General features: G+C 67.2%; 187 protein-coding genes and 10 pseudogenes. 93 read left to right on the top strand and 104 right to left on the bottom strand.

Annotation, left to right across the window (positions count from 1 at the left end; translation table 11 throughout):
* Window positions 1-309, bottom strand: a 309-nt coding sequence (locus tag DDF62_RS16730) for a PAS domain-containing protein (RefSeq protein WP_244286846.1), incomplete at its 3' end; no start/stop codon positions are given.
* Between the two features lie 735 nt (window positions 310-1044).
* Between DDF62_RS16730 and DDF62_RS16725 the strand changes: the two genes are divergently transcribed.
* The 3 genes from DDF62_RS16725 (at window position 1045) to DDF62_RS16715 (ending at window position 4076) form a co-directional block, all read left to right on the top strand.
* Window positions 1045-2547, top strand: a complete 1503-nt coding sequence (locus tag DDF62_RS16725) for a sensor histidine kinase (protein WP_116490140.1) — start codon at window positions 1045-1047, stop codon at window positions 2545-2547.
* Window positions 2548-2810: 263 nt separating this feature from the next.
* Window positions 2811-3194: a hypothetical protein gene (locus DDF62_RS16720; RefSeq protein ID WP_116490139.1), complete on the top strand. Its 384-nt coding sequence runs from the start codon at window positions 2811-2813 to the stop codon at window positions 3192-3194.
* A 6-nt stretch (window positions 3195-3200) separates the two neighbouring features.
* On the top strand, window positions 3201-4076 hold the full coding sequence (locus tag DDF62_RS16715; RefSeq protein WP_133244854.1) for a hypothetical protein: 876 nt from the start codon (window positions 3201-3203) through the stop codon (window positions 4074-4076).
* A 724-nt stretch (window positions 4077-4800) separates the two neighbouring features.
* Here DDF62_RS16715 and DDF62_RS16710 read toward each other — a convergent pair.
* On the bottom strand, window positions 4801-7293 hold the full coding sequence (locus DDF62_RS16710) for a TonB-dependent receptor plug domain-containing protein (RefSeq protein ID WP_208866888.1): 2493 nt from the start codon (window positions 7291-7293) through the stop codon (window positions 4801-4803).
* A gap of 1391 nt (window positions 7294-8684) precedes the next feature.
* Complete coding sequence (locus DDF62_RS16705; protein ID WP_116490136.1) at window positions 8685-9056, bottom strand: helix-turn-helix domain-containing protein; 372 nt, start codon at window positions 9054-9056, stop codon at window positions 8685-8687.
* 544 nt (window positions 9057-9600) lie between these two features.
* Here DDF62_RS16705 and DDF62_RS16700 point away from each other — a divergent pair.
* The 4 genes from DDF62_RS16700 to DDF62_RS16685 all read left to right on the top strand — a co-directional run bounded on the left by DDF62_RS16700 (window position 9601) and on the right by DDF62_RS16685 (window position 12644).
* Window positions 9601-10362 carry a histidine phosphatase family protein gene (locus DDF62_RS16700; RefSeq protein ID WP_116490135.1) on the top strand — a complete coding sequence of 254 codons (762 nt, stop codon included), beginning with the start codon at window positions 9601-9603 and terminating at the stop codon, window positions 10360-10362.
* Complete coding sequence (locus DDF62_RS16695) at window positions 10359-11189, top strand: NAD(P)H-hydrate dehydratase (RefSeq protein WP_116490134.1); 831 nt, start codon at window positions 10359-10361, stop codon at window positions 11187-11189. Before DDF62_RS16700 ends, DDF62_RS16695 begins: the two co-directional genes overlap by 4 nt.
* Window positions 11190-11244: 55 nt before the next feature.
* Window positions 11245-11787 (top strand): hypothetical protein, encoded by a 543-nt coding sequence (locus DDF62_RS16690; RefSeq protein ID WP_116490133.1) that lies wholly within the window; start codon window positions 11245-11247, stop codon window positions 11785-11787.
* A 557-nt stretch (window positions 11788-12344) separates the two neighbouring features.
* Window positions 12345-12644 (top strand): hypothetical protein, encoded by a 300-nt coding sequence (locus DDF62_RS16685; RefSeq protein WP_116490132.1) that lies wholly within the window; start codon window positions 12345-12347, stop codon window positions 12642-12644.
* On the opposite strand, the gene DDF62_RS16680 is transcribed toward DDF62_RS16685, so the two are convergent.
* The 6 genes and pseudogenes from DDF62_RS16680 to DDF62_RS26855 all read right to left on the bottom strand — a co-directional run.
* Window positions 12641-13852: a hybrid sensor histidine kinase/response regulator gene (locus DDF62_RS16680; protein ID WP_116490131.1), complete on the bottom strand. Its 1212-nt coding sequence runs from the start codon at window positions 13850-13852 to the stop codon at window positions 12641-12643. The two genes, DDF62_RS16685 and DDF62_RS16680, sit on opposite strands and share 4 nt — an antisense overlap.
* Window positions 13849-14427: a chemotaxis protein CheB gene (locus DDF62_RS16675; RefSeq protein ID WP_116490130.1), complete on the bottom strand. Its 579-nt coding sequence runs from the start codon at window positions 14425-14427 to the stop codon at window positions 13849-13851. Before DDF62_RS16675 ends, DDF62_RS16680 begins: the two co-directional genes overlap by 4 nt.
* Complete coding sequence (locus tag DDF62_RS16670; RefSeq protein WP_116490129.1) at window positions 14424-15248, bottom strand: CheR family methyltransferase; 825 nt, start codon at window positions 15246-15248, stop codon at window positions 14424-14426. Before DDF62_RS16670 ends, DDF62_RS16675 begins: the two co-directional genes overlap by 4 nt.
* Window positions 15249-15255: 7 nt before the next feature.
* Window positions 15256-17205 (bottom strand): annotated as a pseudogene (locus tag DDF62_RS26865) (response regulator); the annotation flags it as partial.
* Between the two features lie 5 nt (window positions 17206-17210).
* A pseudogene (locus tag DDF62_RS26860) lies at window positions 17211-17292 on the bottom strand (histidine kinase dimerization/phospho-acceptor domain-containing protein); the annotation flags it as partial.
* A gap of 330 nt (window positions 17293-17622) precedes the next feature.
* Window positions 17623-18537 (bottom strand): annotated as a pseudogene (locus DDF62_RS26855) (CHASE3 domain-containing protein); the annotation flags it as partial.
* A 571-nt stretch (window positions 18538-19108) separates the two neighbouring features.
* On the opposite strand from DDF62_RS26855, the gene DDF62_RS25415 reads away from it, so the two are divergent.
* A complete protein-coding gene (locus DDF62_RS25415; protein ID WP_133149158.1) occupies window positions 19109-19378 on the top strand; it encodes a hypothetical protein in 270 nt (89 codons plus the stop codon).
* Between the two features lie 908 nt (window positions 19379-20286).
* Window positions 20287-20640, top strand: a complete 354-nt coding sequence (locus DDF62_RS16660) for a GFA family protein (RefSeq protein ID WP_116490127.1) — start codon at window positions 20287-20289, stop codon at window positions 20638-20640.
* A gap of 62 nt (window positions 20641-20702) precedes the next feature.
* Here DDF62_RS16660 and pgm read toward each other — a convergent pair whose 3' ends face one another.
* Window positions 20703-22343: a phosphoglucomutase (alpha-D-glucose-1,6-bisphosphate-dependent) gene (gene pgm, locus DDF62_RS16655; RefSeq protein ID WP_116490126.1), complete on the bottom strand. Its 1641-nt coding sequence runs from the start codon at window positions 22341-22343 to the stop codon at window positions 20703-20705.
* Between the two features lie 516 nt (window positions 22344-22859).
* Complete coding sequence (locus tag DDF62_RS26710) at window positions 22860-23471, bottom strand: hypothetical protein (protein WP_425267060.1); 612 nt, start codon at window positions 23469-23471, stop codon at window positions 22860-22862.
* Window positions 23472-23797: 326 nt separating this feature from the next.
* On the opposite strand from DDF62_RS26710, the pseudogene DDF62_RS26705 reads away from it, so the two are divergent.
* Window positions 23798-23926: pseudogene (locus DDF62_RS26705) on the top strand (HWE histidine kinase domain-containing protein); the annotation flags it as partial.
* On the top strand, window positions 23927-24292 hold the full coding sequence (locus tag DDF62_RS16645) for an ATP-binding protein (protein ID WP_165832267.1): 366 nt from the start codon (window positions 23927-23929) through the stop codon (window positions 24290-24292).
* Between the two features lie 309 nt (window positions 24293-24601).
* Here DDF62_RS16645 and DDF62_RS16640 read toward each other — a convergent pair whose 3' ends face one another.
* From DDF62_RS16640 to glgB, 6 genes are all read right to left on the bottom strand, one after another.
* Window positions 24602-24946 (bottom strand): hypothetical protein, encoded by a 345-nt coding sequence (locus DDF62_RS16640; protein ID WP_133244857.1) that lies wholly within the window; start codon window positions 24944-24946, stop codon window positions 24602-24604.
* 79 nt (window positions 24947-25025) lie between these two features.
* Entirely contained in the window at window positions 25026-27524 is a 2499-nt protein-coding gene (gene treY / locus DDF62_RS16635) for a malto-oligosyltrehalose synthase (RefSeq protein WP_116490122.1), read from the bottom strand.
* Window positions 27521-29476 carry a 4-alpha-glucanotransferase gene (malQ, locus tag DDF62_RS16630; RefSeq protein WP_116490121.1) on the bottom strand — a complete coding sequence of 652 codons (1956 nt, stop codon included), beginning with the start codon at window positions 29474-29476 and terminating at the stop codon, window positions 27521-27523. The genes treY and malQ overlap by 4 nt, the downstream gene beginning before the upstream one ends.
* Window positions 29473-31200: a malto-oligosyltrehalose trehalohydrolase gene (gene treZ, locus DDF62_RS16625; protein WP_116490120.1), complete on the bottom strand. Its 1728-nt coding sequence runs from the start codon at window positions 31198-31200 to the stop codon at window positions 29473-29475. Before treZ ends, malQ begins: the two co-directional genes overlap by 4 nt.
* Window positions 31197-33299: a glycogen debranching protein GlgX gene (gene glgX, locus DDF62_RS16620; RefSeq protein WP_116490119.1), complete on the bottom strand. Its 2103-nt coding sequence runs from the start codon at window positions 33297-33299 to the stop codon at window positions 31197-31199. The genes treZ and glgX overlap by 4 nt, the downstream gene beginning before the upstream one ends.
* Window positions 33296-35419: a 1,4-alpha-glucan branching protein GlgB gene (gene glgB / locus DDF62_RS16615; protein ID WP_425267059.1), complete on the bottom strand. Its 2124-nt coding sequence runs from the start codon at window positions 35417-35419 to the stop codon at window positions 33296-33298. The genes glgX and glgB overlap by 4 nt, the downstream gene beginning before the upstream one ends.
* Window positions 35420-35643: 224 nt before the next feature.
* Between glgB and glgA the strand changes: the two genes are divergently transcribed.
* Window positions 35644-37308: a glycogen synthase GlgA gene (glgA, locus tag DDF62_RS16610; RefSeq protein ID WP_116490117.1), complete on the top strand. Its 1665-nt coding sequence runs from the start codon at window positions 35644-35646 to the stop codon at window positions 37306-37308.
* Window positions 37305-37541: a hypothetical protein gene (locus tag DDF62_RS16605; RefSeq protein ID WP_116490116.1), complete on the top strand. Its 237-nt coding sequence runs from the start codon at window positions 37305-37307 to the stop codon at window positions 37539-37541. The genes glgA and DDF62_RS16605 overlap by 4 nt, the downstream gene beginning before the upstream one ends.
* A gap of 30 nt (window positions 37542-37571) precedes the next feature.
* Here the strand turns inward: DDF62_RS16605 and DDF62_RS16600 are convergent, their stop codons facing one another.
* The 3 genes from DDF62_RS16600 to DDF62_RS16585 form a co-directional block, all read right to left on the bottom strand.
* Window positions 37572-38330, bottom strand: a complete 759-nt coding sequence (locus DDF62_RS16600) for a Crp/Fnr family transcriptional regulator (protein ID WP_116490115.1) — start codon at window positions 38328-38330, stop codon at window positions 37572-37574.
* A 934-nt stretch (window positions 38331-39264) separates the two neighbouring features.
* Window positions 39265-39774 carry a pyridoxamine 5'-phosphate oxidase family protein gene (locus DDF62_RS16590; RefSeq protein ID WP_101716293.1) on the bottom strand — a complete coding sequence of 170 codons (510 nt, stop codon included), beginning with the start codon at window positions 39772-39774 and terminating at the stop codon, window positions 39265-39267.
* A 139-nt stretch (window positions 39775-39913) separates the two neighbouring features.
* Entirely contained in the window at window positions 39914-43135 is a 3222-nt protein-coding gene (locus DDF62_RS16585) for a TRCF domain-containing protein (protein WP_116490113.1), read from the bottom strand.
* A 329-nt stretch (window positions 43136-43464) separates the two neighbouring features.
* Between DDF62_RS16585 and DDF62_RS16580 the strand changes: the two genes are divergently transcribed.
* Entirely contained in the window at window positions 43465-44331 is an 867-nt protein-coding gene (locus DDF62_RS16580) for a DUF1206 domain-containing protein (protein ID WP_425267058.1), read from the top strand.
* Window positions 44331-45572, top strand: a complete 1242-nt coding sequence (locus DDF62_RS16575) for a DUF2252 family protein (RefSeq protein ID WP_116490112.1) — start codon at window positions 44331-44333, stop codon at window positions 45570-45572. The genes DDF62_RS16580 and DDF62_RS16575 overlap by 1 nt, the downstream gene beginning before the upstream one ends.
* Before the next feature lie 19 nt (window positions 45573-45591).
* On the opposite strand, the gene DDF62_RS16570 is transcribed toward DDF62_RS16575, so the two are convergent.
* Window positions 45592-46545, bottom strand: a complete 954-nt coding sequence (locus DDF62_RS16570; protein ID WP_116490111.1) for an NAD(P)/FAD-dependent oxidoreductase — start codon at window positions 46543-46545, stop codon at window positions 45592-45594.
* A gap of 195 nt (window positions 46546-46740) precedes the next feature.
* Here DDF62_RS16570 and DDF62_RS16565 point away from each other — a divergent pair, with 195 nt between their 5' ends.
* The 4 genes from DDF62_RS16565 (at window position 46741) to DDF62_RS16550 (ending at window position 51084) form a co-directional block, all read left to right on the top strand.
* On the top strand, window positions 46741-47346 hold the full coding sequence (locus DDF62_RS16565; RefSeq protein WP_116490152.1) for a DUF4142 domain-containing protein: 606 nt from the start codon (window positions 46741-46743) through the stop codon (window positions 47344-47346).
* Between the two features lie 27 nt (window positions 47347-47373).
* Window positions 47374-47763, top strand: a complete 390-nt coding sequence (locus tag DDF62_RS16560; RefSeq protein WP_116490110.1) for a DUF3597 family protein — start codon at window positions 47374-47376, stop codon at window positions 47761-47763.
* A 126-nt stretch (window positions 47764-47889) separates the two neighbouring features.
* Window positions 47890-50529 (top strand): DNA ligase D, encoded by a 2640-nt coding sequence (gene ligD, locus DDF62_RS16555; RefSeq protein WP_116490109.1) that lies wholly within the window; start codon window positions 47890-47892, stop codon window positions 50527-50529.
* Window positions 50530-50532: 3 nt separating this feature from the next.
* Entirely contained in the window at window positions 50533-51084 is a 552-nt protein-coding gene (locus DDF62_RS16550; protein ID WP_116490108.1) for an efflux RND transporter periplasmic adaptor subunit, read from the top strand.
* On the opposite strand, the gene ku is transcribed toward DDF62_RS16550, so the two are convergent.
* The 6 genes from ku to DDF62_RS16515 form a co-directional block, all read right to left on the bottom strand.
* On the bottom strand, window positions 51081-51977 hold the full coding sequence (gene ku / locus DDF62_RS16545) for a non-homologous end joining protein Ku (protein WP_116490107.1): 897 nt from the start codon (window positions 51975-51977) through the stop codon (window positions 51081-51083). The two genes, DDF62_RS16550 and ku, sit on opposite strands and share 4 nt — an antisense overlap.
* Window positions 51978-52039: 62 nt before the next feature.
* A complete protein-coding gene (locus DDF62_RS16540) occupies window positions 52040-52285 on the bottom strand; it encodes a DUF5961 family protein (RefSeq protein ID WP_101716301.1) in 246 nt (81 codons plus the stop codon).
* A 589-nt stretch (window positions 52286-52874) separates the two neighbouring features.
* Window positions 52875-55013, bottom strand: a complete 2139-nt coding sequence (locus tag DDF62_RS16535; RefSeq protein WP_116490106.1) for a catalase — start codon at window positions 55011-55013, stop codon at window positions 52875-52877.
* A gap of 66 nt (window positions 55014-55079) precedes the next feature.
* Window positions 55080-55616: a hemerythrin domain-containing protein gene (locus tag DDF62_RS16530; RefSeq protein ID WP_116490105.1), complete on the bottom strand. Its 537-nt coding sequence runs from the start codon at window positions 55614-55616 to the stop codon at window positions 55080-55082.
* Window positions 55617-55751: 135 nt separating this feature from the next.
* The gene (locus DDF62_RS16525; RefSeq protein ID WP_116490104.1) at window positions 55752-57554 is read right to left on the bottom strand and encodes a PAS domain-containing protein; all 1803 of its coding nucleotides are present in this window, start codon (window positions 57552-57554) and stop codon (window positions 55752-55754) included.
* 629 nt (window positions 57555-58183) lie between these two features.
* On the bottom strand, window positions 58184-58834 hold the full coding sequence (locus DDF62_RS16515; RefSeq protein ID WP_116490103.1) for a DUF6766 family protein: 651 nt from the start codon (window positions 58832-58834) through the stop codon (window positions 58184-58186).
* Between the two features lie 203 nt (window positions 58835-59037).
* On the opposite strand from DDF62_RS16515, the gene DDF62_RS16510 reads away from it, so the two are divergent.
* Window positions 59038-59457, top strand: coding sequence for a hypothetical protein (locus DDF62_RS16510; RefSeq protein WP_116490102.1), 420 nt, complete (start codon window positions 59038-59040; stop codon window positions 59455-59457).
* Between the two features lie 170 nt (window positions 59458-59627).
* On the opposite strand, the gene DDF62_RS16505 is transcribed toward DDF62_RS16510, so the two are convergent.
* The 3 genes from DDF62_RS16505 to DDF62_RS16495 all read right to left on the bottom strand — a co-directional run bounded on the left by DDF62_RS16505 (window position 59628) and on the right by DDF62_RS16495 (window position 61186).
* A complete protein-coding gene (locus DDF62_RS16505) occupies window positions 59628-59867 on the bottom strand; it encodes a DUF6894 family protein (RefSeq protein ID WP_116490101.1) in 240 nt (79 codons plus the stop codon).
* A gap of 363 nt (window positions 59868-60230) precedes the next feature.
* Window positions 60231-60989 (bottom strand): Crp/Fnr family transcriptional regulator, encoded by a 759-nt coding sequence (locus DDF62_RS16500; RefSeq protein WP_116490100.1) that lies wholly within the window; start codon window positions 60987-60989, stop codon window positions 60231-60233.
* Window positions 60986-61186 carry a hypothetical protein gene (locus DDF62_RS16495; RefSeq protein ID WP_133244858.1) on the bottom strand — a complete coding sequence of 67 codons (201 nt, stop codon included), beginning with the start codon at window positions 61184-61186 and terminating at the stop codon, window positions 60986-60988. The genes DDF62_RS16500 and DDF62_RS16495 overlap by 4 nt, the downstream gene beginning before the upstream one ends.
* A 130-nt stretch (window positions 61187-61316) precedes the next feature.
* Between DDF62_RS16495 and DDF62_RS16490 the strand changes: the two genes are divergently transcribed.
* Entirely contained in the window at window positions 61317-62051 is a 735-nt protein-coding gene (locus DDF62_RS16490; RefSeq protein ID WP_116490098.1) for a Crp/Fnr family transcriptional regulator, read from the top strand.
* A 114-nt stretch (window positions 62052-62165) separates the two neighbouring features.
* On the opposite strand, the gene DDF62_RS16485 is transcribed toward DDF62_RS16490, so the two are convergent.
* From DDF62_RS16485 to DDF62_RS16475, 3 genes are read right to left on the bottom strand one after another with little or no spacing between them, the layout of a single operon-like run.
* Window positions 62166-62426, bottom strand: coding sequence for a hypothetical protein (locus tag DDF62_RS16485; protein ID WP_101716311.1), 261 nt, complete (start codon window positions 62424-62426; stop codon window positions 62166-62168).
* Window positions 62423-62659 carry a DUF2188 domain-containing protein gene (locus tag DDF62_RS16480; protein WP_133149164.1) on the bottom strand — a complete coding sequence of 79 codons (237 nt, stop codon included), beginning with the start codon at window positions 62657-62659 and terminating at the stop codon, window positions 62423-62425. Before DDF62_RS16480 ends, DDF62_RS16485 begins: the two co-directional genes overlap by 4 nt.
* A gap of 5 nt (window positions 62660-62664) precedes the next feature.
* On the bottom strand, window positions 62665-63597 hold the full coding sequence (locus DDF62_RS16475; RefSeq protein WP_116490096.1) for an iron-containing redox enzyme family protein: 933 nt from the start codon (window positions 63595-63597) through the stop codon (window positions 62665-62667).
* Window positions 63598-63899: 302 nt separating this feature from the next.
* Here DDF62_RS16475 and DDF62_RS16470 point away from each other — a divergent pair, with 302 nt between their 5' ends.
* The 9 genes and pseudogenes from DDF62_RS16470 to DDF62_RS16430 all read left to right on the top strand — a co-directional run bounded on the left by DDF62_RS16470 (window position 63900) and on the right by DDF62_RS16430 (window position 70890).
* The gene (locus DDF62_RS16470) at window positions 63900-64487 is read left to right on the top strand and encodes an SRPBCC family protein (RefSeq protein WP_116490095.1); all 588 of its coding nucleotides are present in this window, start codon (window positions 63900-63902) and stop codon (window positions 64485-64487) included.
* Window positions 64488-64513: 26 nt separating this feature from the next.
* Window positions 64514-65704 (top strand): zinc-dependent alcohol dehydrogenase, encoded by a 1191-nt coding sequence (locus DDF62_RS16465; protein ID WP_116490151.1) that lies wholly within the window; start codon window positions 64514-64516, stop codon window positions 65702-65704.
* On the top strand, window positions 65701-66495 hold the full coding sequence (locus tag DDF62_RS16460) for an SDR family NAD(P)-dependent oxidoreductase (protein WP_207780834.1): 795 nt from the start codon (window positions 65701-65703) through the stop codon (window positions 66493-66495). Before DDF62_RS16465 ends, DDF62_RS16460 begins: the two co-directional genes overlap by 4 nt.
* A gap of 193 nt (window positions 66496-66688) precedes the next feature.
* Complete coding sequence (locus DDF62_RS16455; RefSeq protein ID WP_116490094.1) at window positions 66689-66871, top strand: hypothetical protein; 183 nt, start codon at window positions 66689-66691, stop codon at window positions 66869-66871.
* A 158-nt stretch (window positions 66872-67029) separates the two neighbouring features.
* Window positions 67030-68322, top strand: a pseudogene (locus DDF62_RS16450) (NRAMP family divalent metal transporter).
* Between the two features lie 95 nt (window positions 68323-68417).
* On the top strand, window positions 68418-68942 hold the full coding sequence (locus DDF62_RS16445) for a hemerythrin domain-containing protein (protein WP_116490093.1): 525 nt from the start codon (window positions 68418-68420) through the stop codon (window positions 68940-68942).
* A gap of 48 nt (window positions 68943-68990) precedes the next feature.
* Window positions 68991-69458, top strand: a complete 468-nt coding sequence (locus tag DDF62_RS16440; protein ID WP_243410699.1) for a CinA family protein — start codon at window positions 68991-68993, stop codon at window positions 69456-69458.
* A 153-nt stretch (window positions 69459-69611) separates the two neighbouring features.
* Entirely contained in the window at window positions 69612-70004 is a 393-nt protein-coding gene (locus tag DDF62_RS16435; RefSeq protein ID WP_116490091.1) for a GFA family protein, read from the top strand.
* 586 nt (window positions 70005-70590) lie between these two features.
* Window positions 70591-70890: a hypothetical protein gene (locus DDF62_RS16430; RefSeq protein WP_101716320.1), complete on the top strand. Its 300-nt coding sequence runs from the start codon at window positions 70591-70593 to the stop codon at window positions 70888-70890.
* 368 nt (window positions 70891-71258) lie between these two features.
* On the opposite strand, the gene DDF62_RS16425 is transcribed toward DDF62_RS16430, so the two are convergent.
* Complete coding sequence (locus DDF62_RS16425) at window positions 71259-71603, bottom strand: hypothetical protein (protein ID WP_116490090.1); 345 nt, start codon at window positions 71601-71603, stop codon at window positions 71259-71261.
* 259 nt (window positions 71604-71862) lie between these two features.
* On the opposite strand from DDF62_RS16425, the gene DDF62_RS16420 reads away from it, so the two are divergent.
* Window positions 71863-72141: a SemiSWEET family sugar transporter gene (locus tag DDF62_RS16420; protein ID WP_116490089.1), complete on the top strand. Its 279-nt coding sequence runs from the start codon at window positions 71863-71865 to the stop codon at window positions 72139-72141.
* A 37-nt stretch (window positions 72142-72178) separates the two neighbouring features.
* Here the strand turns inward: DDF62_RS16420 and DDF62_RS16415 are convergent, their stop codons facing one another.
* The gene (locus DDF62_RS16415) at window positions 72179-73978 is read right to left on the bottom strand and encodes a response regulator (protein WP_116570204.1); all 1800 of its coding nucleotides are present in this window, start codon (window positions 73976-73978) and stop codon (window positions 72179-72181) included.
* Between the two features lie 108 nt (window positions 73979-74086).
* On the opposite strand from DDF62_RS16415, the gene DDF62_RS16410 reads away from it, so the two are divergent.
* The 4 genes from DDF62_RS16410 (at window position 74087) to DDF62_RS16395 (ending at window position 76542) form a co-directional block, all read left to right on the top strand.
* Window positions 74087-74578 (top strand): MarR family winged helix-turn-helix transcriptional regulator, encoded by a 492-nt coding sequence (locus DDF62_RS16410; protein ID WP_116490087.1) that lies wholly within the window; start codon window positions 74087-74089, stop codon window positions 74576-74578.
* Window positions 74579-74669: 91 nt separating this feature from the next.
* The gene (locus DDF62_RS16405; protein ID WP_116490086.1) at window positions 74670-75152 is read left to right on the top strand and encodes a hypothetical protein; all 483 of its coding nucleotides are present in this window, start codon (window positions 74670-74672) and stop codon (window positions 75150-75152) included.
* A gap of 125 nt (window positions 75153-75277) precedes the next feature.
* Window positions 75278-76093 carry a TIGR02587 family membrane protein gene (locus DDF62_RS16400; RefSeq protein WP_116490085.1) on the top strand — a complete coding sequence of 272 codons (816 nt, stop codon included), beginning with the start codon at window positions 75278-75280 and terminating at the stop codon, window positions 76091-76093.
* 110 nt (window positions 76094-76203) lie between these two features.
* Window positions 76204-76542 (top strand): hypothetical protein, encoded by a 339-nt coding sequence (locus DDF62_RS16395; protein ID WP_133244940.1) that lies wholly within the window; start codon window positions 76204-76206, stop codon window positions 76540-76542.
* Window positions 76543-76554: 12 nt separating this feature from the next.
* On the opposite strand, the gene DDF62_RS16390 is transcribed toward DDF62_RS16395, so the two are convergent.
* From DDF62_RS16390 to DDF62_RS16375, 4 genes are read right to left on the bottom strand one after another with little or no spacing between them, the layout of a single operon-like run.
* Window positions 76555-76860, bottom strand: a complete 306-nt coding sequence (locus DDF62_RS16390) for a hypothetical protein (protein WP_116490083.1) — start codon at window positions 76858-76860, stop codon at window positions 76555-76557.
* Window positions 76857-79400 carry a cbb3-type cytochrome c oxidase subunit I gene (locus DDF62_RS16385; RefSeq protein ID WP_116490082.1) on the bottom strand — a complete coding sequence of 848 codons (2544 nt, stop codon included), beginning with the start codon at window positions 79398-79400 and terminating at the stop codon, window positions 76857-76859. Before DDF62_RS16385 ends, DDF62_RS16390 begins: the two co-directional genes overlap by 4 nt.
* Window positions 79397-80362 carry a cytochrome c oxidase subunit II gene (coxB, locus tag DDF62_RS16380; protein WP_116490081.1) on the bottom strand — a complete coding sequence of 322 codons (966 nt, stop codon included), beginning with the start codon at window positions 80360-80362 and terminating at the stop codon, window positions 79397-79399. Before coxB ends, DDF62_RS16385 begins: the two co-directional genes overlap by 4 nt.
* Window positions 80352-80708: a c-type cytochrome gene (locus DDF62_RS16375; RefSeq protein WP_116490080.1), complete on the bottom strand. Its 357-nt coding sequence runs from the start codon at window positions 80706-80708 to the stop codon at window positions 80352-80354. The genes coxB and DDF62_RS16375 overlap by 11 nt, the downstream gene beginning before the upstream one ends.
* 210 nt (window positions 80709-80918) lie before the next feature.
* On the opposite strand from DDF62_RS16375, the pseudogene DDF62_RS26700 reads away from it, so the two are divergent.
* Window positions 80919-81374: pseudogene (locus tag DDF62_RS26700) on the top strand (c-type cytochrome); the annotation flags it as partial.
* 16 nt (window positions 81375-81390) lie between these two features.
* Here the strand turns inward: DDF62_RS26700 and DDF62_RS26260 are convergent.
* From DDF62_RS26260 to DDF62_RS16355, 3 genes are read right to left on the bottom strand one after another with little or no spacing between them, the layout of a single operon-like run.
* Entirely contained in the window at window positions 81391-82101 is a 711-nt protein-coding gene (locus DDF62_RS26260; RefSeq protein ID WP_244286845.1) for a cytochrome b, read from the bottom strand.
* A complete protein-coding gene (locus tag DDF62_RS16360; RefSeq protein WP_116490078.1) occupies window positions 82098-82817 on the bottom strand; it encodes a cytochrome c oxidase assembly protein in 720 nt (239 codons plus the stop codon). The genes DDF62_RS26260 and DDF62_RS16360 overlap by 4 nt, the downstream gene beginning before the upstream one ends.
* A 3-nt stretch (window positions 82818-82820) precedes the next feature.
* Window positions 82821-85169, bottom strand: coding sequence for a membrane-bound PQQ-dependent dehydrogenase, glucose/quinate/shikimate family (locus DDF62_RS16355; protein ID WP_116490077.1), 2349 nt, complete (start codon window positions 85167-85169; stop codon window positions 82821-82823).
* Window positions 85170-85268: 99 nt separating this feature from the next.
* Here DDF62_RS16355 and DDF62_RS16350 point away from each other — a divergent pair, with 99 nt between their 5' ends.
* Complete coding sequence (locus tag DDF62_RS16350; protein ID WP_116490076.1) at window positions 85269-85751, top strand: hypothetical protein; 483 nt, start codon at window positions 85269-85271, stop codon at window positions 85749-85751.
* A gap of 34 nt (window positions 85752-85785) precedes the next feature.
* On the opposite strand, the gene DDF62_RS16345 is transcribed toward DDF62_RS16350, so the two are convergent.
* Together DDF62_RS16345 and DDF62_RS16340 are read right to left on the bottom strand one after the other, a co-directional pair.
* The gene (locus tag DDF62_RS16345) at window positions 85786-86685 is read right to left on the bottom strand and encodes an SDR family oxidoreductase (RefSeq protein WP_116490075.1); all 900 of its coding nucleotides are present in this window, start codon (window positions 86683-86685) and stop codon (window positions 85786-85788) included.
* Between the two features lie 74 nt (window positions 86686-86759).
* Complete coding sequence (locus DDF62_RS16340; RefSeq protein ID WP_116490074.1) at window positions 86760-88853, bottom strand: catalase; 2094 nt, start codon at window positions 88851-88853, stop codon at window positions 86760-86762.
* A gap of 149 nt (window positions 88854-89002) precedes the next feature.
* Between DDF62_RS16340 and DDF62_RS16335 the strand changes: the two genes are divergently transcribed.
* Window positions 89003-89182 carry a DUF3008 family protein gene (locus tag DDF62_RS16335; protein WP_101717688.1) on the top strand — a complete coding sequence of 60 codons (180 nt, stop codon included), beginning with the start codon at window positions 89003-89005 and terminating at the stop codon, window positions 89180-89182.
* Between the two features lie 80 nt (window positions 89183-89262).
* Here DDF62_RS16335 and DDF62_RS16330 read toward each other — a convergent pair whose 3' ends face one another.
* On the bottom strand, window positions 89263-89799 hold the full coding sequence (locus DDF62_RS16330; protein WP_116490073.1) for a hemerythrin domain-containing protein: 537 nt from the start codon (window positions 89797-89799) through the stop codon (window positions 89263-89265).
* 237 nt (window positions 89800-90036) lie between these two features.
* Here DDF62_RS16330 and DDF62_RS16325 point away from each other — a divergent pair, with 237 nt between their 5' ends.
* Entirely contained in the window at window positions 90037-90321 is a 285-nt protein-coding gene (locus DDF62_RS16325) for a hypothetical protein (protein ID WP_116490072.1), read from the top strand.
* Window positions 90322-90566: 245 nt separating this feature from the next.
* On the top strand, window positions 90567-91022 hold the full coding sequence (locus DDF62_RS16320) for a type 1 glutamine amidotransferase domain-containing protein (protein ID WP_207780723.1): 456 nt from the start codon (window positions 90567-90569) through the stop codon (window positions 91020-91022).
* A 208-nt stretch (window positions 91023-91230) separates the two neighbouring features.
* On the opposite strand, the gene dinB is transcribed toward DDF62_RS16320, so the two are convergent.
* Window positions 91231-92304: a DNA polymerase IV gene (gene dinB, locus DDF62_RS16315; RefSeq protein ID WP_116490071.1), complete on the bottom strand. Its 1074-nt coding sequence runs from the start codon at window positions 92302-92304 to the stop codon at window positions 91231-91233.
* A gap of 15 nt (window positions 92305-92319) precedes the next feature.
* Window positions 92320-92499: a hypothetical protein gene (locus DDF62_RS25405; protein WP_133244743.1), complete on the bottom strand. Its 180-nt coding sequence runs from the start codon at window positions 92497-92499 to the stop codon at window positions 92320-92322.
* A gap of 1062 nt (window positions 92500-93561) precedes the next feature.
* Between DDF62_RS25405 and DDF62_RS16305 the strand changes: the two genes are divergently transcribed.
* The 3 genes from DDF62_RS16305 to DDF62_RS16295 all read left to right on the top strand — a co-directional run bounded on the left by DDF62_RS16305 (window position 93562) and on the right by DDF62_RS16295 (window position 95166).
* Complete coding sequence (locus DDF62_RS16305) at window positions 93562-93795, top strand: ribbon-helix-helix domain-containing protein (protein WP_116490069.1); 234 nt, start codon at window positions 93562-93564, stop codon at window positions 93793-93795.
* Window positions 93701-94078, top strand: a complete 378-nt coding sequence (locus DDF62_RS26695; RefSeq protein ID WP_116490068.1) for an EAL domain-containing protein — start codon at window positions 93701-93703, stop codon at window positions 94076-94078. Before DDF62_RS16305 ends, DDF62_RS26695 begins: the two co-directional genes overlap by 95 nt.
* Window positions 94079-94353: 275 nt before the next feature.
* Window positions 94354-95166 carry a DUF3313 family protein gene (locus tag DDF62_RS16295; protein ID WP_165832271.1) on the top strand — a complete coding sequence of 271 codons (813 nt, stop codon included), beginning with the start codon at window positions 94354-94356 and terminating at the stop codon, window positions 95164-95166.
* Here the strand turns inward: DDF62_RS16295 and chrR are convergent.
* Window positions 95163-95798, bottom strand: coding sequence for a cadmium/peroxide/UV radiation responsive anti-sigma factor ChrR (gene chrR, locus DDF62_RS16290; RefSeq protein WP_116490066.1), 636 nt, complete (start codon window positions 95796-95798; stop codon window positions 95163-95165). The genes DDF62_RS16295 and chrR overlap by 4 nt on opposite strands.
* A complete protein-coding gene (locus tag DDF62_RS16285; protein ID WP_244286844.1) occupies window positions 95795-96355 on the bottom strand; it encodes a sigma-70 family RNA polymerase sigma factor in 561 nt (186 codons plus the stop codon). The genes chrR and DDF62_RS16285 overlap by 4 nt, the downstream gene beginning before the upstream one ends.
* 202 nt (window positions 96356-96557) lie before the next feature.
* Here DDF62_RS16285 and DDF62_RS16280 point away from each other — a divergent pair, with 202 nt between their 5' ends.
* Window positions 96558-97787 carry an SAM-dependent methyltransferase gene (locus tag DDF62_RS16280; RefSeq protein ID WP_116490064.1) on the top strand — a complete coding sequence of 410 codons (1230 nt, stop codon included), beginning with the start codon at window positions 96558-96560 and terminating at the stop codon, window positions 97785-97787.
* Between the two features lie 144 nt (window positions 97788-97931).
* Here the strand turns inward: DDF62_RS16280 and DDF62_RS16275 are convergent, their stop codons facing one another.
* Window positions 97932-98975, bottom strand: a complete 1044-nt coding sequence (locus DDF62_RS16275; RefSeq protein WP_116490063.1) for a sensor histidine kinase — start codon at window positions 98973-98975, stop codon at window positions 97932-97934.
* 247 nt (window positions 98976-99222) lie between these two features.
* Here DDF62_RS16275 and DDF62_RS16270 point away from each other — a divergent pair, with 247 nt between their 5' ends.
* On the top strand, window positions 99223-99519 hold the full coding sequence (locus DDF62_RS16270; RefSeq protein WP_116490062.1) for a hypothetical protein: 297 nt from the start codon (window positions 99223-99225) through the stop codon (window positions 99517-99519).
* Between the two features lie 264 nt (window positions 99520-99783).
* Here DDF62_RS16270 and DDF62_RS16265 read toward each other — a convergent pair whose 3' ends face one another.
* The 5 genes from DDF62_RS16265 to DDF62_RS16245 all read right to left on the bottom strand — a co-directional run bounded on the left by DDF62_RS16265 (window position 99784) and on the right by DDF62_RS16245 (window position 104422).
* Window positions 99784-100800: a glycine zipper 2TM domain-containing protein gene (locus tag DDF62_RS16265; protein WP_165828773.1), complete on the bottom strand. Its 1017-nt coding sequence runs from the start codon at window positions 100798-100800 to the stop codon at window positions 99784-99786.
* Window positions 100801-101035: 235 nt separating this feature from the next.
* Complete coding sequence (locus DDF62_RS16260) at window positions 101036-102268, bottom strand: extracellular catalytic domain type 1 short-chain-length polyhydroxyalkanoate depolymerase (protein WP_116490060.1); 1233 nt, start codon at window positions 102266-102268, stop codon at window positions 101036-101038.
* Between the two features lie 65 nt (window positions 102269-102333).
* On the bottom strand, window positions 102334-103077 hold the full coding sequence (locus tag DDF62_RS16255; RefSeq protein WP_116490059.1) for a hypothetical protein: 744 nt from the start codon (window positions 103075-103077) through the stop codon (window positions 102334-102336).
* A 51-nt stretch (window positions 103078-103128) separates the two neighbouring features.
* On the bottom strand, window positions 103129-103479 hold the full coding sequence (locus tag DDF62_RS16250; RefSeq protein WP_244286843.1) for a hypothetical protein: 351 nt from the start codon (window positions 103477-103479) through the stop codon (window positions 103129-103131).
* A gap of 151 nt (window positions 103480-103630) precedes the next feature.
* Window positions 103631-104422: an SDR family NAD(P)-dependent oxidoreductase gene (locus DDF62_RS16245; RefSeq protein WP_116490058.1), complete on the bottom strand. Its 792-nt coding sequence runs from the start codon at window positions 104420-104422 to the stop codon at window positions 103631-103633.
* Window positions 104423-104679: 257 nt separating this feature from the next.
* On the opposite strand from DDF62_RS16245, the gene DDF62_RS16240 reads away from it, so the two are divergent.
* From DDF62_RS16240 to DDF62_RS16225, 4 genes are read left to right on the top strand one after another with little or no spacing between them, the layout of a single operon-like run.
* The gene (locus DDF62_RS16240) at window positions 104680-105252 is read left to right on the top strand and encodes a ferritin-like domain-containing protein (RefSeq protein ID WP_101717139.1); all 573 of its coding nucleotides are present in this window, start codon (window positions 104680-104682) and stop codon (window positions 105250-105252) included.
* A gap of 1 nt (window position 105253) precedes the next feature.
* A complete protein-coding gene (locus DDF62_RS16235; protein ID WP_208866885.1) occupies window positions 105254-106357 on the top strand; it encodes an acyl-CoA dehydrogenase family protein in 1104 nt (367 codons plus the stop codon).
* Window positions 106333-107109, top strand: coding sequence for a PIG-L deacetylase family protein (locus DDF62_RS16230; protein ID WP_116490057.1), 777 nt, complete (start codon window positions 106333-106335; stop codon window positions 107107-107109). The genes DDF62_RS16235 and DDF62_RS16230 overlap by 25 nt, the downstream gene beginning before the upstream one ends.
* The gene (locus tag DDF62_RS16225; protein ID WP_116490147.1) at window positions 107106-107687 is read left to right on the top strand and encodes an SAM-dependent methyltransferase; all 582 of its coding nucleotides are present in this window, start codon (window positions 107106-107108) and stop codon (window positions 107685-107687) included. Before DDF62_RS16230 ends, DDF62_RS16225 begins: the two co-directional genes overlap by 4 nt.
* Here the strand turns inward: DDF62_RS16225 and DDF62_RS16220 are convergent.
* Complete coding sequence (locus DDF62_RS16220; RefSeq protein ID WP_116566298.1) at window positions 107684-108607, bottom strand: glycosyltransferase; 924 nt, start codon at window positions 108605-108607, stop codon at window positions 107684-107686. The genes DDF62_RS16225 and DDF62_RS16220 overlap by 4 nt on opposite strands.
* A 189-nt stretch (window positions 108608-108796) precedes the next feature.
* Between DDF62_RS16220 and DDF62_RS16215 the strand changes: the two genes are divergently transcribed.
* Both DDF62_RS16215 and DDF62_RS16210 read left to right on the top strand, forming a co-directional pair.
* Complete coding sequence (locus tag DDF62_RS16215) at window positions 108797-110992, top strand: catalase (protein WP_116490055.1); 2196 nt, start codon at window positions 108797-108799, stop codon at window positions 110990-110992.
* 13 nt (window positions 110993-111005) lie between these two features.
* Window positions 111006-111923 (top strand): NAD(P)/FAD-dependent oxidoreductase, encoded by a 918-nt coding sequence (locus DDF62_RS16210; protein ID WP_116490054.1) that lies wholly within the window; start codon window positions 111006-111008, stop codon window positions 111921-111923.
* Between the two features lie 48 nt (window positions 111924-111971).
* On the opposite strand, the gene DDF62_RS16205 is transcribed toward DDF62_RS16210, so the two are convergent.
* The 3 genes from DDF62_RS16205 to DDF62_RS26690 form a co-directional block, all read right to left on the bottom strand.
* Window positions 111972-112316 (bottom strand): CsbD family protein, encoded by a 345-nt coding sequence (locus DDF62_RS16205; protein WP_116490053.1) that lies wholly within the window; start codon window positions 112314-112316, stop codon window positions 111972-111974.
* Window positions 112317-112413: 97 nt separating this feature from the next.
* Window positions 112414-112836, bottom strand: a complete 423-nt coding sequence (locus tag DDF62_RS16200; RefSeq protein ID WP_133244938.1) for a hypothetical protein — start codon at window positions 112834-112836, stop codon at window positions 112414-112416.
* 176 nt (window positions 112837-113012) lie between these two features.
* Entirely contained in the window at window positions 113013-113414 is a 402-nt protein-coding gene (locus tag DDF62_RS26690; RefSeq protein WP_425267057.1) for a type IV secretory system conjugative DNA transfer family protein, read from the bottom strand.
* On the opposite strand from DDF62_RS26690, the pseudogene DDF62_RS26685 reads away from it, so the two are divergent.
* Window positions 113343-114032 (top strand): annotated as a pseudogene (locus DDF62_RS26685) (Abi family protein); the annotation flags it as partial. The gene DDF62_RS26690 and the pseudogene DDF62_RS26685 overlap by 72 nt on opposite strands.
* A gap of 88 nt (window positions 114033-114120) precedes the next feature.
* On the opposite strand, the gene DDF62_RS16185 reads toward DDF62_RS26685, so the two are convergent.
* Window positions 114121-116067, bottom strand: a complete 1947-nt coding sequence (locus DDF62_RS16185; protein WP_165828771.1) for a hybrid sensor histidine kinase/response regulator — start codon at window positions 116065-116067, stop codon at window positions 114121-114123.
* A gap of 185 nt (window positions 116068-116252) precedes the next feature.
* On the opposite strand from DDF62_RS16185, the gene DDF62_RS16180 reads away from it, so the two are divergent.
* Window positions 116253-118427: a hybrid sensor histidine kinase/response regulator gene (locus DDF62_RS16180; RefSeq protein WP_208866884.1), complete on the top strand. Its 2175-nt coding sequence runs from the start codon at window positions 116253-116255 to the stop codon at window positions 118425-118427.
* 73 nt (window positions 118428-118500) lie between these two features.
* Here the strand turns inward: DDF62_RS16180 and DDF62_RS16175 are convergent, their stop codons facing one another.
* From DDF62_RS16175 to DDF62_RS16165, 3 genes are all read right to left on the bottom strand, one after another.
* Window positions 118501-118758 carry a GlsB/YeaQ/YmgE family stress response membrane protein gene (locus tag DDF62_RS16175; protein ID WP_116490050.1) on the bottom strand — a complete coding sequence of 86 codons (258 nt, stop codon included), beginning with the start codon at window positions 118756-118758 and terminating at the stop codon, window positions 118501-118503.
* 82 nt (window positions 118759-118840) lie between these two features.
* Entirely contained in the window at window positions 118841-119062 is a 222-nt protein-coding gene (locus DDF62_RS16170; protein WP_116490049.1) for a hypothetical protein, read from the bottom strand.
* A 481-nt stretch (window positions 119063-119543) separates the two neighbouring features.
* Complete coding sequence (locus DDF62_RS16165) at window positions 119544-119729, bottom strand: coiled-coil domain-containing protein (RefSeq protein WP_116490048.1); 186 nt, start codon at window positions 119727-119729, stop codon at window positions 119544-119546.
* Between the two features lie 754 nt (window positions 119730-120483).
* Between DDF62_RS16165 and DDF62_RS16160 the strand changes: the two genes are divergently transcribed.
* A complete protein-coding gene (locus DDF62_RS16160; RefSeq protein WP_116490047.1) occupies window positions 120484-120609 on the top strand; it encodes a hypothetical protein in 126 nt (41 codons plus the stop codon).
* Window positions 120610-120661: 52 nt separating this feature from the next.
* Entirely contained in the window at window positions 120662-120868 is a 207-nt protein-coding gene (locus tag DDF62_RS16155; RefSeq protein ID WP_116490046.1) for a hypothetical protein, read from the top strand.
* 238 nt (window positions 120869-121106) lie between these two features.
* Here DDF62_RS16155 and DDF62_RS16150 read toward each other — a convergent pair whose 3' ends face one another.
* Window positions 121107-122561, bottom strand: coding sequence for an efflux transporter outer membrane subunit (locus DDF62_RS16150; protein ID WP_116490045.1), 1455 nt, complete (start codon window positions 122559-122561; stop codon window positions 121107-121109).
* 94 nt (window positions 122562-122655) lie between these two features.
* Here DDF62_RS16150 and DDF62_RS16145 point away from each other — a divergent pair, with 94 nt between their 5' ends.
* From DDF62_RS16145 to DDF62_RS16130, 4 genes are all read left to right on the top strand, one after another.
* Window positions 122656-123279 carry a TetR/AcrR family transcriptional regulator gene (locus tag DDF62_RS16145; RefSeq protein ID WP_116490044.1) on the top strand — a complete coding sequence of 208 codons (624 nt, stop codon included), beginning with the start codon at window positions 122656-122658 and terminating at the stop codon, window positions 123277-123279.
* Window positions 123280-123357: 78 nt separating this feature from the next.
* Window positions 123358-124449 carry an efflux RND transporter periplasmic adaptor subunit gene (locus DDF62_RS16140; RefSeq protein WP_116490043.1) on the top strand — a complete coding sequence of 364 codons (1092 nt, stop codon included), beginning with the start codon at window positions 123358-123360 and terminating at the stop codon, window positions 124447-124449.
* A complete protein-coding gene (locus DDF62_RS16135) occupies window positions 124446-127538 on the top strand; it encodes an efflux RND transporter permease subunit (protein ID WP_116490042.1) in 3093 nt (1030 codons plus the stop codon). The genes DDF62_RS16140 and DDF62_RS16135 overlap by 4 nt, the downstream gene beginning before the upstream one ends.
* A gap of 55 nt (window positions 127539-127593) precedes the next feature.
* Window positions 127594-128058, top strand: a complete 465-nt coding sequence (locus DDF62_RS16130; protein WP_116490041.1) for a PaaI family thioesterase — start codon at window positions 127594-127596, stop codon at window positions 128056-128058.
* Between the two features lie 540 nt (window positions 128059-128598).
* Here DDF62_RS16130 and DDF62_RS16120 read toward each other — a convergent pair.
* Complete coding sequence (locus DDF62_RS16120; protein WP_116490040.1) at window positions 128599-129522, bottom strand: LysR family transcriptional regulator; 924 nt, start codon at window positions 129520-129522, stop codon at window positions 128599-128601.
* A gap of 128 nt (window positions 129523-129650) precedes the next feature.
* Here DDF62_RS16120 and DDF62_RS16115 point away from each other — a divergent pair, with 128 nt between their 5' ends.
* Together DDF62_RS16115 and DDF62_RS16110 are read left to right on the top strand one after the other, a co-directional pair.
* The gene (locus tag DDF62_RS16115) at window positions 129651-129980 is read left to right on the top strand and encodes a nuclear transport factor 2 family protein (RefSeq protein ID WP_116490039.1); all 330 of its coding nucleotides are present in this window, start codon (window positions 129651-129653) and stop codon (window positions 129978-129980) included.
* Window positions 129977-130765: an SDR family oxidoreductase gene (locus DDF62_RS16110; RefSeq protein ID WP_116490038.1), complete on the top strand. Its 789-nt coding sequence runs from the start codon at window positions 129977-129979 to the stop codon at window positions 130763-130765. Before DDF62_RS16115 ends, DDF62_RS16110 begins: the two co-directional genes overlap by 4 nt.
* Before the next feature lie 76 nt (window positions 130766-130841).
* Here DDF62_RS16110 and DDF62_RS16105 read toward each other — a convergent pair whose 3' ends face one another.
* Window positions 130842-131330, bottom strand: a complete 489-nt coding sequence (locus tag DDF62_RS16105; RefSeq protein ID WP_116490037.1) for a MarR family winged helix-turn-helix transcriptional regulator — start codon at window positions 131328-131330, stop codon at window positions 130842-130844.
* 156 nt (window positions 131331-131486) lie between these two features.
* On the opposite strand from DDF62_RS16105, the gene DDF62_RS16100 reads away from it, so the two are divergent.
* Both DDF62_RS16100 and DDF62_RS16095 read left to right on the top strand, forming a co-directional pair.
* Entirely contained in the window at window positions 131487-132281 is a 795-nt protein-coding gene (locus DDF62_RS16100) for an alpha/beta fold hydrolase (protein WP_116490036.1), read from the top strand.
* A 67-nt stretch (window positions 132282-132348) separates the two neighbouring features.
* The gene (locus DDF62_RS16095; protein WP_133244937.1) at window positions 132349-132627 is read left to right on the top strand and encodes a Rossmann-fold NAD(P)-binding domain-containing protein; all 279 of its coding nucleotides are present in this window, start codon (window positions 132349-132351) and stop codon (window positions 132625-132627) included.
* A gap of 65 nt (window positions 132628-132692) precedes the next feature.
* Here the strand turns inward: DDF62_RS16095 and DDF62_RS16090 are convergent, their stop codons facing one another.
* Complete coding sequence (locus DDF62_RS16090) at window positions 132693-133616, bottom strand: LysR family transcriptional regulator (protein WP_116490034.1); 924 nt, start codon at window positions 133614-133616, stop codon at window positions 132693-132695.
* A 155-nt stretch (window positions 133617-133771) separates the two neighbouring features.
* On the opposite strand from DDF62_RS16090, the gene DDF62_RS16085 reads away from it, so the two are divergent.
* The 7 genes from DDF62_RS16085 (at window position 133772) to DDF62_RS16055 (ending at window position 143557) form a co-directional block, all read left to right on the top strand.
* Window positions 133772-135115, top strand: coding sequence for an MFS transporter (locus DDF62_RS16085; RefSeq protein WP_116490033.1), 1344 nt, complete (start codon window positions 133772-133774; stop codon window positions 135113-135115).
* An 11-nt stretch (window positions 135116-135126) separates the two neighbouring features.
* Window positions 135127-137073, top strand: coding sequence for a glycoside hydrolase family 3 protein (locus tag DDF62_RS16080; RefSeq protein WP_116490032.1), 1947 nt, complete (start codon window positions 135127-135129; stop codon window positions 137071-137073).
* Window positions 137074-137281: 208 nt separating this feature from the next.
* Complete coding sequence (locus DDF62_RS16075) at window positions 137282-139651, top strand: TonB-dependent receptor (RefSeq protein WP_116490031.1); 2370 nt, start codon at window positions 137282-137284, stop codon at window positions 139649-139651.
* A 73-nt stretch (window positions 139652-139724) separates the two neighbouring features.
* Entirely contained in the window at window positions 139725-141350 is a 1626-nt protein-coding gene (mhpA, locus tag DDF62_RS16070; protein WP_116490030.1) for a bifunctional 3-(3-hydroxy-phenyl)propionate/3-hydroxycinnamic acid hydroxylase MhpA, read from the top strand.
* Window positions 141338-141790, top strand: coding sequence for a GlcG/HbpS family heme-binding protein (locus tag DDF62_RS16065; protein WP_116490029.1), 453 nt, complete (start codon window positions 141338-141340; stop codon window positions 141788-141790). Before mhpA ends, DDF62_RS16065 begins: the two co-directional genes overlap by 13 nt.
* 9 nt (window positions 141791-141799) lie before the next feature.
* Window positions 141800-142681 (top strand): VOC family protein, encoded by an 882-nt coding sequence (locus tag DDF62_RS16060; protein ID WP_116490028.1) that lies wholly within the window; start codon window positions 141800-141802, stop codon window positions 142679-142681.
* A 33-nt stretch (window positions 142682-142714) separates the two neighbouring features.
* Window positions 142715-143557 (top strand): fumarylacetoacetate hydrolase family protein, encoded by an 843-nt coding sequence (locus DDF62_RS16055; protein WP_116490027.1) that lies wholly within the window; start codon window positions 142715-142717, stop codon window positions 143555-143557.
* 83 nt (window positions 143558-143640) lie between these two features.
* On the opposite strand, the gene DDF62_RS16050 is transcribed toward DDF62_RS16055, so the two are convergent.
* Entirely contained in the window at window positions 143641-144534 is an 894-nt protein-coding gene (locus DDF62_RS16050) for an MBL fold metallo-hydrolase (protein WP_116490026.1), read from the bottom strand.
* A 73-nt stretch (window positions 144535-144607) separates the two neighbouring features.
* On the opposite strand from DDF62_RS16050, the gene DDF62_RS16045 reads away from it, so the two are divergent.
* From DDF62_RS16045 to DDF62_RS16035, 3 genes are read left to right on the top strand one after another with little or no spacing between them, the layout of a single operon-like run.
* Window positions 144608-144967 (top strand): ArsR/SmtB family transcription factor, encoded by a 360-nt coding sequence (locus DDF62_RS16045; protein WP_165832273.1) that lies wholly within the window; start codon window positions 144608-144610, stop codon window positions 144965-144967.
* Window positions 144936-145469, top strand: a complete 534-nt coding sequence (locus DDF62_RS16040; RefSeq protein ID WP_116490024.1) for a rhodanese family protein — start codon at window positions 144936-144938, stop codon at window positions 145467-145469. Before DDF62_RS16045 ends, DDF62_RS16040 begins: the two co-directional genes overlap by 32 nt.
* Window positions 145470-145473: 4 nt before the next feature.
* Complete coding sequence (locus tag DDF62_RS16035) at window positions 145474-146244, top strand: sulfite exporter TauE/SafE family protein (RefSeq protein ID WP_116490023.1); 771 nt, start codon at window positions 145474-145476, stop codon at window positions 146242-146244.
* Between the two features lie 145 nt (window positions 146245-146389).
* On the opposite strand, the gene DDF62_RS16030 is transcribed toward DDF62_RS16035, so the two are convergent.
* Window positions 146390-147415, bottom strand: a complete 1026-nt coding sequence (locus DDF62_RS16030) for a zinc-binding dehydrogenase (RefSeq protein ID WP_116490022.1) — start codon at window positions 147413-147415, stop codon at window positions 146390-146392.
* A gap of 39 nt (window positions 147416-147454) precedes the next feature.
* Window positions 147455-148270 (bottom strand): oxidoreductase, encoded by an 816-nt coding sequence (locus DDF62_RS16025; protein ID WP_101717121.1) that lies wholly within the window; start codon window positions 148268-148270, stop codon window positions 147455-147457.
* 104 nt (window positions 148271-148374) lie between these two features.
* On the opposite strand from DDF62_RS16025, the gene DDF62_RS16020 reads away from it, so the two are divergent.
* Window positions 148375-148959, top strand: a complete 585-nt coding sequence (locus DDF62_RS16020) for a TetR/AcrR family transcriptional regulator (protein WP_116490021.1) — start codon at window positions 148375-148377, stop codon at window positions 148957-148959.
* On the opposite strand, the pseudogene DDF62_RS16015 reads toward DDF62_RS16020, so the two are convergent.
* Window positions 148956-149894, bottom strand: a pseudogene (locus DDF62_RS16015) (IS481 family transposase). The gene DDF62_RS16020 and the pseudogene DDF62_RS16015 overlap by 4 nt on opposite strands.
* Window positions 149895-150174: 280 nt before the next feature.
* Between DDF62_RS16015 and DDF62_RS16010 the strand changes: the two are divergent.
* Window positions 150175-150876, top strand: coding sequence for a LamG domain-containing protein (locus tag DDF62_RS16010; RefSeq protein ID WP_116490020.1), 702 nt, complete (start codon window positions 150175-150177; stop codon window positions 150874-150876).
* Window positions 150877-151161: 285 nt separating this feature from the next.
* On the opposite strand, the gene DDF62_RS16005 is transcribed toward DDF62_RS16010, so the two are convergent.
* The 3 genes from DDF62_RS16005 to DDF62_RS16000 form a co-directional block, all read right to left on the bottom strand.
* Entirely contained in the window at window positions 151162-154134 is a 2973-nt protein-coding gene (locus DDF62_RS16005) for a PAS domain-containing protein (protein WP_208866883.1), read from the bottom strand.
* Window positions 154037-154396, bottom strand: coding sequence for a hypothetical protein (locus tag DDF62_RS25395; protein ID WP_133244827.1), 360 nt, complete (start codon window positions 154394-154396; stop codon window positions 154037-154039). Before DDF62_RS25395 ends, DDF62_RS16005 begins: the two co-directional genes overlap by 98 nt.
* A gap of 152 nt (window positions 154397-154548) precedes the next feature.
* A complete protein-coding gene (locus DDF62_RS16000) occupies window positions 154549-154968 on the bottom strand; it encodes a response regulator (protein WP_116490019.1) in 420 nt (139 codons plus the stop codon).
* 256 nt (window positions 154969-155224) lie between these two features.
* Between DDF62_RS16000 and lov the strand changes: the two genes are divergently transcribed.
* The 3 genes and pseudogenes from lov to DDF62_RS26680 all read left to right on the top strand — a co-directional run.
* The gene (gene lov / locus DDF62_RS15995) at window positions 155225-156262 is read left to right on the top strand and encodes a blue-light-activated histidine kinase (protein WP_116569748.1); all 1038 of its coding nucleotides are present in this window, start codon (window positions 155225-155227) and stop codon (window positions 156260-156262) included.
* 225 nt (window positions 156263-156487) lie between these two features.
* The gene (locus tag DDF62_RS15990; protein WP_116490017.1) at window positions 156488-157009 is read left to right on the top strand and encodes a pyridoxamine 5'-phosphate oxidase family protein; all 522 of its coding nucleotides are present in this window, start codon (window positions 156488-156490) and stop codon (window positions 157007-157009) included.
* 318 nt (window positions 157010-157327) lie between these two features.
* Window positions 157328-157444, top strand: a pseudogene (locus DDF62_RS26680) (isochorismatase family protein); the annotation flags it as partial.
* Here the strand turns inward: DDF62_RS26680 and DDF62_RS15980 are convergent.
* The gene (locus tag DDF62_RS15980) at window positions 157441-159483 is read right to left on the bottom strand and encodes a hybrid sensor histidine kinase/response regulator (protein ID WP_116490016.1); all 2043 of its coding nucleotides are present in this window, start codon (window positions 159481-159483) and stop codon (window positions 157441-157443) included. The pseudogene DDF62_RS26680 and the gene DDF62_RS15980 overlap by 4 nt on opposite strands.
* Entirely contained in the window at window positions 159476-160978 is a 1503-nt protein-coding gene (locus DDF62_RS15975; protein ID WP_116490015.1) for an ATPase domain-containing protein, read from the bottom strand. Before DDF62_RS15975 ends, DDF62_RS15980 begins: the two co-directional genes overlap by 8 nt.
* A gap of 440 nt (window positions 160979-161418) precedes the next feature.
* Here DDF62_RS15975 and DDF62_RS15970 point away from each other — a divergent pair, with 440 nt between their 5' ends.
* Complete coding sequence (locus DDF62_RS15970; RefSeq protein WP_116490014.1) at window positions 161419-161781, top strand: CZB domain-containing protein; 363 nt, start codon at window positions 161419-161421, stop codon at window positions 161779-161781.
* A 323-nt stretch (window positions 161782-162104) separates the two neighbouring features.
* Here the strand turns inward: DDF62_RS15970 and DDF62_RS15960 are convergent, their stop codons facing one another.
* From DDF62_RS15960 to DDF62_RS15945, 4 genes are all read right to left on the bottom strand, one after another.
* Complete coding sequence (locus tag DDF62_RS15960; RefSeq protein ID WP_116490013.1) at window positions 162105-162368, bottom strand: hypothetical protein; 264 nt, start codon at window positions 162366-162368, stop codon at window positions 162105-162107.
* Between the two features lie 10 nt (window positions 162369-162378).
* Window positions 162379-162861, bottom strand: coding sequence for an Hsp20 family protein (locus DDF62_RS15955; protein WP_116490012.1), 483 nt, complete (start codon window positions 162859-162861; stop codon window positions 162379-162381).
* 377 nt (window positions 162862-163238) lie between these two features.
* Window positions 163239-163790, bottom strand: a complete 552-nt coding sequence (locus DDF62_RS15950) for a type 1 glutamine amidotransferase domain-containing protein (RefSeq protein ID WP_116490011.1) — start codon at window positions 163788-163790, stop codon at window positions 163239-163241.
* Between the two features lie 140 nt (window positions 163791-163930).
* Entirely contained in the window at window positions 163931-164251 is a 321-nt protein-coding gene (locus tag DDF62_RS15945; protein ID WP_116490010.1) for a plasmid stabilization protein, read from the bottom strand.
* 190 nt (window positions 164252-164441) lie between these two features.
* Between DDF62_RS15945 and DDF62_RS15940 the strand changes: the two genes are divergently transcribed.
* From DDF62_RS15940 to DDF62_RS15925, 3 genes are all read left to right on the top strand, one after another.
* Window positions 164442-164729: a hypothetical protein gene (locus DDF62_RS15940; protein ID WP_116490009.1), complete on the top strand. Its 288-nt coding sequence runs from the start codon at window positions 164442-164444 to the stop codon at window positions 164727-164729.
* Window positions 164730-164836: 107 nt separating this feature from the next.
* Entirely contained in the window at window positions 164837-165076 is a 240-nt protein-coding gene (locus DDF62_RS15935) for a hypothetical protein (protein ID WP_116490008.1), read from the top strand.
* Window positions 165077-165400: 324 nt separating this feature from the next.
* A complete protein-coding gene (locus DDF62_RS15925; protein WP_208866882.1) occupies window positions 165401-165640 on the top strand; it encodes a DUF3175 domain-containing protein in 240 nt (79 codons plus the stop codon).
* Window positions 165641-165817: 177 nt separating this feature from the next.
* On the opposite strand, the gene DDF62_RS15920 is transcribed toward DDF62_RS15925, so the two are convergent.
* Window positions 165818-166444, bottom strand: coding sequence for a response regulator (locus DDF62_RS15920; protein WP_116490006.1), 627 nt, complete (start codon window positions 166442-166444; stop codon window positions 165818-165820).
* A 2-nt stretch (window positions 166445-166446) separates the two neighbouring features.
* On the bottom strand, window positions 166447-169455 hold the full coding sequence (locus DDF62_RS15915) for a sensor histidine kinase (RefSeq protein WP_133244936.1): 3009 nt from the start codon (window positions 169453-169455) through the stop codon (window positions 166447-166449).
* A 266-nt stretch (window positions 169456-169721) separates the two neighbouring features.
* Here DDF62_RS15915 and DDF62_RS25690 point away from each other — a divergent pair, with 266 nt between their 5' ends.
* Complete coding sequence (locus DDF62_RS25690) at window positions 169722-169961, top strand: hypothetical protein (protein WP_165832270.1); 240 nt, start codon at window positions 169722-169724, stop codon at window positions 169959-169961.
* A gap of 225 nt (window positions 169962-170186) precedes the next feature.
* On the opposite strand, the gene DDF62_RS15905 is transcribed toward DDF62_RS25690, so the two are convergent.
* Window positions 170187-170609 (bottom strand): MarR family winged helix-turn-helix transcriptional regulator, encoded by a 423-nt coding sequence (locus DDF62_RS15905; RefSeq protein ID WP_116490003.1) that lies wholly within the window; start codon window positions 170607-170609, stop codon window positions 170187-170189.
* 147 nt (window positions 170610-170756) lie between these two features.
* Here DDF62_RS15905 and DDF62_RS15900 point away from each other — a divergent pair, with 147 nt between their 5' ends.
* The 5 genes from DDF62_RS15900 to DDF62_RS15880 all read left to right on the top strand — a co-directional run bounded on the left by DDF62_RS15900 (window position 170757) and on the right by DDF62_RS15880 (window position 175864).
* On the top strand, window positions 170757-171740 hold the full coding sequence (locus DDF62_RS15900) for an alpha/beta fold hydrolase (protein WP_116490002.1): 984 nt from the start codon (window positions 170757-170759) through the stop codon (window positions 171738-171740).
* 90 nt (window positions 171741-171830) lie between these two features.
* Entirely contained in the window at window positions 171831-172607 is a 777-nt protein-coding gene (locus tag DDF62_RS15895; protein WP_116490001.1) for an alpha/beta fold hydrolase, read from the top strand.
* A gap of 54 nt (window positions 172608-172661) precedes the next feature.
* Entirely contained in the window at window positions 172662-173063 is a 402-nt protein-coding gene (locus tag DDF62_RS15890) for a cupin domain-containing protein (RefSeq protein ID WP_116490000.1), read from the top strand.
* A gap of 224 nt (window positions 173064-173287) precedes the next feature.
* Window positions 173288-173953, top strand: a complete 666-nt coding sequence (locus DDF62_RS15885) for an ATP-dependent Clp protease proteolytic subunit (RefSeq protein ID WP_165832269.1) — start codon at window positions 173288-173290, stop codon at window positions 173951-173953.
* 336 nt (window positions 173954-174289) lie between these two features.
* Window positions 174290-175864 carry an FAD-dependent monooxygenase gene (locus DDF62_RS15880; RefSeq protein WP_116489998.1) on the top strand — a complete coding sequence of 525 codons (1575 nt, stop codon included), beginning with the start codon at window positions 174290-174292 and terminating at the stop codon, window positions 175862-175864.
* A 718-nt stretch (window positions 175865-176582) separates the two neighbouring features.
* Here DDF62_RS15880 and DDF62_RS15875 read toward each other — a convergent pair.
* Entirely contained in the window at window positions 176583-177449 is an 867-nt protein-coding gene (locus DDF62_RS15875; RefSeq protein WP_244286841.1) for a nucleotidyl transferase AbiEii/AbiGii toxin family protein, read from the bottom strand.
* A complete protein-coding gene (locus DDF62_RS15870; protein WP_208866881.1) occupies window positions 177434-178255 on the bottom strand; it encodes a type IV toxin-antitoxin system AbiEi family antitoxin in 822 nt (273 codons plus the stop codon). Before DDF62_RS15870 ends, DDF62_RS15875 begins: the two co-directional genes overlap by 16 nt.
* Window positions 178256-178270: 15 nt before the next feature.
* Here DDF62_RS15870 and DDF62_RS25880 point away from each other — a divergent pair, with 15 nt between their 5' ends.
* Complete coding sequence (locus DDF62_RS25880; RefSeq protein ID WP_208866880.1) at window positions 178271-178462, top strand: hypothetical protein; 192 nt, start codon at window positions 178271-178273, stop codon at window positions 178460-178462.
* Between the two features lie 412 nt (window positions 178463-178874).
* On the opposite strand, the gene DDF62_RS15865 is transcribed toward DDF62_RS25880, so the two are convergent.
* Window positions 178875-180404, bottom strand: a complete 1530-nt coding sequence (locus DDF62_RS15865; RefSeq protein WP_116489996.1) for a cryptochrome/photolyase family protein — start codon at window positions 180402-180404, stop codon at window positions 178875-178877.
* Window positions 180405-180428: 24 nt separating this feature from the next.
* The gene (locus tag DDF62_RS15860) at window positions 180429-180968 is read right to left on the bottom strand and encodes a lipocalin family protein (RefSeq protein ID WP_116489995.1); all 540 of its coding nucleotides are present in this window, start codon (window positions 180966-180968) and stop codon (window positions 180429-180431) included.
* A 560-nt stretch (window positions 180969-181528) separates the two neighbouring features.
* Here DDF62_RS15860 and DDF62_RS15850 point away from each other — a divergent pair.
* On the top strand, window positions 181529-181696 hold the full coding sequence (locus DDF62_RS15850) for a DUF2256 domain-containing protein (protein ID WP_116489993.1): 168 nt from the start codon (window positions 181529-181531) through the stop codon (window positions 181694-181696).
* A gap of 425 nt (window positions 181697-182121) precedes the next feature.
* On the opposite strand, the gene DDF62_RS15845 is transcribed toward DDF62_RS15850, so the two are convergent.
* The gene (locus tag DDF62_RS15845; protein ID WP_116489992.1) at window positions 182122-182418 is read right to left on the bottom strand and encodes a LysR substrate-binding domain-containing protein; all 297 of its coding nucleotides are present in this window, start codon (window positions 182416-182418) and stop codon (window positions 182122-182124) included.
* A 90-nt stretch (window positions 182419-182508) separates the two neighbouring features.
* On the opposite strand from DDF62_RS15845, the pseudogene DDF62_RS26255 reads away from it, so the two are divergent.
* A pseudogene (locus DDF62_RS26255) lies at window positions 182509-182643 on the top strand (transposase); the annotation flags it as partial.
* Window positions 182644-182720: 77 nt separating this feature from the next.
* Here DDF62_RS26255 and DDF62_RS15835 read toward each other — a convergent pair.
* Both DDF62_RS15835 and DDF62_RS15830 read right to left on the bottom strand, forming a co-directional pair.
* The gene (locus DDF62_RS15835) at window positions 182721-183092 is read right to left on the bottom strand and encodes a response regulator (RefSeq protein WP_116489991.1); all 372 of its coding nucleotides are present in this window, start codon (window positions 183090-183092) and stop codon (window positions 182721-182723) included.
* A 477-nt stretch (window positions 183093-183569) separates the two neighbouring features.
* Window positions 183570-185312: a hypothetical protein gene (locus tag DDF62_RS15830; RefSeq protein WP_208866878.1), complete on the bottom strand. Its 1743-nt coding sequence runs from the start codon at window positions 185310-185312 to the stop codon at window positions 183570-183572.
* 561 nt (window positions 185313-185873) lie between these two features.
* On the opposite strand from DDF62_RS15830, the gene DDF62_RS15820 reads away from it, so the two are divergent.
* Window positions 185874-186269 (top strand): thermonuclease family protein, encoded by a 396-nt coding sequence (locus DDF62_RS15820; protein ID WP_116489990.1) that lies wholly within the window; start codon window positions 185874-185876, stop codon window positions 186267-186269.
* Window positions 186270-186369: 100 nt separating this feature from the next.
* Here the strand turns inward: DDF62_RS15820 and trbB are convergent, their stop codons facing one another.
* The 4 genes from trbB to mobQ form a co-directional block, all read right to left on the bottom strand.
* Window positions 186370-187323: a P-type conjugative transfer ATPase TrbB gene (trbB, locus tag DDF62_RS15815; RefSeq protein WP_116489989.1), complete on the bottom strand. Its 954-nt coding sequence runs from the start codon at window positions 187321-187323 to the stop codon at window positions 186370-186372.
* Window positions 187324-187325: 2 nt separating this feature from the next.
* The gene (locus tag DDF62_RS15810) at window positions 187326-189257 is read right to left on the bottom strand and encodes a type IV secretory system conjugative DNA transfer family protein (protein WP_116490142.1); all 1932 of its coding nucleotides are present in this window, start codon (window positions 189255-189257) and stop codon (window positions 187326-187328) included.
* 72 nt (window positions 189258-189329) lie between these two features.
* The gene (locus DDF62_RS26250; RefSeq protein ID WP_244286840.1) at window positions 189330-189803 is read right to left on the bottom strand and encodes a hypothetical protein; all 474 of its coding nucleotides are present in this window, start codon (window positions 189801-189803) and stop codon (window positions 189330-189332) included.
* Window positions 189779-190825, bottom strand: a complete 1047-nt coding sequence (mobQ, locus tag DDF62_RS15805) for a MobQ family relaxase (protein WP_244286839.1) — start codon at window positions 190823-190825, stop codon at window positions 189779-189781. Before mobQ ends, DDF62_RS26250 begins: the two co-directional genes overlap by 25 nt.
* 211 nt (window positions 190826-191036) lie before the next feature.
* On the opposite strand from mobQ, the gene DDF62_RS15800 reads away from it, so the two are divergent.
* Complete coding sequence (locus DDF62_RS15800; RefSeq protein ID WP_116489988.1) at window positions 191037-191612, top strand: hypothetical protein; 576 nt, start codon at window positions 191037-191039, stop codon at window positions 191610-191612.
* Between the two features lie 11 nt (window positions 191613-191623).
* Here the strand turns inward: DDF62_RS15800 and DDF62_RS15795 are convergent, their stop codons facing one another.
* The 10 genes from DDF62_RS15795 to DDF62_RS15750 form a co-directional block, all read right to left on the bottom strand.
* Window positions 191624-191956 carry a hypothetical protein gene (locus DDF62_RS15795; RefSeq protein WP_116489987.1) on the bottom strand — a complete coding sequence of 111 codons (333 nt, stop codon included), beginning with the start codon at window positions 191954-191956 and terminating at the stop codon, window positions 191624-191626.
* Window positions 191957-192398: 442 nt separating this feature from the next.
* Window positions 192399-192716: a hypothetical protein gene (locus DDF62_RS15790; RefSeq protein WP_116489986.1), complete on the bottom strand. Its 318-nt coding sequence runs from the start codon at window positions 192714-192716 to the stop codon at window positions 192399-192401.
* A gap of 203 nt (window positions 192717-192919) precedes the next feature.
* Window positions 192920-193579, bottom strand: coding sequence for a cell wall hydrolase (locus DDF62_RS15785; RefSeq protein WP_116489985.1), 660 nt, complete (start codon window positions 193577-193579; stop codon window positions 192920-192922).
* Window positions 193576-194079 (bottom strand): S26 family signal peptidase, encoded by a 504-nt coding sequence (locus tag DDF62_RS15780; RefSeq protein WP_116489984.1) that lies wholly within the window; start codon window positions 194077-194079, stop codon window positions 193576-193578. Before DDF62_RS15780 ends, DDF62_RS15785 begins: the two co-directional genes overlap by 4 nt.
* Before the next feature lie 319 nt (window positions 194080-194398).
* The gene (locus tag DDF62_RS15775) at window positions 194399-195472 is read right to left on the bottom strand and encodes a ParB/RepB/Spo0J family partition protein (protein WP_116489983.1); all 1074 of its coding nucleotides are present in this window, start codon (window positions 195470-195472) and stop codon (window positions 194399-194401) included.
* 17 nt (window positions 195473-195489) lie between these two features.
* Complete coding sequence (locus DDF62_RS15770) at window positions 195490-196695, bottom strand: AAA family ATPase (protein ID WP_116489982.1); 1206 nt, start codon at window positions 196693-196695, stop codon at window positions 195490-195492.
* Window positions 196696-197009: 314 nt separating this feature from the next.
* Entirely contained in the window at window positions 197010-197972 is a 963-nt protein-coding gene (locus DDF62_RS15765) for a replication initiator protein A (protein ID WP_116490141.1), read from the bottom strand.
* Between the two features lie 408 nt (window positions 197973-198380).
* Window positions 198381-198758, bottom strand: a complete 378-nt coding sequence (locus tag DDF62_RS15760) for a single-stranded DNA-binding protein (RefSeq protein ID WP_116489981.1) — start codon at window positions 198756-198758, stop codon at window positions 198381-198383.
* 705 nt (window positions 198759-199463) lie between these two features.
* Window positions 199464-200393 (bottom strand): DUF2493 domain-containing protein, encoded by a 930-nt coding sequence (locus DDF62_RS15755; protein WP_116489980.1) that lies wholly within the window; start codon window positions 200391-200393, stop codon window positions 199464-199466.
* Between the two features lie 213 nt (window positions 200394-200606).
* A partial coding sequence (locus DDF62_RS15750; protein ID WP_279629668.1) for a GcrA family cell cycle regulator occupies window positions 200607-200908 on the bottom strand: 302 nt, incomplete at its 5' end.

Raw genomic sequence — 200908 nt, 5'->3', positions numbered from 1 at the left:
GGAGGCCTGGATCCAGACCTCGCGACCGCCCTTGCCGATGCGCAGATATTCACGCGCATCGAACTCGCCTTGGCCGAGCTTGGACCAGAAGTCGCGGTAGTCTTGACTCGCTGCATACTCAGGCTCGACGAATAGGCTGTGGTGCTTGCCGACGATCTCGGAGAGCCCATAGCCCATGGCGTCGCAGAAGTTGGCGTTGGCGGACAGGATCTTGCCCGACAGGTCGAATTCGATCGTGGCGAGTGAACGATCCAGCGCCGCCAAGGTATGGGCCGGATTGCCATTCAAACGATTGCGTAACCCAATCACCGCGCTTCCTCCGAGGTCAAGCTTTCGCGCAAAGGAAGCGAACTGGGGTCAACGAACGGTAAAATTCGAAGGCGTGATTTGTCGCGGTCTTAGAAAATCGAGCCCGATTTGGGTTGCCTGTTCTCAATTAAAGGTAGCTATTTTTTGTTCAGAGAATTTGATGATGGAGAATATTGACCTGATTTCGCGCTATGCGGGAACCCCCCGACACGAACGTGAAGATTTCTAGCGACGATCTGCCGCATCGCATCGGGCCTGAGAAACGACCGGCTGATTTGATGACATCTACAGAGGAAGTTTGGCGCGCGGCGCGATTGGATGCTCTCGGCCCGAGGCGCGTGCGCCACCTGAGCGCCGAAGTCGTGTTCTCGGAGGTGATCCAAAGTCGGCTATTGGCGCGCCGGGCCCAAGAGCGTCGTGTTCTTGGTGCCGACGCAATGTCCGCAAATGGCGCTGCCTTACCGATCGTAGCGGGACTGTTAGGATTGCGAAAAACCGCAGGGATCGGTCGGTGATCTGAACCGAGCGGCCTATGTCGGTCATGCGACGGTGCAAACCTCCAGCATTGTTATGGTGCGGACGTCGATAACGCGATCTTGTCCCTACCTCCCTAAGCCGTAGCTATGCACAGCCGGTTCCGCCCCTCCGGCTATTGAGGCGGCGCGATGCAGGCCTTTGATTGTAACTTCACCTTTGAGCTGCCGATGCATTGTGCGGCATGGAGTTGGGCAGAGCATGACTAAAGAGTCGCTGGATAATCCGAAAGCTGGGCCAGCGGCGGCAAAGGTTGAAAACACCGGGCCACGCGAAGCCAACAATGGGCTGTCGAGCCCTTCCTACGACACGGCGGACCGAGATCACGTCGACGGCGCCCTGCGTGGAAGCGAGGAACGTCTTCGTTTGGCCCTTGAGATTGGCGGCCTTGCCAGCTGGGACTGGCACATCGCCTCGGGCAAGGTCGTTTGGAACGACCGCCACTTCTTGCAGCAGGGCTACGCGGTCGGAGAAGTTTTACCCAGCTACCAAGCCTGGCTCGACCGGTTGCATCCGGACGATCGCGACGAGACGGTGGCGTTGATCGAAGCGGCTCGCGATGGCCGGTCGACCTTCCATCATGAGTTCCGCGCTCTATGGCCAGACGGTTCAATCCACTGGCGCGCGGCGCGCGGTCGATTCTTCTACGATGAAAGTGGCACCCCGGTGCGCATGATCGGCGTCGCTGAGGATATCACCGAGCAAAAGCTCGCGGCCCAGCGAATGGCGGCTTCCGAGGCTCGGCTGCGATTGGCGCTGGAAGCGGGCCGAATGGCGCCGTTCGAATGGTCACTCGACGACGCCCTCCCTCCTCCTAGTGACGACCTGCGCCGGCGAGTAGACTTTGGCGACGCTGGCGCTCGCCTCGAAGAGGGACGCGCTCGCCACCACCCAGACGATGCCGCTCTTCTGAGTAAGACGCGACAGCGCGCCCTCGACGGCGACGACACATTCTCGGATTTCGAATTCAGGCGCCTAACGGCTGACGCCCAGGTGCGCTGGCTGCAGGTCCGATCGGAGATCGTTCGCGATAACCTTGGCCGGCCCCGGAAGTTGGTCGGCGTACAGTTGGACGTCACCGAGCAGCGGGAGAATGAAGAGCGTCTGCGGCTTCTGATGCTCGAGGTCGATCACCGCGCCAAGAACCTGTTGTTTGTCGTGCAGAGCATGGTGTCGCTAGCCAAGGCCGGTGATCTCGAGACCTACCGACAAGCCCTGCTGGGGCGGATCGAGTCTCTCTCGCGCGCCCATCAGCTACTTGCTGAAAGTCGATGGTCGGGCGGCGACCTGCGCCAGCTCCTGACGGAAGAACTTGGCCCTTATGGCTTGGGTGACAACGGTCACATCAAGCTCGACGGGCCGCCGATCTCCTTGCCGGCCAGACATGCTCAAGCGCTTGCGCTCTGCCTCCATGAGCTGGCGACCAACGCCGCCAAGTATGGCGCATTGTCCGTCGATGAAGGCGTCTTGACCGTGCAATGGCGTAGCAGCCATGGGCAGCTTGAGCTGTCATGGATCGAGCGTGGGGGCCCGCCCGTCGTTGCGCCGAGACGTTCAGGGTTTGGTGGGACCTTGCTCAAGCGCAGCCTTCAGCCGTTTGGCGGTCGCGTGGAATTACATTGGGCAGAGCTAGGGCTCAGCGCGCAAATTACGCTCCCGCTGCAGGCTAACCCAGACCCAGAGCCAGACCCAGACCCTGCATAGGTCGTCTTTCCGGAGGTGCGGCAACGACAGCAAATGGCGCAGCCTTGCCGCGCCGACACCATGATGAGTCAGACAGATCATGTCGGACAATAGCTATACTGCATGCCGCCACAGCTGATGGCGAGAGAGGACCGCACCGCCGGCTTTGGGCAAAACGGCGGGCGTTGGCTAGGACGATTTCCCAACAGGAAACCTAGACTCCAAGGCCGCGCTTTGGAAGAACTCGGTCTGATATCCACGGTCGATAAAATTGGGGGGAGCGAATGCTCGCACGACTGGTCATCGCTTCGATCATGGCCCTGAGCGCCTCGGCGGCCATGGCGCAATCCCCCCAATGGTATTTCTACAAGGAGGTGAGCGGGATCGAGGTCTATTACGCCGTGCGTATCAATCCCGATGAGGCGCGGGTCTCGTGGAAATGCGTGAACAAGACGGGCGACGCCGTCAGCTGTTCTATCGGCGCCGGCCAGAACAAGGTCTATCGATGTGTCCGCGACGGCACGCCCGTCGGCTTCACCGAAGCGCTGGGCGAGCGTGCAACGGCTCCGGCCCGCGGCGAATACGCCTTCCCGTCCGAGTCCGCCTGCAAGGGCAAGGGCGCTAGCCAGGTCGAGCCCTACGGCGTCCAGATCAGCATCGAGCGGTAGTCCCCGATGAATGGCGTCAATCCTCTGGGCATGCGGCTTTCGATCGGTCTGGCGATCGCCGGCGCCCTTGGCGGCGGAGCCGGCGCCCAGCCCCCGGCGGCCCAGCCTGCGAGCAGCCCGCCGGGGAGCCAGTACGCCTATTGCTGGGCGACATTGAAGCCCCAGCCCGGAAAAATCGACCATTCATACTACTACTCGCCCATCTTCGTGGGGCGGCCGGGCGACGAGGCCGACAAGGCGGCCTTCGCGGCGGCCGTGGTCGGCGCCTATGGCGGCGAGGCGGGCGTCTCGTCCTGCTCGTCTCGCGCTACGGCGGCGGAAATGATCGCCGTTCGGGACAGGCGGTTCAACAGGGACGCCCCCCATGCCGTCATGACGACCCTCCTGCCCGGCGGTGCGCGGGTCGCCAATATCGAAGGCGCAGCCGTTCCGCGAACCGATCCCCCGGGCGACGGCTCGCCCGAACGGCCGCTGATCCTGGAATGCACGGCCGCCGCCGGCCAGTTCAGTTCCTTGACCCAGCGGTACGAGACCGCACAGAGCGTTCTGGTGAAGATCGCCGGGGGGCAGGTCTCGATCTGGAAGCGGTCGGCGTCTTCCTGGATTCAGCACCCTTGCGTGGAAAACAGCCGCAACGGGCAGTTCTGTTCGATCACGCCCACCCGCATCTGGCTCAAGGACAGCTACGAGCTGACGCCGGGAGCCGAGGAGTCGAACGAACTGGATATCGACCGCCGGTCGGCTGGCTTTAAGTTCGAGACCCTGCTGGCGACGCCCAAGGTCGCGCCATACATTCAGGCTCGCCAAGCCACGGGAGCGTGTCGGCCGACGAAGGAGCCTGCACCCGCGCCCGCCGGACCCGCGCCGCGCACCGCCTTCTGAGCGAGCTCCGGTTGTCGGAACGTCTCCTTTCTGGAAGTGCGTCAGCGTGCGCAACTGGCGCGACCACGCCGGAGAACCGGACGTCGCGACTGTCAGGGAGAGGCACTGACTTTGGTTTGCCGCTGCGAAGCAGACCGTCATGTTGAGCCCAGCTCACCGCCGCATCGAGTGCTGGACGGACCCGCGCTGGCATGACGTCGGTCGGCGGATGGTCGTGCCTCGTCGCAGCAAGCTTGTCGTCTCGCACAAGGGCTATCGCAAGACCGAGGAGAAGGGCGCCACGCCTGATCCGCTGATGGGCGTTTGGCCGTTCGGCTATCGGCTCGAGCCCTGGGATGAGCGGGCTACCTTGTTGTTCTATCTCAACCAGGCGGAGGCGCATCTGGGCAGTCGATGCTGTCGGCCCTCTACGGCGCTTGGGCGGCGCGGACGGGCGACCGCCCCTGGCGCTCAAGCTTCTGGATGAGCGCTTGGTGACGGGGCGGAAGGCGCTGACGGCGAGGGTTGCGGGACGTCGCGGTGGGCTTTGCGTGCGTCGCCGACATCGTCATTTCCGGTGGCTGCAACGTCGCGGCTGCGGATGACGAGTGATTGAGGCGGCTTCGTGCGGATTAGGCGCCCAGTGGCGATGTAGTCGGGCTGGATGGAAAAACGGCCAGGAAGGCCCTGGCCGTTTCCCAATTCGCCGCCGTCTCGCGCGGAGGCGACAAGGCCGTGTGAGGGCCTAGTACTTCACCTTCAGGCGCGCGTACCAGAAGCCGCCGTTCATGCCGAACGGACCGCCCGAGCGCGGATAGATCTGGCCGTCGGCCGTGCTGCCGGTGATCGCGTAGATCGGGTTGGCCGTGGTCGGGGCCAGCTTGTCCGGGTACTCGTCGAACAGATTGTTGGCGCCGACGGTCAGGGTGTACTTCTCCGCGACCGTGTAGCTGACGTCGAGGTCGGCGGTGACCTTCGAGCCGAACTTCTGGCCCGGATAGTCCTGGTTGGTGCTCCAGCTGCTGTAGTAGTTGCCGCGGGCGTTGATCGTGAAGCCGGCGACCTCGTAGCTGGCCGAGACGTTGGCCCGGTGCTTGGGCGTGATGTTCTCGATGTCGTAGATCCGATCGTCGCCGATGGCGATGGGATCGAACTTGGTGACCTCGCTCTTGTTGTAGCTGTAGGCGAGCGTGAGGCTCAGCGGGTTGTCCAGCAGCTCGGTGCGATAGCTGGCGACCGCGTCGACGCCCTTGGTCTCGGTGTCGAAGCCGTTGGTGAAATAGGCCACCGCGCCGCCGACGCCGACCGCGGCCAGCGCCGGTTGGGCGACGATGTCGGCGGCGTCGACGTCGAAGGTGCTGGTGATGCTGATGCGGTCCTTCACCTTGATGAAGTAGCCGTCGACGGTGAGCGTGAAGTTGCTGATCGGGTTGAAGATGAACCCGACGCCGTAGTTGGTCGACTTTTCAGGCGTCAGGGTCTTGGCGCCGAAGTACTGCGCGATGGCGCTGGTCACCGGATAGGTGCCGGTCTGCACCTGCTCGCCGCCGGGGGCGAACGCCGTCGTCAGGATCTCGGTGTTGCTCTGCCCGGGCGACGGGGCGTGGAAGCCTGTGCCCACGGTGCCGCGCACCGAGAACATGTCGGAGAACTCGTAGAGGCCGTTGACCTTGCCCACGAAGGTGTCGCCGAAGGTGTCGTAGTCCTCGTAACGCCCGGCCACGCCCACCGTGAAGGCCTCGGTGACGTCGGTCTCGGCGCCCAGATAGACGCCGTAGTTGCTCTGGGTCGAGGTCTTGGCCGAAGCCGGGCTGGTGCCGCCGTAGCCGCTGGCGCCGGGCGACTGGGAGGCCGTCTCGGGATTTCCGTTCACGATCGAGCGGGTGTAGACGCCGGGCGAGACCTGCACGTACAGCGGCTGCACCGCATAGGGACCCGCGGCGTAGGACTGCAGGTCGCCAGCCGTGGCTTCATATTCCTCGTGCCGGAACTCGGCGCCGCCCGACAGGGTGACGGGGCTCGCGAACCCGACCTCAAGCGGATAGGTCAGGTCGAGGTTAAGGTTGGTTTCGCGCTGGATCAGCTTGCCGAACTTGAATTCCTTCTGGCTGGTCGGGCCGAAGGAGGCGTTCAGCGAATGGGTCATCGCCAGGTCCAGCGAGTTCTTCGCCACGGTCGCCGACAGATCGTAGGTCAGGCCGCTGTCGGCCTTACCCTTGACGCCCATCGTGCCGTAGAACTGCTCGACCTCGCCCTGGAAGCGCGGGGTGAAGCCGGCCGGATAGATGGACGTGAAGTTGAAGACGTTGCCGTCCTTGACGAAACCGCCCGTCGGGCAGGTGGCGTTGCCGACCGGGCAAGGCGTCAGATAGATCGGCGCGAAGGCGCCGTTGCGCCCGGGCGAGCCCGTGGCCGGCGCGCCAGTGCCGTTGTTGACCGCCAGCGGCGTCGGCGCCGAGATCGGCGAGCGATAGTTGAAGCTCTGGTCGGCCTCGCGATGCCCAACATTGGCCGTCAGGTAGATGCTTGTGTTCTCGCCCACGTCATAGGCGGAGTTGACGAACAGCTTGTAGCCGTTGGTCGGCGACGAGCCCCATATCTGCGCCGGGCCCGGATAGTTGGGCAGCTGGTTGGCGAGCGTGGGATTGTTGGCCGCGAACACGGCCGCGATGGGCCGGGTGGCGCCGCGGCTGGTCTGGCCGTCGTCGAAGTACTCGGCCGACACGTTGACGAAGCCGGCGTCGAACAACTTGAAGCCGCCGTTGACCGCGAACTGGTAGCTGTCGCCGTCGCCCGCGTAGGTCTGGCCATAGCGCGCCTGGGCCTCGAAGCCGCTGTCGGCGTCGCGCAGGCCGTAGTTGATGACGCCGCCGATGGCGTCCGAACCGTATTGAGCGGTGGCGCCGTCGCGCAGGATCTGCAGGTTCTTCACCGCGATCGACGGGATCATCGACAGGTCGACGGCCTGCGCGCCCAGTGACAGCGCTGTGTCGCCGCCTGTGACGACCTGGACCAGCGCCGACCGGTTATAGCGCTTGCCGTTGATCATCACGAGCACCTGGTCGGCGCCGAGGCCGCGCAGGGACGGCGCGCGCACGAAGGTCGAGGCGTCGGAGATGGTGTTCTGGGGCACGTAGAACGACGGGACGAGGTTCTTGACCACGTCCAGCATGTCTGCGGCCGGCTGGCGGGCGAGTTCCTCGCCGCCGAAGACATCGATCGGAGACGGCGAATCCACGACCGAGCGGTCGGTTCTGCGCGTGCCCAGGACGATGACGGTGTCGACCTCGGTCGCGGTCGGCTCGGCCGGTTCAGGCGGCGCTTCGGCGGCGTTGGCCAGACCGACACAAGCAAAGGAGAGAGAAAGAGCTGAAATTCCAGAAAGCAGAATATTACGTGAGCACTTAGTCATGCATATCCCCTCGTGGCGCTACACGCGCGCGTTTGCTTTCTCCGTAGGGCTTCCCGGGATCATTTTTATTGTTGGGTACTAGAGTGCGGGCGACACATTCATCGAATTTCGCCGATGAAACATTTCTTCAACTCTGTCGCTTTCGCAACAGACCTTGCCGTCATGTTGCCGTAACGGCGTTTTCCGACGTGCGGGCGCCCCTTTGGGCGGCGCCCGCCGAGATTTTTTGCAGCGCGATGATCATGATTGCGGCGCCCGAGCATTGGGCGAGATCGTCGACTGTGTAGACGGGCGCTTTTCGATGACCGCCCCCCCCGGGCGCGACCTTGGATTTGATGAGGCATGAGGCTTGAGCGTGCGGCGACCGGGCGCGTGGCTTGGCGCCGACGTGTAGGGCCAGCCCCAGCGTGTTTCGGGCTGAAGACGTGGAGGCGGTCTCTTCTTCTAGTTGAGAAGGGTGGGAGAAAATGGTCTGCTGGTCGGGCTAAGCCCAGCGTGATGCGCAAAAGCAGCAAGCGAAAGCTTTAGAGGCCCCTGCGGCGGTACGCTCGGTGGTGTGTGCAACTGGCTGCTCTCGATCGCCAAAGCCGTGAGAGGCAACGCTTGGTTCCACCACGAGCGCCTTTTCGAATCTTGGTGGTCGAAGGCGACTGTATCTTGGCGCAAGAACTCGCGAATGCGCTTGTGGCTTTCGGCAACCAGGCCGTTGGACCAGTAGCCCAGCTCTCTGAAGCCATGACCATAATCGAAAGAGGGCCAATCGATGGGGCGGTGTTGGACGCCAACTTGGACGTCCAGACGCTACTGCCTTTGGCCTGCACCCTGACCCAGCGCGCAATACCCTATGTGCTCGCCGCAGGCGGCGACCTGGAAGTGTTTCCCGATGCTCTCCAAGGCGTTCCCGTCGTTCGAAAGCCGGTAAATATGTGGGTGCTGAGGTGGATAATGCGAAAGCACAATTGGTGACGCTATCCAGCCAGGAATCGTGAGCACAGCCCCGGAGACAGGATTTCAATGGGACACGCAGAGGCATTGGCCGCTCACGCGTTCAGTTCTCTTTATCCATCGGACGCATCTGGCAGTTGGCTGCCTGGACCAGAAGCGTCGCCTTTTCGTCGCGCGTTTGAGCTTGAGCGCCCATCCGCCCATCCGCCCATCCGCCCATCCTAGCATCACCCGAACGTAACAGGAACGCGCAACTCCCCCTTGGCCCGGCCCTAAGGGGCGTCGGCCCAGGATCCGGCCAGCCGGAAGATTTCCGCCCGCACGGCGGGCGGCATGCGCAGCGCCGCGTGCATGAAACCGGTCGCACCGTCGAGTTGGCAGAACCGCGCCAGCAGGTCGTCGCCATGAGGGGTCTCCAGGCCAGCGAAGAAGGCTGTGATGGGAACGTCCAGAACGCGGGCCATCTGGACCAGCTTTGAAGCGCTGATCCTGTTTTCGCCGCACTCGTACTTCTGGATCTGCTGAAAGGTCAGGCCGACCGTGGCGGCCAGATCATGCTGCGAGATCTCCTTGGCGCGCCGATGACCGCGCAGCAAGGCGCCGATGTGCCGGTCCAGGGCCGGCTTGGCCGCAAGCTCCTTCATACGCCCCCCGTGGTTGCGTCATTGGCCAGGAAAGTCGGTCCACGATCAAGGCGCTAGGGGCGTCGACCTCCAGGCCTTGGGCTTTCCACCCGGGCGATAGCGATCGGTTCGCGTACGGAACAACCGCCGCTCTGGGGCGTAGTCTTTTCAAGCATCCGCTGGAGCAGAAACGGCCTTGGCGGTGTGAACGAGCCAACAGCGGAGGGCGTTTTCATGCCTGACGAAATGCACTGCGATTTTCGATCGTCTTTCCGTCTGGAAGCGACTGTCGCCGAGGCTGATCACACATCAATCGCCCGACCTTCTTGCAGCTTGTCGAAACAGTGATGGCCTGACGCCGGTCAGCGTCAGGCCGCTCCAGCATCTAGATACCAGGCTCGTCCTGGACCGCTCGCCCCTAGGCTTGAGCGCCGCTGCGCCCCGGTCCAGCCGGGGCGCCCTTCGCGCGTTCAAGGGACGGAGCCGATACGCCGAGTGTTGCTCAAGACGGGCGGGGGATAGGCGTGTCAGGCGAACCGCACGGGGCCTGAAGAGTTGTTCGGACATGGAAAAACGTTGGCCCGCCGTGCTCTGGATCGTCCGCCATGGCCAGAGCGCCGGAAATGTCGCGCGAGACGCCGCGGACGCCGCCGGGCTTGGCCTCATCGATATTGCCGATCGCGATATGGACGTGCCGCTGAGCCCGCTTGGTCACCACCAGGCGCAGGCTCTGGGCGGCTGGTTCGCCGCCATGCCCGCCAGCCAGCGTCCTCGCACCATGATGGCCTCTCCCTACCGACGGGCCGTCCAAACCGGTGAGGCGATCAGGACGGCCGGCGGTCTTGAGCGCCCCGACCAGCGGTTCTGCATCGACGAGCGTCTGCGCGAGAAGGAGTTTGGCGTGCTCGACCGGCTGACCCGGATCGGCATCGAGGCCAGGTTCCCGGAACAGGCGGAATTTCGTCGTCTTCTCGGCAAGTTCTATCACCGGCCGCCCGGCGGTGAGAGCTGGTGCGACGTGATCCTGCGCCTGCGCAGTCTGCTGGACACCATCAGCCTGCACCACGCCGGGGACCGAGTCCTCATCGTCGCCCATCAGGTCGTCGTCCTTTGTCTGCGCTATCTTCTGGAAAGCCTGACCGAGGACGAAATCCTTAAGATCGATCGCCTGGCCGACATCGCCAACTGCGGCGTCACCGAGTATCGCTTCGACCCCGATCAGGGCGCCGACGGGGGGCTGCGGCTGGTGCGCTATAACTTCACCGCGCCGCTGGAAGGCGAGACGGCGGTCACCGCCGCGCCCGACGCCAATGTGGCGGCCAGATGAGCCCGCCGATCACGATAGACGCTGCTTGGGCCAGGGACCACCGGCTGCCGCATCCAGGGGAGGGGGGCAAGGAGGCCCGCGGCAGGGTGCTCGTGGTCGGGGGCGGCGTGGCGCTCCTCGGCGCTGGTCGTCTCGCCGGCGAGGCGGCTCTACGCGCCGGAGCCGGTAAGCTGCAACTGACAGCGCCCGCCGAGGCGGTCGCCATGATGAGCCTGATTGTGCCCGAGGCGCGTGTCCTGGGCTTGCCGCGCGATGAGGAGGCCGATGACGCGCTGTTCCAGGCCCTTGGCCAAGCTGACGCCGTCCTGATCGGTCCTGGCATGGAGGCGGACCTAGGGCGCTTGGCCAAGGCGCTATGCCTGCATGTGCGTTCACCGTTGGTCCTGGACGCCGGCGGTCTGGCGGCGGCGGCCTGTCCAGGCCCCGATGTACGTATACTGACCCCGCATGCTGGGGAGATGGCCACGCTGCTGGAAACGGAAAAGGCTGAGGTCGAGGCCGACCCGGCCAGCGCCGCTAAGGAGGCTGCGCGCCGGTTTTCGGCGGTGGTCGTGATGAAGGGGGCCAGAACCGTGATCGCCACGCCGCAAGCACGATTGGCGTACTACGCCGGCGGCGGCGCGGGCCTTGGGATCTCCGGATCGGGGGACGTGTTGGCGGGGGTGATCGCCGGGGTGCTGGCGCGGGGCGTTGATCCCTTCCAAGCCGCAGCCTGGGGGGTCTATCTGCATGGGGAGGCAGGCAGGCGCCTGGCTGAGCGGGTCGGCGCCTTGGGCTTCCTGGCGCGAGAGATCGCCGCCGAGATACCACGGCTGCTCCATGTCTGAGCGTTCGCCGCCAGCACGGATGTGCGATGTGCGCCGCGCGGGGTGGTGAGACATCATGGCCAAAGCCCCGCCGGCCCGGAAGCTGAAGGTGTACGCCGCCCAGATCGGCTTTTTCGACACGATCGTCGCTGCGCCCAACCAAGCCGCCGCCCTGGCCGCTTGGGGCGTTCGCCAGAATCTGTTCGCCGAAGGGCGGGCCAGGGTGAGCAAGGATGAGGCCAACGCCGATGCGGCCCTGGCCAATCCTGGCGTTCCGCTACGCCGCGCCATCGGCTCCCGCGATGCGTTCAGCCTCGAGCCGGCCCTGCCCAGGGCGCCTGCGGCGCCTGGGCCGCCGAGGCTCAAGGTCGTGGCCGAGACGAAGGGGCCAGCGGTGCAGCCAAGGCCCGATCGCTCGGCGTTGGCGAAGGCCGAAAGGGCGCTGGCGGCGGTCAATCAGCGACGGGCGGAGGAGGAGGCTGACATCCGGCGCCGCCGCGAGGCCCTGGACGCAGAGGATAAAGCCTCTCGCAGACGATGGCGCCAGGACCGGGCAAAGGCCGAGAAGGGCGTGGTCGAGGCCAGGCGAGCCTATGAGGCCTCAGGCGGCGAGGCGTGATCAGGAGGCCCTGCGGGCCGTGGTCTTGGGCGCGGCCTTGGAGGCTGGCGCCTTCACCTCGCCGGTTCGCTCGGGCGAGCTCTTGTCATCGGTCCGGGGCGGAGTGTCGTACGCTCGACCGTCGCCTGGAGCCGGCATTGGCGGGGCGGGCCGCGGTTCTGCGAACGGCATGACGGGATCGTCGAACTCCGGCCTGGTCGGCATGGGCGGAACTTCGGTCGGGGTCTGGCTGGATGTCGAAGGACGGCAATTGGTCATGGCGACTTCTCTGGCGCTCTCTCCCTGCCAACGCTCGCCTTGGCTGGAGGCTCCGGCAGGCCTTGCCTTTGGGCAGGCGCTCAGTGATCGCTTCGCTGTTCCAAGGCCAACAGGCAGCCGCGTTGCAGGGGCCGGCCGCCTCATGGCGCGAGCCGGGCGGAGCTTTGCAGGACCGACGCGTCCTCGGCGGCGTGGCCGCCGCCCCCCTGTTGGAACGTCGGCGCTCTTGCAAGGTTGTCGGTTGCAGCCGCGCCGCTGACAGGTGGCGGCGTTGTTCACGCCAGAGCTGGGAGAGCCTTATGACCGATACCGGACCGCTTTCGCTGGACGCCCGCCACCGCGCCAAGGCCAGGGGCAAGTTCGAGGAAGCCGGCGCTCACGCCAAGGACGCCTATGGAAGCCTGAAGGGCGGCGCCGAGGAGCTCTACGAGGGCGGCCGTGAGCACGTCCAGGACGGGCTGCGCCTGATCGAGAGCAAGGTGCGCGACAAGCCCGCCTTGGCCCTTACGGCCGCCATCGGCTTAGGCGTTCTGCTCGGCTTGCTGCTGCGCGGTCCTCGCACCGTTTACGTCCGCGCGCGGGTCAGCACTCGGTCCTAGATTTCGGCGTCGCTTCCGGGGTGGGGTGTTAGACCGACAGTCGCGGCGGGCTCAGTGCTTGGTGGGCTCGAGATCCGAAGGACTGGTAGCGTCACGGTAAACGTGCTGCCGAGGTTCTCGCCGGCGCTTTCGACACTGATCGTACCGCCGTGCAGGGCGACAAGCTGACGAACCAGCGCCAGGCCGATGCCAAGACCGCCCTGGGCCTTTGTCAGGTGATCCTCGACCTGGGCGAAGATCTCGAAGATTCTGGCCTGCATCTCTCGCGGCACGCCGACGCCGGTGTCGGCGATACGAATCTCCACGTTCTCTTCCATCGGCCGCGCCGACAGGGTGATGGTTCCGCCCGGCGGCGTGTACTTGGCGGCGTTGTTGAGGAGGTTGGCCACGATCTGGGCCAGCCTGGTGTGATCGGCGTCGAGCCAGATCTCGCCTGGCGGCAGATCGGTGACGAACACGTGGCCGGCCGCGTCGATATGATGCTGGCTGGCCTCGATCGCGGATTTCAGCACATCGCCGAGTTCGACCTGTTCCTTCTTGAGCGAAATCTTGCCCTGGCTGACGCGAGAGACATCGAGCAGATCGTCGATCAGGTGGGAAAGGTGCGCCAGCATCCTGTCCATACGGATACGGATGTCCTTGGCGCGCTCGGCTGGAATGTCCTTCTTGAGCAGGTGCAGGCCCCCGCCAAGGGCGGCGACCGGATTGCGCAGCTCATGCGCCAGCACAGCTAGAAAATTGTCCTTGTGACGGTCGGCGCGCCGCAGGGCTTGGGCCAGCGCATCCAGCTCGTCGCGCTGGCGCTCGATCTGCTGGCGCTGCTGGTAGAGATCGAAGAACACCTCGGCCTTGCTGCGAAGAATGGTGGGCTCGATGGGCTTTTGGATGAAGTCCACGGCCCCGGCCTCATAGCCCCGAAAGCGGCGTTGAAGGTTGGCTGCGCCAGCGGTGAGGAAGATGATCGGGATATGGCGGGCCCGTTCGCTGCCGCGCATGAACTCGGCGAGCTCGAAACCGTCCATGCCGGGCATCTGCACGTCGAGCAGGGCCAGGGCCACGTCGTGGACCAGCAGCAGCTCCAGCGCCTCTTCGCCCGAGCGCGCCTTCAGACAGTGGAGCCCGTCGCGTTGAAGCAAGGCTTCTAGCGCCAGGAGGTTTTCGTCCAGATCATCGACCAGGAGGAAGTTGATCGGCGGATCGGCGATCATCGCTCGGTTCCCAAACTCAGGAGGTAGGATGCGATTGCATCAAGGGACATGACGGCTGCGGTCGGCGTGGCTGCGAGCGCGGCTTGCGGCATGGCCGACGCCTGGGCGCTGGCAGGATTTTCCACGATCGCCGCGCCGCCGGCCTTGGCCACCGCGCGCAGGCCCGCCGCGCCATCCTGATTGGCGCCGGTGAGCACCACGCCCACCAGACCGTCGGAGAAGACGTCGGCGGCGCTTTCGAACAGGATGTCGATCGAGGGGCGGGAGAAGTTCACGGGCGCGTCGGCCGACAGGGCCAGGGCGCCGTTGGTCTCGACCAGCAGGTGATAGTCCGGCGGCGCCAGATAGACCACGCCGCCGGCTATCGGCTCCTTGTCCTCGGCCTCCTTGACCGTCAGGCGGCATTTGGCCTCGAGCAAAGGCGCCAGGACATTGTCGCGATCGGGCGGGACGTGCACGACCACGAGGATCGGCAGCCGATAGTCGTGGGGAAGGGGGGGCAGGATCGCCATCAGCGCCTGCACCGCACCGGCCGAGGCGCCGATGACGACGACCCTGGGGGGCGACGCGCTCATAGATCGCGCCTTTGATAGATCTTCTCGCTCGGCCTGAAGGCCGCAAAGGCCTCGGCGTGGGCGGAAAAGCGCAGGCTTTCCTTCGAGCCCAGGCCCAGGAAGCCCTTGCGGGCGAGGGAGTCGTGAAAAAGGCCGATCGCACGGTCCTGCAAGGGGCGATCGAAATAGATCATCACGTTGCGGCAGGAGATCAGGTGCATCTCGCCAAAGACCGCGTCGGTCACCAGACTGTGGTCGGAAAACACCACCCGTTCGCGCAGACTCTTGTCGAAGGCCGCCCGGCCGTAGTCGGCGGTGTAGTAGTCAGACAGCGACGAACGCCCACCCGACTGCTGGTGGTTCTGGGTGAACTTGCGGACACGGTCGAGCGGATAGACACCAGCCTCCGCGGCCGCCAGGGCTTCGGGATTGATGTCGGTCGCATAGAACAGCGTGCGATCGTAAAGGCCTTCCTCGCGGAACAGGATCGCCATCGAATAGAGCTCCTCGCCGTTGCTGCAGCCGGCGACCCACACCTTCAACGACGGATAGGTGCGCAGGTGCGGCACGACGTTCTCTCGCAAGGCGCGGAAATAGGACGGGTCCCTGAACATCTCGCTGACCTGGACGGTCAGGTAGTCGAGCAGGCGCGGCAGGAACGCCGCGTCGTGAAGCAGGCGATCCTGAAGCGCCGAGAGCGTGGGAAAGCCCAGCTGGTCACGCGCCTGCGTCAGGCGTCGTTTCAACGACGCCCTGGCGTAGTGGCGAAAGTCGTAATGGTAACGCTGATAGAGCGCTTCCAGCAGCAGCTGGATTTCGAGGTCGACGATGTCTTCGGGCACGGCAAGACTATCTCGGCATCCAGACCCGGACCAGCGAGAGCAGCTTGTCCACGTCGATGGGCTTGGCCATGTAGTCGCTGCCGCCGGCGGCGATGCAGCGCTCCTGGTCGTCGGGCATGGCCTTGGCGGTCAGCATAAGGATCGGCAGCTTGCGCCAGCGAGGATCCTGGCGGATCTGGCGGGTTGCCGACAGGCCGTCCATGACCGGCATCATCACGTCCATCAAGACCAGATCGACCGCCGCAGACGAGTCCTGCGAGGCGCGGTCCAAGGCCTCTATGGCCTCCTGGCCGTTGCGGGCGATCTGGATGATCGCGCCTCTGGGTTCGAGCAGGTTGGTCAGCGAGTAGACGTTGCGGATGTCGTCCTCGACGATGAGGATCCGACGCCCTTCGAGCATCGCGTCGCGGTTGCGCGCCTTCTGAATCATCTTCTGCTGCTCGGGCGGCAATTCCGAAACAACCTGGTGCAGGAACAGCGACACCTCGTCGAGCAGCCGTTCGGGCGACTTGGCGCCCTTGATGATGATCGAACTGGAGTAGCGGCGCAGCCGCTGCTCGTCGTCGGCCGACAGGTCATGGCCGGTGTAGACGATCACCGGAGGAAAGGCGCGCTCACTGTCCTGGCTCAGTGTTTCCAGGAGCGAATAGCCCGAGGCGTCCGGCAGCGACAGGTCCAGCACCATGCAGTCGAAGGTCTGGGCGCGTAGCGCCTCAAGGCACTCGGCGGCCGTACCGACGCCCACCGTCTCGACGTCGCCCGCCGACAGCAGATGCCGCACGGCCTCGCGTTGAGTTACGTCATCCTCGACGACCAGCACACGTTTGACGGCGCTGGAAAGCTTGGCCTGCAGGCCGTGGAGGACTTCCGTCAGATCCTCCCGGCGAACCGGTTTGACCATGTAGCCTATAGCGCCCAGCGACAATGCGGTCTGGGCATGGTCGTTGGCCGAAACAACATGGATTGGGATGTGGCGGGTGGCGTCGTCACGTTTCAACCGATCGAGCACCATCAGGCCGGATTCATCGGGCAGGCCGACGTCGAGCACGACGGCGCTGGGTTTGAACTGTCGGGCCAGTGTCAGCGCTTCATCGGCCGTTCCCGCCACCAGGGCTTGGAAACCGATCTCGCGCGACAGGTCGCGAACGATGGCGGCGAAGGCGGCGTCGTCTTCGATCACCAACAGGACGCGGCGGGCGCTGCTGAGACGGTCGCGATCGTCCTCAACGCTGGCGGCTGGCAGGTTGGCCTTCTGCATGGGCGTGGACGAAGACAGGTCAGGCGCTGGGTTCTGCGCCGCGACCAGCGCCTGGCGGGGCGAGACTTGCGAAGGATCGTAGGCCAGTGGGATGCTGAGCGTGAAGATGCTGCCCTCGCCGGGGCGGCTCTCCAGGGTGATGGCGCCGCCAAGCAGGCGCGCCAGCTCGCGCGAGATGGAAAGGCCCAGACCGGTGCCGCCATAGCGCCGGCTGATGGTGCCGTCGGCCTGCCGGAAAGCCTCGAAAATGCTCTCCTGGTGTTCGGGCGGGACGCCGATGCCGGTGTCCTCGACCCTGAATGACAGTCCGCCCGCCAGGTTGGGCGCTATGGCCAGACGCACGCCGCCCGTCTGGGTGAACTTGAAGGCGTTCGAGAGCAGGTTCTTGAGGATCTGCTCAAGGCGCTGGCGGTCGGTGTGGATCGTATGCGGCGTCTGCGGGGAGAGATCTATCTCAAAGCCCAGTCCGCGATCTTCAGCCATGGGGTGGAAGAGTCCACTCAGATCCGAGCTCAGGCGCTGGAGGGACAGGGGCTCGGCCAACACCTCGACGTGGCCCGCCTCGATCTTGGACAGATCAAGAATGTCATTGATCAGCACCAAGAGATCATTTCCCGAGGAAACGATGGTCTGAGCAAAACTGACCTGCTTTTCCGTGAGGTTGCCGTCCGGGTTGTCCTTCAACAGGCCCGAGAGGATAAGCATGGAATTGAGCGGCGTGCGTAGTTCATGGCTCATATTGGCCAGGAAATCAGATTTGTACTGGCTGGCGCGTTCGAGCTCACGCGCCTTGAGCGTGATCTCCTCGCTGGTGCGCTCCAGGGCATCCTTCTGGTGTTCCAGGGTCTGGGCCTGTTCCTCCAGTTGGCTGTTGGTCTGCTCAAGCTCGACCTGCTGCTGTTCCAGACGCACCTGGCTTTCCTTCAGCGCCCGGCTCTGCTCTTCCAGCTCCTCGTTGGAGACGCGAAGCTCCTCGCTCTGGACCTGCAGTTCCTCCGACTGTCGCTGGGTTTCCTCCAGGGCGTTCTGAAGCTCTGCGCGGTAGCGGGCCGAACGCAGGGCGATGCCGATCGAGGCGGCCGCCTGATCGAGCAGATGAAGCACCCGCTCGTCGACCGGATGCAGGAAGCCCAGCTCGAGGACGGCGTTCACCGTCTCGTCGGCATGGGTCGGCACCAGCACGAGGTGGCGCGGCTTGTCGTGGCCGAGCGCCGAACCGATCGTCATGTAGCCGTCAGGGACGTCGCGAACGATCGTCGAGCGGCCCTCGGCGGCGACCTTGCCGAGCAGACCTTCCTTGAGGTCGAACCGCAGCGGAGAATGAGCGTCTGCTGGAAGGCCCAGGGCGGCGGCGCGGTAGAAGGACCCGTTCTCACCCTTGAACAGCGCCCCGGCCTGGAAGCCAAGATAGTCAGACAGAAACGCGAGTACGGCCTCGGACAAGCCTTCGACCGACTTGTCGCCCATCATCGCCTCGGAAAGGCCCACCTGGCCGGACTGGAGCCAGTCTTCGCGCGCGCGGGCCGATGCGGCCCGGCGCACCAGGACGAAGACGGCGATGGTCAGGATCGCGCCCAGCAGTCCCGACAGCACGCCGCTTGCCGTCGCCGTACGATAGGCCTGGTCCATCTCGGCCAGGCGCAGGTCGCGCAGCCGGTCCTCCTCGCGCCGCATGACGTCGAGTTGGCTGCGTATGGCGTCCATCTCCGTCTTGCCGCGATCGGTGGCCACGACCGCCATGGCGGCCTGGGCGTTCACCCGGCGTAGTTTGATCGTCTCGTCCAGTTCGGCGAGCTTGGCGTCGATGTGCCGCTCCAACTGGCGAATATTGGCCTGCTGGACGGGGTTGTCTGTGGTCAGCGATCTGGCCGCCTCAATGCGTGAGCCGGCGGCCGTGACCGCGCTCTGGTAAGGTTCCAGATAGCGGTCGTTGCCGGTTAGGAGATAGCCGCGTTGCCCGGTTTCGGCGTCTTGCGCGGTCGACAGCAGATCATCCAGCGCGATCAGCACCTGATGCGAGTGCAGGATCATCTGGTTGTTGTTGCGCAGCACCTGGATGTTCCGGAAGGCGATCGACCCGCTGATCAGGAAGAAGGCCAAAACCAGGACCATGCCTAGCATGGTCCAAAGATCTACGTCGGCCCGCGATCCGGCGCGACGAAAAGTGTTCTGGGGCATTGAACTCGAACGCCAGGCACGCCAACCGCGCGCAAGAAATGAAAAAGGGGAGGGAAAAGTCGCTTGGGCGCGCCGGGAAATCGCGGGCGATCAACGCCTATGATGACGATCGTACGAAATTCATCTTTTCCCCCGGCGAACGCTGGCGTGCAAATGCGATGCTAAGGCAAAGGTTCCCATCGCACAGGTGAAATAAAATCGTCGAGAGAACCTCACCACCAATCGGGCCTGGTTGGCGGCGCGGCGATATCCCTTTCGAACCGCTTCCGGACGCCGCACGAAGGCGCCAAGGCTTCACCACTGGTTCGGCCTCCAACCGGGAGGGGGAGTGAGGATCAACGCACCAGGAACGGGTTCGAGGCGAGCGACGTTTGGGCGGCTCAGTACTGCGCCGATTGGCGCTGGCCATTCTTTCGAGGACCTCATGCGCGGCGCACTCGGCGTTTTCATCGTTCAGCCCAATCCCGACAGCGGGTGGCGCCTGTCGAACGCCGACAGCGGTGAAGTCACATGCTTTGAAAGCGGTGGTCAGGCCGAGCGTCGTGCGATGGCGCTGGCCCGGCAGGCGCACGCCATGCATGGGGCCGGAGAAGTATGGGTTTATGACCGGTTGGAGCGATTGGTCGGACGCTGGTGCGTGGCGGCCGGCGGCGTGTCGCTCATCGAGCCTGAAAATACAGCGCAGGCTGCCTGAGCGCCGCGAGATGGCCGGCCAAAAAGGGGCGCGGCTTCGCCATGGATTGAGATCTTGGGCGGCGAGCGCTCATCCGCAAGAGGGAACGCCAGTCATTGCTGAGACTTCCTTCGAAGAGGAAAAAACATGCTGGTTACGAGGTAGAGATGAACGACCGGTCCGCTGCGTACTGGAGTCCACTGATGGGCGTGAACGTCTCACGAGTTCGCGCCTACCTGGCGACGTTGAAGGCCGCTCGGCGCGCTGGAAGCTCACGCTGACCGCAGAGTGGAAGTCTGCAAGGACGAACCGGCGGGCTCGTTGGCGCAATAGCTCCTGCCGGAAGATATGGGCTCCAGCGACAACGTGCATGCGCCAGAGCCCAGTACAGAGGAGGACGGTCGCTCCTGGCGGATCGTGCGTCCTGCCTGCTGACGCCGCCCCGAAGGGGGAACAGAGCGGCGGATCGTCAAAGGTGATTTGACGTAGGATCAAACCCTGAACGGTAGCGCTTGTTCCCAATCGTTCGCTTCTTTCCGCTCTATGACGGTTTGAAGCCGCGCGGGCCCGATCGAGTGGACGCCTCCGTTGGAAGGGCCCGACTTTGGGCCAAGATCGTCACCAAGGGGGAAGCGAAAGTGGCGCTCTGGCCCCGTCGGCCGCGAGGCGCCATTCGCGAGGCGTTCCGGTTCGCGAGGACCGATCGCGGCCTCTGGCGGCGGTGCGACCGTCCTGCTGGCGGGCGACGAGGGTTTAGCCGGGGCGGCCACGGCGGACATGCTCGCCAGATGGGTTTCATGGCCGTGAAGGCGGTCAACGCCGAGGCGGCGCCTGGATGGGACGAGCGGGCAAAGCCGCGCCTTGCGTTGTCTCCCGGGCGGCAAAGGCGATAGAGAAGGAGGCGACTTGGCGCGAAACCTGGATAAGCCTTGAACGAAGATGAGCTGGAGAGCCTTGCCGCGCGGTTGACCTGCCGCAAGGCCCATGCATCGGCGTTCAACCTTTTTGTCGTGTTCGCCCCAAGCCAGGTCACCATCGAGGGTGATGTTGTCGGTTGGTCGAGTTCGCCCGGCTATGTCCGCTACTTCTGCCCACGCTGCGGTTCCAGAGTCTTCGCCGAGAACGCCGGCGCGGACGAAACGCGCGAGTACGAAGTATCCCTTGGCCGCTTCGACGAGGCCGGCGTCTTTGTTCCGCAGTATGAGAGCTGGACCAGACATCGGGAGCCTTGGCTGGAGCCGCTGTGGGTTCCGCAGTCTGAAGCCAGCAGGCAGGGAGACTGAACGATCGCCGCCGCCCCGGCGCCCGTGCTTTGGACGGGTTGCGCATGAGCGTGCGGGAAGCGCTAGGTCGTGGCGAGCGCCTTGCCGACCAGGTCGCGGGCCTCGGTCTGCACGGCCTTCAGGTGGTCGGGACCCAGGAACGATTCCGCATAGATCTTGTAGACGTCCTCAGTGCCGGAGGGGCGGGCGGCGAACCACGCGTTGCCGGTGGTGACCTTGAGGCCCCCGATCGCCTCGCCGTTGCCCGGGGCGGCGGTCAGGACGCTGGTGATCGTCTCGTCGGCCAGGACCTGGGCCGACACGTCCGACGGGCTGAGCGCGGCTAGGCGGGCCTTTTGCCGACGATCGGCCGGGGCGTCGATGCGGGCGTAGGAGGGGGCGCCGTACTGCTCGGCCAGGCCGGCATAGAGCTGGCTGGCGCTCTTGCCCGTGACGGCCTGGATTTCCGCCGCCAGCAGCGACAGCAGGATGCCGTCCTTGTCGGTGGTCCAGACCGAGCCGTCCTTGCGCAGGAACGCCGCGCCGGCCGATTCCTCGCCGCCGAACCCGACCGACCCGTCCAGCAGGCCAGGAACGAAGTGCTTGAACCCGACCGGCGTCTCCAGAAGGCGGCGGCCGAGCCCCGCCACGACCCGGTCGATCATCGAGGAGGACACCAGGGTCTTTCCGACGGCGACGTTCTGGCCCCACTGCGGACGGTGGGCGAAGAGGTAGGCGATGGCGACCGCCAGATAGTGGTTGGGGTTCATCAGGCCGCCGTCCGGCGTGACGATGCCGTGGCGGTCGGCGTCGGCGTCGTTGCCGACGGCGACGTCGAACCGCGTCTGGCCCTTCATCATCTCGATCAGGTTGGCCATGGCGCAGGGCGACGAGCAGTCCATGCGGATCTTGCCGTCGCTGTCGAGCGGCATGAAGGCCCACTGCGGATCGACCTTGTCGTTGACCACGGTCAGGTCCAGCCGGTGGCGGTCGGCGATCTCGCCCCAGTAGGCGACGCTCGCCCCGCCCAGGGGATCGGCCCCGATCTTCACGCCGGCCGAGCGGATGGCGTCCAGGTCGAGGATGGAGGGCAGGTCGTCGATGTAGCGGCCGAGGAAGTCATGGCCCTTGGCCGCCGCCTTGGCGCGCTCGAACGGAACGCGGCGGACGTCGCGCAGCCCGCCTTCGAGAAGTTGGTTGGCCCGGGCTGCGACGGCCGAGGTGATCTCGCCGCCGGCGGGACCGCCGGATGGCGGGTTGTACTTGATGCCGCCGTCGCGCGGCGGGTTGTGCGACGGGGTCAGCAGAATGCCGTCGGCCTGGCCGGGGTGGGCGCGGTTATGGGTCAGGATGGCGTGGGACACCGCCGGAGTCGGCGTGAAGCCGTCGGCCGCGTCGATCAGGGCCTCGACGCCGTTGCCGGCCAGCACCTCGAGGACCGAGCGCCAGGCCGGCTCGGAGAGGGCGTGGGTGTCGCGGCCGACGAACACCGGCCCGTTGATCCCCTGGGCGGCGCGATGCTCGACGATGGCTTGGGTGATCGCCAGGACGTGGCCTTCGTTGAAGGCGCCGTCGGCGCTGGAGCCGCGGTGTCCCGAGGTGCCGAAGGCGACCCGCTGGCCGACGTCGCTCATGTCCGGCTGCCGATCGGCGTAAGCGCGAACCAGGGCGTCTACGTCGGTCAGGTCCTCGGCGCGCGCGCGGCGCCCAGCGTTTTCGTGCATGGATGTCCCCGAAAATGACTGGCGGCTAATATGCGCTGGCTTCGGATAGGTTCCTGCAAAGGGGCCGCCGACGCTTTCGTATCTGGCGGCGTGAAGTTCGCCGCTCCAATCGAAGGCAGCTGTCGCTGCGCAAAAGGCAGTTAAAGTCTGGCGGAACGTTGTGGCCAAGCTGGCGTTCAGCGACGCGGTCAATGTTTAGACGGGGTCTGCCATTTTCAAGCTCGAGGCCTTCACGCGCCTGGCCAGTCGCGATCTGCCCTGGGCGGTGCGACTGATCGGCGGCGCTCTAGCGGCGCTTCTGGCGCTCTGGCTGCATACTCTGACCGAGCGGGTCTGGCCCGGCGGAGCGCGCTTTGCGCTTCTCTTCCCTACGATCCTCCTGAGTTGTCTGGTCTTGGGCCGCGTGGGCGGCCTAAGCGCCCTTGCGACCGGACTGGTCGGGGTCTGGATGTTGATGATGCCGAGCCGGGGCGATCTTGCCCATGTCTCGTCAGGCGAACTCTCGGCGCTTTGTCTCTACGCGGCCTCGGGCCTGCTGGTTGTCGTAGTCACGAGGCCTAAAGAGCGATCAGCCGGCAGCTGCTGGCCGAACGTGATGGGGCCGCCCGCCGCAAGGCCGAGGAGGACGCTCGGTTCGTCGAGCTTTTCCGCAATGCGCCGGGCTTGGTGGCGATCTATCGAGGTCATGACCTCGTGGTGGCGTTCGCCAGCGCCGAGCTTGTCGAATTCCGGGGACGCGGCGAGATACAGGACCGCTCCTATCGTCAGGTCGCGCCTGAAACAGCGCCAGCACTTTTCGCGCTGATGACCAGGGTCATGGACGGTGACCAGCCCTATGTGGGGCGCCAGATGCGCACGCCCTTCCAAGCCCGTCCTGACGTCCCGCCGGAGGAGCGCTATTTCGACATTCTGCTTCGGCGGATCGAGCCTGCGTCCGATGGCCAGGCGCGGCTCTTCGTCCAGGCGCTCGATGTCACCGAGGCGGTCCTGACCAGCCAGGAGAATCAGAAGGCGGAAGCCCAGCTGCACACTGTAATGGAGGAGATGCCGGTGGGGGAGGTGCTGCTCTCGCTCGAGACTCGCCAGGTCGTTCTTTACAACCGGGCCGCATCGCTCATCGTCGGCCACGACGTTCTGACCCGCTCGGCGGAACAATTTGGCGTTTATGGCGCCATGCACGCCGACGGCGCCCCGTTTGCTTCTGAGGACTATCCTGGGGCCCGCGCGCTTTCAGGCGAGACGATTGAGAAAGAGGAGCAGTTCTACCGCCGTCCTGATGGACGGATCGTGCGACTATCGGGGGATTGCAAGCGGGTCGCGGATGGAACCGGACGACCTCTGGCTGTCTGCACCTTCACCGACTTCACCGACCTGAGGCAGGCCCTCGACGCCAAGTCTTTGCTGGTCAATGAGCCCAATCATCGCGTCAAGAACACTCTGGCGACGGTTCAGCCTTGGCGGGCCAGACCTTTTGCGGAGATGCGGCCCAGCCTGGGGCAAGAGAGGCGTTCGAGGGCCGCCTTTTGGCCCTGTCGCGCGCCCATAATGTCCTCACCCAGGCCGACTGGCGCACCGCCAGCCTGATGCGGATCATCCATGAGGCGATCGAACCTTTCGGCGCGGCGCGCTTCGCCGTTGGCGGGGAAGATGTCCAACTGCCGACGCAGAAGGCGGTCGCCGTTGCGATGGCCTTGCATGAACTCGCCACCAATGCGGTCAAGTATGGTGTTCTGACACGCGAGCAGGGACGCGTGTCCATCGATTGCGAGGACGCTGATGGGCGCACGAGGCTGGAATGGCGCGAGCGGGGCGGGCCGCCCGTCGAAGAGCCCCGGCAGATCGGCTTCGGGATGCGGCTGCTGACCCGCGCCCTGGATCGTGACGTGGACGGCGGCATAGACGTCACCTTCGCTCCTACGGGCGTGACGTGCGTCATCAGGGGTCTATGAGCGCTAGGATGTGATGAAATCCGTTCTCGCCGACGTCGGCCTCCACGCAACCCGGCTCACCGCGCGCGGTTTCTTTCGCCGCGAGGGAAGCCAGTCGACGCGTTCGGGATTGTCTTCTTATGACAAAGGAGGATGCCGATGACCAAACAGGATCAGGCCAGGCCACAAGAGCAACAGCCGCAGGCGACGCAGCCAGGCGGCCTGGAGGCGCCGCCGCATCCGGCTCTTGATCCAAACCAGAAGACGGACGCCACCCACGACCCTACGGCCGGAGATCCAGGCAATGGGGCCGATTAGGCCAGCGCTTTCCTAACTCACGACCCGAAGCGGCGGCACGCGGTAGGCGGGAACGAGCGCCATGGGTTCAGCCTGACCTCCGTCGGCCGCGAGCCAGCGCGCCAGCCGGCGTAGCGCCACCGGGGCAAGGAGCGTCAGACCGTCCTTGCTGGCGACGATGTGAGGGGTCTCGTCGGGCCGAACGTCCACTTCGATATCGAGCGCGCGGACCGCTCCGGTCCCAAGCCGCTCGATGCTCGTGGGACCCAGACGCTCGGCGCGATCCAGCACCAGACGAAGAGGGGCGTAGCCGGCGCCGCGCAGAGCGGCGAGCGCCAGATAGAGCTTCTCTTCGTAGTCGATTTCGAACTTGGCCATGGCGCCCCTCCCCAGAAGCCAGGCCATGGACGCGCCGAACGCGAGTCCTGTCAACATGACGCTGGCGCGACCAAGGGTCTCATTCGATCGCCCACCAGAACGGCGAACCGTTGGTGAGGCGCGAGATCTGTCGGCCGTCCGGCAAGGCGGCGTCGCGCCACCAGGTCTCATCCACCACCGGCGCGTTGCGAGCGATGCAGGCGTCGGCGCAGCCTATAGCCGCAACGACAAGCAGACGGCGCTCGCCGGCGGTGCGCTCGAAAACCACGGCGTTATCGGAGACGGGGCGCTTGATCTCCAGCGGCGAGATGGCCGCCGCGAACAGGTCCGGATGGTCGCGCCGGGCCTTTAGCAGGTCTCGGATGAGCGCCTGTTTGGTCGCGCCCGCGCGCCAGTCTCCATCGCCTTCATGATCGAGCATCGCGTGACGCTGGTCGTAATCGACAGGTCGGCGATTGTCGGGGTCGACGAGGCTGAAATCCCAGAACTCGGTTCCCTGGTAGAAGTCGGGCACGCCCGCCAAGGTGAGTTTCAGGCCGGTCTGGACGAGACTGTTGGCGACGCCGGCGGGCGAGATCTGGGTGACGAAGAGGTGAGCGTCCTGCCGGAAAGCGCCGTCGCCGTCGACCAGCAGCCGGCGAAGATAGCTTTCGCTGGCGGCCTCGTAGGTCTCGTCCTGCACCGTCCAAGACGTCCGCAGCTTGGCCTCGCGCAGCGCCTTTCGCTGCCAGCCGCCCAGACGCTCGGCGAAGGCGGCCATCGCCTTTGCGTCCGCCGGCTCGAGGTCCAGCGGCCAGGCGCCGACGATCATCTGGTGCAGCATGTGCGCATCGCCCGGATCGACGCCTTCAAGCGGCGTCAGCGACAGCCACGCCCTGGCCCGCTGCGCCCACAGCGCGGCAATCTCGCTGAGCACCGCCAGCCGGGCGCGCACGTCCTCCCCCCGCTTGTGATCGTGCGTCGCCGTCGCCAGCATACTGGATGGGAACGCTGCTCCCCGCTGTGTCGCCTGCCGTAGAAACAGCGCCGGAGACATCGAGAGCCGGGCCGGATCGAAGCCGACATCGTTGCGCGAGAGCAGCCGGCCGTAGCGATAGAAGGCGGTGTCCTCTACAGCTTTCGCGGCGACGGGCGCCGAGAGCTGCTCGAGGCGCCGCACGGCGTCGGTCCGAAGGTCGGCGGGAACCTCGCCTTCGCCGCGGAGCCAGGCGGCGATCTGATCCAGCGCCAGGCTCGACGCCGGCTGCGCCGCCTTGGCGCTGGCCAGGGCCTTGAGGGGCGGCTGTCGGGTGTCGGCAGCGTAGGTGCGGTAGTTTCTGGAGGCCTCGACCAAGCTCGCCAGGGCCCGGCGAAGGGCGGGAAGAGGCAGGTCCCGCGTCGCGACGTTCCAGCGCGCCAGCCGGTGGAAGGCCATGGCCGCCGCGTCCAGCTGGCCGGCGAACCCGCCCGAGAGGATCTCGCGTCTGGCGTCGAGCTCCTCGGCCTCGAAATCGGCCGGACGTCCGCTTATCTGTCGCCAAAGACTGGCCAGGGGACCAGCGCCCTTGGGATCGTGTTGCAGCGCCGACAGATCGTTCATGACCTCGTAGCCGGTGGTTCCGTCCACGCCCCAGTCGGCGGCCAGGCGCTCGTCCGCGCCAAGAATCTTTTCGACCACCAGCCAGGCCTTGCGCGCCGGATCGGCCGTGATCAGCGCCTCGCGCAGTCGCCGGCAGTAGGCCGGCGGGTCGGCCAGGCCGTCGACATGGTCCACCCGCAGACCGTCGATCAGCCCTTCGCGATAGAGGCGCAGGGGCAGGGCATGCACCGCCTCGAAGACGACCGGATCTTCGATACGTAGCCCGGCCAGCTCAGTGATGTCGAAGAAACGCCGCCAGTTGATCGCGTCGCCAGCCGTCCGCCACCAGGCCAGGCGGTAGTGCTGACGCTCCAAAAGATCGTGCAACCGCGCCAGCCCGTTCTCGGTTGCTGGATCGTAGGCGGCGGCCAGGCGGAAAGGATCGACGTCCTCTATCCGCGAGGCGTCCGCGGCGGCAAGAACCTCGGCGTAGTCGCAGCGGCGCAGCGGGAAGCGGTGGGCGCCATGAGCCAGGACGGAGAGGCGGTCGGGCTCGATGTCCAGTTGGATGGCCCCCGCGGCGAGAGCCTCGGCGTAGGGGGCTCCGAGGAACGGAGCGAGCAGCTTTCCTGCCAGGTCGGGATCGGCTGGCGCCCAATCGATGTCGAACATCCGGGCGAAGGGGCTGGCCCGGCCGTTCTCCAGGACATCCAGCCACCATGCGTTGTCGCCGCCGCCGACAGCCAGATGATTGGGCACGATGTCGAGGACGACGCCCAGGCCCTGGGCCCGCAGCGCCTCGACCATGTCGCGAAAGCCCTGTTCGCCGCCCAGTGCTGGATTGATCTTGAGGGGATCCACCACGTCGTAGCCATGGGCGGAGCCTGCTCGGGCTGTGGCGATCGGCGAGGCATAGACGTGGCTCACCCCCAGTCTGGCCCAGTAGGGCGCCAAAGCCGCCGCGTTCGAGAAGGTGAAGCCGGCGTGAAACTGCACGCGATAGGTCGCTGAGGGGATCATCGGGGTCTCTGGACGTTCAGGCGGGCGATCCGGCTGGTGACGACGGGAGCGGCCAGGAGCGCCTCGCTCGCCACCGGCAGTCGCCGGCGCCAGTTGGGATGAACATCGACGACGCCGGGCAGGTTGGGCTGCTCTTCCAGGCCCAACACATCCTCGATCGGGATCAGCGCCAACTCGCAGGCGCTCGCCCCGACAATCGCCATCGCGGCTTCGACGGCGGGATCAGGGTTGTGCGGCGAGGGAACGGGGCCCTGGGCCAGGTCGGATTGCGAGGCCATCGTCCAAAGCGCGGCCCGGTCGTCAACGCGCTCGACACGTTCGGCCTGGCGGTCGCCGGGCGCATTCAGGCGCTCGCGCCACTCGATGTCGCGTCCGCGCCACCAGCCGGCGACCGGCGGCAGGTCGTGGGTGCTGGTCATGGCCACGGCGCGCCGGTCCCAGTTTTCAGGTGGAATGAAGGCCCCGGTCTCCTCGCGCTCGAAAGGCAAGACCCGCATGCCCAGCAGCCCATGCTCGTCGAGGGCTTCGCGCAGACCTGGCGGCACGACGCCCAGATCCTCGCCGATGATCACCGCTCCGGCCCGGCGCGACTCCATGGCGATGAGCGCCAGCAGATCATCGATGGGATAGCGCAGATAGGCGCCCTGGTCGGGGGATGCTCCATCCGGGATCACCCACAGCCGCCCCAAGCCCAGGGCGTGGTCGATACGGACCCCGCCGGCGTGCCGCAACGCCGTGCGCAAGGTGTCGAGGAAGGGTTGGTAGCCGGCGGCTCGAAGGGCGTCGGGAGCAAAGCTGGTCAAACCCCAGCCTTGTCCGGCCGCCTGAAAGGCGTCAGGCGGAGCGCCCAGAGTCAGGCCGAGCATCAGCTCCTGGGGCCGTCTCCAAGCGTGCGAGCCGCCGGGGTCGAGGCCCACGGCGAGGTCCGAGACCAGTCCTATGCCCATGCCGGCGCCTTTGGCCGAGGCCTGAGCCTGCTGCAGGCCAAGGTCGGCCAGCCATTGTGCGAACAGAAAAAAGCCGACCCTGTCGCCAAGACCAAGCTGCTCCACGACGGCCTCGGCGTGGGCGACGTCCTTGTACGCCTCGGGCCAGCGGCGCCAGCCGCCCGCGCCGAAGATATGCGCCAGGCGCTCCTCGAGCGCCTCGAAGATCGCGTGGCGACGAAGTTCCTGGCCGCCAACCGCGACGAAGTCCGTAAATCGCTGCTCGCCGGCGAAGGCGTGATAGGCAGCGTTCAGCCTGGCGAGCTTGGCGGCCGCCGACTGCGGCCAATCGATCAGCTCAGGCCCGCCCCGAGCTGCGGGGGCCGCGCCGAGGGCCGCGGGATCTGCATAGAGAATATTGAGGTGGTCGCGGCTCGACGGTGAGTAGGGACTGCAGCGCTGTGGCGCGCTGGGAAAGAGCGCATGGGTCGGGCTGATCGCCAGGGCGTCGGCGCCGGCTTGGCCGGCCGCGCGGGCGAGGACGGCCAGGGCGCTGAAGTCGCCGAAGGTCCCATGCTCACGTAAGCCGTAGAGTTGGGTGGTCAGTCCCCAGGCGTCGCGGCCCAACAGATCGCGTGGCGTCAGGCAGCGGGGGGGACAGACCGCCAGCTCCAGCGTGCGGTCGTCCAGCTCGAGGCGATGATACCCTGGTTCGGAGACGCTCAGGGTCAGACCATCGGCGTCTGAGGCGGCGTCCCGGGTGCGTCCGTCCTCCAGGATAACACGACCCCGGCGGGCGCCTGCAAACCTGATCGGCGTATCGACCCGCCCGATCAGCAGCTTCGGGGACGATCGCTCTCGAATGGCCGCCAGGGCGTGACTGGGCGAGGCGACATCGTGGCCGAGCGCAACCAGCACCGCTCGAATGGTGTCCAGTTCGACCCGACGGTCGCGGCCGTTGAAATCGGTCCATTCGACCAGCACGCCCGCCGCGTCCGCTAGCGCCAACAGCGCGGTGTCGCTCATGGTTCTTGCGCCAGCCAGGCGGCGAACGAAGCCGGCGGTATCTGGCCGTTCAGCTGCCGATCGCCCACCACGACGAGTGGAGGTCCAGCCGGGGCGGGGCAGAGTGGCGCGGCGACCTCGCCAAGATTGACGGCCACTGTGTAGGTCTTGCTGCCCAGGCGCCAGGCGGCTTGTACGGACTTGGCGCCAATCGCGCGTGCGCCAAGGCTGCTTGCGCCGTCGATGTGGGGCGCCAGATTATCGCGCCGCAGGCGCAGCAGGGTTGCGATCAGTTGACGCCAGCTTTCGGCGTCCGGGCCGGGCGATGGACGCGAGGCCTCGAAGGTGGGGGCGGCGTTGGGGTCTGGAATGGCCGCTCTGGCCTGCGGATCAGCGAAGGCTGGAAACTTGGCGAATTCGCGCCGACGGCCCTCGCGCACGGCGTCGGCCAAATCGTCGTGGAAATCGGTGAAGAACAGGAACGGGGTTTCCGAGCCGCTCTCCTCGCCCATGAACAGCATGGGGATTTGCGGCGACATCAAAAGGAGCGCCATAGCCGCCATCAGGCGTTCGGGAGCAACCAGCGTCGTCAGCCGCTGGCCGAGCGCCCGGTTGCCGACCTGGTCGTGGTTCTGCAGAAAATTGACGAAGGCGGTCGGCGGCAGATGCCGGCTGGGCGCGCCCCGCGGCCTGCCGTCGTGATTGGGCGAACCCTCGCCCTGGTAGATGAAGCCTTCCGCCAGGCTGCGAGCCAGACGCTCGGCGGGCCGATCGGCGAAGTCCTGGTAGTAGCTGCTGGTCTCGTCCGTCAGCAGAACATGCATTACGTTGTGAAAATCATCGTTCCACTGAGCGTCATAGCCGCCCGACAACCGGTCAGGGTCGTTGCCCTCATTCTCCAGTACGAGATGGATGTGGCGGTCTGGACAACGGGCGCGCACCTCCGCGGCGAGCCTGTCCAGAAAGTGGTTGTCTGCGATCGCGTGCACGGCGTCGAAGCGCAACCCATCTAAACGGAAGGTCTCCAGCCAATAGAGGGCGTTTTCGATGAAGAACCGCGCCACGGGTTCCTCGCCAAAAGCGATGGCCGGTCCCCACGGGGTGTGACGCGCTTCGTCGAAAAAGGACTTTGCGTAGGCCGGCAGGTAGTTACCGTCGGGGCCAAAGTGGTTGTAGACCACGTCGAGCAGCACCATCATCCCCAGGCCGTGGGCCGCATCGACCAGGGCCTTCAGGTCGTCCGGCGAGCCATAGGCGCCGGCGGGGGCGTAAGGCAGGACGCCGTCATAGCCCCAGTTGCGCGACCCCGAAAAGCTGTTCACCGGCATCAGTTGCAACGTCGTGATCCCTAGGCCCGAAAGCGCGGGCAGCCGGTCGGTTACACCGGCGAAACCGCCCAGCAGGCCGGGGTGAACTTCATAGATCACTGCGTCCGACCAGGCCCGGCCAAGCCACTCGGGATTGCGCCACGCATATCCTTCAGGGCTGACCAGGACGCTCCAGCCGTGCACGTCGTCGGCCTGGGCGCGAGCCGCCGGATCAGGCACGACGAGGTCGTTGTTGATCCGAAACCGGTACTTCTGCCCGTCGGCAGCTTCAGTCTCGTAGTCGAACCAGCCATCAGCCAGCCGGTTCATGACGAAGACGCCTTGCCCGTCGAGGTCCACGGCGACGCGCTCCTGCCCCGGCGCCCAGAGGCGCAAGCGGACACGCCCATCGCCAAGCCAGGCGGGTCCGTGATTCATCGTGCTTCTCCGACCCCGCGCAGAATGACCGCCGCACCGCCTGGTAGGTCGAGCATCTCGCCGACAGGGGCGGGTTCGGCGTCAGGGTCGGCGCTGTCGATGAGCCGCTCGAAAGTCAAACCTTCAGTCGGAAGCACGAAAGTGAGGGCTTCGCCAGCGCCGTTCATCGCCAGGGCGATCAGTTCCAGCGATCCGTCGGCAAGTCGGCGGGCGCGGCGCATCAGGAGGGCGCGGCCCTCCGGATTGCGCCAGTCGTCCTCCGACAATGGCTGGCCGCGCTCATCGAACCATTCGATGTCGAGAACGCCGGGCGCGGCTTCGTCCTGGCCGTAGAGGAAGGAGCCGGACCGCAGCAGAGGGTGGGCCTTGCGAAGCGCGATAAGCTTGGCGGTGAAGTCGATCAACGCCTGACCGGACTGTTTGGCCGCCTGACCCCAGTCAAACCAGCTGATCTCGTTGTCCTGGCAGTAGGCGTTGTTGTTGCCGTTCTGGGTGCGGCCAAACTCGTCGCCGCCCAGCAACATGGGAGTGCCGAGCGAGGCCATCAGCGTCGTCAGCATCGAGCGGCGCACTCGGTCGCGCTGGTTCTGAATGATCGGATCGTCGGTCGAACCTTCGGCGCCCCAGCCGCGCGAATAGTTTTCGCTGTGCCCGTCCTGGCCGTTCTCGCCGTTGGCTTCGTTGTGCCGGCCATCGTAGCTCACCACGTCGTTGAGGGTCATGCCATCATGTGCGGTCAGCATGTTGATGCTGGCCCAGGGGCGGCGGGCGCGTCGATCGAAAAGGTCGCCCGAGCCCGAGAGCCGCGCGGCCAGATCCGGCCGTTGGCCCGCGTCGCCGCGCCAGAAGCGCCGGGTGGTGTCGCGGAACTTGTCGTTCCATTCGGCGAAGCTGGGTGGATGGTGGCCCAGCTGGTAGCCGCCTGGACCGATGTCCCATGGCTCGGAAATGAGCTTCAGCCGGCCCAGCACAGGATCCTGGCGCAGGACGTCGAAGAAGGCCGCCCCAGGCGAAAACCCTGCGTCGCCCTCGCGGCCAAGCGTCACGCCCAGATCGAAACGGAAGCCGTCGACACGGAAGGACTGGGCCCAGTAGCGCAGCGAATCCGCCACCATCTGGATGACCCGGGCCGAGGCCATGTTCAGCGAATTGCCGGTGCCCGTGTCATTGATGCAGTGGCGCGGGTTGTCGGCGACCAAGCGGTAGTAGGTGGCGTTGTCGAGACCGCGCAGGGACAGGGTCGGACCCATCTCGCTGCCTTCGGCGGTGTGGTTGTAGACGACGTCGAGGATGACCTCGATGCCGCTGGCGTGCAGTCGGCGCACGGCCAGGCGGAATTCATCGTGGCTGCCGCTGGCGAGATACCGCGCTTCGGGCGCGAAAAAGGCCAGGGTGTTGTAGCCCCAGTAGTTGGACAGGCCGCGCTCCTGCAGGAAGCGATCCTGGGTGAAGGCGTGGACCGGCAGCAGTTCCAGCGCCGTGACGCCCAGGCGCTTGAGGTGTTCGATGACCTTGGGGTGGGAGAGGGCCGCGAAGGTGCCGCGATCCTTGGGGCCGACCTCTTCGAGCAGGGCGGTCAGGCCCTTGACGTGGGCCTCGTAGATCACCGTCTCCGACCAGGGCGTGTTGGGCCGGCGATCGCCTTCCCAGTCGAAGGCGTCGGCGGTGACGACCGACTTGGGCATGGCCGGGGCGCTGTCGCGACGATCGAAGGAAAGATCCGCGCGCGGCGAGCCGACATGGTAGCCGTGCAGGGCGTCGGTCCAGCGAAGCTGACCGGCCAGCCGGCGGGCGTAGGGGTCCAGCAATAGCTTGTTGGGATTGAACCGGTGGCCCTGTTCGGGCGCGTAGGGGCCATAGGCGCGAAAGCCATAAAGCTGGCCAGGGCGCGCGTCGGGCAGATAGCCGTGCCAGACCTCGTCGGTGCACTCGGGCAGGGGATAGCGGGCCAGTTCCTTTCGGCCCGATGGGTCGAAGAGGCAAAGATCAATGCGCTCGGCGTTGGCTGAGAACACCGCGAAATTGACGCCAAGACCATCGAAAGTGGCGCCCAGGGGATAGGGCGATCCGGCGTCCAGGCGTTCGGGCGAGGGGGTCAAGCGCTAGGTCCTTCGTAACGGAGATAGACAGCGGCCAGCGGCGGCAAGGTCAGGTCCAGGGCCGGGCCGTCGGGATTGGGAAAGGCGCTCGCCCCGCCTTGGTTGCCAAGGTCGCCGCCGCCATAGACGGCCGCGTCGGTGTTGAGGATCTCGGTCCAGCGGCCTTCCAGCGGAACGCGCACTCGCCGCATCTGCGGCTCGGGCGTCATGTTGACGGCCACGATCAAGGGCGCGCCGCCATGGAAGGAGCGGCGCTCGAAGACAAAGACGCCGTCGCGATCGTGGTTCTCGGCGATCCAGCCAAAACCGCGCGCATCCGCGTCAGTGTGATGCAGAGCGCCTTCCTGGCGATAGATACGGTTGAGATCGCCGACCAGGCTCTGCAGCCCGGCGTGCTCAGGCGTCTCGAGCAAGGCCCAATCGAGCTCGCCGTCGTGGTCCCATTCGCGCCACTGGCCGATCTCGCCGCCCATGAACAGCAGCTTCTTGCCAGGATGGGCCCACATCAGCGCCAGGAGCGCGCGTAGGTTGGCGAACTGGCGCCAGCGGTCGCCCGGCATCTTCGACAGCAGCGAGCCCTTGCCGTGGACGACCTCGTCATGGCTAAGCGGCAGGACGAAGCCCTCGGTGAAGGCGTAGGTGAGGCCAAAGGCCAGGTCTCCGCCGTGCCAGCCGCGATGGACCGGATCACGATGCATGTAGCGCAGGGTGTCGTTCATCCACCCCATGTTCCATTTGTACGAGAAGCCAAGACCGCCCTGATCGACAGGCGCGGTCACGCCCGGCCAGGCGGTCGACTCCTCGGCGATGGTGATGGCGCTTGGGAAGTGCTCGCTGACCGCCGCATTGAGGCGACGCAGGAAGGCTATGGATTCCAGGTTCTCGCGCCCGCCATGGACATTGGGCGTCCACTCGCCGGCCTTACGGCTGTAATCGCGGTAGAGCATCGAGGCCACCGCATCGACACGCAAGCCGTCGATGTGGAAGCGATCCAGCCAGTAAAGGGCCGAGGCCACCAGGAAGCTGGCGACCTCGTCTCGGCCCAGATTGTAGATCAGGGTGTTCCAGTCCGGGTGAAAGCCCTCACGCGGATCGGCATGTTCGTAGAGGGCCGTGCCGTCGAAGCGCTCCAGCCCGTGGGCGTCGCTGGGAAAATGGGCCGGGACCCAGTCGAGAATGACGCCCAGTCCCGCCTGATGGCAGCGATCGACGAAGCGGGCCAGTCCCTCGGGCGCGCCATAGCGTGCGGAAGGCGCGAACTGCCCGAGCGGCTGGTAGCCCCAGGAGCCGCCAAACGGATGCTCCATGATCGGCATCAGCTGAACATGGGTGAAGTCGAGGCCGGCGACGTAGGGGATCAGGTGGTCGGCCAGGGCGTCCCAGTCGTGACATTGGTGACCGTCCCAGGGGCGTCGCCAGGATCCGGCGTGGACCTCGTAAATCGAGATCGCCGCGCCGGCGTGATGGCGGGCGGCGCGGTCGGCCATCCAGCCGTCGTCCCCCCAGGCATGGTCGAGTAAGGGCGCGACGATCGAGGCGGTGGCCGGCGGGATCTCGGTGGCGCGAGCGAGGGGGTCGGCCTTGCGGCGCACGGACCCGTCGGCGCCCTCGACATCGAACTTGTAGCGCGCGCCAGCGGCGAGGCGCGGAATGAAAATCTCCCAGACGCCCGCCTCATGGCGCAGGCGCATGGGATAGCGCTCCCCGTCCCAGCTGTTGAAGTCGCCTACTAGGCTCACCCGCCGGGCGTTGGGCGCCCAAACGCTGAACGCCACGCCCTCGACGCCTTCAAGCGCGCGGGGGACGGCGCCGAGCCGATCGGCCATGCCGGTGACCTCGCCCCGTATGATCGCGGTCAGGTCGGCCTCTGAGAGCACCGGACCAAAGCTATAGACGTCCTCGGTTTCCCAAGCGCTGTCGGGCCACAGCACGCGCAGGGCGTAGTCTGCGGTCGGCTTGATTTCGCCGACGAAGAGGCCCGGCGAGGCCTCCTGGAGGCGGCCAAGGCGTCGGCGGCTCTTGCGAGAGATGACTTCGACACCCGCCGCGCCGGGCTGAAAGGTGCGCACAACGTCCCCGTGGCGTCCAAGGTAGCCGAACGGATCGGACGCCCAGGACACCGCACTCTCCAACCCCACCCGACATCTCCAAATTGCTGCGAGTGCACAACGATCAGGCGATCAATCTGTGCCGGGAGCCATCAAAAAATATTCCCGGAACCCTTGCTCTCTCCCGTTGTTTCCGAGGCATCTCAGGGAGTAGCGGCTATGGCGTTCGGGGCGTGGCAGAGTTTATTGTGCAGTTGCGAGGAGGCGCATCAGGGGCCTGAATTCGGCGCCGTCCGATGAGCGCCGCCAGCATCCTTTCGGTCGCCGCGGAGATTTTCCCCCTGATCAAGACCGGCGGCCTGGCCGACGTCGTCGGGGCGCTGCCGCTGGCTCTGGCGCGCGAGGGAGTCAAGGTCGTGACCCTGATCCCCGGCTATCCGGCTGTGAAAGCCGCGCTGGAAACGCCCAACATGGTACACCGTTTCGCCAGCCTGATGGGCGCGCCGGCCCGGCTGCTGCGTGCGAGGGCGGGCGCTCTGGACCTCCTGGTGATCGACGCGCCTCACCTCTATGATCGACCCGGCAATCCCTATCTGCAGGCGCCGGGAGTCGAATGGCCTGACAACGGTCAGCGCTTTGCCGCCCTGGCCAAGGTCGCCGCCGAAATCGGCCTGGGCCTCCTGGCTGACTACCGCCCCGATGTGATCCAGGCTCACGACTGGCACGCCGGCCTGACGCCTGCCTATCTCCACTATGCGCAGAAAGAACGCCGGCTCCGGGCGCCGCCGGTCGTCCTATCAATCCACAATCTGGCCTTTCAGGGACTGTTCCCGGCAAGCCTGCGGACCAAGCTCGGGCTGCCGGCGGAGGCCATGGCTATCGACGGCGTCGAATACTGGGGCGACATCGGCTTTCTCAAAGCCGGCATCCAGTTCGCCGATCAGGTCACCACCGTCTCTCCAAGCTACGCGGCGGAGATCACCACCGAAGAGGGCGGCATGGGCCTGGGCGGGCTCTTGAAGACCCGCGCCAAATCGCTGGTCGGCATCCTCAATGGCATCGACGCGGACGTCTGGAACCCTGAGACAGACACCGACATCAGCGCTCGCTATACGGCAGAGACGCTCGAACGTCGCGCCATCAACAAGCTGGCTCTTCAAGCCAAATTTGGCCTTCGTCCGGACGCCGAAGCCCCGCTCTTTGGCATCCTCAGCCGGCTCACCGACCAGAAGGGCGTCGATCTGCTGCTGGGCGCCCTGCCGGTGCTGTTTGCCGAGGGCGCCCAGCTGATCGTCTGCGGCCAGGGCGAGCCGCGGTACGAGGCCGGGTTCTCGCAGGCCGCCGAGCGCTATCCCGGCGCCATGGGCAGGTTCCTGGGCTACCGGGAAGACCTCGCCCATCTCATCCAGGCTGGCGCTGACGCGATCCTGGCGCCGTCGCGTTTCGAGCCCTGCGGCCTCACCCAGCTTTGCGCCATGCGGTATGGGGCCGTCCCGGTCGTCTCGCGCACCGGTGGATTGTCAGACACCATCATCGACGCCAACACAGCCGGGATCGCCCGTTCGGCCGCCACCGGCGTGCAGTTCGCGCCGGCCACCCAGGACATGCTTGAAGACGCCATCCGCCGAACCTGCGCTCTTTACCGCGATCCGGTCAGCTGGCGGCGCGTCCAGCTCAACGCCATGGCCTCCGATAGTTCATGGCGCGTGTCCGCGGCCGAATACGCCGCGCTTTTTGCGCGACTGGCGGCCCAGACGGTCCGCGCCCCCGCCAATGATGTAACGACCCCGGGCGTTGCGCCGGTCGCGCCTGCGAGCCCTGGCGAGCCGCGCAGCTTCGCCGCCTACGACGCGGGAGAGGCCGGCTCCCCCGGTCCAGCGCCCCGGCGCGCCCCATCCCGCCGCATCTCGCCCAGGACCAAGGCGGCGACCCCCAGCCTTCGTCGGATTGAAGAGCGATGATTGTCGCCGAACTGATCAAGCTGCTGCAGGCGTGCCATCCCCAGGCCGTGGTGCTGATCCCGGCGGATCCGTCCATGGGCCGGGCGTGCGAAAAGCTAGCCGACGTCGCCAGGATCGACGCCAGCCAATTTCCCGACGGGCCAGCGGCGCAAGGCGGCGTGGTTCGGCTTTCGAGCTTTCCCGTCGATCTGCTGATCAGCGGCCTGGACCTCGCCGAGCAGGCTGGCGGCTAGCGGGCGCGCCTGTGGCGGCTCCAGTCCCGGTCAGGCGAAATTGATCCACTCCGGCTCACGTACAAGCGCGTGCTGAGGCAAGCCGGTCATCGACCGAAGCCGCCGAAGGTCCAGAAGGTTGATCGTTCGGGTGCCGCGCTGGATCAGGCCTGCGCGCTCCATCGCGCCGAACTTTCGGCTCACATGGACGGGGCTGAGGCCCACCAGATCGCCCACCTGCCCCTGCGTCAGTGGGAACGGCATGGTTTCTTGCTCGGTCAACCCAAGCGCGCTCAAGCGGTCGAAAAGCTCGACCAGCATGCCGGCGATGCGAACCGATCCGTCGGTCTGCCCCATCAGGGCCAGGGCCTCCATCAGTGTAACGCGCTCGCGCTGGGCGCCCAGAAAATGCGCCGCCGCAATGCGCGGGAAGCGCGCCAGCATCCCCATCAGGTCGCCGCGCGACACCGGTCTCACGATGATCGGGGTGATCGCTGTCAGGCACTCGGCCGTCCGCGTCACGCAAAGGCTTGGCGCGCCCAGGACATCTCGCGGCAGGTGAATCTTGACGGTCTGCTGGCGGCCGGACGCTACGGTGATGGACGACGCCACCCAACCGTCCACGAGTAAGAAGAGGTGGGTCGGCTCGGCTCCGTCGCGCTTGAGCACATGGTCGCGCGGGAGGTGCTGCGCAGGGCCCAAGACGGCCGCCAGCGCCGCGCGTTCGGCGCTGTTAAGATCGAAGACTTCGTCAAGGTATCCCCTCGGCGCCCCGGGCGCGCCGGCCTGCGCCGCTGCTTGCTCATCCATGGGTCCCCGATCGCCAAGAACCCAAGCTCGCGCATTATCCTAGGTTATGGTTTGCGACGATCGAACAGCCAGGCCGCCAGCGATCGGGGGCGCGGGTCTAATCTTTCCAAGGCGGCCGACCAGGCGCCGGAAATTGCCAGAGCGCAAGCAAAGCCTGTCGGGGGGCCGTCGGCCCAAAGGCGACGGGCGCCTATCGAGGATGTCCAAGGTGGACGCGGACCGACCGATCCCCCCAAATCTTGCCGCGGTTGCGCTGTCGGACCCGTGGGATCCTGGCGCTCCGATCGCCAAGCGCAGCGAAAAAAGGGCGCTGCGATGCGGTGGCGCCTGACGACCGGGTTGAGCCGCATGTCGCTCCCAGTTTTGTCGATTTTAGCGTGTAGTTCGGCGCCGCCAAAATTCGAGGTCGGCGGCTGAAACCGATCGCGGCGCTGCGCGATCCTATCAAATGATCATTATCGTCGCGCGTTCGAGAGCAGGTTTCGGCGTCCTGGCGGGGAGCGACCTGGTTGAGGAATTCGATCAGGTCGACATGGCGAGAGCCTGCGCGACAAGGCTTTGCGAGGAGGCCCTCGCGCGGGGTGAAAGCTTCAGCTGGGTTGATGTCAGCCAGGCGTCCGCGCCGCTGGCGATTGGTCGGGGGCCTTAAGGCCGCGGGCGCACGACCGCGGAGATGCAGCGCCTTCTCATCGGCCTCGCTGGCGATCCTGACTTGGCGATCCAGGCCGCTTTGCGTCGGGCAGGGCGTTGCCCAGACTGCCAGGCGCGGCCCGCCCCCCTTCGACGGCGTGCAAGCGGGACATGCGTATGCACCCTCCGTGGCGGGGGGGGCATGGCGCCACGGAAGGTTGGCCAACGGCAGGCCAAGCGCGCGAGCAGGGCGCTTGCGGTGGCCAGGTCTCGACGCTCTTCCCCGTAGGGATCAGCCGTGGCCTCAGAGATTTACCTTGGCGTTGTCGCCCATTTGCGGTGCGGCCCCGGTCACCGCCGCCAGCACCATCTTGACCAACGCGACGGTCTTGCCGGGGCTGTCCCAAAGCTCGCCCTGGTCGGGTGTGAAGGTCATCAGGCGAATGGAGGGGTCGCTGGCGTCCTCCCACCAGGCCTTGTCGAAATCAGACCACAGCGCCGCGATCTTTTCGCGGTCGTTGCTCAAACGCGCCGAGCCCGACATCACCACGTACTTGTAATGGCCGTTGTCGGCCCAGGCGCAGGAGACGGCGGGGAAGTGCTCGACCTGGCTATTCTTGCCGCCTTCGGCGTCGACAAGAAAATAGACGGCGTGCTCGCCACGGCGCACTCGGGCTGAAAGCGGCCGGCTGTGCTGTTGCTCGCCGTCCCAGGTGGTGAACATCGCGATGTCGATCTTTTCCGCCAGCTCCCAGATCCGGTCGGCGACCTCGTGCGGCGGCTGGGGATTGTCGTCGCTGCGTTCCTTGGTCATCGCGGGTCCTCTTGATGTGAGCAGAAAGAGCCAACGCGCCGGCGCACGGCAATGTTGCACGCTTGAGGCGGGGCCCAGGCTGGTCGATCCGCCGATTTCTTCTGCGACGGCAAAGCTGCAGGAGGGCGGCGAGCAGCCTTCAACCGCTCAGCGCGGAAAGCAGAGCCTGAGCCAGCGCTCGCCGCTCGGGTTCGCTGTCGCAGGCCAGGGCCACGACCAGCTTGTCCTCGCGCACCGTCAGGACGTCGCGCCATCGCGATAGGGCCCTCTTAGCCTTGGCCGGCGCGGGCGTGGCCAGGGTCAGCGACACCCCCTTGGGGCCGGCGCGCACCTGACGGACCCCGGCGCTCTTGGCCAGGCGCTGCAATCGAGCCTGGTCGAGCAGGGTGTTGGTCAGCGGGGGAAGGGCGCCGAAGCGATCCTCCAGTTCCTCCTCGAAAGCGTCGATCTGGCCTTGGTCTTCGAGTCTCGCCAGCCGGGCATAGAGATTGATCCGGGTCACTGCGTCGGGCACGTAGACGGTCGGGATCGCGCCCGGCTCGCCAAGCTGCAGATCGGGCGTCCAGTCTTCGGCCTCGGTCTCGCCGCGCGCGACCCGCAGCGCCCTGGCCAGCAGGCGCTGGTAAAGCCCGGCGCCGATCATCCGCATATGTCCGGCCTGATCCTCGCCGACCAGATCCCCGCCGCCGCGCAGGTCCAGGTCCCGGGCGCTGATCGCCAGGCCTGATCCCAGACGATCGAACGCCTCCAGCGTCGAAAGCCGCGCGCGGGTGGCCTCGGAAAGGTCCTCCTGCGGATCCGACAACAGATAGGCCACGCCTTGAATGCGACCGCGGCCGACCCGGCCGCGCAGCTGATGAAGCTGAGCCAGGCCAAATCGGTCGGGCCGCCAGACGATCATGGTGTTGGCGCGCGGCACATCCAGCCCGCTTTCGATGATGTTGGTGGCCAGCAGCACGTCGCCGTCGCCATCGGCGAAGCCGACCATCACCGCATCCGCCGTCTCGGCGGCCAGATCGCCATGGGCCACGCGCACTTCAAGCTCTGGGACGAGGCTGGCCAGCTGAGCCTGGAGCTGACCGATGTCCTCGATGCGCGGTGCGACGACGAAGCTCTGTCCGCCCCGGCGCTTTTCGCGCATCAGCGCCATGCGCAGGGTGGCCGCATCGAAGGGCGCCAGAAAGGTGCGGATCGGACGCCTACGGGCCGGCGGACTGGCGATGACGCTGACGTCCTGCACACCGATCATCGCCGCTTGCAGGGTGCGGGGAATTGGCGTGGCCGTCAGGGTCAGGAGATGGCCGTCCCTGGCCATGCCGCGCAACCTCTCTTTCAACGCTGCGCCGAACTTCTGCTCCTCGTCGATGATCATCAGCCCAAGATCGCTAAAGCCGATATCCTTGCCCGCCAGGGACTGGGTGCCGATCACCACGCCGATCTGGCCCGCCTCCAGGCCCTGCTTGACCGCCTTGGCTTCGGCGGGACTGACCAGGCGCGACAGGTGGGCAACGCCGATCCCCGTGCCGGCGAACCGCCGCTTGAAGGTTTCGACGTGTTGGCGAGCCAGGACCGTCGTCGGCGCGGCCAGGGCCACCTGGCGTCCGCTCAAGGCCACGGCGGCGGCGGCCCGCAAGGCCACCTCGGTCTTGCCAAAGCCGACGTCGCCGCACACCAGCCGGTCCATGGGACGTCCGCTGGCGAGGTCGGCCAGAACCGCCTCGATCGCCGCCGACTGATCGGGCGTCTCGGGATAGGCAAAGCGGGCGGCGAACCTGGCGTAGGCGGCCTTGGGCGGAACGATGGACGGGCAGATCCTTTCCTCGCGCGCCTTGGCCAGGGCCACCAGGCGGGCGGCGGCCGCTTCCAGGTGGTGATGAACCTGCGCGCGTCGCTTGGCCCAACCCTCGCCGTTGAGCCGGTCGAGGGTCACCGCGCTTTCTTCGGCCCCATAGCGCCAGATGCGGCCGATCTCCTCCACGGGCGCCTGCAGACTGTCGCCGCCGTGATACTCCAGCTGCAGGGTGTCATGATCCACGCCGTCGATTTCGATCCTCGTAAGGTCACGCAGCACGCCTACCCCATGGTCCTCATGTAAGACGACGTCGCCGGGACGAAGGTCGGGTTCGGCCAGAAGATCCTGCAGGTTGGTCGCGCCGCGTGCGGCCGTGCGCCCCCCAACCACGTCGCTGGCGGCGATCACGGCGAGCTGGCTGGCCGCGTGGATGAAGCCGGTGTCGAGATCCAGCTCGATGCTGACGACCGCGCCCGCGGAGCTGGCGAGCGCCTGCGCCCAGTCCGCGCAGGGCTGAGGCTTGAGGTCGAGCCCGCGGGCGAGAGCCCGGGCGAGCGGCCGAAGCTCCTGGCGCAATCCCGTCAAAACTACCCGACGCCCGGCTTGGCGGTGATGGTCGACGAGATCACAAAAGGCCCGGCCAGGGTTGCGCTGCAGGGCCAGGTTCGCCACCAGTTCGAAGCCGCGCGTCTCCAGGCGCACGACCGACCAGCTGGCGAGGGCCGCCTTGAGGTCTGCGCCCAGCAGGTTGAGCTCATCAGGAGCGCCGGGCTCAGGACCCGCGCCGCCAAGCGTCTTGCGCGCCTCGAAGGCGTCCAGCACATGGGCCTCGACCTCGGCAAGACGGGCGGCGGCCTTGACGTCCATCGAAAGCCTGGCCTTGGGCAAAAGCTCGAACAGCGAAACCAGGGCGCCGTAGTGGCGGGCCATAGCGTGCTCGGCCCCGGGAAAGCGTTCGGGTGCTGCGCCATCGGCGCCGGGCTTGAGGATCAGCTCGCTCGCCGGGCCAAGGCGCAGGGTCTCGAGCTCGCCTGTCGAGCGCTGGCTCAAAGGGTCGTAGGGTCGCATCTCGGCGATCCGATCGGCGTCGAGCGCAATACGCACCGGGCAGGCGGCGTCCGCAGGAAAGATATCGATGACTTCGCCCAGGAAGGCGATCTCGCCGGGCTCGTCGATACGGTCGTCTGCGACATAGCCGGCGGCGGCGGCGAAATCGCCAAGGGCCCGGCGATCGAGCACGGCGCCGCGCTGAAGGTCGAACAACGTCTCGTGCGCCAGCGCCGCCGGCGGGAGCTTCTGGACGATGGCCTCGGGCGAGGTGACCAAAACCCGCCGGCCGGCCGGCTGGGCAAGTCGTCCAAGGATGGCCATGCGCCGCCCCATCACATCGCGCGACGGCGAGGCGCGATCATAGGGCAGGCAGTCCCATGGCGGCAGCACCAGGACCTCGAGGTCGGGGGCGAAGCCGGCCAGAGCCCGACCGATTTCCTCGGCCCGGCGCTCACTGGACGCCAGGTGAACCACGGTCGACCCGCCCTTGGCCGCTTTGCGCGACAGGATCAGCGCCACCGCAGAAGCCGGGGCCTGGAGCCTCGTCGCGCTTAAGGCGCGGTGGTTGCGCGCGCCTGGCGCCAGGGTTTCGCCAACGGCAGGGGCGGGGCTGGCGACCTGAGACATGGGGGAACAACTCTGGGAGACGGGCCCGCGCCGCCGCGAGCAGGGCCGAAACACCTCGTGCTAGGAGAGGTTGCACACGCTGACCTGGAAGAAGCCCAAAGGGGCGCCCGGCGATCTTTTGACAGGGCGCAGCATCGAGCGCGGAACGTTAGCCGCGAGGGCGTCGTTCAGCCTGCCCGACGGCAGCGCTTGGCCGTTGGCGAACGCGCGAGGATCGGAAAGTGGGATCAGCACAAGCACAGCCTTGGGCGCGGCGTCTGAGGCGCCTGGCGGCGCGGGACGAGATCATTCAGGGGCTCGAATGGGCCGGTCGGCTCGGCTACGCCGCGCGTGGCGTCGTCTATCTCGGCCTGGGCGCGATCGTTCTCCTAGCCGCGGTCGATATGACGCCGCGGGCGCGCGGCGCCAAGGCGATGCTGGCGGCCTGGGCCGCTTGGCCGCCAGGGCTGGTGATCGTGGCTCTGGTGTCGCTGGGTCTGCTGGGCTTTGCGGTCTGGCGCGGCCTGCAGGCAGGCCTCGACGCCGATCGCCAGGGCGTCTCGCCCAAGGCTATCGCCGTGCGCGTCGGCCAAGCCGTCAGCGGACTAATCTACGGCGGCCTTGGGCTCTGCGGCCTGGAACTGCTCGACGCCTTCGAGGATGTTGGAGAAGCCGATGAGGAACAGGCCGCCCACGGCGCGGCTGCCGCGATCCTGAACTGGCCCTACGGCGAGACGCTGTTGCTGCTGGCGGGGCTGACCCTTGTCGGGGTCGGTATAGGCAACGTCATCCAGGGCCTGATGCAGGATTTTTCCAAGCGCCTTTCATGTGATGCGCGGCTGTGCCGGGTGGTCGCGCCCCTGGCCAGGATCGGCTATGGAGCGCGGGGCTTGGCCACATTGCCGGCCGGCGTCTTCCTGATCAAGGCGGGGCTGGAAGCGCGTAGCGCCGACGTCCATAGTTGGGGCGGCGCCTTGCAGGCGCTTGAGCGCCAGCCGCTCGGATCCTGGGTCCTGGGCCTGATCGCCTTGGGCTTGGCGGCTTTCGGCCTCTTTGGTTTGGTCGAGGCGGCGTTCCGGCGCATCCGTCCCGCCCAGGCGCTCGCCTGATGGCCCGGGACGATCGCATCGCCCGCGCCAAGGCCGCTTCGCGAGAGGCCCGCGCACCCACCCCCGCCAAGCGCGGCCCACTGCTGGCGCGCACGCGCAATCTCAAAATGGCCCGATCGGCCCACGCCTACGTCCGCGGCAGCACGGTCAAGTTCTACGACTGGTTGGAGGCTCGGCCTTCGAGTCTGCCCAGCGGCCCGCCGGTGTGGATCTGCGGCGACTGCCACCTGGGCAATCTGGGGCCTCTGGCGAGCGCCACGGGCGATGTCGACATCCAGATCCGCGATCTGGATCAGACCGTCATCGGCAATCCGGCTCACGACCTTATCCGGCTTGGCCTGTCACTGGCCTGCGCGGCGCGCGGCTCGGACCTGCCCGGCGTCATCACCGCCCAGATGATGGAGGCCATGGTCGATGGCTACGAGGACGCCCTGGCCGGTGATTTCGAGGCCGAAGCCTCGCATCCGCCGATGATCGGTGCGGTGGTGCGCGAGGCCGAGCGTCGGACCTGGAAGCATCTGGCGGCCGATCGTCTGCGCGGCGCGCAGCCTGTGATCCCCATCGGCCGGCGCTTCTGGCCGATCACCAGGACCGAGCGCGATGAGATCGAGGCGATCTGCGCCAGCGATCCGGTCAGGGCGCTGGTCACCAGCCTCAAGTCCCGCAGCAAGAAGGACGACATCCGGATGCTGGACGCGGCCTATTGGGTAAAGGGCTGCAGTTCGCTGGGCCGGCTGCGCTTTGCCGTGCTGCTGGAAGTCGATGGCGGCGGCGACGCACCCGACATCTGCTTCCTCGACATCAAGGAAGCCATCAAGGCCGCCGCGCCACGCGATCGCGACGCGGCCATGCCGCGCGACAACGCAGAGCGGGTGGTGGCGGGGGCCTTGGCCCTGTCTCCCCATCTTGGCCAGCGCATGGCTTCCGGCCGTCTGCTCGACAAGGCCGTGTTCGTCCGTGAACTGATGCCCCAAGACATGAAGCTGGAGATCGTGGGGCTGGCGCCGGCCCAGGCCATGGACGCCGCTCGCGCCCTGGCCGGCGTGGTGGGGCATGCCCATGGCCGGCAAATGGACGGGGCCGCGCGCAAGGCCTGGATCGCCGACCTGTCGCGCAATCGTTCCGGCGCCTTGGACGCCCCCTCCTGGCTGTGGTCCAGCGTCGTGGATCTGGTGGCCGTGCACGAGGCGGCCTATCTCGAGCATTGTCGGCGTTACGCCCTGGGTCTGGGCCAGGACTAACGGGAAGCGGACTGGCCGCTCATTGGGTCAGAGCTCTTAGACGCCTGTGAATGTCAGTGGCGGCGATGGCGGCCTCGGCTGAGGCCACGGCGATCTGATTTAGCCCGCGCACGACATCGCCCGCAGCGTAGAGGCCGGCGATCGAGGTTTCCTGATGGGCGCTGACCAGGAGGTTGCCGTCGGCGTCGTGAGCCGCGCCGCAAGCCAACGCCAAGCGGCTTTGCATCTCACATCCAAGCGCCAGGTAGAGGCAATCGAAGGACCTCTGCGCCGCACCGCCGCGCCCCACCTTGACCGCCTCTCTACCCACGGCAAGGTCGCCCAGCGTGATCGGCAAGACTTCCACGCCGTGGTCGTCGAGGGCCTGACGATCGGTGAGCGTGGCCGGATCGCCAAGGTGCAGCAGCGTCACCCTCTGCGAATAGGTCGTCAGGAAGGCGGCCTCGCGCGCTCCCAGATCGCCCTCGCCGAGCACGGCGATGGCCTGATCGATGGCCTCGTAGGCGTCGCAAATCGGGCACATGCGCACCTTGGCCGCCCGGATCGCCGCTTCCACTCCGTCCAAGTCCGGCAGCCGATCGACGACGCCTGTCGCCAGCAGCACGAAGCGCGCGAACACGCGGGGGGGAGCGCCCGGATCGCCGCCAGCTGTCTCCAGCATGACTTCGAAGCGCTCGGCTTGGCGTGACAGACGAACGGCCCGCCCAGCCCTGCGTTCGGCGCCGTAGAGACTTGCCTGTCGGCCCATGTCGGCGAGAAGCCGGCGCCCGCCGACGCCTCCGGGGAAGCCTGGCGTATTGTGGCTCTCGGGTATCCAGTCGGCGCGAGGACGCCCGCCGTCGAGGATCAGCACCTTGCGGCGAAAGCGCCCAAGGTACGTCGCCGCCGTAAGCCCGGCGGGACCCGCGCCGACGACGATCACGTCGTACTCATCGATCTTGGCTGCGTCCGGCAAAGCAGAAGATCTCGTCATGGGCGCGTTCGTCCGGTGGCTAGAGGCGCCTTAACGAGCGCTCGCCTTGGCCGTTCCGAAAAGAGGCCGGGGGTCTTTACCGCCGCCCTGATCTGGTCGCGCCACGACGGCGTCTGGCGGGAACGTCGGGCAAGCCGCGCCGTTCAGTTGCCGCCCCGCCCGGGAGCGATCGCGAAACCGATGGAGACGCCGACCATGGCCCGTTACGCACTTTTGACCGCCGCCGCCCTGGCCGCCCTGACGCTCGCCGCATGTCAAAAGAAGGACGCCGAGCCCGCCCCGGCCGATCCGGGCACGAGCAACGCGGCCGTCAACGCCGCGCAGGACGCCGCATCCACCGCCGTGGGGACGGCCGCGGCCGTAACCGGGCCGATGTCGACCGAGGCCTTCGTAACCAACGCCGCGATCAGCGACATGTACGAGATCCAGGCCGGCCAAATCGCTCAACAAAAGGGCCAGACCCAGGCGGTCAAGGATTTTGGCAAGCAAATGGTCACCGACCACACCGCGCTCTCCAACGCCCTCAAACCGCTCGTCGTCGCCGCAGGCAAGTCGGCGCCGGCTGCGCTGGATGAGCGCCGCAAGGGTCTGATCGACAATCTCAACGCTGCGGCCCCGGCCGACTTCGACAAGGTCTACCTGACCCAGCAGGAAGCCGCTCACAAGGAGGCCCTCACTTTGATGCAGGGCTATGCCGATCACGGCGACGATGGCGGCCTCAAGGGTGGGGCGGCCAAGGCCCTGCCCAAGATCAAGGCCCACCTCAGCCACGTCCAGGGCCTGGCCTCGGCCGTCCACTAAGCATCATTTGATAGGAGACGCGTCCCCATGGGTCTTTTTTCCAAGATCGTCGACAGGATCTTCCATCACGACCAGGCCAAGGCCGCGCCGGCCGCGCCGGCTACGGCGAGCGCGGTCGCCCCGGTCGCGCCGGCTCCGGCCCCCGCTCCGACCCCCGTCCCGGTCGATGTCGAGGCGGTCCTGACCTCGATGGCTGAGATCGAAGGCGGCGGCGGCAATTGGCGCAGCTCGATCGTCGACCTGCTGAAGCTTCTGAAGCTGGATTCGAGCCTGGAGGCCCGCAAGGGGCTGGCCGACGAACTGGGCGTCCATGTCGGTGAGGCCGGGAGCGCCGAACAGAACATCGCGCTGCACAAGGCGGTGATGAAGAAGCTGGCCGAGAACGGCGGCCAAGTCCCCGATAGCCTGTACCGGTAACGCTTTGCTGGCGGCGCGGGCTCATCCGAGCCGCCAGTGGCTTTCCTTCTGGATCGCAGCCTCGGCGTCGCCCCTCCGACGGATCACCGGCGCGGCCTGGCCGTTTGGCTCCTCGAAGGAGCGGCCATGGCGGATAACAAGCTCAAACAGTACCAGGCGATGCGCGATTTCTCGAAGACGGCCGAGCCGTCGGGGCGCGCCAGGATCGCTCCCTCGCAGGCTTTGCGCTTCGTCATCCAGAAGCACGCGGCCAGTCACCTGCATTTCGACCTGCGCCTTGAGTATGACGGGACCTTCCGATCGTGGGCCGTGCCCAAGGGACCCTCGCTCGACCCGGCCGACCGGCGGCTGGCCATGGAGGTGGAGGACCACCCCCTCGACTACGGCGACTTCGAAGGCTCCATTCCCAAGGGGCAATACGGCGGCGGCACGGTGATGCTTTGGGATCGCGGCTACTGGGCGCCGGAGAAGGGGTTCGAAAAGATCGGCGCGGCCCTGGCCAAGGGCGAGCTGAAGTTCGTCATGGAAGGCGGCCGCATGCATGGCTCCTGGGTGATCGTACGCACCAAGCGCGACGCTCGGGGACGGGCTAGCTGGATGCTGATCAAGCACCGCGACGAGGCCGCCCAGCCGGGCAATCGGTCCGGACCCACGGATGCGGATCGCTCGATCGCCTCGCGACGGACCATGGCCGAGATCGCCAGCGGCAAGGGCAATGCCGCCACGCCGTTCATGACCGGGGAGGGGGCGCCGGCCGGCGCGATCTGGCAGAGCGATCGCGACGACGGCGCGCCGCCGGGGCTGATCGCGCCGGACGAATCCCAGACGAGGGGTGGCCAGGCGAAGGTCAAGCGCGCCAAGGTGCTGCCGGTCTTCATCGAGCCGCAGCTGACCAAGCCCGCCGACAAGCCGCCGTCCGGACCCGGTTGGGCCCACGAGATCAAGTTCGACGGCTACCGGATGCAGTTGCGCACTGAACGCGGCAAGGCGGCCTTACGCACCCGCAAAGGGCTGGACTGGTCGACCAAGTTCCCGGAGATCACCCAGGCTGGCGCGGGCCTAGGCGACGGGATCATCGATGGCGAGGTCGTCGCGCTCGATCATACCGGCGCCCCCGACTTCGCGGCCCTACAGGCGGCAATCTCGCAAAAGAACACCGTAAACCTGGTGTTCTTCGTCTTCGACCTGCTGTTCGACGGCCTGGAGGACCTGCGTGACCTGCCGCTGTCGGCCCGCAAGGCGCGGCTGGCCCGCCACGTCGCCGGGGGCGACGGGGTTTTGCGCTTCGTCGATCACTTCATCACCGCAGGCGATGCGGTGCTGCTGTCGGCTTGCCGGATGGACCTGGAGGGCATCGTCTCCAAGCGCCTGGACGCGCCCTACCGCTCGGGCCGGGGTGAAGCTTGGACCAAGTCCAAGTGCCGGGCCGGCCATGAAGTGGTGATCGGTGGCTATACGACCACCGCCGGCGCATTTCGGTCCTTGATCGCCGGGGTCCATCGCGACGGTCAACTGGTCCATGTCGGTCGGATCGGCGCCGGGTTTGGCCGCGACAAGCTTTCGATCCTGCTGCCGAGGCTTAAGGCCCTGGAGACCGCCAAGAGCCCGTTCGCGAGCAAGGGCCCGTCCCGCGGCGGCGTTGGCGAGGTTCATTGGCTGCGGCCCGACCTGGTGGCCGAGATCGAATACGAGGGCTTCACGGCCGACGGGCTCCTGCGCCAAGCCGCCTTCAAGGGCCTGCGCGAGGACAAGCCCGCCGCCGAGGTCGAGGCAGAAGCGCCCGCATCCCCCGCGACGGCGCTCGCCGAGCCCAGGGCCCAGAAGGGCGCGAGCGTCACGGTCAAGGCGGCCAGTGTCAGTCCCCGGGGCTCGGCGGTGGTGATGGGCCAGACCCTGTCCAACGCGGGCAAGGCGCTCTGGCCTGACGCGGCCGACGGCCGGCCGGTCACCAAGCTCGATCTGGCGCAATATTATGAGGCGGTGGGAGATTGGATGATCGAGCATTTGCGCGGCCGGCCCTGCTCGATGATCCGCATGCCCGATGGCGTCCAGGGCGAGCAGAAGTTCTTCCAGCGCCATGCCGGCCAGGGTCAATCGGCCCTGATCTCCGAGGTGAGCGTCTGGGGCGACCGCAAACCCTATCTGCAGTTCGACAAGATCGAGGCTCTGGTCGCCGCCGCCCAGGTCGGGGCCCTGGAGCTACACCCTTGGAACTGTGAGCCCTTCCTGCCCGAGCAGCCGGGGCGCCTGGTCTTTGACCTCGACCCCGCCCCGGACGTGCCGTTCGAGCGGGTGATCGAAGGCGCGCGCGAGGTGCGTGACCGACTGGCCGACCTTGGCCTGGTGTCGTTCTGCAAGACCACGGGCGGCAAGGGCCTGCACGTAGTCACGCCTCTATCGGCCGAAGGGCTGGATTGGGACATCGCCAAGGCGTTCGCCCGCGACGTTTGCAAGGCCATGGCCCACGACGATCCGGAAAACTATCTGATCGTCATGGCCAAGGCCAAGCGCGGGGGAAAGATCTTCCTGGACTATCTGCGCAACGACCGCATGGCCACGGCCGTGGCGCCGCTGTCGCCGCGCGGGCGGCCGGGCGCGCCGGTGTCGATGCCGCTGACCTGGAGCCAGGTGAAAAAGGGCCTCGATCCGGCCAAGTATACGGTCCGTACGACGCCGGGCTTGGTGCGCAGGCTCGCAGCCTGGGAAGATTACTGCGAGGGCGAGCGGCCGCTGGAGGCGGCTATCCGTCGGCTAGGGAAGGTCTAGGAGATGGCCAGGGCCCCCGCGCCTCGCCGGCTGAAGGTCTATCAGGCCCAGTTCGGCTTCCATGACAGCGTGGTGGCCGCGCCAAACCAAGCCGCGGCCTTGGCCGCCTGGGGCACGCGCCAGAATCTTTTCGCCGAGGGGCGGGCCAAGGTCAGCGACGATCCCCACGCCGCGGCCGTTGCGCTGGCGCATCCTGAGGTCCCGCTGCGTCGCGCGGTGGGCTCCCAGGACCCGTTCAGTCTCGACCCCGGACTGCCTCAGGTTCCCGATCCGCCGCCGCGCGGCAAGCCAGCCTTGAAGGTCCTGGCGAAGGCCGCGCCGGTGGCGCTGGCGGGCTCGCCGCCCGATCGTTCGGCGCTGGACGCCGCGCAAAAGGCGCTCGCGTCGATCAACGCCCGGCGGTTGGACGAGGAGAAGGACTTTGAGCGTCGGCGCAAGGCCCTTGAGGCTGAGGAGCTGGCCGCGCGCCAGGCGTGGGCCAAGGCCCGCAAGACGGCCGAGACGGCCTTGGAAGCGGCGCGCCGGTCCTATCGCGCCGCGGGCGGTGACGCCTAGCCTGCCTTGCGGGCCTTGTGGGGCGAGGCGGCTTTGGAGGTGGTCTTGGCCTTGACGGCGGGCTTGGTCGCCGCCTTGGCCGCGGGCTTGGGCTTGGCTGAGGACTTGGCGGGCGCGGCGTCCTTCCCGCCCAGGCTGGCGCGCAGGGCGGCCATCAGGTCGATGACATTGGTGTCCTCGGGCTCCTCGACCTTGGCGATCTTGTGGCCCTTCTGCTTGGCCTTGATCAGGTCCTTGAGCGCCTCTTCGTAGCGATCGACGAACTGGCCCGGGTCAAAAGGGCCTTCCTGCTGTTCGATGATCTTCTGGGCGATGGCGATCATTTGAGGGTCGGCGGCCTTGTCGCTGATCGAGCCGAACACCTCGTCCTCCTTGCGCACTTCGGCGTCGGTGCGCAGCGTATAGGCCAGGATGCCCTTGCCGCGGGGCTCCAGCGCCAGGAGGCGCTCGCGGGTCGACATCACGACCCGTCCCAGCGCGATCTGCCCCGAGCGCTCCATCGACTCGCGGATCACAGCGAAGGCTTCCTGGGCGAGCTTTCCGTCGGGGGCCAGATAATAGGGATTGTCCCAGTAAATCCGGTCGATCTCCTCGGCGGGCACGAAGCGCTCGATGTCGATGGTCTTTGTGCTCTCCAGCTTCACGGCGTTGATCTCGTCCTGGGTCAGCAGGATGTACTCGCCCTTGGAGACCTCATAGCCCTTGACCAGCTTGGCGCGCTCGACCGGCCCGGTGTCAGGGTCGGTGGTGACCATCTTGATCCGGTTGTTGGTGTCCGGATTGATCAGGTTGAAATGCACCTCGCCACCGCTGTTGGTGGCGGTGTACAGCGCCACCGGGCAGGTCACGAGCGAAAGCCGAAGATGTCCTTGCCAGGTTGGACGATAAGCCATGTCGAGCATCCTTGCCGCCCACCGGGGCGCAGGGAGAAAACGATGGTCGGCCTGTTTCGTTCTCAAACGCCGCAGGGCGCGGTCTCGCCGGTTTCCAGGTCGATGCGGAAGCAGTGCTCGCCGCCGGTATCGAGGTCACGCACCACCACGCTGATCTGGCCGTCCTCGTCCGGCGCGACCGCGAGGTCCTCGACATAGGCGACGGCGGCGGCCTCAAAGGAAGGCTCGCGCACGATGCGCCCATGATGGGGGCCAGCGTGGCGCGCGTGAACGCTGAAACGCCGGTCGTCGTGCGTGGTGTTGGTCATCACGGGTCTCCTGGCGGCATCAACGCGCGAAGCCGCCGAAGGATTCAAGGCGACCGACCAGGCGCTGCCAGGCCTGTCAGCGGATTTCGCCGGCGCTCTCGAACTAGGCGGTGGGCCTGCCGTCAGCCGGCGCCGGTATCGCCACTTCGAAATCCTCGCCGCCGTCGAGCGTCAGCCCGTCGCGGCGCCGCCCCAACGCCTCGCGCGTGGATCACCGCCGACCCCGCCCTCGGCCAGGCGCTGGCTTCGGGAGCCGACGTAGGGGATTTCGAACGTCGCCCGGTCGATCTGGCGGCCCACCGTCAGCACGCCTTGCGCGGCATGCGGCGACCCGGGGAGGTATGGCCACAGGGTCAGGGTTCCTGCGCGCTCGGCGCGGGTTTGAACGAAGGGAAGAGTGCGGCCCGGCGATCGTCGGGGGGCGTCTGGCCGGGCCGCTGGCGTCCCCAGGGCCAGGAAAGGCGCTGTGTGGACGCAGATATAAGTTCCGGGGCGGCGCATCGTTCCTGGCCGGCGCGAAACTCACCAAAAGGCCGGTGGTCGACCGGCCGCCCTTGGCCAGGCGTTCGCTAGGCCAAGGGCGAATGCCCTAGTAGACATTGCGCACCAGGGGCTCACGGGCCCAGATCCGGCCTGCTTCCGCGGCGGCGATGAAGTCGGCCACGGCTTTGGTCGGCAGATTGATGAGACCCGCGTCCGCGTCGGGATTGGCGTCGGAGAGCCCCCCCTTGACGAAGAGCGGCGCGGCGGCCGGCAGGTAGGCGATGACCTTCAGGTGGCCGAAGGCGTCGCGCACGAAGTTGACCGCCGTCGCCTCCAGCGCCAAGGCCGCGCCGCCGGCGTCGGAAGGCAGGAGAGCCACCGCGTCGAACAGGACCGACGGTCCGCCGTCGATCCGGAAATCGGCGGGGACCAGCTGGCCGCCGGCGGTGGTCACCCCGGTGATGGTCGGGGCGATGATCGCCAGCTTGGCGCCGGCCGCTTCGACCGCGGCCTTCAGCTCATCCAGCAGCGCGTCGTCGACGCCGTCGGTGACCAGGACGCCGACCTTGCGGCCGACCAGGCCTGGGGCGGCCTTGGCCAGGATGCTCAGCGCCGGCGAGGGCGCCAGATCCTGGGGCGGGACCGGGGCGGGGGCCGCAACGATCGGATTGATGACGCCCAGGCCGGCGGCGACCCGCGCGGCCAGGCTCTCGTCGATACTGACCAGGCGCGACAGCATCGCCGTGCGCACCCGCGCCACATTGCACTTGGAGAGCTCGAAGATCAGGGCGGCGACGATGTGATCGCGCTCCGGCTGCGTTTGGCTGAGGAAGAACAGGCGCGCCTGGCTATAGTGGTCGGCGAAGGTCTCGGGACGAATGCGCAGCTGCTCACCGGTCTCCAGACTAGGGAAGGTGCGATAGCCGCCGGCCTGGCTCTCGCGTTTGATGTCCTCGCCTAGGCTGGAGGGCTCATAGTTCACCTGGCCCTTGGGCAGGCCCATCTGCATGTGGCCGTCTCGCTGCAAGTTGTGGAACGGGCAGCGCGGCTGGTTGATCGGGATCTGGTGGAAATTGGCCGAGCCCAGGCGCTTGAGCTGGGTGTCCTGGTAGGAGAACAGCCGTCCCTGCAGCAGCGGGTCGTTGGTGAAGTCGACGCCCGGCACCACATGCGACGCGCAGTAGGCGACCTGCTCGGTTTCGGCGAAGAAGTTGTCGGGGTTGCGGTCCAGCACCATGCGGCCGACGACCCGCAGCGGGATCACCTCTTCGGGGATGAGCTTGGTGGCGTCCAGCACGTCGAAGGGCAGGGCGTCAGCCTCTTCCTGGCTGAAGGTCTGCAGGCAGAACTCCCACTCGGGAAAGTCGCCATTGTCGATGGCTTCCCACAGGTCGCGGCGATGGAAGTCCGGATCCGCGCCATTGATCTTCAGGGCCTCGTCCCAGATCACCGACTGGGCATTGAGCTTGGGCCGCCAGTGGAACTTGACGAAGGTGCTCTCACCCGCGGCATTGACGAGCCGAAAGGTGTGGACGCCGAACCCCTCCATCATCCGGTAGGAGCGCGGGATGGTTCGGTCCGACATGATCCACATGACCATGTGCAGGCTCTCGGGCGTCAGCGAGATGTAGTCCCAGAAGGTGTCGTGGGCAGTCTGGGCCTGGGGAAACTCGCGATCGGGATCCTGCTTTGCCGCATGGATCAGGTCGGGAAACTTGATGGCGTCCTGGATGAAGAACACCGGGATGTTGTTGCCGACGAGATCGAAATTGCCTTGCCGGGTGTAGAACTTTACGGCGAAGCCGCGCACGTCGCGGGCCAGATCCATCGAGCCCTTGTTGCCGGCCACGGTCGAGAAGCGGGTGAAGACGGGGATGCGCTCGCCGGGGCGTTGAAGGAAGTCGGCGGTGGTGATGGCCGACAGGTCCTCCAGGCATTCGAAAAAGCCGTGCGCGGCCGAGCCGCGGGCATGGACCACGCGCTCGGGAATGCGCTCGTGGTCGAAATGCATGATCTTCTCGCGCAGGATGAAGTCCTGCAACAGCACCGGTCCGCGCGCGCCGGCCTTCAGCGAATTCTGGTTGTCGCCGATCGGCACGCCCTGGTTGGTGGTCAATTGCGTCGTCTCGTCGGCGGCCTGCTGATGCAGTTCTGCGCCGGGCGCCACGAGGGTCTCGACGCCGACCGTGCTGTCAGGCGTGTCGATCGGGCCCTTGACGGCCGAAGGCTTGGACTTGGTCGGCATGAGAAGATCCTGACGATTTGAAGCGGGGCCTAAGGCCTGGGCGATGGTTATGCTGGCCGGCGGGCCTTAAGGCGCGGACGGCGGGGCGAGTTGGGCCATCAGTTCGGCCTTGCGGGCCGAAAGCTTCGCGCCGAGCGCGACGAGATCCAGGTCGCTGGCGCGCACCTCGGGAAAGAGCTCGCTTTCCTCTTCCTCGACATGGTGGCGGACCTGCTCACCCAGCACCTTGACCTTGGCGTCATAGAGCGGCTGGTCCGGCGCCCCGGCCTCGATCTGGGCGATCAGGGTCTTGGCGCCCATATGCTCGACGATGGCTTCGTCGATCAGATCGCCATCGCCCGTCGCCTCTCGGGCCGGTGGGTAGAAGAACTCTTCCTCGATCTGGGTGTGGACCTTCAGGGCCAGACAGATCTTGTCGGCCAGGGCCTTCTTCGCGGCCGGGTCGGTCAGACCCTCATAGGCCTCGAAATAGTCCTCGACCTGGCGGTGATCGGCCTCCAGCAGAGCGATGGCGTCTTGGCCGCGCGTCTTGGGGGCGGCCTGCGCCTTGGTGGCGGCCCGTGCGGATTTCTGTTTGGCTTTGGTCTTCGCCGTGACGGCCATGGTTGATGTTCCGGTTGGGGAAGGACGCGGTCTTAACCGCCCGCCCATCCGGCCGTTCCGGCGATGATCAAACGATGGGTCAGGGCGGGCCGCCCCGCATCCCTCCCGATCAGCAAGGGGGCTGGGAATGGCCCCTCAGGGCGGAGCGCCCGCCCTGAGGCGCACCGACAGCCCGTCGCGGTTCCAGTCGAAGTCGATCTGGCCGTCGAGCTGGCGCGCCAGGTTGGCCATTAGCCGCGAGCCGAAACCCGAGCGCGATGGCGCGGTCACCGACGGACCTTCGTGCTCCTCCCAGGCCAGCGACCAGCCTTGTCGCTCGCTGGCCCAACTGACCTCCAGGCGGCCCCCGCGCACCGACAGCGCCCCATACTTGGTGGCGTTGGTCGCCAGCTCGTGGAGGATCATGCTCAGGGGCTGGAGCTGGTCGGCGGGCAGGGCGATCTCGCCGCCCGAAAGGCGCACCCGCGCCCCGGTGCTGATCGCGGAGGCCAACTCCTCTCGCACCACCTCGGCGATGGTTCCGCCGCGCCATTGGGTCCTGGCCAGCGCCGACTGCGCCCGCGCCATGGCCTCGATGCGCCCGTGGATGGCCTGACGGAACTCGGCGGGGTCGGCCGCATCGGTGAGGCGCACGATCGACTGGATGATGGCCAGGGCGTTTCGGGCCCGATGATCGACCTCGCGCATCAGCAAATCGCGCGCGGCCTCGGCGTGCTTGCGGGCGGTGATGTCTATGGCCGTGCCGACCACGCGTAGACACCGATCCTCGGCGTCGAACACCCCGCGCCCCTTGGCGGCCACCCAGCGCTCTATCCCATCCTCCGCGCCGATGGTGCGATATTCGACGTCGTAGAGGTCCTGCGCGGCCGGGTCGCAGGCGGCCGCATAGGCCCTGGATGTCGGCTCCAGGTCGTCGGGGTGAAGCCCGCCGTAGAAGTCGTCGAGGGTGACCGGCACGCCGGGCGACTGGCCAAAGAGCGCCCGGACCCGGTCGTCCCAGTAGAGAGCGCCATCGCCGTTATCGACGTCCCACAGCCCCACCTCGCCAAACTCGGTGGCCAGTCGCAGGCGCGTCTCGCTTTGCAAAAGCGCACGTTCGGCCTCGATGCGTTCAGTGACGTCCGAGATCACCGCGTAAAGGCCGACCACCCCGCCGTCGACGCCGCGCCGCGGAATATAATCGACCTGCACATCGCGCGGTCCGCTGGCGGGATAGTCCACGCGGCTTTCGAACGTCACCCGTTCCCCGGCCAGGGCCGCCTCCAGGTACGGCTTGACCCGATCGTAGGCCGCCCCGAGCACCGCGTGCACGCGTTGGCCCTGCAGCGCCTCGCGTGGGCGTCCAAACCACGCCTCGTACCCGCGATTGACGAACCGGTAGCGCTCATCGCGATCAATATAGGCGATCAGCACCGGGGCGGCGTCGGTGATCCGCCGCAGCTCGGCGGCGCTGTCGGCCAGCTCAGCCTGGGACGCCACCCGTTCCACGAACGCCCAAGAGCGCTCGGTGACCTCGCGCACCAAGGCCAACTCGCGGTCGGTCCAGAAGTGCGGGCCCTTGTGGTGAACGGCCATCAGCGCTCGAAGGCGGCCGTCGCGCACCAACGGCATGCAGATGGTCGCGCCTATGCCGATCGCCTGGAAGGTGGCCGCCTCGTGGGCGGCGATTTCCGCGAGATTGTCGTTGATGACCAGCGGCAAGCCACGCGAGAGGTTCTCCACCGCCATCTCGCCGAAGTCGGCCAAGCGGTAACGGCCAACGATGGAGGTCGAGCCGGATACGGCCCAGTCGCCGCGAATGGTGAAACCGTCCTGGTCGGGATCCATGTCGGCATAGGCGCAGATGGCCACGCCCATGTGCTCGCCGATCATCTGAGCCGCGCGCATCATCACCGCCTCGGCGCTGGGCAGGGTCGATGTGGCGCGGGTCAGGATCAAGAAAGAGAAGCGTGCGCTCGCTCTCCTCGCGGCGGGCGCGTTCCTGCGCGGCCGATGTCGTCTCGACGCACACGCAAAGGACGCCAGGAACCTCGTCCGCAACCGGTATCGGACTGTAGGAAAAGGTGAAGCATGCCGGCTCGGCCTGGCCTTTCCGATGAAGGGTGACCGGCAGATCCTCATAGAACGCGGCCGCGCCGCTGAAAGCCGCCTCGATGATCGGCTCGATGGTGGCGCGCACCTCGGGCCACACGGTCCAGAATGGCTGGCCCAGAGCGCCTGGGTGCTTGTCGCCGAGGATGGGGCGATAGGCGTCGTTATAGATGAGGATCCGCTCGGGACCCCAGATCAGGAACATCGGGAACGCCGCGCCCAGCAGCACTTCGATCTGCTGGCGCAGGGGCTGAGGCCATGCGGAGGGTCGGCCTATCCCTGCGATGACGCCATCGGCCTCTAGCAGCCTCGCCACTTCGCCACCCGCCAGGATTTTGGACAGTTTGAAGCTCATAGCGAGGCGGTGATCCGGCAAGGGGAGGTCGAGAGTCGGGCCGCCCTTGCATGCAGCAGCCCATCTGCGACGACAACGTCAAAGCCAAGCTTCGGTTGCGACAGCCGCGGCCCAGGCTTGATCAGGCGCCCGTCTTGCTGTCCGGCGCGGCGACGGGCTTGGATTCTGGCGAGTTCTTTTGGCGCAGGACGATCGACAGGACCACGAGCACGGCGGTCGAGAGGAACTCGCTTTGCCAGTTCTGGAAGGATTCGAACCAAAGTTGCGGGTCGGCGAGATAGGCCAGAACGCCTTGGGCCGCCTGACCGTGCTCGGCCGCCTCCTGGGCGGCCTGCTTGGCGCTGAACACCCAGTGCAGGACGAAAGCGGCCATGAACAGCAGAGCCAGGACAAGTCCGAGCGAGTGGGCGTAGAGCCAGGCCAGAGGCCCGGCGCGGCGGGCCAGCGGCGGGGCGTCCTGCGCCTTGCTGGGCAGGACATCGCGCTCAGGGGCGTCAGGGTCCTTGGATTCCGAAGAACCGTGCTGGAAGAGATAGGCCGTCAGCACGACGTAGACGGCCATCTGCAGGAACTCGCTCTCCCAGTTCTCAAACACGGTCGAGATGAAGGCAGGGTCGGATAAGTAGCTGATCAGTCCGATGCCAGGCTCGCCATGGCGCCGCAGATCCTGCAGCGCCACACGCCATCCCGTCAGCCACTGACCGACGAGACTGGCGGCGAACATCGCCATCAGCACGATCGTCAAACCGTTGCGCTTCAGGAACCGAACCATTTGGGAAAAGTCGCCTGGCAGGCCGGTTGGTTCCACGACCCTCATTTGCGTGGACGGCGCATCCAGCCCACCGGCTTGCCGGAGGGGGATGGTCGATGTCGGACGACGCTTGATGGGATCTCCCCGACACCCACCGCCCTCCTGCGCGTTGAGATGAGGGCGCGGCGCGAGCCGCGCTTGGTATCGCCGCAAGGAGAAGCTTGATGTTCGAGGCGCCGTTGTCCGATCCCGCCCAGGCAGGGCCCATTCCCGCGCCAGCCGCCCCTGAGGGCGCCGACCTGCTGATCCGCGGCAAGCCGCACGACGAGGCGTTCTGGGACCAGCATCCGGACATCGAGCGCTACAAGGTGGCGATGAAGGCAGGCCAAGCGCTGGTCGAGGACTGGGAAGTGCTGATCTGGCTCAAGCCGGACCTCAAGGAGGCTTCGGGCCCGGCCGAGCGCGGCGAGGTCCCCAAGCGTCCGGCCGACAATATCTTCGAGGTGCACGCGGCCGAAGACCTTGGGTTTTTCGACCGTCATCCAGAGATAGCCGCCTGGCGCGCCGACATCGCCCTCAACGAACACGGCTCTGGCGCGGTCCACAAGGTCGAGGTGTGGATGAAGCCGCCGCCGGCAGGCTGAGGGCTCTCCGCGCGCTCCGATCCTCGGAAGGGGCAGGGCGCCCATGGGCATCGGATCGGGCGCCCGGACGGGGTCGAGCGATGGGGTCAGGGCGAGCCACCGAACGCCTCTGTACCGGCTTGTCGGGTTCGTGCGTGGCCGGTCTGCTCGAACGATCGCGGGGGAGAGGCCTAGTTTTCCTGCGCGTCGGGCTGTAGGCTGCGGGCGCTGCCTTTCCACACGATCCGTTCATCCTGGCCGCGGACGCTGATGCGCAGGCAGATCGTGGTGTGATCGCAAAGGGCATGGTCGCGAAGGATTTCGGAGACCAGCAGCAAGGCCTGCCTGATCGCTGCGAACTGGTCGACGGCCTCGACCTTTTCGGTCGTCGTTGCGCCGTCGCTGTCGATGTCGAAGTGAAAGGTGCTCATGGCCGCAAGCTCGGAGGGCTTTGAATGACGCGCGCGGTCTCCCGGGTCAGCCCAGCCCTTGGCCGACGCCTGAAACCGGCGCTATCGCCTCGCCAGCCTTCAGCCCGACGAAGTCTGGACCAGCGATCAAGGCGCTGGGCGTCAGAGCGGTTGGTGGACAGGGTCATCGAACAGAAATCCTCGATGAATGGAGCGCCCTTAATCCTCGGCCGCCGACCTGGGCGGGCGGGCGAGCCCGGACCTCTCCGTAGCTTGCGCCGCCAGTCGAGCGGCTGGCTCGAGCCGGGTTTGAAAGAAGGCCGCCGCGCGGCCGGGCGTTCCCCGAAGGCTCCGCGACGATCAATTGATCACGCCGCCCATGCGTCACGCCCGGTGCTCGCTGGAGCTCTGCCGCCTGCTGACAGGCCCGTCAGCCGCGTCGGTCTGGGGCTGAAAGGCTTCTGGATCAAAGTCGCCCAGCGCAGATAGTCGATCCCAATCGAGAATCTGCAGGACGCCGTTCTTGACGACCGCCATGTGATCGTCGCGAAGACCACGCAGCACCCTATGGATATGCACGACCGAGAGGCCCAGGGCGTCGGCGATGTCGCCTTGTACCGCCGGCAGGGCGCAACGGTTGTCCTTGGCCAGGCCCAAGCTCTTCTGGCGCCAATAGATCTCGCAAAAGAGATTGGCCGTGCGGGCCGCCGCAGACCGGCGGCCCAGGCTAATCAGGCGATTGCGCTGCGCCCGCGCCTCGGTCAGCACCGCCCGGCAGAGGGTCGCCAGAAAGCTGGCGTGATCGCGCAGCATGGCCCGAAGCTCCAGCGGGCTCAGTTTGCGCACTTCACAAGACGCCAGCGCCCGCACCTCGTAATCGCTTTCTACGAAGAGGCCGGCCAGGTCGATCAGGTCGCCCGGGGTGGCAACGCTGAAAATCTGGCGACCGCCGTCGCTCAAGACCGTTTGCTTAATGGCCAACCCGCGCGCCAGGAGCCGCAGGCAAGAGCGTTCGCCGGCCGCCATGATGAGATCGCCAGATTCGAACGTCTCCGACGTCAGCGCGCACGTCGACAGGCGCTCGCGCACGCCCTCGCGCAAAGGCCCGAACCGGTCGAGACTGGCGATCAAAAGGCGGTTCAAGATGGCGAATCCGCTGGGGCGCGCGCAATGACGGCGATCCGAATGTCATCGCGCCAGACCTCGATCTCGTCACAACTGCGGTGCTCGGCCAGCAGGGCGTTGGCCCGCTGCACGGGGTCGATCGTCTCGATGTCCAGGTCGACGAACGTTGTCCTGCAATCGTCTGTGACGCCAATAAAGATGAGCGGACTGATCAAGGAATCCTCCAGGCGCAGGGATTCTAGGCCCATCGCCGCAGGTCCGCGTTGATCTAGGTTATCGGCCAGAACGTTTGACGGCCTAAAATGCGTCGTCCTTGAAGGGAGAGGGGAGGTCCCCCAACTCGCCATGTCGCAAGCCCCCATGATCACGCCGCTCATCGAAAAGATGGCCAGGCGCGACGTCATCACTCCGATCGAGCGCGAGGCGCTGGCCAATCTCCTGGGGGCGACGCGGCGGGTCGCCGCCGGCAAGGCGCTGGTGGAGCCCGGCGACCGGCCCAATTTCAGCACCTTCGTGGTCAGCGGCTTTTGCGCCCGCTTTACGCTGACGCCGACCGGCGGGCGCCAGCTCACCCAGATCAATATCGGCGGCGACTTCGTGGACCTGCACAGCCTTCTGATGCGGCAGATGGACCACGGCGTCGTGGCCTTGGCCGACTGCGTCGTCGCGCCGGCCGCCCACGAGGACCTGCGACGCCTCACCCAACAGCATCCCCACCTGACGCGGTTGCTATGGCTGGAGACGGTGGTCGATGCGGCCATCCACAGGCAGTGGCTGGTGGCGCTTGGCCAACAGAACGCGGCCAGCCGCCTGGCGCACCTGATCTGCGAGCTCTATCTGCGGCTCGAAGCGGCGGGCATCGCGTCGGATTTGAGGTTTTCTCTGCCCATGACCCAGGTCGACCTTGGTGACGTGCTGGGTCTTACCCAGGTGCACGTCAATCGCGTGCTGATGGACCTGCGTCGCCAGGGGCTCCTGGACTGGAAGGCGGGTCACGTGACCGTCAACGACTGGGAGGCCCTGGCGCGGCTTGGCCAGTTCGACCCAGCCTATCTGCGCCTTCAGAACGATCCCGTCTAATCGCCGCGGCCATGAGGGTTGTGTGACCAAGGCTTGCGGCCCCCGATAATTATCAGGTCGCTGGGAAGCCAAAAGCGAGCCTGACAATCAGCCTTCCAGCTCACGATCAGCGCCTCAGGCCGCACGGGAGGGCGTGCTGATCGTGGGCGCCGCGGCGGGAGCGCGCGATCGGAGGATGGCGTGGATGATCAGCGCGGCGGCGTGCTTTCGGCTTTGGGCCAGGCCCTGCGCGCGCGTTCGTCCGTCACGCTCGAAGGTCCGCCAAAGCCATTGGCCTTGGCTAGGCGAGATCGTGAAACGGAAGATCGCATCGTCCGCGCCGATCCCGGCCTGCCCGACCACCGCCGACTGGACGCAGGACCCCGGCGCGGTCATGCCGGCGCGCCCAGCGGATAGGCAAAGCCGTCCGGATTCTGACGCCAGGCCTGGGGGCTTGGCGCATCTCGCACATGAACCTTGATCCTGGCCGGTCGGGGCCAGAGGCGCGCCAGGCGCCTGGCCTCTGCAATCGCACGCCGGCGCGCAGGGAAGAACAGAACCTCGCCAGTATCGGCGATCTTCACGCACCACCCGCCATCGTAGGGCAGGACATCGAAGAGGGTCGTCATGGCGATCACTCGGCCGCGTAGACCAATGGGCGGGCGTGGGCCCAAAGATGGGCGCGATAGGTCTCAAAGCACTGCTCACCGCAGATCAGACGCATCACCGCGCCTTCGGCGATGTACCGGGCGCGCATGGGATCCTCCGCCACGAGCGGAAGCAGGGCCTCGGTGTTCCAGGCCTTGGAGTGCTCGACATCCAGATGGGCGTGAAGCGCGAAGTACTTTCGGGCTTCTGGCGAGACGCCGACACGCTTGAGACCAGCATCGACGCAGGTCACCCGGCCGGGCGCTGTCAGTTCGACCACGCCCAAAGCGCCGACCGAGTGCCACGCATAGCGGCGCGTGGTGGCGAAAGCCGTCATGGTGTTGGCCAGGCAAAGCGATTGCCACAGGGTGGTGTCGATGGTCGGTGTCAGGCCCAGGGTCGCGGTCGTTCGCGAGAGCATCGGGCCGTGCATGCCCTTGACGCTGCCGCGACCCATCTCGTCCCAATAGTTGCGGGCCAGTTCCAGCTTGGCGCGGTCGGGAATCTTGACCTGGGTCAAGGCGACCAGATCGTCGAAACCGGCCTCGCCCGCCGCCTCCTGGGTCAGGAACCATTTGATGTCCTCGAGGCTGGCCGCGCCCTGCAGCCAGTCGAACAACGGGTCCCATTGGCCGGGACCATGGTCCTTGAGCGCCTCGAACCAGGACACGAAGGCTTCGGCCTCCTTCGGGACCGTCTCGACCAGCGGCGCGACGTGGGCGCGGAAGGCTTCGATGAACTCGCCCTCCACCTCCTTCATGAGGCGCTCTCGTGCGATCGCGTCGCGCCAGTCAGCGCTCGGGGCCTCGGGCGACAGGCGATAGTGGTTCCAGTGCGCCAGGCCCTTGTGCAGGGCGTCGGCGTCAGGAAACTGCGGGCTGAAGGCGCCAAGGCGCGATAGGCGATCGCCACCAAACATGGTTTGCACTCCGATCGGGCGGGAGCCGGTTGGGCGTGAATGCAGATTGCGCATCCTTACCGTCTCCCGCGGTTGCACTGGCCGCGTCACCGGCGGCGAGCAGCACAAACGAGAGGTCCAAGCGCGCGTTCCAATGTCGGATGGCCGGCTCAGCGACTGAGCCTCGCGAAACGGCCTTTTTCCTTGGCGGCGCGAGGGTTCATCGGGCGTCTGTCATTTGATGGGCGCCATACGCCTGGACCTTCGCCTTCGGAACAACGGCGACGGCGGGCGGTTGATCCGCCGAACCCAGGAGATCGAGGATGTCCGAAGAGACCATCGGCCGCGCGCTGCAAAGCGACGCGCCGCTGACCGCCGCCGTGCACCAGCGCGACATCGCCCACGAGGTCGCCGAGGAGCGCGGCTGGCGCCAGGCCGCCTTGGTGGGGCGCACCGTCACCATCAATCGGCCGCGCGCCGAGCTCTATGCGTTCTGGCGCGATTTTCGAAACCTGGCGCGCTTCATTGAGAACGTCGAAAGCGTCACGCCCAGCGACGATCGCCGCTGGCGCTGGGTGGTCAAGGCGCCGGCGGGTAAGACCGTGGAGTGGGAAAGCGTCCTCACCGACGAGGTCGACAACGAGCTCCTGGCCTGGGAGTCGGTTGAAGGCGCCGACATCAAGAACTTCGGGCGGGTGGAGTTTCGCGATGGTCCCCCCGGACGGGGCACCGAGGTGACCGCCACCATCGTCTACGAGCCGCCGGGGGGAGACCTTGGCAAGCTGATCGCCAAGCTGTTCCAGAAAGAGCCCAAGATCCAGGCGCGCCGAGAACTGCGCCGTTTCAAGCAGTTGATGGAAACGGGCGAGATCTCCACCGCGAAGACCTCCAACGCCGCGCCGCAAGGCTGACCCCAACCCAATTGATGGAGCCGCCGATGCGCGCTTTGACCTGGCACGGCAAACACGACGTGCGGATGGACACCGTTCCAGACCCCAAGATCGTCAATCCCCGCGATGCGATCATCAAGATCACCTCGACCGCGATCTGCGGTTCCGATCTTCACCTCTACGACAGCATGATCCCCTCCATGGAGCGCGGGGACATCCTGGGCCATGAGTTCATGGGCGAGGTCGTCGAGACCGGTCCCGGCTCGACCTTGCAGAAGGGCCAGCGCGTCGTCGTCCCGTTCGTGATCGCCTGCGGCAAATGCTTCCATTGCGAGAAGCAGCAGTTTTCCGGATGCGAGAACTCCAACCCGGCCGAAACCCAGGACCTGGGCGAGATCGCCTATGGCACGGCGATGACGGGCCTGTTCGGCTATTCGCACATGACCGGCGGCTATGCCGGCGGCCAGGCCGAATATGTCCGCGTGCCCTATAGCGACGTCGGTCCCATCGTCATTCCTGACGGGCTCGAGGACGACAAGGTGCTGTTCCTGTCCGACATCCTGCCTACCGGCTGGATGGCGGCTGAGAACTGCCAGATCGAGCCGGGCGACACCGTGGCGGTCTGGGGTTGCGGCCCAGTCGGTCTGTTCGCGATCCAGAGCGCGCTGATCCAAGGCGCGCACCAGGTGATCGCCATCGACCATCATCCCCACCGCCTGGAGCTGGCCAGGTCGATGGGCGCCAAGGTGATCAACTATCATGACGTCAAGGTCCGCGAGGCTCTGATGGCCATGACCGGCGGCATCGGCCCCGACGCCTGCATCGACGCGGTGGGGATGGAGAGCCACGGTTTCTCGATCGACAATGTCGTGGACGCGGTGAAAGTGGCCACGCGGATCGGCACCGACCGAGCCCATGTTCTGCGCGAGGTGCTGATGGCCTGCCGCACCGGCGGGCGGGTCTCGATCCCCGGCGTCTACGGCGGCATGGGCGACAAGATCCCGATCGGCGCCCTGATGGAGAAGGGCCTGCAGATCCGCACTGGCCAGACCCACGTCCACAAGTACCTGCGGCCGCTTCTCGACCTGATCGGCGAGGGGGTCATCGACACCACCTTCCTGATCAGCCACCGCCTGCCGCTGGAGAGCGCTCCTGACGGCTACAAGATGTTCAAGGAAAACCAGAACGAGGTGACCAAGGTCGTCCTCAAGCCCGACTGGCAGAAGGAAGCCGCATGATGATCGAGGAACAGCGCCCCCTGGCCGTGATTACCGGCGCCTCGTCGGGCATCGGCTACGAACTGGCCAAGCTGGCGGCCGAAGACGGTTACGACCTGGTGATCGCCGCCGACGAACCTTCCATCGTCGAGGCCCATACCGGTCTCGAACAGCACGGCACGCGGGTTCAATCCCTGCAGGTGGACCTGTCGACCACGCAAGGCGTCGACCAACTGCTGGACCTGATCGGCGATCGCTCCGTGGACGCCCTGATGGCAAACGCCGGCCGGGGCCTGGGTGACGGCTTCCTTGACCAGGACTGGAACGAGGCCCGGTTCGTAATCGACACCAACATCACCGGCACGGTCTATCTGATCCAGCAGGTGGCAAGGGACATGCGCGATCGCGACCGCGGGCGGATCCTGATCACCGGCTCGATCGCCGGCCTGATGCCAGGCTCGTTCCAAGCCGTCTATAACGCCACCAAAGCGTTCCTCGACAGCTTCGCCTGGGCGTTGCGCAACGAGCTCAAGGACACCGGCGTTTCGGTCAGCTGCCTGATGCCGGGTCCGACCGACACGGAGTTCTTCGACCGTGCCGACATGCTCGACACCAAGGTCGGGGCCGATCCCAAGAAGGCCGATCCGGCCGATGTCGCGCTCGCGGGCTATCGCGCCATGCAAAAAGGCGAGGGCGACGTCGTGGCCGGCTTCAAGAACAAGCTGCAAGCGGCGATGGCGGCGGTGACGCCCCAGAGCGTGCTGGCCGAGCAGCATCGCAAGATGGCCGAACCGGGGTCGGGAGACCGATGATCGGCGCCCAAGAGCCGGAGGCTTCGCCGAAGGCTGGGGACAGGGATGGGGGCCTTGAGGCGCCGCCGCCGCCAGCGCTCGACCCGAACCGCAAGACAGATGCGACCTGCGACCCGAGGGCTGACGATCCGGGCAACGGCGCGGACTGAGGGAACAGCACCAAGCGGTGGCTTCACGGCGATAGGAGAAGGTTATGAGCGACAAGCCCAATACTGAATTGCGCCAGTCCAACGCGGCGTTGCCGCCGGGAGAGCGACCTGGGTTGGTCTCGGAGAAGGGAACTGTTCGCACTGGCAAGGCCGAGCAGAAAGCCGCCGGACCCGACGGCCCCAGCGCCGCCGAGGTCGGCGACACGTTTAAGGGCAAGGCCCCCTAGGTCGTGGCGACACGCGGGACCTCTGATCCCGCTTTCGTCGACGGTTCTACCGGACAACCTTCATTTGATGGCCGCGGAACGAGGCCCATCGCTCCGCTTTCGGTCTTCACGCGCAGGAAGGATCCGATGGCCAGAAATTGCTCTCAAAGCGGCCCGAGATGAGCGGGCTGCGTCGGCGCATACGATCGATCGCCCTTTTCGAGCAACTCGGTCCTGGCCTCGTGACCGGGGCGGCTGACGATGACCCCTCTGGTATCGCGACCTATTCCCAGACAGGCGCGCGGTTCGGCTACGGCCTGCTTTGGACGATGTTGCTGACCTATCCGCTGATGAGCGCCATCCAACTGGTGAGCGGCGAGATCGGACGGGTCACGGGCCGGGGTCTGGCGCGCAACATGGGAAGAGTGATCGCAGCGCCCTTGGTCACCGGCCTCGTCGCGCTCCTGTTCATAGCCAACACCATCAACATCGGCGCTGATCTGGCGGCGATGGGCGCGGCCTCTCAACTCTTGGCTGGCGGCGGCTCCCATTGGTTCACGGCCGGCTTCGCCATTCTGTCGCTACTGTTGCAGATGTTCGTGCCCTACAGGCGCTACGTCCGCTTTCTCAAATGGCTGACCTTGGTTCTGTTTGCCTATGTCGCCGTTCTGATGGTGGTGAAGTTGGAGTGGACGCAGGTGGGGCGCGGGCTGGTGTGGCCCGATACGGGCGTCTTCGGATCCAAGGAAGCGATCACCACGATCGTGGCGATCTTCGGGACCACAATCAGCCCTTATCTTTTCTTCTGGCAGGCCGCCCAGGAGGTGGAGGAAGTCGATCAGGATGACGACGCCCTGCCGCTGCGATCGGCGCCGGAGCAGGCCAGGCCGGAACTGCGCCGCATCAAGCTGGACACCTTTCTGGGCATGGCGGTTTCAAACCTGATCGCCCTGGCGATCATGATCGCCACGGCCGCCACCTTGCACGCCCAGGGCAAGACCGAGATCGCCACCGCCGCGGACGCAGCCAAGGCTCTGTAGCCGGCCGCCGGCCATTTCGCCTTCCTGCTGTTTTCCCTGGGCATCGTGGGCACGGGCCTGCTGTCGATCCCCGTGCTGGCCGGTTCGGCCGCCTACGCTGTGGGGGAGACGCGCGGCTGGAAGTGCGGCCTGGACAAAAAGCCCTGGGAGGCCGTGGGCTTCTACGCGGTAATCGGGGCGGCGACGCTTCTGGGCATCGGTATCGACCTGGCCGGGATCGACCCCATCAAGGCGCTGTTCTGGAGCGCGGTCATCAACGGCGTCATCGCCGTGCCGATGATGGTGGTGATGATGCTGGTGGTCTCGCGCCGCGACCGGATGGGCGGCTTCACCGCCGGACCCTGGCTAAAAGGTTTCGGATGGCTGGCGACAGCGGTGATGGCGCTCGCAGCCGGCGCGATGCTGGTTGGCACGGCCCTGGGAGCAACTTGATTAAGACCGACTCTCAGCTAGCTCGGCCAAAGGAACGGCCCTTCTCTACGTGTCTTATTTCAACAACCATTTCAATTCTTTGAGGAGAGCGTCCCATGATCGCCGCCGCCAAGTCCAAAGCCGCCGCCAAGACCCGCCGCACGCGACGCACCGGGCGTCGCGATCCCCTCGCCATCACCTTGCTCAAGAAGGACCATCGCCAAGTCGAGGATTGGTTCGACGAGTACGAGCAGCTTGAGGACGACAGAGAGAAACTGGCCCTGTTCAACAAGATCGCCCTGGCCCTGAAGGTCCACACCCAGATCGAGGAGGAAATCTTCTATCCGGAAGAGCGCGGCGAGGTGGAGGACGACATGCTGGACGAGGCCTATGTCGAGCACGACGGCGCCAAGAAGCTGATCGCCGAGATCGAGGCGATGCAGCCGGGCGAAGAGTTCTACGACGCCAAGGTCAAGGTGCTGGGCGAATATATCAAGCACCACGTCAAGGAAGAGGAGCAGCCGGGTGGCATTTTCGCCCAAGCCAAGAAGGGCGATGAGGATCTGGACGCCATGGGCGAGCGCCTGAAGGCTCGGAAGGAAGAGCTGATGGCGACGATGGGCGCCGAGCGAGCGAACTGACGGGTGGCCGAGGCGCTAGACCCTATCCTGACGCCGCAACTGGACGCCTTGACGCGACGAGTTCTGGAGAGGGCCTGCGCCCAGGACTTGAAGCTGGGTACGGCGGAAAGCTGCACGGGAGGTCTGCTGGCCTCCCTGCTGACCGACGTGCCCGGCTGTTCGCACGCGTTCGAACAAGGCTTCGTGGTCTATTCCGACCACGCCAAGCATCAGCAACTGGGCATCCCCCTCGAAAAGCTGGCCGGGGGCGGCGCGGTGTCGCAGGACGTCGTCCTGGCCATGGCCAGCGCCGCCCTGGCCCGCTCCCAGGCCGACATCATCCTGGCGGTGACGGGCTGGGCCGAGGACATGGGCGATCCTGAAAAGCCTGGCGGACTGGTGCATTTCGCCTGCGCGCGACGCGACAGGCCGACCCATCATCGTAAGGCCGAACTTGGTGTCATCGGCCGCCAAGACTTCCGGCTGGCATGCCTGGCGATCGCCATGGACATGCTGGCCGTCGCGGTCTCCACGTGATCGCAACCGCGGCAGAAGCCAAACCTCAATCCGTGACCAGGAGAAACCCCTGCCGCGGAACCCCCTGGGGACCCTCATCGACGTTTGAGCTAAGCGAGCGCCATGCAACCTAGGTCATGCTGAACTGTTTGCAGTGCAGCATGGAGATTTAGCATGCGTATCGCTCGATGCAGATGCGGGTCGGTGTCCGCCCAGTGCATGGGAGAGCCTGTGCGCGTTTCGGTCTGCCATTGTCTTGCTTGCCAGCGGAGAACCGGCAGCGTTTTGGCGTCCCAAGCTCGATTTGAAGAGTCCTCGGTCGCCATCGGCGGTCGGACCAGCACCTATATTCGGACGGCCGATAGCGGTTCCAGGGTCCTCTACATGTTCTGCCCGCACTGCGGCGACACGATTGCCTACGTCAATGAAGGCGAGCCTGATCTGGTGGCCATCCCCATCGGCGCATTCGCCGACCCTTCGTTCCCGGCGCCGACCGTGTCGTTCTACGAGCATCGCGCGCATCAATGGGTGCTGATTGCGCTACCCGGCGGAGACCATCGTCTTTGAGGAAAGCTGCCGATACGTCGGCGAGCGAAAGAAGATCGGCCCGTCCGCCCGGTGGCCAGGCGGCTGTGACCGTCATCGCCGCTCGCGGTCGGACGCCACCCTTGTCCCGACCTCTGCCGCGGCCGCAGCTCAGGGCGCCGCCCTCAGCGCGCTTCGGATCGGCTTCCGCCCAGCTTGGGTCCTTTCGGACCCTGCAGCCGGGTCCCCGCGAGGCCGCCCCTCCGCTTGCACACCCGCTCTCGCCGAGGGGCATGGGTTCGATGCCGAACCCCTGCCTTTAAGGATGAGGATCATGGGACAAGCTGCTGAAGGCCTTGAGCCTCGCATCTATGTGGCCTGACTTGCCGCCTATAATAGCGGCCTCCTCGTCGGCGCTCGGATCAAGGTCAAGGACGACCCTCAGGCCGTCCGGGGCGTCGGTGAAGCGGAAGCCGAGGAGGACGGGCGCGGTGAGGAGGCGTGGTGAAGGCGCAGGCCCCTGAAGAGATCAATCAGGCCTGCCCGGCGAGCCGCTGCGGCTGTGAGGGAACCGGCGGGCTTGCCCGTGGTTGTGGCAGGCGAAGCCAACAACCTGCAAGGAGCCCTCATGACCGACACCGGCATTTCTCAAGCCAATGTACGCCATCGCGACAAGGCCAAGGAGCAGCTTGGCGCGGCCGGCGCGTCGGCCAAGGACGCCTATGGCAGCCTCCGGACCGGCGCCGAAGAGCTCTATGCCGGCGGCCGCGAACATTTCCAGGACGGCCGCCAGGTCATCGAGGAGAAGGTTCGCGAAAGGCCGACCCTGGCGCTGACCGCCGCGATCGGCGTCGGCGTCCTGCTGGGCCTGCTGCTGCGCGGTCCGCGCACCGTCTACGTCCGCGTGCCGGCCACCACCCGGCCCTAGTCTTGGAGGTAAGCCCCGCGCCCTGATGGCCGGGGCAGGTCGTCCTGGACGAGACGCCCGGACCAACTGGGCCAAGCGGGTCTGATAAGCCGCCAGCTCTATAAGGCCGCGCTGGTGTCTAGCGCGGCCACAAGGCCGGATTGGCGGCGACCAGTCCTGATTTCCTGGCTAAGCTCAGCATCGGTGTGCAGGCCTAACGCCGCCGGGTGCTCCGTGTGTCCAGCCGTCCCGCGATCCGAGGCGCTCCGTCTAAGGATCGGCGCACCCAAGGCGTAGAATGTCCGGCTCGCAGCGGCTCGACCGCCCCGCCGTCGGCGACGAGCCGCGCTTGGCGACCGTCTGCACGAACCTCGGATCTCGAGGGGTCTTTAAGTCTCGGCGGCGGCGAGGGCGATCTTCAGAAGGTCCTGGCTCGCGCCTGCGCGGATGATCGGAACGTCGATCAGCACATCGGCGGCAAGAACGCCGTCGTGCTCGATGGTTTCGGCCATCGCGACCAGCGGCAAATCAGGAGACAGGGCCTTGAGGACGGCGAGCCGGCGCAGGTCATCCTCGTAATGGTCGGGCCGCAGACCGGCGATCACCAAATCCACCTGCGACAACGTCCGTAGGCGATCCAGATCAGCCTGCTCGGCATCGACGACCTCCCAGCCGCGCGCCTCCAAAGCCGCGCGGGTCTCGCCACCGCAATGGTCGGTCAATACCCGGACCATGAAACCTCCCTCCCGCGCCTTGAGTCTGGACACGCCAAAAGGTCTGGCCGTCCCGCTAATCAGGCCAAACCACAGCACTCGCCAGACGGTTCCTGGCGAGGGACGGTGGGCGATGAAGGCGCGAAGCCACAGCTTGCCTTCTTTAGCCGCAGCCATCTTTTGATAGGCGAGGAAGGTGATTTTGGCCCAGCCCGCTGCAGCGTGAAACTATCGGCGCCCCGATCGCTTATTGCGCCGGATGACAGACAGGCTGGCCTGAATGACCACACATCTTGACCCCGTGGCGCTGATCGGACTGGGCGCTGCCCTCTGCTCGATGAGTAGTTTCGTGCCTCAGCTGATCAAGATTTGGCGCGAGGGCGATGCTTCGGCCGTCTCGCTGCGAATGTTCGCCCTGACGGTCGCCGGCTTCACCCTGTGGGCGGTCTACGGCGTCTTGCGGGGAGGCTGGCCGCTGGTGCTCAGCAATCTCGTCTGCCTGGGACTGTCGGCGGCGATCCTGATTTCCAAGACGATTCTGGAACGTCGCTCAGCCTGAGGCCATCATCGCCGCAGCTGTCCAAGACGCTAGCGCATCATGCCGCGCCGACTTCGGGAACGCGAACATGCGAGCCAAGGCGGCTCATCACCGCGTGGAGCGCGGCAAACTGCACCGGCTTGGCCATATAGCCGTCCGCTCCCGCCTGCAGGCCCGTCGCCCGGTCGGTCTCCCCGGCGCTGGCGCTCAGCATCACGATGGGCACGCAAAACCCCTCGAGCCGTATGGCTCGGACGGCCTCCAAGCCGTCCATGACCGGCATGTTGACGTCCATGAGGACAAGGTCGAAGCCGCCTTGACGCACGGCCGCCAGGCCTTCCGCGCCGTTCTCGGCAACGACGCACAGGTGCCCAAGGCCCTCGAGCCAGGCGGCGAGGATGCGCTGGTTGGCCGGGTGATCCTCGACGACCAAGACCCGGCGCGCCGGCGAATCTGCATCTGGCGCCTCGGGCTCAGAGAGGATCTGGGGCGCGGCGCAACGGACGAGCGGCAGATCGATGACGAACCGTGCGCCTGCCTGGCTCGGTTCAAGGTGAAGATCCCCGCCCAGCAGGCCGGCCACCCGTCGCGAAATCGCCAGGCCAAGACCCGCCCCGCCATGGCGGCGCGTGCTGGAGCTGTCGACCTGGCTAAAAGCCTGGAAAAGGCGGGCCTGGCCGGCGGCCGTCACGCCCGGACCGGTGTCGGCGACCGTAATCCGTAAGCGCTCGGACCCCGGCGACTGGGCCGCCTCGACATGGACGTTTACGGCGCCGGCGTCGGTGAACTTCACCGCGTTGGACAGCAGGTTGTGAAGCATTTGGCTGAGACGGATCGGGTCGCAGAGCAAAGCCTCCGGGGCCTGCGGCGCAAACGTCACGTCAAGCGCCAGCCCCTTCTCCTGAGCCCTCGGCGTCCAAAGCGCCGCTATGCGGCGCACAAGCGGCGCAAGCTCGACATCGACGAGCGAAACCTCGAGCTTGCCCGCCTCGATGCGCGCGAAATCCAAGATGTCGTCCAGCAGGCACGCCAAGGTGCGACCCTGCTCGTCGATGACCGCAACCAGTTCCTGCGCCGGCTCGTCCAAGGCGCCGTTGCGCAACAACTGCGCTGCGCCCAGCACCCCGTTCATGGGCGTCCTCAACTCGTGGCTGATGACGGCCATGAACGCCGACTTTGCGTCGCTGGCCGCGGTCGCCTCGTCGCGGGCGATCTCCAGAGCCGCGATCAAGCGGGCCTGCTCGGCCTGGAAGGCGTCGATCTGCGCCTTGTGAACCCGTCCGAAGAAAGCCTTGGTGAGGATCGCCGAGCCCGCCACGCCGACGGCCGCCAGCAGCGCCCAGCGTCCCGGCTCGCTGCGCGCCGTCGCCAGCACATAGGCCAGCACCGCCAGATAAGGCGTCGCAACGATCAGGGCGCGTCTGGGCAGATGTCGAAACTGCGTCGCAACCAGCAGCACCCCGGCGAACAGGAAGGTGATGGTCGCGGCCAAGGACCAGGGGCCGTGCGTTCGCCACGCCCATAGCGGGGCCAGGGCCCAGGCGGCCGAGGTCAGGGTGGCGATAACGGTCAGCTCGGCGCCGACGCTGACCCGGGCGCTCCGCGTCAAGGCGCGCTCAACCCGTCCCCGCACCAATCCCAAGACGCAGCAGCCGGCGAACCAGCCCAGGGCGACAGAAGGGCCGCAGCACACGCCGAGCGACAGGGCCCAGGCCGCCAACAGCCAATAGCGAAGGCCCTGGGCGATGACGATCGTCGATACGCTCGCCCGGCCGTCACCTTCGGCCGGAGCGACCAGAACGACATGGTTGGGCGGGGTGTGGCCCTGGGGTGAGGACGAGGATGTGCGCGAGCTCATCGTCCTAGTTCACATGCAGGTGCTTAAGAGTCGATTATATCGATGTCGATATTCTCGACTCCGGCCGACCTTTTGATGTCTTGGCGAAGTTGGTCTAGAACCTGACATATGGCGCAGAAAGATCCTGTCACCGCGTTCCCGATCGGGTCGCAAGGCGCGTTCGACGAATTGCGGGTCGATCAACAGCTCTGCCTGGCGCTGCAGACATCAGACAGCCTGGTGACGAGGCTCTATCGCGAGATGCTCGCGCCCTTGGGCCTTACCCATCCGCAGTATCTCGTTCTGATTTCGCTGTGGCAGGAGAATGGTCGGGCGGCGATGGGCGACCTTCGGCGAATCCTGTGCATGGACACCGGCGCTGTCACACCGTTGGTCAAACGCATGGAGAGCAAGGGCCTGCTTGTCCGCTCGCGCGATGACCTGGACGAACGCAGGGTTTGGGTCGATCTGACGCCCCAAGGCTGGGCCCTGCGCGAGAAGGCCCTGGAGGCGCGGCGCTCCGTCGTGCGCCAGTTGCCGTTGACCGACGCTCAAGTCGCCGCCTTGCGCAGCGAGCTGCAGGCGATGAACGAGGCGCTGCTGACGGCGCTCCGAGACTGATCGCCGCTCTTAGACGACCTCCTCGCGCCAGGATCGACCAATTCATTGTTAAAGCTCTGAACCTCGCGGGCGGGTGGGGTGTTCAGCCGACATGACCAACACCGCCCTGATCCCCTCCGCCCTCATCGGCGCCGTCGCCAGCGCCCGGTCGATGACCCCGATGGCCACTATCGCCTCGGCCCGCCTTGCGGGGCGTTCAACGCCCGGCAAGCTCGTCCTGCTCGACCATCCGCTGTTCAAGTTCGGCGCCCTGGCCATGGGGATCGGCGAGCTGCTGGGCGACAAGATGAAAACCGCGCCCGACCGCACGGTCTTCCTGGGCCTGCTGGCCCGGATCGCCAGCGCCGGCATCGCCGGCGCGGCCCTGGCGCCGCGCGGTCGCGAGAAGGCCGGGGCGAGCGTGGCGATCGCGACCGCCGTGCCGCTGGCCTACCTGACCCTGGCGGGACGCAAGCGGGCCATGATCAAGTTTGGCCAGACGCCCAGCGGCCTCGTCGAGGACGCCCTGGTAGTCGCCGCGGGCGTGGCGACCATCGCCTTCTTCACGCGTCAGCCGTGGGGCGCCCGCGGGTGACGAAGTCCCCCTTGCGACAGGTCGCCAGGCCCTCGTGTCCCTGCAAATCAACATGGCCTGCTGGCCTGCCAGGAACCGGCGGCCAAGCCTGACCGTTGGCACGGCGAGACGGGAGGGATGGCGTCTTGGATGCGAACGCGGTTTATGCCCGGGCCTTGAGCCGGGCCTTCGGCGGGGCCCTGCTGTTTTCTTTTCCGCTGCTGATGACCATGGAGATGTGGTCGCTGGGGATGGCGGTGGAGCGCTGGCGGCTCCTGATCTTTCTGCTGCTGACCGTGCCGATGCTGATCGGTCTTTCCTACTACGCCGGTTTCGAACCGACCTTCAGGCTGAAGGACGAGGTGCTCGACGCCTTGGCCGCCTTCGGCGTCGGTTTCCTGCTGGCCGCCGTCTTGCTGGCCGTTTTTGGCGTGCTTCGAGGCGACGAAATCTGCACCCAGGCCGGTCTTGGCAAGATCGCGCTGTGCGCCGCCCCCGCGGCGGTGGGCGCGCTTTTGGCCGGCAAGCAGCTGGGCGAGCGGGGACCAGGCGCGCGCGAGAAGGAGAGGGCTGGACCGCTCAGCGAGCTTTTCCTGATGGCGGTGGGGGCGGCGTTCCTGGCCTTCAATGTCGCCCCGACCGAGGAGATGGTGCTGATCGCCTACCAGATGGGGCCCTGGGCCACCCTGGCCCTGGTGGCGATCTCCATCCTGCTGCTGCACGTCTTCGTCTATCAGCTCGGTTTTCCGGGCGAGACGCGGCGTCGGCAGGCGGGCGACTTTCGCCGCACCTTCGTGGCCTTCACCTGCCCCGGCTACGGGGTCGCACTGCTGATGAGCCTCTACCTGCTCTGGACCTTCGGGCGCACCGATGGGGTCGCCGCCCATGAGGTCGCCACCATGACGGTCGTCCTTGGCTTCCCCGCCGCCATCGGCGCGGCCACCGCTCGCCTGGTGGTGTGATGGCCCAGAAGCCCAAAACCGCAACTCCAGCGCCGGCCTCAAAACCGAAGGCCTCGTCCAAGCCGGCGCCGGCGAAGGGAACGCCGGCCCTGGAATGGGCCTCGGCGGCCGTGGGGCTGGTGCTTGCCGCCACCGCAATCGGTTTCACGGCCTGGGACGCCCTGTTCGGCGCCGAGGGGCCGCCGGCGATCGAGGTGAAGCTGATCGAGGTTACGCCGACGGCTCACGGCTATGTCGCGCAGGTGGAGGCGTTCAATCACGGCGGCGAGCCGGCCGCCCAGGTCCAGATCGAAGGCGTGCTGTCGATTAAGGGCGCGCAGCAGACCTCGGGCTTCACGATCGACTATGTCGCCGAGGGCTCCAAGGCGTCGGGCGGTCTGGTCTTCGAGAGGGATCCGAGGGCTGGCGAGCTGATGCTGCGCGCGACGGGTTTCGCCGACGCGTCCTGACGGCGTTGAACGCTAGTGACGCCAGAGGAATGGCGCTGATTGCCAAACGATGGCGATGGCGGCGAGGGTCGACGCCAGGGCCGACAGGCGCGGTACGAACACTCCGCCGAGACCGGGGCGGCGGGAGGCCCGCCAGGCCCGAACGGCCAAGGCGACTGCCGCCAGGACACAGGCGAGCGTCAGGCCCGCGAGAAGCCAGGTGAGCGGGGCCTGGTGCTCGTACGAGGATATGTCGACCAGACTGGCGATCGCATAGGCGGCCAGGAAATGCGCCGCCCAGAGCGCAAGACCGCCCAGCAGGGAAAGCCAGGTGTTCACGCCAGACCCGCGGGGAAGAGGCGGGTGACGTAGAGCCCGACGAGGCCCTGGCCGGCGGTGTAGGCCAGGAACAGGCCGACCAGCTCGATGGTCGCGGGCCGGTCAGGGCCCACATATCCGTAGAGCCGTCGCAGCAGCACATAGAGCGCCATGATCGCTGCAACGGCGACGAAGAAGCCCTGCCAGGCCAGGATGGCGTGGACGATCGCGCCCTGGGCGCTGGCCTGGGGCGACAGCCCGATCGAGCGCCAGGACGACAGGTCGACGCCGAAGGCCAGCCCCAGCAGGGCGCCCCCGGCAATGACCATGGCGGTGGCCAGCCACGGGCGCCCGAGCTGGCGTCTGGCCAGCAGGGCCAGGGCGCCGCCGCCGATGGCCGATGCCGTCGCGACAGCCAGCGAGGTGGTGTCGGGCGGCGGTCGCCAGGTGTCGGGACTGCGGCTCCACAAGAAGACGTAGGAGAACACCGACATGGCCAGCACCATGCCGCCGACCACAAGGGTCACGACCATCGCCCACCAGCCGGTGCTCGACGATCCGCTGGCGTAGGTCGGCAGCTCGATCCCTGCGCCGACGTCGACCGTCTGCTGCGGCAGGGGATGGTCGAGGAACCAGCACCAGCGCAGAACGCAGACGATCGCCAGCACGCCGCTGAGCACCGAAGCGGCATAGGCCTGCACGGTCAGCAGCAGGAAGAAGCCGGCCGTGAACACCGCAGCCCAGACATGCCAGCCCGAGGGGATGGGCATGCGCAGCAGGTGCTGGGGCTCGGCGTTGACGGGGCTGGTCACCAGGGTCTCGCGGCCGCCGGTCGGCGCGCCGGGCAGGAAATAGCGGCCGGCGGCGACGTCGCGGGCGAGATTCTTCTGGTCCCAGAGCGGATAGAGCGAGGTCACCACCGGGATGCTGCGGGTGGAGTAGAGGCCCGCCGGCAGCCACTCCAGTCCGCCGCCGCCGTAGACGTTGCCGGCCTCGCTGAAGCCGAAGGGTCGGAAATTGCGGATCATGTCGATCACCCAGATCAGCACCCCGGCGGCGAAGACGAAGGCGCCGATGCTGGAGATGAGGTTCGGCCACTCCCAGTCGCGACCAGCGGCATAGGTGTAGACGCGCCTGGGCATGCCCATCAGGCCGGTCAGGTGCATGGGCAGGAAGGCCAGGTGCATGCCGGCGAACATCAGCCCGAAGGTCCAGCGACCCAAGCGCTCGCTCAAGGGGTGGGCCGACACCATCGGCGTCCAGTAGTAGATCGCCGCGAACAGCGGAAAGACCATCCCGCCGATCAGCACGTAGTGCAGGTGGGCGACGATGAAATAGGTGTCGTGGGCCTGCCAGTCGAAGGGGACCATGGCCGCCATCACGCCCGTCAGCCCGCCCATGACGAAGATCAGCAGCGAGCCGAGCACGAAGAGCCCCGGCGCATTGAACTTCATCCGGCCCGAGGCGACCGTGGCGATCCAGGAAAAGACCTGCACGCCAGCGGGCAGACTGACGGCCATGGACGCGGCCGAGAACATTCCGACCGACACGCCCGGCAGGCCGGTGGTGAACATGTGGTGGGCCCAGACCCCGAAGCTGATGAAGCCGGTCGCCAGGAACGCCAGCACCACCAGCCAGTGACCGACCAGCGGCGTGCGGGCCACGGCCGGCACGATGGTCGACATCGCACCCGCCGCCGGCAGGAAGATGATGTAGACCTCGGGGTGGCCGAAGAACCAGAAGAGGTGCTGCCACAGCATCGGATCGCCGCCGCGCGTCGCGTCGAAGAACGGCCAGCCCAGGGCGCGCTCCAGCTCCAGCAGCGTCGTGGCCAGGATCACCGACGGGAAGGCGATGATGATCATGCCGGCGAAGACCAGCATGGCCCAGGCGAACACCGGCAGCTTGTCCAGCGTCATGCCGGGCGCGCGGGTCTTCAGAACGCCGACGATGATCTCGATGGCCCCGGCGATGGCCGAAATCTCGATGAAGCCGATGCCCAGCAGCCAGAAGTCGGCGTTGATGCCCGGCGAATAGGTGGTCGAGGTCAGCGGCGGATACATGAACCAGCCGCCGTTCGGCGCCAGGCCGAAGAACAGCGAGCAGAAGAACGCCAGACCGCCGATCAGATAGGCCCAGAAGGCGTAGGCCGACAGGCGCGGAAAGGGCAGGTCACGCGCGCCCAGCATCTGCGGCAGCAGCAGCACGCCCAGCGCCTCGACCGCCGGCACCGCGAACAGGAACATCATCACCGTGCCGTGCATGGTGAAGATCTGGTTGTAGGTCTCCTGGGCCAGCACGCCCTGCATCGGCAGGGCCAGCTGGGTGCGCATCAAGAGCGCCAGCACCCCGGCCAGCACGAAGAACAGCATGGCCGCGCCGACGTAATAGACGCCCACATAGTTGTTGTTGATGACGGTGATCCACTCCCACCGCCGGGGCGCGCACCAGATCGCCTCCAGCTGCTCCAGCTCGCCCTTCGGCCGTCGTCCCTTGGTCGGAAAGCGCTCGTAGAGGGCGGTGTCGAAGCCGGTCTCGGACGGCGTGGGCGGGCCGTTCACTTCAGGCTCTCCAGATAGGCCGAGACGTCGCGCAGTTCCTGGCCGCTCAGCACCGAATAGGCGGGCATGCGGTTACCGGGCTTGATCGCCTGGCTGTCACCGATCCAGCCGGCCAGGGCTCCCTGGTTGTTGGGCAGGACGCCGGCGCCGAGGGTTCGGCGGGAGCCCACATGGGTCAGGTCCGGGCCCGCCAGGCCGTTGGCGTCGGTTCCCCGAATGGCGTGGCAGGCGCCGCAGCCGGCGCGGTCGAACACCGCCTTGCCGGCAGCATGGGCGGGCGCAGGTGCGGCGGGCTCGCCCTGCTTGACTTTCCAGGCCTCATAGTCCGCCGGCGCGTGGGCGACGACGACCAGCGCCATCAGCGCGTGCGGACCGCCGCAGAACTCGGCGCACTGGGCTCCGTATTCGCCGGGCTGGTCGGCCTGGATCCGCAGGATGTTGCGGCGGCCGGGGATCATGTCGAGCTTGCCGTTCAGCCGTGGGATCCAGAGGCTATGGATGACGTCCGTCGACTCCAGCTCCAGCGCCACGGGCCGACCGGCGGGGATGTGGATTTCGTTGGCGTCCTGGAAGGCCTCGCGGCCGGCCGCGTCGAGATAGCCGACCCGCCACCACCACATCTCGCCGGTGACGCGAACGCGCAGTTCTCCGGGGCGGGGCGGCTCGCTGAGGCGATGGGTCAGCGAAAGGCCCCAGACCAGCAGGGCGCTCAACACCACGACGGGAAAGGCGATCCCGGCGATCCAGACGAGACGCTCGCCGCCCAAGCGCTTGCGCCAGGCCCGTGGTGCGAAGAGCGCGAGGGCCAGGGCGACGACCACGATCGCCAGCACGGCGGCGGTCATGGCCAGCAGACCCCAGGTCAGGCTGTTCAACGGCGCGGCGAAAGGCCCGGCTGGATCCAGCGCCGGCGGGGGCCACCCCTTCAGGCTCCCGTGTGCGGGCGGCGCGTCAGTCTGCATCGAGCGAATAGAGGTAGGCCGCCACGTCGCGGGCTTGATCCTGGGTCAGGCGGGAGGCGGGCATGGCGGTGTCTGGGGCCATGGCCGGCGCATCACGAAGCCAGGCGATCATGACGTTCGGGCGGTTCGGGAAGCGTCCGGCGATCATCGCCTGGGCCTGCAGGTTGTCCAACGACCCGCCGACCGCGCCGCGTGGCCACTGCACGCCGGGAATATGATGGCAAGCGCCGCAGCCTTCGGCTTCGATCAGGCGCAGGCCTTCGGTGGGATTGGCGCCCGCCAATTGGCGTGAGGGAAAGGGCTTGTCCGCGCAGGCGACCAGCGTCGCGCCGGCCAGGCCGATCATCGCCGCGCTCGCTGTCCTGGTTCCACCGATCACCAAGGCCCCTTCGAAAACCCGAAGGCTCAACCCGTCGGAACGGTCGCGGTTCCGCAGGGTTTAGGCGGAGTGGGCCGTTTCGCTTCCTCCCTTATCGCGCTCGCCGCGCTCAGCGCCTGCGACCGCGCCCCCGCCCGGACCGACGCCCTGCTGAGCGTCGATGGACGGACTATCGCGATGAGCGGCGGCGCCGGCGGAGCAGCTCATGCCTGCTTCTCTTGCCACGGCCTCGACGGCATGGGCGACGGCGTATCGGTCCCGCGCCTGGCCAGTCTCGACGCCGGCTATCTGCAGAAGCAGATGGAGGACTACGCCTCGGGCATCCGGCCCGACAAGGTGATGGGCCCGGTCGCCAAGCCGCTCGACGACAGGGCTCGCCGCGCCGTTGCGTTCTATTATTCGAGCTTGCCGACGGCGGGCGGCGACACCCGCGACAGGTCGCCGCCAGCGCTCTGGACGAGAGGCGATCCCGTGCGTGGCCTCGCGCCCTGCGCCGCCTGCCATGGAGCCGAGGGGCAGGGTGTAGGCGCGGCCCAGCCGGCCTTGGCCGGACAACCCGCGGCCTATACCGCCGACCAATTCGCTCGCTGGAGGCGCGCTGTGCGCCGCAATGATCCGCGCGGGGTGATGACCACGATCGCGGGCAAGCTCAGCGAAGCCGAAGTCGCCGCAATAGCGGCCTGGCTAGAGACGCAACCTGTTTCTCCAGCGCCCGCCAGCGGCGCTGCCAGCGCGTCCGCCGTCGAGGCCGCTGCGGCAGGATCGGCAGCATCCCGTGAAGGACGTCGTCGCGATCAATCAGGTGGTGCTTCAATGCAGCGCCGACATGGACAGGGATCATGGCGACAAGGCTGAGCGCGAGGCCCCAATGCAGCCACTCGGCGACGGCCTCGATCGTCCAGAGCGTCGCGTGCGACAGCTCGCCAAACGGCAGCAGCGGCCAGGGCGTCAGGTTCAGCAGGGTCAACTCGGTGTCGCGGCTGGTCGCCGAGACCATGGCCCAGCCGGTCAGCGGTAGGCCGAACAGGCAGGTGTAGAAGACGTAGTGGGTGATATGGGCCGCCGTGCTCTCCCAGCCGGGCTTGTCGGCGTCGTTGATGACGGCCGGGGCGAACAGCCTCCAGCCCACACGGCCCAGCACCAGAACCAGCATCAGCACGCCGATCAGGTAGTGCAGTTCGTAGGCCGCCTGCATCTGAGCGCCGGGCGCCGCGCGGCCCATCCACCAGCCCCAGCCGAGCTGGAAGGCGACGAGCCCGGCCATGGTCCAGTGAAAGACGATGGCCACCGGCGAATAGCGTCCTTCGTCGGCATGGCCGGCGGCCCATTCGAAGATGTTCTCGATCAGCCGGTCGATCATCGGGCCGCGAAGCCCGAGGCGCTACGCAGCCGCCGGCCGAGCAGGGCGAGCGCCGCGGCAAGGTAGACGCTGGCCGCCGGGATCCACATGACGAGGCCCGCCAGTTGCTGGTCGTCCAGCGGCGACAAGCCCCAGGACGTGGTCGTCAGGGCGTGGGGCGCATAGAGCGCGCGCGGCATGAAGGTCAGCAGGGCGCCCAGCAGGCCCATCTGCACGGTGGTCGCCAGCAGTGCGGCGACGGCGGCCGGCGCCGGAGCGGCTCGGACCGCACGCCAGAACATCATCGCCGACGCCAGCATGCTGGCCTGCATCAGCCAGTAGACGCCATGGTTCGACAGCGCCGCCTCATAGAGCGCCGGGACATGCCATAGCCAGAAGGCCCCGGCGAAGGCGAGTGTCGCCGCCGCGAGGCTCCTTGAGGCGCGGGGACGGGGCAGGGCCCAAACCATCAAGGGCGCGGCGAGGCTGGTCAGCAGCACGTGGTGCGCCGTGCGGGCCGAGAACAGCGCCGAACTGAGCGCGCAGAGGGGCGACACGAAGCTGACCAGCAATATCGCCATGGCCGCGAAGGCCAAGCCGCGCCTGGTCGGGGCCGCGACCCAAAGCCATGCAGCCATCAGCGCCAACGCGACAAGCAGCAGCGGGTCGAGGTTCCAGCGGCTCCAGATCTCGGCGGGCGAGGGGCCGGCGCCGCAGTAAGGTGTCCAGGTCTCCATGGCTCAGCCTTTCGGCAGGGCGTAGGCGATCAGGTAGTCGCCCTCGGGCGTCTCCATGAAGTGATGCCCGCCGGCCATGATCACCACGTACTGGCGGCCGTCCTGCTCATAGACCATCGGATTGGCCTGGCCGCCGGCCGGCAGCACGTCGCTCCACACCGTCTTGCCGGTTTCCATGTCTACGGCGCGGAACAGGTTGTCGGTCGCCGCGGCGATGAAGATCAGGCCGCCGGCGGTGACCACCGAGCCGCCGTTGTTGGGCGTGCCGATGTCGATCGGCAGCATCGAGGGAATGCCGAAGGGGCCGTTGCGCCGCGCCGTGCCGAACGGACGGTCCCACAGGGTGGCGCCGCTCTTCAGATCGATGGCGCGGATGCCGCCATAGGGCGGGCGCTTGCACAGCATGCCCGTGCCCGGCATACGCCAGCCGGCGTTGACGTCGATGGCGTAGGGAACGCCCATCTGCGGATCGCCAGCGCCTTCGGCTCCACCTGCCTTGGTCTTCTCGCGCGGATCGCCGCGCGGGAACCAGCCCTTGGCGTCGGCCACGGCGCGCGGCACCAGCTGGTTGTAGTTGGGCATGTCGTTGTAGTTGGCGACGATCACGCCGCGGCGCGGGTCCAGCGCGATCCCGCCCCAGTCCGAGCCGCCGTTATAGCCGGGATACTGGATCCAGCGGGCCTTGGCCTGCGGCGGGGTGTAGGGGCCGTTGTAGACGGCGCGCTTGAACTGGATGCGACAGATCATCTGGTCGATCGGCGACATGCCCCACATGTCCTTCTCGGTCAGTGGGGGCTTGGCCAGGCTGTGATAGAGCGAGAACGGCTGGGTCTTGGCCCGCTCGGCCGGCTCGACACCGCCGCCGGGAACCGCGCGCTCCTCGACACCCGTCAGCGGGCGGCCGGTGCGCCGGTCGAGGATGTAAATCTCGCCCTGCTTGCTGGGCAGGATGATCGCCGGCACAAGGCCGCCCGCCGTCGGGAAGTCGACCAGCGTGCCCTGCGAGCCCAGGTCATAGTCCCAGACGTCGTTATGGGCGGTCTGGAATTTCCAGCGCGGCTTGCCGGTGACGACGTCCAGGGCCACCAGGGCCGAGGACCATTCCTTCTCCGCCGGGCGGCGCAGCGAGCTGTAGTAGTCGGCGGCCGAATTGCCCATCGGCAGGTAGACCAGGCCAAGGGCGTCGTCGCCGGTAGCCGTTGTCCACATGTTCGGCGTGCCGGGCGTGTAGGTGCGCCCCTGCGGCGGCAGGCCGGTGATGTCGGGCGCCATCATATCCCAGGCAAAGCGCATCTGGCCGGTGACGGCGTCGTAGCCCTGGATGACGCCCGACGGCGCCCAGCGCTTCTGGCCGTCCAGCACCTGGTGGCCGGTGACGATGATCCCGCGCACGATGGTCGGCGCAGACGTGATCGACACCATGCCGGGCACGACCTCGCCCATGCCGGTCTTGATGTCGACCTGGCCGCCTTGGCCAAAGCCCGCGCAGGGCTTTCCGTTGCGGGCGTCAACGGCGATCAGCCGGCCGTCCAGCGTGCCCTCGATGATCCGCGCGGCGCAGGCGGCGTCGGCCGCCGCGCCGGGTTGCACGAAGTAGGTCACGCCCCGGCACGCGGCCGTATAGGGGATAGCGTCCTTGGAGACCTTGGGATCATAGGCCCAGCGCTGCTTGCCGTCGCGAGCGTCCAGCGCGAACAGCTTGTTCATCGCCGAGCACAGATAGACGCTGTCGCCGATCTTCAGCGGGGTGGTCTCGGCGCCGAACTTCTCGGGCATGTCGCCGGTGCGGAAGGTCCAGACGCGCTCGAGCTTGCCGACATTGGCCTTGGTGATCTGGGCGGCGGCCGAGAAGCGCTGGGCGTCGTGCGAGCCGCCATAGGCGATCCAGTCGGCGCCCGTCGCAGCGCCGGGTCCGGCGAGCGCCGCAGGCAGCGGCTTGGCCGGCGTCGGGCGATTGGCCGCCGCGACGATCGCGCCGCCTGCGCCGACCAGTACGACAAACGCGGTGAGGCCAGCCAGCATCGGCTTGCTTCCCCTCCGCGTCAGCACCGGCAGCGACAGCACGACCAGCAGCAGGATCACCAGCGGCGCGACCAGACGCGGCACGAGCGCCCAGCCGTCCAGCCCCGTCTCCCAGAGCGCCCAGACAACGGTCAGCGCAAAGATGACGAAGTAGACGATCGCGCCGGCCGGCTTCAGTCGAGCGACCAGCACGCCCGCGATCAGCAGGCCGATCCCGGCCAGGACGTAATAGGGCGACCCGCCCAGGACGGCGAGCCAGGCGCCGCCGACGCCCAGCACCAGACCGATCAGAACCAGGAGAGAGCCCAGCAGGCGAACCAAGACCGACATGCATCTCTCCACCAACGCTTGGTGCGACAACACCGGCGGGGAAGGGGATGTTCCGTGGCCAGGCTCTGAACCTCGGGGCGAATGGCGTGTTCAGCCGACATGACCAACACCGCTCTGATCCCCTCCGCCCTCATCGGCGCCGTCGCCAGCGCCCGGTCGATGACCCCGATGGCTACGATCGCCTCTGCCCGTCTGGCGGGGCGCTCGACGCCCGGCAAGCTCGTCCTGCTCGACCATCCGCTGTTCAAGTTCGGCGCCCTGGCCATGGGGATCGGCGAGCTGTTGGGCGACAAGATGAAGACCGCGCCCGATCGCACGGTCTTCCTGGGCCTGCTGGCTCGGATCGCCAGCGCCGGCATCGCAGGCGCGGCCCTGGCGCCCCGCGGCCGCGAGAAGGCCGGGGCGGGCGTGGCGATCGCCACAGCCGTGCCGCTGGCCTACCTGACGCTGGCGGGACGCAAACGGGCGATGGCCAAGTTCGGCCAGACGCCCAGCGGTCTCGTCGAGGACGCTCTGGTCGTCGCCGCCGGCGTGGCGACCATCGCCTTCTTCACGCACCAGCAGTGGGGCGCCCGCGGCTGACGCGGCGCCCCTCCGCCGTCGACGTCGGGCGGCGTCAGGCGATGCCTGCGCCGCCGGTCACGCCATAGACCTCGCCGGTCGTGAAGCTGGCCTCCTGCGAGGCTAGCAGCACATAGACCGGCGCGATCTCGACCGGCTGGCCGGGACGGCCGAACTGGCTGTGTTCGCCGAAGTGCTGAACCTTCTCCTGAGTCTGGCCGCCGCTGGGCTGGAGCACCGTCCAGAACGGGCCGGGCGCGACCGCATTGGCCCGCACGCCGTCCTTGATCAGCTGCTTGGCCAGCGCCTTGGTGAAGGCGACGATGCCGGCCTTGGTGGTGGCGTAGTCCAAGAGGTTCTCGGACGGCTCGTAGGCCTGCACAGAAGCGGTGTTGATCACCGCCGCGCCTGGCCGCAGGTGAGGGCGCGCCGCCTGGGTGATCCAGAACATCGCGTAGAGATTGGTTTTGAGCGTGTGGTCGAACTGCTCGCTGTCGATGGCGGCGATGTCGGGGCGGCTGACCTGCTTGCCGGCGTTGTTGACCAGGATGTCGAGCCCGCCCAGGCCCTCGACCGCCCTGGCCACGAGCTCGCGGCAGAAGGCCTCGTCCTTGATGTCGCCGGGCAGGGCCACGGCCTTACGACCCTCGGCCTCGATCAGGGCGCTGACCTCGCGGGCGTCGCTTTCCTCGCTCGGCACATAGCCGATGGCCACGTCGGCGCCCTCGCGGGCATAGGCGATGGCGGCGGCGCGGCCGATGCCGGAGTCGGCGCCCGTGATCAGCGCCTTGCGGCCGATCAGCTTGCCTGAGCCGCGATAGCTTTCCTCGCCATGGTCGGGCTTGGGATGCATCTTGGCGGCGAGGCCCGGCGCCGGTTGCGGTTGGGCCGGGAAGGGCGGCTTGGGGTACTGCTCGCGCGGGTCCTGCATGCGCAGGCGATCGTCCTGGCTCATCGTCGTCTCCGGTGTGGGGAAGGCGGCGCGCCGAAGGGACGCGCCGCCGGGAGGGGGAGGAAGCGAGCGGGCCCTCAGGCCAGCATCCGCACCTTCGGTTCGCGGTCCCAGAAGCGTTTGGCGGCTGCGGCAATGAAGTCCTCGCCGAGATCGGTGACGCCCTCGTCCGGCTCGACGCCGGCCTTGTCGAGCAGGGGCTTTGCCGCGTCGGTCGCGCCGATCGCCTTCAGGTGCCCGAAGGCGTCCATCACGAACTGGACGGCCGCCGCCTCCTTGAGGAGGGCCGCGCAGCCGTCGTCGGACAGCACGAGCGCGATGGCGTCGACCGTCACCGAGGGCGTGCCGGCCAACTGGCCGTCGGCGAAGATCAGGGTTCCGTCGGCGCCCTTGGCCCCTCCGATCTTGGGGGCGATGACCTTGGCGACGGCGCCGGCCTCCTCGATCGCGGCTTTAAGCTTCTCGACCGCGTTGGCGTCCGAGCCGTCAGCGACCAGGATGCCAATCGCATGGCCCTTAATGTCCTTGGGTGCGCGCGGACCTTCCACGATCCGCAGGGCCGGCGACAGCTCCAGATCCTGGACCGGCGCGGCGGTCTTGGAGGCCTTGGGCAGGTCCATGGCAAGGCCCGCGGCTACCCGTTTGGCCAGGTCCGGATCGACATTGACCAGGTTCGACAGCATCCGCGTGCGGATCGCCTCGATGGCGACCTTGGAAAGCTCGAACACCAGGGCCGAGGCCAGGTGCGCCTGCTCGGCCGGGTACAGCGAGCGGAAGAACATTCGCGCCTGGCTGTAGTGGTCGGCGAAGCTTTCGGGCCGCACGCGCAGCTTCTCCGCGACGATGTCGGCGCCGTCCTGGGTCGTGCGGAAACCCGTCACCGGGCACTCGCGCGGCCCACCGTCCTCGCCTGCGGTCTCGGCCAGGCTGTTGGGCTCGTAGTTGGCGCGGCCCTTGTGGACCTGCATCTGCATCATGCCGTCGCGCTGGAAGTTCATCACCGGGCACTTGGGCGCGTTGATCGGCAACTGGTTGAAGTTGGCGGCGCCCAGCCGGCTCTTCTGGGTGTCGAGATAGGAGAACAGGCGCCCCTGGAGCAGTGGATCGTCGGTGAAGTCGATCCCCGGCACGATGTTGGCCGGGCAGTAGGCGACCTGCTCAGTCTCGGCGAAGAAGTTGTCGGGGTTGCGGTCCAGCACCATGCGGCCGATCGGCGTGACCGGCAGCACTTCCTCGGGAATGATCTTGGTGGGGTCGAGCACGTCGTAGGGCAGGGCGTCGGCGAAGGCCTGATCGAAGGCCTGCACGCCCAGCTCCCACTCGGGGAAGTCGCCGCGATCGATGGCTTCGAAGAGGTCGCGACGCTGAAAGTCGGGATCAGCGCCCGCCAGCTTCACCGCCTCGTCCCACAGGGTCGAGGCCACGCCCTGCTTGGGCTTCCAGTGGAACTTGACGAAGGTCGCCTTGCCCTTGGCGTCGACCAGCCGGAAGGTGTGGATGCCGAACCCTTCCATGGTGCGCAGGCTCCGCGGGATCGTCCGGTCGCTCATCGCCCACATGATCATGTGGGTGGCCTCGGGCATCAGGCTGATGAAGTCCCAGAAGGTGTCGTGGGCGCTGGCCGATTGCGGATAGCCGCGATCGGCCTCCATCTTCACCGAGTGGATCAGGTCGGGGAACTTGATGGCGTCCTGGATGAAGAACACCGGGATGTTGTTGCCCACGAGGTCCCAGTTGCCTTCCTGGGTGTAGAATTTCACCGCAAAGCCCCGCACGTCGCGCGGGGTGTCGACGCTGCCGGCGCCGCCGGCGACCGTCGAGAACCGCACGAACACTGGCGTCTTCTCGCCTGGGCGCTGGAAAAGGTCGGCCTTGCTAAGCTTGGCGGCGGCCGCATAGGGCTCGAAATAGCCGTGGGCCGCCGAGCCGCGGGCATGGACGATGCGCTCGGGGATGCGCTCGTGATCGAAGTGGAAGATCTTCTCGCGCAGCACGAAGTCTTCCAGCAGCACCGGACCACGCGGGCCCGCCTTCAGCTGGTTCTGGTTGCCGGAAATCCGCACGCCCTGGTTGGTGGTCAGGTGGCCGTCCGGTGTGTGCGGGCCGCCCTCCGGAACGCGCTGGTGGGTCTCGTCGCCGACGCCGCGTTCGGTGGTCATGCCCTTGGCCATGTCAGTCTCCTGGGATGGGATCGTGGGGCAATCCAAAAGCCCCGAAGCCGGTTCCGAGCTTGGCCGGACCCGTCTGATGATCGTGTCGATGATGAAGCTGCGCAGACCGGACGGGCGTTGAGGGCAAGCCATCCCAGAGGAGATCGCCGATGCCCGCCAAGTCCGCCGCCCAGCAAAAAGCCGCCGGAGCCGCCCTGTCCGCCAAGCGTGGCGACACGCCCAAGAGCAAGCTCAAGGGCGCGTCGAAATCGATGCTGTCGATGAGCGAGAAGCAGCTGGAGGAGTTCGCGCACACCAAGCGCAAGGCCATGCCCGAGCACAAGCATTGACCCCTTCGATGCGCCGGTCCGACCGAGCGACGACCTGCTCCTGAGGGGAACGATCGCCGCCCGGTCGATCCTACTGGATGTTAGTGGGAGGGCTGCTTGGAGAACTCCGCCATCAGCTCTTCCTTGCGCGCGGCCATGCGTTCGCCCATGGCTTCGAGGTCCTCGTCGCCCTTCTTGGCCTGCGCGAAGAAGCCGCCGGGTTGTTCCTCTTCCTTGACGTGGTGCTTGATGTACTCGCCCAGCACCTTGACCTTGGCGTCATAGAACTCTTCGCCGGGCTTCATCGCCTCGATCTCGGCGATCAGCTTCTTGGCGCCGTCGTGCTCGACATAGGCCTCGTCGATCAGGTCGTCCTCCACCTCGCCGCGGCTTTCGGGATAGAGGATCTCCTCCTCGATCTGGGTGTGGACCTTCAGGGCCAGCGCGATCTTGTCGAACAGGGCCTGCTTGTCGCGGTCGCTCTCTAGCTGTTCGTACTCGTCGAACATGGCCTCCACCTCTCGGTGGTCGGCCTTGAGCAGGCGGATCGCCAGGGGATCGCGCCGACCCGTACGGCGGGTGCGGCGGGCCTTGGCGGTTTTCGCGGCGGATTTCGAGGCGGCTTTGGCGGTGGGCATGTCGGCGCTCCGGTGGCGATTGTGCGCCGTTTCAAGCCGGAGCGTCGGCCGCCGGTTCCCATGGCCGTGCTAGTTGAGAGACGATTTCACCGGTGACCTTCGCGCGGCGTTATTTAAGTCGAATCAGCGACTTATGAGGTGCTCTTCGTCGGGTTCTCGACGGAGGAACGCTCGTTGCTTCCACCGCATTGGGGATGGGCCGGAGCATCCGGCGATCAACCCATCAGGGAGACGGCCATGAGCGAGAACGCCAACAACGATCGCATGCAGCAGCAGTCCAACGACGCTCAGCGCCAGCAAGTCGGCCAGCAGAACCAGCAAGGCGACACCCGCCAGCCGCAGCAACAGCAGACCAGCCCCCAGCAGGCCCAGCCGGATCAGCAGAACCAGCAGGGCGAGCGTCGTCCGGGCGAGCTCCAGGAAGGGCGCGACATCGAGGGCGAGGGCGAGGGCCTCGCGGGCGGCGTCGACACCGGCGCCATCCAGCCGGGCCGCACCGGTCAAGGCGACGTGGAACGCTAGACGTGGAACGCTAAACGTTCGTCGAGGCCGGCCTTCGGGTCGGCCTTTCTTCCTGCGACGCCCGATCGATGCGTCTGGAGATCAGCTTTGAGTAGTGTGCTGGAGATTTCCCGCTTTGAAAGCGGATGGGCGGTGAAGCTTCTAACCCGACCTTGCGACAGCGAGATCCACTAGCCTCCGTAGTCATTAAGAGGCCCGTCTTTCGCCGACAAATCTCATTGAGAGATTTCAGCGGCCATACTGGATTGCCGCTGCTTGGCATTGAACAGCTTCTAGCAAACGGCTTCCCAACGCTACTCGGCGATGCTCTTCGCCGGCGGCCATGGCGCGATGTGGGATTTCCGGGCAACACCGCGGTTCAACGGGTGGCGAGCGCCATCTACGAGCAGGGCGGGGTGGTATCGGCCGTCTGCCACGGGCCTGCGGCGCTGGTGGACGTTAAGCTGAGCAACGGCGACTATCTCGTGGCTGGCAAGCGCCTCGCTGCGTTCACCAACAGCGAGGAAAGGGCGGTCGGCCTCCACACGACCGTGCCCTTCCTTCTGGCGGACAAGCTTTCGTCTCGTGGCGCTCACCATCAGGCGGCGCCCGACTGGACCGCCAAGGTCGTCGTCGACGGCAGACTGGTGACCGGCCAGAACCCGCAGTCGGCCGCCGGCGTGGGTGAGGCAGTTCGTGACCTAATGCTCAGCCCGAGATAGAGGCCAGGCGAGTGGCTGGCGCCTTCCGGATAATAGGTGAGCGGGAGGCGCCCGCCAGCGCTCGTGCCTTACTGCGGCTCAGCGCTGGAAGTCCAGTTTCCGGAAGTGCGCTAAGGCCGTTATTGGCGCGGCGCGGGCCAAGACGTCATCGGACTCGAAACACTAGCCACTGGGTCTGCTGGTTGGCCGCGAAGTTGTCGTCCGACGCCTAGGCCAGAAGCAAGCGCTGGCCTCCCGTCGCCGGCGGAGCCTCGAGATTGGAGACAGTGACGCCCAGCAGCCGGACGCCGGCGCGCAACGGAAAGGCCGATCGAACGAGGTCCAGGGAGAGGCGCTGCAGCAGGGCCGGGTCGTCGATCGCGCTGGCCGCCGAACGGGCTCGGGTAGCCTGCTGGAAATCAGCATACTTGATCTTCACCGTGACCGTGCGGCCGAACGCCTGGGCCTTTAGGCACCAGGAAAAGACCTTGTCGGCGAGCGCCGCCACCTCAGCCTCGATACGGAGCGGATCGACAAGGTCGGCCTCGAAGGTCGTCTCCGATCCCGAGGATTTACGCTCCCGGCTGGGATTGACCGCGCGCGCATCAACGCCCCGTGCGATGCCGTAAAACCAGGGACCCGACTTGCCAAAGTGCTGCTGCAGAAAGGCCAGGGACTGGCGCGCTAGATCCTCGCCGGTATGGACCCCCAGCCGCTTCATCTTGGCCTCGGTCACCGCGCCGACGCCATAGAAGCGTCCGATCGGCAGGCTCGCCACAAAGGCCTGTCCCTGACCCGGCGAAACGAGGAACTGACCATCGGGCTTGTTCTGGTCGCTCGCCATCTTGGCCAGGAATTTATTGTAGGAAATGCCGGCCGAGGCTGTCAGGCCCGTCTCCTGTCGGATACGGGCCCGGATGGTCCTGGCAGTCTCCGTGGCGCTGCCTACGCCGGCCTTGTCGCCGCTGACGTCGAGATAGGCTTCGTCCAGCGACAGCGGCTCAACGGCGTCGGCGTAGTCGGCGAAGATCTCGTGGATCTGGTGAGAGACGGCCCGGTAGACGTCCATGCGGTGGGGGACGAAGACGAGCTGGGGGCATTTGCGCAAGGCCGTGCTGGAGGGCATGGCAGAGCGCACGCCGAATTTGCGGGCCTCGTAGCTGGCCGCGGCGATCACCCCGCGCGGGGCTGGCGAGCCGACCACGACCGGCTTTCCGCGCAGGCCAGGATCATCGCGCTGTTCGACTGACGCATAGAAGGCGTCCATGTCGATGTGGATGATCTTTCGCGCCGGCGACTCCATGCGCCAGCTCTACCATCATGTGAACGTAACGGGAACTTTCAGCCGCGTTTGGTCGATGCGCTGAGAAACGCCCGTACGCATGGCGCCATCTTGCTTTTGCAGGCCATCGTAGCTGGAAAGCGCGCCCGAGGGCGCGCCATGGGTCGCGCAGCCCGTCACGCTCACCGCTGCCAGAAGTGCCGCAACCTGTTTCATCAGCTGTCCCTCGGGATCAGCAAACGTGGTTCTCTAGGGCCTGTTCCGTTTAGCGTCGGAGGACGGAGCCTCAGTATTGTCCGGACGCTCGGAGGAGGCGCTCCTCGATCCAGCGCCTCTAAACGGAGAACGATATTCGCAATTTTGACCTTATGTGACAGATTTTCACGGACAGTGATCGGTTTTCACGGCTCGACCTTGGTGCAGTGAACGAGCTTCGCGGCGCGCCCGATGGGTGAATGGCCTACGCAGTTGGTGAACGACTTTCACGGCCCCCAGAGCGTCGCCCGGCTTCGCCGCTGAAGGCCAAATCCTTGAGGAGGCGAGGACCCGTGGCAGACCGACGCCTTCGGGCAAGTCAATGCCTGGCCCAAGGGCCTCGGCTTGGCGTGAGCCGGGTGACAGGCTTCAGGCGCTCTCGGAACACGGCGCGGCGGCCAGGCGCAGTTCGCGTCGTGCGCCCACGCTGCAGGGCCGCAAATTCCTAGGTTGTTAGAAACCGCACCCAAGGCCCAATTTCCGATAAGATTTATTAGGCGCGCTAGGTATGTAGCGACCGGATGAGAATGTCACCCCCGTGCCAGTTAGGCATGTCACCCTTCCAGCGTGTTTTCTGGAGGGCCTGGGATGGCGGTTCGGAGCATGAGCGACAAAGAACTGGCGCGGCTGGAGGTGCTGCGCGATCTCGATAGTCAGAGACTGACAGCGGCGGCCGCCGCCAGCTCCTGGGCGTCAGTCGACGACAGACGCTCCCACTCCCCTGCCTTCAGACGAATTGGGCGACTTCGGCGAATCCAAATTCAAGTCCCTCTGCGCCAGGGCCCAGTTGGTCGCCAAGGCCGATCGCGATCGGTTCGGGTGGGACTTCGTCGTTCAAGAGCCCCTTGAGCACGACGAATGCGAGAGCGCCTCCCATATGACGAGCTTTGTCCAAGTCAAGTCGACCTGGCGCGGCCCCAGGGCAAGGTTTGCGAGGCCGCGCCGATAGGATTAAATCCTACTCGGAAATCGGAGCATAGCCATGCGTTCCACCCAGCAATTCAGCGTCACGCTGCCCACGAGATGGCCGCCCAAGTGCGGGCAAAGGTCGCGTCTGGCGACTACGCCAGCGAAAGCGAAGTGATCCGCGAAGGTCTTCGCGCGCTGCAGGCCCGCGACCGCGCGTTCGACACCTGGCTTAGCGGTGAAGCCGCCAAGGCCTATGATGCCATTCAGGTCGACCCGTCGCGCGGACGGTCGAGCCAGGATGTTCGCGCGACCTTATCCGCCGAGCACGAGCGCGCGACCAAGGCCTGATGCCAGTAGGCCCGGATGTAGAACCGGCGGCTATGTGCAAGCGCTGCGACGTGGCAGCCGTGACGCCGTGCTCCTGAAGCACATTGTCGCCCTCTGCTGTGACCTGGGCATGACGACGATCGCCGAGATGGTAGAAACTCGCGACGCCGCCAATTTGCTCCGCGACCTGGGTGTCGAGCTAGGCCAAGGGTGGCACTTCGCTAAGCCTCTTCCCAAACCCCAGTGGCGCGCCGCAGCGCCGCCGCTGACCAAGCGAATGGGGACGGTGGATGAGTGGAGATAGCTTTGGCCAGAAAGAGCAGGTCGAGAACCCTTTCCGATGATCACCAAAGGGGTGTGTCGGTTTAGGAGCCCGCCGCGTTCCGTCGAACCCCGATGGATAGGCGAACGCCGCTCGTCGCAGCTTCGAGAGAAGCGCGATGGTCGAGGGATCGTGATATCCGACGAACTTCGCGGTGCACGACAGGCTCCGGCAGGCCGGTAGAGCCGCGTCCGGCTGCAACTGAGAATGATCCAGCGCCCGCCTCCCGCCGTATAGAGCGTGACAGAGGAGGCGACATGTCCGACAAGGTCATCCGTGCGGCCGCGATAGCAGGTTTGGTCGCGACGTGCGCGGCGTGCGCCAGCGGCGGCGCCTCGTATTCCGGCTTTCTAAGCAGCTACGATGGCCTGGCCAAACGGCCTGGCAGTGTTCGAGCCACGGTGTACGAGCGCCGCGACGAGGCGATGGCCGCGCCAATCGAACAGCTCTGGATCACGCCCGCCGCGAGCCATTCGAGCGAGGCCCTGTCGGTCGAGGACGAGCACCGCCAGGCGGTGCTGACTGAGGTCGACCGGCAGGTCTGCTACGAGCTGAGCAAGCGCTTCACCCTGATCGACGCCCCCTCCCCCGACGCGGGGACCGTCAAGGTCGGCGTGACCCGCATCGAACTCACCAACCAGGCCGGGGCGGCCGCCTCGGCGGTGGCCAATTTCTTCATCCCGGGTCCGGTCTCGCTGCGGGCGCCGGGCGGGGTGGGCGGGCTGTGGGCCGAGGCCGAGCTCCTGGCGCCGGACGGCGCCCAGGCGGCCGCCCTGGTCTGGAGCCGGCAGGCCATGGTCGTGGGCGCCGACAAGCCGTCGCTGTCGCCAGTCGGGGACGCCCACCAACTGGCCGAACCATTCGGGGACGCAGTGGCGGCAGCCCTGACGCCGCGCGACCGAAAGCCTCGCCCCGTGGCGACACCCGATCCTTGCGAGCGCTTCGGACCGCGACTGCGTCCCGAGGGGCTGCTCCTGCGCATGACCACCGGCCTCTATCAGCCAGAGCTGAGCGGGGCCAAGCCGCGGCCTCGCGACGAAAGCTCGGGCGAGCCCGGCCAGCGCCCCTAGAGGCGCACGAAAGGCGCGAGCAGCTTGCCAAGCCTGCCGGGCAACATGATCTGGCCGTCAAGCGCGGCGACACAGAGACAGGGCTCCTTGGAGACGACCTTGGGCTGGTGTGTCACGCTCGGGTCGGCCTCCTCGAAGTCGCCGCGCGAAAAGACACCGTCCTCGGTGGCGTAGGCGCCGTCGATCACGCAGGTCAGTTCAACACCCCCATGGGTGTGGCGCGGCGCCGACTGCCCCGAGGCGATCTTCAGCAGGATGACACGGCAGTCGCCCTGCCGGGTCCCGAGCACGTCGCGAACCCGCACGCCCGGTCCCAGCCAGCGCCAGGGCCCAAGCGCGAACTGGTCGAGAGGCGCCGGAAGAACAGGATCGGCCGAGGCCGGCCTCGGCTCAGCGGCGGCCTCGTCGGCGTCCAGGCGCGCCATGACGTCCCGCCGGGCGCCCTGGCTGATCGCTTCCGGCGCCTGGTCGTCGAGCAGCACGCCGCCCACGGCCGAGCCGAGCTCGGCCCACGGGCGCGTAGCCGGCCGCAGGCTGAGATGCGCGGCCACGACGACGGCTTCCGGGAAACTCAGGGTTCCCGCGGCGAAGGCCAGCAGCCTTTCCTCGCTGGGCTGACGGCGAAGGCTCATTGCACGTCCCCCCTGTCCCTTTCGATGCAGGCCCGCAGCTTCATCATGCCGAACCGGATGCGCGCCTTGACCGTTCCGAGCGGAACGCCGAGCGTCCTGGATATCTCCGTATGGGTCTGCTCCTGGAAGAAGGCCATTTCGATGGCGGCGGCCTGGTCGGCGTTGAGGCTGAGCATCGCCGCCCTCACCCGCTGGGCGTCCTGCGCCCCGCTGAGGATGGCGTCGGGCTGGGCCGGCTCCTCCGCGTCCAGGTGAAAATCGAGCTCATGAAGGGTGACCGAGCCGCGCCTGAAATGGTCGATGCGGAGGTTGCGGGCGATCGTGAAGATCCAGGCCGCCGCCGAAGCGCGGGCGGGGTCGAAGAGGTGCGCCTTGCGCCAGACGACCAGCAGGGTTTCCTGGGCCAGTTCCTCGGCAGCCGAGGCGCTGGCGCCGCCGCGCATCAGCAGCGCCTTGATCCTTGGCGCATAGTGGTCGAACAGCCCCGCGAAAGCCTCGCGGTCGCGGCTTGCGCCGACGCGCACGACGAGATCGTCCAGCGCGCGTGAGGAGCTCACGGCGTGACGGCCTGCAGGGTGTGCGGATAGGGCCCGAGTCGCATGCATGCGGATGATACGGCACGGCCGCCCGCCCGGATCACCGGAAACGAAAAATAGCGCGCGCCGCCATCCGATCGGCAACCTCGACCGTAGGACCTCGGGACATGTCCATCCTCGCCCCGTGGCGCGGCGGACGCCACCCTGACGAGGGCCGCCTCAGATGAGCGACACATCCCTGGACCTCCGCGTCGCCGGCGCATCGCGCGGCTCGCCACTGTTCGACCTGGTCATGCGGCTGCTCTCGGCGCGCTGGACCTGGGGAGAACTGACGATCGTCACGCCGGGCGGCGAGCGCCGTCACCTGGCGGGCGCCGCCCCGGGCCTTGCCGCCACCATCGTCGTGCACGACTTCCGCTTCGCCGCGCGAGTGCTGGCCAATGGCGACATCGGTTTTGCCGAAGGGTTCATGGCGGGGGAATGGGACAGCCCCGACCTGGCGGCGCTGCTGACGACCCTGGCCAACAACTACGACCACATCCGGCGCCTGTTCGACGGCGGCTTGCCGATGAAGCTCGCCAACTGGGCGTTCCACCGCCTGCGCGCCAACAGCAAGGCCGGGTCGCGCCGCAACATCCACGCCCACTACGATCTCGGGAACGCCTTCTACGGAGCCTGGCTGGACGAGACCATGACCTACTCCTCGGCACGGTTCGAGCATCCGGGCCAGTCGCTGGAAGCCGCCCAGACGGCCAAGTACGAAAGCCTGGCCGCCCTGATCGACCTCAGGCCCGGCCACAGCGTCGTCGAGATCGGCTGCGGCTGGGGCGGGTTCGCCCAGTTCGCGACCGCCAGGATCGGCGCCCGGGTCACCGCCGTGACCATCTCGCGGGAACAGCACGACTTCGCGCGCCGCCGGATCTTCGAGGCCGGGCTGGCCGAGCGGGTCGACATCCGCCTGCTCGACTATCGCGACCTGACGGGCCAGTTCGACCGCGTGGCGTCCATCGAGATGCTGGAAGCAGTGGGCCGCGACTACTGGGGCGTCTATTTCGACAAGCTGGGCTCGCTGCTGAAGCCCGGCGGCCGCGCCGGCCTGCAGGTGATCACCATCCAGGATGCGCTGTTCGACGAATACGACGCCCGCACCGATTTCATTCAGCGCTATGTATTCCCGGGCGGGTCACTTCCCTCCGAGAACCGCCTGGCGCCGCTGATCGCCGCCCGCGGCCTGCGCTGGCGCAGGACCGAGCGGTTCGGCCAGGACTACGCCCAGACCCTGGCGCTGTGGGCCCAGCGCTTCGAACGAGCCTACCCCTCCATAGCCGAGGGCTCGAAGGCCTTCGACGCGCGCTTCCGCAGGCTTTGGCTCTTCTATCTCGCCTACTGCGAGGCAGGCTTTCGAACCGGCCGCACTGACGTCATCCAGATGGCGATCGACAAGCACGGCTGAACGCCCTGCGACCGCGAGGCGGTTGGGCGCGCATTGAGCCAAATTGCAGGTCGGTTGTTGACGATAAAGCCCGCTGAGCGGTGTTCGTCCCAGGCGAAGATGTCGCGCCATCAGCTGCGCCTGGGCTTTGCCCTGACGCGAATTTCACGCGTTCTGAGGCTGCAGTTGCGGCTGGTGGACAATGGCGACGCGGGCACCCGGTCCGGAACCATCCACGACGACCTCGGCCCTCAACTGCTTGGCCAGGGCCTGGATGATGCTCGAGCCGAGGCCAACCCTGACGGATCCGCTTGCGGGCGGCATGCCCACGCCATCGTCGGCGACCGACAGCGTCCAGCCGCCTTCCGAGGCGCTGTACTCCATCCAGATATGCCCGCCTTCGCGACCTGGAAACGCGTGCTTGAGGGCGTTGATGACCAGCTCGGTGACGATCAGTCCCATGCTTACCGAAACCTCCGCGGCCACCCAGTGCTCGTCGCTGACGACGGAGAGCGTGAGCTTCTCAGGATTGGAGACCATCGAGGCGGCGATGCCGTCGCACAGCGCCCTGAAATAGGCCTTCAGTTCCACCTCACCCGCGCCCGACTCCACCAGTTGGCGCTGGAGAGCGGCGACCGACATCACTCGACTGTGGGCGTCGGCGACATGGGCGCGGATCTCGGCGGACGGCGCCTTGCGGGCCGACTGCATCAGGATGCTGGCGATGATCTGCAGGCTGTTGGCGATTCTGTGCTGCAGTTCGTCGAACAGCACGGCCTTCTCGCGCACTAGGTCGTCCTTGACGCGATCGGCGAGGCGCGCGTCCGTCACGTCGAAGATGGTCAGAAGCAGAAGCGGGTTGGCAGGGTCGCCGTAGTCGAGCCGTCGCGCCCTGATCACCAGCCGCCTGGCGTCCTCGCCAGCTCGGACCAGATCCATCTCACCGGCCTCGACAGCGCCGCCCCCCTCCAGCGCGATGGCGAGCAAGTCTCGCAACGACGGCGCGCTCCATTCGCCTTCGCCAAGAACGAACGCCGACAGGCCGACCGCCTTCTCCACGTCGATGCGAAAGGCTTCGGCGAAGGACTCGCTCGCCGCGACGATCCTGAAGTCGCCATTGAGCAGAAGTATGGGCGCATCCGATGAGGACACCAGGGCCTGGGCCAGGGCGTCGATGGGCGACGGAACGGGGCGAGCCTCATCGAGCATAGGGGGATCCACGACCCGAAGGCTCTCGAAACGACAGCCGTTCCCGGGCGAGAGATCGGCGCTTGCGCCGGACTCTCAACGCCGCGCCGAAGCTTTAGTTCTAGCACAAATCGGGATCGGCTCCGACGACCAGACCGGGCGACGAAACCGCGCAGCGGGATCCCGAACCATAGCGTCGCTTGAACGTTTTTATTGGAGCGGCTTTCGCTGGGGCCTTCCCCGGCTCGGGGTTTCGAAAGGGCCCGCCATGTCACCGACCTTCGAAGACGCGCTGGAAGTGGTCCTCAGCCACCTCGACAATCCACCGGCCGAGGGAACGCCGGAGGACGAAGCCTTTCTGGCCGCCCTCGGCGAGGTTCTCGTCGCCTCCCAAGGCGGTCTGGACAACGATGACGGCGCCAGGCAGGCTATCGTCATCGATGATGATCTGCGAACCCGGCTCGAGGCCATCGCCCATCGCCGTCGCCTCAACCCGTTCGGCGAACACCCCGACGGCATTGGCCCGACGCTCGGCATGGATCTACGGGTGAAACCGCCCGGTTGACGCGTTCGGCGCACTTTTCTTCCAGTGACCTGACGGGGAAAGCGGAGGAACGCGACGCGATCTCGCCAAGCTTTGCTTAGGCAGAAGCCGAAAGACAACGGGAAGCGCTAGCGCCAGCATGACACATACGGCGGCAGCGACGAAGAGATAGGGCATGTTTCGTATCCGAAGGGGCTAGCCAAGCGCGCCGCCGCTAGGGGCCGGCGCACGATGCGATTCCGGGCGACCTTCCAAGGAACGTCGCCCGGCGCTGTATTGCGGATGTCAGCGATCGTCGCGGAAATCGCCGCTGATGCTGTCGCTCAACCGATCGAGCCGAGCGGTGATGATCGCCCGCCCTCTGGGACCAAGATCGCCTTGACGGTTGCGCAAGGACCGCTCCTGGCGCTCGATCGCGGCCAGGGTTCGTGTCGCCTGGCCCGCCTCAGCCCGGCTCAGGCGACCGCTATAGGCGCCGCGATTGATGCGCTCGGCCAGTTGCGCCTGACGATCGTCGATGCTGAGCCTGCCGCGGCCGTCGGGATATTGACCGGCGGGATAATCGGCGCGCGGGCGGCGAGCATCCGTCGAGACCCAGCCGCCACGGGCGTCGTAGTAACCGACCGTCTCGCCACGCACCCAGCGCCCGTTGGCGTAATAGCCCGGCTGCGGATCAGCGATCCAGGCTCCGTTGGCGGCGCGCCGTCCGCTCGGCTGGCCCGGCATCCAGCGTCCGTTGGCGTCGTAGCGACCGCTGGCTGCGCCCGCGATCCAGCGACCGGACCTGTCATAGTAACCGGAAGCGGCCGAGACCCAGCGACCGTCCTGAGCGTAGTAGCCGGTGGCCGAGGCTGGAACCCACAGACCGTTGGCATAGTAGCCGGACGCCGCGACGTCGGTGCTCGCCTGCATCCAGCGCCCGTCGGACGCGTAGTAGCCGCGTGGAGCCCCGTCGACCCAGTCGCCGTTGCGATCGAAATAGCCGGAAGCCTCGCTTCGCGAGACGGCGTTGGCGTGCCAGGCGCCCTGATTATCGTAGAAGCCATAGGCGCGGGCGCAGTCGGGACGCCCCTTGGCGACCTGATTACCGATCAGGGCGCCAGCGATGCCGCCGATAACGGCCCCTTCGCCACGATCGCCGCGGCCCGCCACGGCGCTGCCTGCCGCCGCCCCGACACCAGCGCCGAGGAGGGTTCCGGCCACACGATTGCTCTGCCGCTGCTCGCAGGTCTGTTGCGCGAGCGCGGCGGCGGGGATGAGGGCCGCGGCGCAGACGCCGGCGACCAGGAGTTGGATACGCATTTTGTGGGATTCCTTGGGATGAGACATACTCCTCCCGACCCACATCAAATGGCGATTTTATTAACAATATTCAAGAGCAAAGCAAAATATAAATCACGACAAGGCACTAATTCAATTCGATAATTACGGAACAAAATCGCCTTTGTCAGCAGAAATTATATTGTCATAATTCAAAATCACTACCCACCACCCCCTCGCAAAGTGTAAACGCGGCGCCTGTTCAGGCCACAGCTGGTTACTTCAGGAGACCAGCCGCACGCAGCGCCTTGGCGATTACGTCCTGGACGCCTGCGGGCACGTGGCTGACAGCTTTCATGACCCCCTCTCCCAGACCGCCGATCTCGGGACGCTCCGGCTGGGCTGCAGGCTGCGTCGGCGCGATCGTTTCCAGCGCCCGCTCAGCCCCTCCATCGCCGCTCCGCTCGCCGCGCCCTTCGTCGATCTTCCAGAACCTGACGATCTCCAGGGACGAAGAAATCCCCGCCTCGAGCAAGAAGGGCCCCGCCTTGCCGACATCGCCGGCGCGCTTCATGGAAAGCGGGGCGCCATGGCCAAGGCCGCGAACGATGTTCAACTCGACGAGCGGCTCGCCCCCGGCGGACCGCCAGGTCGAGCGGGTTCCATGCGCCAGCGGCTCCACCCGATGCGGCGCGATGGGCAGCCCTTGCAGGGCGACCCACTGCTGGGCCAGGTCATGAGCGTTCTGGACATGCACGGTGCGGTCGGCGTCGCCGTGCCAGATCGACAGCCGGGGCCGGGAGCCGCCCTGGAAGGCGGGAACCAGAGCGGCGAAATCCGCGCCTGAACGAGCAGCGGGCCGGTTCATGACCTGCATCGCGCTCTGGACGTTGCGGGCCACGCCATAAGGCAGGCCCGCAATCACGGCGCCGCCCGCCAAGAGGTCGGGATAGACAGCCAGCATCACCCCCGCCATCGCCCCGCCCGCCGACAATCCCGTAACGAAGACCCGCTGCGGATCAAGATCATGAGCGTCGAGCAGATGACCGACCATCGCCGCGATGGAAGCGCCCTCTCCCTTGCCTCGCCGGATGTCGCCCGCCAGGAACCAGTTGAAGCAGCGATTGGGATTGTTGCTCTGAGCCTGCTGCGGCGCGAGGATCATGAAGCCCATGCGGTCGGCTAGGTCTAGCCAGCCGGCGCCTTCGGCGTAGGCCGCAGCAGTCTGGGTGCAGCCGTGCAGGACGACCACGAGCGGCGATCCGGACGCCAAGCCTTCGGGCCGATAGCTCAGCATCGTCAGGTGACCAGGATTGACGCCGAAATCGTCCGTGCGCTCCAGGCGCCCGATCGCGTCTGGAGCGGAAAACGAGGCGCGACGCAGGCGCGCCAGCATAGCGGTGGTGTCGCCGAGGCTCGGCATGGTGATGTCCTGAAAACAGCGAGGCGGAAAAGCCGCCGCCCAGTTCAAATGCTGCAACGCAGCAAAGGCGCCATCACGCTCGATCACGTCTTTCGGCGAAAACGGAAAAGGCGCCCCGACCACCGGGCATGCCGAGGTCGGGGCGATAGCTTCTAATACTCGCGACGGACCGGATCGGCGACGCCGCGATCCTCGGGTCGGACCACCTCGTCATCGATCAGCAGGTCGTCGCCCCGGCGCGTCGCGAACGAGCGATCCTCGCCGTAAAGGGCGCGCTCGCGACCGATCTGCTCGGCGCTATAGGGAGCCGCCAAGGGATCAAAGCCCGTCCAGCCGTCCTGGCGATAGGCCTCGCCGCGACGCGCGGCGTCCACGCCTCGCCCTTCGTCGAGAATCCGCTCGACAGCTTCAATCTCGCCGTCCTGCGCCCTGACGCTGACCAGGGCGCCGCCGCGCCGCACGCCCTCGGAATAGACGTTGGCCTCGTCATCGCTGTGACCGGCCTCCTTCAGAGCGCCGAGCAGGCCGCCCGTGGCGCCGCCGGCCGCCGCGCCGACGGCCGCTCCGACCGCCGTGGCCGCGAGCCAGCCGGCCGCGACGACGGGTCCCAGGCCGGGAATGGCCAGCATGCCGAGGCCGGCCAGCAGGCCCGCGCCGCCGCCGACCAGTCCGCCCGCGGCCGCCCCCTTGCCGGCGCCGTCGGCGACGTCGTTGTCACCGTCGCCATCGTGATCTCCCAGCGGACCGCCGGCCCTGCGCCCGTCGTCATGCCAGTTGTCGGTGTTGTCGGAGACCAGACTGATACGGTCTTCGGCGACGCCGTAGTCCTTGAGGTCCGCAATCGCGGCGAGCGCGTCGGTGTGGCTGTCGAACAGCCGGGTGATGGTCTTGCTCATGTGGTTCTTCCCAGAAAGATTGTGATTTGAGGCGAGCAAGGGCGGCCGAGCCTAGAGCTCGGTGATCGCGCCCTTGTAGTCGATGGAGACATTGACCTTGCGGCCGTCCTTGGTGGCTTTCCCCTGCCAAAGACCGTTGGCGTTCTGATTCAGAGGACCCAACTCGCTGTAGCCGGCCTTCTCAATGGCGGCCCGCGCCTGGTCGGCGGTGTAGGAACTGGCGCCCGGCGTCGGACCGGTCTCGCCGGTCGTCGGCGCGGTGTCGACCGCGGCATTGCCCGGAGCAGCCGGCGCGGAAACGGCCGGCCCCTCGACCTTCTCATGGTCGGCGCTCTTCTGGCCGCAAGCAGCCAGCAGCATCGCGGCGAGCGCGACGCCAATCGTGGTTTTCAGCATGTTCATGGATCTCCGAGAGGTCAGGGGATAAGCCTTCCCGACCAAACACGGTTGCATCACGATTATAAATTCATACCGAAGCTAGATAATTAGCTATGCCGAAAACCAAAAGAGATCGAAATAAAATTGACACGCCAATTTTGACACTAAGATATATTTAGTTCTTTCTGGAGCTCGGCAATATTGCCTTCAGACGCTGATCATCCAGGGCGGCCAGCCTCGCCGCCTCGGCGAGGGCCGACTGGAGCCTGGTCTTGAAGCCGGCGACCACATCGCCCTCGCCCTTCTGCATGGCCCGATATCCCGCCAGGGCCACGTGCGCCGGATCGGTCCTGCCGGAATGTCGTCGCCGCGCGGCGTCCAGAGGGTCGGCGTCGGCGAAGACGCCTGCATCCGTCGGGCCTGGCATCAGGCAACTCACCGTGACGCTGGTGTCCTTTAGTTCGTTGCGCAATGACCAGGCGAAACTGTCGAGGAAAGCCTTGCTGCCATTATAGACGGCCTGGAACGAGCCCGGCATGAAGGCGGCGATGGACCCCGTGATCAGAATCCTGCCTCGGTCGCGCTCGCGCATGTCCCTGGCCAGATGCTGGATCAGATAGACGGCGCCGATAACGTTGGCGTCGATCACCAGTCGCGCCTCGCTCCAGTCCTGATCCAGAAAGCCGTAGCCCAGACCACGGTCAGCATTGATCATCAGAGCGTCGACAGGACGATCGGCGACCAGCTCGACGAGTTCATCCACGCCCTGAATCGTCGAAAGGTCGACCTGCAGCGCATAGACCCGTCCTCCGTACTGGTCGAGCCCAGCCTTGGCTTCGACGATCGAGGACAGGTCCGCGACGATGACGAGGTCATAGCCGTCCTCGGCAGCCAGACGGGCCAGTTCATATCCCACGCCCGAAGCAGCGCCGGTGACGACGGCCAGCGGCCTGAGGTCATCGATCATCTGGCGACCATTCGCGGAGGAGGCTTGCGAGCAGGCGCGGGCGACGCGCCGCCCTTCAGCCAGCAAGCGACGGTTTCGTTTTTCATGAGATATCTCCCGCTCAGATAACCACCCTGTCCTCCTGGCGTTCCCCCTTTCAAACCAAACACTTGCTATGTCGGGCAATCGACATTCCACCGGAAACGCAAGGTTAGCTTCCCTCCCGGATCAACAGTCGCCACGGCGCGTTGGATGCTCGGACCATTAAGGGACGCATCATGAACGACCAGGCCGCCGACAAGCCCTTCCTCAGCGACGTGCAGACCTTGCGCGCCAGGGCGCGGGAACACCTCGAGGACGGCGCTCTGACGCCCGCCTATGGCGGCGACGTCAACAAGACCATCGAGATCCTGCAGACCGTGCTGGCCACCGAACTGGTGTGCGTGTTGCGCTACACCCTGCACTCGATCATCGCCTCGGGCATCTCAAGCCAGGGCCCCAAGGCCGAATTCGCCGAGCACGCCAAGGAAGAGCACGCGCACGCCCTGGCCGTCGCCGAGCGCATCACCCAGTTGGGCGGCACGCCGAACTTCAGTCCGGAAGGCCTGGCCACCCGTTCGGCCTCGCAATATGTCGAGGGCGAGAACCTGATCGACATGATCAAGGAGAACCTGATCGCCGAACGGATCGCCGTGGAGCACTATCGCGAGCTGATCCGCTATTTCGGCGACGACGATCCGACCACGCGGGTGATGCTGGAGGGCATCCTCGCCGTCGAGGAAGAGCATGCCGACGACATGCACGACCTCTTGGTCGCGCATGAAGGCACGCCGATGCTCGAGGATGCCTGACTTGTCCGCACAGGTCGCGCTCGCGACGTCATCGCCCCCGCTGTCGGCCGCAAAGGTGCTGGCCGCCCTTCGCAAGGCCGTTCCCGTCATTCGGTCCCGCGCCGCCGACCTGGACGCCCGTAGCGCCTTCCCCGCCGAGGACGTCGATTTCCTGGCCCAGATCGGCGCCCTTGAGGTGATGGCCGGCGACACGCCCTCCCCCCGCGAGTTGATGGAGGCGCTGCGCCTTGTCGGCCGGGCCAACCTCAGCCTGGGCCGGATCTTCGAGGGCCACGTCAACGGCGCCCGCCTGATCGCCTGGCACGGCTCGGCCGAACAGAGACGGACCCTGGACGCAGACCTGGCCGCGGGAAAGGTCCTGGGCGTCTGGAACACCGAGCCTGCGCCTGGCGTGACGATCGCCCAAGGCGGACTTCGAGGCGCCAAGTCCTACGCCACAGGCGCGGGTCACATAGACATCGCCGTGGTGACCGCCGCCACGTCGGAGGGCAAGCAGATGGTTCTGGCGCACGCCTCAGATCCGGCCCGCGCCGATCCATCGGCCTGGCGGGTGCGGGGCATGAGGGCGACGGTCAGCGGGACTTACGACCTCACCGGCCTGCCCGTGAATGCGGCGACGCGACTGGGCGCGCCAGGCGATTACGAATGCGAGCCGCGCTTCTCGGCCGGCGCATGGCGCTTTACGGCGGTGCAGCTTGGCGGGGTGGAACACGTGCTGACCCTGCTGCGCGATCACCTGGCGGCCTCGCCTGCCGGCCAGGACCCTATTCACCGCGCCCGCTTCGGCAAGGCCCTGGCGGCCGCCCGATCGGCCTATCTGTGGGTGCGCGAGGCGGCCGATCGGGCCGAGGCCCCGAACGCGGGACCCGAAACGATCAGCTTCGTCCTGATGACCCGAGGCGTCGTCGAGGAGGCCGGCCTTGCCGTTATGGAAGCGGCTGCGCGCAGCGTCGGAACGCGAGCCTTCTTCGTTGACAACCCCCTGGACCAGGCCTGCCGCGATCTGGCGCTCTATCTGCGCCAACCGGTTCCGGACCAGGCGCTGGACCGCGCGGCGGCGGCTTTCCTGGCGCAGGACGCATGGGCGGACGATCCCCTGTGGTGACGGCGCTTGGCGAACCGGCCTGGGCCGCCCTGGTCAACCAGGCCTTCAATCTTGAGGCCAAGGTGCTGGACGGCCTGTCGCCGTTCCTGATCCTGGCGCCGCATCCCGACGACGAGACGCTTGGCTGCGGCGGCCTGATCGCCCGTGCGAGCAAGCTGGGCCTGAAACCTCGCGTGGTCTACCTCACCGACGGCGAGGGGTCGCATAAGGGCTCGGCCACCTGGCCGCCGAGGCGGCTGGCTCGCGCCCGGCGGCAAGAAGCCCTGGCGGCCCTCGACATTCTTGGCGTTCCGCCCGACGACGTTCACTTCGTGGGCTGGCCGGACGGTGCGCCCCTCCCCCGCGATCAGGCCGCCTATGCCGACACGCTGCGCGACCTGCGCGAATGGTCCGACCGCTTCAAGCCGTGGAGCGTCTGGGCGCCGTGGCGTCATGAACAGCATTGCGACCATGTCGCAGCCAATCTTCTGGCTTCGGACTACATCGCCTCGATCGACACCCGCGAGCCGGTGAAGATGGAGTACCTGGTCTGGGGTTGGGCCGATCCGGACCTGGCTCACCGCCACGGGGCCAAAGGCGTCTGGGGCCTGATGTGCGGCGACGAGATCGCTCGGCGTCGACGGGCCCTGGCCTGCCACGAAACCCAGATGACGCCGCTGATCCAGGACGCCGCCGAGAGTTTCAGGGTGTCGCCCCAACTGGCGGCCCTGACCGAGCGGCCGGTCGAGATCTTTCTGGAGTGCCGCCGTTGAGGAAGACCCGCTCGCTCGAGCCCGGCTATTTCGAGGGCCTCTACGCGGCCAATCCCGACCCATGGGGTTTCGAAACCAGCGATTACGAGCGCGAGAAGTATGAAGCCACCCTCGCCGCCCTTGGCGGCGAGCAAGCCACGCGGGGCCTGGAGGTCGGCTGCTCGATCGGCGTCCTGACCCGGCGGCTGGCCGCGCGCTGCGACCACCTGCTGGCGCTCGACGTCTCGGCGACTGCGCTCAAGCAAGCCCGTCGGCGCTGCACGGACCTGGCCAATGTGCAGTTCGCCCAGCTTCAGATTCCCCAAGATGACGTCGCCGGCGCCTTCGACCTGATCGTGTTGTCGGAGGTCGCCTATTATTGGGACGACACCGATCTGGCCCTGGCGGCCAAGGCCTTTGGCGCGGCGCGCATTCCGCGCGGCCGCATCCTGCTGGTCCACTGGCTGGGCGAGACCGACTATCCCAAGACCGCCGATGAGGCCGTCGAGACCCTCCGAGCCCACCTGGGCGAGGCCATCAGCGTCGAGACGGCGCAACGCAACGCCGCCTATCGCCTTGACCTGTGGCGCTGGATCTAGCCGGCCTTCGACAGCATCAGCCGCTCGCGCCCGATCCGCACGAGGGCGCGCGCCCTGTCGACCTCGGCCGGAAGATCCGCGAAGGTCAGGGCCGGTCCGCATGTCGCCAGGCCGAGCGCGACATTGAGCGGCGGCGCCTCGTGAATGGGTTCGTCGATGGCCTGGCGTCCCCACAAGTCCAGCGTATCGGAAGTTCCTCCAACGGCGCGACCGGCCAGGCGACAGGAGGTAAAGACCTTGACGTCGATCGGATGGCGAACCCTCCCGCCGGCGGCCCGCACGGCTTCGAACAGCGCCTTGTCCTCCCCGACCGGCGGGGCGGGCGCGCCGCCGATCCGGGCGTACACGCCCAGGGTCAGGGCCATGCTGGCGCCCCCTTCATAGGAATGGTGCGGCCAAGCCTCGCCGCTCCGCCCCGCTCGCAAGGCGTCGAGGGCGGCATAGTAGCGGCGAAGCAGGGCCAGGCGCGCGCGATGCTCGCGATCCAGCCCGCGAAGCTCTGTCCCCTTCAGCCGCGCCAGCCCCGCCACCGCGTCGTAGCCGGCGTCGACATGGTCCAGCGTCCGTAACAGCCAGTCGCCGGCGACCTGGGTGTCGGCGTCGGTGGTCGCCAGCAGGTCTTCGGGCGATCTGAGAAAGGCCGAGGCGGCCTCAAGCGCCGCTCGCCTGGCGCCGCCGGCATGCGCCTGGTCCGAAGCCAACCGCATCTCGACGACCTCGACGTCTGCGCCCATCCGTCGGGCAAGCGCGGCGGTTTCGTCCGAGCAGTTGTTGGCCAGCACCACAATGCGGAGCGAGGCGATCCGTTCGTCGCGCTCCATCGCCAGCAAACGTCCAAGGCAGACCTCTATCCAGGCCGCCTCGTTCTGCGCAGGCACGGCCACCGCCACGTGTCGCCTCACGACCAGATCCATGCGCATCGCGTTCCGCTCCTTCACGTCCGGCGAAAGCGCGCGGCGGGTTGCAAACTCTTCGAAGCCAAGAAGGTTCGAACCGGGGCGTCAACGAAATAAATAAATATTTCAATCTCTTATGTCGGATTGGCGACAGCAACTTCGATGAGGCCGAGACGTTGAAGCAGCCAACTGCTCACAACCGAAAGACGTCCCATGGCCACCCCGGCTAAGACCAAGGCCAAGACGGCCGGCGCGCATTCCACGCCCCCGACCAACGCCCCGCCCCCGCGTCCGGCGGGGCCCTCGACCGAAGGCGAGACCCTGATCCTTCCCGGCGGCGAGACCCATCAGCAGGCCGACGCCCCGGCCACGCAGCTGACCACCAACCAGGGCGTACCGATCGCCGACAACCAGAACTCGCTCAAGGCCGGCGCGCGCGGTCCGGTGCTGCTGCAGGACTTCATCCTGCGCGAGAAGATCATGCACTTTGATCACGAGCGCATTCCCGAGCGCGTGGTCCACGCCCGCGGCTCGGCCGCGCATGGCTTCTTCGAATGCCTGGAGTCTTGCGCCGACGTCACCATCGCCGACTTCCTGCAGCGACCCGGCGAGCGCATCCCGGTGTTCACGCGCTTCTCGACCGTGGCCGGCAATAAGGGCTCGGCCGACCTGCCGCGCGACGTACGCGGCTTTGCGGTGAAGTTCTATACGCAGGCAGGCAACTTCGACCTCGTCGGCAACAACATGCCGGTGTTCTTCATCCAGGACGCCATCAAGTTCCCCGACCTGATCCACGCGGCCAAGCAGGACCCTGACCGCGAGTTCCCGCAGGCGGCCACAGCGCACGACACGTTCTGGGACTTCATCTCGCTGACGCCCGAGAGCATGCACATGATCATGTGGGCGATGAGCGACCGGGCCATCCCGCGCTCCTTGCGCATGATGGAGGGCTTTGGCGTCCACACCTTCCGCCTGATCAACGCCGCTGGCCAGAGCACCTTCGTCAAGTTCCACTGGCGGCCCAAGCTCGGCTCTCAATCGGTGGTCTGGGACGAGGCGCTGAAGATCAACGGCGCCGATCCCGACTTCCATCGGCGCGACCTGTGGGAGGCCATCGAGGGCAGAGACTTCCCAGAGTGGGAGTTTTGCCTGCAGACCTTCACCCAGGAACAGGCCGACGGTTTCGACTTCGACGTGCTGGACGCCACCAAGCTGATCCCCGAGGAAGATGCGCCCCTGCGCGTCGTCGGGCGCATGGTGCTGGACCGCAACCCCGACAACTTCTTCGCCGAGACCGAACAAGTGGCCTACTGCGCCGCGCACGTGGTTCCGGGCATCGACTTCACCAATGACCCCCTGCTGCAGGGGCGCCTCTTTTCCTACCAGGACACCCAGCTCAAGCGCCTGGGCGGCCCCAACTTCCACCAGATCCCGATCAACCAGCCCAAGTGCCCGTTCCACAATCTGCAGCGCGACGGCCACATGCAGATGGGCGCGCCCAAGGGCCAGGTGAACTACGAGCCCTCGACCCTGGGGCCGGACGTGGCGCGCGAGTCCCAGGAGCGCGGCTTTACGACCTTCCCCAATCCCGAGGCCGGCGAGCAGCTGCGGGTGCGGCCCGAGAGCTTTGCCGACCACTACACCCAGGCCCGATTGTTCTTCGCCAGCCAGACCAAGCCTGAGCAGGATCACATCATCGCGGCCTTGGTCTTCGAGCTCAGCAAGTGCGTCACGCCAAGGGTGCGCGAGGCGGTGCTGTCGCGCCTGATCCACATCGACGAATTCCTGGCCCAGTCGGTGGCCGAGGGCCTGGGCTTCACGGGAAAGATCGTTCCGGCCGCCGCGCCGATCCTGGCCAAGGACATGACCCCCTCGCCCATGCTCAGCCTGCTGGCCAAGGCGCAGCCCACGCTGGAAGGCCGCAAGGTCGGCGCCCTGGTCAGCGACGGGGCTGACGACAAGCTGCTGGCCAAGCTGAAGACGGCCGTCGAGGCGGCCGGCGCGCGGCTGCAGATCATCGCCCCGACCATCTATGGCGTCACGACGGCCGGTGGAGACCTACTGCCTGCCGACCACAGGATCGACGGCGGCCCTTCGGTGCTGTTCGACGCGGTGGCGATCCTGCCGTCAGACGAGGGCGGCGCGCAGCTGGCCCTGGAAGCGGCGGCCGTCAACTTCCTGCGCGACGCCTACGGCCACCTCAAGGTCATCGCCTACCTGCCCTCGGCCGGTCCCCTGTTCGCCAAGGGCGGGATCACCGAGGTGGGACCGGACGACGACGAAGGCCTGATCGATCTCGAAGCCTCCAGCGTCGACGACTTCGTCGCCACGGCTTCAACGGGCCGGGTCTGGGCCCGCGAGCCTCTCGTGCGTCCGCCTCCCAAGCCGCTGGTCGCCGATCCCGCATGAGCGATCGGCGCACATGAGCGACGAGAGGATTGACTGCCTGATCGTCGGCGGCGGGCCTGCGGGCCTGACCGCCGCGATCTATCTGGCGCGCTTCCGGCTGTCGGTGGTGGTCGTCGACGCCGGCCACAGCCGCGCCGCCCTGATCGCGCTGACCCGCAACCATGCGGGCTTTCCCGAAGGCATATCGGGCAAGGACCTGCTGGCGCGTATGCGCCGGCAGGCTGAGCTCCATGGCGCACGGATCATCCTGGGCCGGGTCGAAGAACTCGACGTCGCGCCCGAGGGCTTCGTCGTCCGCAGCTCGACCAGCGAGCTTCGGGCTGGCGCCGTATTGCTCGCGACCGGGGTGACCAATCTTCGCCCCCCGATGGACGAGACGCTTCACATGCGGGCGCTGGAGCAAGGCCGCCTGCGCTACTGCCCGGTCTGCGACGGATACGAAGTGACGGACCAACGGGTGGCGGTGATCGGCGTTGGCGCCCGCGCGGCGGGCGAGGCCGAATTCCTGCGCGCCTATACGGCGAGCGTCACGCTTATCGCTCTGGAGGCCGATGACGGCCTCGACGACAGTCAGCGCCGGCGTCTCGATGAGATCGAGGTCAGGCGCATCGCCGGCCCGGCCGGAGACTTCGCGCTGGAGGACGACAGCATCAGCCTGGCCTGCTCCAAGGGACGCCTGCGCTTCGATGCGATCTATCCTGCGCTCGGATCGGAGGTTCACTCCGACCTGGCGCACGGCCTGGGCGCGGCGGTGACGCAAGACGGCTGCATCAGGGTGGACGCCCATCAACGGACGAGCATCGACGGCCTGTACGCCGCCGGCGACGTCGTGCTGGGCCTGGACCAGATCAGCCACGCCATGGGCGAGGCCGGCGTCGCCGCCACGTCCCTGCGCAACGATCTAGCCAAGCAGGCGCCGTTCCTGCGCTGACCAGGGGAGGCTGCGGGAAACGCCCCGAAGCCCCCCTGGCCGACAGGCCTAGCGCGGATCGCGCAAATAGACGGTCCTGCTGCGGCCGCGCAGAAGCAGTCCCAATACGATGCCGGCGGCCGCCGCGATGGCCACGGCCGGAAGCGGCTTGTCCTTCACATAGGTCTCGACGGTGTCGAGGCGTTCGCGCATCCCGCCGCGCACCGTATCCAGCGCGCCCTCGAGCCGGTCGCGCACATCGTCGGTGAGCTTGCCGTAAGCGCGCTGGGCGCCGCCGGCGGCTTGGTTGAGCTTGCCCTTGATCTGGGTGGCGCTGTCGCCGGTCAATCCGCCGACGGCGTCCTGGACCCGGCCGACGCCCTGGCGGGCGACGCCTGTGACTTGATCGTCCATCGGTCTGTCCTTTGCTTGCCGCCGAACGCGGCGACAGACCAATCCGCCAACCCGCATGGGTGTTCCGGGGAATGTTCGCCGGCTTTCGACTGGCGTTCTATCTCTGCTCCCGATCGATCAGCCGGCGCTCCGCCCGGCGCGCCCGACGGTTCCTGCGCGCCAGACGCAGATATCCGCCGCAGACGAGAACGAAGCCGCCCGCGACAAGGATCAGCGCCAGTCCGATGTGATCTCGCACAGGCCAGCCATAGAAGCGCGCCGCGACGATGAAGCCCAATAGAGCGAGCGCGGCGCCGCAGACACCGGCCATAAAGGCTCCGCCAACGGGCTTTGGCGCATACGCCTCGGCCCGATCCTCAGCCAGCATCTCGCGTTCGGTCTCGTTCATTTCGTAGTCTAACATGGTCACGACGCCAGGCCCCGCGATCATCGCCTTCGCGCGAACGGAGCAGTTCCAGAATTCCCGAAAGCGACACCCGCTACGACAAGTTGGCAGCAACCATCCCTCCAGCGTGCTCATCGCCGCCCTCTGCGCATAAAGGCTCAATTGAATCCGGACGCGAACGATTTAGCGCCGGAGCTATCCTGCGCCGACCTTGAACATTGCCGAGGTCGGCGCGCAGGTTTTTAGGAAATTCCGGATTCGGTCTGGCGCGGCGTCGGTCGGCGAATGCGTTCGCCCCGCTTGCAAGGCGCCTAGCGGCAAACCGCGCCGCCAGCCAATTCATGCTGGCGCCCGCTCCACGCCGCCCGCACAGCCGGATCAACCAGGATGTCGGCGATGTTCTGAACGTCGCGGACCTCGTGGGGTCCCTTGCGCACTTCCAGCAGCGGATTGTACCGCGCCGAGCGCGGATCCGTCGGATTGAACAGCAGGCAGTGGGAGAACTTCGACCGCCAACCGGCCGTCAGCATCCAGTTCTCGCCCTTGCTGTCGTGGACCACGCAGCTGCCGGTCCACGACAGCAGGGTGGGCACGACCAGGCCCACGCCCTTGCCCGAGCGGGTCGGGGCGAAGGCCATGACGTGCTCGGGCCCGTCGTGGCGCAGGTAGCGGTCGTCGAGCTTGCCCAGGAAGACGCCCGAGGGACCCAGCAAGCCGGCCCGGGCGGCCTCGCGCCGGCTGGCCCAGCGCGAGGAGCCGAAGGTGGTGACGCGGCCGCCTTGCCGAGCCCGCCAGAGCGAGCCGGCGATGGCGCCGGCTCAGACCAGGAAGCCGCTGGCTCCCGCCAGCAGGCCGGCGCGGTCGAAGACCTGCGGCGCATAGGCCTCGTAGTGGAACCACCAGCCAAACAGCCTCCAGGGCTCGTAGAGCGGCAGGCCCAGCACGATGGCGAACGGCCGCCCCAGCGCGGCCTGGTGGCCCAGTTGGTCGGCCGTCCACTGAGTGGCGGTCCAGACGCCCAGGATCATGATCGCGAAGACCGCGAGGATCTGGCCGACTGGGTCGCGCACCTGATCGCGCGTGGTCTCCAGGTTCCCGACCAGGCCTTCGCGGCCGCCGAGATCGAGCGCGTCGGCTATGAACGACTGCGGATCTACTTTCGAAGTCGACGCGATCACACCCAGCCGGGCAAGCCTTTCAGGGCCAACACCTCCTACCGGGACATCCTGCGGATCTACGAGTGCGACCAGCGGCTCCGGGCCCTGGTGTTCGAAGCCTGCGGCACGTTCGAGCTGACCTTCCGCAACGCCATCGGCGAGGTGCTGAGCCAGAACCACGGCAGCCACCCGCACCGTGACCTCGCCGCCTTCGCCGACGCCGCCAGCCGGCGCGACGCCATGGAGCTGCTGGCCGGCGAGCTTAACCGCGCACCGCAAGGACCTCGTCGAGCGCCGACAGCAGGCGGGCCGCTTCAATCGGCTTGCCAAGGTGGCGATCGGCGCCCGCCTCGAAGCTGGCCCGCAGATGCTCTGGCAGGACATTGGCGGTGAGCATGATGATCGGGCAGGGGCGCTGTCCCAGGCGACGCTGCCGGGCGCGGATCTCGCGGGTGGCGCTCAACCCGTCCATGACCGGCATCTGCATGTCCATCAAGACCAGATCGAAATCGCCCGCGCCGAAGGCCTCCACCGCCTGACGGCCGTCACACACCGAGGTCAGCTCCGCCCCGACCTCGCCCAGGATCAGCTCGATGACCTTTCGGTTCACGGGGTGATCCTCGGCCAGCAGCACGCGCACGGCGCGCTCTCGGCAGACCTGGGGCGCGGGCGCCTCAAGCACCGGCGGGGCGTCGGGCAGGGTGAGAGCGAAGGCGAACGACGACCCCGCGCCCGGCGCGGAAACCGCCGATAGCGCCCCGCCCATGGCCCGGACGAGATCGGCGCTGATCGCCAACCCCAGTCCCGATCCGCCATAGCTACGGGTGATGGAGTCGTCGGCCTGGGCGAAACGGTCGAAGATTCGGGACTTGGCGGCCGCGTCGAAGCCGATGCCTGTATCGCACACCAGGAACCGCCATCCCTCCTCGACGGCGGCGACCTGCAGGTTCACCAAGCCCTCATGAGTGAACTTCACAGCGTTGCTCAGCAGGTTGCCCAGCACCTGGCGGAGGCGAACGGCGTCTCCGACCACCCAGCGCCCGCCCGGAGGAGCCTGGACTGTATAGGTCAGGCCCTTGGCCTCGGCCGTCGGCCGATGCAACTCGCCGACCTCGCGCGCCAGCCCCAGCAGGTCGAACGGCTCCTGAGCGATGCGCAGCGCCCCCTCCTCCGAACGCGCCAGGTCCAGGACGTCGCTGAGCAGGACCTCAAGGGTGCGCGCCGCGCCGGTCATGGCGCGCAGCAACTCGGCTTGTTCCGGGGCCAGGGCCGTGCGCGAGAGAACATCGCCCAGACCGAGGATCCCGTTCAGGGGCGTGCGTATCTCATGGCTCATATTGGCCAGGAACCGGGTCTTGGCCTCACTGGCGACGCGAGCCTGGTGCAGGGCCTCGCGATCGGAAATGTCGCGAACGATCGCGCCAACCATGGTGCGTTCATTGTCTCGCCACATCGACAGCGACAGGCTGGCGGGAAACTCCGAACCGTCGCGGCGCAGGGCTGGCACCTCGACCGCGCCGGCCAGGGTCGGCCGGCCGCCGTTGCAAAGCCGGGCAAAGCCGCGATCATGGCCAGCGCGCAGGCGTGGCGGAATGATCATCCGCAGAGCCCGGCCCAAGGCCTCGCGCGCCGGATAGCCAAAGAGCGCCTCGGCGGCGGCGTTCCAGTGCATGATGATCTGCCGCTCATCCACGATCAGCACCGCGTCGGAGGTGCCGTCGAACAGCTGCGACAGGAAGAGCTTTTCCCGCCGCGTCTCCAGGCGCTCGCCGACGATGCGCGCCAGGAGGTCGAGCTGGTGCAGTTGGCTCGCCGTGAAGAGACGAGGCGCCAGACTCGTGGCGCAGACCGTACCGACGACGTGATCCTGAACGAGGACGGGTGCGCCTGCATAGGCGCCGACATAGTCGATGTGAGAAAATTCCGGGTCGCGCCCGACATCCTCAAGGACGACGCGCGCCTTGGTCTTCACCACCCGGTCGCAGAAGGCCTGGGACCTTGGGAGGCTCTTGGCGGCGACGCCGGAGGCGGCCTTGAACCAGACCTCGTCGGCGCCGACGAAAGTCACGAAGCCGCAGTCCGAAAGGACCGCCGCCCGCGCGCTTTCGGCGATCAGGTCGAGCGCGCGCTCACGCTCGTAGTCCAGTAATCCCAGGGACTGCAGGATGGCTAGTCTCTGATCGCTGTCTTTGGCTTGACCCGTATCCAAGACGCTCCCCCTCCGCGAGCCGCTACAGTCGACCCGGAAGGTTTGCCTGGCCATTGATCCGGGCTGAGGTTGATTGTCGCAGCCTGACGCGGGCCAGGCGCGCGCCTTCGGTTCAAATCATGGAACCCAAGCCTGACCTTGGCGATTGTCCGCAGCGGTGCAGCGGCTGGCGAAGGGCGACCGATGTGACTCTCCACGATCTGGCGTTTCTTGGGACCGGCAGCGCCTTGGGCCTGCTGATGGCCGAGCGCGACTGGTCCGACAGCCCTCTGGGACCGCCCGCCGGCTGGTCGCCCAGCCTGAAGACCACGGTCGGGCTGATGTTGCCGGCCAGCGCCCAGATCGTCCTCTTCTGGGGCGAGAAGTACTGCGCCCTCTATAATGACGCCTACGCGCCGACGATCGGCGACAAGCACCCGCGCGCCCTTGGACGACCGGCCAGCGAGGGCTGGGCCGAGCTCTGGGACGATCTTGGCCCGCTGCTGGACAGCGTGCGCGAGACGCGCGCCACCTTCGAGGCCCGGGACCGTCAGTTCTACATCGAGCGGCATGGATACCCTGAGGACGTGTGGTTCGACGTTTCCTACTCGGCCGTGCTGGACGCGGACGGGTCGGTCGGCGGGGTGCTCTGCATCGTCAACGAGACGACCCAGCGGGTGCTGGCCGAGCGGCGGCACAAGACGCTCCTTGCCCTGGCTGACCGGCTCGCCCAGACCGCCGATGCGCAAGCGGCCAAGCGCGCGGCCGTCGCCTTGCTGGGCGAGACCCTGGGCGCAGCGCGGGTCGGCTATGCAGAGGTCTCGACCGACGACCAGAATCTCGCCGTCGCCTCCGACTGGACCACGCCAGGCATGTCGAGCCTTGGCGGCGAAAGCCGCCCCCTGGAGAGCTTCGGTCCGAAGATCATCGCCGCGCTGCGCGCCGGCGAAACCCTCAGACTGGACAGCCTGGCCGACGACATGCGCGCCGCGCCCCATGCCGATGGCTACGCCTCGATCGGCGTGCGGGCGATGATCGGCGTTCCCTTGGTGCGGGCCGGCCGCCTGACCGCCCTGCTCTATATCCACGAGGCCCAACCGCGGCGCTGGACCGAACACGACATCGCCTTGGCGCAGGCCGTGGCGGCCCGGACGTGGGATGCTGTGGAGCGAGCGCGGGCCGAACAGGCCCTGCATGCACTGAACGCCACGCTGGAAGCGCGCGTGGCCGAGCGTACAGCAGCGCTCGAGGAGGCGCAGGAGGCCCTTCGGCAATCGCAGAAACTGGAGGCCATGGGGCAGTTGACCGGCGGCGTGGCCCACGACTTCAACAATCTCCTGACGCCGATCTTCGCCAGCCTGGATCGACTCAAGCGCCAAGGTCTGGGCGGCGAGCGCGAGCAGCGGCTGATCGACGGCGCCCTGGCTTCGGCCGAACGCGCGCGCGACCTGCTGCAACGGCTCCTGGCCTTCGCCCGCCGTCAGCCGCTGCAGCCGAGCGCCGTGGATCTTGCCAGCCTGATCGCCAACATGGGCGCCCTGCTCGAAAGCGTCACCGGACCACAGATCCGGATCGTAACCGATGTGGAAGAGAATCTCGCGTGCGCCCATGGGGACCGCAACCAGCTGGAGATGGCGCTGCTGAACTTGGCGGTGAACGCCCGCGACGCGATGCCGGATGGCGGGACACTGCGACTTTCGGCCCGTTCGGCGAGCCAGGACCAGCCACAACCTGCAGGTATCCCTGCCAACGCCTATGTCCGCGTGTCGGTCTCCGACACCGGCCATGGCATGGACGAGGCCACGCGGGCGCGGGCGATCGAGCCGTTTTTCTCGACCAAGGGGATCGGCAAGGGCACTGGGCTGGGTCTTTCAATGGTCCATGGCCTGGCCGCGCAACTGGGCGGCGTCCTGACCATCGCCAGCGCGCCGGGCGCGGGCTCCACCTTCGAGCTGTGGCTCCCGGTGAGCCGCCAAGCGCTCGCCCTTACTCACGCGCCATCGGTCAAGCCGGCCAAACACGCCGGGGTGGCCCTCTTGGTCGACGACGAACCTCTGGTCCGGGCCTCAAGCGCCGACCAGCTCACCGAGCTTGGTTATCTGGTCATCGAGGCCGGTGAGGCCGAAGCGGCCCTGGCCCTGCTCGACGACGGGCTCTGCCCCGACGTCATCGTCACCGACCACCTGATGCCCGGCATGTCCGGCGCGGAGTTCTGTCGCCGGGTTCGCGCCCGTTGGCCGGGCCGGGCGGTGCTGATCACCTCGGGCTATGCGGATGTCGAGGACCTGGCGCCGGACCTGCCGCGCTTGGTCAAGCCTTTCCGTCACGAGGACCTGGCCTCGGCTGTCGCCGCCGTGCGGCGGCTGGAAGCGATGTCCTAGGCTCGCCGCTCCGGCAGAGAACATGAAAACTCCCCGGGCCACGGCCCGGGGACTTCATGCAGGCCGCGCGTCCCTAGAGAGCGCGTCGTCCGGCGATCATGTGGTAGATCAACAGGACCACGACCGCGCCGATCGTCGCCACCAGAAGGCTGTAGAGGTTGAAGCCGGTGACGCCGGCGCTGCCGAACTGGTTGAACAGGAAGCCGCCGACGACCGCGCCGACGATGCCAAGAACCAGGTCGAGAACCAAGCCGCCGCCACTGCGGCTGACCAGCATGCTGGCGATGAAGCCGGCGATCAGGCCCAGAACGATCCAGGCGAGAATGGACATGAGATCCTCCAGGATTGAGAGCCGCTAACGGGCCGATGCCTTAATAGCCCTCGCCGCCACGCATCGTTCCCCACGCCCCTCCTCAAAGTCGCACGACGCCTTCTTCCTGCAGGGCTCGGCATGGGAGCGTCAGGACCACCTCCGCGCCGGGCGAGGCCCCGGCGGCGGAGCATCCCGCCCAGCTGCTGACCAGCGCTCCAACAACGATGCGCGCACCGCCGCCGGCCTTGCGGCCGGCTGGCTGCCGCCCCCCATCGTCGCGGCCCCTGAACACCAGGCTGTCCTGGTCGGCCAAGAAGCTCACCGGATGTCGCCGACACGATCTTCCGGGAAGGCGTGATAGCCGACATTAGACAGCTGCCGAACTTGCGACCTTGGACACACGCGCTCAAAACACTGCTTGGTGGTCTGTCCGCCAAAGGCCTCGGGCGCGACCACGCTGCTCGATGGGGCCCACGGCCGCCGAGCGTCGGCTTGGCGAGATCCAAGCCGGCCGATCGCTTGCGAAAAGCCGTTGCCTGTCACGCCATCAGCTGGGCGGCGCTGAGCCAAGCCGACTGCTGGTCGTCAGGCCCGCAGCAGCGCGTTTATGATGCGCCCCCCCTGCGAGGAAGCGCGCCCAGAGCGATCTCTTTCGACGCCGCGGACATGAGGCATCCTGGACAAGACTGAGATCTGCGACAGCCTGGCCGTCACGAAGCTACCGGCGCGACCGCTCCGGCCGGGGCGACGATCCCGCCCCTCCGTCGGGTCTCCCCCGATTGGTCAGCGGAAAGGCGTGAGCATCACGATTGCCCGCCCGTGAGCGGATTGGGCGCCCAGCCTCCATGGCGACCGCTCAGGCGCTCCAGTTCCTGCTGCATGCGCAGGACCTGACCGCCAAGGCTGGTGACGTCGTTCTGCAATTGGGCGTTCCGTTGCTTAAGATAGGCGTTCTCGCGACGCATCGCCTGGGCGTCTTCGTCGGTCATGAACGTGGTCCTTCTGGAACAGATAGCGGTTTCATGCGGATGGTCGCGTGCAGCAAGTCGACACGCTCGGGATAAAGACCGGGCGCCAGGAGCTCCTTTTGCGCGCCCTCGCGGACTTCACCCGTGTGACGATCGCCGAGGAAGCAGGCCCCGGCCCGAACCAACGCAACGAGATCCGGCGAACCCGACGATCGCCAAGCAGGCGCTCCACCGCGTCGTTGAACGGCTTCACACGAGCGTGCGGATTGGATTTGTGGGGCGGACATGACGTCCTTTCGGGGCCGATGAGCCCGCGTGGCGCCTAGCACGGGCATGATAGCGCGATCCGGAAGGAATGGCTCCACAATTGGCGCAATCATTTCGCCAGGCAGGATTGAAACCAGCCGTGCTGGAGCCCCTCAAACGAGGCGCAATCATTTCCCTGGGAAACCGGCGTTCATGCTAATGTCGTCTCGAGGCGCGCAGTCACGCCATCGGGTCGGTTCGCCAGACCTCGAAACGCCAAGGTCTCGACGCGCCGGCTACCATCACCATCGCAATCGTCGCCACGGAGCTTTTTGCTCCGCCGGCTCGTCTCGCCCTCATCTTCACCGAAAGGAACGTCTCTTGTCCAAAGGCAACCGAGAAGTCCGCAAACCCAAGGCGATCAAGCCCACGCTGACCGCCGCCGCGCCCCCCGCCCCTTCGCCGGTCAGCGCGCCCCGAAAGAAATGACCCTCCGCCGTGAAGGCGGCGCGCCAAGAAAGGCGACAAGATGAAAACCTATCCCGGAACGCGCCCGTCCCCGCCAAAGGGCTTAAACGATCCGCGCTCGACCGCGAGCCAAAGCGCCAGACCGCGGCCGATTGATCCCGACGCCCTGCGCGGCGCCAAGCCCTGATCGCCCTGACGTCTCATCGGGGTCGGAGCGGCTGCAACCGGATCATGCACGCATGAGCCGCTACTTCTGCTACATCCACACGCAAGCGTCGATGGCGCCGCAACTACATGTCCTGGTCAGCGAGCCTGGCGAGCAGCTCGCCGCCGCGGTGAGGGAAGAAATCCGCAGTTGGCCCGCCTACACCGCGGTTGAGATCTACGACGAGAACGATCGGGCGATCCTCAGATTCACGAGGACCGCGATGCTCGTCCCTAGCTAGGCAAGCATGGATTGCAGCTTGGACGGGGCGGCCCTGCCTTCCCCTCTTGGCCAATCGCCAAATCCGCATCGTGGGCGCTAAACACCTGGGACGGGACGTGGCTCACACCCGGGAGCCGACCATCACCGCTTAAGTCCGCGGGGCCCGATTGCGCCATTTGAGTTCGCGGGCAGCAGCGAAATTTCCTGAGTGTCAGGCCATGGGGCGAGGGACAGACCCAAGGTGGTGCGGCGGCAGGCTAACCCGCGCTCGTCCCTCCTGCTTCACGCCAGCCGCCGCCCAAGGCTCGAAACGAACGAACCGAGGCGCGGGCCGCTTCCGCCCGGGCCTGGATCCTGGCGTCGCGAATGGACAGCAGCCGCGCATCGGCGTCAAGAACTTCGGTCAGACTGACGACGCCGGCGTCGTAGGCTGCCGCGGAAGCGTCCCTGGCCTGGATCAACGACACCTCGCCCTCCGCCAGGATCCGCTCTTGATCCTCGCGCTTGACCAGGCTGGAAAACGCGTTCTCCACGTCCTCGGTCGCGCGCAGCACGGATTGCCGGTAGGTCGCGAGCGCCTCGGCCTTGCGGCCACGCGCGGCGCTGACCTCGGCCTGGACTCGGCCAAAGTCGAAAAGCCGCCAGCGAAGACCCAAAACGCCCTGTGCCTGGGAGGCGGGGCGCTCGAGGATGGTGCTGCTGCTGGTGGTGGCCGTGCCGACCAGACCGCTCAGGGAAAACTTCGGAAAATATTGTGACAGGGCCGATCCGACCTGCGCATTGCTCGCCCGAAGTCGCTGCTCGGCCACGACAAGGTCGGGACGCCGTCGTAGCAGTTCGGCCGGACCGCCGGCCTCGGCCAGGCCCGGAGCGGCCGGGATCGGGGCCGCCACGGCCAGCTCGGCGCGATAGGTCCCAGGCTGCGCGCCCAGCAGCACGTCCATGGCGTTGAGCGCCGCGTCGAGGCCTTCCTCCAGGACGGGGATATTGGCCTTGGTCTGTTTCAGGGCGCTGAGCGCCTGCTGGAGCTGGAGTTCGGCCGCGACACCCTGGGCGCGCTGCAGACGGACCGTCTCGACCAACCGGCCTTGCGTCTCTACCTGTTGGCGGGCGACGACCAACCTGGCCTGCAGGCCGCGGACCAGCATGTAGGTGTCGGCGGCCTGGGCGGCGACCGCCAGGCGCGCGGCGGCGACGCCGGCCCGCGCGCCCTCATATTGAGCGCGGGCCGCCTCCTGATCACGACGCGAGCCGCCGAAGACGTCCAGCTCCCAGCCCGCGACGACATTGGCTTCGTACAGCGCGCCGTTGCGATCGAAGTTGGGCGTGGCGGCCAGCAAGCGCCCGGTCGGGGTCTGGGTCGAAGCGTGGGCCTGGGCGGCGCTGGCCTCGACCGAGGCCGACGGCAGCAAGGCGGCGGTCGCCGCCCCCAGCCCCGCCCTCACCTGGGTCACGCGGGCCGCGGCCTGGGCCAGGTCGAGATTTTGGGTCAGGGCGCGATCGACCATCTTGTCGAGGACTGGATCCTTGAAGCCGCGCCACCAGCTGTCGACTGGCGCGGGCGCCGCCTGGCGGGCGGCAACCGCGGCCTCGCCCATGAAGGCCCGCGGGGCGGCGATCGTCGGCGCGACATAACTGGGCCCCACTGCGCAACCGCCAAGAGCGGCGACGCCGGCGACCGCTGGAAGGGACTGAAGAAAGACGGAGCGCATGGCAAACTTTCTGGACGTGGCGAACCAAATGTGACCAAAGTCCAATACGGTCACTCGTTTGTCAACCTCGATGACCGATGATAGCTTGCCAGCCATGAGCATCCTCGATCCTTCTTCTTCCGCAGACGGCCAGCGTGGTCCCGTCGAGCACGGCATCCGAGACCAGATCGTCGACGCGGCCGAGGCGCATTTCAGCCGCTACGGCTATGGCAAGACCACGGTTGCGGACCTGGCCAAGGCGATCGGCTTCTCCAAGGCCTACATCTACAAGTTCTTTGATTCCAAGCAGGCGATCGGCCAGGCGATCTGCGTTCAATGCCTGGACAAGGTGCTTGCAGCGGGCGAGACCGGCGTGGCCGAAGGCAAGACCGCTTCCGATAAATTGCGCCGCTTTTTCAATGGCATAACAAGCAAGAGCGCCGAGCTGTTTTTCCAGGACAAGCTGCTCTACGACATCGCCGCCCATTCGGCCGAAGAACGCTGGCCCTCGGTGATCGCCTATCTGGCGCGGGCCGAAGCCATCCTTCGCGGCATCATCCTGCTGGGCCGCGAGACCGGCGAGTTCGAACGCAAGACGCCGATCGACGAGATCTGCGAAGCGATCTTGCTGGTCATGCAGAGCTTCATGAACCCGCTGATGCTCAAGCACAATCTGGACGACTTGCCAGAAGCGCCGACCAAGGCCGTCAATCTGGTGCTTCGCAGTCTCGCGCCTTGAGCAGAAAAGTGACTAGTTGACAATTTGGTCACTCGCCGCCAGCTTGGGAGCCTTCCGTCAAGGCAGGATCCTTAAGCCATGTCGTCTCGCCCCCTCGCCGCCGTCCTGCTCCTGGGCGGTCTAGCGCCCCTGGCCGCCTGTGGCGGCAAGGCCGACGCCAACGATCCGCGCACCCAGGCTCCGATCGTCCGCGCAGCCGTCGCGGGGACGGCCGCTACTGGAGAGCGCCGGTTCAGCGGCGTCGTCTCGGCCCGCGTCCAGAGCGACCTGGGCTTTCGGGTCGCCGGCAAGGTGGTCGCCCGCCTAGTCGACGCCGGCCAAACGGTGCGCCTGGGCCAACCGCTGATGCGCATCGACGCGGCCGACTACGCTCTGGCCGTCACGGCCCAGCACGAACTAGTGGAGGCCGCCCGCGTCCGCGCCGAGCAGGCCGCGTCTGAGGAGCGACGCTATCGCGGTCTTGTTGCGGCCGGCGCGGTTTCCACCCTCGTCTACGACCAGGCCAAAGCCGCCGCCGACGCGGCCCAAGCGCAGTTGGCGGCGACCCAGGCCCAGGCCCGCGTCTCGCGCAACACCGCCGGCTACGCGGTCCTGACCGCCGACGCAGACGGCGTGGTAATGGAAACCCTTGCCGAGCCCGGACAGGTGGTGGCGGCCGGCCAGCCCGTCGTGCGCCTAGCCCATGCCGGCCCGCGCGAGGCCGCCATCGCCCTGCCCGAGACCGTTCGCCCCGCGCTCGGCTCGACGGCGGACGCCTACGCCTTCACCGGCGCCAAGGCCGGCCAGGCGCGGCTTCGCCAGCTTTCCGATGCGGCCGACCCCCACACCCGCACTTATGAGGCCAGGTATGTGCTGAGCGGCCCGGCCGCCCGGGCCCCGCTGGGCTCAACCATGGTCGTGGTCCTGCCGGGCCAGGCCGGCGGCGAAGCGGCCCGCGGCGTCGAAGCGCCGATCGGCGCCCTCCATGACGCCGGCAAGGGTCCGGGCGTGTGGGTCATCGACCCGCGCACCTCAACCGTCCACTGGCGCGCCGTGCAGGTTGCGTCGCTGGGGAGCGAGACGGTGACGATCTCCGGCGGTCTTTCTGGCGGCGACCGGTTCGTGGCCTTGGGCGCGCACATGCTCCACCAGGGCCAGCGCGTGCGCGTCCAGACCGGAGCGGCGCAATGACCCTCAATCTCTCCGCCCTGGCGGTGCGCGAGCGATCGATCACCCTCTTCCTGATCATCGCCATGACCTTCGCCGGCGCCTTCGCCTTCCTGAAGCTGGGACGCGCCGAGGACCCGAGCTTCTCGATCAAGGTCATGACCATCGTCAGCGCCTGGCCTGGCGCCACGGCCCAGGAGATGCAGGACCAGGTGGCCGAGCCGCTGGAAAAGCGGATGCAGGAGCTGAAGTGGTACGACCGGTCGGAGACCTTCACGCGGCCCGGCCTGGCCTTCACCACCCTGACCCTGAAGGATCAGATCCCGGCCAAGGAGGTCCCAGAGCAGTTCTACCAGACCCGCAAGAAGATGGCCGACGAGGCCGCCAACCTGCCGCGCGGCGTGCTGGGTCCGTTCGTCAACGACGAGTACGGCGACGTGACCTTCGCGCTCTATGCGCTCAAGGCCAGGGGCGAGCCGCAGCGCCTGCTGGCGCGCCAGGCCGAGATCCTGCGCCAGCGCCTGTTGCACGTGCCTGGCGTCAAGAAGGTCCAGATCATCGGCGAGCAGCCGCAGAAGATCTTCGTGGAGTTCAGCCAGGCGCGCATTGCGACGCTGGGCGTCAGCCCGCGCGACCTTTTCGCCGCGCTGAATGATCGCAACCTGGTCACCCCCGCCGGGGCGATCGAGACCCAAGGTCCCCAGGTGCAGATCCGCCTCGACGGCGCGATCGACAGCCTGGAGACGATCAAGGAGACGCCGATCGTGGTCGGCGGCCGCACGCTCAAGCTTGGCGACATCGCCGAGGTCAAGCGCGGCTACGAAGACCCCGCCACCTTCATGATCCGCAGCAGCGGCGAGCCGGCTATCGTGCTGGGCGTGGTGATGAAGGACCGCTTCAACGGACTGGAGCTGGGCAAGAACCTCGACAGGGAAGCCAAGGCCATCTCGGCCGAGATGCCGCTGGGCATGAACTTCGACAAGATCACCGACCAGTCGGTGAACATCGTCGAGGCCTATGACGAGTTCATGCTGAAGTTTTTCGTGGCCCTGGCCGTGGTCATCGTCGTCAGCCTGATCAGCCTGGGCTTCAGGGTCGGGGTGGTGGTGGCCATGGCCGTGCCGCTGACCCTGGCAGGCGTCTTCGTGATCATGCTGGTCACCGGCCGCGATTTCGACCGCATCACCCTGGGCGCGCTGATCCTGTCGCTAGGTCTGCTGGTCGATGACGCCATCATCATCATCGAGACGATCGTGGTGAAGATGGAGGAGGGCAAGGACCGGATCTCGGCGGCGACCTATGCCTGGGGTCATACGGCCGCCCCGATGCTGGCCGGCACCCTGGTGACGATCATCGGCCTGATGCCTGTGGGCTTCGCCAAGTCCACGGCCGGCGAATACGCCGGCAACATCTTCTGGGTGGTGGCCTTCGCCCTGATCACTTCCTGGTTCGTGGCGGTGATCTTCACGCCCTATCTGGGCGTCTTGATGATCCCCAAGATCAAGCCGATCGAGGGCGGGCACGCGGCGATCTACGACACGCCGCGCTATCGCAAGCTGCGCAAGATGGTCACCTGGACGGTGGATAACCGCTTCAAGGTTGCGGCCGGCGTCGGCGTGGCCATGGTGGCCGCCGTCCTGATGATGGGCGGGATCAAGCAGCAGTTCTTCCCGATTTCCGACCGGCCGGAGGTGCTGATCGAGGTGCAGATGCCCGAGGGGCAGAGCATCGGTTCGACCAGCCAGGCCGTGGCGAAGGTCGAGGCGTGGCTGGCCAAACAGCCCGAGGCCAAGATCGTCACCAGCTATATCGGCCAGGGCGCGCCGCGCTTCTTCCTGGCCATCTCGCCCGAGCTGCCCGATCCGTCTTTCGCCAAGATCGTGGTGCTGACGCCCGATGAAAAGGCGCGCGACGCCCTCAAGAAGCGCGTGCGCCAGTTCGCGGCCGCCGGCTCGGTTCCGGGCGCCAGGATCCGCGCCACCCAGATCGTGTTCGGCCCGCCCTCGCCTTTCCCGGTGGCCTTCAGGGTCATGGGTCCCGACGCCGATCGCGTTCGCGACATCGCCGAGGAGGTCAAGGGCGTGATGCTGCGCAACGCAGGCATGCGCCAGGTCAACACCGACTGGGGCGAGCGCGCGCCGACCGTGCATTTCGTGCTCGACCAGGATCGGCTGCGCGCCTTTGGCCTCAGCTCCGCCGACGCCTCCCAGCAGCTGCAGTTCCTGCTGACGGGGGTACCGGTCACCCAGGTTCGCGAGGACATCCGCTCGGTCGAAGTGGTCGCGCGCACCACCGGCCAGGAGCGGCTCGATCCGGCCAAGCTCGGCGCCTTCACCCTGGTGGGCGCGGCGGGCGAGCGCATCCCGCTCGACCAGATCGGCAAGGCCGAGATCCGCATGGAGGACCCCATCCTGCGCCGTCGCGATCGCCTGACGACGATCACCGTTCGCGGCGACATCGACGAGACCTTGCAGCCGCCGGACGTCTCGACCCAGGTTCAAAAGTCGCTGCAGCCGATCATCAAGGCGCTGCCGGCCGGCTACCGGATCGAGATGGGCGGTTCGATCGAGGAGGCGGGCAAGGCCAATGTCGCCCTGGCCGCGGTCTTCCCGCTGATGTTCATCCTGATGATGGTGGTGATCATCTTCCAGGTTCGCTCGCTGTCGGCGATGTGGATGGTGCTGCTGACCGCGCCGCTGGCCCTGGTGGGGGTGGCGCCCACCCTGCTGATCTTCAACCAGCCGTTCGGCTTCAACGCGATCCTGGGCCTGATCGCCCTGGCCGGCATCATCATGCGCAACAGCCTGATCCTGATCGGCCAGATCCAGATAAACCAGGAAGAGGGCCTGGATCCTTTCCACGCTGTCGTCGAGGCCACCGTCCAGCGCGCAAGGCCGGTCATCCTGACCGCGCTTGCGGCGGTGTTCGCCTTCATCCCGCTGACCCTGTCGGTGTTCTGGTCGTCGATGGCCTACACCCTGATCGGGGGCACCATCGGCGGCACCATCCTGACGCTCGTCTTTCTGCCGCCGCTCTACGCCATGTGGTTTCGGATAAAGGCCCCCCGCAGCGACGCGGCTTCCACCAACGCCCCCGAGCCGCTGGCGACATGACAATCAAGGTTCGCCAGCGCCCCCGCCCTAAGCCGCATCGATCTGGAGACAAACCATGAGCGCCCCCGAACCCAAACTGGCCGACCAGATCGCTCCTGGCGCGTCGGGCCTGGAGCAACTCCAGGCGATGATCGCCGCCGGTGGACGAGCGCCCATCGGCGAGACCCTGGAATTTTCGCTCACCGAGGCCGGCGACGGCTGGGCGGCGTTCGAGGGCCTGCCAGGGCGCCACGCCTACAATCCGATCGGCACGGTCCACGGCGGCTATGCGGCGACCTTGCTGGACTCCGCCTGCGGATGCGCCGTGCACTCCAAGCTCAGCGCCAAGCAGGCCTACACGACCCTGGACCTGAAGGTGTCCTATCACCGGCCCCTCACGGACAAGACGGGCCTGGTGCGCGCCGAGGGCCGTGTGGTGACCTTCGGCCGCCGCGCCGCCTTCGCCGAAGCCACGATCAAGGACGCCAGGGGACGGATCTACGCCACGGCGACCTCGAGCCTGCTGGTGTTCGAGCGGTGAGAAGAGCCCGTTCAATTATCGGAACCCACCTCGCCCTCACCTCACCTGTGTCTCCAGGTCCGGCCCCGAGGGGCCGGCTGTTGATCAAGGAAAATGCGGGGCCAGCTTTGGCGCGCGCCCTGGGCGGCGGCCTCGATCACGCCGGCCAGGGCCTTGGGCTGCGAGGCGAAAACGACGTTGCTGCCCTTGACCTCGGTCGCATTGGCGCCAATGCGCCGGGCGATCTTGCGCAGCAGCTCGGAGGCGATCGCCCCGTCCCTCCGTGGCGCCCACCGCCCAGCTGGGCTTGGTCTTCCAGGCCGCGACCGTCAGCTTGGCCTTGAGCGCCGCCAGCGCGACGGGGTCCTGTGAAGCCTGCAGGAACGCCGCGTCTAGCCCTCGCCAGCGCTCGACCACAGCAGGTCAGCTGAAGGCTTGGCCGCGCCAAGTGCGGACGTCTGCCGCCGCTAGAAAGGCGACGTATGCCCACTTCGGGATCGCGTCATCGCCACGTTGCCGCGCCGAGCGGGCTTCTAACCTCCCGTGTGGGGCTCGCGAGATTCAGCCTATCGACGGCCTAAGGGCGTCGCTGGTTCCACTATGGCGCCGCGCGAAGTCGACGAACGCCTTGAACGCGGCGGTCGGATTGCGCCGGCTCGGATAATAGAGGCTCAAGGGTGACAGGCTTGGCGTCCAGTCCTCGAGCACGCGCACGAGGCGGCCAGCCTCGATGTCGTCTCGCACATCGGACTCCATCGCCAGGGTCAGGCCCACGGAGGCCAGGGCTGCGGTGCGGGCGAGGCTCGCTTCGTCGAGAGTAACGGCGCCCTCGACGTCGATCTGGACGGACTGTCCATCCTTCTCGAACGGCCAGCGGTAGATTGCGCCGTTGGGAAGCCGGACGCGGAGACAGGAATGCTCCGCCAGGTCCTGGGGGATCACGGGCGTCCCGTGCGCCTTCAAATAGCCCGGTGAGCCAACCACGACATTGCGCCGCGCGCCGCCCAGCCGGAGCGCGATCATGTCGACGGGCACAAGGTCGGCGCTGCGAACGCCGAAGTCGAAGCCGCCCTCGACGATGTCCACGAGGCGCCCCTCCGTGACGATATCGATGTGAACCTGCGGGTGCACGCGCAGGAAGGGAAGGACGAGCCAGGAGAAGATTTCCCGCGCCGCTGTGGGAAAGGCATTGATGCGCAGCGTGCCCGAAGGGGCCGTTTTCTGGGAGCGCGCAATGTCCATCGCTTCGTGAATGTCGCGCACGGCGGGCGCGACCTGCGCAACGAATTGCTGGCCAGCCTCGGTCAGGGAGACACTTCGCGTCGTGCGGTTGAAGAGCCGTACGCCGAGCGAGCGTTCCAGCTTTACGATCGCGTTGCTGAGCGCAGTCGTCGACATCCCTAGCTCAAGCGCAGCCGTGCGGAACTTGCCCCGTCGGGCGACCATCAGGACGGCGTCCAGTTCGGTAAGGCTGCCTTGGACCATTGTCCTGCCTTTCGTGATGAAGCATTCCTGATTGACCGGATTATCACGCAAACTGGCGACGTCTAACTTGTCTGGCAAGCGCACTACCAGCCGGCCTGGCTGCCAGCGCTGAAAGCAGGACAAAGACGATGTCGCTCGACCTTCCATCTCCGATCGCCGCCTATGTGGCCGCGAACGCCCAGCTCGATGTGGACGCCATGCTGAAGCCCTTCGCGGCCGACGCCGTCGTCACGGATAATGGCGCGGTGCTTCGCGGGCACGCCGAACTGAGGTCCCTGTTCGAACACGAAGTGGTCCCCGTGAAGGCGATCTTCATGCCCGACACCGCCCGGTACGAGGGCGGGCAGATCGTGGTCGAAGGCCTCGCCCACGGTGACTTCCCAGGCAGCCCGATCCGCTTCACCTACCGCTTCACGCTGGAGAACGACGGCATCAAGGCCCTGGAGATCACCGTATGACCTTCAAGGCAGATCCGACCGAGTTCGCCGGCAAGCGCGTGCTCATCAGCGGCGGCTCAAAGGGCCTGGGTCGCGCGACTGTCGACCGCTTCCTGGCCGGCGGCGCCCGGGTGATCACCGCCGCCCGCGGAAGCCTGGAGCCCATCGACGGCGTCGAGTTCGTCCAGGCGGACCTGACGACGGCCGGGGGCGGGGAAACCTTCGCCAGGGCGGCGCTTGAGCGCCTGGGCGGGATCGACATCCTCGCCCACGTGGTCGGCGGCTCGTCGGCGCCGGGCGGCGGCTTTGTCGCCTTGACGGACGACTACTGGCTCTCCGAACTCAACCTGAACCTTCTGGCCACGGTCCGCCTCGATCGCCTGCTGATCCCGCAGATGATCGAGCGCGGCGCCGGGGCAGTCGTGCACGTTACGTCCATCCAGTCTGTGCTGCCGCTTCCCGAGGCGACCACGGCCTACGCCGCCGCCAAGGCCGCGCTCAGGACCTACAGCAAGTCGATCTCCAAGGAGCTGGGCCCCAAGGGCGTGCGGGTGAACGCCGTGTCGCCTGGTTGGATCATGACGGAGTCGACCGGCGTGTTTCTCAAGCGTCTGCAGGACGCCAACGACGGAACGATCGAGGACGCGCGCCAACTGGTCCTGCAGGGCCTTGGCGGCATTTCGATCGGTCGCGGGGCCGAACCGATCGAGGTCGCCGACCTCATCGCCTACTTGGCCTCGGATCGCGCCGCCGCGATCCACGGCGCCGAGTTCGTCGTCGATGGCGGCACAGTGCCGACCGTCTGATTGCGTGTCCATGCCTGGCCGCGCAGGCCAGGCATGGACAGATGTCCGACAACGCCCAGCGCCCTCGAACTCTGCCTCACGGTCGTTCATCAGCCTTGGCGGTGGACGTCCCAGTCCCCCATCCGCCGATGGCGCCGTATATGTCGTTCCTCAGCGCCCGGACCTTGTCATTCAGGTCGTTGAGGGCGTCAGGCGACTGGCCCGAGGCTTCGAGCAAGGCCGCGCCCAGGCAGCCGGCCTCCTGCTGCATCGCCCGTCCGGCGTCCGTCAGGGCGACAATGACCTGGCGGGCGTTGGCGGGGTCGCGGGTCCGGTTCACCAGGCCCGCCGCCTCAAGACGCTGGAGCAAGGGGGTTAGGGTGCTGGATTCGAGCGCCAGACGATCGGCTAGCCGCCCCACCAATTGCCCGTCTTCGGCCCACAACAGATTGAGGACCAAATACTGGGGGTAGGTCAGGCCGAGCGCGTCGAGCAGGGGCTTGTAGGTGCGCTGGATGGCGATGCCTGCCGAGTAGATGGCGTAGCAGAGTTGGTCGTCGAGCGGAGGCGGGGGGCTGTGGTTCATGACGGTCTCCTCCTGTCCATATAGGCCCAATCCGAGAAATTGCTATCGCGATAACTTTCCACTGGACGACCGCGTGCGCGAGCGCTAAAAGATACTTATCGCAATAACTTTTATCGCAATAACCCCACGAACACCACTCTTCACAGGTAGGATTCCATGATCCGCCAAGCGCGCACCCTTCTCATCGCCGCCGCCCTGACGGGCTTGGCCGGCGCCGCTCATGCCCAAGCCGACGCCTCGCACGACGCGCATGCGCCCGCCGTCCACAACGTCGTCCTTGTCCATGGCGCTTTCGCCGACGGCTCGGGCTGGCGGGGGGTCTACGACCGACTGACCGCCCAGGGCTACAAGGTCAGTATCGTCCAGAACCCGCTGACCTCGCTGGCCGACGACGTCGCCGCCACCCGCCGCGTGCTGGCCCGCCAGGACGGTCCGACCATCCTGGTTGGCCACTCGTACGGCGGCACAGTGATTACCGAGGCCGGCAACGATCCCAAGGTCGCGGGTCTGGTCTATGTCGCCGCCCTGGCGCCTGACGCCGGTGAGTCGACCGGGGACCAGTTTGCCGAGGTCCCCGCCCCTCCTGGCTTCGTGATCGAGCAGCAATCGGACGGCTTCGGCTTCGTCAACCTCGCCAAGTTCAAGGCTGGCTTCGCCGCCGACATCAATGACGCCGACGCGGCCTTTATGCGCGACAGCCAGGCGCCGATCGCCATGTCCGCCTTCGGCGACAGGGTCACCAAGGCCGCCTGGCGCGTGAAACCCAGCTGGTTCGTCGTGGCGACCGAGGACGGCGCAATAGATCCCAAGCTCCTGCGCAAGACCTCCACCCGCATTGGCGCGCAAGCCGTGGAGATTACGGGCAGCCACGTCGTCTTCCTCAGCCGGCCGCAAGCGGTGGCCGAAGTGATCGACAAGGCCGCCAAGGCCGCCCTGTCCAAGGCGAAGTAGGACCTAGACCGACTACGGGGCCCGATGGGCCAGCCGCCGGCGCGCCAGACGCGCCGGCGGCTGGGCCGTGAACACGGCTGGAAACGGCGGCGGCTACACGGGCTTTGACTTCGCCGAGCGAACATCTCAAACGGTGACGACCTGGTCGGGCATGAACGGCTTGCAGGGCGGCGACCCGGCCAAGCTCGCGGGCGCTCTGGTGACTCTTTCGGACTCCGGCGATCTGCCGCTTCGCTTCGTGGCGGGGGCGGACGCCATGGCCGCGGTCGAGACCAAGCTGCAGACCCTTCAACAGCAGATAGAGGCCCATCGCGATCTGTCCGCCTCGCTCGCGTTCGACGAATAGCATTCAGCGCGTGTGGTTTGAGGCCGTGACGCGCCAATTGCCGACATTGCGATACGGTCGGCCGATTATTCAAACCGGCCCGTCGGGCTCCACCGCGTCGCTACTTCCTCGCGCAACGACTCGCAGAAGCTGGTGACGAGAGCGGTGGGCTTGGCGCCGGCCCGCATCTTGAAGCCGATGGTCCGATGACCCGCGCCTTCCAGCGGAATGACAGAGAAGCCTTCACCCGCAGCGCCGATCTGGACCTCGGAGATAAGGGTGATCCGATCGGTCGTGCGCACCAAGCTCTCCAGGACACTCAGCGAATTGGCCAGAATGCAGTCCTTGGGCCAGGCCACATTGCGGGTCATGAACATCGCCTCGACGTGGCGGCGATACGTGCTGCCCTGGCGTGGCAGGATCCAGCGCGCCATCGCCAGCTCCGGCAAGGTCAGGCTCTTGCGTCCATGGAAGGTGCTCAGGGGGCCAGCGGCGATAGCGAAGGGATCCTCCAGCAGCACCTCCTCGACAACGTCCGGTGCGCCGCGGAACATCTCGGCAACCGGGCCGACGATGATGTCGATACGGCCAGCGCGCAGCATGGGCACCAAGGCGTCGTCCAGATCGTCGACGATCTCAATATCGACCGCCCCGCACTCGCTCACCAGCCGCCCCAGGGCCTTGGGCACCAGATCGGCCAGTACGCTGGGCGTCGCGCCGATCCGCAGCGGGCCACTGATCCCGTTGGCGTAGTGCCTGACCTCGGTCTCGGCGTCGGACAGCAGCGAGAACACCCCCTCGGCCCGGCGGACCAGGATCTCGCCATAGGCCGTCAGGCTTGAGCCGCGACGGCTGCGTTCGAGCACCTGAACGCCCAGGCGCTGCTCCAGCAGGGCGATGCTATTGGACAGCGCCGGCTGGGACATGCCCTTCTCCGCCGCGGCCCGGGTGAACGAGCCATACTTGGCGATCGCCAAAAGGTTGGCGATCTGTCCGGCGTCAACAGCCATAAATTGAACCTATGATAAGACCCACTTTCATTATTTGACGTTGGTTCTAAATCGCGGTCAATCGAGTCTGAACCTGGACCGTGGCGACCTGCGGCCGGCGACACGAGGGCGCAAAGCCCCGCCAAAGGCTCCGGCCGACCACGGGAGGAACATCGATGCACGGCGCGATCAACGTCACGCGGGAACTGGGCGAGACCCGCCTGGGCCGCTTCCACATCGGGTTCGCGCTGCTGATCGGGGCGATGCTCTTCATCGACGGCTACGACTTGTTCAACGCCGCCTATGTCGCCCCCTACGTGAAGGCCGAATGGAGCCTGCAGGCCCCGCAGATCGGCCTGATGTTGTCGATCGGCCTGGCCGGCTTGGCCTTCGGGGCCATCCTGCAAGGTCCGCTGGCCGACCGCTTCGGCCGTCGCCGGCTGATGCTGTCGGCCGTCTGGGGCCTGGGGCTGGCCAGCCTGGCCCTCTGGCTCTGGGCTCCCACCTTCGTGGAATTCTGCGTGCTGCGAGGCCTGCTCGGCGTCTGCCTGGGCATGATCTCGCCCCTGGCCTTCGTCTACGTCAACGAATGGGCGCCCAGCAATTGCGCCAACCGCTACGCCACCCTGGCCTTCGTGCTGCCGTTCTCGCTGGGCGGCATCGCCGCGGGCCTGGCCGGCATGACCATCGGGCCGGTCTGGGGCTGGCGCGAGCTCTATCTGATCGGCGTGCTGGCGGTTCCCCTGGCGATCGCCGGACACTTCCTGCTGCCAGAATCGGTGCGTCACCTGGTGCGCAAGGGCCGCCACGCCGAGGTCGCCCGCCTGCTCGCCCAGGCCCGCCCCGAGCGCGCCCATACCTATGCGTCGGCCGAAGGCTTCGTCACCGGCGAGCCGCCCGCCTCATCCGGTTCGTTCCTGGCCCTGCTGGGCGAGCGCTATCGCGGCGTGACCCTAGCGATCTGGGTGGCCGGCGCCCTCAGCCTGTTCTGCATCCACGGCCTGACCGGCTGGCTGCCCAGCATCGTGCTGGCTCAGGGCGCGGGCGTGCGGACGGCCTTCGGCTATGGCTCGCTGCTGATGACCATGCAGATCGTGGGCGGCGCGATCGGCGGCTGGGCGGCCGACCGCTACGGCCGCGTGCCGACCATGGCCGCGGGCTTCGCCGGCGGGGCCGTCGCCCTGCTGCTGCTGGTCCCGGCGATCAGCACGCCGGCGGCGATGGTCGTCGTGGCGCTGACCGGGCTGTTCGTCTTCGGCGCCCAAGCGGTCATGAACAACTTCATCGCCATGAGCTACGAGACCGGCCTGCGCGGCACCGGGGTCGGAGTCGCCGTCGGGGTCAACCGGATCGGCGGCGTGCTCGGCCCCCTGCTGATCGGCCTGGCCCAGCAGACCGGCGACGCTCTGCTCCTGACCCTGGGCATGCTCGCCCTGGCCCAGTTGGCCGCCGCCGCCATCTTCTCCATCCGGCGCAGGGCGCTGGAAGTCGGTCTCGTCACCGTCGCAAAGAGCGCCTGAGGCACATCGTCATGCTTAAGACCCTTCTGCTCGCCCCCAGCCTGCTGGTGATGCTCACCGCCGCCGCGCCGCGTCCCGCCGAACAGGTCGAACTGGGCCGTCGCACCGCGCCGCTGATCGAGCAGGACGGCCTGGCCTTCAAGGATCTCGACCGCAACCATCGGCTCGACTCCTACGAGGACTGGCGCCTGCCCGCGGCGGTCCGCGCCCGGGATCTGGTGGCGCGGATGACGCTGGAAGAGAAGGCCGGCGTTTTGATGCATGGCACCCCGCCGGGTCAGGGCGGCGACTTGCGCGCGCCCTGGGACCTGGCCGCGTTCAAGCCCTGGATCCAGCAGCGCCACGTCCGCTTCTTCATCCACCGGGTCAGCGGCAAGCCCCGCGACCTGGCCGAAATGGCCAACGCCGCCCAGGCTATGGCCGAGGACAGCCGCCTGGGCGTGCCGATCGTGTTCAGCAGCGACCCACGCAACCATTTCCAGGCGGCCCTGGGCGTCAGCGTCAGCGCCGGGCAGTTCTCGCAATGGCCCGAGACCACCGGCATGGCCGCGATCCGCGACCCGGCCCTGGTGCGTGATTTCGGCCGGATCGCCGCTCGCGAATACCGCGCGGTCGGGATCACCATGGCGTTGTCGCCGATGGCCGACCTGGCGACCGAACCGCGCTGGCCGCGCATCAACGGCACCTTCGGCGACGACCCGGAACTGACCGGGAAGCTGGTCGAGGCCTATGTCGAAGGCTTCCAGGGAGGGCGCGAAGGCCCCGGCCCGAACGGCGTCGCCACCGTGGTCAAGCACTGGGTCGGCTACGGCGCCCAGCCCGCGGGCTACGACGCCCACAATCCTTACGGCAAGGACATCGCCTTTCCCGGCGGGCGCTTCCAGCAACATGTCCAGCCCTTCCTGGGCGCCTTCGACGCCAAGGTCTCCGGCGTCATGCCCACCTACGGACGGCCGCCCGAGGGTCTGCTGATCAACGGCCGGCAGGCCGAGCGCGTCGGCGCCGGCTTCAGCCGCCAGATGGTTACCGACCTGTTGCGCGGAACATACGCCTACAAGGGTTTCGTTCTCACCGACTGGAAGATCACCGACGACTGCGACGCACCGTGCGTCAACGGCACCCTGCATCACGACGAGGTCGGCATGCCCTGGGGCGTGGAGACGCTGAGCAAGTCCGAGCGCTTCGCCAAGGGTATCGACGCCGGCGTCGACCAGTTCGGCGGCGTCATGGACGCCGACATCCTGACGGACCTCGTCCGCTCGGGGCGGGTTTCGCAGACGCGGCTCGACGAGTCGGCTCGGCGGATGCTGGAACTGACCTTCGAGCTTGGCCTGTTCGAAAACCCTTATGTGGATCCCGCCGGGGCCGAGGCCGTGGTCGGCGACGCGGCGGCCAGGGCCGCCGCGCTCGACGCCCAGCGCCGATCGCTGGTGCTGCTGGAAAACAGCGGCGGCCTCCTGCCGCTATCCGCGGACAAGCGGCCCAAGGTCTGGCTGTGGAAGGTGTCCAAGGCCGCTGCCGAGGCCCGCGGCTTCCAGGTGGTCGACCGCCCCGAAGACGCCGACGTCACGCTGCTGCGCATCGTCGCCCCGTTCAAGACCCGTCCGCAGTACTTCTTCGGCTCGCGCCACCACGAAGGCGGCCTGGCCTTCGCCGAGGACAACGCCGACCGCCAGGCTGTCGAACGCGCGAGCGCGGCGACGCGCACGATCGTCAGCGCCTATCTCGACCGGCCCGCCATACTGACGCCGATCCGCGCCAGGGCCAACGTCCTGATCGCCGACTTCGGAGCCTCCGACGAGGCCCTGCTCGACATGCTGACCGGCGACGCCCCGTTCCAGGGCCGGCTGCCGTTCGAGCTGCCGTCGTCCGAAGCCGCCGTTGAGGCGCAGCTTCCCGACGTGCCGGCCGATTCGGCCGATCCCCTCTACCGCACCGGCTTCGGACGGAACCGCTAGACCCCGAGCGCAGCCGTTCACGCGGCGCGTCGCCCTGGCTTCGACAAGGTCGGACTCCGCCGCGATCAGTCATAAGTAAAATAGCGTACGTACCGACAATCCATCATTGGACCAAGGGGCACGGAGCGCGCCATGTCTCGCTCATCGGCCAGCCCGCAGGGGCGGCCCGCCGGAAGGCCATCAATAATAAGTTGGGGAGGACTATTCCTTGATCACCGTCAAATTCACCCGGCGTTCGCGCTACATGGTCTCTACCGCCGCCGTGGCGCTGGGCGCCCTGATCTCCGGCCAGGCCATGGCCCAGGACGCCGCCGCGACCATCGACGACACGGCCGTGACCGAGATCGTCGTCACAGCCCAGAAACGTAGCGAGCGCCTTCAGGACGTCCCCCTGGCCGTGACCGCCCTGGGCGCCGACGCCCTGCAGCGCAACCAGGTCAACAGCACCGCCGGCGTCGCCTCGCTGGTGCCGTCGCTGACCTTCACCCAGTCGACCAGCGACCTGAACAACAACGTCCGTATCCGCGGCGTGGGCACGGCCCTGTTCAACGCCGGCCTGGAATCGGCGGTCTCGTTCGTCGTCGACGGCGTAGTGATGTCGCGCCAGGGCCAGGGCTTCCAGGACCTGATCGACGTCGAGCGCGTCGAGGTTCTGCGCGGTCCGCAAGGCACGCTGTTCGGCAAGAACGCCACCGCCGGCGTCATCAACATCGTCACCAAGCGCCCGTCCAAGAGCTTCGAGGCCGTGGCCGAAGCCACCGCCGCCGAACAGGGCGAGTACCGCCTGCGCGGCTCGGTGTCGGGCCCGCTCAGCGACACGGTCGGCGCGCGGCTAACCGCGTTCTATAACGACAACCGCGGCTACATCTACGACTACGGCAAGAAGGACTGGGTCTACGGCGGCGAAGACCTCGGCGTGCGCGGCAAGCTGGAATGGCTGGCTTCGGAGAAGCTGAACATCCTGGCCACCGCCGACTATCGCGACAGCAAGTCCGACTGCTGCCAGCCGATCCCCTACCAGACCTCCAACAGCGTCCTGAACGGCCTGCGCTCGCCGATCGTCGCCTCGGTCTCCAACCGCAGCGTGATGAGCGACAGCAACACCTTCGCCGACTCCCAGCAGAAGGGCCTGTCAGTCGAGGCCAACTACGAGCTGGGCGACCATACGCTGACATCGGTCACCGCCTATCGCACCTGGAAGATGAAGAACAACGTCGACGTCGACGGCTTCGTGGCGTCCACGCCGGTCTACGTGCCCTTCGGCAACGGCTATTTCGGCGTCAACGGCGGGACGATCGACATCTCGCAGTTCACTCAGGAACTGCGCCTGACCTCACCGTCGAACCAGCCGCTGACCTACACAGTGGGCCTGTTCTACTTCAACCTGGACCTCGACCGCGCCTTCACCCGCCGCGTCGGCGGCTGCGTCACCACCCCGGCGGCCTACGGCCAGGCCTGCCCCACCTACTATTTCTCGTCGGCCTCGCACCAGGCCAACACCCAGACCGACAACATCGCCGCCTTCGGCCAGGCCGACTACAAGCTGACCAACGCCCTGTCGGTGTTCGGCGGCTTCCGCCTGCAGAAGGAGACGGTGTCGTACTGGGGCGAGCGCACCGCCAATCCGGCCTTCGCCGGCGACCGCCTGCTGTTCGCGGCCAACACCGGCAAGGGCGAGGTGTCCGACACCGACCTGTCGGGCAAGGCCGGCGTGAAGTACGCCTTCAGCAGCCGCGCCCAGACCTACGCGACCTGGTCGCGGGGCTATAAAGGCCAGGGCTACGACGTCGAGATCACCGCCGACTTCGCGGGCCAGACCGCCGTCAAGCCCGAGACCGTCAACGCCTACGAGCTGGGCTACAAGCAACAGGCCTTCCAGGGTCGCCTGACCCTGAACACGGCGCTGTTCTACGCCAAATACGACAACCTTCAGGTCCAGTCGACGATCGCCCCGAACGTGTCGGTGCCGACCAACGCCGGGACCTCGGTGTCCAAGGGCCTGGAAGTCGAGTTCTCGATCCGTCCTGACGACCACTGGTCGATCAACGGCGGCGTGACGCGCCTGGAAGCCCGCTTCGACGCCGACCGCATCGCCTGCGCCCTGCCCGCCCAGGCCACGCCCATGACCCTGGCTTCCGGCGCGGCCGAACCGGTCAACACTTGCTTCCGCCTCGGCAGCGGCACGGTCCAGAACGTGCGCGACGGCATCCTGCCCAACGCCCCCGACTGGCGCGGCAACCTCAACGTCCGCTACGAGACCGACCTGCCGGGCGGTGCCTGGGTCGGCTTCGGCCAGTTGGGCATGAACAGCCAGAGCGAGGTGCTGTTCTCGCTGGAGCAGGACAAGGCCCTGCGCCAGGGCGGCTACACCACCTTCGACGCCAGCGTCGGGGCCCGCTCGGCCGACGACCGCTATCAGCTCACGATCTTCGTCCGCAACCTGACCGACAAGCACTACGCCGTCGGCATGCAGCGCGACAACATCGTCACCAACGCGGCCAATCCCGGCAACATCCTGTTCTTCACCTCCAAGGACGCCGCCCGCTACGCCGGCGCCACCCTGCGCGTGAACTTCTGATCCCCTCCTGGGCGCGCCGGCCCCTTCCGCCGGCGCGCCAGCCTTTTTTCAGCTTTCATCGCCGGAACCGTGAATGTCGCGTCCCGCCTCTTCTTCCGTCCCGCCGTCCGGGGACGCCGCGCCTTTCTATGAGGTCGCTATAATCGGTTGCGGTCCCGTTGGGGCCATGGCGGCCAATCTGCTGGGGGCTGCGGGGCTGCAGGTGGTGGTCCTGGAGCAGGAGCGCGATCCGCATCCGCTGCCGCGGGCGGTGCACCTGGACCACGAGATGATGCGTATCTTTCAGGGTGCGGGACTGGTGGACCGGCTGCGCCCCCTGATGCGCGAGACCCAGGGCCATCTGCACATCGGGGCCGACGGTGGGGTGATCCGCTACATGGGCACGGCCGGCCAGGCCAGGCGCTTCGGCTGGGCCAACGACTACTTCTTTTACCAGCCCGAGCTGGAGGCCCAGCTGCGCGGGGCCCTGGACCGCTTCGCCGGGGTGGACCTGCGCCTGGGCGCGCGGCTGGAGAGTCTGACCCAGGACGAGGACAGCGTGGCCCTGGCCCTGGCCGACGGCCAGACCCTGCGCGCCCGCTGGGTCATCGCCTGCGACGGCGCCCGCAGCGCCGTGCGCAAGAGCCTGGGCGTGCGGCTGGACGACCTGCGCTTCGAGGAGCCCTGGCTGGTGGTCGACGCCGAGGTCGACGGCCCCATAAGCTTCCCGCCGATCCCGGGCCTGCCCGCCGGCGCGGACCTGCAGCAGCTGTCGGTGATGCTGTGCGACCCGCGCCGCCCCACCACCATCGTCCCCGGCCGCGGCGATCACCGCCGCTGGGAGTTCATGCTGCTGCCCGGCGAGGACGACCAGGCGATGATGCGACCCGAGGCCGTCGAGGCCCTGATCGCCCCCTGGGTGGCCGGCTCGACCTATCGCCTGGTGCGCGCGGCCACCTACCGCTTCCACGGTCTGGTCGCCGAGCGCTGGCGCGTGGGCCGGGTGTTCCTGGCCGGCGACGCGGCCCACCAGACCCCGCCGTTCTTCGGCCAGGGCATGTGCCATGGCCTGCGCGACGTGGCCAATCTGGCCTGGAAGCTGCCGCTGGTCGTAGGCGGCCTGGCCGACCAGACCCTGCTCGACACCTACCAGCCCGAGCGCGACCCCCATGTGCGCGGCGTTATCGGCGCGGCCGTCGCCGCCGGCCGCTACATCTGCGAGCTCGACCCCGCCAAGGCCGCCGAGCGCGACGCCAGGATGCGCCAGGCCATGGCCGCCAGCGTCCCCGGCGCCACCGCCGCTGACCTGATCCCCGCGTATCAGGCTGGCGTCGTGCGCCCCGGCTGCGGCGAGCGCTTCATTCATCCGCGCGTCGGCGCCCAGCGCCTGCTGCTCGACGAGGTCCTGGGCCGAGGCTTCTGCGTCATCGCCCGCGAGCCCCTCGCCGCCACCCCGGCCCTGACCGCCTTCGCCGAGTGGGCCGACTGGGCCGCCCTGGGCGGACGGGTCCATGTGCTGGGCCGCGACCTCGACGACGCCGACGGCGCCCTGGCCGCCTGGCTCGACGCCAGGGACGCCGCCGCCGTGCTGCTGCGCCCCGACCGCTACGTCTACGGCCTGGCCAAGGCCCCCGCCGACCTGCCCGCCCTGATCGACCAGCTTCGCGCCGATCTGTCCCTGACGCTCGCCGCCCGCGTGGAGACCCCATGTCCCGCCTGACCCTGGAGGCCGCCTCCCTCATCGTCGACGCCGCTCTCGCCCAAGCCCGTCGCGACGGCTACCAGCCGCTGGCTGTGGCCGTGCTCGACGCCGGCGCGCACCTGGTGGCGCTCAAGCGCGAGGACGACGCCAGCCTGATGCGGCCGCAGATCGCCGTGGCCAAGGCCACTGGCGCGCTCGGCATGGGCTATGGCAGCCGCGAGCTGGCCAAGCGCGCCAACGCCGCGCCGGTGTTCTACTCCGCCCTGTTCGCGATCAGCGGCGGGGCCATGGCCCCCTCGCCCGGAGGCGTGCTGATCCGCGACCCGCAAGGGCTGATCATCGGCGCCGTCGGCATCAGCGGCGACACCGGCGACGCCGACGAGGCCTGCGCCATCGCCGGGGTCATCGCCGCCGACCTCACCCCCGATCCGGGCGGCGCGCCCGCGCCCCAAGCTTAAGGAGCCGCCATGCGCCTTCGCAGCATCGAACTGAACCTGCCCGACACCGCCGCGGCCGCCGCGTTCCTGACCGACATCTGGGGCCTGGCCGACGCCGGCGCGGCGGGCGATACCCGCTATCTCCGCGGTTCGGGGACCTTCCCCTATCTCGTGGCCATGACCGAGACGCCGGGATCGTCGGTGCGCTGCACCACCTTCGTCGGCGAAGAGGCCGAGGTCGCCGAAATCGCCGACAAGGCCCGCGCGGCCGGCGCCCCTGTCGTCGAGACCACCTCTGACGATCTCGGCGGCGGCGCAGGGATCCTGGTCCAGCTGCCCGAGGGCGAGGTGTTCCGCTTCCTGCACGGCGCTGCCCTGGCCGAGCCGATCGAGGGCCGCGACCTGCCGGTCAAGCTGACCCACGTGGTCATGAACGCCGCAAACGCCGAGGCCACGGCCGATTTCGCCGAGGCGGCCCTGGGCTTCAAGGTCTCCGACCGCACCAAGGGCATGGTGTTCGTGCGCTGCAACGCCTCGCACCACTCCACCGCCTTCGCGCGCGCCGGTTTCACGTCGCTGAACCACATCGCCTTCGAGATGGCCGACCTGGATGCGGTGATGCGCGGCGTCGGCCGCCTACGTGACACCGGCGCGGTCCCCGCCTGGGGCCCCGGCCGCCACGGCCCAGGCGACAACGTGTTCGCCTATTTCATCGCCCCGTTCGGCGCGGTCGTTGAGTTCTCCACCGCCGTCGAGATCATCCCCGACGACTACAAGGTTGGCGCGCCCGAGGACTGGACCTGGCCGGAAGGCCGCATCGACCAGTGGGGCCTGTCGGGCAAGGACTTCGCCGCCCTCAACACCGCCGAGCGCACCTTCGGGCACGCGCCCCTGCCGACCGCGGCCGCCTAGACGCAACGCACTCCAAGAGTCGAGACCAACTCCATGAAACTGATCAGCTTCCTGCGGAACGGCGTTCCCTCCTACGGCGCCATCCAGGGCGACCGCGTCGCCGATTTCGGGGCGATCGCCGGCCCGGACGAGCACGACCTCGTCGCCGCCCTGCGCCTTGACGCCATCCAGGCCCTGGCCGCTGAGGCGCCGTTCGACGTGCCGGTCTCCGAGATCGAGCTGCTGCCGGTGGTCACGACCCCAGGCAAGATCTTCTGCGTCGGCCACAACTACGAGACCCACCGCCAGGAAACCGGCCGGGCCAAGGTCCGCCATCCGTCGATCTTCACCCGCTTCGCCGACACCCTGACCCCGCACGGCGGCCCGATCGTGCGCCCGCAAAGCTCGACCATGCTCGACTACGAGGGCGAACTGGCCGTCGTCATCGGCAAGGGCGGCCGCCACATCAGCGAGGCCGAGGCCATGAGCCATGTGGCCGGCTTCGCCTGCGCCAACGACGCCTCGGTGCGCGACTGGCAGTGGCACACCCAGCAGTTCACGCCCGGAAAGAACTTCCCCGGCACCGGCGGCCTTGGCCCCTGGCTGGTCACGCCCGACGAGATTGACGACCTGAACGCCGTCACCGTCACCACTCGCCTCAATGGCCAACAGGTGCAGCACGCAAGCCTGGCCGACCTGATCTTCCCCCTGCCGACGATCATCGCCTATCTGTCGGAATTCACCCCGCTGTCGCCGGGCGACCTGATCCTGACCGGCACGCCGGGCGGCGTCGGCGCCAAGCGCGAACCGCCGCTCTGGATGAAGGCCGGCGACGTGGTCGAGGTCGAGATCACCGGCATAGGCCTGCTCACAAACTCGGTCATCGACGAGGAGTAGTCGTTTAGCCGCCGCCTCCGATCAGGCGGCAGCGCGCCAACAGCGGAAATTGGCTTGCTTCAAGGAACTGGACGTCGCACCGCTCAAAGCACAGACGAGGCCGGCCGCTGCCTGCTGATAGGTGATCCGGTCACGGGCAGTCTGAGAAATACGCCGCCGAAAGGTGTTGGTGCTGGAAGGGCGCCGGCTCGGATGTTCACTTGTAGCGACGGCAGGATCAAGGTGGGCGCTGGAAGCGTCGCGTCCCGAGCCTCGCGCAGGACCACGAACGCATCCTCGGCCTGGCCGTCCCGGAGGTGGATGTTGCGAGCCCGCTGCTCGGCCACCGTGGTCTCCCAACGATAGTCCGACCGGCCCTCGGGGAGGTAGTCGTGGCCGACGAACACCCGGGTTTCCGGGGGCAAGTCCAGGACCTTGCGGATCGAGCGGAACAGCGTGCGCGCGTCGCCACCGGGGAAGTCGGCGCGAGCGGTGCCGTAGTCGGGCATGAAGATCGTGTCGCCTACAAAGGCCGCGTCGCCGATCCGATAGGTCAGGCAGGCCGGCGTGTGTCCGGGGGTGTGCAGCGCGCCGATCGTCAGCTGGCCCAGCGGCAGCGCGTCGCCCTCTTTCATCAGCACGTCGAAGGCCGAACCGTCGGCGGCGGCCTCGGACTCAAACACCGGGATGAAGGCCTTCTGCACCTCGACGATCCTGGCCCCGATGACGATCTTCGCGCCGGTCTCGCCGCGGATGTAGTCGGCGGCCGACAGATGGTCGGCGTGGGCGTGGGTCTCGAGCACATAAGTCAGGATCAGGCCGCGCGCCGCGACGGCGGCCAGCATGGCGTCGGCCGAGCGCGTAGAAAGCTTGCCGGCCTTGAGCTCGAAGTCGAGGACGGGGTCGATGATCGCCGCTGTCCCAGTGACCGGGTCGACGACCAGATAGCTGACGGTGAAGGTGGCGGTATCGAAAAACGCTTGAACGTCGGGCCGCATGGCCGGAGCCCCCCTTTAGCAAGATCTATATATTAGGCATTGCTAAATTAGATCAAGCTAATATATGACGTTCATGTTCGATCTCTCGCGTTTTGATGTCAGCCAGTTCGAGGCCAGCGCCGCGCAGGCCGCCAAGCTCCTGCGCGCCTTGGCCAACGAGCGACGGTTGATGATCCTGTGCCAACTCGCCGATGGCGAACGGTCAGTGGGGCAGATCCAGCCCCTGGTCGGCCTGTCGCAATCGGCTCTTTCGCAGCACTTGGCCGTGCTGCGCGTGGAGGGTGTCGTGGCCTCGCGCCGCCAAGCCCAGGTGGTCTGGTACCGGATCGCCGATCCCGCCGCCCTCAAGGTGGTCGGCACGCTCGCGGAGATCTTCTGCCCTCCAGTGGAGAACGCCGCCCATGACCAAGACCTTGAATCTCCTGAAGCCTGACGAAGCTGCCCGGCGCCTGGCGGAAGGCCGCGCCATCCTGATCGACATCCGTGAGCCCGATGAGTTCGCCAGGCGTCACGCGAAAGGCGCGCTGTCGCGTCCGCTGTCGAGCCTGGACGCCAAGAGGCTGAGCTTGCCGGACGCGCGCGAGGTGATCTTCACCTGCCGCTCGGGCATGCGCACCGGCGCCAACGGCGAGCGACTCATGGCCGCTTGCGGGCGTTCCGCGCACGTGCTGGAAGGCGGCCTCGACGCCTGGAACGGCGCTGGCCTGCCGATCGAGGTCGACCGCAAGGCCCCGCTGGAGATGATGCGCCAGGTCCAGATCGTCGCCGGATCGCTGGTGCTGATCGGCGTCATTCTGGGCCTGACGGTCTCGCCCTGGTTCCTGGGCGTGGCGGGCTTCGTTGGCGCGGGCCTGACCTTCGCGGGGATCACCGGCTTCTGCGGCATGGCGCGGCTGCTGGCGCTTGCGCGCTGGAACCGTCCGGTCTCGGTGTGAAATCATGGATGCGAGCCTTCTGGCCGCCGCCCTCAGCGGGGCGGTCGTCGCGCTGCTGCTGACGCTGTTCGGCGGCGGCGGTTCGGTGTTGGCCACCCCGTTGCTGCTCTATGTCGTCGGGGTCCGGGACGCGCACGTGGCGATCGGGACCTCGGCGGCGGCGGTGGCGGTCAACGCCGCCACGAGCCTCGCCGCCCACGCGCGGGCGGGTCGCGTGAAGTGGCCCTGCGCTCTGACCTTCGGCGCGCCGGGCCTGGTCGGTTCGCTGGTCGGCGCGCATTTGGCCAAGGCCGCGTCTGGAAGTCATCTGCTGGCCGGGTTTGCCCTGGCCATGGCGGCAGTCGGCCTTTCGATGTTCCGAGCGCCGCGCTCGTCGGGCGACCCGGACGTCCATATCGATCCCGACAAGGCCCTGAGGCTGGTTCCCGCCGGCGCGGCCACCGGCCTGGCGTCAGGCTTTTTCGGCATCGGCGGCGGCTTCCTGATCGCGCCCGGCCTGATGGCCGCGACTGGCATGGCCTTGGCAAACGCGGCCGCCTCGTCCTTGGTCTCGGTCAGCCTATTTGGCGCGGCGACAAGCCTGAGCTACGCCGCATCCGGGCTGGTGGATGGACGTCTGTTTCTGGCTCTGGTCGGGGGCGGCGCTGTCGGCGTCCTAGCGGGTGCGCGCCTGACCCCGCGCCTGACCTCAAGCGCCCTGCTGGCCCGCCAGCTGTTCGCGACCATGATCGTTGCCACGGCGGCCTACGTGCTCTGGCGGGCAATCGGTGCCTAAGGGGTTAACAGGTCGGCGTTCCGCATGCATCCCAAGGGCTGCTTTCCACCCTGCTCGGCTGACGCCGAGGTTCGATCACTGGCGGGGCAGCGCCAAAAGCGGCCGTTGGCGAGTCTCCAGAAACTCGACGCTCGCCCAGGCGCGGTCAGTCGTTGAGGAGCACGATCTTGCCGGTCACCGATCGGGCCTCGAGCGCGCGATGAGCCTCCGCCGCCGCCCGCAGCGGATAGGTCGCGCCGACCTCAGGGGTCACGACGCCATCCGCCACCAACTTCAGCACGGTGGCCAGATCGTTTTGATAGGCGCTGGGCCGTCCATCGCGCCAGGGCTCGCTGGAGTAGGCGACCACGCCCTGCCCCTTGGCGAACAGGCCAAGGCTGGAGAACCGCGCGTTCAGGAGCAGGTCGGCCACCGCCAGCGGATTGACCTTGCCGCCTCGACTGACATCGTAGGCGCCGTAGAACACGCCAACGCCGCCAGGACGCAGCGCCGGCATCGAGACCGTCTTGAAGTGCTTTCCGCCAAGGTGGTCGAACGCCGCGGCCACGCCGCCGCCGCTGAGGGCCATGGCCCGGGCGACGACGTCCTCCCGCGCGTAGTCGATCGGTTCGCCGCCACGCTGGGCGACGGCGTCGGCCTTGCCGCGCGAGGCGGTTCCGATGGCGCGCACGCCGGCGATGCGCGCCATGTCGAGCAGCAGACCGCCCACGCCGCCGCCGGCCCCGTGCACCAGGACCCATTCGCCTGGCGCGGGGTTGGCGATGCGATGGAGCATTTGCCAGGCTGTCACCCCGTTCAGGACCGCCGCCACCAGCCGGCACGCATCCACCCCCTCTGGCGCGGGGACCAGCCATTGCGCCGCGACGTTGCGGCGGGTCGCGTAGGAGCCGAAGACGGTAATCCCGGCCACGCGCTGGCCGATGGCCAGGTCCTTGACGCCTGGTCCGATCGCCTCGACCCGGCCGACCAGGTCATAACCCGGCGTGATCGGCGGCTTGTGCCCCGCATAGACGCCCTGCCGCATCATGATGTCGGCATAGGCCACGCCGACCGCTTCGATCGCGACCCGGACCTCACCGGCGGCCGGTGGCGGCAGGCGGCGCTCGACCGCGGTAAGCACCATCGCCGATCCCTTGCGAGGGATGTGCATTTCGAGAGCCTGGTCGGTCATTTCGGCAGTCCTGGGGTTCGGGGGTCTCAAAGCGCGAGGCTATGCGGGCAGTCGCATCTGCTTGCGCAGGCTCTTGTCAAAGGCCTTGGCCGGCGCGAACCGGCGCAACAGCGCGATCTGCTTGGCCAGCTTGCCGGCCGGGTATCGCAGGCGCGGCTGCGGATCGACCGCGGCCGCGCGAACGACCGCGGCCACCACCTCGGGCAACTCGGCGGTCGGCATGACCTCGTCCAAAAGCGCCCGCACGCCCGCCCGCGCCTGATCGTAGACGGCGATCTGGGCGTCCGCCTCTACGGCGTTCTGGTCGAAGGTGCTGCGGATGTAGCCCGGCTCGATCAGGGAGACGCGGACATTGAAGGCCCGAACCTCATGGTCGAGCGACTCCGAATAGCCCTCCAGGGCATGTTTGGTGGCCGCGTAATGGGCGGAATAGGGCGCGGGGATCAGTCCAAGAACCGAGCTGATGTTGAGAATTCGACCTTGGCGTCGGGCGCGCATCGACGGCAGCACGGCGTTGGTCATCCGCATGACGCCGAACAGGTTGACGTCGAACAGGGCCTGGACCTGACCGATCGAGCTTTCCTCGGCCCCGCCCGTCAGGCCAAGACCCGCATTGTTGACCAGTACGTCGATCTGGCCTGCCTCGGCCAGCACTTCGGCGACCAGTTCGCGGACGGACGCCTCGTCGGTGACGTCGCACACCACCATACGAACCCCTTTGGGCGCGGCGACGGTCGGTCGGCGGCTGGTCCCATAGACCGTGTAACCGCTCGCGGCCAGAGCTTGGGCGCTGGCCAGGCCGATGCCGGCGGACGCTCCGGTCACCAGGGCGATCTTCTTGCGTTGAATGGTCATGGGCCTTCCCGTAGGCAGCAGGCGCAAGAGCGACGCTGCTCATTGCATTACGATCATAATGTGGAAGTATGATCATAATGCAATGAGAATTTCGGAGGCAGAACATGCGCTATGAAAAAGGACATCGGGACGCGTCGCGCGAGCGCATCCTGCAGGCGGCTTCGGAACGCTTCCGGGCCGACGGCATCGCCGCCTCCGGCCTGGCGCGCGTCATGAAGGACGCTGGCCTGACGAACGGCGCCTTCTATCCCCACTTCGAGTCCAAGGCCGAACTGGTGCGCGAAAGCCTGGTCGCCGCCCTCGACGCGCAGGCCGACCAAATGCGACAGATCCTTGCCGCTGACGGTCTCGAAGGGCTGATTGCGGCCTATCTCTCCCCAAAGCACCGCGACAATCCGCAGGGCGGCTGCGCCACCTCCGCGCTTGCCGCCGAGATCGCGCGCGAGCCTCTGGAAACCAGGTCCGCCTACACCGGGCGCGTCGCTGCGTTCGCCGAGCTGGTCGCTGCTTACCTTCCGCCGCACGCCTCGGACCGGGAAGCCGCCGCCACGGCGCTGCTGGCGACCTGCATCGGCACGCTGCAAATCGCGCGCGCCGTCGACAGCACGGAGATGTCCGATCGCATTCTCGCGGCGGGTCAAGAAGCGGCGCTGACGCTTTTGCGAACTAGCGCATCGTCAGCGACCTAGGTGTCGTTTCCAAGAAGGTTGTTCACCCGCTGCCAGGGCGTGAGGCCGCGGATGCCTGAGTGGGGGCGTTCGAGGTTGTAGCTGTCGGTCCAAGGCTTGATGGCCCTGGCGCGGTCTTCGGAGCAGGCGTAGGGACGGCCATAGGCCCACTCGCGCAAGCTGGTCTGGATGAAGCGTTCGGCCTTGCCGTTGGTGCGGGGCGTGTAGGGCCGGGTGCGCACGTGCCTGGCTCCGGCGGCCTGAAGGGCCTTGGCGAAGAGCTTCGAGCGATAGGCCGAGCCGTTGTCGGTCATGACCCGCTGTACGACGACGCCGTGACGGCCGAGCCAGGCGATGGCCCGCTCCAGGAAGGCGGTCGTGTCGGCCTGGCCTTCGGAGGGAAGGACCTCGGTGTAGGCCAGACGCGAGGCGTCATCGACGCAGACATGCAGGAAATCCCAGCCGGCCTTCCTTGAGCGACCAGCCTGGCGATCACCCGTCACACGATGGCCTTCGACGCGGAAGCGACCCAGCTTCTTGATATCCAGGTGGATCATCTCGCCCGGCGCGGCGCGCTCGTAGCGGACGATCGGGACCTTCGGATCCAGGGCCGACAACTTGCCCAGCCCCAGGCGACGCAGGATCAGGCCCACCGTCGAGCGAGGCATTCCCAGGGCGCGGGCGATGGCCGGTCCGGTCATCCGCTGGCGGCGCAGCGCCTCGATCTGGCCGATCACCTCGGCAGGCGTTCTGCGCGGACACCGGCGGGGTGCCGAGCTGCGGTCGTGAAGCCTTCGCTCGCCGCCCCGCCGATGCCGTTGCAACCATTTGCCGGCAGTGCGCCGCGAGACCCCAAAGGCCTCCGCCGCCTCACCGACCGATCAGCCTCGTTCGATCCGATCAATCATCAGGGCTCGACCAACTGGGGTCAGCCGCGCATTCTCGTGCACGTTCATCCGGGGCCTCCGGCGCTAGAGTTTGGAGCTTCGCAACCCCAGCCTCTCAGCACCGCCCCGGGTGAACAACCTTCATAGCTTCGACACCTAGGCGGCGTCTGACTACTTAGTCTTTGGCGAGGTCGCGCCAATTGCCGAATTAGCAGGGGGTCACGTCAGGCGGACAGTGGTGAAGTCGTCTTCTCATCCACGCCCAGTCGGGGTTGCCCCCGCAAAGCATGGCCTTGATCCGGACATACGCGACGATGAAAGTGGCTTCGTCCACCACCAAGAGTTTCCAATGTCCGGCAACGATCAAACTCGTCGGGCCGCGATCAGCGGCGCAGCGCTGACAATGGCCTCAGCCAGTTCCCTGGCGGCTCTAGCCGCACCACGCGCCGTCGGCGGGACGGGACTGGAGACTGGAGCGATCCGGGCCATCGGCGTTGACACGGTGCGGACGAATTATATGGGCCGTCCGGCCTTACGCGCCACGGCATTGGAAAACGTTCCAGAGCTCGATCGGCTGGTGGTGCTCGACACGCCCGCCTTCGGCGACGGCGTCATCGAAGCCTGGATAAGCGGCGCCCCGAGCGCTACAGCCAGCGCCACGGCGCGAGGCTTCGTGGGCCTGGCTTTCCGGGTGCGCGACGAAGCTCAGCTGGAGGCCATCTATCTGCGTCCAACCAACGGCCGGTCCGACGACCAGTTACGCCGCAACCATGCCGTCCAGTACATCTCTCACCCAAACTATCCTTGGGAGCGGCTGCGCGCCGAAACCCCGTCCAGGTATGAGACCTACGTCGATCTCGAACCTGGGCGGTGGACGCACATGCGGATTGTGGTGGCGGGTTCCAAGGCTCGGCTGCATGTTGACGGCGCAGAGCAGCCGACCCTGATCGTTGGCGACCTCAAGCACGGCGCCGACGCCAAGGGCGCCGTAGCGCTCTGGATCGGCCCGGGCACGCTGGCCCATTTCAGCGGCGTGAGGATCACGTCCTAGGTGTCGTGAAATCCAAGCGCCGGATCGAGACGCGGCTCAGCCTCGAAGGCTTGTTCGCAAAGTTCACGCTGCTGGCCTCCGAGCGCTGGGAAAGCCCTACACAGCAGCGCCCGCCCCCGCCTGAGCCACTCCTTCCCTGACGGTCAGGCCGTCCGCTTTTGCGGCGTGGTTGCGCCAACAGCCGACCTTCGGCCATCTTCGGAACTCCAACAGTTAGGCCCGAAACCGCGTATCGCCCCCGCCGTTGATCGAACTGTCCAGTTGGGAGCGGACGTCCTCTGCGTCCTAGAGGCCAAGATCAGCGATGGCGTCGGACAGCTCCTGAGAGCGGAAAGGCTTGGTCAGACGCGGTAGATCCGGCGCGATGCCATGCTCCTCCGCATAACCGGAAATGATCAGGGCCGGCATGGAGGGGCGAGAGAATCTGACGGCGCGCACGAGCTGGGCGCCGTCCATGCCGGGCATCAAGTGGTCTGTCACCAGCAAGGCGAGGTCGTCGCGTTCCCTCATCAGCATCAGAGCGCGCTCGGCTGATCCAACTTCAATGACCTCGAACCCCAAGTCCTCCAGCATCCGGGCGGTGCTCTCGCGTACGACCTCCTCGTCATCGACTAGGAGGACAACGCCGTGCCGATCGCTTGCTGCTCGAGGCTCACCCTGCCCTTCGATAGGCGCCGCGCTCAGCTTTTGGCTAACCGGCAACCAGAGCGTCACCCGGGTGCCGACACCCATCCGGCTCGCAATATCGAGCGCACCGCCGAGCTGCAGGGCCAGGCCATGAACCATCGACAACCCAAGTCCCGTGCCCTTGCCGATGCCCTTGGTTGAGAAGAACGGCTCGATCGCCCGCTCCATGGTCGCCGCATCCATGCCAGCGCCGGTGTCAGCCACCGTGATCTTGATATAGCGCGCGTCCGTGAGGCCCTGAGGCTTGGCTTCATCCAAGGCCGACATACCCACCGAGATCCTCAATTCGCCGCCGTCAGCCATGGCGTCGCGTGCGTTAACGCTGAGATTGAGGAGGGCCATCTCGAGCTGGTTGAGATCGCCGTGGGCCATGGGCAAGTCTGGCGCGATGTCGGTCACCACCCGCACCTGTGGCCCGGTCGTGCTCGACACCAGGTCGGCCATGCCCGCCACGAGGCTCGCCGTGTCGACAGCGGTCGGCTGCAGGGGCTGTCGCCGGGCGAAGGCGAGCAAACGCTGAACGAGGGTCTTGGCCCGCTCGGCCGATTGCAGGGCGCCGTCGATCAGGCGCTGCTCGCGATCGGTGTTCAGCGCCTTTCGGCTCAACATGTCGAGTGAGCCGATGATCGGGGTCAGAAGATTGTTGAAGTCGTGGGCCACGCCACCGGTCAGTTGGCCAAGCTGCTCGACCTTCTGGGACTGGCGCAATTGCTCCTCGGCGTCGGCCAGGCGGCGCTGTTCGGCGACCCTGGAGGTGACGTCGTAGACGAACTGGTAGGCGCCGGCGATCTGGCCCGAGGCGTCGCGGTAGTTGCGGAACGTCATCTCGAACCACCGGCGCTCATACCCCGCGCTCCCGAATTCGCGGATGTCGGTGTATTCCTCACCGGCGAGCGCCCGATCCCAAGAGGCCCTGACATCGGCGACGTCTCCTCGTCGCTCGCCAAGCAGCGTGATCATGTTGTCGCCAACCTGCGGCCGGGCGCCGTAGACCCGCTCGAAGGCGTCCATCCCGGCTCGATTGATCGCCAGCACCTGGTAGTCCCGGTCCATGACAATGATGATGGCGTCGGTGTTCTCCACGAGGTCGACGAGCAGACGCCGCTCGGCGATCCCCTCGGCGATCCGGCGCTCCAGGTGCTGGTTCAGCTCCCGCAAGGCTTGATCATTGGCTTTGCGCGCGGTGATATCAATCGCCGTGCCGATAACCCGCAGGCAGCGGTCGCCTTCGAAGAGGCCTCGGCCCTTGGCCGCGACCCAGCGCAGGATCCCGTCTTCCAGACCTATGGTGCGGTATTCGACATCGTAGACGTCACGCACGGCGGGATCGGCCGCCGCGGCGAAGGCCCGCGCCGTCGCTTCGAGGTCATCGGGATGAAGACCGGCGTAGAAGTCGGCCAGGGTGACGGTACGGTCCGTCAGCAGGCCGAACATCGCCCTCAAGCGCGGCGGCCAGTAGAGGGTGTCGTTGACGACGTCGACGTCCCAAAGACCGATCTCGGCGGCGTCAGTCGCTAGCCGCAGCTGTTCTTCGCGCCGGCGCAGGGCCGCCTCGGCGCCGGCGCGTTCGATGTGGGCCCATGAGCGCTCGGTCACCGCGCGAATGATGGCCAGTTCGTCGTCGGTCCAGGCGTGAGGGACCTTGTCGTGAATGGCCATCAGGGCCACCAGGCGCCCGGCCTTGATCAGCGGCATGCAGATCGTCGCGGCGACACCGATGTCCTGGAACGTCTGGGCTTCGTGCGGCGCAAGTTCGGCGAGGTTATCGTTGACGATCAGCGGACGCCCCGCCCCAAGCTCCCGAACGGCCAAGACCCCGAAGTCGGCTAGACGGTAGTGGCCGACGATCGAGGGCGAGCCAGGTTCGTGCCAGTCGCCGCGGATCGTGAAGCCGTCCTCGTCCGCGTCCATATCGGCATAGGCGCAGTTGGAGACGCCCAGATGCTCGCCGACCATGCGCGTCGTAACCTGAAGGATTTCGTCGGCGGTGCTGTAGGCGCTGAGCGCCAGCCCGAGATGGTCGAGAAACTGGAAGACCCCCGCGCTGGTGGCCAGTTTCCGCTCCGCCACGACGCGCGTGGTGATGTCGAAGACCATAGCCAGAATGCCGACCGGGCGGCCCGCGTCGTCGCGAATAGGTGTGTACTCAAGGTCCATCCAGACCTGCTCGGCGCGACCAAGCCGCCAGAGCTCGAGGGGCTGGGCGGCGTAGTGGAGCGCCTCGCCCGCCAGGCCCTTTTCGAGGACGTTGCGGTTAAACCCCTCGGCTTCGGGCCAGATCTCCAGGAGCTTGCCGCCTAGGGACGCCGGGTGCCTGGGACCGCAAACCTCGGCATAGCCGTCATTGTAGATCAGGCGCCCCTCGGCTCCCCAAAGCACCACCATTGGCACGCGCGAGGACAGTACGGTCTGCACGGCGAAGAAAAGCTCCGCCGGCCAGGCTGCGATCGGCCCCAGGTCGGTCGCGCTCCATTCATGGGCGCGGATCAAATCGCCGACCGCGCCGCCCCCCTGCAACTGGCGAGGAACCGCAGGCCTCGGGACTTGAGCATCGGCTTTGAAATCGTCCACGGCCCACTCTCTTTGAGCCGTAGCGATAGCCGAACAGTTCGGGCTCGAAAAGTCGATCGACGAGATCAAATCGATCGCGAGTCTCCCCCTCGTGGCGGCCCGTCTGGCCGGGGTCGACCTCGAAGGCTCGGCAGAAGCTGGCGCTGGCGGCGATGACGATCAGATCATCACCTAGAAGCAGGGTCGGTTCGGACGCGCGGGCGATGATCGCCATCGCCAGGCCATGGCCGGCGTCGACGTGCAGAATGGGGTGGGCAGCCATGGCTGTCCTTCGCCGACCAGAGGCTCGCGAAGCGAAAGCCATACCTGGCTTGGAATATCTTGGAGACTGCTCGTGAACTCGATGCGGATGAGGCCAGCACCACATCACGTCCAGCTTGGAAGGGCGGGCCTCTTATTCGGCCCTACGACAATTCATGCGTCGACTATCGGCGTCGGCGCCATCATGGCGATGACCAGATCAAGAAGCGCCGAAGGCCGGTAGGGCTTGGGAAGATATCGACCGTTCGCCGGCAGATCGACGGGCTTTGGGACAGTCGCCCCCGAGGTGGCGATGATCGGCAGTTTGGGCCAACGCAGAGCCGCCAGACGCGCAAGCCCCAGGCCGTTGATTTCGCCGGGCATGTCCACGTCGGTGAACATCAAGGCGATGTCGGGTCGGGCGTCCAGCAGCACGAGCGCCTCGCGGGCGTCAACGGCTTCCAAGGCGTCGTAGCCGGCGTCTTCCAGGATGTCGCAAGCCAGCATGCGGACCAGCACCTCATCCTCGACGACCAGCACGACTTGCGGCGCCGCGCGGGCTCCGTCCGCGGTCTCGCCGCCCTCACTGCCCATCGAAATGCCTCTGGCGCGACCTGCGCGCCGAAAGGCGCAAGCAACGTCGACTACCCGACGTAACCCGAGGCGAGCGTTTTAGTTGCGTCGCCGTTGGATAATCATGCCCAGGCCCGGGCTTCGGCGCCATGGCCAAAAGCCATCCCGTGCACCTTCGGAGACACGGCCCCTTTGTCTCGCGAACAGATCGCAACCCTCACCAAACCCTGGCGTTGTCCTGCCCCGGGGAAAGCGCTGATCGGGTTGGAGATTTGTTTTGAGCGACGCGACCTTGTCCTTGGAGGACCAAGGCCCGATCGATCGGCGGGACCTGGTGTTCGTCGCCGTGGATCGTACGCGCACGCCGATGGTCATCTGCGATCCGCGGCAGATCGACAACCCGATCATCCTAGCCAACCAGGCCTTCTTGGATCTGACAGGCTATGCGCTCGCCGAGGTGATCGGCCGCAACTGCCGTCTGCTGCAAGGCCCCCAGACGGCCCGCGCGGCGATCGACGCCATTGGCCAAGCCGTGCGGGAGGCGCGCGACGTCGAGGTGGAGATCCTCAACTACCGCAAGGACGGTTCGACCTTCTGGAACCGGGTCAGCCTCAGCCCCGTGCACGACGAGGCCGGCAGGCTGATCTACTTCTTCGGCTCGCAGGTCAACGTCACCCAACATCGCTTTGCGCAGGCCAGCGAGGCCGAGGAAAACCGCATCCTGCTGCGTGAGATCGACCATCGGGCGATGAACGCCCTGGCGATCGTCGAGGGCATCGTGCGGCTCAGCCGCGCCCAAGACATCCAGCAATACGCCGCGGCGGTGCAGCAACGGGTGCAGGCCTTGGCCAGGGCCCATGCCTTTCTCTCCGAGAGACGTTGGCAGGCCGCCCCGCTGGAAGACGTCCTGCGGCTGCAAATCGAGCCCTATGGCCTGGGCCGTGCGACTCTGGACGGGCCCAACATTCAGGTCAGGGCGACGCTGATCCAGCCTCTGGCTCTGGTATTCCATGAGATGATCGCCAACGCCGCGATCCATGGGTGCCTGTCGGCGCCGGCCGGCGGCTTGGCCGTGCGTTGGGCCCCGCACAATGATGCCAGCGGCTTTCACTTGGTCTGGGAAGAGACTGGCGGGCCGCCGCCGCGGCAGCAACGCACGGCGGGCTTCGGTTCGGCCATGGTCGCCGCGATCATCGAGCGCCAATTGCGCGGCCAGGCGCGTCTGGACTGGCCGCCCACAGGCCTGCGGGCGGAATTCACCGTGCCGGACGCAGCCGGCGAGCCCGCGCCGTTTCGGGTCGCCGCCGGCGGTTGATCGCACATCGGACACGTCAATTCGGATCCAGGGCGCTATTCTTGGATGGCGCGCAGGCGCGCAGTCGTCGTCCAGGCCCACAACCAAGCCTCCACGACTCGTCCGGTTCTGGACATTGCCTTGGCCGGCGCAGCCTTAAGGTTCTGCACGCATTAGCATTGAGCGGCTGCGATGTCCGTGCGCTGGCGGCGGCCGCATTAACCCCCAGCGACCAGGAACAACGCCATGCTCACCGACAGCCTCAGCTGCTCTGGAGGGGAAGCAGGTAAGATCTCCGCCGAGCAAAGACGACGCATAGACGCTATTCTAGACGACAACCAAGTCATGACGCTGGCCACGAACCGTCCCGACGGTTGGCCTCAGGCCACGCCGGTAAACTACCTCCATAATAGCGGCCTGTTGTATTTCGTCGTCGCCCGCAACAGCCAAAAGCTGGCGAATATCCAGCAGGACGGCCGGGTGTCGATCACGGTTGGCGGCGCGAGGAAATCTCAAACCTCGGGCCTCTCGATAGCGGCCATGGTCACGGAAGTGACCGAGGGTGAGCAGATCGCGCAGTTGAACACCTTGTTGTGGAACACTCCCGCCGGGAAGGCGTATTCACCTCACCCGGGCGCCAACAGCATAGCGGTGCTGAAGGCGACGCCACGGATCATCTCGCTTATCGACTACGCATTGCCGCCAGGCCAAGCCCAGACGATCTTGATCGAGGAGCCCGGGCCCAGAGGCGCGATATCGGGCTGGTGAGCTTCTGGCCAGCGACCTCCGCTTGCCGCGCTTGCCCACCCTTGCGGGCAAACTTGCGCCATCTTCGGCCAGCGTCGTGACGCTGACCGAAGTGTAAGGATCGCTTGCAGCCTAGCTAAGCGCCACGCCTGGTCTCCTGCCCGGCCGCTTCCGAAACTCCAAGGACTGGCCGGGCCGCGCCAAGCAAGGGCTGCGCGCCATGATGCCTGCCACGGCTCCTTCCTGGGCCAGCAGAGGGACCTTTCCACGGCTTCGAACTGGCCCCCAAGAAGTACATGATCAGCGAGCGCACGGGGTGGGGGCAGCAGCGCTTTTGCCGCCACCACCCTGGACAGCTACCTGCGCAACAACAGGATCGAAGACCTCTATGTGATGGGCTTCGCGCTCAGGCAGTGCGTCGATTCGACCGTGCGCAATGCTCCCGACCGCGGCTAGGCGCCCATGGCGCTGATCGGCTCGTCCAGCGCCTTGCGGACGGCGACGGCCAGGTCACTGACCTTGAAGGGCTTGCGCAGGACGGCTTCGGAATCCACCAGTTCTCGAATGGCGCTCGCATCGGCGTAGCCGGTGATCAGCAGCATGCCAAGGTCGGGAATGACTTGCCGCGCCTGTCTGGCGACCTGGGCGCCGTCCATGCCCGGCATGGCGAAGTCGACCACCATCAGGTCCGGCCGATCCTCGACCAGGCGCGCAAGTCCCTCCTGGCCGCTCGCCGCTTCGGTGACGCGGTAGCCCAGCGATCTCAGGCACTGGACCAGGAACCGGCGCACGCTGGGGTCGTCGTCGATCACCAGGACGCGCTCGCCCGCGCTGAGAGGGGCCTCGTTTGGCGGGATGTCGCTGGGCCGGACGCGATCGTCCGCCTCGGTGATCGGCAGCCAGATCTCGATCTTTGACCCGACGCCGACGGTGCTGTCGATCCGCACTGCGCCGCCTGACTGGGTGGCGATGCCGTATACCTGGCTTAGACCCAGCCCTGTTCCCTTACCCACGCTCTTGGTCGTGAAGAAGGGGTCGAACACCTTCTGGAGTAGATCCTCGGGGATGCCATGGCCCGTGTCGCTGACGGCGATCACGACGTGGTCGCTGGGCTGCAGCCCCTCGTGCCACTCATCGGAAATCCGGCTGGAGATGCTCACCGTGCCGCCGTCGCCCATGGCGTCGCGGGCGTTGATGGCCAGGTTCAGCACCGCCAGTTCCAGCTGGTTGGCGTCGGCCTTGGCCCGCGCCGTTCCAGCGCCCAGCGCCATGCGGACCTCGACTGTGTGGCCCAGGGTCCGGGTCAGCAGATCGTCCATGCCGGTGATCAGCGCATCGACTTCCACCGGCTGCAGGTCCAGTTGCTGGCTGCGCGAGAAGGCCAGCAATTGCGCGGTCAGCTTGGTGGCGCGCTCGACGCCTTCGCGGGCGTTGGCGGCCATGCGCTTGACCCGCTCGTCGTCGCTGCGCCGCTCGATCATGTCGATATTGCCGACGATGGCGGTCAGCAGGTTGTTGAAGTCGTGGGCTATCCCGCCGGTCAGCTGGCCGATGGCGTCCATCTTCTGGGCCTGGACCAGGGCGGCCTGGGCCTGCTCGCGCTCGCTGATCTCGGCCAGCAGGCGCTCGTTGGCGCGCTGAAGCTCGCCAACGCTGTCGGCGATGCGCTGCTCGAGGGTCTCGTTGAGCAGCCGCAGCTGCGCCTCGGCGGTCTTGCGAGCGGTGATGTCGAGGCTGATCCCCGACATTCGCCGCGGCTTGCCGGGTTGAATTCGGTTGAGCCGTCCCCGCACCTGCACCCAGTGCAGCGCGCCGTCCGGCCAGAAAATCCGGTACTCGACGTCGTAGTCTTCGGCGCGCGCGATCGAGGCGTTCAGCGCGCCCGCGCGCAGGGCCATGTCCTCGGGGTGGACGGCCGCCTCGATGCTGGCCAGCGTCAGAGGCTGGTCGGGTGAGTGGCCAAAATGCGCGCGCGCCACCGTCGAGGTGGTCAGGGCCCCGCTGTCGAGATCCAGATCCCACGCCCCTAGCTTGCCGGCCTCCAGGGCGAAACGCAGCTGCTCCTCGGCCTTGGTCTGGGCGAGCAGGTGATCGCGCGCGCCATACTGGCGATGCCGGGCGCGGATCGCCGAATGCGCGGCGCTGATGAGCGTCTCGGCGTTGATCGGTCGCTCCAGCAGCACGACGTTGCCGATCGCCCGCAGGCGTTCGGCGTCGGCCTGGGTGCGCTTGCCGGGCTGCTTGGTGACCAGCACGATGAACGGGAAGTCCGACCAGGTCGGTTGCTGGGCCAGCCAGTCGGTCAGGGCGTCGGTGGCGCCCTGGGCCAGGGCCTCTTCGGTGAGGATCGCCGCGCCGGCCTCGTCCCCCAGCGCCTGGGTCAGCCCGCCGAGGTCGCCGCAGATCTGCGAGGCGTGACCGACCTGGGCCAGGGTCTCGGCGATGACCGTCGCGTCGCGCCCCCGCGGCGCAAGGATGAGGATCGGCTTAGGCATTCGTCGGCCGATTGTTCTCCTCGCCCAGCATGTCGATCTTGCCCTGGTAGGACGGCAAGCCGGACATCACGCCCTGGAAGTCGGTCAGCGCCTGGCCCACCTCGATGCCGTGCTCGGTCAGGCGGATCTCGCGGATGGTCTTCTCATGCGCGGCGGTGCGGCTCTTGACCGCCGAGATCGCCGTCAGCACCGAACCGGCGGCCTCGAAGAAGCGAAACAGCAGGATGCCGTCGCTGAGATAGCTAAGGTCGATGTCGCTGCGGACCTCGCCGATGAATCCGTGCTGGCCAAGGATCAGCAGGGTGACCACGCCCTGCTGGTTGAGATAGGTCAGCAGCTCATGCATCTGCAGCAGCAGGAACTTCTGCCCAGGCATGGCCTGGAGGTAGGCGTTGAGGCTGTCGATCACGACCGTCTGTACGCCCAGACGCTCGACCGCGTCGCGGACGTGGAAGGCGAATTCGCCCGGCGACAGCTCGGCCGGGTCGATCGCGCGCACGAGCAGGCGGCCGCTATCGATATGGGGTTGCAGATCCATGCCCAACGCCTTGGAGCGCGTCAGCAGGGTCGTGAGGCCTTCGTCGAACAGATAGTAGGCCACCCTCTCGCCGCGCTCCAAGGCGGTTAGGGAGCAGCGGACCGATGTTGTTGTCTTGCCCACGCCCGACGGACCGCTGATCAGCGTATTGGTGCCGCGCGTAAGCCCGCCGCCCAGCAGCGCGTCGATGCCCAGCGCGCCGGTCGAGACCATTTCCTGGGTGAAGGTCGCGCGATGGTCGGCCGCCACCAGGCGCTCGAAGACCCGGATGCCGCCTGTGTCGAGCGAAAAGTCGTGGAAGCCGCCGCGGAACTTGATGCCCCGCATCTTGACCACTTCGAGCTGGCGGCGCTGGGCGCCATATTCGTGGGTCATCCGCCGCAGACTGATCACGCCGTGGGCGATGCTGTGCAGCTGCAGGTCGCCGTCCTCGGCGGTCTGGTCGTCGAGCAACAGCACCGTGCAACGGCGCGTGGCGAAGAAATGCTTCAGCGCCAGGATCTGGCGGCGGTGGCGCAGCGGGTTCTGGGCAAGCAGCCGCATCTCCGACAGGCTGTCGAAGACGACGCGGAGCGGCTTGGTCTCCTCGACCTGCTTCATCACCCCGCGCGTCGTTTCGCCCAGTTCAACATCGGAGGGGTGCAGAACCGACTGCTCGCTGTCGGGATCCAGGCCCTCTTCGCTGACCAGTTCGAACAGGTCGATGCCGTCCAAAGACCAGCCGTGGCTGGCGGCGGCGGCCCTGAGCTCGGGCTCGGTTTCCGATAAGGTGATGTAGAGCCCGCTCTCGCCCAACTCCCGCCCCTTGAGCAGGAACTGCAGCGCCAGGGTGGTCTTGCCCGAGCCGGGCGTGCCCTCGACCAGATAGATGCGATCGCGCGTCAGGCCGCCGCCCAGGATGTCGTCAAGCCCCGGCACTCCGGTGCTGACACGGCTCTCGACCCTGGCTTCAGACATGCTCGCTCCGCAAACGACGCGCCTGCCCCCTTATGCGGCGCACAGCCGGAGTAACGCTGAAGACAAGGCTAAGTTCAGTTCCCATGCGGCGAACCGGGGCGCAGTCTGGCGGCGCATCGGATAGCCGACACACGCACGGGAGAGGAACCACAGGTCCTTGGCCCAGGCTCTGCCAACAACATTGGGGGGCGCCGGGAGCCGCACGATGCCCAGGGCTAACGAGACCTTCAGCGCCAGTCGCTGACGTTGGCGCATCTCCCGCAACTGGTCCTTCCGCGCATATCTGACAGCGCGACGGTTCGCGAGGAAGAAACGCGGCGCGAAAGCTTGAAAGGCCGTGCATCAGACCTATCAAACTGTGGACATCGATCCAGCGAAAACCAACCGGAAACCATCCTGCGCGACAACCCGGCCCTTGGATTAAGCCGTGAGGTTTGGTCATGGATTTTCAGGAACACGCACACCACCACCACCACATTCGCGAAGCGCTCGCCGCGGCCCTCAATGAGCGCCGCCCCGTCGATCCCGCCGCCTTGCGATCGGATCGACATTGCCCCCTCGGTTGCTGGATCCACGGCGATGGCGCCCGGCGTTGGGCCGGCAACCATGCCTTCCTAGGCTTGCTGGAAAGCCATCGCGCCTTCCACCAGCAGGCGGGTTTGGTTGCCGACCAGATCAATCGCGGGCAGTGGACCGAGGCTCGAAGATCGCTTCGGCAGGGATCGCCTTTCGTTCTGGCGGTTGCGGACTTAGCCGCCGCCTTGAGGCGAATGCGGGCGACGGCTGGATCGGTTGCGGCCTAGCTAAGCGCGCCGCGCCAAGGCCGCCCCGGTTTGCGCCCCGTGAGGTGGAAACAAGAAGCGGCCGGCGCGCGCGCCATCACGCAGTCGGATCTCCAAGATCACAGGCTCGCCGGCGTCCGCCAGGCGATGGGCCAAGTCACGCGCGGCCTGCTCGGCGCGGGCGCCGGTGGCAAACTGGAGGGGACCGCCGCTAAAGTCGCCGCGAACGATCCAGCCGTCGCTCGACGGCTCGACAAAGATGAAACAAGGCATGGTCATAGCGCAAAACAGTGAGCGGAGCGAAGTGGCGGCCGGCCCTCCGCTGGCCGGCCGCCCGCCCCAACTCAAGAGAACATGTCGCGGTCCAGGCGGCGCAGCGCGGACAGGACCTCGCTGAGCGGCACAGGCGCGGGCGTTCCCAAGAGCCATCTCTGACTGGGCCGGTGCTCGACCGCGCTGGCGTCCGACGCCCAGGCCGCCAGGATTTCGCGCTTTTCGGCGAGATCGAGATCCTGATCCTTCAGCACCTCCAAGGGGTGGAGGAAGCCGAACGCCGGCCGAACCGGCCATGGCCGAGCCCGGTCGTTTGCATGGGTGTGCGTGCGCATGGCCAGCTCCTTACGCGGCCTTGCGCGTTTTAGCCGGCTTGAGCTCCAGCGCCTGTTGGCCCGCGCCGACCCCGATCGCGATCTGCTTGGGTTTCAAGGCCTCAGGCACCTCGCGGACCAGATCGATCGACAAGACGCCATGGGCGTGGAAGGCGTCCTTGACCACGACATAGTCGGCCAGCTCGAACCGGCGCTCGAAAGCGCGGTGGGCCAGGCCCTGGTGCAGGAAGGTTCGCGCGCCCTGGTCTTGGTTCGCCGCCCTTCGCCCCTTAATCACCAAGAGATTGGGCTCGGCCACGACCTCGAGATCCTTGGGCGCGAAGCCCGCGACCGCCAACGAAATGCGGTAGGCGGTCTCGCCGGTCTTCTCGATGTCGTACGGAGGATAGCTGGCGCTCCCTTCGGTGCGAAGCGCTGTCTCGACGAGATCGACCATGCGATCCACACCGATCATGGAGCTGTAGAGAGGGTTGAAATCAAAAACGGTGCTCATTTCCATCTCCTCGAAAGCAAGTTGGACATGAGGGGCGCCGAGCCAATCGCCATGCGCCCCAGGGCCAGGCCCCGTCGGCGCCCGGCAAGCAGGCGATGAATTAGGCCGCGGCCGAAAAGCGTCAAGATGCTCGCATCAGAAATTTTTCGATCCTTGAACCGAAGCGTTGCACGGCCTGAACCCGAGGCTGAACCTCGCCGCTGTGCATCACTGTTGGAGATTAGGTCAACGATCATCCTGAGCGGTGATCTCGGCGACCAAACACGACCCGTGTGAGACCTTGCGCCTGGTCGCCTCAGTCCCCAAACGCGAAAGCCTGGGGAGGCCGCGCGCTCAGCACGGCTTCCCATCTTGAAATGGTCGCCGGAGAAATGCGCCTAGTGGCGGCCTTCGGCGAATTCCTCGACCATCTTGGCGCAAAAGGCCGGTAGGTCGTCGGGCTTGCGCGAGGTGACCAGGCCGTTGTCGACCACCACGTCCTGGTCCACCCAATTGGCGCCGGCGTTCGTCAGGTCGGCTTCCAGCGACGGCCACGAGGTCATCTCCTTACCCTTGACGGCGCCGGCGTTGATCAGCGTCCAGGGCCCGTGGCAGATCGCGGCGATCGGCTTCTTCGTCGTCACAAAATGCTTGATGAAGTCGATGGCCTTGGGCTCCAGCCGCAGGGCGTCGGGGTTCATCACCCCGCCCGGCAGGACGATGGAGTCGTAGTCTTCAGGCTTGGCGGCCGAGAGTTCGCGATCGACAAGCACCGTGCGGCCCTTGTCATGGTGTTCCCAGCCTTGGATCTGCCCGCCCTTGGGCGAGACGACCTCGACCTGCGCGCCGGCGGCCTTCAGGGCCTCGACCGGCTTTTCAAGCTCCGACTGCTCGAAGCCGTCGGTGGCGAGCACGGCGACCTTTCGGCCGGCCAGGGTTTGATCGGGCATGGGAGGACTCCTCGGTAAGCGGCAGGGATCAAGTCTTGGCGGAAACCCGGTCTGGCGAGCGGCGGTTCCAATCAGCGCCGACAGCGGAAAAGCCAGAAGCCGTTTCCGAGATTTCGGCGCCGTTCGAGGTGCTAACCCCCCTAGTTATGGGCGTGATGCTCGGCGTTGCGCTTGCGCGTCGCGGCCGCCTTCTTGGCCGAGGCCGAGCGGTCGGCGGCGCTGCGATGGGCCGACGCTTTGCCCCCCGCCTTGCCGCCCTTATGCGCCGCCGGATGACCCGTGGACTTTCCGCGTCCGGAGCCGCCCTGCTTCTTGCCGCCGCCGTCGTCCTTGTTGACCGTGGCCCAGGCCCGTCGCTCGGCTTCCTTCTCTGAAACGCCCTTAGCCTCATAGCCTTGCGCAATGTGGTCGGCCTTGCGTTCCTGCTTGCCGGTGTATTTCGATTTGTCACCTTGAGGCATCTGACGTCTCCGTTGAGATGGGTGGTGCAACGCCCACAAAATTCCCGCCGCCCCACCCCGTTCCCACAGTAAAGTCAGTCGCTTAGCTCGAGTTTGGATGTCGCATTTCCGACAGAGGAACAGGCAGAGGATATCCATCGTTTGCCTCTCGCCACGTCCATCGCGCGGCCAACATCAAGATGGAAAGCAGATGACCATGAGCCAGAACCGCGACAACCAAGGCCTGCAGCAACAGCCCAACGACGCCCAGCGCCAGCAGGCCGGGCAGCAGAACCAGCAGGGCGAGACGCGCCAGCCCCAGCAGCAAGACCAGAACCCTCAGCAGGCTCAGCCGGGCCAGCAAAACCAGCAGGCCGATCGTGAACGCCGCCCCAATGAAGGCGTCGAAGGCACGGACCAGGACGGTCTGAGCAACGGCGGCGTCACTGGCGGTAACGGCGACATCCGTCCGGACCCCGACGGCCGCGCTGAACGTTGAGCCTTCGGAGGGCCGCTCTCGAGCGGCCCTCTTTCCGTCCACCATCTTGATCGCGCGCCCGTACGTGGTGAGCCTTCGCCATCGACGCGGCGAAATCGGAGGCGACGATGACCTGCGTTTTCGAGGTCTCCCCGTTTGAGGGGGGCTGGTCGGTCAAGCTCTGCGACACCGGTGAAGTTCTGTTTTTCGAAACGGGCGGACAGGCCGAGCGGGAAGCCAGGCGGCTGGCCGCGAAGCATCCCGGCGGCGCGTGCGTGCGGGTTTTGGATCTGAGGCGCCAATTGGCGGGTGAGTGGATGCCGCAAGGCGACCCGATCTTGCCAGTCGGGTCGTACGCCCAGGCCTAACCCCACGCCTTTGCCGAGGCGCGGGCCCTGGAACGGAGACAAATCATGTCCGATCAGAACGCCGAAGGCGGAAAGGCTAACCAGGCGGAGGCCCCGGGCGAATTCACGGCCCTGGGCGGGAGGAAAGCGGTCGAGCGAACGGGGAAGCGGTCACAAGCCAAGGCGGGGCCCGATGGCGGCGCATCCGCGGACGTTGGCGACACCTTCAAGTCCGGTCCTAAACGGAGGTGAGCGGATGAAGAGCCATTGGCAAAAAGATAAGGGGATTAGTTATGTCCAAGGTCGCTGACCATAAATGGTCGGCCAAGGTCACCAAGACCAGTGATGCGCTCGGGCCTGAAGGCCCACCTCTTCGAGCAGGACGATCCGGCCAGGATCGCCGCCTCCCTCAAGCGTTCGGCCGAGCATAGCCACCAGCGCAAGGGCACGCCGTTTCCGTCGGCGATGTCGATGCTCACCTTCTGCATAAACCGCGCAGGCGACAACCTGTCGGCCGAGCGCAAACAGGTGCTCAACGCCGCCAAGGATGAACTGCGCCAGCAGTTTGGTCGCAAGCCGGCTTAGCGACACGTGCGGCGTCTCCCCGGAAGCCGACATTGGCTTGGCTCCAGAAGCTGTACGTTCGGCGCGCCATGCGCCGGCGCGAGATCGGCCCGTTGCGGACATCGGCACTATCCGCCTGTCAGCGCCTAATGGAATGGCAATGCCCCCTTGTCGGGTCAGCGACATCGATGGACTGCTCTAAAGCTGGATGATCCCACGGCGGTGGCCGACGGTGACCGCCTGGGTGCGGTCGGTGACCTCCAGCTTGTTGAAGATGCTGCGCATGTGGCCCTTCACCGTGTCCTCGGACAAGGCCAGGTCGCGGGCGATCTCCTTGTTGGCCTGGCCGGTGGAGACACGACGCAACACGTCGATCTCGCGCTCGCTCAAGGGTTCGGCCGTGGCGTTGATGGCGATGTCGTGCGCCACCTGCGGGTGCAGTTGGCGCTTGCCGGAATGGACGGCCCGGATCGTGTCGATGAGCTCGCGGCGCAGGCTGCTCTTGAGCAGATAGCCGCTAGCGCCGGCCTTGAGGGCGCGCAGAGCCCGCACGTCGCCCGCATAGGTGGTCAGGACGATGATCCGGGCGCGGGGCGCCTGGGCGCGTATGGCGGCGATGGCCTCGACTCCGTCGATGTCCGGCATCTGCAGGTCCATCAGCACGATGTCGGGACCGGTTTGGGCGAACAGGGCCACGGCCTCGGCGCCGTCCTTGGCCTCGCCGACGACAACCATGTCGCCCTCGGCCTCGAGCACCGCCGCAACGCCTTCGCGCAGCAGAGGGTGGTCGTCCACGATCAGCACCGAGATCCTTCCCCCAAGCATGCTCACGCAGTCACCTCCGAACGCGGCGCACGCCGCCAGATCTTGCGCCACGGCGCTGATCGCCGTTTCGCATGGGCCAAGCCTCCCGGGATGATCAGCTCGATCTCCGTGCCCTGGTCGGTCCGGCTTCGGATGGTCAATGCCCCACCGATCTTCCTGGCGCGCTCCTGCATGCCCCATAGGCCGAAATGCCCCTCGCGGCCGCCCGCGTCCAGCACCGCCTGGTCTATGCCGACGCCGTCGTCGCGCACGCGGACGCACAACCGCCTGGGATCATAGGTGACGTCGATGGCGATGTGCGAGGCCTCGGCATGGCGATGGGCGTTGAACAGCGCCTCGACCACGATGCGCTCGATCTCGTCGGCGACCACCGGATGGAGGTCCAGCACAGCCCCTTCCACTGTCACCTGCGTTCGCGCCGCATGGGGCAAGCTCATCTGCTCGGCGACGTCGGCCAGGGTGGCGCCCAGGTCGCTGGCGGCGTCGGCGCGCAGGCTGCGGACCCGGTCGCGGGCCTCGACGACGACGTCCTCGGCGCGATCGAGAGCCTTTTCCAGCTGTTCGCGAGCCGGTGAGCCTGGCGGCACTTGCCGGCTGGCCGACTGAAACTTCAGGATCAGCCCCTGCACGCCCTGCAGCAGGGTGTCGTGCAGTTCACGGGCGATCCGCTCGCGCTCGGCCATCCGCTCGCGCAGGCCAGCCTGCAGGCGTTCGCTGACGCTGCGCAGGCGCAGGCGGTAGGCCAGCACCGCCAGGGCGGCCGCCGCCGCCAGGCACGCGGCCAGGAAAAGCCGGCTCTGGAACAGGGTCGGCGGCAGGTCGAGGGCCAAGCTCGCCCCCTGCTCGTTCCAAACCCCGTCGTTATTGGCGGCCTTGACGCGGAAGACGTACTTTCCGGGTCTGAGGTTGGTGTAGAAGGCCGATCGCCGAGCGCCGGCCTCGACCCAGTCCTTGTCGACGCCTTCCAGCCGATAGCGGAAGCGCACCCGCTCGGGAACCGCTAGGCTCAGCGCGGTGTAATCGATCTGGAGGCTTCTGGCGCCCCTGGGCAGGACGACGCTCTGGAGATTTCCGCTTCGGACGCCGTCGATCACGACGCCCTGTATCGCCACTGGCGGCACGATCCGATTGAAGGGCTGGCGCGCGGGATCCAGCGAGGCGACCCCGTTCGTTGTCGCGATCCAGACGCGGCCATCGCCGCCAACCGCCAGGTCGGCGCGATAGCGGAACGAGGCGGGACCCGGCAGCCCGTCCTTGAGATCGTAGATCCGCGCCGGCAAAGCCGCGTTCGGATCGTCGAACGCCCGCGCCAGGTCGCGATTTTGCATCCGCACCAGGCCCGCCGCGCCGAAAAGCCAGGTTTCCTCCGCCGTCTGCGCGAGGCCATGGCTCAAGCCCAGGAAAGAAAACCGGTCCCGTGAGATGAACTGGGTGGCCTGATCCTTGAAGCGAGTCAGCCCCCTGTCGCTGCCCGCCAGGACGCCCAGCGGCCCCGCGGCCATGGGCATCGTCCCGCCGCGGACGGCGCGGGGCAATGTCTTGATGTGATGAAACGTTCCACCATCCCAAAGCACCGCCCCTAGGCCGGCATCGATCACGACCCGTCCCTCCGTGTCGGCCACCAGGGCGGTGACCGAACGGCCGAGCGGCTTGGGCTGGAGGTGGGTCCAGCGGTGACCATCATGGCGGAAGAGCCCGGCCATGAAGGCCGCAACCCAGCCGTTTCCGGCCCCGTCCTGCGCGCAGGCGCTCACCCAGGTATCGGAGCTGCTGGGAAGGGAGACCGGCGAGACCTTGTCGCCATCGACGCGGACCATCGTCTCGCCAAGCCCGACCCAGAGGCCGCCGCCCGGCGCGTCGCACAGGGCGCTCGGATGCTTGAGGCCGCGAACGACGGGAGTCAGCGGCTCGCCAGGCCTGGCCCGATAGAGGGTGTCAGAGTCCGTGATCCAGACCACGCCGCGCGCGTCGGCGAAGACGATGTAGCCGTAGGGCGAGCTGGCCGGCACGACGGGCTCGGGCGTGATGCTCGTGGCCCGCCAGCGGTCCAGTCCCCTTACTGTGGCGACCCAGATGCTGCCCTCGCGGTCCTCGAACACCTCGTAGGCCATGGCCGAGGTCAGACCCTGGCCTGCGGAAAAGGTCTCGGGTCGTTGCGCGCCCGGACGAATTCTGAACACGCCATCGGGGTGCTGGGCGCCCCAGAGATTTTGGTCCCGATCGATCATGATCCTGGTGATGCGGCTGGCGCTGGCGTGCCGATATGCCGAGCGCGCCGCTGGCGGCCCCGCCAACAGCCGCGTGCCTCGGGCGTCGGACGCCCAGATGCGGCCCGCGCGGTCCTGGGCCAGGCCCACGCCCTGGGCGAGATCGGTACGCACCATTGAAAAGCGGCGGGCGCCGGGCGCCAGTCTCGCGACCGCTCCGTTCAACCCGACCCACAGGGCCCCGTCCCGCGCCACCAGCAGGTCCGTGAGCTCCCGGTCGGGGAGGCCCCCTTCTACGGCCATCGGCGTCCATGCCCCGCCGGAGAACCGCACCAGGCGGGCCTTGGCGCGTGTCGTCGCCGCCCAGATGGAGCCATCCAGGCCCTCGGCCATCCGAAAAACGACTTCGTCGAAGATCTTGGGATCGTAGAGGACGCGGGAGCGGCCATTCTCGAATACGGCGATCCCGCCTTGCTCGTAGCCGGCCCAGAGCGCTCCTGAGCGCGTGACCAGCAGGCTGACCACGCGGTCAGTCATGGCGTGGGCCGTCGGCGGCGCGCTAATCGGCTGGAAAGTCACGCCGTCGAAGCGAATGAGGCCTTGAGGCGTGCCAAGCCACAGGAAGCCTTCCGGCGTCTGGGCGATGGCTTCGATGCCGGCGGGAGCGCCGTCCTCGAGGGTCCAGCGCGTATGTTTGTATTGCGCAAGGCCGCGTTCTGGATCCAGGGCCCTTGCCGGCGCCGTGGCGAACAGGCTGGCGACGAGAAACGCCGCTCCCAATACCGTCGCCCCGCCCAACCGCATCACATCCTCAAGACGGCCCCTGCAAGACGAGCTACACCCGCAAAGCCGGGACGCTCAATATCGAGCGGGTTGTCGCACGACCAGCCCTTCGGAGCTTTTGGCCGCGAACTTGGCCTGCCAGCATCGGCGCCGTGTTTCATACATTTCCCCGCTTCCCCAAGGGCCTCAGCGGCCTTGGCCTGCTCGCCAGCCGGCTTGCGGCGTCTGCGGTCGCACCGGCATGCTGCCTGCTGTTGCCGACCTCGGCGTCCTGGCGCGTTCTGGCCTTGCTGAGCGCGGCCGCGTTGATCATTGGCCTTTTGGGCAGGATCGCAGCCCTCGTCCTGGCCATCGCCTTCACCATGCTTCTCCCCCGCGCTGAGGGGGCCGCGCGGGCGTTTCTGGCGGTCAACGCCCTGCACGCAATAGCGATCATGCTGGCCGGTTCAGGCGGCTACTCCCTCGACGCCCATCTCTTCGGCCAGCGGGTTATTCGCGTCCGCCCTTGCGGCCGCACTTTAGTGTAGCCCCGCCATAGCCGTCCCGGGTCTTACCTGCAGCGCGGGAAGATCAGATCCTGGCAGCGCTATCGACACAACGAGCTTCCCATGCCTTCCGACCCGGCCGCGCTTGACGATAGGACCAGACCAAGGCTCACAGGGATATTCCCTGCCGCAGGCAGGTCCGCCATGACCCGCGCCCGTTTGGGATTGGCGCCCCATCTCTTGCAGCGCGCCCCGGGGGCGTCCCGGCTAGTCCGCCAGCTTCGCGCGAAGATGCTGCACTTGCTTGTTCAAGCTATCGAGGTTCTCGGCGGTCAGTCCCGACTTGGCGGCCAGGGTCTGTCCCAGACAGTCGCATTCCTTGAGCAGGGCTCGCCCCGCGTCGGTCAGGCGGACCTGGACCTGGCGCTCGTCGGCGGCGCTTCGCTGGCGCACGACAAGACCCGCCTGCTCAAGGCGCTTGATCGGGGGCGTCACGGTGCTGGACTCCAGGAAGAGCCGCTGGGCGATCGCGCCGACGGTGGCGCCGTCGGCCTCGCCCAGGACGTTCAGGACCAAATACTGCGGATAGGTGATGCCCATCGCATCGAGCATGGGCTTGTAGGTGCGGTTGATCGCCATGCTCGTGGCGTAGAGCGAAAAGCAAACCTGGTCGTCGAGCGGGATAGGCACGGTTGTTCCTCTCTGGGCTACCCACCGCTCATTACCACGAAAAATGATATCGCGATAAAGAAAATGCTGGACAGCGCGCCGCAGCACCTCTAGGCATATCGATATCGCGATAACAGATATCGCAAAAACTTTCTCAAGGGGATCCAGATGAGCCAGTCCAACCGTACCTCCGTCCAAGCTTCACGCCGTGGCCTGATGACCGCCGGGGCCGGCCTCATGGCGGCGGCGCTGCCGATCGCCGCCGCAGCCCAGTCGCCCGCCGCCGCAACGCCAGCGAAGGCCGCCAAGTCGACCACGGGCAGCGGCTACGTCACCGTCCAGGACGGCGCGCAGATCTTCTACAAGGACTGGGGTCCCAAGACCGCCCAGCCGATCGTCTTCCACCACGGCTGGCCGCTGAGCAGCGACGACTGGGACGCCCAGATGCTGTTCTTCCTGGCGCAAGGCTATCGAGTGATCGCCCACGACCGCCGCGGCCATGGCCGCTCGAGCCAGACCGACACCGGCAACGAGATGGACACCTACGCCGCCGACGTCGTCGCGCTGACCGACCACCTGGACCTGAAGAACGCCATCCATGTCGGCCACTCGACCGGCGGCGGCGAGGCGATCCACTACGCGGCCCGCGCCAAGCCGGGCCGGGTGGCCAAGGTCGTGCTGGTCGGCGCGGTGCCGCCGATCATGCTGAAGACCCCCGCCAACCCAGGCGGCCTGCCCCGCGAGGTCTTCGACGGCTTCCGCACCGCGCTGGCCGCTAACCGCGCCCAGTTCTTCCAGGACGTTCCGGCCGGGCCCTTCTATGGCTTCAACCGTCCGGGTGCGAAGGTCAGCCAGGGCCTGATCGACAACTGGTGGCGCCAGGGCATGATGGGCGGGGCCAAGGCCCACTACGACTGCATCGCCGCCTTTTCCGAGACCGACTTCACGCCGGACCTGCAGAAGGTCGACGTGCCGGTGCTGATCATGCACGGCGAGGACGACCAGATCGTCCCGATCGCCGACAGCGCCCACCTGGCCATCAAGCTGGTCCGGAAGGGTACGCTGAAGACCTATCCGGGCCTGCCGCACGGCATGGCGTCGACCCATCCCGACGTCATCAACAAGGACCTGCTGGCCTTCTTCCGCGCCTAGCCCGGTCAACGCCTCTCGTCGCCTCGCTCGACGCCCAAGCCACCAACCCATGGCGGCCACGCCCGCCGACACCCTTTCGAGGAGATCCTCATGTTCAAGTCCGTCCTGCTCTCCGGCGCCCTGGCGCTCGGCATCGCCACCTCCGCCTCGGCCCAGCCGGCCGCCCCGGCCGTCAAGAACGTTGTCCTGGTCCACGGCGCCTTCGCCGACGGGTCGGGCTGGCGCGGCGTCTACGACCAGCTGACCGCCCGCGGCTACAAGGTCAGCATCGTGCAAAACCCGCTGACCTCGCTCGAGGCCGACGTCGACGCCACCAATCGCGTCATCGCCCGCCAGGATGGGCCGGTGATCCTGGTCGGACACTCCTATGGCGGCGCGGTGATCAGCCAGGCCGGCGACAATCCCAAGGTCGCGGGCCTAGTCTATGTCGCCGCCTTCGCCCCCGACATCGGCCAGTCGGTGCTCGACCAGTACGCCGACATCCCTCCGCCGCCCAACTTCCAGCCGCAGGAAACCGCCGATGGCTTCGCTTTCCTGAAGGCCGAGACGTTCCGCGCGGGCTTTGCGGCCGACCTGTCGGAAAAGGACGCGGCCTTCCTGCAGGCCTCGCAGAACCCGGTCGCGATGGCCGCGCTTAAGGCCAAGCTCACCGTCGCGGCCTGGAAGACCAAGCCCAGTTGGGCCGTCGTCGCCACCGAGGACGGCGCCATCGCCCCGGCGCTGCTGCGCAAGACCGCCCAGCGCATCGGCGCCAAGGCGACCGAGGTGAAGGGAAGCCACGTCGTCTTCGCCTCCCAGCCCAAGGCCGTGGCCAGCGTCATCGAAGCCGCCGCCCAAGGCGTCAGCCAGGGCGCCACGCGCCCTTAAGTGCATCAACGAAAACCCGGCCCCAACGGGGCCGGGATCTGGAAGGAGACCACCATGTCCAACTTCTTCGGCGCCATCGTCGCCGCGACGCTGCTCGCCTCGCCGGCCCTGGCCGCCCAGCCTGTCACCCGCACCGACCTGCAGCGCCACGACCTGTCGATCCCGGGCCGCGAGACGATCCAGGCCCGCATCGACATCGCGCCGGGCGCCGAGGCCCCCTGGCATCGCCACCCCGGCGAGGAAGTCATTTACGTCCTCGAAGGCGTGCTGGAGTACCAGCTGGAGGGCAAGAGCCCTGTCACCTTGAAGGCCGGCGACGTGCTGTTCGTCCCGGCCGGCGTCGCGCACAAGGCGCGCAATCCTGGGGCCGCCAACGGCGCCGAGCTCGCCACCTACATCGTCGAGAAGGGCAAGACGCTCGTCGAGCACGCCCACGTCGTCGATCAGGCCAAGTGACGGTCAGGCCTCAATCGGGCCCGGAGCCCCGCCAACGAACCGCGATGTGACCCGGTCCCAGGTCATGATGCTGGCCAGGCCCCTTCGACCCGGAAATGACCATGTGGCTTTCAGTTCTAATCGCCTTCCTCGGAATGACCGGTCCCGCCAGCCTGGATCGAGAGACCGCGATCATCGAGGCTTGCCGGACGTGGAGCCGTTCTTCCGATAACCAATCACAGCCCGTGCGCCAGATCGCGTCCGACGGCCTGTGCTTCTCGGGCCCAATCAACGATGAGACATCGGCGGCCTTCGTCAGCGCGCTGTCGAAGTTCGAGCCTTCGGCCCCTGTCGTGGTCGTGGTCAATTCGGGCGGCGGCGAGATCAACGCCGGCATGGCCATGGGCGAGGCGCTGATACCCCTCCAGACCACGGTGGTGGCCCAGACGGTCTGCGCACCCTCGTGCGCCAACTACCTGTTCACGGCCGGCGACCGTCGCGTGATCGACGATGACGCCCTGCTGCTGTTCCACGGCGGGGCGCATCGGCTCGACGAGGCCCAGCTGCGCAAGGCGATCGCGGCGCAGGTCGCGGCCGAGCAGGTCGAGGCGCAGGTCGCCGGCGTTCGCGCCGGCGTCCAAAAACAGATCGATCGGCAGGACGCGTTCCTGAGACGGGCCGGTGTCGACGTGAACTTCTTTCGTTGGATGGCGGGCTTCAATGATCTCTCGGACGACGGACGCCTGGCGCTGTGCCCGACGCCGGATCCGGTCATGATCCTCTATTCGGACCGCCTCCTGGCCACGCACGGCGTCACTGTCGACGCCAGTCGGGGACCAAGGTCGCAGGCCGCACTGGACGCAGCCGTAAGGGCCCTTGGCCGCAGCGATGCGGTCTGCTTCATGCGGTAGCGTAAGGCAGATTTCATCGGCGAGGCCAAGAGGCCGGCGCCGGACGGAGCCCTCTCGCCGGGTCACCGTGCTGTTGCACTGCGGGGCGCCCGACGGTAAGGGAGTCCTGTCGAAAAAGGTGGACCGGACGTGGTGAGCCCCGGTCAGCTATCCAAGCGGTAGCGATATTCCAGCCCTGAGGGCCGCGGACCACGACAGAAGCGGACTTGCGCCGTTTTCTCGTCGAAGGCCCTGGAATGATCGACACTATCCCGGCCGATCGGTCCTGTGCGTCGCGAAAAAGCGGCCAGTCCTTTTCGTCGCCTTCGGCGACGTCGAGCGAAAGGATCGCACGCCGTGCAGAACAATACCCCGAACAATACCCAAGTCCTGATCGTCGGAGGGAGCCTCGTTGGCCTCTCCGCGGCGCTATTCCTCTCTTCCCGGGGCGTCAGTACAATCCTGGTCGAAAAGCACAGGGGCAGTTCGCCACATCCTCGCGCCATCGGTTTCACTGAACTGACGCTCGAGCATTACCGCGCCGTCGGGATCGCCGATCTCATCCCCCAGGCCCGCCCCGACATTCGCCTGCGGCGCGCCAAGGTCGAAAGCCTGACCGGCCGCTGGGGCGAGGAGACGCCCTGGACGCCCGGACAGGCCGAACCCGACAAGGGACAAGTCTCTCCCTGCACCGGGGCCGCGATCGCCCAAGATAGGCTTGAGCCCATTCTGAGAGAGCAGGCCTTGCATCGCGGGGCCGACCTCCGGCTTGGCGTGGAGATGCTGTCGTTCGCCGAGACCAAGGACGGCGTCACCGCACAGGTGCGCTCCCGCGACACGTTCGAGATTTATGATATCCGCGCAGACTATCTCATCGCGGCGGATGGCGCCGACAGCCCGATCCGCGAGCACCTCGGGATAGGGCGCGACGGCGTTGGATTCTTGCGAACGATCCGTAGCGTTCTTTTCCGTTGCGAGGCCGCCGAGCCCTACCTCGAGCGGGGCATCCAGCAGTTCGAGATTGAACAGCCCGGCTTCCAGGCGTTCCTTACGCATTACCCAGATGGCCGCTGGGTGCTGATGTTCAGCGACGACGAGGAGCGGTCCGAGGACCAGCTGAGGTCCGCGATCCGGCGCGCCCTGGGCCAGGATCTGCCCGTGGAGCTGATCACGACAGGGCGCTGGGAGATGGCTGGCCGGATCGCGCGCAGTTACAGCCGGGGGCGGGTCTTCCTGGCCGGCGACGCCGCCCACCAGCTCCCCCCGACCCGGGGCGGATTCGGCGCAAACACCGGGATCGACGACGCCTACAATCTAGCCTGGAAACTTGACCTTGTGCTTCGTGGCGTGGCTTCGCCCGCCTTGCTGGACACCTACAGCGCCGAGCGCCAGCCCATCGGCTGGCTGCGACATCAGCAAACCTTCGCAAGGCCAGACTATCGTCGCTGGGCCGGCGACCAGCTGGCGGGCGAACCCCTCTTCGGCGCCGAGGCGATGGAGCTTGGTCAAAGGGTCAGCTCAACGGCCGTCATCTCCAATGACGAGGACCTTCCACCCGCCGCGCATCCTGATATCTGGGCTGGGCAGCCTGGCGCCCGGGCGCCTCACGTGTGGATCAGCTTCGACGGCCGGACCCTCTCCACGCTCGATCTCTTTTCCCAAGATTTCGTCCTGCTGAGCCCGGACGTCCGATGGATCAATGCTGGCCTCGCCGTGGCGCGCGACCTGGATGTCCCATTGCGTAGCATCGCCGTTGGCCAGCGAGTGTGCTTCCCAGAGGATCGCAGCTTCGAGGCGACTTTTACGGTCTCCTCGCAGGGCGCCTGCCTGATCCGCCCCGATGGCGTCGTTGCGTGGCGCGCATTCGGTTCGGATGCTGATCCGACGCTTAGCCTCTGCCGATCGATGTCGCAGATTCTGGGCCGCAAGTAAGGCGTAACCCGATCTGCCGATGAGGCTTCGCGCCGGCGAGCGCGGATAGTGCGACGTCGTTCAGTGAGCGGCGTTGCACGCCATATGGCGTGGATGCCAAAGCATCGCTTCGGTGACCGCCAAGATCTGGACGGTGGATCAAAGGTACGGATCGGGAGCCGCTACGACGTGCGCGATCTGGCGTCGATCGAACTAGGCCGCGATGAGGTTTTAATCCACATCATTAGCGCCAAGCCTCAGCCAACGCGCTGGCCGACCTTTCTAGCCATGCGTCCCGACGGAGCGGTCTGGTCAAACGGGACTGGAGCCGGGTTCACACGGCTGGGCTGCCTTGAGGCGGGTTTCGTGAATGGACAGGATTATCGTCGCCTCAAGGCACGCGATGTCGGATTGAGGGGGGCGCGATTGTGAGATGGTTGAGCGGCGGAGGGGGGCGTTCGAGCGTATGGCAAGATTGAAGCGTCCGGCCCCTTGGGGCCTTACGCGTTTGTCTGCACACTGGATTTTCCCGGCCCAGCGTCAGCAGAGCCCGCCCTCTGAAAGCGGGAAGTCTTTCTCTTGCATCGCCTTAGGTCTGCCCCGCTTAATGCTAACCGCCGCTCTTATCCGATGAGGCGAAGCCGACTTTCCACGCCTGCGTCCCTGTCGGCCAGGGGGCTGGTAAGCTGGCACTAGAATGCTGGCCCGCCTAGCCGCGAGAGCATCGCGACGCCGGCGCCTAGACTAGGCCCAAGCCCTTCAGCCACGCAGAAACCTGCCCGTAGGCGTCGGTCTGCCACTGATCTCGAGTGCGCTCGCCGAGGATTTTGGCCTCGACGGCGAAGCGCGCCACCGTCTCGGGTCCGTGAAAATCGCGGTCGGCGAATTTTTCGGCGATGATCTTGAAGGCGCTCACCGCTTCGGGGTCGTCCAGCAGCGGCCTGCAGTCCTCGACCAGCGCCGCGACGCCGCCCTCGTAGTTTCGCACGCAGTAGTAGACGTCGTAGGCGTCCTTGTCCTTGGAGCGCCCAGCCAGGGCAAATCCCTTCATGGCGAGGAGCGCCGGGATCGAGGCGACCTTGAGTTCGATCCTGTTCTTACCGCCCTTGGGCATGACACCCTCCAGCAGGAAGCTCTCACTGAACTTCAGCGCCAGCGCCGCGCCATCGGCTTTCTGGACGGCGAAGTTCTCGATCAGGGGCGGCACGTTCTTTTCGATGACAGCGTCGCGCGGCATCAAGAAGTCGACGATGATCGAGATCGGCGGCCCGCCGTCCGCAGCGTCGATGACGCGGACCATCTGGAACTTCTTCAGGTCCTCGCCCTGCGCATAGCCATGCTTCTTCAGTTCCTCGATCAGGCCCGCATATTCACCGTCGCCAAGGGCGATGGGGTCCAGGCTAAGATCGACATCGAGCGAGCCGATATGGCGCATCTGCGGATTGTCCAGCAGCAGCCATGGCACCGCGCCGCCGATGACGACGAACTTGTTGCGATAGCTGCCAAGGATCTGCCCGATCTCTAGAAGAACGGCTTTGACGGCCTGGATCGATCGGTCGTCATAGGCGTGCGCGGGCGGATGGATTTCGGTCATGCCCTTGGCCATGAGAGTCCCTTTCGACGCAGGAACTCGGCCGCTTCACGACCACGCTCACCGGAATTGTAGAGATCCAGATAGGTCTGGACGGGCGAGGTGACCAAGAGGTCGGACGTCGGTTCGACGGCGTCCAGCAGCACGCTTTCGTCCTCAAGCACCTTGACCAGGAGATTGGCGCCCTTGGCGGCCGGCTCAAGCGCCAACGCCGCCTCCAACTCCGGCAGAACCTCCGGCCAGGCGTAGAGGAAGGTCGTCTCGTTTCGGCCGTAGGGGGCAAGCCAGTTGGCGGCCGAATAGGACCCCAGCATCAGCACCGGTTCGACGCGATCGTTCGCCATCAGCCCCTTCAGTCGCGCCGTCAGCGCCTCGCCATGGTGGATGGTGTAGTACTTGCGCGTCTGCCCAGGTGGGGCTTCGTAGTCGTCGCGCCAGGCGTCCAACAGGCTGTCGGGATCGGTCAGGATCAGTCCCTCGGACGTGGATTGGGCCCACTCGCGGGCCAGCAGGCCTTCCTTGACGTTGTGCACCTGGCCGAGGCTGACGGTGGCGCCGTCGGCGATTTCCTGCAGTCGGACCGGGGTGACCGGGTCGCGCAGCAGCCAGCGCAGAACGCGGGCCGACTTGGGCTTGAACAGCGACTTCAGATCGCGGCGCTCGCTGGCGGGCTTGTCGGCGACCGTGCGTTCGAGAAACAGGTTGTCCAGATGCAGGCGGGTGTTTCCAAACAGGTCGAAATAGTTGACGCCAGCCTCCACGCAGAGCGCACGCGATTGTTCGGAGATGTAGGGGGCCAGAAAAATCGGCGCGGCAGGCATGGAATGATACTTCCAGTGCTTGAGCTGCTGGATAGCATCTCGGGTCGCTCGCGGGTGCCCGTTGCTCTTGACCTCGCAGACCAGGAGATAGGGGCGATCGCCCACGGTCAGGTTCAAGACTGCGTCGGCGCCGACGTCGGGATCGTCTTGCTCGAAATGGACGCCCTCCAGGCGGGCGATCGGAATGAGTTCGATGAGGGCTTCTAGCGCTTCAACCGCCTCCCGCTCAAATTTCAATGGATCGTGCACTTTCAGCATCCGTTGAAAATGCGCCATACACTGAAAAATGTCAACCGCAGTTTCACTGGATTGCGCATTTTCAACGTACGTTGAAATGGTCGGATTGAGTGAAAAGGGTGCTCGTTAGCTGGCGATCTGTGCCGTGGCTTGCTGCTACGAACATCCAGGCCTTTAGTCGAAGAGGCAGTTTTATTTGCTCCCCTTCAGCTCAACCTTGCCGCTATAGTGAACTCTCGCGCGGTGGGGGCGGATATGAACCACGGGCTTAGGGCAGGATGTCGTCGCGCGATGGATCGCGGCGCGTAGTCAGCCCACACCGATGGTCGTAAAGCTGATTGCCGTGGCTGTCGCGACTTATCCTTCCATCAGTCGAAGACGATCAGCGGGAGAAAACGCCCATGCTTTCGCGCAGCGCGCTCGCCTTTGCGCGGAGGGCGCGACGATCGCCTTCCCCCATCCTCTCAAGAGCGCGCAGCGGCATCATCATACGCCCTTGTCCTCGCAATCGACCGAGATTGCGGTCGAGAAAATCCCAATAGAGCGCGTTGAACGGACAGGCGTTGTCGCCAAGCCGATCTTTGACATCGTAGCGACAGCCGCGGCAGTAATTACTCATCCGGTCGATGTAGGCCCCGCTGGCCGCGTAGGGCTTGGAGCCAACGATGCCACCATCGGCGAAGGTCGCCATGCCGCGCGTGTTGGGCATCTCCACCCACTCGTAGGCGTCGGCGAACACGACCATGTACCAGTCGTCGACAGCATCCGGATCCACCCCAAGGAGCATGGCCAGGTTTCCGGTGATCATCAGCCGCTGGATGTGATGGGCGTAGGCGTGGTCACGCGCCGCTCGCACGGTGTCGGCCACACAGGCCATGTCGGTCTCGCCCGACCAGTAGAACCACGGCAGCGCGCCGTGCGCGTCCAGAGCGTTGCGCCGCCCATATTCCGGCATCTTCAGCCAGTAGACGCCGCGCACGAACTCGCGCCAGCCTATGATCTGGCGAATGAAGCCTTCGACGGCGTTGAGCGGCGCGCGTCCCTGGCGATAGGCCGCTTCGGCGCGCCGACAGATGTCCAGGGGGTCCAGGAGGCCGATATTGAGAGCAGGTGAGATCAGGCTATGCCACAGAAAAGGGCGCTCCCAAGCCATGGCGTCCTGCCAGTCGCCGAAGGATGGCAGGAGATCGTCCAGGAAGTGCTGGAAGACGGCTTCCGCCTCCTGTGAATTGGTCGGCCAGCCGAACGGCTCGATCGCCCCGAAATGATCGTCGAAGCCGTGGGCGACCCGGTCGATCATGCGCCTGGTCGTGGGATTGGGCGTTACGCGCAGGCGCTCAGGCGGCGCGAGCCCCGCGGGTAACTTGCGGCGGTTATCGGCGTCGAGGTTCCAGCGGCCGCCGGCCGGTTCGCCGCCGTCCATCAGGAGGCCCGTCTTCTGCCGCATCTCGCGATAAAAATACTCCATCCGCAGCTCACGGCGGCCTTCGGCCCAGCCCGCGAATTCGGATCTCGAGCAAAGGAAGCGGCTGTCCTCCCGGGTCTCGACGGGCACGGGCAGATCGAGGTTTAGCAGCGCTTGCTCCAGACCCCACTTGCCGCAGGCCGTACGGATCACACGCCTGAAGCCGCCTTCGTCAAGGACGCGACACAGTTCGCCCGCGATCGAACCGCGGTTGCCGGGATCGTCGAGGCCCACGTAGCGGACGTCCAAACCCTCCCGCCGCAAGCGCTCGGCGAACTGCCGCATGGCCGACCAGACCAGGACGAGCTTTTGCTTGTGGTGTTTCCAGGCGGTGGCCTCGGCCCGACTCTCGATCATCAGGACCACGTCCCGGCCCGGTTCGGCGTCCTCGAGCGCCGAGAGCCCGCTGGAAAGCTGATCGCCAAGAACCAGGCGCAAGGTTTTCACGGCTCGCCCTCCTCCAGGCCGCGTTCATCGCTTCTGTGCAACGGGCTCGCCCGACGGTGCGACCGCGTTCGCGGGAAATTCCAGCGCGCCCGCGTAGCCGAGACGACGGACCCTCGCCTCGAGCGCGCCGAGCGTTTCCTTGGACGGCGACGCGCGGGTGTAGAGGAAGACCTTGCTGAGCTTGGGATTTGCCGCGATGAACCATTCCCCCTCGGGATCTCGGTCCATGACGACGTAGCGCCAGGTGACGAACGGCGCGTAGGCGACCTTCAGCCGCCGGTTGACGCCTGGGTCCTCTATTCGTCCACGGCCAGAAATGGCGCGCCGCTTGCCGTCGACACCGCCCTGTCGGCAGTCGTCGACCACCTCGACATGGGTCGGATCCTTGAGGACATAGCGCGTGGTCCCCGCCACGCAGCCGTCGGTAAGGCGCATCGGCGTGCGGCCGACCTCCAGCCAGACACCGGAATAGTGCTCGGCTGGATCGATCGGCCGGTCGTCTTGGGCCCGGGCGCCAGAGGCGATGGCCAGCGCTGAAAGGCCGATGAGCATGTGCTTGCGCATGATGTCTGTCCTCCGCCCTAAGATACGAGGCATTGAGGCGGCGGGATGTGGGATCGGATGCGAGAGGATGCGGGCGCAAGCGCCCGGCCACGCGTCCGGCCCGGCGATTGGCGCGTAGCTAGGTCGACTTCGCATAAAGGAGGTTTCGATGCTCTCGGTCGCCCTCGCCCTACTCCTGGCCGCCACGCCGTCGCCCCCGTCGGCGCTCCAACCCACGTCCCTTGCGGGAGATTGGGTCGTTGACCTCTCGGCGAGCGACAGCGCGCCCTACTTCAAGGGCATGAGCCTAGTCTTGGAGGATGACGGACGGGTGACGGGCAGCTTCTACGACAGCGCGATCGAGGCGGGCCGGTGGCGGACGGCGCGGAGCCGCATTTGCGTAAGCTTTCGAACCAGCGACGGCAAAGGGCCCTATCATACGACCGCCTGCCTGAGGGGCGGCGCAGTGGAAGGGCAGACCTGGGCCGAGCACCGCAATTTCGTATTCCTATGGAGCGCCAAACCCGCGACGCCAGCTGATCGGGCCGCCCCGTGGTGGTGAGCCTGCCTGGCAGGACCCGGTGAAGACGTCTCGCCGACCCAAATCGACCACGCCAGACAAGGTGTGCCTGGTGTGTGGCCGGCCATTCTCATGGCGAAGGAAGTGGGCCCGCGACTGGGCGTTGGTGAAGACCTGTTCAGATCGCTGCAAGCTCGATCTGCGGCGCGGGGAACGCGCCGACGCCTGAACGGTCGGCGCGCGGGCCAAGCTTCGCGTCAGCGGAAGAAGAACCGCGCCGTATCACCGACGCCGCGCCGCTGCGCGCCAGGAGCCGCCGTTGGGCCGGCTCCAGGAACACGACCTTCGCGGGGCAGATTCATCGAGTGATCACCGGCCACGAAACGCTCGGCTGGCCGCCTGCGCTGCGCCAGCAGGTCGCCGTCTCGTTGAACCCGCCCATGCCGATGATTGTCCTTTGGGGTCCAGATCGGCCTTGATGCACAATGGCGCCTGCCGCGCGATCCTCGGGGCCAAGCATCCCATCGGGCTCGGGAGGCCCTTCTTCGAGGTATGGCCGGAAGTCCGCGATCGAATTGCTCCGGCACCTGCCTCCGCGCGTGCTTGAGAGATAATGCCGCTCTCTTGGCGCCGGGTTAGGCGCGACCTTGCAGCCTAGAATGACCAGCCGGGCCGCCCAGGAGGTCGGCCCGTCCCCGGATGGTCCGCGCCATGCATCTTGTCGAGCAAGCGGTGGCCGCGGAGGTCTTGGATGCAACCCGGTGTTCCGCTGCGGGCCAGGTAGTCCGGCGCGGCGGCCACCAATCGCATCTGGTCCGCCAGCTTGTTGGCGATCAGGGCGATATAGGTCAGTTGGCCGATGCGGATGATCGCGTCCAGCCGGTCCTGCACCGGGCCGGCCAGCCGCTCAGTCAGATCCAGCTCGATTTTCAGGCTCGCATGCCCGCCCATCAGCGCCGCGGACGCCTAGGGTCGGTACTCAATAAGCGCTGGCGGTAATCGGGGGTTGCCGATTCAAGGCTTCTGAAAGGGAGCCTTGAGATGGCCAAGCAGGTTCAGTGGCTTAGCGACGAGGAGTGGGCTCGGATCGAGCCGCTGCTGCCGCGCGGACGCAAGGGCGCGCATCGCGTGGACGATCGTCGCGTGGTCTCGGGCATCGTCCACATGCTCACCAGTCGGAGGCCTCACTCGCCGCCCACAGTGATTATGCCGGGCAGGCCGACCACGACCCCGGCGGCGGTTCCGGTTAAGATTTACTCACGCAACTGGCGCGCAACGCTTGCCAAAAGCACGTCCCGGCTTGCCGGCTTCATCAGCGCTTCATCGGCCCCCAGACCCGAGGCCAGATCCAAAAGGGTTCCTGGGTGAAGTCGGCCGGCGCCTGCGCTCACGGCGATGACCTTCACGCTCGGCCAGCGCCGCTTCACCTCCATTATGGTCTCGATGCCCTCGCGGACAGGCATCAGCAGGTCGATTAGGACCAAATCGAAGGCGACACGCTCCAGCTTCTCTATGGCGCGACCGCCGTGCTCGGCTTCTTCGGTGTAGTGTCCCGCCCCATCGAGTGCGCTGGCATAGACCTGACGCAGCAGTTCGTCGTCATCGACTATCAGAATGCGAGCCATAGTCCCTCCTGTGACATCGCACCGTAAACGCCGACTGTAAACACAGGCGCCCTAGACCTGCAGGCGGTCGGCGAGCTCCCCCGGACGGACCTCGCGCTGCTGAGATTCTCGCCCCCGTTACTACGCGTCTGCGCAACGTCCCCGCCGTACGCTCTTCAGGCGTATCGACCGACCACGCCCAAAGCCGCCTCCGTCAAGGGCGCGACGCAGTTCGCCCGCGATCGAGCCGGTGTTGCAGGGATCATCAAGCCCCACATAGCGGACGTCCACAAGGCTCTCCAGGCGCGCTCCTCGCGTTCCGCCCGCCTGAACGTGGTTCTTCGCCGAGAACCAGCAAAAACGGCAGACCCCGCACCGCCGACAGCCGCCGTGGACGCCAGGTCATGCGCGCGACGGTGCGTGGTTGGGCCGTGGTCGCCGACACGACCTCGCCGCACGGCTTTATCGCGATGGGCCAAACGCACGTCATGCCAGCCCTTAAGGCTGGGCTTGGATGCGCCACTGGGCGTTGGCGTTCTTCGGGTTGCCCGTGCGCGTCAGGTAGGGCTCGTCGCCCGACAGCCAGATGTACTGGTTCCAGTAGGTGTTGCGGATCGACGTGCCCTGGCCGGCGCTCTGCAGGTCGTAGGTGGCCGGCTGGGTCCCGTTGCCGGGCGCGAACAGCTTCACCGCGCCGGTCACAGCCCGGTAATCGAGGAACAGCATCGGGTCCAGGGCGGATCGGAACATCGTGCTGGTGTTGGGCCCGATCCGGGCGAAGTCCAGCGGCGTTCCGTCGCGATTGTAGATCAGCGAGTCGGGGACCACCCCGTCCGGGGCGATCATGTACTTGCCGTTGGCCACGCTCTGGATCCGCACCACCGTGCTGGTGCTGGCCGGTTGGGTCGGGATCTGCCAGCCGGCGGGCGTGGGGCTCATGGGCGCGATCGGCCCGTTGCGCCAGCGCCAGTTGTACCAGATCCGGGTCTGCGGATCGAACTGGTCCTCATAGCCGGGGTTGGGCAGGGCGTTGTAGAGGCACTGGCGCTGGGTGTCCTGCAGCTGGCGGACCGCCGCGGCCTGGTCGGTGGTTCCGAAGTCCAGTTTGCTCATGCACTGGGCCTGGGTCATGCCCTTGCCGGTCTGTCCGGCGGCCAGCACGTAGGTGTCGCCACGGTTGGCGGCGTTGGCGTACCAGCCGCGCATCTCGGTCTCGTCGTAGCTCAGCCAGTTCTTGGCCAGGGTGTTGGCCTCGGCCCGGGCGGCGGCGGCGCGCTGGGCCGGCGGCAGGCCCATGGTGCGGATGAAGGCGGCCCAAAGGTCCTTGCTGGCTTCGGTCGCGACCAGGGCGGTCGGCTTCATGTTGCTGGCCTTGTAGGCGTCCCAGCTGGGGTTTAGCCGGCCGTCGACCGTGGCCTTCCAGATCACGTCGCCGCTGGAATAGTCGACGGCCACGGCCCAGTTCGAGTGGCTGTGCTGCTCGGAGCCCAGCGCGCACAGGTAGCTCTTCACCTCGCGCACCTTGATGTAGTTGTCGCTGGCGGTCCGCACCGTGTGCTCGGAGCTGAACGAATCCTGGAACAGGTGCACCGCCCGGCCGAACAGGAAGTAGTTGCGGTCGACCGTCACCAGCGACGAGGTCACCCCGCCGTCATAGACCGCGATGTTCGACTTGGGCGCAGTGGCGGCGGCGACGAAGTAATCGACGAAGCGCTGTTGCGAGGTTTTGGCCGCGCGCACGCCGCCGTCCGGGCCGTTGTCGTCGTAGCGGCGCATGAAGTGATCGTACTGCACCTCGGCCGGCTCCTGGGCCACGGCGTCCCAGCACTTCTTCGATTCGGCGACGCTGTAGCCGGCCAGATCGACCCAGCGTTCGCCGATGATAGCGTCGTAGACGGCCTTGTAGCGCGAGGCGTAGCGGGTGTCGTTCCATCGCTGGCTGCGGATGCGCTGGGCCTCGGCCTGGCCAGGACCGTTCAGGACGGTGTTCCAGGCCCTGCCGCCGCCCACGGTCCAGCCGCGCCGCGGGTCGTTGGGGTCGGGCAGGTCGGGGGCGCTGGCCGGCGAATAGCCCAGCAGCTCGATGGCCGACATGCGGGTCAGCCATTCGTGCCCCATCGGCACGGCGTTGACGGGCCCCAGGCTGACGCTCTGGGTGAAGGCCCCGCCCGGCACGGCCGAACCCACGCCGAGGGTGAAGGCTACGGCGGCGCCCAGCTTGCCGAGGATCGATGCGCGCATGATGTGTCCCCATTCGCGATCGCCCACACGACCGCTTGCCTGAGCCGAAAGACACAACACCACGCACCCTTGAGATGTATTTATTTTCACACCCCCATTGCGAGCATTTCTAGGGCGGCACGAAGCCGCTCTTTGAGCTGAGGAGCGCTGCGCTCGCGCGACACGGCGCGGACTTGCGGCGGATCACGATCACAGCCGTCCTTGGCCGGAAAGTGAGAGCAGGTGATCGATTGCGTGGAGATCGACCATGCCTGTCAGTGACCCGTCGCCGTCGCCGGGGTCCGGATTCGAGCTTAGGGGCCTTTGCAAGACCTATCCCACCGGCGCTGGCGACGTACACGCGCTGCGGGACGTGGATCTGAAGATCGGACGGGGCGAGACCCTGGTGTTGCTGGGGCCTTCGGGTCTCGGGAAAACGGACCGCGGCAGGGGTGATCTACCCGCAGGAAGGCCAAGCGTGCGGCCAGACAGCGTCCCGCGTGCAGGCCCGAACAAACCGCCTGGCCTGAGCATCGCCCTCTACAGCTTGCGCCACAGGCTAGCTGCAGCGACAAGCGCCCTATGCTTGCTTCGCTCGCCGCCGCCGTCATCTCCTGCACCGCGCCCCCCGTTCATGACGGCGATACGCTGCGGTGCGGGCCCGAGCGCGTTCGGCTCTTCGGGGTCGATGCGCCAGAAGTTCGGCGCGGGAAAACGCCAGCCGAACCGCTCGCCTACGCGGCTCGCGACGAACTCGTTCGCCTCACCCGCGGGCGGGTCGGCTGCCGTTTTGTCGATCGGGATCGGTATGGCCGCTTCGTGGGCCGCTGCTGGTCGGAGGTGACCCCCGACGTGAACGCCGCGCTTATCCGCTCGGGCTTGGCGACCGAGTACCGGCGCTACAGCAAGGGCGCGTACGCCAAGGAAGAAGCCCAGGCCCGCGAAGCCAGGCGAGGCCATTGGGCGCCCCCTCGGTAGAACGACATGAATCGCGACGGACGCCCCGGATGTTTCGGTTCCAGGCCATGATCGACCTGCTGCTCGCGCGCGCCTGAGCACCCAAGGCGCCCGGCATGGGTCAGATCGGCGTCAACCGGTAGCCAGCCTCCGCCGTCCAGCCTTCGACCCGCACCAGACTTTCCAGTCGTCGGCCGCCCGGCGTGCGTCGCAGAAAGACGATCAGGCCGATGGCCTGGCCGATCGCGCGGCGGGGGACGGTCTGGCTCACCTCTCCGATCAGGTCCTCCAATCGGTCGAGCGCCTCAGGGGCGCTGTTGGCATGGATGGTCGCCAAGCCGCCCGGGTGGCCGGTGTTCCAGGCCTTGAGCAGGTCCAGCGCGCTGCCGTCGCGAACCTCGCCGATGACGATTCGGTCGGGCCGCAGACGAAGCGCGGCGCGCACCAGCTCCGCCATGCTGATCGGAGGGTCGGCGCGGCGGGTCAGCAGCGCCAGCTGATCGGGCGCCGCGCACTGCAGTTCGGCGGTGTCCTCGATGAGGATGACGCGATCCTGGGCGAAGGCCGGAAGGGCCAGGATTGCGTTGGCCAGGGTCGTCTTGCCCGTGCCCGTCCCGCCGACGATCAGGATATTCTCCCGCGCCTGGGCGGCCGCTTCCAGGACCATGGCCTGGGCGCTGCTCATCACCGCCTGGTCGACATAGTCCGCCAGGGTGAAGATCGTCTCTGGGCGTGTGCGGATCACGAAGCCGGGGCCCGCCGACACCGGCGCATAGACGCCCTGGAAGCGCTCGCCGCCCGGCAGGGTGGCGCTGGGCAGGGGGTTGTCGTGATTGACCACATCGCCGGCATGGTCAGCCACCAGGCGCAGCACCCGTTCGGCGTCAGCTCGAGCGATTATCTGACCGCTATGGACCCGTCCCGCACCGGCCCGTTCGATCCAGATCGCCCCGTCGGCGTTGACGATCACCTCGACCACGTCGGGGGCGGCCAGGGCCTCGGCGATGACCGGTCCCAAGGCGTGCGCCAGGGCCTGGGCCTTGCGCGCCTGGGTTTCGGGGGCGTGGACGGTCATGGTCAGTCCTCGAAATCGAAGGTCAGGTCGGCGACGCTAAGGATCGCCGGCGCAGGCGCGCTGGGCGTCCTGGCGGCCCTGGCCGGCGCCGCTTGCAGCGGCGGCCCGCTCGGCCGCGCCGCACACACGCCGAGCCAGTCGTTGGGCGGCGCGCCCGGGGTGTCGAGCGTCTCGGGGGTCTGAACGAACAGCGCTCGCTCCCCGGCGAAAAAGTTGCGCGTCACCGCCGCGATCGTCGGCGCCTCCCAGTAGCGGATCTTGTCGGTGACGAACGGCTTGGCGTTGTTGACGAACAGGAACTGCTTGTCGGCCGCCAGCCCGCGCACGTCCTGCTCGGCCAGGACATAGCGCTCGACCTCGGCCTGGTTGCGGCTGTGATGGCCCTTGCCGAAGGCCAGGCGCGGGTCGCTGAAGCTCTCGCGCATCTCCAGCGCCCGCCCCGCCCGCTTGACCACCCGCTCGATGCTGGTCGGCTCGGAGGTCGCGAAGGCGGCGGTGACGTGGCAGTTGTCGAAGATCGAGGTGTGGACGCCGTAGTACTTGAAGACGTCGTTGAACGACTGGCAGATCAGGTGCGCGACGATGCCGTAGCCGGCCATCTCCCCCAGCGCGTTCTCCAGGAACGGCAGCGGGCCAAGCTTGGGAAACTCGTCGAGCATCATCAGCAGCTTGTGGCGCTTGGGCCGCCCGCGGCTGTCGGCGTCCACCGTCTCCATCAGGCTGTTGAGGCTCTGGCGCAGCATCACCCGCACCATGAAGGCCAGGCGATCGGCATGGGCCTGTGGAGTGATCAGGTAGAGGCTGACCGGCGCCTTCGCGCAGACCAGGTCGCCGATGCAGAAGTCCGAGGCGCTGGTGGCGTGGCACACCAGCGGATCGGCCCACAGGGCCAGCGACTTCTGCGCCGTGGCCAGCACGCTCGAGCGCACCCTGGGCTCCATCGACCGGAACGCCGTCGCGCCAAGCCAGACCTCGGGATGGATCTCGGCGATGGGCTCGAGGTCATCGTCGCGCGCCAGGCCGTCCGCGGCGGCCGGGTCGGGACGCCAGCGGTGCTGGGTGGCCAGCATGGCGTCCAGCGTCGCCTCGATGTCGATCAGCAGCCGACGGACATGGGCCAGGGTCTTGTGCTCGTCGGGCTCGGCGTAGAGGCAGTGCAGGATCACGCCGGTGAAGAAGTTGGCCGCGCTCTGGTCGAAGAAATCGAGATTGCCGCCCTTCAGTCCGATCGGGTCGACCAGGATGCCGACGATGTTCTGGATGTCGGCGATTTCCATGGGACCCTTGCGGACCTCGAACAACGGGTTCCAGCGCGCGGTGTTGGGATCGGTCGGGGCGAAATAGAAGGTGTGCGAGAAGGTGCGGCGATGGTCGGCGGTGATGTGCCAGAGTTCGCCCTTGCGGTCGTAGGCGAACAGGCTTTCGCCCCAACTGACCATGGAGGGCACCACATGGCCCGCCCCCTTCCCCGAGCGCGAAGCGCCCACGATCACGCAGTGGACCAGCATGACGATGCTGAGGAGCCGGCCCTTCAGGCGGCCCAGCACCCTGCCCTGCAACCTTGCCCCCGCCACAAGCCCGGCGCGCCGGGCGTCCGCCAGATCGCCCCAGGCGGCCTTGCCGAAGGGCCCGGGCCGCGCCACGAACCGACGCGTCAGGCCGATGACCATCAGCAGCGGCCAGAGAAACACCGCAAGCCCGATCAGGGCGGCCTGGTCGAAGACCTGCGGATAGGTCCCGGCCCAGCGGCCGTACCAGGCCAGGAACGCCCACGGCGCATAGAGCCGCACGGGCCCGACCACGCCCCAGCCGGGGCCGAAGGCGGCCGGATAGCCAAACTGCAGGGCCGCCGACTGACCGGCCGCCCATGACCCCGCCACCATGCCCGCCAGGCCAAGGACCAGGATCGCGAGCGCCTTGGGCCCCTTGGCCATCATCGCCTCCAAGCCCCCGCGCGATAGTCGAGCAAGGGCCGGCGGCCGTTTCAATCCGTCAATTCTAGGGGGCTAGGGCTCGGGCCCCAGGAACGGAACCTTGCCCTTGGCCAGGCCCAGAACCTTGTTCAGGCCCTTCTGCTGGGCCGCCACCGGGTGACGGGCGATCGCCTCGACCACCCGCCGGTCGACCTCGCGCACCGCCTGGCCGACGCCAAGAGCCATTTGCGAGGGCGCGACCAGGGCGTCCTCGCCCAGTTCCCTGGCGACCATCAGGCGGGTTCGGGTGCGCGCCACCGCTCCGATACGCGCGTCGGCTCGCCTGATCTTGCGCTCCAGGGTCCGTCCTTCACGCCGCGCCGCCTCGGCGGCCTGCTTTTCGGGATCCAGTCGCGCGGCCAGGAAAGCCCGTCCCTCGGGACCGCGCAGCCAGTCGCGCCGCACCGCATAGCCGATCTCCGCCAGGCGCGCGGCCTGCCGGGCGCGGGCCAGGGCGTTGAGCTCGGCATGGGCCGCCCAGATCATCCGCGCCGGATTGGGATCCAACGGGCCAGGCTGGCGCGCCTGGCCCGCCCACGGGCGATCCTGCCTTCGGTGGCGATCAGCGTCCCCTTGGCCAGCGCCCGCGCCGAGGCCGCCTCGGCCAGAACCTCGCGCACGATATCGCCGGCCCGGGGCGCAGCGGGCCGCTGCAGGCGGCCAAGTTCGCGCGCCCAGCCGTCGCGTTCGGCGATCATGGTGGCGTGGATCGTCTCGAATTCGCGGATCACCGCGCCGATCGGATAGGGTCCGCGCGTCAGGCCCTCGGCCATCCGGTCTTCCAGATCGCGCAGCCTGGCCGGCCCGTCCTTGCGCGCCTGGTTGCGCTCGCGAACCCGGCGGTTGATGTCGCCGCGGTCGGAGGCCTCGCCGCGTCGCTCCATGCCCGAGGCAGACGGGCCCAGGTGGATGGTGGGCTCGCGCGCCTCGCCCTGGTCGGCCAGGCTGTGGTGCGTCACCTGCGGCGCGTCTGGACCCAGGTGCTGGCGCAGATGCCGGTTCTGGATCTCGCACCACTCAAGCCGCAGGGCTCTCACCGCGTCGGGATTGTCCCACTCGCGACCCTTCAGCCCAAAGCCTTCGGGGGTCACCCGCCTTGTGGTGACCAGGATGTGGGCGTGGTGATTGCGCGGATCGCCGTGGGCGTCGGGATCGTGGATCGCGTAGTCGGCGATCATGCCCCGCGCCACCAGGCTGTCCTGAACGAAGGCCCGGACCAGGGCGTGGCGCTGATCATCCGACAGCTCGTGCGGCAGGGAGATCAGCACCTCGCGGGCGGTGCGCGAATCCGCGCGCTTGTCGGCCGCTTCGGCCGCGTTCCACAAGCGCTCGCGATCGGTAAGCGACGCCGGCGCGGCGTCCGGGGCCATCAGACCCGAGAAGGCCACCCCGCCCTTGGCGGTGTAGTCGAAGGTCATCTCCAGGCGCTGGTCGTGCAGGCTGGTCGCGGCGCGATAGGCGGCCGCCGCGACGGCCGATCGGCCGTCGGCGCGCTTGATCGCCTGCACCTCGAGCCGGAACTGCGCCACCGCATCTCCTGGTCCAATTCGCGCCTGGGCGCGGGGATCGCTAAGGGGCTGGCCCCTTGGCTGACGGCGTCATCCCGATGACGCCGGCCGCAGGCATTGCTAGCAATGCATAACTGCGCCCTTGTCACCCACGACAGGTCAGGGGTACGCTCCTCATCATCCGAAATCAACCCGCCGCCCCTCCCGCCTGCCCTTCAACCGGCCGTACGCCATGCCCCCCGACCCCGCCGTCTCCGCGCCTGGCTCCCGCCGCCGCCCCGAAAGCCCGGCCGCTCGCCAGCGGCGTCTGCAGGCTCTCGAGGTCGCCCTGGCCGATCGCGAGCATCGCGCCCGCGAGGCGCTGTCGGGGCTGCGCGGGTCCCTGCCCCGCAACCGCGGACACGTCACGCCGCTGGCCAGGATCGAGGACGACGAAGAGCGCCTGGCTGTGTGGCGCGCCCGGGTCGAACGCCTCGAAGCCCTGCTCGACCAGACCGAACGCAAGCGCGAGACCCGGGCCAAGATCGTGCTGGGGACGACGCTGCTGGCCGAGGCCGCGCAGGATCCCGACGACCCGCTGCTGGCCCGGCTCCTGGCCATCGTCGACGCCCGGGTCCACCGTCCCCGCGACCGGCTGGCGATCGCCGAGACCCTGGGCCTGGCCATCGCCCCGGTGAAGGCGCGGACCGTCCCCGACCTGCCCGATTTCGACGCCATGGCGGCTGAGCGCCTGGCGCAGGAGACCTCGCGCGAGGCGCCCAGCGACGCGCCGGCGCCAGGGCGTCGACGGGGCAAAAAAGGGGGCTGACGCCCCCTCCCCTAGTGCAGGGTCTCGGCGGCGAGCCACCGCTCGAACATCTGATCGATCGCCTCGTCGCACTCGATCCTCCACTGCTCGGCGGTCTTGCCGTCCGGCGGGAAGTCGGCCGCCAGGGTCTGCAGGGTCAGATGGTCGAAGGTCACCACCGAGATCATCCCGGCCTCGGCCAGCGCCAGAAGGTGACGGGTCATGGCTTCGTCGCGTTCGCTCGCCCAGTGACGGATGAAAGCCCCGCCGGCCAGCTTCAGGACGATGCTGTAGCGAGGCTGGCCGCTGGCGATGTGGGCCTGGATCAGTTGACGCTCGAGGTGATCGAACTGGGTCGCGGACATGGGATGACTCCGGCTGGACCGACGCTCCCCTTGAGCGCCTTTGTCCCTCTCCTCCTGTCGGGCCCCGGCCCGTCACCGGAGGGGTCGCGCAGCGGTCCCGGAGGGGAACCCGCGCCAGCGGGTTGACGGGCCGGGTGACAGGATAATCTTCGAAGAGGCGCCCCCAGGCTCAGTCCGGCGGGCTACGCCGTCGCGAGTCGACGGCGGCGAGATCCCGTGGGGATCTCGTCAGCCCGGCCGGCCCCACCGGTCGGACGCGGGACGACGGGCGCCACGGCGCGCCGCCATCGGCGGCCGCCCGCGCCCGGGAAGTCCGCGAGCGCAACCTGGCGGTAGGGCCGCCTCGCCCGCGGCCCCAAGGCCCGCGAGGCCGCCCGGCGCCGCAAGCGGGCCCGGCGCCAACCGCCCGCCGGCGACAAAAGGGGGGCCAAGCCCCCCGGGGTCAGTCGCCGACGTAACCCTGCATCCGCAGCGCCAGCCACTGCTCGAAGAACTGGTGATCCTCCAGCCGCCCTTCGGCGTCCAGCCGATCGCACCAGTCGAGCACAGCGCCGCGCTCGTCGTCCGACATCGCCGCCCAGGCAGCCCGGGCCTTCGCGCGCTCGGCCTGCAGTCGGCCGTGCTCGGCCTGATGTTCGACCAGGGCAAGGTGATCCAGCCACGCGTCCGCCTGCGCGCCGGCCTGCTCTTGAAAGAGAACCGCCGCGGACTGCTGGGCGCCGAGCAGCGAGCGCATGAAGGAAGAGATCGCGTTGAACATCGTGGAGCTCCAACCATCGCTCCTCGTGAGCGACGTTGAACCCGAGGGCCACGGACGGGGTCCCGCAGTCACCACAGCGGCCGACAGGCCGCGAGGGGAACGGCGCAGCCGTTGACTTCGGGTCGTCCGTGTCACGATGGGAAGACGTCGCCAGAAGGCTCAGCAGGCGTGCGCCACACGACGGCGGCGAGATCGCGCCGCCCTCAGCGCCGACTTCCGTCCGGCAGCACGAAGAGCCCCCGCGCCCCGGACCCCGCGCCCGCCGCGACCGCCTCGCTTGAGGGTCGAGGCACGAAGATCGCGTCAATGGGCGGCGCGGCGGCGTCGACCGCCCCCGGAGCCGGGCCCGTGGCCGCATAGAAGGCATGGTCGCCGATCACCGCGCTGGGCGTGCGGCCGCCGAAATGGACGAGCCTGGGCGAGACCTGGCCGGCCGCGGCCCGCGCCGCGACGATGCGCGGGTTCTGGAAATAGAGCGCTTTGCCCGTGGGATCGGGAACGCGCCCCTCCAGCACCAGATTGACCAGGGTGTCGACGCGGGCCCGCTGAACCGGGCTGGCCGCCGGCAAGGCTCGCCAGTCGCCGCCCGCGCGAAGCACCGGCTCGAACTGGGCCCGGGCGTTGAGAACTTGGTCCACGCTCGTCCCCCAGCGCCCGTCGGCGAGACGATTGAGGATGGTGCAGACGACGGCCAGGAGGCCGCTGTCGCCCTGGTTGGCGGCCTCGGCCACCGTGACGCGGGCGATCGCCTCGCGCGCGCCCGGCGCGGCCAAGGCCGCAGTCAGGTCCTCTGCGCGCGCGAACCCGGCCAGCGGGCCCAGAAGCAGCCCCAGGAGAGCCAGAAGCGTCCGGCGCGGCCTCATGCGCCCGGCGCCCAGATCGGGGCGTAGACGCCGAGAATTTCCGAAGCGAGAACCGGACCGTAGTAGCGGCTGTCGAAACTGTTGGGGATCCGTCCGGAAAAGACGACGTACTCGCCCGCGCCCAGGCGCCGGCAACCGCGCCAGCGCGGCAGCCTGCGTCCGCGCCGATCGCGATCGGCGATGGCCCCCAGCGCGCGCCCGTCGATGGAGAGACGGCCATCGGCGCAGGCCAGCCTCCCCTCCCCGGCCGCCACCGCCTTCAGGATGCTGCCCCGCGCCCGACCCGGCTGGGCGAGACGCAGATAGGGCATGGCGGCTGGCGGCGGCCGAAAGGCGATCAGCAAGCCGGGGGCCGGATCGGCGGCGACGCGCCGGTAGAGCCCGACAGGCTCGCTGGGCGAGGTGTTGAGCAGCACCAGCGGCGCATCCAGCAAGGCCGACCCCAGCGCCAGGGGCGCGGGGATCAGGGCGGCCAGGACGAGAGCACCGGAGATGCGCATGCGCTCAGCCTCCCCTACCCCGCCCGACCGTTTCAATCCCCCAGAAATCAGGGGCGGCCGTGGCATGCTCGGGCGGCCCGGTCACTGATCCACCGTGGAAGTTGCCACCTGGCAACCTGCTTCATCCAAGCCCCCTGGCGCGCGCGTCATTCCTGTCGGCGCGCCCCGGCCGCCTCAGGCGCACGAACCTGCTCGGCGTCGCCGCCGCCGGTCACTGATCCCCCGACAAAGTTGCCATGTGGCAACTTGGGGTCTCGGCGACGAAAAAGCCCCGCCGGCTCGGCCGACGGGGCTTCAGAAGCGAATAATCGCTCGCGCCTCAGGCGCTGGGGCGCAGCCGGACCAGCTCGGCCTGCAGGGCGGCGATGAAGTCGGCGTTGGACGCGCCCGCGTCGAGCGCCAGCTCCAGCACCGCCTTGCCCGGTCCCTTCGGCTTGACGGTGAACAAGGTCACCGCCCCGTGCTTGACGACCCGCGTCTCCCCCGCGGCCGTGGGCGCCTCGGTCTTGCCCAGGCCCGCATTGCGCAAGGCCGCGACCACCTTGGCCGGCTCGATATAGGGCTGGCCGGCCTCGCGCCGTGCGGCCTGCTCGGACGAAAGCGTCTTGGCCGCCGCGATCACCCGGCCGCGCTCGGGGTTCTGGGCCAGGACCGGCTTGAGATCACGAGCATGCTTTTCCAGGACCTGCAGATGGTCGCCAAAGGCGGCGACGACTTCGGCCGGCAGGCGGCCAAGGTCCAGGAACTTCGAGAGCCAGGCCTTGGTGACGTCGAGCCGCTCGGCCATGCGCGCGGCCACCCCGCCATAGTAGAGGTCGATGGCGTGCAGATAGTCGACCGCCCGCTCGTAGTCGGAGAGGTCCTTGCGGGCGCGATTTTCGATGTCGGCCAGGCGGAAGGCCTGCTCGTCGGAAAGATCGCGCTCCTCGACGAGATACTTGATCTCGCGGTGCTCGACCTCCCGCAGATAGCTCACCGCCCAGTGGCGGCGGGCCCCGGCGATGACCTCATAGTCGAAGTTCGGATCGTCGGCGACCCGGCGGACAATGGCCGGAAACTCCTGCTTGCCCTGGGCGCGCAGGCCTTCCAGCAGCTCCGAGCAGGTCTCGGGCGTCAACAGATCGTATTTGCGGTTATGGCGCGCCCACATCCGGCAGCGGGCCGGGTCGACCAGGCGCAGGGTCTTTTCCTGCAGGTCGCCCGAAGCCAGGCGCGACAGGCCCATGATCCGGTCATTGACCCGCGGCGGTATCGGGGCGGCGGGAACGACGGGGGCGGGCGCAGCCGCCTCCGCCAAGGCGTCCACCTTCGGGGGATTGGTGACCGCCGCGGGCGGGGCCTCGCCGATCAGGCTGCCCAGGATGTTGCGGTTCTTGCTCGTCGTGGAGGCCATGGCCTTACTCCCCTCCCCTAACCGACGCCCAGGCGGCGCAGCTCGGCGCGATGGCTCGGCCAGGCCTTGCGGATCAGGATCTCGATCTCGCTGTTGAGCCGATCGAGGTTGTTGCGGCAGCGCTCGTGCACCCGGCCGCCGCCGGCGACCTCGTAGACGGTGCGCAGCTGGACGTTGGCGTTGTCGATCTCGGCCGAGTCCAGCAGCGAGTTGCTCAGCATGTCCGAGCCGAACACCGCCGCCATCATCTCGCGGATCTGGATATGGGCGCTCTTGGCCTCGTCGACCTTGGTGGCGACCACGCGCAGGAACTCGTAGCCGTTCTTGGCCAGGCCGTACTGATCGAGCAGGCCGACCGTGTCGACGATCATCCGCAGGAAGTGGGCCGTCGAGGCGAAGTCGACGGTGGACGGCGGCGTGGGGATCAAAAGGGCGTTGGCCGCCCGCAGCACCGCCAGCGAAATCATGCCTAGCGCCGGCGGCGGGTCGAGCAGAACGACGTCATACCGGTCGGCAATACCAGCTATACCATTGCGCAGGCGGTCGAGCAGATCGGGCCTGCCCTTCATCCGCGCGGCGGCTTCGTATTCGGCCTGGTAGAGCCCGAGATTGGCCGGGATCAGGTCGATGCCAGCCCAGCCCGTCGGGCGGATGGCGTAGTCCAGGGTGGCCTCGCCGCCATGCCAGAAGAAGGGCAACAGGGTGTGGTCGTCATCGATGTCGATGTCGGGATTGAACCCGAACACCGTCGTCGAGGAGGCCTGGCTGTCGCAGTCGATAATCGCGACGCGATAACCCTTTAGCGCCAGATATTGAGCGATGTGGCAGGTCAGGGTCGACTTGCCCACGCCGCCTTTGAAGTTCTGCACCGCCAGTACGATCGGCGGGTCGCCCTCGGCCCGGCGCGGGCGCGTGCCGAAGAGGTCGCGCATGGCGTTGACCTCGGCCAGGCTATAGCCCTCGCGCCGACCGCTCTCGGTCATACGCGGCGGCGGAAGACGCCCTTCGGCCTCGGCCTGCCGTATGGCCTCCGGGGTCCTACCGACCATCTCGGCGGCCTTGCTGATCGGGAAGCGGGTGTCGACGACCTTCTCGACGCCCGGGGCGAACACCGTCTCGCGCAAGCGGGTGATCACATGGTCGGCGCGGTTGGTCAGATTGGTCAGCGCATCGAACAGCACGGGTCCGGTGGCGGCTTCGGTCGCCAAGGCGGTCGTGTTCATCACCCCTCCACTTTGCAAATTTCGATGAGACTAGACGATATTTGCAAAGTTGTCGTTGGGGAGCGTAAACAAAACCTTAACCGTCAAGCGTCGCGTCGAGCCCTCAAAGGCTCGAGGCGCGTCGCGCTCGCAACGACTCCCCTGCCCCCGTTAGAAGAAATCGTTATCGACGAAAGTTAGAAGGGTTAAGCGGCCGGCGACCGCCTCCAAAGCCCTGCCTGGCAAGGGTTTGCCAAAGAGGCCGGTCACCGATCCCCCGACACTAAGGTCACTGATCCCCCGATGGACCGGTCACCGATCCCCCGAGGAAAAGGTCACTGATCCCCCGAGGGCTGGCGACGCCGGTCGAGCATCTCGTCCAGGCTCGCCGCGCGCGCATCCTCGCGGACCCGGCGCGAATCGGCGGCGGCCAGGGCGTCGAGCTCGGCCTTGATTCGGGCGCGCTCGGCCGCGTCGCGCCGCACGAAATGGACGGCCGCAGCCCCGTCTCGGGTGGTGACCTGGGTCAAGGCGTAGTCGGGCAGGCTGTCGGCGGTGATGATCTTCTTGAGCAGGTAGGTGAACTGCTTGAGCGGTCCCTCGCTGCCCGACTTGTCGTAGAGGACGCTGACCCGGCAGGTCCATCCGCCCTCCTGGTCGCCGGCGTGCTTGCGGGCGATGCGGTAGATGGCCCGCTCCAGCCCGCCGGTCAGCAGGAAGTAGTCCGGATGCAGGGTCAGCAGGGCCCGGTCGCGCATCAGGCCCTCATAGACCCAGTTGGACAGGGTCAGGGTCAGGCCGCGCGGCGCGCCGGTGACCGGATCCGACTCCAGCGTCCACTCGTCCAGCCAGCCGAACTGCGCGCGCTTGTTGCGCTTGGGCGCGCGCAGGGACGTCTCGATCGTCGTCGACTGCAGGCGCTCCAGAGCCGCCTGCAGCTCGCGATAGCCGGCCCCACCGGTGTCGCGGTGGATGGCCTTGAGCAGGTCGTAGGAGGTGGTGTGGATGGTGCGCGGAATGTCGTTGTCGCCCCGGTCGCGCAGCTTGTTCAGGTGCGAGGTCGCCCAGATCAGGATGTCGGCGTCCCAGATGGTGGCGATGCCGAACTGGGGGTTGGCGCTGACCCGGACATGGACGTCGCCGTCGGGCGAGACGTACTCGATGGGCTTGAGGCGCTTGCGCTTGCCCAGCGAGAAGAACGGCCGCTCCATCAGCTCGCGCTGGTCCTTCCAGGCCAGGTCCGCGACCTGGGGGATGAAGAGATCGAACTCTTGATTACGAATCGCGCGCTTGGACATGTCGGGGTCCATTGTGCGCCCCCGGCCCGGCCGACGCAAAAGCCCGCCCAGCCGTCCTGTCAGCCGCGCGCCCTTCATCGCTGAACGGCGACCCGGCGCCAGCAGCCGGAAAGTTGCCACGTGGCAACTCCCGGCCATAACGGTGGATCAGTGACCGACGCGGGCCTGGCCCATCGCCACGCCCCCAGCCCCGGCGACCGCGGCCACACGCCGGCCCTGGAAGTTGCCACGTGGCAACTCCGACCGTTTGGCTCTCAAACGACCGTCCAGGCCCGCAGGACCGCCCGCGCCGTCCGCAGCGCGCCACCCGGGACCGAAGGCGCAAAGCCGCCATCTGGCGCGGCTCCGCCCTGTCGGTGGATCAGTGACCGGAACGGCCCGCCCCGGATCGGGGCGGGCCTGCGGGCCTTAGCCGGCTTCGCCAGGCTCGGGCTCGGGATTGGCCTCGGGACGGTCGAGCGATTTGAGCTCGTGGCCGGGACCGGCGACGACGATCTTGGTGAAGTAGTGTTCCTTGCCGTCCTTGTCGGTGTAGCGCTCGTTGCGGATCTCGCCCTCGACATAGACCTTGGAGCCCTTGGCCAGCACCCGGCCCTCCAGCCACTTCACCGTGCCGGGGCTCCAGACCTCGACCTGGTGCCAGGTGGTGAAGTCCTGCCGCTCGCCTTCCTTCTTGCTGTAGCGGCTGGTGGCGACCCGCAGCACCGCGTAGGCCTTGCCCTTCTGGGTGGTGCGGATCTCGCTGTCCGCGCCGGTGAAGCCGATCAGTTGCGCCTTGTTCAGCATGGTCTTTCTCCGTCTCCCGCCGGGAAGGGCCCCGGCGGTCCGCGGCCTCGCCGCGATCACGGGCCCTGGCTGGGCGGGGAAGGAGGGACGGGCCCAAGCCCGCGGCGGCTGGACGCCGGCCTGCACGAAAGCGCAGCGCAGGAAGGCCGGAGGCTCCGGCCAGAGCGCCTGGCCTGGCCAGGTCGGCTTGGACCCGGCCCGCCCCGCCCTAGGGACGACGTGATCGATCGCGGCGAGGTCGCTACCCGCGGGCCTGCATCCGCCAGAGCGCGAAAGAGCCGCTGACCCAGGGCGCGAGCGGCTTCACCGCCGCGGGCGGCGAGCCCCAACGCCCGAACGGCAGGGGAGGACGCCATGAGGGTCGCCGCCAGACGCGCCAGAGGCCGCAAGCAGGCGCGCCCAGGATCCGCCGCCGCCGCCGCCAGCTCGCCGTCGGCCCGCGGCGCGCCAAGCGGCCAGCAGGGCAGGGCGGCCAGGGCCCAGATCTCTGTCGAGGCGATCCCTCTCGACGCCGCCGACCTGGACGGCGGCCCGCCGCCAGGGTCGTCGCCGGTCCGAAACGACGGCCGCACGAACGAATCGCCAACCCCAAGCCGTCGTGGCCGGCAAGGGCGCAGGCCCAATATCTGGACGGCCGTTCCGGGTTCATTCCCTCCCACCGCGAGGCCAGGCGGCGCGGCGAGGACCGCCGCGCCGAAAGGCGGGCTACCTCGCCGGCCGGATCGGCACGCAGCGGACGCCGCGCTCGGCCGCCTTCTGGGCCAGGTTGAGGGCCGGACCGAACGGCCGCTCGGCCGCGTTGGGGTGCGGCTGGAGGCTCGCCGCCAGGGTCAGGACGCAGACCGGCTCCAGGTCCAGCAGCGCGTCATTGGCCTTGAACAGGGCCGCGCGGCCCGCGCGGTCGAAGTCGGGCCTGGCCAGGACGAGCTTGACGCGCTTCTGCCTGGCCCAGCTGATGGCCAGCGTCTCGCCGCCCCGCGCCCCGCAGGTGGCCAGGGCCATGTCGGGCCAGGTCTCCAGGGCCCAGTTGAGGGCGTCGAAGATGCGCCCGCCGTCGAGCGGGGTGCCGGCGCCCGGCGCGGCCCGGAAGGCGACCACGGCGCAGCCTGGATCGACCGCCTGCTGGCGACGGGCCTTCATCGCCCGCACCGCCTCGCGCGCCTCGACCTGGGCGGCGGTGACGCGCGAGCCGCGCACGCTGCCGCGCCAGGGCGTCCACACCTCGCCGGTGGCCGCCCGGTAGGTCTCGGCGGCGGCGTCGCGCACCAGGTCGGCGGCCAGGGCCGCCACGTCGGCCGCGCGGGTCCGCGCCGTCGCCGCCTGCAGGTCGGTGTCGGCGACCTCCGAGGCGTCGAAGTCGCGCAGCAGGCGGTTGATCTCGTCACGGCCGCGATCGGCCTCCCGGTCGATGCGCTGGGAGGCCGAATGGAAGGCGCCGATCAGGGCCTCGCAGAGCACGCCCTGGAAGTCCTCCAAGGCGGTCTCGCCGACGAGGTCGAGCAGCTCGGTCATCAGCGCCTGGCCCAGCTGGACGAGGGCCTCCTCGGGCGGATGCGGGCGCGGATCGTCCAGGTCGAGCGCCTGGGCCTCCAGGGGCGTCAGGCGGCCGGTGAGGGGAGGGGGCTGAACGGTCATGGGAAAGCTCCTGGGCTTGAGGTCGGAACGAGCCCTTCGGCTCGCGACCGCCCTCCGCGCCGCCGGCCCGGCGGCCGCCGCAGGGGCTTTGAGCGCAGCGTCCCTTGCGGCGGCCTCCGGACGGTGGCGAGGTCGCCAGGGCCAAGGGCCCGTTCCGGCCAGGCTCCAGGCCGCCTTCCCGGCCAACCGATCAGACCCCGCGTCGCGCCGTCCCTAAAGCCCCGCGGCTCCCCGGATCGGCCGGGCCCGATAGGCGCGGGCGCGGTGGCCCTCGCAGTAGCACGCCCGTCCCGTCGGGGTCGGCGCGACGGGCCGGCCGCACCAGCTGAAGGCGCCGTCCCCAGGATCGCCGATCGGCCAGCGGCAGGCCCGGCGGGGCAGGGCGGCCAGATCAGCCGCCAGCCCGACCGCATCGACGGGCGCGGCCCGCGGCCGAGCCAGCGCCGCGGCCGCTGGGGCCCCGCCGGAGGGCGGCGGCGGGGGAGGGGAGGGGGCCTTGCGCCGGAGCCGGGGCC

This window comes from Caulobacter radicis (assembly GCF_003094615.1).
Lineage (GTDB): Bacteria > Pseudomonadota > Alphaproteobacteria > Caulobacterales > Caulobacteraceae > Caulobacter > Caulobacter radicis.
The sequence above is the reverse complement of the archived record's forward strand: the minus strand, read 5'-3'. Positions and strand labels throughout refer to the sequence as shown.

Coding starts and splice junctions, on each gene's coding strand:
- DDF62_RS16725 (WP_116490140.1), top strand. CDS start 1,045: ATGACTAAAGAGTCGCTGGATAATCCGAAAGCTGGGCCAGCGGCGGCA.
- DDF62_RS16720 (WP_116490139.1), top strand. CDS start 2,811: ATGCTCGCACGACTGGTCATCGCTTCGATCATGGCCCTGAGCGCCTCG.
- DDF62_RS16715 (WP_133244854.1), top strand. CDS start 3,201: ATGAATGGCGTCAATCCTCTGGGCATGCGGCTTTCGATCGGTCTGGCG.
- DDF62_RS16705 (WP_116490136.1), bottom strand. CDS start 9,056: ATGAAGGAGCTTGCGGCCAAGCCGGCCCTGGACCGGCACATCGGCGCC.
- DDF62_RS16700 (WP_116490135.1), top strand. CDS start 9,601: ATGGAAAAACGTTGGCCCGCCGTGCTCTGGATCGTCCGCCATGGCCAG.
- DDF62_RS16695 (WP_116490134.1), top strand. CDS start 10,359: ATGAGCCCGCCGATCACGATAGACGCTGCTTGGGCCAGGGACCACCGG.
- DDF62_RS16690 (WP_116490133.1), top strand. CDS start 11,245: ATGGCCAAAGCCCCGCCGGCCCGGAAGCTGAAGGTGTACGCCGCCCAG.
- DDF62_RS16685 (WP_116490132.1), top strand. CDS start 12,345: ATGACCGATACCGGACCGCTTTCGCTGGACGCCCGCCACCGCGCCAAG.
- DDF62_RS16680 (WP_116490131.1), bottom strand. CDS start 13,852: ATGATCGCCGATCCGCCGATCAACTTCCTCCTGGTCGATGATCTGGAC.
- DDF62_RS16675 (WP_116490130.1), bottom strand. CDS start 14,427: ATGAGCGCGTCGCCCCCCAGGGTCGTCGTCATCGGCGCCTCGGCCGGT.
- DDF62_RS25415 (WP_133149158.1), top strand. CDS start 19,109: ATGCGCGGCGCACTCGGCGTTTTCATCGTTCAGCCCAATCCCGACAGC.
- pgm (WP_116490126.1), bottom strand. CDS start 22,343: ATGCACGAAAACGCTGGGCGCCGCGCGCGCGCCGAGGACCTGACCGAC.
- DDF62_RS16645 (WP_165832267.1), top strand. CDS start 23,927: ATGCGGATCATCCATGAGGCGATCGAACCTTTCGGCGCGGCGCGCTTC.
- DDF62_RS16640 (WP_133244857.1), bottom strand. CDS start 24,946: ATGGCCAAGTTCGAAATCGACTACGAAGAGAAGCTCTATCTGGCGCTC.
- treY (WP_116490122.1), bottom strand. CDS start 27,524: ATGATCCCCTCAGCGACCTATCGCGTGCAGTTTCACGCCGGCTTCACC.
- malQ (WP_116490121.1), bottom strand. CDS start 29,476: ATGAGCGACACCGCGCTGTTGGCGCTAGCGGACGCGGCGGGCGTGCTG.
- treZ (WP_116490120.1), bottom strand. CDS start 31,200: ATGAATCACGGACCCGCCTGGCTTGGCGATGGGCGTGTCCGCTTGCGC.
- glgA (WP_116490117.1), top strand. CDS start 35,644: ATGAGCGCCGCCAGCATCCTTTCGGTCGCCGCGGAGATTTTCCCCCTG.
- DDF62_RS16605 (WP_116490116.1), top strand. CDS start 37,305: ATGATTGTCGCCGAACTGATCAAGCTGCTGCAGGCGTGCCATCCCCAG.
- DDF62_RS16600 (WP_116490115.1), bottom strand. CDS start 38,330: ATGGATGAGCAAGCAGCGGCGCAGGCCGGCGCGCCCGGGGCGCCGAGG.
- DDF62_RS16590 (WP_101716293.1), bottom strand. CDS start 39,774: ATGACCAAGGAACGCAGCGACGACAATCCCCAGCCGCCGCACGAGGTC.
- DDF62_RS16575 (WP_116490112.1), top strand. CDS start 44,331: ATGGCCCGGGACGATCGCATCGCCCGCGCCAAGGCCGCTTCGCGAGAG.
- DDF62_RS16570 (WP_116490111.1), bottom strand. CDS start 46,545: ATGACGAGATCTTCTGCTTTGCCGGACGCAGCCAAGATCGATGAGTAC.
- DDF62_RS16565 (WP_116490152.1), top strand. CDS start 46,741: ATGGCCCGTTACGCACTTTTGACCGCCGCCGCCCTGGCCGCCCTGACG.
- DDF62_RS16560 (WP_116490110.1), top strand. CDS start 47,374: ATGGGTCTTTTTTCCAAGATCGTCGACAGGATCTTCCATCACGACCAG.
- ligD (WP_116490109.1), top strand. CDS start 47,890: ATGGCGGATAACAAGCTCAAACAGTACCAGGCGATGCGCGATTTCTCG.
- DDF62_RS16550 (WP_116490108.1), top strand. CDS start 50,533: ATGGCCAGGGCCCCCGCGCCTCGCCGGCTGAAGGTCTATCAGGCCCAG.
- ku (WP_116490107.1), bottom strand. CDS start 51,977: ATGGCTTATCGTCCAACCTGGCAAGGACATCTTCGGCTTTCGCTCGTG.
- DDF62_RS16540 (WP_101716301.1), bottom strand. CDS start 52,285: ATGACCAACACCACGCACGACGACCGGCGTTTCAGCGTTCACGCGCGC.
- DDF62_RS16535 (WP_116490106.1), bottom strand. CDS start 55,013: ATGCCGACCAAGTCCAAGCCTTCGGCCGTCAAGGGCCCGATCGACACG.
- DDF62_RS16530 (WP_116490105.1), bottom strand. CDS start 55,616: ATGGCCGTCACGGCGAAGACCAAAGCCAAACAGAAATCCGCACGGGCC.
- DDF62_RS16515 (WP_116490103.1), bottom strand. CDS start 58,834: ATGGTTCGGTTCCTGAAGCGCAACGGTTTGACGATCGTGCTGATGGCG.
- DDF62_RS16510 (WP_116490102.1), top strand. CDS start 59,038: ATGTTCGAGGCGCCGTTGTCCGATCCCGCCCAGGCAGGGCCCATTCCC.
- DDF62_RS16505 (WP_116490101.1), bottom strand. CDS start 59,867: ATGAGCACCTTTCACTTCGACATCGACAGCGACGGCGCAACGACGACC.
- DDF62_RS16490 (WP_116490098.1), top strand. CDS start 61,317: ATGTCGCAAGCCCCCATGATCACGCCGCTCATCGAAAAGATGGCCAGG.
- DDF62_RS16485 (WP_101716311.1), bottom strand. CDS start 62,426: ATGACCGCGCCGGGGTCCTGCGTCCAGTCGGCGGTGGTCGGGCAGGCC.
- DDF62_RS16480 (WP_133149164.1), bottom strand. CDS start 62,659: ATGACGACCCTCTTCGATGTCCTGCCCTACGATGGCGGGTGGTGCGTG.
- DDF62_RS16475 (WP_116490096.1), bottom strand. CDS start 63,597: ATGTTTGGTGGCGATCGCCTATCGCGCCTTGGCGCCTTCAGCCCGCAG.
- DDF62_RS16470 (WP_116490095.1), top strand. CDS start 63,900: ATGTCCGAAGAGACCATCGGCCGCGCGCTGCAAAGCGACGCGCCGCTG.
- DDF62_RS16465 (WP_116490151.1), top strand. CDS start 64,514: ATGCGCGCTTTGACCTGGCACGGCAAACACGACGTGCGGATGGACACC.
- DDF62_RS16460 (WP_207780834.1), top strand. CDS start 65,701: ATGATGATCGAGGAACAGCGCCCCCTGGCCGTGATTACCGGCGCCTCG.
- DDF62_RS16455 (WP_116490094.1), top strand. CDS start 66,689: ATGAGCGACAAGCCCAATACTGAATTGCGCCAGTCCAACGCGGCGTTG.
- DDF62_RS16445 (WP_116490093.1), top strand. CDS start 68,418: ATGATCGCCGCCGCCAAGTCCAAAGCCGCCGCCAAGACCCGCCGCACG.
- DDF62_RS16435 (WP_116490091.1), top strand. CDS start 69,612: ATGCGTATCGCTCGATGCAGATGCGGGTCGGTGTCCGCCCAGTGCATG.
- DDF62_RS16430 (WP_101716320.1), top strand. CDS start 70,591: ATGACCGACACCGGCATTTCTCAAGCCAATGTACGCCATCGCGACAAG.
- DDF62_RS16425 (WP_116490090.1), bottom strand. CDS start 71,603: ATGGTCCGGGTATTGACCGACCATTGCGGTGGCGAGACCCGCGCGGCT.
- DDF62_RS16420 (WP_116490089.1), top strand. CDS start 71,863: ATGACCACACATCTTGACCCCGTGGCGCTGATCGGACTGGGCGCTGCC.
- DDF62_RS16415 (WP_116570204.1), bottom strand. CDS start 73,978: ATGAGCTCGCGCACATCCTCGTCCTCACCCCAGGGCCACACCCCGCCC.
- DDF62_RS16410 (WP_116490087.1), top strand. CDS start 74,087: ATGGCGCAGAAAGATCCTGTCACCGCGTTCCCGATCGGGTCGCAAGGC.
- DDF62_RS16405 (WP_116490086.1), top strand. CDS start 74,670: ATGACCAACACCGCCCTGATCCCCTCCGCCCTCATCGGCGCCGTCGCC.
- coxB (WP_116490081.1), bottom strand. CDS start 80,362: ATGCAGACTGACGCGCCGCCCGCACACGGGAGCCTGAAGGGGTGGCCC.
- DDF62_RS16375 (WP_116490080.1), bottom strand. CDS start 80,708: ATGATCGGCCTGGCCGGCGCGACGCTGGTCGCCTGCGCGGACAAGCCC.
- DDF62_RS26260 (WP_244286845.1), bottom strand. CDS start 82,101: ATGATCGACCGGCTGATCGAGAACATCTTCGAATGGGCCGCCGGCCAT.
- DDF62_RS16360 (WP_116490078.1), bottom strand. CDS start 82,817: ATGGAGACCTGGACACCTTACTGCGGCGCCGGCCCCTCGCCCGCCGAG.
- DDF62_RS16355 (WP_116490077.1), bottom strand. CDS start 85,169: ATGTCGGTCTTGGTTCGCCTGCTGGGCTCTCTCCTGGTTCTGATCGGT.
- DDF62_RS16350 (WP_116490076.1), top strand. CDS start 85,269: ATGACCAACACCGCTCTGATCCCCTCCGCCCTCATCGGCGCCGTCGCC.
- DDF62_RS16345 (WP_116490075.1), bottom strand. CDS start 86,685: ATGAGCCAGGACGATCGCCTGCGCATGCAGGACCCGCGCGAGCAGTAC.
- DDF62_RS16340 (WP_116490074.1), bottom strand. CDS start 88,853: ATGGCCAAGGGCATGACCACCGAACGCGGCGTCGGCGACGAGACCCAC.
- DDF62_RS16335 (WP_101717688.1), top strand. CDS start 89,003: ATGCCCGCCAAGTCCGCCGCCCAGCAAAAAGCCGCCGGAGCCGCCCTG.
- DDF62_RS16330 (WP_116490073.1), bottom strand. CDS start 89,799: ATGCCCACCGCCAAAGCCGCCTCGAAATCCGCCGCGAAAACCGCCAAG.
- DDF62_RS16325 (WP_116490072.1), top strand. CDS start 90,037: ATGAGCGAGAACGCCAACAACGATCGCATGCAGCAGCAGTCCAACGAC.
- dinB (WP_116490071.1), bottom strand. CDS start 92,304: ATGGAGTCGCCGGCGCGAAAGATCATCCACATCGACATGGACGCCTTC.
- DDF62_RS25405 (WP_133244743.1), bottom strand. CDS start 92,499: ATGAAACAGGTTGCGGCACTTCTGGCAGCGGTGAGCGTGACGGGCTGC.
- DDF62_RS16305 (WP_116490069.1), top strand. CDS start 93,562: ATGGCCGCCCAAGTGCGGGCAAAGGTCGCGTCTGGCGACTACGCCAGC.
- DDF62_RS26695 (WP_116490068.1), top strand. CDS start 93,701: ATGATGCCATTCAGGTCGACCCGTCGCGCGGACGGTCGAGCCAGGATG.
- DDF62_RS16295 (WP_165832271.1), top strand. CDS start 94,354: ATGTCCGACAAGGTCATCCGTGCGGCCGCGATAGCAGGTTTGGTCGCG.
- chrR (WP_116490066.1), bottom strand. CDS start 95,798: ATGAGCCTTCGCCGTCAGCCCAGCGAGGAAAGGCTGCTGGCCTTCGCC.
- DDF62_RS16280 (WP_116490064.1), top strand. CDS start 96,558: ATGAGCGACACATCCCTGGACCTCCGCGTCGCCGGCGCATCGCGCGGC.
- DDF62_RS16275 (WP_116490063.1), bottom strand. CDS start 98,975: ATGCTCGATGAGGCTCGCCCCGTTCCGTCGCCCATCGACGCCCTGGCC.
- DDF62_RS16270 (WP_116490062.1), top strand. CDS start 99,223: ATGTCACCGACCTTCGAAGACGCGCTGGAAGTGGTCCTCAGCCACCTC.
- DDF62_RS16265 (WP_165828773.1), bottom strand. CDS start 100,800: ATGCGTATCCAACTCCTGGTCGCCGGCGTCTGCGCCGCGGCCCTCATC.
- DDF62_RS16255 (WP_116490059.1), bottom strand. CDS start 103,077: ATGAGCAAGACCATCACCCGGCTGTTCGACAGCCACACCGACGCGCTC.
- DDF62_RS16250 (WP_244286843.1), bottom strand. CDS start 103,479: ATGAACATGCTGAAAACCACGATTGGCGTCGCGCTCGCCGCGATGCTG.
- DDF62_RS16245 (WP_116490058.1), bottom strand. CDS start 104,422: ATGATCGATGACCTCAGGCCGCTGGCCGTCGTCACCGGCGCTGCTTCG.
- DDF62_RS16240 (WP_101717139.1), top strand. CDS start 104,680: ATGAACGACCAGGCCGCCGACAAGCCCTTCCTCAGCGACGTGCAGACC.
- DDF62_RS16230 (WP_116490057.1), top strand. CDS start 106,333: ATGGGCGGACGATCCCCTGTGGTGACGGCGCTTGGCGAACCGGCCTGG.
- DDF62_RS16220 (WP_116566298.1), bottom strand. CDS start 108,607: ATGCGCATGGATCTGGTCGTGAGGCGACACGTGGCGGTGGCCGTGCCT.
- DDF62_RS16215 (WP_116490055.1), top strand. CDS start 108,797: ATGGCCACCCCGGCTAAGACCAAGGCCAAGACGGCCGGCGCGCATTCC.
- DDF62_RS16210 (WP_116490054.1), top strand. CDS start 111,006: ATGAGCGACGAGAGGATTGACTGCCTGATCGTCGGCGGCGGGCCTGCG.
- DDF62_RS16205 (WP_116490053.1), bottom strand. CDS start 112,316: ATGGACGATCAAGTCACAGGCGTCGCCCGCCAGGGCGTCGGCCGGGTC.
- DDF62_RS16200 (WP_133244938.1), bottom strand. CDS start 112,836: ATGAGCACGCTGGAGGGATGGTTGCTGCCAACTTGTCGTAGCGGGTGT.
- DDF62_RS16175 (WP_116490050.1), bottom strand. CDS start 118,758: ATGTCCATTCTCGCCTGGATCGTTCTGGGCCTGATCGCCGGCTTCATC.
- DDF62_RS16165 (WP_116490048.1), bottom strand. CDS start 119,729: ATGACCGACGAAGACGCCCAGGCGATGCGTCGCGAGAACGCCTATCTT.
- DDF62_RS16160 (WP_116490047.1), top strand. CDS start 120,484: ATGAAAACCTATCCCGGAACGCGCCCGTCCCCGCCAAAGGGCTTAAAC.
- DDF62_RS16155 (WP_116490046.1), top strand. CDS start 120,662: ATGAGCCGCTACTTCTGCTACATCCACACGCAAGCGTCGATGGCGCCG.
- DDF62_RS16150 (WP_116490045.1), bottom strand. CDS start 122,561: ATGCGCTCCGTCTTTCTTCAGTCCCTTCCAGCGGTCGCCGGCGTCGCC.
- DDF62_RS16145 (WP_116490044.1), top strand. CDS start 122,656: ATGAGCATCCTCGATCCTTCTTCTTCCGCAGACGGCCAGCGTGGTCCC.
- DDF62_RS16140 (WP_116490043.1), top strand. CDS start 123,358: ATGTCGTCTCGCCCCCTCGCCGCCGTCCTGCTCCTGGGCGGTCTAGCG.
- DDF62_RS16135 (WP_116490042.1), top strand. CDS start 124,446: ATGACCCTCAATCTCTCCGCCCTGGCGGTGCGCGAGCGATCGATCACC.
- DDF62_RS16130 (WP_116490041.1), top strand. CDS start 127,594: ATGAGCGCCCCCGAACCCAAACTGGCCGACCAGATCGCTCCTGGCGCG.
- DDF62_RS16120 (WP_116490040.1), bottom strand. CDS start 129,522: ATGGTCCAAGGCAGCCTTACCGAACTGGACGCCGTCCTGATGGTCGCC.
- DDF62_RS16115 (WP_116490039.1), top strand. CDS start 129,651: ATGTCGCTCGACCTTCCATCTCCGATCGCCGCCTATGTGGCCGCGAAC.
- DDF62_RS16110 (WP_116490038.1), top strand. CDS start 129,977: ATGACCTTCAAGGCAGATCCGACCGAGTTCGCCGGCAAGCGCGTGCTC.
- DDF62_RS16105 (WP_116490037.1), bottom strand. CDS start 131,330: ATGAACCACAGCCCCCCGCCTCCGCTCGACGACCAACTCTGCTACGCC.
- DDF62_RS16100 (WP_116490036.1), top strand. CDS start 131,487: ATGATCCGCCAAGCGCGCACCCTTCTCATCGCCGCCGCCCTGACGGGC.
- DDF62_RS16090 (WP_116490034.1), bottom strand. CDS start 133,616: ATGGCTGTTGACGCCGGACAGATCGCCAACCTTTTGGCGATCGCCAAG.
- DDF62_RS16085 (WP_116490033.1), top strand. CDS start 133,772: ATGCACGGCGCGATCAACGTCACGCGGGAACTGGGCGAGACCCGCCTG.
- DDF62_RS16080 (WP_116490032.1), top strand. CDS start 135,127: ATGCTTAAGACCCTTCTGCTCGCCCCCAGCCTGCTGGTGATGCTCACC.
- mhpA (WP_116490030.1), top strand. CDS start 139,725: ATGTCGCGTCCCGCCTCTTCTTCCGTCCCGCCGTCCGGGGACGCCGCG.
- DDF62_RS16065 (WP_116490029.1), top strand. CDS start 141,338: ATGTCCCGCCTGACCCTGGAGGCCGCCTCCCTCATCGTCGACGCCGCT.
- DDF62_RS16060 (WP_116490028.1), top strand. CDS start 141,800: ATGCGCCTTCGCAGCATCGAACTGAACCTGCCCGACACCGCCGCGGCC.
- DDF62_RS16055 (WP_116490027.1), top strand. CDS start 142,715: ATGAAACTGATCAGCTTCCTGCGGAACGGCGTTCCCTCCTACGGCGCC.
- DDF62_RS16050 (WP_116490026.1), bottom strand. CDS start 144,534: ATGCGGCCCGACGTTCAAGCGTTTTTCGATACCGCCACCTTCACCGTC.
- DDF62_RS16045 (WP_165832273.1), top strand. CDS start 144,608: ATGTTCGATCTCTCGCGTTTTGATGTCAGCCAGTTCGAGGCCAGCGCC.
- DDF62_RS16040 (WP_116490024.1), top strand. CDS start 144,936: ATGACCAAGACCTTGAATCTCCTGAAGCCTGACGAAGCTGCCCGGCGC.
- DDF62_RS16035 (WP_116490023.1), top strand. CDS start 145,474: ATGGATGCGAGCCTTCTGGCCGCCGCCCTCAGCGGGGCGGTCGTCGCG.
- DDF62_RS16030 (WP_116490022.1), bottom strand. CDS start 147,415: ATGACCGACCAGGCTCTCGAAATGCACATCCCTCGCAAGGGATCGGCG.
- DDF62_RS16025 (WP_101717121.1), bottom strand. CDS start 148,270: ATGACCATTCAACGCAAGAAGATCGCCCTGGTGACCGGAGCGTCCGCC.
- DDF62_RS16020 (WP_116490021.1), top strand. CDS start 148,375: ATGCGCTATGAAAAAGGACATCGGGACGCGTCGCGCGAGCGCATCCTG.
- DDF62_RS16010 (WP_116490020.1), top strand. CDS start 150,175: ATGTCCGGCAACGATCAAACTCGTCGGGCCGCGATCAGCGGCGCAGCG.
- DDF62_RS25395 (WP_133244827.1), bottom strand. CDS start 154,396: ATGGCTGCCCACCCCATTCTGCACGTCGACGCCGGCCATGGCCTGGCG.
- DDF62_RS16000 (WP_116490019.1), bottom strand. CDS start 154,968: ATGGGCAGTGAGGGCGGCGAGACCGCGGACGGAGCCCGCGCGGCGCCG.
- DDF62_RS15990 (WP_116490017.1), top strand. CDS start 156,488: ATGCTCACCGACAGCCTCAGCTGCTCTGGAGGGGAAGCAGGTAAGATC.
- DDF62_RS15980 (WP_116490016.1), bottom strand. CDS start 159,483: ATGCCTAAGCCGATCCTCATCCTTGCGCCGCGGGGGCGCGACGCGACG.
- DDF62_RS15975 (WP_116490015.1), bottom strand. CDS start 160,978: ATGTCTGAAGCCAGGGTCGAGAGCCGTGTCAGCACCGGAGTGCCGGGG.
- DDF62_RS15970 (WP_116490014.1), top strand. CDS start 161,419: ATGGATTTTCAGGAACACGCACACCACCACCACCACATTCGCGAAGCG.
- DDF62_RS15960 (WP_116490013.1), bottom strand. CDS start 162,368: ATGCGCACGCACACCCATGCAAACGACCGGGCTCGGCCATGGCCGGTT.
- DDF62_RS15955 (WP_116490012.1), bottom strand. CDS start 162,861: ATGAGCACCGTTTTTGATTTCAACCCTCTCTACAGCTCCATGATCGGT.
- DDF62_RS15950 (WP_116490011.1), bottom strand. CDS start 163,790: ATGCCCGATCAAACCCTGGCCGGCCGAAAGGTCGCCGTGCTCGCCACC.
- DDF62_RS15945 (WP_116490010.1), bottom strand. CDS start 164,251: ATGCCTCAAGGTGACAAATCGAAATACACCGGCAAGCAGGAACGCAAG.
- DDF62_RS15940 (WP_116490009.1), top strand. CDS start 164,442: ATGACCATGAGCCAGAACCGCGACAACCAAGGCCTGCAGCAACAGCCC.
- DDF62_RS15935 (WP_116490008.1), top strand. CDS start 164,837: ATGACCTGCGTTTTCGAGGTCTCCCCGTTTGAGGGGGGCTGGTCGGTC.
- DDF62_RS15925 (WP_208866882.1), top strand. CDS start 165,401: ATGCGCTCGGGCCTGAAGGCCCACCTCTTCGAGCAGGACGATCCGGCC.
- DDF62_RS15920 (WP_116490006.1), bottom strand. CDS start 166,444: ATGCTTGGGGGAAGGATCTCGGTGCTGATCGTGGACGACCACCCTCTG.
- DDF62_RS15915 (WP_133244936.1), bottom strand. CDS start 169,455: ATGCGGTTGGGCGGGGCGACGGTATTGGGAGCGGCGTTTCTCGTCGCC.
- DDF62_RS15900 (WP_116490002.1), top strand. CDS start 170,757: ATGAGCCAGTCCAACCGTACCTCCGTCCAAGCTTCACGCCGTGGCCTG.
- DDF62_RS15895 (WP_116490001.1), top strand. CDS start 171,831: ATGTTCAAGTCCGTCCTGCTCTCCGGCGCCCTGGCGCTCGGCATCGCC.
- DDF62_RS15890 (WP_116490000.1), top strand. CDS start 172,662: ATGTCCAACTTCTTCGGCGCCATCGTCGCCGCGACGCTGCTCGCCTCG.
- DDF62_RS15875 (WP_244286841.1), bottom strand. CDS start 177,449: ATGGCCAAGGGCATGACCGAAATCCATCCGCCCGCGCACGCCTATGAC.
- DDF62_RS15870 (WP_208866881.1), bottom strand. CDS start 178,255: ATGCCTGCCGCGCCGATTTTTCTGGCCCCCTACATCTCCGAACAATCG.
- DDF62_RS15860 (WP_116489995.1), bottom strand. CDS start 180,968: ATGCGCAAGCACATGCTCATCGGCCTTTCAGCGCTGGCCATCGCCTCT.
- DDF62_RS15845 (WP_116489992.1), bottom strand. CDS start 182,418: ATGGGCGGGCATGCGAGCCTGAAAATCGAGCTGGATCTGACTGAGCGG.
- DDF62_RS15835 (WP_116489991.1), bottom strand. CDS start 183,092: ATGGCTCGCATTCTGATAGTCGATGACGACGAACTGCTGCGTCAGGTC.
- DDF62_RS15830 (WP_208866878.1), bottom strand. CDS start 185,312: ATGCGCGCATCGATCCTCGGCAAGCTGGGCGCCGCCGTAGCCTTCACC.
- DDF62_RS15820 (WP_116489990.1), top strand. CDS start 185,874: ATGCTTGCTTCGCTCGCCGCCGCCGTCATCTCCTGCACCGCGCCCCCC.
- trbB (WP_116489989.1), bottom strand. CDS start 187,323: ATGACCGTCCACGCCCCCGAAACCCAGGCGCGCAAGGCCCAGGCCCTG.
- DDF62_RS15810 (WP_116490142.1), bottom strand. CDS start 189,257: ATGGCCAAGGGGCCCAAGGCGCTCGCGATCCTGGTCCTTGGCCTGGCG.
- DDF62_RS15800 (WP_116489988.1), top strand. CDS start 191,037: ATGCCCCCCGACCCCGCCGTCTCCGCGCCTGGCTCCCGCCGCCGCCCC.
- DDF62_RS15795 (WP_116489987.1), bottom strand. CDS start 191,956: ATGTCCGCGACCCAGTTCGATCACCTCGAGCGTCAACTGATCCAGGCC.
- DDF62_RS15790 (WP_116489986.1), bottom strand. CDS start 192,716: ATGTTCAACGCGATCTCTTCCTTCATGCGCTCGCTGCTCGGCGCCCAG.
- DDF62_RS15785 (WP_116489985.1), bottom strand. CDS start 193,579: ATGAGGCCGCGCCGGACGCTTCTGGCTCTCCTGGGGCTGCTTCTGGGC.
- DDF62_RS15780 (WP_116489984.1), bottom strand. CDS start 194,079: ATGCGCATCTCCGGTGCTCTCGTCCTGGCCGCCCTGATCCCCGCGCCC.
- DDF62_RS15775 (WP_116489983.1), bottom strand. CDS start 195,472: ATGGCCTCCACGACGAGCAAGAACCGCAACATCCTGGGCAGCCTGATC.
- DDF62_RS15770 (WP_116489982.1), bottom strand. CDS start 196,695: ATGAACACGACCGCCTTGGCGACCGAAGCCGCCACCGGACCCGTGCTG.
- DDF62_RS15765 (WP_116490141.1), bottom strand. CDS start 197,972: ATGTCCAAGCGCGCGATTCGTAATCAAGAGTTCGATCTCTTCATCCCC.
- DDF62_RS15760 (WP_116489981.1), bottom strand. CDS start 198,758: ATGCTGAACAAGGCGCAACTGATCGGCTTCACCGGCGCGGACAGCGAG.
- DDF62_RS15755 (WP_116489980.1), bottom strand. CDS start 200,393: ATGACCGTTCAGCCCCCTCCCCTCACCGGCCGCCTGACGCCCCTGGAG.